The sequence below is a fragment of the Pseudobutyrivibrio xylanivorans genome, from assembly GCF_008935055.1.
Taxonomy (GTDB): domain Bacteria; phylum Bacillota; class Clostridia; order Lachnospirales; family Lachnospiraceae; genus Pseudobutyrivibrio; species Pseudobutyrivibrio xylanivorans_A.
Genome location: NZ_CP043028.1, coordinates 1,406,272 through 1,636,957, shown reverse-complemented (window position 1 = coordinate 1,636,957; position 230,686 = coordinate 1,406,272). Strand labels below are relative to the sequence as shown.

Here is a 230,686-nt window from a genome sequence, read left to right as displayed (position 1 = left end):
ACTCCCAAGAGTTCACATCGACGGAGTGGTTTGGCACCTCGATGTCGGCTCATCGCATCCTGGGGCTGTAGCAGGTCCCAAGGGTTGGGCTGTTCGCCCATTAAAGCGGTACGCGAGCTGGGTTCAGAACGTCGTGAGACAGTTCGGTCCCTATCCGGCGCGGGCGGAGGATATTTGAGAGGAGCTGCCCCTAGTACGAGAGGACCGGGGTGGACGGACCACTGGTGTATCAGCTGTCGACCAACGGCATAGCTGAGTAGCCAAGTCTGGACGGGATAAACGCTGAAGGCATCTAAGCGTGAAGCCCCCCTCAAGATGAGATATCCCCTCCATAAGGAGATAAGATCCCTTAAAGACGATAAGGTAGATAGGTTCAAGGTGTAAGTGCGGTAACGCATTCAGCTGATGAATACTAATAGATCGAAGGTTTATTCTAAAAGAGATGTAAGCGTGTTCTCGAGCACTGTATGAAGTTTTGAGGTTGCTATAAACCTTAAGTATTCCTCAATAGCTCAGTTGGTAGAACAATGCGGCGAGTTCCCTGTTTTACCGAAAGTTTGATAGGAAGATAATAATCCTCAATAGCTCAGTTGGTAGAGCACTCGGCTGTTAACCGAGTTGTCGTAGGTTCGAGTCCTACTTGGGGAGCTGAATATTGATTAAATCAATATTTTATGTTATTATTACTGGGTCGCCGATATAGGCGTTGAATTAAAGCCAGTTTGGCTCCGTGGTCAAGCGGTTAAGACATCGCCCTTTCACGGCGGTAACACGGGTTCAATTCCCGTCGGAGTCACTTGCCTTTTGGCGAATAACATTAAGCCGATGTGGCTCAATTGGCAGAGCAGCTGATTTGTAATCAGCAGGTTATCGGTTCGAGTCCGATCATCGGCTTTTTTCTACTTGATAGAAAGAGGCCAATTTTTTTTTAAAGGTCTTGCTTGTTCATACAATATGGACCTTTAGCTCAGTTGGTTAGAGCAACCGGCTCATAACCGGTCGGTCCAGGGTTCGAGTCCCTGAGGGTCCACTTTCTAAAATTATTATATATGGCCTCATGGCTCAGTTGGTTAGAGCGCCGCCCTGTCACGGCGGAGGTCGAGGGTTCAAGTCCCTCTGGGGTCGTTTCCAGTTTTTATTATGGGATCTTAGCTCAGCTGGGAGAGCATCTGCCTTACAAGCAGAGGGTCACAGGTTCGAGCCCTGTAGGTCCCATTAGATGTAAATCGCAAGCGATTTACTAGCATACTTTTTTCTTTCATTTCATTCAGAAAAAAGCATGCGTATGCCGTAGTGGCGGAACTGGCAGACGCGCGGGACTTAAAATCCCGTGGTGGCGACATCGTACCGGTTCGATTCCGGTCTACGGCATTCACTTACGTGAGTGAAATAATAATGTGTGTGCGTAGCTCAGCTGGATAGAGCACTTGGCTACGGACCAAGGTGTCGGGGGTTCGAATCCTCTCGCGCACGCTTTATCAGAGAAGAGATAGGAGTTAATCTTATCTCTTTTTTTTACATATTTAAAGGAATTTAGTATATTATTGATTGTGTAAATATGAAATTCAATTTCGAGGATTGGGATGAAGGAAGTAGTTAGATATAAAATGGTTTTCACAGGCAGGGTACAAGGCGTAGGTTTTAGGTATAAGGCAAGCCATGTAGCTAACCAATATCGTTTAACTGGATATGTGAAGAATGAATATGATGGCTCTGTCTTAGTTGAGGCTCAGGGGTCAGAGCAGGAAATATATATGTTTATAAAGGTGCTTTATGCAGACAGATATATTGACATCTATGAAATTGAAAAAGAGAGATTGCCAGTTGAGGAGGATGAGCGCAGCTTTATTATCCAATACTAAATATGATAGAATGAGGAAGTAAAGATTAGTTTTGTAACGGGAGGTAATGATTAATGAAATCAATAATCGTGTATGCATCTACACATCATGGGAACACTAAGAAAGTTGTGGATGCTATAGTTAGTGAATGTGGAGTTGAGTCTGTTGATGCAATTTCTGTTCAGGAGAAGGATTTATCAGAGTATGATTTAATTGGATTTGCATCTGGAATATATGCGGCTAAGTTCCATCCTCAGATTATTAAATTTGCACAGGATAATCTTCCGGATAATAAGAAGATATTCTTTATTATGACAAGTGCAATGGACAAAGATTTTTCCAAGTCAATCACATCATCTTTAAAAGATAAGAAATTTGATGTTGTTGGTGCATTCTCATGTAAGGGGTACAACACCTTTGGACCATTTAAGTTAGTTGGTGGCACAGGAAAAGGACATCCGGACGAGAAAGATTTGAAGAATGCTGTAGAATTTTACAAAGGTCTTACTTTATAAAATATAAGAGTTTTAAAGCTTTCTGAGGAATACTTGGAAAGCTTTTTTATGTATTGATTAACAGGAGAATTATAGCAGAACAATGAAATATAAAAATTATATTTTTGATTTATATGGCACACTTATAGATATCCATACAGATGAAAAAAATCCAAAGTTGTGGGAGTATATGTCAGTTTATCTTAAAGACAATTTTGGAACGGTAATTGAAGCGACAGAATTAAAGTCAAATTATTTAAAATTATGCAAGTCCGAGGAGAAGAAACTTGCTAAAGAAAATGGAAGCAACCATCCAGAAATAAAAATTGAGTGGGTATGGGAAAAGCTTATAGGAAGGCAGGTGCCTGACTTCGAAATGAGGACCTTGTGCAATTCCTTTAGAGAAAAATCTCGGGATAAGCTTGTAAGATATGAAGGTGTTGCAGAAGCACTAACAGCAATTAAAGATGCAGGGGCTAACGTATATCTGCTTTCCAATGCGCAACGTCTTTTTACAGAAAAGGAATTAGAAGATACAAAGCTGACACAGTATTTTGATGATATTTTTATCTCGTCTGATAAGGGAATAAAAAAGCCTGATGGACAATTTTTGCAGGATCTTATAGACAAGCATTCACTTAATAAAGAAGAATGCGTTATGATTGGAAATGAGGTTCTTGCTGATGTCGGAGTGGCTATGGCAGTGGGGGTAGATTCGATTTTCCTCAACACCTATAATCATCCTAGGTGGGATATAAAAAGAGATTTGAGCAGATGTGGGGCTGATATGGAAAAGGTTAAACTGATTCTTGAGGTCACTCCAGCTGAATATAAAAGCCTTATTATATAAGGATATTTAGGACAAGTATATGCGAGGCAATTATTGAATTATCGCAGATATAGGATTAAACTAAAGAATGGTTGTTAAATCACGATTAAGGAGAATGATAATATGAAGGGTGAATATGAACACTTGAATAATGACGGGAGAATCGCCCATTCGAGGAACAGAAAGAGGATGAATGCGATGCGTCGCAGAAAGTTGATTATTCTTGGAGCGGCCGCAGTCCTCGTGTTAGAAATATTCGTATTTACGATATTTAAAATCGTAGGTAAGAATAGTGATGAGGTTGAAGTAGCTGATAATAATCTTCAGACCGAGAAAACAATAGATCCAAATGCTGACATAAAAATCGAGGTGGTTGAGAACGCTGAGGATGTTCAGGATTCGGCACAGGAAGATGAACAGTCTTCAGAAGAGGTTACTGCTGAGGAAGCAAAGGCAGATCCCCAGACAAACGCCGTAACAGAAAAGGGAGAGGCTGTAAACGTAGTAGATATTGTAAGTGCAAGTAATGTTGGAGAGAATGCTAGCATAACCTATGGAATTGATGTTTCAAGATTTCAGGGCACCATTGATTGGGCTCAGGTTGCAGCATCCGGAATTAATTTCGCAATGGTGCGTGTTGGATATCGCGATTCACAGACAGGTGAGATTAAGGCTGATACCAATGCAAAATACAATATGCAGGAAGCTGAGAAAAACGGTATCAAAATCGGTGCATACTTCTTTTCTACGGCAGTGAATGCCACTGAAGCAAATGAGGAAGCAACCTGGGTGGCGAATTATATTTCAAAATATCCTATCACATATCCTGTTGGATACAATTGCGAGGGATTTGAGAACAGCACAAGCCGTCAGTACAATCTGACAAAGGATGAGCGAAGCAATGTGGCAATTGCGTTCCTTGATGCTATATACAAGGCTGGTTACACACCTATTTTTTATGCTTCAAAAAATGAACTTTCCAACAATGCAAAGTGGAACACTTCAGAAATAGAAAAGAATTTTAAGATTTGGATGGCCTGGTATAATCAGGATACTTCAAATTTGGCATCCGGCCCAGCGTACTCTGGAAAGTGTGCAATGTGGCAGTACACAAATCAGGGAACTATTCCTGGTATTTCGAAGAAGGTTGATGTTGATGTTGCATACTTTGGATACAATGGAACAGAGACAGCCAAGGACACATCAGCTCGTGAGACAGCCACTGCAGATGTTGAGGCATTGATGAAGTTTACAGATACAAATGAGACTGTTACAGCAAAGAGCAAAACTAATTTGAGAGATAAGCCAAGTCAGGGAGCTGACAGCAATGTAAAAGTTACACTTCAGAATGGACAGACAGCAACCCGTACTGGAACAAGCAATAGTGGATGGTCAAGGGTTGTTTATGACGGAGTGACATATTATGCTGTTTCAAGCTATCTTACTACTGATCTGAGTGCACCTGCACCAACACCAGAGGCGGCACCAGCAGAGCCTACACCAGAGCCAGCGGTGGCACCTGCTACATCTGGATTTAAGACAAAGTTTACAGATTGCAGCGAGTTAATCACTGCAAAGGAGATGGTAAACCTTAGAACAAAGCCAAGTGTTACTGATGCGGATTCATCAGTTGTAGTTACTCTTTACAATGGAATGACTGCAACTCGTACTGGAATCAACAATGAATATGGCTGGTCACGCATAGACTACAACGGACAGACGCTCTACTGCGTAAGCAGCTATATCAAAGTAGTCGAGTAAAGTTGTATTGATGAATTATATTAATTAAGTGAGCCAGTAACTATCAAGCTCTTGGTGTTACTGAAAGGAACATTCTAAAGTGACTGGAATTAATACCAAGGCTTTAGAGTGTAACTGGTGGACTTGGTGCATGCTATTAATTGAATAATTTTGACAAAAAAAATATAGATTCGATATAAAATTTAAACCATTTTACCTAAGCTATTCTCATACTTCATGTATTTAATAGGAGGAGAATACGCATGAAAAAGGGAAAATGGTTTAATTTTTTTGCCATTGCAATGGCTGCGACGGTTGCAGTGACAAGCGTGCCTGTGACTGGGGTTCAGGCAAAGACAAAGGATTCCATTAAAGACAAGTATTCTGATGAGGGATATGAGCTTGTCTGGAATGACGAATTCGAGGGAGATTCACTTAATACATCGGACTGGAATGTGGAACAGCATGAACCTGGCTGGGTAAACTCAGAGCTCCAAAGATACACAGCTTTGGATGAGGGCAATATTGAGGTAAAGGATGGTAAACTTTATTTAAAGCCACATGTTGAGGAGACCAAGGTTGAAAATGAGGATGATAACGAAGAAGAGGAAGTTGTAGAGGAGAAGGTATCTCACATTGCATTTGACGTAAATGTTAGTGAGGACAAGAAGGACTCAGATACAATAGCTCTTCAGGTTAACTTTGGAAAGATTGAAGACAGTGAGGCTGGAACTGCGGCGGCGACTGTAAAGCTTTCAAACATTTCTCTTAAGGAAGATGGAGAGGAGCTTTTGAGAGATACAAGCTTCTCAGGAAGTGATTGGTACTGTGGATTTAATGATCCTGGCAAGGGCTCTGTTTCTTATGAAGATGGAAAGGCAATAATCAATATAGAAAATTCTGGTGACCAGAACTGGCATATTCAGCTTCAGCAGAACGGTCTTAAGCTTGAGGCTGGTCACAGCTACAGCTTTGAGATGGATGCTGTTGCATCTGCCGACAGAATGGTGGAGATTAGCTTTCTTGACCCAGATAATGGATACGATTGGTATGGTGGAAGCAAAGCTACAATCGAAGGCTCGAAGCTTTCAGGCGGAAGCAGCAGTTCGTCTTCATCATCAAAGCGTGAGATTACATCAGGCCGTATTACAACTCAGAACAAGCATGACTTTACTTATGGTCGTTTCGAGGCAAGAGCAAAGGTGCCAACAGGTAAGGGATATCTTCCAGCATTTTGGCTCATGGCAACAGATGAGGGCCTCTATGGTCAGTGGCCACGCTGCGGTGAGATCGATATCATGGAGGTAATGGGTCAGGATACAACAAAGTCTTACCATACAATTCATTACGGCTATAATTCTGGAAATGGTCACAAGGAGAATCAGGGAACAAAGGAAATTATAGAGAATGATTTCGCTGACGAGTACCATGTTTTCAGAGTAGACTGGGAACCAGGACAGATTACTTGGTATGTGGATGATGAGAAGGTATTCAGCACAAACGATTGGTATACAGGTGCTGACGAGGATAGCCAGCTTACATATCCAGCACCATTCGATCAGGATTTCTATGTGATTTTAAATCTTGCAGTAGGTGGAAGTTGGGTAGGATATCCAAATGACGATGTCTATGCAAAGATGAATGATGATAACTACACAATTGATTATGTGCGTGTTTACCAAAAGTCTGAAGAGGAATACGAGAAGGAAGAGGCTAAGGCAAAGCGTCCAGAGAAGGAGCCTGTAACATATCGTGAGGCTGATGAGGAAGGCAACTACATAATCAATGGCGATTTCTCAAAGGATATTGCAATTGATGGTGCGGAGGATGCTGACAAGGATAACTGGGTTCTTCATCTCGAGAGCGATGCCAAGGATTCAACATATAAAGTAAAGAACAATAAAATCAAGATTACACCATCAGCTGTTGGTTCTCAGAATCACAGCGTTCAGCTTAAGCAGGCTGGAATCCCAATGTATAAGGGATGGGAATATGAGCTTACTTTCGATGCTGTAGCAGACGAGGAAAGAGCGATTATCGTTGATGTGGAAGGTCCAGACAGAGGATGGACTCGTTACATGCAGGATACTTCTGTAAAGGTTGGTACAAAGAAGCAGTCATACACATACACATTTACAATGAATGACAAGACAGACCCTAATACAGCATTAGAGTTTAATCTTGGTAAGCAGAAGTCAACTGCAGCAGTTACAATTTCAAATGTAAAGCTTGTTCATAAGTCAGGCGAGAAAATCGAGGAGACAAACGAAAAAGAGATTCGTTCAGATGGAAACTACATTTACAATGGTGGATTCGATCAGGGCGAGGGTAGACTTGGTTACTGGGAGATTGAAGATGCTGACAAAGAAGCATTTTCAGTAACAAACAAGAAGAATTCAAGAATGCTCAAGGTTGTTGCACCTAATGGAACTTCAAAGAGCAATCCACTAAAGATTGGTCAGCGTGAGCTCAGCCCAATTTCAGCAGGACAGTACGAAATCAGCTTTGATGCTTATACTGAGGATGGAGAGGAGGATGGCCTTACAGTAAAGGTGGCAGGTGAGACTTATACACCAGCACTCACAGGAACACAGAAGCATTTTTCAAAGAAGATTACAGTAGAGAAGAGCTTAACTCGCAAAGCCTCAAATGTTGAATTCGTATTTACGAAGCCAGGAACCTATTATCTTGACAATGCGTTCTTAACAGAGGCAGCTTTAATCAAGAATGGTTCATTTAACGCAGGTATTGCAGGATTCTCACCATATATTTATGATTCTGTAAATGCAAATTATGTTATTGATAACATGAACGGAAATGACAATACCTTCGCTATTACAATCGAGGATACCGTTGCAGATAATGATGATAACTGCTGGTATATTCAGCTTAATCAGGATGGAGTTAATCTTGAAAAGGGCAAGACCTACAAGGTTTCATTCAAAGCAAAGTCATCCATCGAAAGAGTTATCAAGTACTCACTTCAGGAGTTTGAAGGGGCTTGGACAAATTACAGCGGAACAGGTTCTGTAGAAATCGGACCAGAGTGGAAGACATTTGAGCACACATTCACAATGGAGAATGAGTCAGACCCGAACACTCGCTTCAATATCACAATGGGCTCAGTTGATGGAATCAGAATTAAGGAAAAGCATGATGTTTACATCGATGATATTGTACTTGTAGAAGTAGATGAGGACGAGCCAGTACCAGAGCCTTCTAAGAGTGAGGATGCGCCAAAGACTAAGCCAAGTGATTCGCCAGCAGTTGACGAGCCAAAGGCAAAGCCTAGCGACAAACCAGTAGTTGAAGAATCAGAGAACAAGACAGAGGAAACAAAGTCAGAGCAGAAGACAGAGACTAAGACAGAGCAGAAGTCATCTTCTAACTCAAGCCAGAGCTCAAGCACAAGTTCTTCACAGTCAAGCACATCAACAAGTGCAGCAGCCAACACAAAGATTGCCGATACACAGGTTCCATCAACAGGTGATGTAGTTGCTGCTCAAGAGACAATAAAGGTCGCTAATAATAAGTCAGCTACAAAGACTAAGAAAACAGCATCTACAGCATCAACCAAGTCAACAGAGCAGACAGAGACTGAGACAGAGGAAGAAGTGTCAGGAGAAGCTACAGAGGAAATCGTAGAAGAGACACAGATTAAAGAAGAGGAAACTCCTACCACAACTACTGAAACAGAAGAGGAAGTTGTTAAGGTAGAGGAGGAAACTCCAGCGGAGAGTACAGGATTCTTTGCAGCAATTGCAAGATTCTTCAAGGCTATTGCAGAATTCTTTGCTAATTTATTCCGCTAAAAGCATATGATGTGTATTTTTTATAACAGGTAGTGTAAAATAGTCGTTAGAGGCGAAAGCTTCTAACGACTTTTTTGAAACAAAGAGGAGGATATTAAAAATGGTAGTCGGAATAATTGTTTTAGTTTTGGTTGTTTTGATTGTATTGTGGGCAATTAGCACATACAATTCATTGGTACGCCTTCGCACACAGGTTGAAGAAGGATACTCAACAATGGATGTTTATCTCAAGAAGAGATTTGATCTCATCCCAAATCTTGTGGCAACTGTAAAGGGGTATGCAAAGCATGAGGCAGAGACTCTTGAGAAGGTTATCGCAGCAAGAAATGCAGCTTATTCTGCGGGAGACAAGGAGGGCATTGCACAGGCAGAGGGACAGCTCACTTCAACACTTAAAACTCTTTTTGCTGTGGCAGAGAGCTATCCAGATTTAAAGGCAAATACAAACTTCATCGATCTTCAGAATTCTTTGAAGGGTATCGAAGATGACATTGCAAATGCAAGAAAGTACTACAACGGTACAGTAAAGACATATAACACAAAGATTCAGCTTTTCCCAACATCAATTATTGCTGGCTTTGGACACTTCGAGAAGTTCCCATTCTTTGAGGTATCAGATTCTGCTGAGCGTGAGAATGTGAAAGTGGAGTTCTAGTATGAAAATAAAAGCATTCTTCGCTGGAATAGTTCTGAGTCTGGCTTTGGTGGCGGGCTTTAATCCTCTTGTTGCCAAGGCTGAATACCAGGACTATTACATTAAGGATTTAGATGTAGATATAGTTGTAAACGAAGATAACGTATTTACGATAAAAGAAACTTATGTTTATGATTTCATAGAATCTCATCATGGTCCAATCAGAAGCTTTGTACTTGATCATTATCGTAATCATGGTGAGGACGGCTATGATTACATCAAGGCCAGAGTCAAGCACCTGAGGGTTTCATCGCCAGATGCGGTCTCAGATATCGCAAATGAAGAAACTGATGGTGATACCTATACGGTATATATTGGTGACGAGGATGAGACATACACTGGTGAGCATACCTATGTGTTTAAATATGATTACAAGATTTATTCGAAAGATCCGCTTGTGGGCAAGGATGAACTGTATTACAACATAGTGGGTACTGGCTATGATTGCCCCATTGAGCATGTGACATGGACTGTTCATATGCCAAAGGATTTTGACACATCCACCATTGGTTATAGTGTTGGTGACGAAGGTTCTTCTGGATATGATTCGTATTTGAAGTGCAGTGTGAATGGCAAAACTATAACAGGTGAGTTCACTGACACACTTCAGCCATATGAGGGTATTACAATCAGGGCTGAACTTCCTGAAGACTATTTTGTGTACAAGGATTATTCTGTTATTGGACTTATTATTGCTGGAATCCTAAGCTTGCTGGGAATAGGTTATTCACTTCCTATTGGTGTGCAAAAGGATGTTGTGGAGGTTGTAAACTTCTATCCTCCTGAAGGCATGAGCCCTGTGGAAATGGAGACAATATACACAGCCCAAACACCACAGAAAATTACTGCAATGATACCGTACCTTGCCAATAAGGGGTATTTCACTATCCATCAGGGCGAGAAGAAAAATGACTTCAGCTTCATCATAAAAAAACGTGCTGATGGTGAATTGGATAGGGCTGGTTCTTTATTCTTCCAGGGAATACTTGAAAATCATGCTGTAGGCGATGAGGTCAAGGTTAAGAAGCTGAAGAATCATTTTTATACCACTATTGATGCGATTAAATCATACTATGCTATTAGGGCATCTAAACAGTATGATTCAAAGTCAGTGACAAAGAGTTGTATGGCTACTACAGTAGGATTATTAGTCGGACTAATTGGGATGGCTGTCATGTATTTCTTAGTTGGACATGAGCCATTTGAATGGGGATATTTTATAGTATTTGCGATTCTAGTAGCGGCTGCAGGTTTTGTCGGCTTTATGGCAGCAATAAGTAATTTTTTAAAATGGATTGCCCGTGCAGTGATGGCTTTGGCAGCTGCTTTCGCACTTGGTAATCTGTTAACAGGAGGTGTCGCTGACCTGTGGTTTGCTGGTATGCTACTTGTTTGTGTTGTTGTAAATATTATCGTGATGCTTGCACAGTACAATCAATTCAGAACTGCAAAGAGCAGAGAGCAGCTTGGCCAGATCCTTGGCTTTAAGAACTTCATTGAGACGGCGGAGCTTGACCGATTGAAGATGCTCAGTGAAGAGAATCCAAATTATTTTTATGATATTCTAGGTTATGCATATGTCTTTGACTTGGAGAAGACATGGATAAAGAATTTCGAGGAGCTTCAGAACAGCATTCCAGAACCTACCTGGTATGATGGTGGAAACTTCATCGGAAATTATATGGTATATGACAGCTTTAATAGAATGATGCGCGACACTGAAAAGGTTATGGTTTCAAGACCATCGGAATCCTATTCTGGTTCGGGAAGCTCACACCACGGTGGCGGAGGTTTCTCTGGTGGTGGCTTCTCAGGAGGCGGTTCAGGCGGTGGCGGTGGCGGCGCTTGGTAGTTTGACCAGGCGGGTCATTCCAAAATGGAATAATAATATTCGTTATATGAATACATATTACCCTTTAAACTACTTGTGTAAAGGCGAGGCAAGATATTACAATAGTCTTTCCTAGGGAGTAGTTTAGAGGGTAATTTTTTGAAATATATTATTAATAGAATTCTTGGGTTAATTCCAATATTGTTTGCAATCACTTTTCTATCCTTTGCGATGATGAGACTTGCAGGTAGTGATGTTGTTGAGCAGAAGATGCTCAATACTGGGCAAGTTGTAAGTGAAGCACAGCTTCAGGCGGCAAAGGCAGAATTGGGATTAGACAGACCATTTCTAGTGCAGTATTTCTCATGGCTGAACGATTTGCTACATGGTGACATGGGAGTGAGCTTCGTTTCTGGTCAGGATATTTTCCAAACCTTTATTTCTAAGCTGCCAGCTACTTTATTTTTAACGCTGACATCAATTGTTTTGACAGTTTTAATATCTATTCCGTTAGGAGTTATTGCGGCGGTTTATCAGAACAAATTCTGGGACTATTTCATCAGGTTTTTCAGCTTCATTGGAAACAGTATGCCTAATTTCTTTGTTTCACTGGTTCTGATGTATTGGCTCGCAATCAGGCTTGGACTTTTCCCTATTATTTCTAGGGAGGTTTCAATGACTAGTGTTGCTATGCCAACCTTTACGCTGGCGATTGCTATGAGTGCAAAGTATTTAAGACAGGTAAGAGCTACAGTCCTTGACGAACTTAGCAAGGATTATGTGGTGGGAGCAAAAGCTAGGGGAGTTAAGTTCTCAACAACGCTTTTTAAAAGCGTTTTGCGTGAATGCCTTGTAACAATTATTACGTTACTTGCGATTTCTATTGGTAGTTTGCTTGGTGGTACAGCAATCGTTGAGTCCATTTTTATGTGGGACGGTGTTGGAAAGCTTGCTGTTGATGCAATAAATATGCGTGATTATCCAATGATTCAGGCTTATGTAATGTGGATGGCAATTATCTATGTTACGGTCAATTTGATTTCAGATTTGACCTATCGTCTGTTGGATCCACGTATCAGATTGGAGGACGCTAAGCTTGAAAACTAGACTTATCGTATTTACGATATTGGCAGCGTTGTTAATATTTGTAGCAATATTCGCAGATGGATTGTGTCCATACGATCCTTATGCTCAGGATTTGACGGTGGCCTATTCTGCACCTGGGCCAGAACATCTTTTAGGTACAGATGCTTTTGGTCGTGATATGCTTTCGCGAGTTATTGTGGGTGCAAAGGTAAGCGTATTATCTACACTGGCGCTTGTAGGGGTTATCACTATCGTGGGCGCGTTAATCGGCGTGTCTGCTGGATATTTTGGTGGCGCATTTGATACTGTTATGATGCGCATTTCAGATTTTTGTATGGCCTTTCCAGGACTTGTTTTTGCCCTTGCGGTGGCCGCGATTTTGGGGGGTGGTGTTGTAAATGCTGTAATCGCCCTTGCGGTTATCAGCTGGCCTAAGTATGCAAGAGTTGCACGAAGTCAGACATTATCGTTGAAGGTTTCCTCCTTCGTTCAGGCGGCGGTTGTGGCTGGAGCTAATCCCCCTCAGATTATCTTCAGACATATATTGCCAAATATATTAGGGCCAATTTTAGTCACATCAATGCTTGATATAGGCACGATGATGATGGAGTTGGCGGGACTGTCTTTTCTCGGTCTGGGTGCGCAGCCACCTACAGCCGAGTGGGGCAGCATGATGTCAAACGGAAGAAGTATGCTTCAAACTTATCCTTGGGTAGTTCTTTCACCAGGACTTGGAATATTTGTTTCCGTTGTTATTTTTAATCTACTAGGCGATTCGGTCAGAGATGTTATAGACCCGAAAAATAGTCGCTTTAGATAGAATAAAGGAGTATAAAAATGAAGATTAAGAAGACGATTGCGCTTGTGCTGTCATTGGCACTGGCCGCTACAGCTTTCATTGGCTGTGGAAACACAACTAAGGATTCAGCAAGTGAATCACAGACACAGGAGACACAGACTTCAGGAAAGAAGGTTTTCACATTTGGTGACACAACCTTCAATGCAGAAAATGAAGAGCCAACAATCGATGCACACGATGCATATTGCGGTTGGCCATGCATTCGTTATGGTATTGGCGAGACACTATTCAAGTTTGACGATAACATGCAGCTTGAGCCATGGATAGCAGAAAGCTATGAGAATGTGGACGAGCTTACATGGAAGATTACTATTAAGGATGGTGTAACATTCTCTAATGGTAAGGCTGTTGACGCAGCAGCTGTAAAGGCTTGTATTGAGGATTTGGTTGCAGTTCATGAGCGAGCAGCAGGCGATCTTTCTATCGACACAATCGAGGCTGAGGGTCAGACTCTTACAATCAAGACACAGACTCCAAAGCCTACACTTATCAACTATCTTTGTGATCCTTATGGATGTATCATCGATGTTGATGCTGGAAATGAGGGCGGAATTGTTGTTGGTACAGGCCCTTATGTTGCAACTGAGCTTGTGACAGACGACCACATTAGTCTTGTAAAGAATGAAAAATATTGGAATGGTACTGTAAAGGTTGATGAAATTACAGTTCTTACTATTTCAGATGGTGATACTTTGGCTCTTGCCCTTCAGAATGGTGACATTGACGCTGCATATGGTATGGCTTATGCAAGCTATCCAATTTTTGAGAATGATGCATACACATTCTCAAGTACAGCAACAAGCCGTGCTTTCTATTGTCAGATGAACTACAAGTCTGACATCATCAAGGATGATGCAGTACGTAAGGCTCTTGCAATGGGAATCGACAAGGAGAGCTTCGTAAATACGTTATTAAATGGTTATGGATATGTTGGCGCTGGCGCATTCCCTGAGACCTTCACATTTGGTGGTCAGAATGTAAAGACTGATAGCTATGATCCTGAGGGAGCAAAGCTTGTTCTTGAGGATGCAGGCTGGGTTGATACAGATGGTGATGGAATTCGCGAGAAGAATGGTAAGACTCTTACAATCAGATGGATTAGTTATCCAAGCCGTCAGGAGCTCCCTCTTCTTGCGGAGAGCGCACAGGCTACACTTAAGGATATTGGTTTCGATATTCAGCTTAACGTAACAGCTGACCACGGACAGATTGTATCTGATCCTGAGCAGTGGGATGTTTATGCAGCTGCATTCGTAACATGCGGTATCGGAGATCCAATGTATTTCTTTACAACACACTGTTTAGACGATTCTTCTAAGAACCGTGGTGGATATCACAATGATAATCTTCAGGCTCTTGGGGATAAGATGAATGAGACCTTCGATGCTGATGCAAGAGGTGATATTGCAATTGAGATGCAGCAGCAGATTCTTGATGACAATGCATTTATCTTCTGCTCATTCCTTAAGATGAGCATGATTTCAAAGTCTAATGTAACCGGTCTTGTGGCTCATCCAAGTGATTACTATGAGCTTACAGCTGACCTTGATATTAACTAGGCTTTTGATTGTAGATGAGGTGTTATGGACCCAATTCTTTCTTTTGAACAACTAGAGGTATCCTTCCCAGAAGGTCCGGTGGTTTCTGATATAACCTTTCAATTGAAGAAGGGTGAAATCCTGGGTCTGGTTGGGGAGTCAGGAAGTGGAAAGAGTACCATTATCAAGGCAGCCATGGGAATTATGAATCCAGGTGGCAGAATTACAAATGGTTCCATTATCTACCAGGATACCAATCTTGTTGAGCTGTCAGAAAAGAAAATGAACACTTTGAGAGGCTCGCAGCTTGGAATGATTTTCCAAGATGCGGGTGGCTCTCTATGCCCAATTCGAACTATTGGAGACCAGATTTTAGAGTGTATGAAGGTCAGAGGGAAGGCTGCTAGGAAACAGGTTAAAGAGGAGGCAATTTCCCTTTTTGACAAGCTGAATTTCAAAGGTAGCGAAAAGATTTGGAACAGCTATCCTTTTGAGCTTTCTGGAGGGATGAATCAGCGCGTTGCGGTGGCAATTACTATGCTGATGAAGCCAAAAATACTGTTGGCAGACGAGCCTACAAGTGCACTTGACAATATTTCAAGAAATCAGGTCTTAGCAGAGCTTATCAATATCAATGATATGGGAACCTCGGTAATTCTTGTGACTCATGATATCGATATTGTTGATGCGATTTGTGACAGAGTGGTAGTTCTGAAGGATGGGCAGATTAAAGAGTGGGGAGAGGCGAAGGAAGTTCTGAGAGCGCCTAAAAATGAGTACACGAAGCTGCTTATAAATTCCACAAGGGAGCTTAGGGGAGAATCCCTGTGGCAGGCTTAGCAAAAATATAGTAAAATCATTGACATGGATGTATTAGAAAAAGAAAACAGAGCCTATTGGCAGCAGCGTGCTGCAGGCTACTCAGAGGTTAATAAAGAAGAATTAGCAGGCGTCCAACGAAATACTTGGACGTCTTTTTTAACTGCAAAAATTAGCGAGAGATTTCCTAATAGGGAGCCTGAAACTATAAGCATTTTGGATGTGGGCGCAGGACCAGGGTTTATCTCTATTATTCTCGCAGAGGCAGGTTATAAGGTCACAGCATTTGATTTTTCAGATGAAATGCTAAAGGAAGCCAGGGCAAATGCAGGGGAGCTTGCATCGAAAATTACCTTTAGGCAGGGTGATGCAATGGACCTTCCATTTGACAAAGAGGTGTTTGATGTAGTATTCTCAAGAAACTTGATTTGGAACATTCCGTTTCCTGAGAAAGCATATGAGCAATGGCTTCGAGTATTGAAGCCAGAAGGCTTGATGATGGTGTTTGATGCCAACTGGTATGCATTTCTTGTGGATGATGAAAAGAAGGCTGAATTTGAGCAGGATAGAAAGAATGTTGCAGCAGAGGGACTGGGTGATTACAACATCGGTGAGAACTTCGATCAGATGGATGTAATAGCAAGCAAGATGCCTTCTACAAGGCGCCTGCGCCCTCAGTGGGATAAGGAGTTCTTGGAGTCGATTAGTGCAGGCTGGGTTGAAACCTACGAGGACATAGGGCAGATTCTCTATTCCGAAAAAGAAAAAATAAATTACAAATCAACACCACTTTTTATGGTGCAGGTTATAAAAGGGTAGTATAAGGGTAGTTATAAAATCTTCCTTGGGAGGGAAGTTAGTTAGGATTTAATTAATAATGGGTGAGTTACATTATATAGCCTTTGAGGATGAGGCTACAGACATCAAAGACAAGGTTGAAAGCTATTGGACAAAACGTGCTGAGAGCTTTTTTGATCTTAGACACGATGAGATAGAAAGCAAAAAAGCAAATCGCTGGTTGGAAGAAATTGAAAAGCTTCTTTCATCGGGAAAGCAGCTGAATATACTTGATGTAGGTTGCGGAACAGGCTTTTTTGAAGTAATACTTGGCAGAGCAGGACACAAGGTTACAGGAATTGATTTGACACCAGAAATGGTTTCAAGAGCTAATGAGATGATTGGAATGTACGGTCTTGACCGTGAAAATGTTAAGGCTATCACAGGAGATGCAGAGCATCTTCCATTTGATGATGAAAGCTTTGATGTGGTTATCAGCAGGAATCTTACCTGGACATTGCCACATCCAATTGATGCATATACAGACTGGTTCCGCGTTTTGAAAAAGGGCGGAATGCTTATTAATTTTGATGCAGAGTATGCTAAGGGGGCACATAATCTCAAGAGTCCAGAGAATCTTGCTCATAGCAAAATTAGTGATGCATTGAAGGATGAGTGCCATGATATTTATCATATGTTGACCATCAGTATGCTTGATAGACCAATGTGGGATGAGAGTGTATTATGCCACATTGGCTACGGAAACGTAAACGTGGATTTGAGTTTCGGAGACCGCATTTTTATTGAGCATGATGAGTTTTATATACCAGATAAAATGTTTTGTGTATCGGCTCTGAAGCCTTGTAAATAGCGAACTTGGTACACAATAGACACCATGTGTGTAAGAGGTTAGAATGGTCTAATCGACTGTACAATAAAAATACAAAAAAATGTGAAAAAAGTGTGAAAAAGTTCTTGCGGAAACGTTTTCTACGTGTTATAGTATCTTACGTACTAGCGAAAAGCTAATACCAAATTTTTCATAACTCAGCGACCAAGGGCAACTTTGGTCGCACTCCCCGAAATCACACCGACGTCACAGCACGTCGGTTTTTTTATGTGTTTCGTTAAGAAATTACGTTGAGCAATTACGTTACGCTATTGATATTGGTTTGCGAAACAATACTAACAAGGGAGGATGTTCTTTTATGGAAGAAATTATAAAGTATTTCGCAGATGTTTTCATCACAAATTTATATGATGCTAAGATTGATTTTTATAAGAATCCACAATCGTTAGCTGAACTGGTCATTGCAACTAAGAAGGAAACAGATGAGTTGGGACGATTGTTCATTCAGTCTGTGCTGCAGGAAATGGATACACTTTTAAAGGAATTACCTAAGAGAAAACGCTTATGGAATGTAGAGCATAAGGCAGATGCCAGACAGGTTCTTACAACTCTTGGAAGAGTTACTTTTACAAGAGCACTATACGTTTCAAAGAACACTAATTCAGATGAGAAGGAAGAATTATGCTATCTGTTAGATAAGTTGATTGGTCTAGGCGATAATCAGCAGATGACAGAAGACGTTATGGCGAACATTTATAGTGAAGCTGTTCAGACTTCATATCGGAAGGCTGGTGAGGTAGCATCTATTCCTGAAGGGGTTACTAAAACAACTGTAAAAAATCTGCTTCATAAAACAAAATTCCCAAAGAATTTCCAGATTCCCGAAATTAAAAAGGAAGTGGATTATTTATATATAGATGCAGGTGACGATCACTATCTTCTCCACTTTATTGATGTTCTTGGGGATTTGGAAATCAACTGGGATTTCAGATAGCTGAAGGGGTCTATTAATAGTAGTATCTGCGTCTTTTAAGGAATATAACCCGACCCCCCCAGAAGTAAACGAAATAGACTTGTTGGAACACACTATTTTTGTCGTGGAGATGAACAGGACAATAAAGAGTTATGGAAGGAAGTTTTTGATTATGTAGAGGCAACATATGATGTAGAAAAAATAAAGAAAATATATATAAATGCTGACGGAGGAGCATGGATAAAAACTGGATATAGAGGTTTAGCCAATGTAACATTTGTATTAGATGAATTTCATATATCAGAGCATGTTTCTAGAATGATTTCACACATGAAGGATTCTAAAGATGATGTAAGGATTGAAATATATAAAACGATAAGAAGCAAAACAAATGCTGATTTTCTAAAACTGGTTGATAGATTAAAAGAATACACTTCCTCAGAAAATATACTTGCAAAAATATCGGCATCAGCTGATTACATAAGTTCAAATTGGATGGCAGCTAAATATCGCTTAAGAAAACATGAAGGAGTGTTGGCTTGTTCGGCAGAAGGGCATGTATATCATGTGTTATCTAGTAGAATGAGTACGCAAGCGATGGGTTGGAGTAAACATGGAGCAAATCAGATGGCTCGTCTGCGTGAGTATTATTATAACGATGAAGACATGCTTGAACTTGCAAAATTCCAAAAAGAAGAACTGCCGATGGCAGCGGGGGCAAAAGAAGTTATATTGACTGCTAATGATGTCCTGGCATCAGAAAAAAACAAGAGAAGTCAGCTATTGCGAGAATACGGTAAATATTCAGAGGCAATTCATTCAAGCATGAGTGTTCAAAATAGTAAGCAGCTATTGTTTATGTTGAATGGAAAGCTGTAAAAAGGGAACAACACCTGACGGTGTTGCCTTTAATAAACGTGCTTCGCACAAACCTAATCTTTCATTTGCTTGATTTACAGTGTATCTGCCCAGAAATGGGAGTCAAGGATGCTACGCACCTAAGGCTGAAGTCCTTGACACCCATTTCAAGGCAGATAAAATATCAACAAGCAAACGAAGGATTAATTGTCGTACAAAAAAGTACGGCTTTTAAACCAAAATCAGAGGCCTGCGGAGCAGGGCTTCCTTTTAGAATAGAAAAATAGTAAGATAATCACAAATCTAATTCTTGTCACAAAAACACAGGGATAGTCTTTTCTGTGATTTCCGAGTACAAATTTACGCTGCCTACGCTATTAGATGAGCTTGATGCCGTAACTAGCGGATAGTATAATATTGAGATAGTAAAGGAGTATAAATATGGGTGAAGTTAAAGTAATTGAAATAGGTGAAAGCGTCTTCGCTGAAAATGAAGCAGCTGCAGAGGCTATCCGTCAGCAGATGAAGGCTCAGGGAACCTTTTTTGTAAATGTAATGTCAGGCCCTGGCTCAGGAAAGACCACAACTCTTTCTGCCATCATCAACAGAATGAAGGATAAATACAAAATTGGTGAGATGGATGTGGATATTGAGACTAGCATCGATGCACAGAGAGTTGCTGACGCCACAGGCGTTGAATCCATCCAGATTCATAATATGGGACTTTGCCATATTGATGCTGATATGACAAGCCGTGCGCTTATGGAGTATGACACCAAGGATTTTGATTTACTTATCCTTGAGAATATTGGTAACTTGGTTTGTCCAGCAGAGTTTGATGTTGGAGCAAACAAGAATCTTATGTTGCTCTCTGTTCCAGAGGGTGATGATAAGCCTCTTAAGTATCCACTTATGTTTGAAATCAGTGATGTGGTTCTCATCAACAAGATTGATACCTTGGACTACTTCGATTTCAGCAAGGAAAAGGTTACTGAGCGAATTCTAAAGCTCAATCCAAATGCAAAGATTTTCTTTGTAAGTGGAAAGACTGGTGAAGGCCTCGACGAGGTTGTCGCTTGGTTAGAGGATGAAATCGCAACAGCGAAGAATTAATATTATAAAAATAGAACATGTTTAGAGCCCCTAGTTGCTATACAGTATTTATTTAGCTGGTAGGCATCAAGCTCTTAGGATTCACAAGTGAACCTTTCTATGATGAACTGTGAATCACTAAGGCTTGTAGCCTTAACCAGCTAATTGGTAACTAGGGGCTATTTTTTTTCTATGAACAATTTGTGTTATATCTTGCAAAACTCGTTCGTTTTCACATATTTTTTATAATTATAGATTAATATAGTTGATGGTCTCCCTTTTGAGGGAGACTATGGTATGTGAAAAAGAAAGGAGTTATGAATTTATGAAATTGCTTAATCGAATTGCAAGTATCACACTCGCATTTGCATTGGTTATTTCAGCATTCGCTGTTTTGCCAGCTCTTAAGGCAGAGGCAAAGGGCGGAGTTGCTATAGGGGGAGTGTTGATTCAGGGCGGTGATGTAGTTGTTGCCGCATCAGGAACAGCAGCTTCTGACGATGGAATGTATCATCTGGTAGCTTCTGATGTGAATCAGGCAGCTCCTGCAGGAACAGATGTGGCACAGGCTGCAATTTCAGCATCAGCTACATTTAGCGTTCCATTGGCAAAGGACACAGCAAATTCTATGCTGTTCAAGAAGTTTACGGTTTGCGTAATGTCTGGCGGAGCACTTTCTCCAGTTTCTAACAGTATGTATATTACTAATCCTGAAGCTTGCGCAAGCTATGCACCAGGACGTATGGATTTTGGCAAGAAGGGTATTCTTCCTGATTTGCTCCAGAGTGTTGCAAGCAAGAATCAGCCAGCAGATATGGGCGTAAAGCAGGTTAACCTGAATATTCCTTTATCAAAGATTAATTCACTGGCAGGCTATGATTTTTCAGTTCGCAAATACAATTCACAGGGCATGCAGGTCAACGTAATCATCCTTGTTGATAACAATACACCAGGTCAGTACATTAACCCATATTCTATGGATGGATTTGGTGCCCATAATCACTATGGATTAAATGCTAATACTGCAGATGGTGTGGCTGCGCTTCAGTCAGCAGCATCATTCCTTGCAAAGCATTATTCAGGAATAGGATACGGTCAGGTTGATAACTTTATCATTGGTAATGAGGTTAATGCGTGGTGGCTTTGGAACTATATGAACTGCGGTTCAAACGATGTGTTCATGCAGGAATATGCCAAGGCTTTCAGAATCATGTACACAGGAATTAAGTCTGAAAACGCTACAGCAAATGTTTACACATGTATCGATCATCAGTGGTCAAGAGCTGAGGCATCTTACTATATTTCAGGCAAGGAGTTTTTGACAAAGCTTAACAGCATTATTAAGAGTGAAGGAAACGTAGATTGGAGAGTTGCTGTTCATCCTTATAATGCACCTCTTTATGCACCAAACGCATGGGAGACAGGTAAGAATGTTTCACATAGCCAAGCTACACCTTATGTAACAATGGCAAATATCGATGTTTTGACAGATTTCCTCTGTTCGGCTGACATGCTTTCACCAACAGGTGCTGCACGAACTGTAAAGTGCTCTGAGGTCGGCTATTCAAGTGCAAATGGAGAGGCACTTCAGGCTGCATCATTAGTTTATGCATATCTTGTTGCTGAGAACAACAGATTAATTGATGGTTTAGTTATCTCAAGAGAATCAGATGATGCATTCGATATTTCTCAGGGAATGCATTCTGGTTTATGCAATTTGGATGGCTCACACAAGATGGGCTATGATTTCTACAAGAATGCTGCAAGTCCTGACATTATTGCACAGGCAAGTGCAGCAGCAGGTGTAGATCTTACTTCATTGCTAACTCCTAGGTAATAGTGAAAGGAATTAGAAAGGTTTAGATATATGAAAATCGTTAGGAAAATTGCAGGAGTTGCTCTTGTGGTGACAATGGTTGTCACAGCATTTGCATTCATGCCAACCATCAATGCAAATGCTGCATCAGGGGTGGCAATTGGTGGAGCTGTAATTGATGGTGGAAACGTTGTGGTTGCAGCATCTGGACAGACAGCATCAGACGACGGTGCGTATCATCTTGTGGCTTCTGACCCAAACAAGGGGGCAACAGAGGGGACTGATGTGGCACAACAGCCAGTTTCAGCATCAGCAACTTTTAGTGTTCCGCTCAACAAGAATAGTGCAGATTCAATGCTTTATAAAAAGTTTACAGTCTGTGTCATGAAGGGCGGGGCGCTTACAGCAGCATCAAACAGCTGCTATATCACTAATCCTGAGGCCTGTGCTACGCGCACAACACCTCGTATGGATGGTGGAAAGAAGGGGCTTCTCTGTGATGCCAGCTCTGTAAACATGGGAATGCGTTCACTTGCTGACCTCGGAGTAAAGCAGGCCACTGTTTCACTTCCACTCTCGAAGATTTCAGATGGCTCTGGCGTCCCTTACACCTACAATGGAAAGACTTATAATTTTGACACCAGATACATTTCTGCATTTGATAATTATCTTGGGCGTCTTAACTCTCAGGGCGTTCAGGTAACAATGATACTTCTTGTAGACCAGGCTGCAAAGACTGAGTTCATCAGCCCTTATGCTTATAATGCGCTGGGCACCAGAAATTATTATGGACTTAATGCATCTACTACAGAAGGTATCGAGCTTCTTGCAGCAGCTGGCTCATTTATTGCAGCTCGTTGGAGCAGTTATTCATACTTTGGAATGAATGCAAAGGTTGACAACTTCATCATTGGTAATGAGGTTAATGCCTGGAACGAGTGGAATTACATGAGCTGCGGTGGTGACCTTGCAACTTATACAAATGAGTATGCAAGAGCATTTAGAGTTCTCTATAATGCGATTAAGTCTGAGAATGCCAACGCAAATGTATATGTCTGCACAGACCATCACTGGGCACTTAACGAGGGCACAGTTCATGGCGCAAAGGCATTTTTAACACAGTTTAATAATGTCATCAGAAGTCAGGGCAATATTGACTGGAGGCTTGCATATCACGCATATAATTATCCAATGACAAACGTTCAGTCATGGGCACCAACAGCAAATATTCAGCGTAATCAAAATACAAAGTTTGTGTCGGTATACAACATTGATGTTGTTACAGATTTCTTAAGTCAGCCTGATTTCATTTCACCAACTGGTGCAGTTCGCTCTGTAAAGCTTTCTGAGCAGGGCTATACATCATCACAGGGGGAGGAGCTACAGGCAGCAGCTTTTACATTCGCATATCTGGTTGCTGAAAATAATAGTCACATCGATGGACTCATTCTTTCACGTGAAAAGGATGATCCTGTTATCGAAGTGCCACAGGGCCTTGCAAACGGAATCCTTCGTTCAGACAATACACAGAAGGCTTCCTACGCATATTACAAGAATGCAGGAAATCCTGAGTACACAGCAAAGGCCAGCGCAATCGCAGGAGTTGATTTGACAACGCTTCTTGCACCAAGATAAGTAAAATATAGATTTTGAGATTCAAGCACCGCGTCAGAGATGGCGCGGTGCTTTTATTGACAATTATCAGTAAGAAGGTGTTAATTGACGATAATTTTCAGATGTGATAAATTTTAAATTGTGAATATTTTGTGAATTATAAAGGGGCGGATAATGAATAAAAAGACAGTTATAGCGTTGATAGTTTTTATAGTAGTTTTATCTATCTTAAGGGCAATAGTATTACCTAGTCCAAGGTTTACGCCTAACAGAGATAAAGAAAATGCATATACAGAATATTTGAAGAAAAATAATATTGAGCAGAAGGGGAATTAAGCTGGCATGGAAGAGAAGATTACAAAGAGACTGCCACTAGGGAGCATTGTTATTTTAAATGGTGGGGTACAGAAACTAATGATTATTTCGAGAGCTATGCTCATACCAATTCAAAACAAGCAGTATTTATTTGAGTATGGTGGGTGTGTGTATCCTCAGGGACTGGTTAGTGACAGAGTATTTTATTTTAATACAGAGGATATTTCAGAGGTTGTGTTTGAAGGTTTTTCTGATGAAGATGATATCAGAATGAATAAAAACATAGACAAATGGACTGAAGATAAGGGATTTGAAAAAGGCACCGTTAAGATGCTAAAAAATAAGGGGCAGGCATGAGTTTAATAGATGATTTATATTCAAAAATAAATAATCTTAGAGCTGGTATTAATTCTAATAATGCCAAGATTGAACGTTTGAAAACGGTTAAATCCGAAATTAAAGAAGATAAAGAATTGATTGAGGGTTATAAAAAACGTTGGAGTGACAACATTTGCGCTCCGCTAGCTGAAGATACCACCTGGTATGGGAATAATAAGAATAAAGTGGTAGAATGCGCCACCGATGGCGTTTCAGCCGAGTATACAACGTTTATTAATAATACAGATCAGGTGCTTGATGCTATTTGCGATAAAATAACGCAGCTCGAGAATCAGAATGCGGAATGGCTTGGCATTATTGGTGACTGTTATTCTGCCATTAATAATTTGTTGAATGAGATTGAAAAGGCTTGCAACTAGATTGGGATTAAAGATGGGAAAAGAATTTAAGTTAGATGATACAACCTTTAATGGATTGCTTTCAACATACAAAACAAATGCATCAAGCATAAATCACGAGGCATTAGATTTACAAACTCCTGATAGCAAGGATGTAATGATTGAAAGCTATACGGGGGTGATGGCCTCTATATTGAATACAATGGCCTCTTTTCAGACGATGGTTTCTACAAATGTTACTGGAGTTGAGACAGTTGTTTCCGAACTGAAGGAAATGGATGAGGATTTACAGAATAATATTTGAGGATAATGTTAAATGCAAGGGAAAGATTATAAAGTCAGTTTTATAGACAATATGATGGCTTATCAGACTGCTTCTGCGAGAATAGCTGAGATTCAGGGAATTCTAGGCACTTTATCTCAGAATGTTACAAGTATTATTGAATCAGATGCTTTTACTGGTGCGGCTGCTGACAACATCAAGGCTTTTGCAAAGGAAGTACATCTTCCTTTGATTACGTCTGTCTCATATATGTTAACAGAGTATCATAGCAAATTGATGTTATACTATAGTGGATATTTTAACATTGACGATGACTATGCCACAAAGTTTTGTGCGCACACATTGGATAAATATCAAAAGCATGCCACAAATTATGATAATGCTAATATTTGGGTCCAAAATCAGATAAGTAATTCGCTTTCGAAAGTTTCGGATATCATTTCACTTAATACACCAGGAATGGGCTCACTAAGCACCGATTTACAATGGATGTACAACAAAATTAACACGTTGGATTCGTCGATTGTAAATTATGAAAATGCTCATGCAAATGATTTGGATTCGATTAATGATTTTATTGCTAATCTAGATAATTTTATAAATTATTATAAGGACAATATTGCACCGGGTGATTATACAAGTGGTGATGTGTCCAGCAATACATACGCATATTTGCTTTATCAATCTACTTTAGCAAGTCAGGAATTCCTACAAGGGAAAGAAGCGGAACTTCAGGATGCAAGCGAAAAGCTGCAAGAGATTTCTGAAAGAATGCAGGCTGACTATGATGCGGCTTGTCAGGCTAGAATAGATCAGGGTAGAGCAGAAATTATCAAAGGTGTAGCAGTTTGTTTTGTTGGCGCTATAGCCATAATCGCCAGTGCCGGTGCAGCAACACCTTTAGTTGCAGGAGGACTGTTTATCACAGGTAGTTGTACCTATCTGTATGGTGCCTCAAATATTGCAGAAGGTGTGGATGATGTCTACTATGGGATGAATGGTGACCTTAGTTCATATGCCTATAATCCGATAAGAGATACTGTCTTTATGGGAAATCAGCAACTCTATGATTTTTGGGGTAATGCCAATACCATGATTGCTGGGACTCTCACAGCTGCAAATTCAGCAATGCTTGGTGGCATGGCAAAGGGGTTAACTGGAACTGAGCTGACGAAAACAACTTTTATAGCCGTCGGTAAAAATATGACAGCAGGATTCTTGGGAGATGCAGCAACTAAGGTTACTGTTGATGCTTTGGATGCTAGATTCAATCTTAATATGACGGAGGAGGCACTGCTTGAAATCGGGCTGGGAATAGCCTTTGATCCAGACACATATGAAACTGTTGGAAAGGTTGGAAGCAAGCTTCATGGAGATACAGGCACTACACCTGGCAGTCTTACGGATGCTGCGCATAGATCAGCATTACCGGATAATGAGCTTAACTTTGCAGATATGATGGATCCCGCTGACGCAGAGCGCTATAATAACTGGGCAAATGAATGCGCCAATGGAACGCATGCTGAATTTCCAGGTATGAGTGAACTTGATATACAAGGCTTCAAGGTGGCTGATGCGCAGCTAACAACAGCTGGAGCGTTGGCTAAGGTGGATGGAGATGCATTGATTGCACTTAGAGGAGAGAGTGTTAAGGTTGATGCGACAGAATCTGTAAATCTAAACACAGAAGAAAAACCAAAGCCTTATACAAATGGTAGGCCTTCTTTTAGAAATGGAGTTGTCGAACAAGTGTGGGAAAATGCAAAAGGACCAGATGGTCTTGTTAGGGATCCGAACACAAATGAAGTAATTGAATGGGAGCCAGGACAACCTAGAAAAGGAGTATGGGATATGGGACATATTCCAGAAGAAAAGTATTCTGTTGTTCATGAAGCTTATATGAACGGAGAAATGACGACGAAAGAGTTTGTTGATTGGTATAATACTCCAGAAAACTACAGGCCGGAACTTCCTAAAAACAACAGAGGACATATGTTTGAATAGAGGAATATATTTATGGATATTAGTTTAATTGCAAAGATGAAGAAGTATAAGGATTTTATTGCGGAGTATCGCGATGGGGATGAACAGAAGCTATATAAGAATAAATCCCTCCTGTTTTATGCTGCTTCTAATACTGATATTGATAGTAGATTTTTAATAACTGATTTTTTGATAACAAAGGGTGCTGATGTCAGAGTGACAAATGAATGTAACGAGAATTTGTTACATATTCTTTTATCAAGAACAACACACAATTTGGAGCAAACTAGGATACTTTGCCAAAAGATAATTGAGGCAGGTGTTGATATTAATCAAATGGATGAAAAAGGAAGAGTTCCTTTACAATATTTGATCAATATGAAATACACAGATGAAGAATTAGAGCCTTTGTATGATTTGTGGTTTTCACAAAGCAATCTTGATTTTAGGCACAAAAATGCGTGGGATAAGACCCCGTTGGAATTGGCAGAAATGCTTCCGTATAGGGAAAAATTAGTTGAAAGGATGCATAACTATGAGTAATGTAGTTGAATTTATAAAATCTGCTGGAGGGTGTATTGTTTCTCGAAATGTGTTAGAAAAAAAAGGAATGCTAAAATGGTGTGTAAGAGAAAAATCGATGAATAAGATTGACAATGGATGGCGATTTTTCTCTGACATAGATACTGATGAGTATTTAAGCAATCCCAATAATATGTGTGTATGCGATTTTAATACGGTTGCAAATATAGAGCCTGCAATTTTAGCAATCTATAATGCTGAGGTAGGCACTGATTTAGAATTACAAATTGAGAACAATAAAAAAAGGTTCATAGATAATAACACGGGGAAAGAATTTAAAATATAGATTTGGAAGTGCCAACTAGATGATGAGGGACACTTGAGATGTTTAAATCGTTAGATGATTTATTAAGTCAAGAAGTAACGGAAGAACTGCTCATTATCGGAAAAGCAATAAACACAGATGATGAAGAATTATTTGAGATGTGTATTGATTCCCTCAGGTCATATGATAAAGAGGATATTAGAAGATTTCTTGATGAGCATAAAGATGTAAAATCGAAGCTAAATGATATTAGCAATGATTCATCTGGAATAATTAAAAGTATCGTTGATGGTTTGTTGAACAAGTTATCTGAGTAAAAAAGATTTGTACACTGCTTATGAAAGGAAAAAAATAGCTAGCGGAGAAAGACTAATTATATGGCAGTAGGTTTTAAAGTAAAGTATTATTGGTATCAGATTGGCAACGGAGATTTTCTACATGCATTCTTTTCAACAGTGGCTGCAAATCTAGAAAACTCGAATTGGGGGTGCCGCTTTCCTGTGATTATGAGAGAACTATATCAGGGGAAACTCAATGTGGATAAGATTGATGAAACACTTGAGGAATTGTCGGTAATAAAGGAAGAATTAAAAGAGCTTTCGGTTGATAAGGTAGTTTGGGATATTGAGGATTTATCAAAACAGCCGCCATGGGGGGATAATATTAGTGAAGATATCACTGATTTGTCTAATTACTTTGTTACAAGTGATGGCGAAGATTTCTTTACAATATTCACCCATGCTCTTGAAAAAGCAAAGGAGACAAAATCCGGTGTAGAGATAAAGTTATTGTAGAGGTTGAAGCAGAAGTTTATTGCAAGATGCTGGTTAAAGTATAGTTAGGGACATTAACTTATGGATATTAGTTTAGTTGAAAGGATGCATAACCATCAGCGATCGTATATCATTTATCAATAGTAAACGAAATCATACTTGATGACGATGAGGGCATTGATAAATATTTATTGAAAATCATATATTTTATAAAATCCCAATGGCACTAAGCTGGTTAGAGAGACTCTTATTGATAAAAAATGAAAAAATAGTGGATAATTTATCAATGGAAAGACGCAACAAGTGGATTAAAAGAGCCACAATTGATAAAACAAATTTGGCAAGTGAGAATGTAAGTATTGTAAATCACCTAAAATAGATATTTTGCACAGCGATAATCACGTGTTTAGATAAATTAGAGTGAATTATCCACATTACACAATCTGATAAGTTATATTTTGTAACAAAACACGAAATGATGATTATACATTGACGCAGGGGTGACACTGCGTTATTATTTATACATGAACTGGAAACGTTACCAGAAACGTTTCCAAAAGAAAGCGGATTAGGCCCCGCAGAGTTCATAACAGATTCTTAATGGGACAAAAGGAAGGAAAACGACATGACAATTAAGGACATCGCACGGCTTGCCGGTGTGAGCGTTAGCACGGTTTCGCGTGTTTTAAATGATCACCCGGATGTCAGTGAAACTGCAAAGGAAAAGGTACTTGCAGTAGTTAACGAATACAATTACATTCCAAACACAAGCGCAAGGGAGCTTGGAAAGTCAACCTCTGACAACATTGGAGTGGTGGTGCGAGGCATGTCGAACCCCTTTTACACAAAGATTATTACAGAGATTGGCGACAAGATTGAAAAAGCAGGCTACACAATGGTTATGCAGCAGATTGGAACCTCAGATGACGAGATTCTTACAGCAGCCAGAATGGAGCGTGATAAAAAGCTTTTAGGTCTTATTTTCCTAGGAGGAAGATTGAACTACTCCAAGGAACAGGTCTCAAGTATAAATGTTCCGTTTGTTTGCTGTACGTTTAACAATCAGTATGGTAATTTGGACAACTCAGAATATTCCAGCGTTGGTATTGATGACAATCAGGCGGCCTATGAGGCGGTGGAGTATCTTTACAAAGAAGGTCACAGAAGGATTGCAGTTTTGCTTTCTGGACCAGACGATGGCTCGGTTAGCCAGGTTAGATTTGAAGGCTATGAAAGAGCCCTTAATGATTTTGGAATAGAACTTGATGAAAATCTCATCATTTCGATAAACAGCTTTAATATCGCAGATGCTTATGAAGGCATGAAGGACTGGCTGAAGCACAAACATGATTTTTCAGCAGTGTTTGCTATCTCAGATAACATGGCTATGGGGGCTATGAAGGCATTGAGAGAGGCAGGAAAGGAAATGCCAAAGGATGTGGCATTGATAGCTATTGATGGCATCGAGGCTTCAGAATACATGAATCCAGTGTTGACAACACTTTGTCAGCCGATGGAGGAAATGGGAAGCGAGGCGGTGAAGCTTGCAGTTGATATCATTAGGGGGAAGAAGCAACACAAGCACATCGTTTTATCTACGAAACTTCGCGAGGGAGAAACCCTTCGCTAAGATAAAAACTTTTACACAAAGGAGAATGTAAGAAATGAAGAGAAAAAATGTATTGGCACTTGGTTTAATCGCTATGATGACAGCTGCTACCTTCGCAGGTTGTGGTTCATCAGCTTCAGGCGATTCAGCAACAGGTGATTCTGCATCAACAGATGGAGCAAGCGGAAAGGTTTACTACCTCAACTTCAAGCCTGAGGCAGACGAGGCTTGGCAGGAAATCGCAAAGCAGTACACAGAAGAGACAGGAGTTCCTGTAACTGTTATCACAGCAGCTTCTGGTACTTATGAGGAGACACTTTCATCTGAAATCGTAAAGGATGAGGCTCCTACATTATTCCAGGTAAATGGTCCAGTAGGTCTTGCAAACTGGAAGGATTATTGCTATGACCTCAAGGGCTCATCACTTTACAATGAGCTTACAAGCGATTCTTTTGCACTCTATGATGGAGATGCAGTTGCAGGTATCGCATATGTAATTGAGTCATATGGTATTATCACAAACACAAAGCTCCTTGAAGAGGCTGGTTACACAATAGATGATATTCAGGGATTTGACGATTTAAAGAAGGTTGCTGAGGATATTACAGCAAGAAGCTCAGAACTTGGCTTCTCAGCATTTACATCAGCAGGTATGGATGGTTCTTCTGATTGGAGATTCAAGACACACCTTGCAAACCTTCCAATTTACTTCGAGTATCAGGAGAAGGGCATTGATTCTACAGATGCAATTGAAGGCACATACTTAGATAACTACAAGCAGATTTGGGATCTCTACATCAACAATGCTACATGCAAGCCAGCTGATCTTGCTGGAAAGACAGGCGATGATGCTGAGAATGAATTTGCTGAGAGAAAGGCTGTATTCTATCAGAATGGTTCTTGGGAGTATGCAAACCTTACAGGCAAGGGTATGACAGATGATGAGCTTGCTATGATTCCTATTTATGTAGGAGCAGGCGATGAGAAGAATCAGGGACTTTGCACAGGTACAGAGAACTTCTGGTGCGTAAACTCAGAGGCATCTGATGAGGATATTCAGGCAACAATCGACTTCCTTACATGGATGGTTACATCTGATGCAGGTACAAAGATGCTTGCAGAGCAGATTGGTGTAATTCCTTTCAAGAACGCAGCAGATACAACAAACCTTTTCGTTCTTAACGACAGAGCGTACACAGAGGCAGGCAAGACTCCAGTTTCTTGGAACTTCACAACAATGCCATCTGAGGAGTGGAAGAACGGCGTTGGTTCAGCACTTACAGCTTATGCTGCAGGCACAGGCTCATGGGACGATGTAGTTTCTGCATTCGTTGATGGTTGGGCTACAGAGTACGCAGCAGCAAACTAATCAAATTAATCTAATCATCTTACTAACTAATCACAGGTGTTTACTGCCAACGGCAGTTTACATAAAGAAGAGTTTTTCTTCCCATTATATGTTTGGAGGGCGAGGCCTAACGCCCTCCAAAATTTTGAAAAGGAATGATACTATGGAAAAAGCTATAAGAAGATACTGGCCGGTATTTGTTCTGCCGACACTTGCGGCATTCTCTGTGGGATTTATTTATCCATTCGTTCAGGGCTTATATCTGTCGTTTTGCAAATTTACAACAATAAAAAAAGCAACGTTTATTGGTTTCGGAAATTATGCGTATGCTTTCCAGGATGAAAGCTTCTGGCATTCCTTCTGGTTTACAGCGCTTTTCACTGTGGTTTCCACAGTACTTATAAATGTAATAGCATTTGCTATTGCCCTTGCACTTACAAACAAAATCAAAGGTTCAAACGTTTTTAGAACTGTATTCTTCATGCCTAACCTGATTGGTGGCATTGTTCTTGGATATATCTGGCAGATCCTTTTAAACTGCGTTCTTTCTCTCATGGAAAAGCCACTTCTCGCTTTAAATGCTACATACGGATTCATCGGTCTTACAATTCTTATGTGCTGGCAGCAGATTGGTTACATGATGATTATTTACATCGCAGGACTTCAATCTATACCAGATGATTATATAGAGGCTGCGAAAATCGATGGAGCCACAACGGGACAGATTCTTTTTAAAATAAAGATTCCAAATGTTATGCCATCAATTACAATCTGTTCATTTCTGACAATCACAAACGGCTTCAAGCTTTTTGATCAGAACCTTGCATTGACAGGTGGCGAACCTGCTCACGCCTCAGAAATGCTTGCACTGAATATTTATAACACCTTCTACAGCCGTAGCGGCGCTCAGTGGAAGGGTTATGGTCAGGCCAAGGCAGTTATTTTCTGCATCATGGTAATTCTTATTTCTATGATTCAGCTTAAGATTACTAAATCAAAGGAGGTGCAGCAGTAGTGAAAGCAAAAGAAAAGGTTGCACGTGCCATTGTTTTTGTAGTACTGTGTATATTGACACTTTTCTGGATTTATCCAGTATTTATGATTTTGATTAATTCCCTTAAGGGGGACAAGTATATAAACACCGATACAGTGTTCCAGTTGCCAAACGCAGTGAGCTTTACAGGCTTCTCTAACTATTTGGATGCCCTTTCTTCAAAGGGATTTGCAGCAGCATTTGGATACAGCCTGGTAATCACAGTATCTTCTGCAGTGTTGATTTTACTTTGTACATCTATGTGCGCCTGGTATATCACTAGAGTTCACGGAATTCTCTCAAAGGTGTGCTATGCTTTATTTGTATTCTCGATGGTAGTGCCATTCCAGATGCTTATGTTTACACTGGCATCTACTGCAGATAGGATTGATTTAGACACACCGTACAATATCTGCATAATCTATCTTGGATTTGGTGCAGGACTTGCAGTGTTTATGTTTACAGGCTTTATGAAGTCGATTCCATTGGAAATTGAAGAGGCAGCAATGATTGACGGCTGCAATCCTCTACAGACATTTTTTCAAATTGTTCTTCCAATTTTGAAGCCTACACTTATTTCGGTTACAATTTTGGAGACAATGTGGTTATGGAACGACTATCTATTGCCATATCTTGTTCTCGACAGAAAGAAATACATGACCATTCCAATCTTGATTCAGTATTTCCGCGGAAGCTATGGTCATGTTGAGATGGGACCAATGATGGCATGTATTATGATGACTGTGATCCCAATTATCATCATGTACATTTGCCTACAGAAATATATCATCAAAGGTGTAATAGCAGGTGCAGTTAAGGGATAAGCAGATAGGAGGGACCCATTTATGGGGAGAACCTGTCTGCCACGGCAGGCCCCATTGCCGGAGGCAATTTTGAATGGGCCTGCCTTCCCGTTAAACTTAGATAATTTATAGGAGATTAAATCATGAAAAGAAGTAGTGGAATATTGCTCCCTATATCTTCATTACCATCACCATATGGAATAGGAACTTTCGGAAAGGCTGCATATGAATTTGCTGACTTTCTGAAGGCGGCCGGACAGAAATTTTGGCAGGTGCTTCCATTGGGACCTACCAGTTATGGAGACAGTCCATATCAAAGCTTTTCGACTTTTGCAGGCAATCCATATTTTATTGATTTGGATATGCTGATTGAGGAAGGCTTGCTCACACAAAAGGAAGTTGATGCTGAAAACTGGGGAACCAATCCAAGATACGTGGATTATGGTCAGATTTACGAGAGCCGTTTCAAGATTTTGGAGAAGGCAAAGGAACGTGGTTATGCCGAGGCATTAGGAGAGATTTCTCATTTTAGAAAACAGAATCCATGGGTTGAAAACTATGCACTTTTCATGGCAATTAAAAAGCATTTTGGCCAGCTGAGTTGGCAGGAGTGGCCAGAGGAGGACATCCGTCTTCATGAAGAGGCTGCAGTTGAAAAGTACAGAAAAGACCTTGCAGAGCAGATTGAATTCTTTGTATACATTCAGTTCCTTTTCTTCAAGCAGTGGGAAAAGCTGAAAAAATATATAAATAGTCTTGGAATCGAGGTTATAGGTGATTTGCCTATATACGTTGCACTGGATTCCTGTGATGTTTGGGCTGAGCCTGAATTCTTCAGCCTGGATGAGGAAAACTATCCAGTAGAAGTAGCAGGTGTTCCACCAGATTATTTCAGTGAAACAGGTCAGCTTTGGGGCAATCCTTGCTATGATTGGAAGGCTATGAAAAAAGACAACTATCGTTGGTGGATTCGTCGTATCGAGGGCGCAGCAAAGCTTTATGATGTTCTAAGAATCGACCACTTTAGAGGTTTTGATGAGTATTGGGCAGTTCCTGCAAAGGACACAACTGCAAAGAACGGCAAGTGGAAGAAAGGTCCAGGAATGGATTTGGTAGGACTTTTATCAAAGACATTTCCTAGTATTGAATTCATTGCTGAGGATTTGGGTGAGCCTTCACCTACAGTTGTTAAGCTTCTTTCTGACAGTGGCTGGCCTGGCATGAAGGTTTTGGAATTTGCATTTGATTCAGGTGAGCCAAACAATTATCAGCCTCATACCTATGATAAAAATTGTGTTTGTTATACAGGTACTCATGACAATGCCACTGTTATGGAGTGGTACAAAGAGGCCAATAAAAAGGACAAAGAATATGCCAGCAAATATCTGGGTATTTCAAAGTCTGAAGGCTTCAACTGGGGCATGATTCGAGGTGGAATGGGTTCTGTGGCAGTGCTTTTTGTGGCACAGATGCAGGATTATCTTGGCCTTGGTAAATACAATCGTATCAATGTTCCAGGCACAGATAGTGGCAATTGGCAGTGGAGACTTCTTGCAAAGGAGTCAACTACAGAGCTGGCCAAGAAAATTTTTGATATGTCTCTTCTTTACGAGAGAACAACAAAACCACCAAAGCCAAAGAAACTGGAAAAAACACAAAAACCATAAAAGAAACAAGCAAAGAAAGCTTCTTCAAAAAAATTATTTTTTCTTCTTCTTAAGAGCTTGCAAGAGTAAATCTCTCGCAAGCTCTTTTAATGTTTATCAAAAAAATATCACTATAGAAAAATAAAAATACTTTAAAACTATTTTGATTAAGTTATTATTGAAGAAGTAGATTTTATTCAGGAGGTGTGTTATGCAAAAATGGTCCAGATTATTATATCAGCCAGCTCTACCTTTATATGGAGATAGAAGAGTGACTGGCTGTGAGGAACATATAAAGCTTTCAAGAAAAGCAGCCAGTGAGGGAATGGTTTTACTTGAAAATGATGGGGTGCTCCCACTGTCAAAGGAACAGCCTGTGGCGCTTTTTGGTAAGGGAAGCATTGACTATGTAAAAGGAGGCGGTGGTTCAGGCGATGTATATTGCAAGTATGTTCATAGCCTGTATGATGGTCTAAAGGCTAAAGGCCTTTCAATTTATGAACCACTTATCAGCTTCTATAAAGATGATTTAAAAGAGCAGTATGGAAATGGAAGAGTTCCAGGTATGACTTCAGAGCCAGAGATTTCTTCTGAGCTTTTAAATGGCGCTATCGCATATACGGATACAGCGATTATCGTAATCTCAAGATTTTCAGGAGAAGGCTGGGATAGAAGTAGTGTTGAATGCAACAACGAATACAATCCTTGGGAATCTGAAACCTCTATGCCAAAGATTTCAGGAGAGATTTTCCCTAAGGGAGATTTCTATCTTACAGATGAGGAAAATAAGCTTGTAGATATCGTAAAAGCGAATTTCAAAAAAGTAATTGCGGTAGTAAATATTGGTGGAATCATCGATTTGAGATGGATCAAGGAATATGGTATTAACGGTGCGCTTTATATGGGACAAGGTGGAATGGAAGGTGGCGATGCAGCAGCTGATATTCTTCTTGGAGATGTGAATCCTTCCGGAAGACTTGCAGATACCTTTGCAGGCACTTTGGAGGACTATCCATCTACAGAAGGGTTCCACGAGTCCTTTAATTATGTAAATTATAATGAGGACATTTATGTAGGTTACAGATATTTCCTCACTATTCCAGAAGCTGAAAAGAAGATTGTCTATCCATTTGGATATGGAAAAAGCTACACAAGCTTTGAAAGCAATATAGTGGCAATGTCACTTTGCGATGATACATTTTACTTTACTGTAAAGGTTACAAACACTGGCAGCATTCCAGGAAAGAATGTTGTACAGCTATACTATAGTGCGCCACAGGGCAAGCTTGGAAAGCCATCCAGAGAGCTAGGAGCCTTTGCAAAGACCAGAGTTTTGGGCCCAAATGAGAGCCAGGTTATAACACTATCCGTTAGCAAATATCAGATTTCATCTTATGATGATTTGGGCAAGGTTAAGGAAGCTTGCTATGTATTAGAAAAAGGAGAGTACAAATTCTTCCTTGGAAATGATTCTTTGGATGTGGCAGCTACAAACCTGGTATGGAACAACGAGGAAGATGAGGTTGTGGCAACACTTTCTCATAAATTAGCTCCAGTTGAGCTGGAAAAAAGAATGCTTGCAGATGGTAGCTATGAGGAATTACCACAGGGTCAGCATAAGGCTATAAATGAAAGCATAATTAAAAAAATGGAGCCAGGAACAGAGGAGGGACTAACACCTTCTGTTAGGGCAAGGGATAGCTATTGCTTGATTTACCCATACAAGGAAGGGACCCATCCTCTATCCGATGTGGCAGAGGGAAAGATTACTCTTGATGAATTTATGGAGCAGTTATCTACAGAAGATTTGATGAATCTTGTAGGTGGTCAGCCAAATACTGGTGTTGCCAATACTTTCGGTTTTGGTAATCTCCCAGAATATGGCGTGCCTAGTGCTATGACAGCTGATGGACCTGCCGGAGTAAGAATTGCCCCAGAAACGGGAATCCTCACTACAGCCTTCCCTTGTGCTACACTTTTAGCTTGCACTTGGAACACGCATCTTATTGCTCAAGTAGGTAAAGCCGGTGGCGAAGAGATAAAGGAAAATAATCTTGCTGTTTGGCTTACCCCTGCAATCAATATTCATCGTAGTCCACTTTGTGGAAGAAACTTTGAGTATTATTCTGAGGATCCTCTTTTGGCAGGAAAGCTTGGAGCAGCTCTTGTAGATGGTATTCAGTGCAATCGCGTAGGTGCTTCTGTAAAGCATTTTGCTTGTAATAATAAGGAGACAAATAGAAAGCATAGCGATTCAAGAGTTTCAGAGAGAGCATTAAGAGAAATCTATTTGAAGGCCTTCGAAATTGTTGTAAAGGAAGCACAGCCATACACTATTATGAGCGCTTATAATGCGGTAAATGGAGAGAGAGCATCTGAAAGTCACGATTTACTTACAGGAATTCTCCGAGAAGAGTGGGGCTATGAAGGAATGGTTACATCAGATTGGTGGACCAGAGGAGAGCAGTACAAGGAAGTAAATGCAGGAAATGACCTGAAGATGGGAAATGGCTTTGTTGATAGGTTGAAGCTTGCGGATGAAAAAGGTGCATTAGACCATGACCAGTTAAAACTTAATGCAAAGAGAATTCTTAATACTATCCTGAAGTTCGATTAATTGAAAATAAGAAGAAATATAAAAAGGACACCATCCTAAAAAAGGTGTCCTTTTTTTAGTGTCTTGCCTTTTCTAAGATTAAATGAAGTAAGTTACAGGAATATGGAATTTGCAGAAGAAAATTTAGAAGAGGTAAATATGAGCAAGATAAATTACGTGGACAAAAATGGAACCTTTGAACTAAAGAATCCGGAGCACACTAGTGGATTATATTTGCCGATGGCAAGTAAAAAAGGATTAAAAAGTGCAGTTACACCTGATTTTGGCGGTGATGCAAAAACAGACCAAAATCATTTTATGATTGCACCTAAAAGCATATTAAATCTAAGCAATGACAGAGATACCAGGAATTTCTTTCTAGTGATGGATGGGAAATTATGGTCTGTAACAGGTGTTTCTGCTGAACAGGAAGCTAATAGATTTACAGATAAAGAGGACAGTACAAAGCTTACAGCAGGAAGAATGTGGCAGAGGGTAGAGAGAAATCACACTTCAGGTAGGCTGAAAAGCACTACAACTATTTTTGATACCCTCGACCATAATGCGGAGATAATGCTTGTAACTATTGAAAATCTTTCTGACGAGGATTTGTTTTTTGAGCCTGTGGCAGCCATACCGCTATATGGCAGAAGTGCTGACAATCTAAGGGATCATAGACATGTTACATCCCTACTTAATCGTGCAGTGATTACTGATGATGGAGTGGTTATGCATCCTACTCTTTCTTTTGATGAGAGAGGACATCAGAAAAATGACATGTCTTATTTCGTGTTTGGAAGAGATGAAAATGGCAATAAACCAAATAGATTTATTGCGGATGTTGAGGATTATCTTGGAGCAGGTGGTACATTCCTCAGACCTCGTAGCCTGTTAGATAAGAATGGTAAGGATACTATCTGGAAAAAGCCCACAGAGGCTATTGATGGCAAAGAGATTGTAGCTGTTCTTCGATTCCCTAAGTGCTCCTTGAAAAAGAGTGAAAGCTGTAGCTTTCAGATAGTTACAGGAATGGTTGACGATGAAAATATCGCAGAAATGGATATTATCAGAAGATTTATTTATTCGAAAACTCAGGTGGAAAATCTTTTTGAAACCACAAAAAATTACTGGAATAGTGTTGCTGATATTATTTTTGAAACTGGCAATGAAAGATTCGATGGATTTATGAAATGGGTGTCTTTTCAGCCAGAGCTTAGACGCATATTTGGCTGTTCATTCCTGCCTCATCACGATTATGGAAGAGGTGGAAGAGGTTGGAGAGATTTATGGCAGGACTGTCTGGCACTTCTTCTTACAGACCCTACCCAGGTTAGGGATATGCTTGTTAACAATTTCAAGGGAGTGAGACTGGATGGAACCAATGCCACAATAATCGGAGATAAAAAAGGCGAATTCAAGGCAGATAGAAACGGAATTCCTAGAGTTTGGATGGACCACGGCTTTTGGCCATTTTTGACGGTAAAGCTATATATGGACCAGACCGGTGATTTGGATATCTTAAATGAAAAGGTGTCATACTTTAAGGATGCACTTATAAATCGAGTGACAAAAAGAGATGAGGAGCATTCTAAAGAATATGGATTAGAACAGAAGAATGCAAAGGGTGAGGTATACAAGGGAACAATTCTTGAGCATATTCTGCTGGAAAATCTATGCGCCTTTTATGATGTTGGGGCACACAACAAAATAAGGCTACTTAATGCAGATTGGAATGATGCTTTGGATATGGCACCAGATAAGGGGGAGAGTGTCGCTTTCACCTGTGGTTATGCTGGAAATCTAAAGGAGCTTGCTACGTATTTACGAATTTACAAAGCAAAAACCGGCCGTAGCAAGGTTTCGATTTTGAAGGAACTTTTAATTCTTTTGGAGGAGGATTCTATTTTAGTATATGGAAATCCTGCCAAGAGAAGGAAAGTGCTGGAGAAATATGTTCAGGAGGTGTTAGGCGAAATTCCAGGGGAGACCGTCCTGGTAGAAATAGAGAAAATATCTGTTTTGTTAGAGCACAAGGCGGACTTTATGATGAAGCAAATCCGCGAAGAGGAATGGGTGACAGATAAGGAAGGAAATGGCTGGTTCAACGGCTACTACGACAATAATGGCGCCAGGGTAGAAGGAGATTTTGAGAATGGCGTCAGAATGATGCTGACAGGTCAGGTTTTCTCCATAATGAGTGGAACAGCTAAAAAGGAGTCTGTGGCATCCATTGTAAAATCCTGCGATAAGTATTTGTACAAAAAGGGTCTTGGAGGCTATGCCTTAAATACCGATTTTAAGGACCTTCGCCTGGATTTAGGAAGAATGTTTGGTTTCGCATATGGTGAAAAAGAGAACGGAGCGGTGTTCTCTCATATGGCTGTTATGTATGCCAACGCACTCTATAAAAGAGGTTTTGTAAAAGAGGGATATAAAGCTATAAATGAGCTTTTTATGGCATCGGATAATTTTGAAATCAGCAATAACTATCCTGGAGTTCCTGAATATTTTAATGAAAAGGGAAAAGGCCTTTACAGCTATCTTACAGGAGCTGCCAGCTGGTACCTGCTTACTATGGTGACAGAAGCCTTTGGTGTACGTGGAAATGCAGGAGATTTGTATATAGAGCCAAAGCTTTTAAAAGAGCAATTTAATGAGGAAGGAATAGCTGCTATTCAGGTGCCATTTAGAGGACATCGATTTAAGGTTGTTTTCAAAAATACAAAGCACAAGGATTATGGAGATTATTCAATTTCAAATGTAATTATTGACTCCACAAGCAAGGTGAAGCCTCAGAAAAATCAGGTGATAATTCCAGAAAAACTGTTGATAGATTGGAATGAAAAAGATCATATTGTGGAAATCGAATTGAAATAGGGAGGATTAATTAAATGCAGATAAATACTGAAGTTAAGGATGAGATATTTGACTATGGAAGAAAGACTCCTTTTGCCAGCTTCCTTCCAGGCATATCTGGTGTGGAAGGTATACCAATGTGGTGCTATTACGTGAATAGAGGACAGGCTGTTGTATCCTTCGGTGTTCAGGACAAAGACCATAGCATTATGGAATTTTATCCAGCCCATACAGCATATCAAAATGTGAAGCGCACAGGTTTTAGAACCTTTATAAAGGTAGATGGAGAGATTATAGAGCCTTTTTCGAAGGAAAACGACTCTAATAAAATGAGCATTTATATGAATGTTTTAGGTTTGGAGGATGTGGTTCACGAAAAAGGTATAAAGGCGAATGTAAACTACGGGACAATGCCAGGGGAAAAGATTGGGGCATTGATGCGTGTAGTTGAAATAACAAATGAGAGCGATGGAGACAGAGAACTTGAAATAATAGATGGTATGCCTTGCCTTATTCCATACGGTGTAAATCAGGAAAGCATGAAAATGATGGCCCAGACCACAAAGGCCTGGATGCAGGTAGAGAATGTTGAAAACAAGCATCCATATTACAGAGTCAGGGTAAGCATGGAGGACTCCGCAGAGGTATCGAGGGTTGAGGGCGGAAATTTTGCAGTAGGATTTTTGGCTGATGGCACTCCTCTTGATGTAATCGTGGATCCTGGTGTGGTATTTGATTATGATCTTTCTTTAGAAAATCCAATGGGCTTTGTAAGAAAGAGCATAGATGCGTTGCTTGAAAAAAAGCAAAACACATCAAACGAGTTGCCTTGCGCCTTTTTTGGAACAAAAAAGCTTCTAAAGAAAAATGAAACTATCACTTTGTATGAGCTTATAGGTCAGGTTAGAAACAAGGATATTTTAGCTAGATTTCTAGGACAGAAAATCGACAGAGAGTATTTCCAAAAGAAGTTTTTTGAAGCAGCTGAACTTACTGAAAAGCTAACAGCTGTAGTAAATACAAAAACAGCAAATAAGGTTTTTGACAACTACTGCAGATATAACTACATGGATAATGTTCTTCGTGGGGGTACTCCTATCAGATTGACAGATAATCATACATTTTATGTGTACTCTAGAAAGCATGGAGATTTAGAGCGAGATTACAATTATTTTGCCATGTCACCTGAGTTTTATTCACAGGGAAATGGTAATTTCAGAGATGTTAATCAGAACAGAAGATGCGATACCTTTTTCAGTCCAGAGGTTATGGAAGACAACATTAAGATGTTTTACAGCCTTATTCAGCTAGATGGATACAATCCTTTATCTATTGAGCAAATGAGATATCAGGTCTCTGAGGATTTATTAGATGGACTTTGTCTCAAGCAACCTTTTACGCCAGGTGAGCTTGCAGCAGCATTAATGGATGCAGGTGATGACAAGTTTGACAAGGAGCAAAAGGACAGATTTGTTCAAATAATGAGTGCGGCTGAAAAGACAGCAAATGCCAGATTTGGAGAGGGATATTGGAGTGATCATTGGACCTATAATCTGGATTTAATAGAAGAATATTTGGAAATATATCCAGATAAGACTGAGAACCTTTTATATAACACATCAGTAAAATCCTTCAATGCAAATAAAAAGGTATTGCCAAGATTTGAAAGATATACAAAAACAGAAAACGGCATCAGACAATACAATTATTTAGTTAATAGAACTGAAGTGGAAAATGCTTCTAGCTTTGAGTGCTACAAAAATGGCAGGGAAATAGATATGAGCCTTATGGCTAAATTGATTTTGATGTGTGCTGTAAAGTTTGCCACATTGGATGCCTACGGCCTTGGTGTAGAGATGGAGGGTGGTAAACCAGGCTGGTATGATGCCTTAAATGGTCTTCCAGGTCTTATGGGTTCATCTATGAACGAAACCTATGAGCTTGCCAGAATGGTTGAATTTACAAAGGATATGCTTGGCAAATTTGATAACAATATCGTATTTCCGAAGGGGGTTTTAGAGTTCATTTCGGAGGTAAAGGATGTCACTCTTAAAGCTACTAGTGAGTTTGAATGTTGGAATCGCAAAAACGATATTAAGGAACAGTATCGAGCAAAAGTATATTCAGGTCTTGATGAAGAAAATAAGGAAATCAATTCAGATGATTTAAAGCAGATTTTGGAGGTCTTTAGCAATAAGTTAAAGGAATCAATCCAAAAAGCAGTAGAGCTTTCAGATGGTATTGCCCCTGCATATTTTACATATGAAATCCATGACTATGAATGCAAGGAAAACGGAATTATTCCAAAGCATTTCAGTATGGTTAAGGTTCCATACTTCCTTGAGGGACCAGTGCGTTACTTTAAGCTTGGAAATGATGTAGAAGCTAAAAGAAATATGTATTCAAAAATCAAAAACAGTGATTTATATGATGAAAAGCTATCTATGTACAAGGTTAATGCATCACTTCAGGATGCCAGCTTTGAAATCGGTCGATGCAGAGCTTTTACACCAGGCTGGCTAGAGAATGAATCTATCTGGCTACATATGGAATATAAGTATCTGCTGGAGCTTATTAGAAGTGGATTATATGAAGAGTTCTTTTTAGATTTCAAAAAGGCTGCCATACCATTTCTTGATAGGGAAGAGTACGGAAGAAGTACTCTTGAAAATTCATCCTTTATTGTAAGCTCTAAGAATCCAAACGAGAGTATTCACGGCAAGGGCTTTGTAGCCAGACTTAGTGGTTCTACTATAGAGTTTATCAGTATGTGGAAGCTCATTTTCTTTGGAAAAGACATATTTAAATATGATGAAGAAAATGGCTTGATTTTTGCTTTGTCTCCAGCTATTCCAGAGTATTTGATTTCAAGTGGAGATTTAAAACACACTGTAAGCACTACATTACTTGGAAAGACAGAGTTGGTTTATGAAATGACAGCACATTGCGATTACATTCCAGGTGAATACGTAATTACGGATATAGAAGTTGAGCTTTTTGACGGGACTATTTATAGATTTAATAGGGAATACGTTACTGGAGAGGTAGCAAAGAAAATTAGGGATAGATTAGCTAAAAAAGTAACTGTAAAAATGACACCAAAATAAAAAAAGTATCATTCTTTCAGAAATTCTCCCAACCTATAATTTACATATAACAAATCAACTACAAATGTTGGGAGGATTGAAGAATGAAGCTAAAAAAATTATTAGCAACAATTCTCGTAGGCGCTTGTGCTTTGTCACTTGTTGCTTGCGGAAGCGATGGCAGTGATGCCGTATTAGAAGGCGAGAACGTAGATTCAGCAACAGTAGGTAGCGAGGACGGAGAGAAACTTGTTATCTGGACACTTGCAAAGGATCTTCAGACCTTCGCAGAGAAATATGCTGAGGAGAATCCTGATGTTCAAATTGAAACAGTAGTAATCGAACCAGCAGATTATGTAACAAAGGTACAGACAGCTCTTAACGGCGGTCAGACAACACCAGATATTATCGTAGGTGAGCCACAGATGCTTGAGGATTTCTACGATGCAAACTACTTTGAAGATTTAAATCAGGCACCATACAATGCACAGGATTATGCAGATCAGATTGTTGATTATGTATGGAAGGTTGGTCAGGATTCAGAAGGAATTCAGCGTGCAATTTCTTACCAGATTACACCAGCAGGTATCTACTATCGTAGAGACATAGCTGAGAAGGTATTTGGAACAGAAGATCCTGAAGAAATCGGAAAGCTTTTTGCTGATTATGACACAGTTCTTAATACAGCAAAGACACTTAAGGATGCAGGCTATAGAATCTTTGCTTCAGATGCTGAGATTAATTATTTTTCGGGGGATAGTGCGTGGGTCGTTGATGGAAAGCTTAACGTAAATCAGGCAAGACTTGACTATATGGACCTTGTAATTGATCTTTATCAGAATGACTATACTGCATATGCCAACCAGTGGTCTACACCATGGTATCAGGCTATGGCTGGCGAGGTACCTATCCTTACAGCTGACATCCAGAACTACGCAGATGATTCTGTAAACGTTTGGGATGCAGAACAGTTCGAGGAAGCTACAAAGGACCTTGACAAGACAGAGGTATTTGCATTTGGTCTTCCTAGCTGGGGCGTTCTTACACTTAGAGACAATGTAGGCGAGACATCAGGTAAGTGGGGCGTTTGCTCAGGACCTGCATCAGGCTTCGGTGGTGGTACATTCATCGGTATCTCATCTCAGTCAGAGCACAAGGATCTTGCTTGGGATTTCTTAAAGTGGGTAACACTTGATGAAGAGACAGCTGAGTGGTGGATTGAGAAGTCTGAAGGTGACACAGTTTCACTTGTATCAGTTCTCGAGAAGCACAAGGATGATGAGAATTCAGTATACGGAAATCAGCATATGTACTCATTCTGGCAGGCACAGGCTGAGAATATCGACTACTCTAAGGTAACTCGTTATGACAAGGTTATCAACGATGCTTGGGGTGCTGCTATTACAGCTATCAAGACTGGCGAGAAGAGCAAGGATGATGCAATCGCAGAGTTCTACGATGTAGTTGAATCTACATATCCAGATATTACTGTTGAAAGATAATATTTGATGATGAAATGGGGCTGGCTTTGCTAGCCCCTATATTAAAAGGGAGGAAAGGATGAAAGCGTTTTCTTTTAAGAATTTGATGAAGAATAGGAATAATGCAGCATATCTATTTGTGCTCCCATTCGTCATCGTTTTTTTGATTTTTAGTGTTTATCCTGTTTTTAGAACACTTTACCTAAGTTTTACAGAGTACAAGGGCTATGGTGACCCTACTCTCGTTGGATTAGATAATTACAAGCGTGTTATAGGAGATAAATTCTTCTGGCGTTCGCTTTACAACACGGTAAAAATGTGGGGCTTAAACATTGTTTTACAGCTTGGTCTTGCTTTTTTACTTACTATCGTATTTTCGGATATTAAATACAAGATTTCTGGACTTCCAGTTTTCAGAGCAGTTTACTATCTTCCAAATCTTATTGCAGCCACATCGGTAGCTTTTCTTTTCAAAACATTATTAGATTGGAAATATGGTACCTTCAACCAGATTCTCCTTGCAGCAGGCATTATTGACCAGCAGGTAAACTGGCTTGGACAGCGCTCTACAGCCTGGGCAGTAGTAGCCGTAATTCAGGCTTGGATGTGGTTTGGAAATTCATTCATTATGCTTATGGCTGGCGTTCAGGGTATTCCACAGGCTTACTTTGAGGCAGCAGCAATCGACGGAGCCGGCAGATGGAAAACATTTGGAAAAATAACTCTACCACTGCTTCGACCAATTCTTTTATATGTAGCAGTTACATCACTTATCGGTGGTTTACAGCTCTTTGATTTGCCATTCCTTATCAATGGTGTGGCAGGTGCATCTACAGCAGGTGAGCCAGGTGGAACACTTCAGACTGTAGTTATGTACATGTACAAATTTGGTTTTGAAACTCATCAGGTTGGATTTGCATCAGCAATTGCATACACCCTGTTTATCATAATTCTTATTGTATCTGTACTTGAATTTAAATTTATCGGTGAAAAGGAGGACTAAGCAATGGCTACAAAAATCAAAAAAGTAATTCTTTATATAGCACTAATTGTGTTAGCCCTTGGATGTCTTCTTCCATTTTGGCTTATGATTGTAAATTCCACCCGTTCCGGTGTGGAAATCACACATTCATTTTCATTTTTGCCAGGCCACAGCCTAAAGGACAACTGGGTAGTACTCTTCGATTATGTAAATCTATTCAGAGGTTTTGGAAACAGTATAAAAGTGGCTGTTCCTGCCACACTTCTTACAGCATATTTTTCAGCCATCACAGCATACGCTATGGCTATGTATGAGTGGAAGGGCAACAACCTTTTATTCAAGGTAATCGTGGTATTTATGATGATACCAGCACAGCTTTCTCTTATCGGATTCTATAATCTTTGCCAAAAGCTTAGACTAATAGATTCATACATTCCTCTTATTGTTCCTGCCATAGCGGCGCCTGGAATCGTATTCTTCCTTCGTCAATACGTGAAATCAACCTTATCAAAGGCGCTGCTGGAAGCAGCAAGAATCGACGGGGCATCGGAAATACATACTTTCCACAAGATTGTACTTCCAATTATGGCACCTGGTATTGCTACCATGTCCATCGGAGCTTTCATTGGAAACTGGAATTCATACCTGACACCATTAATTCTCTTAAATACTCCTAAAAAGATGACTTTACCGGTTATGATTTCCACACTTAATGCTGCCACCGACTTACAAAAAAATCAGGGTGCAATCTACCTTGGCGTTGCCATATCCGTAGTGCCAATCATGATTGTATTCGCATTCTGCTCTAAGTACATCATCAGCAGTATTTCCGCTGGAAGCGTAAAAGAATAAACCAACTGGGCTGGCGCTGTTTGGCGTCAGTCCTTGTTTGCTATCGGCCCTGTTTAGCCGCCGCCCGTCCCATCCTGCTCGTTACTTGGGCCCCGCTAGCCTCCCTCTCGGCAGCCCTGGGCCTGTGCCGCAGGAATGATTTCGCGAATATTATAGTTTTTCAACTTGCAAAAAGGGAGCATCCACAGGTGTCTTTTGAAGTATGAACTATTTTGAAAAATGTAGAGCAGATGGCGGACACCTTTAATTATTTTAATAGGACTTCGAATATACATAGGTGACTTGGGTTCATACTCCGTTTGCCAAGAAAAATTTAAAAAGCATGATTTTGTATGTATAGTCACCGTGGCACATTCAACATCGTGTTTCAAGTGACCACTGCTGCCGCCGTCCTAGCGGCAGCTGACTATACATTGCAAAATCAGCTTTTTATTTTTCTAGGCTCACTACAAAATCACCCAAGTTCACCTATATAAATTTGAAGTCCTATGTAGACTACTTAGTGTCCGCCAGCTGACTACATTTTTCAAAATTGTAAAGACTTACAAAAGACACCTGTTAATAAAGATGCGAGACTTTGCAAGTATGAAAAACATAATATTCTTGCGATATTCCTGCGGCACAGGCCCAGGGCGGCCGAGAGGGAGGCTATCGGGACTAGACTACAAAGGCAGGATGGGACGGGCGGCGGCAGAGGAAGAGGGGGGCAAACAAGGATTGATTGAAAGACAGGTGGGTAATTAGTATAATGGGGAAATGGAAACTAAATTGAGCACAATTAAAAGAATAATGGCGGCGAGCTTAGTGGCGACAACGTTTGTGGGCTGTGGAAAGGAAACTGTAGATAATACACCAGCATCAGAGGATTCGATTACTTTGGACTGGTATATTAATTATTCCTGGTTTAATACAGGCTGGGGAAGCAGTGTGGTTTCCAGGGCCATTACGGAGAACACTGGGGTCAATATTAATTTCATAACGCCACAGGGTAATGAAGAGGAAAAGCTTAATGCTTTGATAGAGTCTGGATCTCTGCCTGATTTGATTACTTTGGGATGGTGGGAGCCTCAGGTCAACGAGATGATACAGAAGGATATGGTGCATGCCATTAATCAGTTGGCAGATGAGTATGACCCATATTTTTATCAGGTGTGCGATAAGCAGGCTGTTAGTTGGTATACCCAAAGTGATGGAAATATCTATGGTTATCCTTGTTCTAGTGTCACTCCTCAGGACGTGGAGAGCAACGATAACATAGGCTCGAATCAGACTTTTTTGGTAAGGAAGGATATTTACGAGGCTATCGGAAGTCCGGATATGACCACCATTGTAGGTTTTGAGAGGGCTGTTAGAAAGGCAAAGCAGATGTTTCCTGAAGTGGATGGAAAGCCTCTTATCCCAATAGGTGCACATCTTTTTGATGATTCGGGAAATGTATCCTTTGATCAGTATCTACAGAATTTTTTGGCTGTGCCATACGAAAAGGACGGCAAGCTCTATGATAGAAATACAGACCCTGAGTACATCGAGTGGCTAAAGATGTTCAGACAGCTAAACGAGGAAGGGTATCTTGCTACAGATATTTTTATCGACCAGAGAATCCAGATGGAGGAAAAGTTGGCTGAGGGAAGGTATTTTTGCATGCTATATCAGTATACGGATATGGCAGCCCAGCAGAAGCTACTTTACTCCAGAGACCCTAATAGCATTTATATAGCTGTGGATGGTCCGAAGAATAAAAATGGGGATGACCCTGTGCTTCCTACAAACACAGTCAGTGGATGGACTGTTACTATGATTTCTAAAAACTGCAAAAATCCGGATAGGGCTATTCAGTTTATGGATTACCTGATTTCGGAGGAGGGGCAGAAGTTAGTGTATCTGGGAGTGGAAGGAATCACCTACGAAATGGTGGATGGCAAGCCAGTGATAAAACCAGAGGTGCTGTCACTGCTTAATTCTGATAGGGTCACCTACGACAAGATTTATGGGGCAGATGATGCATATTGGATGCTGCAGGATAACGTAATGCAGCTAAAGTGGCGGCCAGAGAATACTTCCCCTACTACTCAACTGGAGGAGTGGACCTATGATTATGCCAGCTACACAGGTCAGTATGATGTTATTTTGCCAGCGGATACTGAGGATGCTTATGTAGATAGTCAGATAAAGGCACTGTGGGCGCAGACTTTACAGGAGTTGCTTATTTCTGAAAGTGAAGAAGAGTTTGATGAAATTTTAGAAAGATATAAAGAAGAGCGTAACGCGTTAGGCTACGAACAGCTTCAGGAGAAACGATATCAATATGTTGCAAAAGCAAAAGAAAAATTGGGAATCGATTAAAGGCGTAAAACTGAATATTAAATTGACCGCCATTATCCTGGTTTTTGTTATGGTGCCTATTGCTATCCTAAGCGGAATAATGTTTTTCAATATTGAGCAGTCTACCATAAATGAAAATGTTTCATATCTTTCTTCCACAATGGCTAGAAGGCAGGATAGTATTAGAAATAACGTGGATTCAATCAATATGACTACACAGTTTTTTCTGTCAGATGAAACCATGAACAAGGTGCTTCTTAATGCGAAAAATGGTGGAGAATATACCACCAAAGAGTGGATAAAAATATATCGCAATGACGTGGCAGCTCTTGAAAGACTTATCAATACAAACCCGGTACTTGGAGGAGCAAGATATTATGCCTCCACAGATAATGTGCAGGAGATGATGCCGGTAATGTATTCTGCCAGCCGTCTTCAAAAACAGGCATGGACTCCTATGTTAGAAGAGGGTGGATGGATTTTTGATTATAAAGATAATCTGTTTTCTGGTGGAGATAATACTCCAATGATGGCACTGATTACACCTGTTACAAATCGTAAATACGGAGAGCTTGGTGTGATCGAGGCTAATATGAAAATGGAGACAATGTTCCCATCTTTGTATGAAAATGTTGCCGGTGAAATCAGCTGCTTTGTTACAGCTGAGGGCAGAGTTATTTTCGGAAAGAACACTAACGAGGCTGTTAGAAAAATCGCCATTTCTCTGGCAAGGCAGATGCAGGAAATCGCAAAAAAAGGCGAGACTCCGGATATTAAAACCTATTACAGTAAGAATGATAAAAGTGTTATTTCGGGAATGTACATTAATGAGCTTTCAGGAACGCTTGTCTCTGTAAAAAATATTTCAGAAAATATTGATGAGGTTCATAGTCAGCGAAATGCATTTGTATTTTGGATGATTTGCATTCTGGTTGTTTTGTACTTCTTGGTTAATCGCGTAGTGCTTAATCTTTTAAAGAACTTCTATGATGTTTTGCGTACAATCAGACAGGTACGTGCAGGAAATCTGTATGTAAGAGCTACTGATGTGGGCAGAGAAGATGAAATGGGTGAGCTGGCTCACCAGGTTAATCGAATGCTTGACAACATTCAGACTCTTATGCAGCAGAATATCGACAGAGAAATTCTGGCAAATGATAGCCAGATTAAGGCTTTACAGAATCAGATAAATGCCCATTTTATTTACAACGTTTTGGAATCCATAAAGATGATGGCGGAGATGCAGGAGGAGTATCAGATTTCTGATTCCATAACAAGTCTAGGAAAGCTCCTGAGATATAGTATGAAGTGGAACTCTAATACGGTGCTTGTGGCAGATGAGCTGGAATATATAAAAAATTATATGGCACTTATCAATCTTAGATTTGATTATGTCATATATCTGTCTTTGAATATTCCGGAAGAAATTTTAAGTCAGAAAATACCTAAGATGTCCCTTCAGCCAATCATTGAAAATGCCATAATTCATGGTGTGGAGGAGATTGCAGAGGACACAACTATTTATATCAAAGGTATTGTCATTGATTCCGACTGTATCATAGAGATTACAGATAATGGCCGTGGCATGAATGAAGAAGAACTGGAGATGCTCAGAAAAAAGATAGCAGGTGAAATAGAAACCAGCGGTAGTTCAAGTAACGGTATTGGATTAAAGAATGTTGAGGATAGATTAAAAATGGCCTATGGCCCAGGCTACGGAATAGAAGTGGCTGCTATGGAAGGATGCTATACGAAGGTAAGCATCAAAATTCCTATGATTGAGATAGATGTAAACGAGGGTAATTCATGAATAAAATTCTAGTTGTTGAAGATGAAAAGCTAATAAGACAGGGAATTTCTGCAATGATCAAAAGAAGTGGGGTCCCATATGAAGAGGTAATAGAGTGCAGTAATGGCTTGCAAGCCTTGGATATACTGAAGACTACCAGGATTGACGTGATGCTGACGGATATTAGAATGCCAAAGATGAATGGCATTGAATTGGTTCAGGCGGTGCAGGAGCTGGATAATCCTCCTCTTTCAGTGGCAGTCAGCGGCTATGATGATTTTTCCTACGCAGTAGAAATGATGAGACAGGGAGTGAGGGAGTATATCTTAAAGCCTGTTGAAAGAGATAAGCTGAAGGAAGTTCTTACAAAGCTTGATGAGGAACTGAACAATCGAAGACTAGACGAGGAAAAGACAGAGCTTACTGATACAAAGCTTTTGAAGTATTTTCTTCAGGATAGTGGAACAACCTCTGATGACATCAAGCTTATAGCTAAAAAAATAAAGGATGAGGTTGGGCAGCAGTTTAATGTGTATGTTGCTCCTATTGGAAGTCTTCCAGAAGAAAAGTGTGGAATTATTCTAAAAAACGTTTTGGGGTCCAATGTTATGATAGTTTCATCAGAGAGAACTATTCATAATATAAGATATGTTGGTGTCAGTGATTCCTATTCAGATGCATCGGATTTAAAAAAGGCATACACTCAGGCAAGGGATAGAAGAATGGAAGCTTTTTTGCAGAATATGAGTGTAGTAGATGAGGACTTACCTGAAATTCCGGAAATGCTATTGCAATCAGCTCAGAAATACACAGATAAAAAATCCATATCTGCCCGAGTGCAATTGATGGGTACAGATAGAGCAAAAGACCTTAAAAAGGAGTGGGAGGGCTTTTTTATTGCTGCAATAAGAGGACAGATTCCAGCTTCTGATTTTTTAGATTCGATTGAATTTTTTATTACTGAGTTCACGGGAACTTTTAGAGAAGAAGTACCGGTAGAGCTTAAAAATGTAATGGAGATTGATTGCCTTGATATTTACCGTGAGAAATTTATGAGCTTTATTTTGGAGAGACAATCAGAGTTTATGCTAAAAAATGATTCTGATAATACCTCTTCAAAAATGCAGGAAGCCATTAAATACATAAAGGAAAATTATTCAACAGATTTGAATATGGCAGTTGTAAGCAACCATATATCAATGAATTATTCATTGTTCTCCACAGAGTTTAAAAACTTTACAGGTACTAATTTTGTCACCTATGTAAAGGATCTTAGAATGGCAGAAGCAAAGGAACTTTTGGCCAATACAGACTTAAAGGTAAATGAGATTTCTGCCCAGGTCGGATATGACAATGAAAAACATTTTATGAAAAGCTTCAAATCCTATGTGGGGGTGTCACCAACCGAATATAGAAAGAATGCAAGTGCTTTGCGATAAGGTTTATAATGTGTTAAACTAAGGCTGACTTTTGAGGAGGGATTTTAAGACATGAAAAAAAGATTATTAGCATTAGTTTTAATATGCACAATGGCCTTTTCTCTTTCTGCCTGTGGAAAGAAAGAAGATAAAGCTGAAACTAAGACAGAGAAGACAGAAAAGGCTAGTGATGCCGCACCAATAGAGTATGACGTTGATGAATATGTTACCTTGGGTGATTACAAGGGCCTTGAGATTTCTCTTGAGAATACCTACGAATATTCAGATGAAGGCTTTGAAGAGTACTTAAACACAAAGATAGCAGATGCAGGCGTATATGTTGAGGACTCAGATAAGAAAGAGGTTGAAGAGGATTCAATCGTTAATGTAGATTATGTTGGCTCTCAGGACGGAGTTGCTTTTGACGGTGGCTCAGCTGAGGATCAGATGATTGATGTTGCCAACAATTGCTCTACATCAGGTTCAGGCTATATTGATGGCTTTACATCAGGACTTGCAGGACATTCTGTTGGCGAGGAGGTTGCTTACGAGGTTACTTTCCCTGAACAGTACGGAAATGCTGATTTAGCAGGCAAGACAGTTACATTTACATTCCAGATTAACTATGTTGCAAAGGCTATTGCAACAAAGGCTGATTTAACAGACAAAATCGTTTCTGATAACTTTAGCTATGATTCGGTTGATAAGTATGTTTCAGCAATGAAGGACGATTATGAGTCAAGTCTTAAGTCAGACCTTGCAAATGATACTCAGACAGCCGTTTTAAATGCATTGATTAACAACAGCACTGTTTCAGGGGTTCCAGAGGAATTGCTTCAGGCTCGCGTTGATATGTACCTTAAGGTGTACGACAAACAGTACGAAGCTTACGGCACAACAGCTAAGGAATATTTCGAGTCTATGGGGCAGGATTACGACCAGTACGTTGAGAGCCTAAAGACAAGCGTTGAGGAGTCTACAAAGACAGAGCTTATCCTTGAAGCAGTTGCAAGAGCTGAGGGTATTGCGATAGACGAGGATGGCTATAAGGAATTCATCTCAAGCGTTATGGGTTCAACAGGCTCACAGGAAGATGATACAGCCTTCTATGACATCTATTCTGTTGACGGCTATACAGGTGAGAGATACTTCCGTCAGGCATACTTAACACAGAAGGCATTGGATTTCTGCAAGGACAATGCAAATGTTACTCTCGGGGTTAAATCAGCAGATTAGGAAAAGGCTTTATATTTTAGGCGATTTATAGTATAATTGACTAACCTGAGGGTTACTATTTATTGGTAATCATTTTACTGAAAGGAGTTTTCGATATGGAACACATCAAAACATTAAATACTGCTAGATTACAGAATACTGTAAAGGAAGGCGGATGCGGCGAGTGCCAGACATCATGCCAGTCAGCTTGCAAGACTTCTTGCACAGTTGGTAACCAGAGCTGTGAGCATTCTAAGTAATTGCTACCAGACAATTAAGTAATAACTAACGTGAGACCGGTCCCTGCTGATTTTTGGCAGGGGACGGTCTATTGTGCGTTTATGAAAGGACATTTTTTTAGTGATACATCAGTTTAAAAACAATGGTTACAACATTGTTATTGATATTAACAGCGGTGCCATCCACGTAGTAGACGAAATCACTTACGATTTCCTTGCTCTCTGGCAGGAGAAGGGAAGAGATGAGGCATTTGCACAGATGAAGGAAAGCCATCCTGAGGTGGCTGAGTCAGAGCTTTCAGAGATTCAGTCTGAAATCGATAGCCTTATTGCGGACGGCGCATTATTTACAGAGGATAATTACGAGCCAAGGATTGTTGATTTTACAGCACGTCCTACAGTTGTAAAGGCTCTTTGCTTACATATAACTCACGATTGCAATCTTGCTTGCAAGTATTGCTTCGCAGAAGAGGGTGAGTACCACACAGGAAAGCGTGAGCTTATGACCTACGAGGTGGGTAAGCAGGCGCTTGATTTCCTCGTTGCCAACTCAGGAAGCAGACGTAACCTTGAGGTTGATTTCTTCGGTGGCGAGCCACTTATGAACTGGCAGGTAGTCAAGGATTTGGTTGCCTACGGTCGTTCAATTGAGAAGGAGCACAATAAAAACTTCCGATTTACACTCACCACAAATGGCGTTTTATTAAATGATGAGATTCAGGAATTTGCCAATAAGGAGATGGCTAATGTAGTTCTCAGCTGTGATGGTCGTCCTGAGATTCATAATCTCATGCGCCCATTCAAGAAGGGAGCTCCAAGCTACGAATTAGTAATGCCTAAGTTCAAGAAGCTTGCAGAGTCACGTAACCAGGACAAGTATTACATCCGTGGTACTTTCACTCGCAACAATCTTGATTTTTCAAAGGATGTTATTCATCTTGCAGATGAGGGCTTCAAGCAGATTTCTGTTGAGCCTGTAGTTGCTCAGGAGACTGACGATTACGCTATCCGTGAGGAGGATTTACCAAAGCTCTTCAAGGAGTACGACGACCTTGCAGCAGAAATGATGCGTCGTCAGGGTACAGATGAGGACTTCAACTTCTTCCACTTCATGATTGATTTGGAAGGTGGCCCTTGCGTGTACAAACGCCTTTCTGGTTGTGGTTCCGGAACAGAGTACATGGCAGTTACACCTACTGGTGAGCTTTATCCTTGTCATCAGTTTGTTGGAAATACAGACTTCTGTCTTGGTGATGTATTTAACGGCGTTAAGAAAAAGGAAGTTGTTAACGAATTCAAGCACTGCAATGTATATGCAAAGGAAGAGTGTAAGAATTGTTTCGCTAGATTCTACTGTAGCGGTGGTTGTGCAGCCAATGCCTTTAATTTCACAGGTAGCATCCTTGGAAATTATCATGTAGGCTGTGAGCTTCAGAAGAAGAGAATTGAGTGTGCAATCGCACTCAAGGTTCACAAGAGTGAGCTGGAAGAAAAAGAATCAAAAGAAGCGTAAGGCTTTTTTGAGTCAGCTATAGGCTGATAAATATATAGAAATAGGAGAATTTGTAATGAAACGTTTAAAAAAAGGACAGGGGATTGCCTGGCTCGTTGCATTCGTAGCTCTTCTCGGAGTATTGGGCTACTGTGCATTCGCAGTTATCACAGGCACAATTAAGGAAAATGATGACAGCCTCAAGCTTGGTCTTGACCTTGCAGGCGGTGTCAGCATTACATACGAGGCAGTTGGAGATAAGCCTACTGATGAGCAGATGGCTGATACAATTCTCAAACTTCAGCAGCGTATCGAAAATGATCTTGGTGAGGAAAGCTCAACAACAGAAGCTAATGTATATCGCGTAGGCGACAAGCGAATCACAGTTGAGATTCCTGGCGTTTCAGATGCTAATGCGTTATTGGAGGAGTTAGGAACTCCTGGTACACTTTACTTCATCGCGCAGACAGATGCTGATGGAAATCAGAACTACACATACGGTGAGACAGGATATGTTCTCAACTATGATATCCAGACACTTATCGACAATGGTTCTGTAATCGCTACAGGAACAAATGTAAAGAGTTCACAGGCAGGCAGCCAGTCAAACAAGACTACAAATGCAACAGAGTATGTGGTTCAGCTTACATTTGATGATGAGGGTACAGCAGCATTCGCTGATGCTACAACAAAGGCTGTTGCATCTGGCGAGACAATCGGTATCTACTATGATGGTAAGTTCGTTTCTGTTCCACGTGTTAATCAGGCTATCACAACTGGTAACTGTGTAATTGAGGGAATGGAGAACTATGAGGCAGCTGAGAAGCTTGCATCTTACATTCGTATCGGTGGTCTTGACATCGAGCTTCAGGAGTTAGAGTCACAGGTTGTAGGTGCTCAGCTCGGTTCTGATGCCCTTCGTACATCACTTATCGCAGCAGGCGTAGGTCTTGCACTTGTTATGGTATTCCTTATGGTAATGTACCTCGTTCCTGGTATTGTTGCATCACTTGCACTTGCTCTTTATACAGCAATGCTTGTTGGAATTCTTAAGGCATTCGATATCACACTTACACTTCCTGGTATCGCAGGTATGATTCTTTCAATCGGTATGGCAGTTGACGCAAATGTTATCGTATTCGCTCGTATCCGTGAGGAAATCAAAGCTGGTCGTCCGGTAATTTCAGCTATTGAGACAGGTTTCTCAAAGGCTCTTTCAGCTATTCTTGATGGAAACATCACAACTCTTATTGCAGCAGCAGTTCTTGGTGTACTTGGTTCAGGCACTGTAAAGGGATTTGCTATCACACTTGCACTCGGTGTTGTTTTATCAATGTTTACAGCACTTGTTATTACTAGAATTCTTATTAATTCTTTCTATGCACTTGGTGTTCGTTCACCTAAGGCATACGGAAAGGCAAAGGAGCCTTCAAAGTTCGACTTCGTTGGAAAGAAGGCAATCTTTATTACAATTTCTGTTGCTATTATTGCAGCAGGCTTTATCACAATGGGTGTATTCAAGGCAAAGAGTGGCGCAGGTCTTAACTATTCACTTGAGTTTCTTGGTGGTACATCTACAACAGTTGATTTCAACGAGACATACTCACTTGCAGATTTAGATGCAAAGGTTGTACCTGAAATTGCAAAGACACTTGATATCAGCGAAGGAAGCATCCAGACAACAACAGTTGATGGAAGCAATCAGGCAATCTTCAAGACACGTACACTTACACTTGAAGAGAGAACTACTCTCAACAAGATGTTTGAGAGCACCTTCAATGTAACAGAGGCGTCAATCACATCACAGAGTATCGGTTCTACAATCTCAGGTGAGATGCGTAGCCAGTCAACAATCGCTGTTATCGTTGCAGTACTTTGCATGCTTGTGTACATCTGGTTCAGATTCAAGGATTTAAGATTTGCATCTTCAGCAATTATTGCCCTTGTACATGATGTTCTTATCGTACTTGCACTTTATGCATTTGCCAGAATTTCTGTTGGTTCCGCATTTATCGCATGTATGCTTACAGTTATCGGTTATTCAGTCAATGATACAATCGTTGTATTCGACCGTATCCGTGAGAATCACAAGGCAATTAGAGATGAAAATGCTGAGAATCTTAAGGCTCTTTGTAACGAGTCACTTTCTCAGACACTTTCACGTTCTATTTCAACATCAATCACAACAGCAATCATGGTACTTATGCTTCTCATCCTTGGTGTTTCATCAATCAGAGAGTTCGCATTACCACTTCTTGCTGGTATAGTTGCTGGTACATATTCATCAATCTTTATTGCAACACAGCTTTGGTACATCTTTAAAGTAAAGTTTGCTAATAAATAAGATTAGAAGGATTAGATTAGGAGAGAAAAATGATAGACATTAAGTTTTTACGTGAGAATCCAGACGTAGTTAAGGAGAATATCAAGAAGAAGTTTCAGGAGCACAAGCTTGGCCTCGTTGACGAGGTCATCGAGCTTGATGACAAGAGACGTGCTACTCAGCAGGAAGCTGACGACATGAGAGCGAAGATGAATCAGGCTGCAAAGCAGATTGGTGCTCTTATGGGACAGGGTAAGAAGGACGAAGCTGAAGCTGTTAAGGCTGAGGTTGCTGAGCTTAAGCAGAAAATTAAGGATCTTGAGCCAGTTGAAAAGGAGCTTTCTGATAAGGTTGAGGAAATCATGATGAAGATTCCTAACATTATCGACCCTTCAGTTCCAATCGGTCCTGATGATTCTTGCAACGTAGAAATTGAGAAGTTCGGTGAGCCTGTAGTTCCTGAGTTCGAGATTCCTTATCACACAGATATCATGGAGAGATTCAATGGTATCGATATGGATGCTGCTGGAAAGGTTGCTGGAAACGGCTTCTATTATTTAATGGGAGACATCGCTCGTCTTCATTCAGCAGTTATCTCATACGCACGTGATTTCATGATTGACAGAGGTTTTACATATTGCATTCCTCCTTTCATGATTCGTTCAAACGTAGTTACTGGTGTTATGTCATTCGAGGAAATGGATGCCATGATGTACAAGATTGAGGGCGAGGATCTTTACCTCATTGGTACATCAGAGCACTCTATGATTGGTAAGTTCATTGATACACTCAATGACGAGGCTAATCTTCCATACACACTTACAAGCTATAGCCCATGCTTCCGTAAGGAAAAGGGAGCACACGGTATTGAAGAGCGTGGCGTTTACCGTATCCACCAGTTCGAGAAGCAGGAAATGATCGTTGTATGTAAGCCTGAGGAGTCAAAGAAGTATTACGATATTCTTTGGAAGAACACAGTTGATTTATTTAGAAGCCTTGATATTCCTGTTCGTACACTTGAGTGCTGTTCAGGAGATCTTGCAGATCTTAAGGTTAAGTCTTGTGATGTTGAGGCATGGTCACCACGTCAGAAGAAGTACTTCGAGGTTGGTTCTTGCTCAAATCTTGGAGATGCTCAGGCACGTCGTCTTAAGATTCGTGTTAAGGGCGAGGATGGTAGCAAGTACTTCGCTCATACACTTAACAACACAGTTGTTGCTCCACCACGTATGCTTATCGCATTCCTTGAGAACAACCTTCGCGAGGATGGTAGCGTAGCTATCCCAGCTGCACTACAGCCATACATGGGCGGAAAGAGTGAATTAACTCCCGTTAAATAAAAAATGCTATTGACAAATTAACTCGAAGATAATATTATCTCCGAGAATAAGTGAGGCGGTAGGTAACAAGCTAATGTGTATCTTTAGCAAGACATGTAGTCGAGCGGAGATACACATTGCTTGTTATTGTAACCGCCGTATTTTTAGGGGTTTTTTACAATGTAGTTTATTGTAAGAATATAGGAAAAGAGATTTATATGTCAGTACAAAGTAGAGAAGATATTAGAAACATTGCCATTATCGCCCACGTAGATCATGGTAAAACAACACTTGTAGATGAGCTTTTAAAGCAGTCAGGTGTATTCCGTGAAAATCAGGAAGTAGCTGAGCGTGTAATGGATTCAAATGATATCGAGCGTGAGCGTGGTATCACAATCCTTTCAAAGAATACAGCAGTATATTACAAGAACACAAAGATTAACATTATCGATACACCAGGTCATGCTGATTTCGGTGGTGAGGTTGAGCGTGTACTTAAGATGGTTAACGGTGTTGTTCTTGTTGTAGATGCATTCGAGGGCGCAATGCCACAGACCAAGTTCGTTCTTATGAAGGCGCTTGATCTTGATTTACCAGTTATCGTTTGTATCAACAAGATTGATAGACCAGAGGCTCGTCCAGACGAGGTTATCGACGAGGTTCTTGAGCTTTTCATGGATCTTGACGCATCTGATGAGCAGCTTGACTGTCCATTCATTTATGCTTCAGCTAAGGAAGGCTTTGCTATCAGAGATCTTAACGAGGAGCACAAGGATATGACAGCTCTCTTTGAGACTATCATTGATTATATTCCTGCTCCAAAGGGAGACCCAGAGGCTCCTACACAGGTGCTTATTTCTACAATTGATTACAATGAGTACGTAGGACGTATCGGTATTGGTAAGGTAGAAAACGGTTCTATCAAGGTAAACCAGGATGCTGTTGTAGTTAATGCACATGATCCAGAGAAGAGCAACAAGGTGCGTATTTCTAAGCTTTTCGAGTATGATGGTCTTAATAAGGTAGATGTTAACGAAGCACAGATTGGTTCAATCGTAGCTATTTCTGGTATTTCAGATATCCACATTGGAGATACAATTTGCGCAGTTGATGCACCAAACCCAATTCCTTTCCAGAAGATTTCTGAGCCTACTATTTCAATGAACTTTATTGTAAATGATAGCCCACTTGCTGGTCAGGAAGGTAAGTTCGTTACTTCACGTCACATTCGCGAGCGTCTTATGAAGGAGCTAAATACTGACGTTTCGCTTCGTGTTGAGGATACAGATTCACCTGATTCACTTAAGGTTTCAGGCCGTGGTGAGCTTCATCTTTCAGTTCTCATTGAGAACATGCGTCGTGAAGGCTTTGAGTTCGCCGTTTCAAAGGCAGAGGTTCTTTACAAGGAAGATGAGAAGGGACACAAGCTTGAGCCAATGGAGCGTGCTTATGTTGATGTTCCAGACGAGTTTACTGGTGCTGTTATCGAAAAGCTTTCTCAGAGAAAGGGTGAGCTTCAGAATATGACACCTATCGCAGGTGGATATACTCGTATCGAGTTTAAGATTCCTTCACGTGGTCTTATTGGATATCGTGGAGAATTCATGACAGATACAAAAGGAAATGGTATAATTAATACAATTTTCGACGGTTATGAGCTTTACAAGGGAGATATCTCTTATCGTAAGTTAGGAAGCCTTATTGCTTTCGAGACTGGAGAGTCAGTTACTTACGGACTTTTCTCAGCTCAGGATCGTGGTACTCTTTTCATCGGACCAGGCGAGAAGGTTTATTCAGGAATGGTTATCGGCCAGTGCTCACGAGCAGAGGATGTTGAGCTTAATGTATGTAAGAAGAAGCATCTTACAAATACTCGTTCATCATCAGCTGATGAGGCACTTACACTTGTACCACCTAGAGTTCTTAGCCTTGAGCAGGCACTTGATTTCATCGATGTAGACGAGCTTTTAGAGGTAACACCAGAATCTCTTCGTATCAGAAAGAGAATTCTTGACCCAACTCTCAGAAAGAGAGCAAGCTTCAAGAAGTAAGGAGACTTATGGAAAAGGGAAGTATTCAGGTATATTACGGAAATGGACAGGGCAAGTCGGCTGCAGCATTAGGAAATGCTATTCGTTATGCTTCACAGGGCAGAACGACCACCATTATCCAATTCTTAAAATCCGAGACAAATTCAGATTACTTAAGCAAGCTTGAGCCAGAAATCAAGCTGTTTAGGTTTGAGCGCTCAAAAGAAAACTTCCAAAGTCTTACAGAAGAACAAAAGCAGGAAGAAGTTATGAACATCCAAAATGGCTTGAACTATGCCAAGAAGGTTCTTGGTACTGGCGAGAGCGATTTGGTTGTTCTTGATGAAGTCCTTGGTGTAGTTGATGAAGGTATCGTTTCAGAGCAGGATATTTTATGCGCTCTTGAAGGTCGTTCATATTCGGCAAATGTTATTTTAACAGGTCAGAACATTACACAGGGGATTTTTGAAATAGCAGATAGTGTTTTAAACATAAAGCCAGAGAAGTAATTCTCTGGCAATTTCTGCAATAAGAGGTATTTAGTAGACATAGCAATGGTTAATCTAAGGAGACGAAATTATGACTAGAGTAGTAATGCATGGATGTAATGGCCACATGGGACGTGTTATCACTGATATTTGCAAGGCAGATTCAGAGATTACAATTGTTGCAGGTGTGGATAAGTTTAAGGGCGTAGACAACGAATATCCAGTTTTTGATTCTATTGATCAGGTGGATGTTGATTACGACGTAGTTATCGATTTTTCAAATGCAGCTGCAGTAAATGGTTTGTTGGATTCCTGTGTGAAGAATTCAAAGCCTGTTGTTTTATGTACCACAGGTCTTTCGGAAGAAATGCTTGCACATGTTGACGAGGCTACTAAGAAGGTTGCAGTGCTTCGCTCAGCAAACATGTCACTTGGAATTAATACATTGTTTGATCTTTGTAAGAAGGCTACTCAGATTTTTGCTGAGGCAGGCTTTGATATTGAAATTGTTGAGAAGCATCATAATCAGAAGCTTGATGCGCCTAGTGGTACAGCCCTTGCGCTTGCGGATGCCTGCAATGATGCTCTTAATGAGAAATATGATTACTGCTATGGCAGAGCAGACAGACGTGAAAAGAGACCAAAAAATGAAATTGGCATTTCTGCTGTAAGAGGTGGTAATATAGTAGGTGAGCACGAAGTAATATTTGCAGGACTTGATGAAGTTATTACAATCAAGCACACTGCTTATTCTAAGAGCGTATTTGCAAAGGGGGCTGTTGAGGCAGCAAAGTTTTTGGCTGGTAAGCCAGCTGGCCTTTATGACATGAAGGAAGTTATTGCAGAAAAATAGTATTGAGGTGTCTATGTACATTCAACTTAACTCACAAATTATATGCTATGAAAGAACCGGGGAAAGGGGGACCCCGGTTATTCTTATACATGGAAATAGAGAGGATCATCACATCTTCGATAAGCTGGTGGAAACAATGTCAAAAGATCATGTTGTGTATGCAATGGATTCCAGAGGCCATGGTGAGAGTGCTACCCCAAAGTCATATCATTATGACGATATGGCTTCTGATGTGATTAATCTCATTGATGCCCTTGATATCGTAAAGCCATATATTGTGGGTTATTCAGATGGTGCTATCGTGGCACTTTTAGTAGCAATGCGCGCTTCAAGGTTACTATCAGGTATTGTATGCTGCGGCGCTAATCTCACACCAGCAGGCTTCCATCACAGAGACCTGCGTGAAATTAAAAAGGAATACAAGCGCACTGAAGACCCTCGCGTGCTTATGATGCTTCAGGAACCTAATATCGATGCTAGAGATTTATCGGCAATCACAGTTCCAGCGCTTATTGTTGCAGGAGAAAAGGACTGCATCAAGGAAAAAGAAACCCAGAAAATAGCAGCGAGCATTAACAATTCAGAACTTTTGATAATTAGTGGACAGACTCATTCCAGCTATATTGAGAACACTGATGTGTTATATAAATTCATAGAAACGTTTACAGTGTGAATTTTGTAACGAAAGTTCTTGAATTATTTCTCTTGCCAAGTTATAATTGTTATAGTTTTGTGAACAAAACGTGAAAAGTTTATTTTTATAACGATTTATTATTGGTAGAGAGAATGAGAACGAATAAGATTATTAACGGAATAAAGCGACAAGTAAATAATCTTATGCTGGGCCTGTGCGTAGTTCTTTTTGCTATATGTTTTTATACTACCAATGAGGTATCCAGCGATACTGAGACAATCAAAATCGAGCCATACACAGTCGCAATTCTTGAGGATGGCTCAAAGCAGTATTATTTCGATTTGAGTGATTTTGATTATCACTACACATCTATAATGTTTTTCACATCCCACCAGCAGGTAAAGGGATATAACTCCGGAAGATTAATATATGAGTATACTACAGATGGCGGCTTTTGGACCTCCACTGGAGGCTCGTTGTACAATTTTATAGAAGTAAATGAAAAGATGCTTCAGGTGGCGATTACAGTTACACCTGTTTACGATATTGTAAAGGATCAACATATTGACTTTTATATAGGAACCTCTTATCAGATATATAACGATATGGTTTCAAAGTCGATGCCTAGATTTGTATCAAGTATACTCATCATCATTTTCAGTGGTCTGATATTTATATATTATCTGTTTATGCATAAGAAACAGCAGTTGGATAAAGCACTTATTTATCTCGGATATTTTTCTTTGTTCATAGGAGTATGGACTGCGAGTGAAACAGCTGTATGCACACTGATATTTGATAATAAAGTGCTGAATTCACTTATTCAGTATTATTGTTTGATGATGGCTGTACCACCGTTTGTATTGTTTTTTGACATGTATCTTGAAGTAAATAGCAAGATACTGAAAAATATCATTGTATTTGCATCCATGATTCAGTTTGTAGTGCTTAATATTCTTCATTATACGAAGATTGCAGAGTTTAGAGAGACTCTTGTATATGTGCAGGCAATGCTAGTCGTGGCTCTTACCTATGTAATAGGTTGCGTAATTAAGCAGATGTTTAGTGGGAATATCACACGAAACGCGAAGGTTTGCGCTGTTGGATTATCGGTATTTCTGGTGACACTTGTTGTTGACATTGTTAATTTCTATTTCAATTGGGGTGACGCTGATTATATCGGTAGATATATGTTCCTGGTATTCATAATTGCATTGGCAACAGATTTGATAAAGGGAACCTATGAGATTATTGAAAAGGGACGTTCAGCTAAGAGACTTGAGGAGTTTGCCCTTACAGACAGTATGACTGGACTTTTCAATAGAAATGCATTTGAAAAGAGGACTAAAAGAACAGAACAGAAGCTTGATGGTGTCACGGTTGTTGTGGCTGATGCCAACGGACTGAAGCATTGCAATGACACCTATGGTCACGAGGCTGGCGACGAATATATTTCCGTTGTGGCCGAAATCTTCAACAAGGTATATGGAAAATATGGAAACTGCTACCGAATAGGTGGTGATGAGTTCTGTTGTATCATTCCTTCAAACAAGCACACTGATATGGAACGCTTGAAGAATCTTTTCTCAGCCAAGGTATATACGGCAAATCTTGAAGGAGACCATATTTTCACTATAGGAGTAGCTGTTGGCTCTGCAGAATATGACAGCAGCAAGGATGAGGATATTAAGGCTCTGATAAAACGTGCCGATGCCTCAATGTATGAAAATAAAAAACAATCTAAGGCAATTTAAAAAGCTGGTAGTGTTTAGTTAGTGAGCAAGTTACACTCTCAAGCCCAGGTATTGCTTTTAGTCACTATGGAATGTTCCTTACAGCAACACCTGGAGCTTGATAGTTACTTGCAATTAAGAAAACGCCTACCAGCCTTTTGCTTGTTTTTTATGAACTCCAAGAGCTAGTCTGCTACTGGCTATTTATATTTCTAGACTATTCATCCAATCGACGAGTTCGACTAAGCCTTCTTCGGTAAAAGGCGCAAGGCGGACTTGTTTTTCTTCATCGGGAGTTTTGTCGGAGCTGAAAGGACCTTTCCAAATTGAGGCCTTAAACATATCTACAGCATCCTCGCCTTCTTCCTTAAATTTTTCAATTTTATAGCATTTATTTCCATCGCTTCCTGTGAATGAGGGAGCTTTTTTATAATATCCTAATGATAAGAGTCGACCTCTGTCTATCATGCGTGATACCTCCTGAACTTTTCCTTTTAATATTAACGATTTCGAAAGACTTTGTCACCAAAGAATGGTAAAATATACATATCAAACTTACTCAAAATGATGACGGGGGAGGATGTATCACATGGACAAAGGGCGATTATTTAGAATAATATGTGGCATAATGATGGCTATTATTGTGGGAATCCTTGTGATATTATTCGTTAGCGACGACGATTCACCAGTTGATGTGGCTGTGGATTTGGACAAGCCATATTCTGACACTGCTGAGTGGATGAGCAATCTTTCGGACGATGTATATTTGTCCCAGATTACTATTCCAGGCACTCATAATAGCTGCTCAAGGAATGTGGTTTTGGGCTATGCAATGAGATGCCAGAAGACAAGCCTGACAGAGCAGTTGGAAAATGGTTACCGCTATCTTGATTTTAGAATTGCAATTGACGAGACAGAAGAAGGAAACACTCTTAAGACAGTTCATAAATTCGCAAACTGCCATGTTTCTGGCAGCATTTTCTCGGATTATTTGTATTTTAATGATGCAATAGCAGATGTTTACAAGTTCTTGCAGGAGCACCCTCAGGAGACAGTTGTGGTGAATATCAAGATAGAGGATGATGAGCACTCTGTTGCAGATGTTCAGAAGCTTTTACTTGCTGAAATTAAGTCAAACAAGGATTATTGGTACACAGAAAACGAGATTCCAACACTTGGAGATGCAAGAGGTCGAATTGTTCTTGCAACCAGATTTGAGGATGCTACAGCTTCAGAGACAACTGGGATTAATATGATTTGGAATGAGCAAGACAACACTACTCCAGCAGATATTCCTTACGAGCTCTATGTACAAAATGGCGTTAGACTCTGGGTTCAGGACAGATATAAGTATTCAGTAGAGGATAAATACGAGGCCGTTGTGGATGGCCTTGAAAACTGCGAAGCAGATGAAAACACTCTGTTTCTTAACTTCGTAAGCACAAGTGGAGATGGTCCGGTGGGACACCCATATGGCTACGCCAAGACTTTGAATTCTCTTTTGATGGAGTATGAATTAAAGAGCGAAACCAGCTATGGCACAATCATTGTAGATTTTGGAACAGCTGATTTGGCTAGACATATATATTATTCGAATTTCTAATGGAGGTTGTAATTATGGGAAATGTGAATGATGAAGGAGAAATTAATCCAATTCTCTTAGAGTTTTTGGATACAGACAATTTTGAGGAGAAGTACAAGATTCTTGTTGCTACGCCAGTGATGGATTTTGACAATTTGTTAATCGATAACATGGCATCCTCAATTGATGTGGTTATCGAGGATGGGGACCTTGAGACACGAGTTCAAGATTTGAAGAACTGCGTGCGAACTCGCTCTAGATACGAGTCTTTAAGATTAAGACGATAATGTAAATTTTTTACGAAAATTTAGTGAACGACGACAAATTTTGCCATGAACGTTTTAAAATGGTAAGTAACTTATTTGTTGGTATTATTACTGAGGAGAAAGTGCCATGGCAAAAGAGAAGTCGTCGAAAAAATATGCAAAAATCAAAAACAAGCTAATTGTTCTGTTGTTGCCAGTAGTTATCATTGCTGTATTGGTTCTGGTTTTTATTTCAGGATGGGTATCACGTAACAGCATGAGAAAGATGGCTACAGAGCAGCTCAATTCTTCTATCTCCAACCAGGGCGATAATATCGAATCTTGGTTGAAAAAGAATCTTGAGAATTTCTCTACGGCAAAGCATGTCATCGAGACGGGCAATCTAGACGAAGAAAGTATTCAGACTATGCTGAATGCTTTCTATGGCTATAATTCAAACTGCCCTGAAGGTATGTATATTGCCACCACTTCAGGTAAATTCTACAAAGCAGATAAATCAGAAAAAGCTGTGTCAAATCCTCAGGCAGAACCATGGTTCGCTCAAGGTTTGACCAGAATTAATATGAATTATGGCGCTGCATATACTAATGCTAACGGCGAGAACGTTATTAGTGCATCTGGTATTCTTATGGATGGCAGCGATGAGATAAAGATTATCAGCGCAGATCTTACACTTGAGCAGATTTCAATCATTGTAAACTCAGGTGTAAAGATGGACCAAGCCGCGTCCTTCCTTATCGATACATATAGCAATACAATTCTTGCGCATCGTGATGATGCAAGAGTAAACACTGTGCTTACAGAAAACGATTCTGATAAGCTCATGGCTGGTATTGCAAAAAGACTTAATGATGCAGATTATACTTCCTGTGAAATTGAAGGTCATCAGGTAGCCTTTAGATCAATTGCTGGTACAGAGTGGTATCTGGTATCTTACATTAGTAATGATGTTATTCTTGCAGATGTTTACCGCCTCATTAATATCCTTGTAGCAATTGGTTTAGCAGCAGCAATCATTATTGTAATTCTTATTAACGTGCTTGTAAGTCGTGTTATTGCACCTCTTAGTGGTATTACTCAGAACATCGCTGATATGTCTGAGGGTGATTTCACAATTAAGGTTAGTAAGGATAGCAACGATGAGATTGGTCTTATGGGAAGCAAGGTTTCAGAGTTCGTTGAATCTATGAGACGAATGCTTTCATCTATCAATGAGGAATCTGAGCGCCTGAAAGAGCAGTCAGATAACTCTGATAGAGTTTCAAAGGATATGTTTAATGCATCACGTTCACAGGCAGATGCAATGCAGAATCTGAATTCAACTGTAGATCAGCTTGCTATTGCTGTTAATGAGATTGCAGAAAATGCAACTACCCTAGCCATGGTAGTATCGGATACACGTGAGAATTCTAATCAGGCAAACGAGAGCATGAAGGAGACTGTAGAAATCTCAAAGAAGGGTCGTTCCGATATGGAACAGCTCTCACGTGCTATGGGAGGAATCAAAAATTCCAACGACGAGCTGGTTAATTCTATTAATGATGTTGGAAAAGCATCAGAGGAAATCACCAAGATTGTAGGACTTATTTCCGAGATTGCAGAGGAGACCAACCTGCTTTCACTGAATGCTTCCATCGAGGCAGCTCGTGCAGGTGAGGCCGGTAAGGGCTTCGCGGTAGTAGCTAGTGAAATCGGAAAGCTGGCACAGAATTCTTCAGCAAGTGCAGAAAAGATTTCAAATCTTATTGGAGATGTTCAGAAGGCAATCGACAGTGTAGTTTCTCAGGCTGAGATAAGCGCCAAGGAAATTGACGCCAACAGCGATTTGATTCACACAGCAGTAGATACCTTCAATCAGATTTACCAGAACATTGAAAGATCTAATGAGCTTATAGACGAGATGATTCGTGGTGTTCAGAAGGTTGACGATGTTGCTGGTAACATGGCAGCTATCTCAGAGGAGCAGGCAGCCAGTGCAGACGAGATTCTTGAAACCTCACGTAACATGGTTGAACAGGCTAACAGCATTACCCAGAGCAGCCAGGATGTGGCAGACAATTCACATGAGTTGGCTAATACATCCCAGAAGCTTACAGGATATGTTCAGCAGTTTAAGATTGATGGTTAGGAGGTGAAAGAGATTATGAAGGCTAATGGAAATTATAAAAAATTGTTAGTAATCCTTCTGACGGTGATTCTTACTGCTGGAGTTATTCTTGCGGGATGTGGTAGCTCGTCAGGTGGCGGTGGAAGTGCTGGAGGTAAAAAGTTCTTATACTCAGGACCACCTTCTGATACATTTAAACAGCTTTTGATGGATAATATTGCAGCAGCTGGTTCAGCAGCAGGGGTCACAGTTGATTTCGGAGAACCATGTGAGTCAGTAAAAGCACAGGTTGATCAGTTCAAGCAGGCAGTTTCAGCAGGTTATGATGCAATTATCTGCCTTCCTGTAGATAGATCTACAGCCCTTCAGCTGGAGACAGTTGCAGGGGATTTGCCAATTATCTATGTAAATGCCTGCCCAGATGAGCAGTTTTTGAAGGAAAATAAATACATAGCTGTAAGTAGTTATGAGATGAATGCAGGTGAGTATCAGGCTGAGTATGTATGGAATAAGCTTGGAAAACCAAGCAGCATGAATATAGTAATTCTTCGTGGAGAGCTTACTCATAACGCATCTGTACAGCGTTCTGTATCAGTAAAGAATTGGCTGAGAAAGAACGGCGTTGAGCTTAACGTAGTATTCGACGATACAGCAAACTGGAGTGTTGACGAAGCTGCAGATGTTATGAATCTTGTAATGAAGATAGGTCAGCCATTTGATTGCGTATTCTGCAATAATGACGATATGGCTATTGGTGCTTGCCATGCACTGAAGGCTAAAGGCTATGATTTAAACAAGGTTCCTGTTGTTGGTGTAGATGCTACAACAGCTGGATGCCAGTCCATTGTTGATGGCGAAATGCAGTTTACAGTATATCAGTCGGCAAAGGGACAGGGTGAAAAAGCCATTGAAACAGCGATTGCGTTAACAACAAAAGGAAGTGCTGATGGTATCGAAGGATTATCTGAGGATGGTTTCTACGTATGGGTTCCATTCGAGAAAGTCGATGCGACGAATGTAAAGGACTACATGTAATTCTTATATGAGCTCTGTAGCTATCAAGCTCTTGGTGTTACTGAAAGGAACATTCTAAAGTGACTGGAAGTAATACCAAGGCTTGAGAGTGTAACAGAGCTGGCTAGGATGCTTGTAAAATATAACAACTTTTTCGTCACTTTATATAAAGATAAAAAAAGGAGTACCCGGCTCCTTTTTTTTCTTGTATACTGTTAGCGTGTTGTTTATATCAAATTTCATTATAATAGGAGGATTATTATTATGGCTATTGATCTTAAACAATACAAAGATATTCCACATGGCGATATGCCAGGTGACAAGGTAGAAATCGGCGAGGAGCATGTTAAAAAGGCTCAGCTCATCATGGAGTCCCTCAAGGGAATGCTTGATGAGGTAATCGCAAAGGATGGAAAGGCAGTTATCACAGTTTGTGGTGGCTCAGGAGTTGGCAAATCAGAGACCGCATCTCTTTTAAGCTACTTCCTTAACGAGCAGGGCATTGGTGCTTACACTATGTCAGGCGACAACTATCCTAGACGAATTCCTATGTACAATGACGCAGAGCGACTCCGCATCTTCCGCACCGCAGGCGTTAGAGGCTTAGTGAAGGCTGGCGAGGGTACAATGGAGCACTTCGACACTATCAGAAAGTGGCAGCAGGAGGAGACTGATGCAGACCGCAGTCACGTATCAGAGAATCCATGGGCAGCTTCTTACATCGACGCAGGACGTAAGGGGCTTGAAGGATACCTTGGAACAACCAACGAAATCGACTTTGATGAAGTATCTAGTATTGTAAAGGCTTTCAAGTCTGGCCAGAATAAAATCTACCTTAAGAGGATGGGTAGAACCGACTCTGAACTTTGGTATGAAGAGGTTGATTTTTCAACAATTAAAGTTCTAGTTATTGAATGGACACACGGCAACAGTGACCACTATGAGGGAGTGGATATTCCAATTCTTCTCAACAGTACTCCAGAGGAGACTCTTGCTCACCGCAGAGCACGTAATCGCGATGGAAAGACTGACAGTGCGTTCACAATGTTAGTTCTCGAACTCGAGCAGAATCTTTTAGCGTCACAGGCGCACAAAGCGAAGATTATACTTTCTAAGGCTGGCGAATTGCTTTCATTTGACCAGTATAAAGAACTTATGAATAAGTAAATGATTTTTTAGATTTATTATTTTTAGTGAGGCAGTAGGCATCAAGCTATTTTGACAACCTGTAGCTATCTAGCTCTGTCCAATACTCAAGCGAAACATGTCGTTGAGCGGAGTATGGGCAGGCTTGAGAGCGTAACAGGTTGGAAAGGTCTTGTAGCCGTAACTGCCGGACTATGGGTTTAATGGAGGTATAATATGAGCAATGGACCTATGTTAAATGCCTATCCAGATTCCATGGGCGGAACCTTGGATGACATTGTAAAGGCTTTAAAGAAGGAAGAGCTTAAGGACACATTCGAGTCTTTTTATATTCTTCCAAGCATTTTTAATACAGACTTAGACAGAGGGTTCTCTGTTATTGATTACGGCATCAATGAGGAGCTTGGTAGCCGTCAGGCTATTGAGGACATCAAGGGAATGGACATTGATCTTAAGCTTGATTTCATTCTCAACCATGCATCTGTATTATCAAAAGAGTTTCAGGACATTATCAAGAATGGAGAAAAGTCCAAATATAAAGATTTCTTTATTGACTGGAACAAATTCTGGGAGGGCTGCGGCCAGATGACCGAGGCTGGTTATATCCAGCCAGATGAGAAATATATCAAGGATATGTTTTTCAGAAAGCCTGGTTTACCAATTCTTATGGTAAGATTCCCAGATGGGAGAAATGTACCATATTGGAATACATTCTATCAGGAGGTTCGCTACAAGAATCTTGAAGCAGAAGACCTGATGGAGGCAATGGATATCCAGTATGTGGCAGCACAGAGATTAGCTCAGTGCGTTAACTCTCAGATTTCTGAGGGTTGTGCAGTGGCTGATTTGCAGCTTGGTAAGTATGACAAATATCGTGCACAGGTGGTTGAACTTCTTGAGAGCAGCCGCAGATACTTAGGCCAGATGGATTTGAACATCAAATCTCCATTGGTTTGGGAATTCTACGAGAACACTCTTAAGACACTATCATCTTATGGTGCAAAGATTGTTCGTCTTGATGCATTTGCATACGCTCCTAAGGAGCCAGGCGAGAAGAACTTCTTGAACGACCCAGGAACATGGGATTTGCTTCAGAAGGTTCGTGAGTTAGCTGACAAGAATGGGGTTACACTCCTTCCTGAAATTCACGCTAGCTACGGAGAGAAGATTTATGAGCTTGTGGCAAATAAGGGCTACATGACATACGATTTCTTCCTTCCAGGACTTCTCATCTACGCAATTGAAAAGAACGATCCTACAATCCTTGTAAATTGGGCTAAGGAGCTTGTGGACAATGATATTCGCGTTGTAAACATGCTTGGTTGCCACGATGGTATTCCACTTCTCGACCTTAAGGGACTTATCCCAGAGGAAGAGATTCAGTCACTTATCGATACACTTGTTGCACGTGGCGGATTTGTAAAGGATCTTCACGGTGCAAAGAACATGTACTATCAGGTAAATGCCACATATTACAGTGCACTTGGTGAGGATGATAAGAAGATGCTCTTCGCTAGAGCAATTCAGATGTTCATGCCAGGTAAGCCACAGGTATGGTACCTTGATTTGTTTGCAGGAAAGAATGACCACGAAGCAGTTGCAAGAGCAGGTGCAGGCGGCCACAAAGAAATCAACAGAACAAACCTTTCTATGGAGCAAATTGAATCACAGCTCCAGAAGGAAGTTGTAAAGAAACAAATCGAGCTTTTACAGCTTAGAAAATCTCATCCAGCTTTTGGATTTGACAGCAAGCTTAGCATCGATACTGAAGGTTCAGTGGTAACCTTTACATGGAGTAAAGGAACTGACACCATTACTCTTAAGGCTGATTTTAGCACTTATGAGTACCAGATAATCAAATAATAATGAGGAGAGCCCTTGTTACGGTCTCAAGCCTTAGTATTGCACCGTTCGACTGCATGTCTCACTATGCAACACTAAGAGCTAGATACCTACAAGAGCTCTTTTTTTATGGTACTCATAAGTGTTAAGATAACGGATTGCCGAAAATCATACGTGAGTTATGATAGCGAGGGTCTTCGGTTACGTCCTGGCCAAACCAATCTGGAGCAACGAATGAGTTTGCTTCTTCGATAGATGAAAATTCTACTTCGGCCATAATCAGGCCTTCCATATGCCCTTCGAATACATCAAGTTCTATGGTGTATTTATCGAGAGGAATGAGATAGCGACGTTTTGTAATTGGATAGCCGTCGATTTTTTCACGAAGGTGTTCATAGGCTTCCTTGGTGAGGGCGGCTTCAATTTCTTCTCTGGCCATAAGTCCTCCACCCTTGTAGGTGAGGATGTAGGCATCGTTCTTTTTTCGGATTCTAACGACAGGCTGGGTGGAAAGGTACCCCTGCTCGATATCAACATAATTGTATTTTGATAAATCTGGTAATTCTTTTATTAAAAATTTTCTTTCTATTTCCATGTGTTTCACCTCTTGTCTACAATGGTAGCATAGTGTCTAAAATTATAAATGTCTTGAAATGATTGCAATTGTGAGGTAAAATACTGTATACGAGTGTGGCCTAGGGCCAGTTGATTTTAGTATTAAATGTGTGAAAGGTAGATGTTTCACACCTGTTAAGGAGGATTTTATAATGATTACAGCCGGTGATTTCAGAAACGGTATGACAATCGAGATGGACAATAAGGTTTATCAGGTTATCGAGTTCCAGCACGTAAAGCCAGGTAAGGGTGCAGCTTTCGTTCGTACAAAGCTTAAGGATATCAAGGGTGGCGGTGTTACAGAAACATCTTTCCGTCCTACAGAGAAGTTCCCAGCAGCACGTATCGATCGTAAGGATATGCAGTACCTTTACAATGATGGTGAGCTTTACAACTTCATGGATGTTGAGACATACGATCAGGTTGCTCTTACAGCAGATCAGATTGGTGATGCTCTTAAGTTCGTTAAGGAGAACGAAGTTGTTAAGATGCTTTCACACAACGGTTCTATTTTCTCAGTTGAGCCACCTATGTTCGTAGAGCTTCAGATTACAGATACAGAGCCAGGTTTCAAGGGCGATACAGCTACTGGTGCTACAAAGCCAGCTACAGTTGAGACAGGTGCTGTTGTATACGTTCCACTTTTCGTTGAGAACGGCGAGACAATCAAAATCGATACAAGAACAGGCGAGTACTTATCACGCGTTTAATCTTGTTCGGCAGGAGAGTTTTTTAAAGAGAGATAGTTATGGATTATAGAGAATACCCGCTTTCAAAGTTGTTACAGAACAGGAAGATATTTGCAGTTTTTGATGAAGAGTTTCAGAAGGGCACATGGCTCGACGTTACAGCTCTTCTTGGAAGCGACAGCACGATTAATCAGCTTTATCGTGATGGCACAGTGCCTCGCGAGACACTTGATACAATCGTACAGCGTCTCTCTAAATAATCTACATATCGCGCAAATCAAGACCTTTGGCTACGCCAAGGGTCTTTTTTTACGCCGTAACATTTGCTAATATAATCGTAGTGTACAAATATTTTGTAGCATATCTAGTATTTAAGTGAGCTGGTAGGCATCAAGCCTTCGATAAGGCTTGTGGCCGTAACCAGCGGACTTGATAATAGGAGGGTAGGAGAATGACAGAGGCAATTAAATACATAGGTTGTGACGACAAAGATTTAGATTTATTTGAGAGCCAGTATGAAGTCCCAAATGGCGTTTCATACAATTCGTATGTGATTTTGGATGACAAGGTGGCAATTATGGATTCTGTGGACCCAAGAGTTACAGATGAATGGCTTGCAAATCTGGAGGGAGCGCTAGGAGGCCGTAAGCCAGATTATCTTGTGGTACAGCATATGGAACCAGATCACTCAGGTTCAATAAAAGCTTTTCTGGAAAAATATCCAGAGACTGCTGTTGTGGGAAATGCAAAGACCTTCGCCATGCTTGGACAGTTTATGGAGGCTCCCCTTTTTGAGAATAGAAAGCATGTAGTTGCTGAAGGTGAAAGCTTGGAGCTTGGTAAGCATACACTTTCATTCTATATGGCTCCGATGGTTCATTGGCCAGAGGTTATGGTTACTTACGAGTCCACAGAGAAGGTGCTTTTCTCAGCAGATGCATTTGGAAAGTTTGGAACCCTTGATGTGGATGAGACATGGATAGATGAAGCTCGTAGATATTATTTGAATATTGTGGGTAAGTATGGAGTTCAGGTACAGGGCTTGTTGAAAAAAGCAGCAGCGCTTGATATCAAGGAAATTGCTCCACTTCATGGCCCAGTACTTACAGAGAATTTGGAATACTATATCGATTTGTATAATACATGGAGCACCTATAAGCCAGAGGTGGAAGGGGTACTTGTGGCATGCGCTTCTATTCACGGAAATACAAAGAATGCAGCGCTTAAGATTTGGGAGCATTTGAAGGATGCAGATGTAAATACTACGTTTATCGACTTGACCAGAGAGCCAGTATCAGAGGCTGTAGCTCAGGCTTTCCGCTTTGATAAGATGGTTTGCTGCGCATGTACTTATGATGGAGGATTGTTCCCGCCTATGGATGATTTCCTTCATCATCTGACTGCAAAGGCTTATCAGAATCGTAAGGTTGCATTTGTAGAAAATGGAACTTGGGCGCCTCAGGCAGCAGGAAAGATGAAAGCAATTCTTGAGCCGATGAAGAATCTGGAGTTTATGGAGCCAGTGGTTAGCATTAAGTCTACTCTCAATACTGAGAGTGAGGCTAAGCTACAAGAACTTATAGAAGTATTAAAGTAAGTCACATTTTGACATATATTTAGACAATAAAAGCAAGAGCGCATGAAGATTTTTCATTTATAATATGACTCAACATTTACTTGAAAACTAATGGAGGCAGCAATGGGAGTCAAGATATTTGAAAAGGAAAAGCAGTTCCATCTGTTTAATTCAAAGATTAGTTATTTAATTGGCGAGTGCCGCGATGGTGAAATCGGTCAAATATATTTTGGAAAACGTATAAACGAAAATCAGATTATTCTAGGATATCAGACCTTGGCAGGCAGACCATATTGTAATCCTGCTGAATATGATGAGAGTTATACCAAAGAGCTGGCGTGTTTGGAGTATCCTGCGTTTGGTAATGGGGACATGCGTGGCTCTGCCTACGAGATTCGCCAAGCTAATGGCTCGAGAGTTACAAATCTTGTTTACAAATCACACGTTGTCTATGAGGGAAAGAAGCCTATTCCAGGTCTTCCTGCCAGCTACGTAAATACGGATTCAGAAGCTACAACACTGGAGATAAGATGCGTTGATGAGGTGGCAAAGGTTGAGGTGACCCTTTACTACACAATCTTTGAGGATTATTCAATCATTACTCGTCACGTAAGCTTTAAAAATGTTGGCAACGAGGAAGTGAAGCTAACAAAAGCCCTTAGTTGCTGTATCGATTTGCCAGACCATGAGTATGACTTGATGCAGTTTGAAGGAGCCTGGGGACGAGAGCGTTATCCACATGTGCGTTCAATTGAAAAGGGAATTATCTCTATCGAGAGTATGCGTGGTCACTCAAGTGCAAACTTCAATCCATTTGTGATTATGAAGCGCAGGAATACAGATGAATTCCAGGGCGAGGCAATAGGAATACATCTTGTCTACAGTGGCAACTTTATTGCCAAGGCAGAGGTGGATAACTTCGATAAGCTTCGTTTTACCATGGGGATAAACCCCAATTGGTTTGTATGGCCTCTTGATAAAGGCGAGGTGTTTGATACACCAGAGGTTATTATTTCCTACACTAAGGAAGGCTTGAACGACCTTAGCCAGAACATACACAAGTTCATGAACAATAACCTTGTTCGCTCACCATATAAGAACAAACCAAGACCAATCCTTCTAAATAATTGGGAAGCTACAGAGATGAACTTCGATGAGGGGAAAATCATTAATATAGCAAAGAAGGGAAAAGAGGCTGGCATCGAATTATTTGTCCTTGATGATGGCTGGTTTGGAAAGCGTAATGACGACCGTGCTGGGCTTGGAGATTGGTTTGCAAACACGGATAAGTTGCCTGATGGAATTACAGGTCTTGCTAAAAAGATAAATGATTTGGGAATGGATTTTGGTCTCTGGATTGAACCTGAGATGGTGAATCCGGATTCAGATCTTTACAGAGCACATCCTGATTGGGTACTTGCTGTCCCAGATAGAAGACGTACTCTCGGACGTCATCAGATGGTCTTAGATTTCTCAAAGCCAGAGGTTGTGGACAATGTTTATTATCATCTTTACGATATTATTTCCACAGCAAATATCAGCTATATCAAGTGGGACATGAACCGCTCAATCACAGAGTGCTTTAGCCAGGGCGTGGCACCTGAATATCAGGGAATGGTTTATCACAAATATATCCTTGGAGTATACAGTCTGTACGAGAGATTGATAAAAGACTTCCCTCATATCCTCTTTGAGTCATGCGCAAGTGGCGGAGGAAGATTTGATGCAGGCATGCTGTATTATGCGCCTCAGGCATGGTGCTCAGACGATACAGATGGTCACGAGCGTGTGAAGATTCAGTATGGTACTAGCTATGGCTATCCACTGGTATCAATGGGATCTCATGTATCTGCCTCACCTAATGGACAGACAGGGCGAGTGATGGCAATTAATGACAGGGCAAATATTGCATATTTTGGAACCTTCGGATATGAGCTTGATTTAAACGAGGTATCAGAAGAGGACTTTGAGCAGGTTAAAAATCAGGTGGTATTCATGAAGAAATACCGAGGTCTTTTCCAGTATGGGACCCTATATCGCCTTCAGTCCCCATTCGAGAAAAACTATGCAAGCTGGATGGTCGTCTCAGAAGATAAAAAGCAGGCGATAGTTGTAATGTACAAGGGCCTTAATACACAAAACACTGAAGTGGAGTATATAAAGCTTCAGGGATTGGAGCCAGATACGGTTTACACAATCAATGACAATGAGAAGATGTACGGTGATTTCCTGATGGAACGAGGCCTTGGAACGCTGGGCTGGAACGAGCCATGGTATAGGTCAGGCAAAGATTTCACATCTCGGATGTTCATTCTGAATGCAGAATAATATGTAAAGGCTTATTGAAAATAATTTAGAAAAACCTATAATATTATCAGGGGCTGGAGTAAGACATCTCCAGCCCTATTTGTATATTAAAGGTATTGAACCTAAGGAAAAGGGGGAAGAAAATGTCTAGTAAAGTGAATATTACATCAGCTTTTTGGGGAAGATATAGGCAGCTGGTGCGTACAGAAATGATTCCTTTTCAGTGGAATGTGCTGAATGACACAGCAGGTATTACCATTGAAAAAGAGAGACTTAATGATGAAGGTATTCCAAGTGAAAAAAGCCATGCGATGGAAAACTTTAGGATTGCAGCAGGCCGAACAAAGGGAACACATTATGGATGGACTTTTCAGGATAGTGATGTGTACAAGTGGCTTGAAGCGGTAGCATATTCTCTTCGCGAGAAAATGGATCCAGAGCTTGAGGCAAAGGCCCATGAGGTGATTGATTTAATTGCTGAGGCACAGGAGCCAGATGGATACCTAGATACATACTTTTCAATTCTTGGCTTGCAGTATCGGTACAAGAGTCTTGCAGGCAGCCATGAGCTCTATTGTATGGGACATTTTATTGAGGCAGCGGTAGCATATTTTGAGGCTACTGGAAATGAGAAGGTTCTAGCAGTTGCAAAGAAAGCTGCTGATAACATTGATGAGAATTTTGGCCCAGATGAAGGCAAAATTCATGGTTATGATGGTCATGAAGAAATCGAAATAGGTTTGCTTCGTCTGTATCATTCAACTGGAGAAAAGCGTTATCTTAAGCTAGCGAAATATTTCTTAATGGAGCGTGGTAAGCATCCAAACTTTTTCAAGGAGCAGGCAGCTGTATATGATGGACCTAATGCATTGTCTGGAATAGAAAAGGCACCTAATACATATTTTCAAAATCATAAGCCAGTGCTTGAGATGGATACTGCTGAGGGACATGCGGTTAGAGTGGTTTATTTATGTACAGCACTTGCTGATTTGGCTGCCACAACAGGTGATAAGGAAGTATATGAGGCATGTAAGCGTCTTTGGAACAACATAACAAGAAAGCGTATGTATATCACAGGTGGCATTGGCTCTACAGTAAATGGAGAGTCCTTCACTTTGGACTATGACCTTCCAAACGATACTATGTATTGCGAGACTTGTGCAGCAGTGGGACTGATATTCTTTGCAAGACAGATGCTTAGAATAGAGCCTAAGGCAGAGTATGCTGAGGTGATGGAACGCGCATTATATAACTGTGCACTTGCAGGAATGGCTCTGGATGGAAAGCATTTCTTTTATGTAAATCCACTTGAAGTGAATCCGCTAAAGTCGAAGCTTGATCCTACAAAAAGTCACGTTAAACCAGTTCGACCATCATGGCTTGGATGCGCATGCTGTCCACCGAATCTGGCTAGGCTTCTTACATCATTAGATGATTACGTATATACGGTATCTGAAAATACTATACTTGTGAATCTGTATATGGATTCGGACTCAACTATAGAATTACCAAATGGAAGAGTAAAGATAAAGCAGGAGACAAGATTTCCGTGGGATAATGAAGCGAGGGTTATTGTAAAGAATGATACTGATTCGCATATACGAATTGGAATAAGACTTCCTGGATGGGCCGATAATACATTGGTAGGTGCGATAGGAAATATGGAGATAGGTGATGTGGAGTCTGGGTATCAGTACTTTACAGTAGAGCCAAGCTGTGAGTGCAGTGCAGGATTAACATTTGAAATTCCTATCAGAAGAAACTATGCCAGCCCATTAGTCTCAGAGGATGTTGGTAAGGTGGCTATATCGAAAGGTCCATTTATCTATTGCCTTGAGGGGGCGGATAATGGTATCGATTTGAATACTATAAGCTTGCCAGAGACTGCAGAATTAAAATATGCATACGAAGATAATTTGCTTGGTGGAGTGGGCGTGATAACCGCAGAGGGCAGACGAACTAAAGCATCAGAAGAAGCTGAGACTGAGGGATTATATTTAAATGTAAAACCAAAAACCGAACCAGCATCTCTTAAATTCATTCCATACTATGCATGGGCTAATCGTGGTGAAAATGAAATGCTTGTTTGGCTTCGTGAAAGTTAAGTATAAATTATGTCAGAACTTTCCAAGATAAATATGATATGATAATTCTATCAAAAGGATAGGAGAGAAAGTTATGGCAGTGCATATTATAGAAAATGACAAGATAAAATTGACAGTGGAGGAGCACGGGGCAGAGATTCGTTCCCTTATCAGAAAGGCTGATGGTGCAGAGCTTATGTGGCAGGCAGACAGTGCATTCTGGGGAAGAACATCGCCTGTTCTTTTCCCACTTGTAGGAAACTATTTTGAAAAGAAATCAGTTTATGCTGGAAAAACTTATGAGATGGGACAGCACGGATTTGCCCGCGATATGGATTTCGAATTGGTTAGCAAGACAGAGGACGAGCTGACCTTTGAGCTTAAAGATAATGAGGCTACTCATGAGAAGTACCCATTTGCATTTATCCTTGAAATTGGTTATAAGCTTGATGGTGGAAAGGTAGCTGTTAAGTGGACAGTAAAGAACACCAATGTTGAGACAATGTATTTCTCAATTGGAGGACATCCAGCATTTAATTGTGACCTTGATACATACACACTTAGATTTGAAAAGAATGGTGAAGCAAATGCTTGTGTAAAGGCTAATATCATCGCAAATGATGGTAGCGGATGCCTCTCAACAAAGCAGGAGCATCATCCACTTAATAATGGAATTCTTAAAATGTCTGATGAGCTTTTCAGCCAGGATGCGCTTATTTTTGAGGACGAGCAGTCAGATGCTGTTACACTTGTTGATTCTGAGGGCAAGGATGTTCTTACAGTTACATGCCCAACACCACTCTTTGGAGTATGGTCACCAGTTGGTAAGCATGCACCATTTGTTTGCATTGAGCCTTGGTGTGGACGCTGTGATAGAGTTGGCTTCAACCAAAAGCTTGAGGAGCGTGAGTATGGAAACAGCCTTGCAGCAGGCGAAAAGTTCGAAGCTGGATATGAGATTATTGTAAAGTAAAAAAAGCCGGTAGATGACCGGCTTGTAAGTTAAAGTTATAAAATATTTATGTCAGCAATAGTGATACAAATTGCTGCATTAATGCATACACTCCAGGCCAGGCGGGAGCGGTGACAAGATTGCCGTCGGTAAATGCCTGGTCGGCAGGAAGTTCAATGTAGTGGCCACCGGCCATGGTAACTTCCGGAGCAACAGCTGGATAACAAGTGAGGTTACGGCCGCGGACCAAGTCTGCGGCCGTAAGTATTTGTATACCGTGGCAGATGGCGGCCACAGGCTTACATGCTTTAACAAAATAGCTCACGAGATTAATTACTCTTGAATCAAGGCGCAAGTACTCCGGCGCCCTTCCACCAGTGATGTACAAGCCATCATATTCTGAAAGATTAAGAGTAGCAAAATCTTTATTAAGCTCAAACTGATGCCCCTCAGTCTCACGATATGTTGCATCACCTAGGAAGTCATGGATGGCAGTTTTGATTTTTTCACCAGCTTGTTTGTCAGGTGCAACACAATCTACTTCTATACAGGCAAACTTCAATATCTGATAAGGTATCATTACTTCATAATCTTCTGCATAGTCTCCAAGAAGCATCAATACTTTTTTCATTGCATAATCCTTTCTAGAAAATTAATTTTATAGAAATCTTTTCTCGTTATTCGTAAATACGGAATAATCTTTGTTAGGCATAGATGAATCCAATTGGAATGGCTCCATTCCTTTAGCGGCCAATCTAGGATCATAGCGGAAAAGCTTCCAGTGACCAGTGGCAACAGCCAGGGCCTGCTCATCCTGAGAATGAGCCATAGTGGATTTGATTCCATGGGCAATGCAAGGGCAGTACGCAAAGATAATAGATGGACCAGGATAGCTCTCAGCCTCCATCATAGCTTTTATACACTGGTTCATATCTGCGCCCATGGCCACGGAAGCCACATACACATCACCATGTGAGATGAAACGCTCGGTCAAATTTATCTTAGACGATTTTTTCCCAGAGGTAGCAAATTTTACCTTGGCTCCAGTTGGAGTTGCGCCAGAGAGTTGCCCGCCAGTATTTGAGTAAACTTCAGTGTCAAAGACCAAAACATTGATATCTACACCCTTGGAAAGCACGTGCTCTAAACCGCCATATCCAATATCATATGCCCAACCATCTCCTCCGAAAATCCAGTGGGATTTTTTTTCGGTCTTGAAAGTCTTAGTTAGTATTTCATCAGCCTTTAGCATGCCAAATCCAAACTCTGCCGCGTCTTCAAATAAAGAATTAGACCAGGCAGGCCCTTTGCCAGAGTAGGCAGAAGCATAGGCTGGATATGGTGCTGAGTTGCCCCAAATTGAGGAGCAGCCTGTAGCGTTTGCAATATACATTCGCTCACCAAAGAGTTGGGTGAGTAGCTTTGCATAAGGTGTTTCACCGCAGCCACCGCAGGCTCCGGAAAACTCAAGTAATGGCTTTTGAAATTGACTTCCCTTAACAGAATGCACGCGAAATTTTTTTGAAATATCTGTTTTTGGAGGTAACGAAGCACAATAATCAAATGCCATTTGGTTTTCTTTAGCCTGCGCCAATGGCTTTAGTGTAAGTGCATGACCATGGTTTGGGCACACACTTAGACAACTGGCACAGCCAGTACAGTCCATAACTGAAACATTTATCGAAAAGTTGTATTTTTCTAATCCATTTAAAGCTGCATATTTCAGTCCATCAGGTGCATCCGAGCACTCCTCTTTAGAAAGTGCGAATGGTCTGATGGCGGCATGAGGGCACACGAAAGAACAGTGATTACATTGAATGCACTGATTAGGGGTCCATACTGGAACATACTTTGCCAGTCCTGGTTTTACTAAAGCAGAACAGCCCCTTTGACTTTTGCCATTTGCGGAATTTAAGTATGCGGAAACAGGCGGTTCTGCCTTATCCTGATTATTGAAAGAATTATCGTTCCATTTATTATTAAGATTGAAATCCATCTTTACTATTGAGCTACAACCTAATTCAATAGCTTTTAGATTTTTATTCAAAACAGAGTTATTATCGCCATAACTTATACTAGTCTGATTGGCAAGAAGCATACTAAAATCATCAGCAGGCATTATCTGCGCCAAATGCATAAAGGCGGCAATGCACATGATATTGATATGAGGGCCAAGCCCTATTTTTTTGCTAAGCCCATCTGCATCTATCGTATATACGAATATTTTTTTATCGACTAAAGCTTTGCATATTTCAAGTGGTAGTCTGGTAGTTAATTCATCAGCAGAATAATCACAATTAACCAAAAGCTTTCCACCGACAGCTAATTCAGAAACGATAGCAGGCTGGTTTTTCAAATCTTCAAAATGCATACAAACGGCAAAATGAGTTTGACGAACTAAATAAGGTGCACGGATAGGCTTTGTACCAATACGAAGGTGGGAAATAGTCAGTCCACCAGTTTTTCTGGAGTCATATTCAGAGTAAAGCTGTGGATAAAGCTCTGTATTATCACCGATAATTCTCGCAATATTCTTGCAGCCACTTATGGTGCCATCACCACCACGGCCCCAGAATTTACAGCATATATTAGAACCGGAAAAATCTACGTTATCATTAACTTCAATTGAATCAAGTGACAGAAGAGTTACATCATCCTTTATCCCAATAGTAAATTCTTTCTTAATTCTATTTTCAAAAACAGCAATAAGCTGCTCAGGAGTAGTATCCTTAGAAGCTAATCCATATCGACCATGGAACACAGCAACACCGGCGAACCTTGAATTATTGAGGGCACTGAGCACATCCAGATACAAAGGCTCACCTGCACCGCCAGGCTCCTTGGTTCTGTCCAACACACTAATCTGCCTTACGGTGTCTGGCAGACAATCTATAAAATCCAAACCTGAAAATGGTCTGTACAATCTGACCTTGCACACACCAACCTTGGAACCCTGTCTATTCATATAATCAACAACAGAGCAGAGAGTTTCGCAGACAGAACCCATTGCAACAACCACGTGCTCTGCATCCTTAGCGCCATAATAATTAAAAGGCGCATAGCTTGTGCCTAACTTCGTATTTACGATATTCATTTTTGCTTTCACGGTTTCAGGCATAAGCATATAAGAAAGATTGCTGGCCTCTCTTGTCTGGAAAAACACATCAGGATTTTGCGCGCTTCCCATTATTACATCATGGTCTGGATGCAATGAATTATCTCTGAAATCCTTGAGTGCGACTGAATCAAAAAAGTCCTTTAAAGCCTCTTTTGACCAGCATTCAATTTTCTGAGTTTCATGGGATGTTCTAAAACCATCAAAGAAAAAAATGACAGGAAGACGTCCTGCCAAAGCCGAAGCATGAGCCACAGGCGCAAGGTCCATAACCTCCTGAACGCTTGAAGCGCAAAGGATGGCAGCGCCAGTTTGTCTCATGGCATAAATATCAGAATGATCCCCAAAGATAGAAAGGGCATGAGTTGCTACAGTGCGGGATGCAACATAGAAAACACCAGGGAGACGCTCAGCTGCAATCTTATACATATTTGGCAGCATCAAAAGAAGCCCCTGAGAAGAGGTGAAGGTAGAGGCAAGTGCGCCACAGGCAAGCGCGCCGTGCATGGCACCAGCCACTCCGGCCTCAGACTGCATCTGGCAAACCTCTACCTTTTCATCTAAGAGATTTGTTTTATTTTCAGAAGACCATTTCTCCACCTTCTCAGCCATAGAGGTAGAAGGAGTAATTGGATATATAAAAGCCGCCTCAGTGAACTGGTAGGCTACTAGAGCAGCGGCCTCATTTCCATCTATAGTCATTGTTTCCCGCATAACAATCCCCCTCATATCAAACCTAATGTGTCTATAGGTATTTATAAAAATATACGAAAATCCTCAACTTAAAAAGATTCTTTTCAGACATAAAAAGGTAAAAAACAAACTTGTGTCCAAAGTGTGAATTTTACCCAAAGATGTCTGAAAAAACTCTGTCGAGTGAAAAGTGAAATTTGTTAATCTTAATAAACAAACCAAGGAAAATTTTGGGGGAAAGGAGGAAAGTGTATGGATTTCGGACAGTTCGGCGGAACTGATTTAGCACGAATTATACAGGAAACTGTACCAGGAAAGCAGATCACAATGGCGCATGTAATCTCAAGTCCTAACCCACTGATTTATCAGAAACTTGGGTTGGACCCAACGGTAGATTACAACAAAGCAGCCATCGGTGTAATGACCATTACTCCAAGTGAAACTGCAATCATAGCAGCGGACATTGCTATGAAGCGTGCAAAAATCGATATAGGTTTTATTGACCGATTTAGTGGAACATTAATTGTCACAGGAAAAATCGCCGATGTGTCCACGGCATGGGAAGCTGTACTCATGTATACAAAGCAGAAAATGGGATTTTCGGTTTGTGAAATCACCAAGGCGTAACCGGAACAGATATGAAGAAGATAATTCTAGTGGGCCGAACAGGTACTGGCAAAACTACCCTGACGCAGGCTCTGAAGGGGAAGAGAATTTACTACCATAAGACACAATACGTTAATCACTACGACGTAATTATAGATACGCCGGGAGAATATTGTGAGAACAGAACACTGGCCAACGGCATCATCATATATGCCTACGAGGCTGATGTGGTAGGACTTATGATGAGCTCCACAGAAGACTATTCCGTTTACAGTCCCAATATTGTATCGCTCTCAACCAGAGATGTGATAGGGATAGTCACAAAGATAAACGATGAAGGAGCAAGGCCAGATTTGGCAGAACAATGGTTACGTTTGGCAGGCTGCAAAACAATATTTTTTGTTGATTCAGTTAAAGGAGAAGGTATAGCTGAAATTTTCATGTACCTCAAGGAAGAGGGAGACAGACTGCCATGGGAAGAAGAAGGACAAAATTTTTAAGGAGGGTAATTAAATGATAGAAAAAGGTTTTAGCCAACCTACCGATCGAATTAAGAGATTGGCAAATGTCATCGTAACTGCTTTTCCAGAAGTTGAAGCTGAAAGAGCAGTGCTTGCGACAGAAGCTTACAAAGAGACAGAGGGGCTGTCTAATGTAATGCGTCGCGCAAAGGTAGCTGAAAAATTATTCACACAGCTGCCAGTTACAATTCGTGATGACGAATTGATTGTTGGTTCACTGACAGTTCATCCACGTTCATGTCAAATCACACCAGAGTATTCTTACGACTGGGTTGAAGCTGAGTTTGACACAATGGAGACACGAATGGCTGACCCATTCAAGATTCCAAAGGATGTTGCTGCAAAGCTTCATGATGCATTCCTTTATTGGCCAGGAAAAACTGTAAGTGATCTTGCAACTTCTTACATGTCTGAGGAGACAAAGGATTGCCAGGCTAACGGAGTATTTACAGTTGGTAACTACTACTACGGCGGCGTTGGTCACGTTTGCGTTGACTACGGCAAGGTAATCACAAAGGGCTTCCGCGGTGTTATCGAAGAGGTTGTTGCTGCAATGGAGAAAATGGACCGCATGGATCCAAGCTACATGAAGAAGCAGCAGTTCTACAACGCAGTAATTATTACTTACACAGCTGCTATTAAGTTTGCACATCGTTATGCAGACAAGGCTCGTGAGATGGCTGCAGTAGAAATGAATCCTACAAGAAAAGCTGAGCTCCTTCAGATTGCTTCTAACTGTGACAGAGTTCCAGAGTATGGCGCAACAAACTTCTATGAGGCTTGCCAGTCATTCTGGTTCGTTCAGTTAATGCTTCAGATTGAGTCAAGCGGACACTCAATTTCTCCTGGACGTTTTGATACATATATGTATCCATTCTATAGAGATGACAAGACTATCACTAAGGATTTTGCTCAGGAGCTTATCGATTGTATCTGGGTAAAACTTAATGATTTAAATAAGACAAGAGATGCTATTTCTGATCAGGCATTCGCAGGATATGCAATCTTCCAGAACCTTGGAGTTGGTGGTCAGGACGAGTGTGGACGTGATATCACAAACGACATCTCATACATGTGTATGGAGGCTTGTGCCCATGTTCGTCTTCCAGCACCTTCATTCTCAATCCGTGTACATGAAAATACACCTGATGAGTTCCTTTACAGAGCATGTGAGCTTGCTCGCTTAGGACTTGGTGTTCCTGCTATGTACAATGATGAGGTTATCATTCCTGCACTTGTAAACCGTGGCGTTAAGCTTGAGGATGCAAGAAACTACTGTATCATCGGTTGCGTTGAGCCACAGTGCCCACACAAGACAGAGGGATGGCATGATGCAGCATTCTTCAACGTAGCAAAGGTTATGGAAATCACCATGAACAACGGTCGCGTTGGTGGAAAGCAGCTGGGACCTGTTACAGGTGAGATGAAGGATTGGACAAGCATCGAAGACTTCTTCACAGCATTCAAGAAGCAGATGGAATACTTCGTATATCATCTCGTTGAAGCTGATAATGCAGTTGATTTGGCTCATATGGAAAGAGACCAGTTACCATTCCTTTCAGCACTTGTTGATGATTGTATTGGAAGAGGTATGACTGTTGAGGAAGGTGGAGCAATCTATAACTTCACAGGCCCTCAGGCATTCGGTGTTGTTGATGTTGGTGATTCAGCATACGCAATGCAGAAGCATGTATTTGAAAACAAGGAAATCACAGTTGCTCAGCTTAAGGAAGCTCTTGATCACAACTTTGGTTATCCAGTTGACAGCTCAACTCAGGCAGAGAAGGCATTTGATGCAGCTCGTGCAGCAGGCGGAGTTACTCCAGCAGCTACATTTAACACATCAAGCTGTGGTCAGTCTGATGAGCAGAAGGTATACGAAATCGTTAAGAGAATTCTCTCAAGCAACGGTTCTGTAGATCTTGCATCAGTAACAAATGAAGTTAACAGAAATCTTGGCTCATGCGCAGCTCCTTCAGGAAACGTTGATTACTTTGCAATCAAGCGTCTCATGGAGAAGACAGAGTGGTACGGAAACGATATTGATGAGACAGATTATGTTTCAGCAAGAGTTGCACGTATCTACAGTGCAGAGGTTGAGAAATATACAAATCCTCGTGGAGGACAGTTCCAGGCAGGTTGCTACCCAGTATCTGCTAACGTTCTCTTCGGTAAGGATGTAGCAGCTCTTCCTGATGGACGTCTTGCAACAACTCCTCTTGCAGACGGTGTTTCACCAAGAGCAGGTAAAGATACAAGCGGCCCTACCGCAGCTACAAACTCTGTTGCTAAGCTTGATCATGAGTATTTCTCAAATGGTACTCTTTACAATCAGAAGTTCACACCATCAGCAGTTGCAGGTGATGAGGGCTTACAGAACTTTGCAGCAGTTGTTCGAAGCTACTTCGATCACAAGGGCATGCATGTACAGTTCAACGTAATTGATAGGCAGACTCTTATTGATGCACAGCAGCATCCAGAGCTCCATAAGGATCTTGTAGTACGTGTTGCAGGTTACAGTGCTCACTTCGTAACTCTTGCAAAGGAAGTACAGGACAACATTATCGAGCGTACTGAGCACAACTTCAGTGGAGGCTGTGGCTGTGGCCATTAATATCTGCAGATAGGAGAAATTGTTATGGAGCCAGTTAATTACGCCCAGGAAGGGCTGGTGTTTGATATCCAGCGCTTTTCTGTAAACGATGGCCCGGGAATAAGAACCATAGTTTTCTTGAATGGATGTCCACTGAGATGTCAGTGGTGTGCAAATCCTGAATCGCAGCTTTTGAGACCAGTTGTGATGTTCAATGATTTGGAATGCATTCACTGTGGAATATGCAAAACTGTGTGCAAGCAGGGGGCAATCAGTCCAAACAATAAGGGGCTGATTGACAGAACAAAATGTATAGGTTGCGGAGAATGCTCAATCGCCTGTCCAGCTGGTGCCCTTGTAATGAAGGGCAAAAAGATGACCGTGGAAGAGGTTATCAGGGAGCTGAAAAAGGATGGAAGCCAATATAGAAGATCAGGTGGTGGCCTTACCATATCAGGAGGCGAGCCTTTAGTTCAGCATGAGTTTACCTTGGAGCTTTTGAAAGCGGCACACGCCCAGGGCTGGAATACAGCCATTGAAACAACTGGGTTTGCAGATGAAGAGATTATCAAAAAGGTTTTACCTCATGTAGATTTATCTCTTACAGATGTGAAATCGATGGATTCCAAAACCCATGAGGAATTCACAGGTGTGCCAAATGAGAAGATTCTAAAGAATGTAAAGCTTATTTCTGAAATCACAAACATTATGGTTCGTGTACCTGTAATACCTGGGGTAAATGAAAAAAAAGAGGATATCCTGAAGATTGCCGAGTTTGCAAAGACTCTTAATCAGCAGAATCTGATGGGAATAAATCTTTTGCCATATCATTCCATGGGAGAAAACAAATATAAGATGCTGGGACGTGATTATAAGCTTCACGGACTGCAAATGATGAATAGGGACGATATCAACGTCCTTAGAGAACAGGTTGAACGAACCGGTATTCCATGCAAGGTTGGTTGATGAAAAAATATGACTATTCATTAGTTATAAATGAAAAGAATGGAGGGAAAAAATGAATCAGGATTTAATCGAGAAAGTGATGAAGCAAGTCTCTGATGAATTGGCAGCTAGCAAGAGTGCCAGCGCGTCATCTACAACTCCGACTTGTGACTGTGCTTGCGACGGTGTAGGTCTGACAGAATTTGTTGGAACTGCAATCGGAGATACAATCGGTCTCGTAATTGCAAGCGTTGATCCAATGCTTTCAGATGTTATGAAACTTGGTAAATTCCGTTCAATCGGAATTATTGGTGGACGTACTGGAGCAGGTCCACAGATTATGGCTGTTGATGAAGCTGTAAAGGCTACAAATACAGAAGTTATTTCTGTTGAGCTTCCTAGAGATACAAAGGGTGGCGCTGGACACGGTTCATTAATTCTTATCGGAGCAGAGGATGTTTCTGATGCAAGAAGAGCTGTTGAAATCGCACTCAATGTTCTTCCAAAGTATTTCGGAGATGTATACGGAAATGAAGCTGGACACCTTGAGTTCCAGTACACAGCAAGAGCTAGCTATTGTCTTGAGAAGGCAATGGGCGCAACTCTTGGAAAAGCTTGGGGCATGACCTGCGCAGGACCTGCTGCTATCGGTACAGTTCTTGCAGATACAGCTGTTAAGGCAGCTAATGTAGAGGTTATCGGCTACTCTTCACCAGGCAATGGTGGAACAAGCTTCTCAAACGAGGTTATTCTTACATTTACAGGTGACTCTGGTGCAGTTCGTCAGGCAGTACGTGCTGCAATCGAGGTTGGTAAGAAGCTCCTTGGCTCTCTTGGTGACGAACCAAAGTCTACTACAGAGCCATACATTTAATATCTATTAACTTTTAATTTTTTCAAGGAGGTATTTCTATGAATGCAGATGCATTAGGAATGGTTGAGACAAGAGGTTTAGTAGGCGCAATCGAAGCAGCTGATGCAATGGTAAAGGCAGCAAATGTTTCACTTGTTGGCTATGAGAAAATCGGATCTGGTCTTGTAACAGTTATGGTACGTGGCGATGTTGGAGCTGTTAAGGCAGCTACAGACGCAGGCGCAGCAGCAGCTAGAGCTGTTGGTGAGGTTGTTTCTATCCACGTTATTCCACGTCCACACATGGATACAGAGAAGATTATCCCAAAGGCACTTGCATAGACTAGAGGTGGCGCATGGAGTTGACTGAAATACAGTTGAGAAAACTGGTAGAGCGGGTCATGGAGCTTACTTTAGAGCTGACTGTTGAAGCACCGAAGAAAAATGTTTTGGTGGTCTTATCTGGGTATGATACTGATCGATTTTCAACCGTTCTTAAATCACTGAAGGAAAACAAAAATGTGAGTACTACAGTGGTGGTGACACCAGAAAAACTGGAGGTTGAAAAAATCGGAAAAGTAATTTGCCAGACGGCTGACAGAGTGATAACTCCTCAGGAGGCTCTCGACAGCCCTCTGGATTACGAAAGCATCATCTTCCCAGTTATGCCACGAGATATTTTGTCTAAATGCGCCTTGTGTATTCCGGATACATATGAGGTTATGCTTATTCAAAAAGCCTTTGAGGAAGGTGTTAGCGTGAAGGTCTCGAAGGGGGGATTATCAAAATTCACCGGCTTCGAGCCTGAAGGCTATCGGCAAAAAATACTGAGTTATATCCGGACACTTTTGGAATTTGGAATCGAAATTCAATTAGATTCGGATACGGAAAAGAGGTGAAAATATGCAAGAGGCATTAGGCCTTGTGGAGACAGTAGGCATCTCAACAGCCATTGAAGTAGCGGATGTAATGGTAAAGGCTGCCAATGTAAAGCTCCTAGAAATGGAGAATACACGAGGTGGCGGTTACATGACAATAAAGATTGTTGGTGATGTTGGCGCTGTTAAAGCAGCGGTGGATGCAGCGAAAGCAGCTGGAATTAAATATGGAAATTTCGTGAGTGCATCTGTCATCGCGAGACCTGCAGATGGCATGGCAGCGGTGTTTTGTAATCCGAAGGTTCCGTATCAACGTGCAAATGGCTACAACAAAACATACAAGGAAGAGGTTAAAAAAGAGGTAAAGGAAGAAGTAAAGCCAGAACCAAAACCTGAGGTAAAGGCAGAGGTAAAGGCTGAACCAAAACCTGAGCCTAAACCTGAACCTAAAAAAGAAACAAAAACTCAGACCCCTAAGAAAACAACGACAAAGACATCCAAGAAGAAAGGAACTAAGTAGCGAATGATTTTAGCAAAAGTAATCGGAAATGTGGTAGCAACCAGAAAAGATGAATCGCTAGAAGGCACTAAGCTGATGATTGTTCGAAGAGTGGATGCCGAGGGGAACTATATCGAACCGGAGAGAGTTGCGGTTGATTATGTAGGCTGTGGCATAGGCGAGTTTGTGCTCTGTGCCACAGGCTCTTCTACTCGAGTAGAGGAAAACAAGCGTAACAAAACCATCGATATGGCTGTTATCGGAATAATCGATAGCATTGATACATCAGGGGCATAAAGGTGAGAATATGGAAGTTGGAATTTTTTCATCAGTCAATAATGCGATTTATTCGGTGAGGATGGCCTATGAGAGATACTCCAATTTATCCCTTGAGGATAGAGAAGAAATCATCGATGCCATCAGAAAATCCCTTAACCAAAACATTGATTTGATTGCAACATTGGCTGTAGAGGAAACCGGCATGGGCAACCTTCACGACAAGAAGCAAAAGCTTCAGGCAGCTATCAATAAGACCCCAGGACTGGAGGACCTTATCACAGAGGTTAAAACCGGTGACAGGGGAATGATATTATATGAGCTGAGTGCCTTTGGAGTGGTATGTACAGTGGAACCTGTTACAAGCCCTGCAGCATCAGTTATCAGTCATGTGATTGGACTTTTAGCAGCAGGTAATTCGGTTTTCATTTGTCCAAGCCCAAGAGCCGTAAAGACGTCAAATTTTGTAACGAGCCTGATTAGCAATGCAATTACCGAGGTCTGTGGAATAGACAATCTGGTTGTATCCTTGGATGAGAGTAACATCAGTATGATACAGGAGGTTATGCATCATCCGGATATTGACATGATAGTTTGCAGCGCAGGTGAGGCTGCCACAAAGGGGGCCATGGCCTGTGGTAAAAAGGTGATTGGAGAGGGGGGATCCAATTCAGTCGTCCTTGTAGATGAAACCGCAGATATCGATAAAGCAGCCTTTGATATTGTTAGTAGTGCATCCTTCGATAATAATCTTATTCACGCAGCAGAAAAGACAGTCATAGCAGTTGATAAAATTGTTCATGAGCTGGAAGCTGGATTCGTAAAAAATAATGCTGTAGTGATTAGGGACCAGGAGCAAATGCTTAGGCTTTCCGGACTCCTCTTAAGAGAGGATTTGAAGCCTCGAAGAAAATGGATTGGAAGGTCAGCTGATGAAATTCTAGATGGGGCAGAGATTCCTCATCAGGCAGGAGTAAAACTTATAGTGGTTGAAACAATTCCTCAGCATCCATTTGTAATAAATGAAATGAGGGTACCAGTTTTACCACTTGTTTACGCAGCTGATTATGAAACAGGCCTGCAGATGATGCTTGATATCGAACAGAGATATAAGTATGCAGCAGTGCTTCATTCAACTTCAATTCAAAGACTAAACGAGGCGGCAAGGAAACTCCAGACGGCAATTTTTGTAAAGAATGGTCCAGGCATTGCAGGAGTGGGATTACTTATTCCAAATAGCAGCTTTGCACTTACAGTCGCAAACGCTACAGGAGAGGGAGTTCTTACAGCAAGGCACTTTACAAGGCGAAGGAAATGTATGCTGACTAATGGCTTTTCAATACGATGAAAATGGAAACTCCACATTGAAAGAAATTTGTTCAGAATGCTATAATCAATATACTAGTATTGGTTAGGGGGAAGGTGTAATGAACAAATTGAATATGCAGGGGGCTCAAAATCCTGAGACTGAGGACATCAGTGATGTTGAAATCAGTCTCAAGAATTTTGACATCGTCCATCTTTTCGGAAAGGAGAAGCTTGAGGCAATCCAGGAACGAATTTCCAAGGTGACGGGACTGGCATTTGTGACGGTTGATTTCAAGGGGCAACCAGTTACAGAGTCCACTTATTTTACGGAGTTTTGTCACTGCGTTCGTGAGAACAAATTGACCGAGCAGGGGTGCTGGTCGTCAGATGCGTACGGTGCTGTACAGGCTACCATTACCAAAAAGCCAAGCATTTACTTTTGTCCATGCGGGCTTTTGGAAATCGCAATTCCACTGATAGTGAGGGGACATTATCTTGGTGGATTTATTGGTGGTCAGGTATGGTGCGAGGATGCACCTGACAGCATAGTTCGATTGGAAAATATTCTTGGACAACCAGAGCTTTTAGAATCCAGCGGAATCGATCTTAATCTTAGAAAAAAAGCTACTGCTCTTTCCTACGAGCAATTTTGCAATGTAGCTGATTTGGCAGCGATGATAATCAATCAGATGACTGAGTATGAATTGTCAAAGCTGGAGGGGCCAAAGTCAGACAGGGGAAAGATAGAAGCTCTAGAAAGAGAGATTCAAAGTCTTCGTTATCAAAAGCGTCAGCGTGAGATGCAGTTGGCAAGCATGGAGAACAATAATAACTCCCGCTTTGTTTTAAACACTCTCACATCCATTGCAAATCTTTCAATAATCGAAAATGCAACCGAAACCAATGCAGCACTCATTGTTTGTATTGAGTACATTAAATCATTGATGAACGTGAAGAATAATTTCTGGTCATTGATGGAAGAGCTGGATAATGTTGAGCGTTATCTCACGATTCAAAAGCTGCGTTACGAGGACAGATTAAATTATACAATTGAGGTTCCAGAAAAGCTTAGACTTCAGAGAATCCCATCCAACACTTTACAAGCCTTCGTACATCAGGCGGTGGAGCATGGAGTGGCTTTGAAGGAAAACGGCGGCACAGTTAAGGTTTCAGTCCAGTATATGGACGATGAGGTTGTTATCTACATTGATGACGACGGCCCAGGCCTTAACAATGAGCAGCTGGAAAAGTTTTATGGACATTTTGATAATGGTATTTATAGTGATGGTATCTTGCAGAGTATTGAAACAGCCAGCAAGCGTATGAGACTACTTTTTGGCAAGGAATATGATGTAGTTACTGAGGTAGTGGAGAACGAGGGCAGAAGAGTTTGCATTAGATATCCAAGATATTTTGATGAAGGGGTAATTACTGATGTACCAGATTCTAATCGTGGATGATGATTCGATAATGCGAAGAGCATTAAACGTCATGATAAACAAAATGGATGGCTTCGAGGTCTGTGGCGAGGCAGCTACAGGAACCGAGGCAGTCAAGGTTTATGAAAAGACTCATCCGGATATTATTTTTATGGATATATTGATGCCAGGCTTAACAGGTCTTGATGTGGCAAAGCTTATCCGTGAAAAGGATAAAGAGACTACAATCTATCTGCTTAGTGCCTACAAGAATTTCAATCTGGCAAAGGAAGCAGTAAAGCTTCAGATAAAGGAATATTTGCTTAAGCCTTTATCAATGTCAGCCCTGTCTGAGCTGCTTACCAACTACAAGAGAGATAAGGAGGGCTCAATCAGCCATTACCTTAATTCCTTTGAAGAGGTGGTATCTCAGGGAGATTTCAGAAAGGTTTACTACGGATTAGAGGAGCCAATAAATAGAATCTACAAAAAGTATGGTGATGATCAGGAGAAGCTGGTAGAGATTTTCAGATACGTAGGTCAGAGGCTTATTGCACAAAGCATAGTTGATGATAATGGAACTGCAGATGTGGAAAGCCTATTCCCACTTAATGAGTGTCTCATAAGTGAGCCAATGATAGCACAGCTGTGGCTGTTCAAGGTTATGAACTACGTGTATGAGAGAGAAGCAGTTCGAAGATATCCAGTGCTTCAAAATGTGTTTGTTTACATCGATGAAAATATTCACAGCGACATTGGCCTGAATCAGATTATTGAAAGCTGTTCTATATCCCAGGGATATTTAAGCAGAATTTTCAAAAGCCAGTTTCAGGTTTCAGTGATGGAATATCTTCACCTGAAAAAGATGCATTTGGCAAAGGGATATTTTTACCTGACTAATGATAGCGTGGCTGAGGTTGCTTTCAAGTTGGGATACAACGAGAGTAATTATTTCAGCAAGGTATTCAAAAAATATGAAAACAAAACGGTGCAGCAGTACCGTAAGTCAATGCAGGCGAAGAGAGGTACAGCTTAGTGAGTAAACATTATGTAACCTCAGAATCCGTTACCGAAGGGCATCCGGATAAGGTCTGCGACCAGATTTCAGATGGAATCTTAGATGCGGTTCTAAGTCAGGACCCTAAGGCACACGTTGCAATTGAAACCATGGCTTCCAAGAACACTCTGATGATTGCAGGTGAGCTTACCACATCAGCACAGGTTGATGTGACTGCCATCGCAAGAAAAATCCTTTTGGATATTGGATATAATTCAGAGGCCAGTGGAATCGATGGAAACAGTTGCTTGATTTTTACAAATATCAATGTTCAGTCAGCTGATATTGCACTTGGTGTAAACAAGGCTGATGGGACAGAGGAAATAGGTGGTGGCGATCAGGGAATTATGTATGGGTACGCTACCAACGAAACCAAAAATTTTATGCCGTATACAATTGATGCGGCACATAATCTGGTCAAGCGATTGGCACAGGTTAGAAAAGAAGGTATTGTTCCCTGGCTTTATCCAGATGGAAAGGCCCAGGTAACTGTGGGATACGACAATGTTAGCGGGGAGAATTTTTTGACGAGTGTAGTTCTTAGCGCTCAGCATTACCCCTCAATTTCTTATGATTATTTAAAAAGTACCTTGATGGATGAGGTTATACTACCAGTTCTTGGTGACAGACTGACACCTGCTACAAAGGTGTTAATCAATCCAACAGGAAGGTTTATCATCGGCGGCCCTTTAGGCGATACCGGTCTTACAGGACGTAAGATTATGGTGGATACCTATGGTGGAGTTGGTAAACATGGAGGTGGAGCCTTTTCTGGAAAGGACCCAACAAAGGTGGATAGAACAGCTGCTTACATGGCCAGATATGTCGCAAAAAATATTGTGGCAGCAAACCTGGCAGACAGGTGTGAAGTGAGTATCGCATATGCGATAGGACAGATTCAGCCAGAGGCAGTGAATATCGAAACCTTTGGAACGGAGCATATTGATTCTGAAATTATCAGACAGGCTGTGGAGAAGACATTTGATTTCACCGTGGCGGGAATGATAAAGAAGCTGGAGCTTAGACGCCCACAATTTTTAAAGTCAGCTGCCTATGGACATTTTGGTCGTGAGGATCAGGACTTTGGCTGGGAGCGACTTGATATGGTGGAGAATCTAAGACAGCAGGCGATTGCAGGTCAGTATTCAAGACTTTTAATCAAAAGATAATCGTGTCCTATTCAATGAGGAGTAATAAAATATGGAGACAAATCAGATGAATCAAGAGGAATTGATTCAGAAAATTGTTAAGAATGTGATGGTTCAGCTTCAGGATTTTGATGAATTTAAAATTCCAATCGGCGTCTCAAACCGTCATGTCCATGTATCTAGAGAGGATTTAGATACCCTTTTCGGTAAGGGATACGAATTAACAAAAAAAGCTGATTTAGGACAACCAGGACAATACGCTTGTAATGAGACTGTTACAGTGAGAGGTCCAAAGGGTGAAATCCAGAAGGTGAGAATTCTCGGACCAGTACGAAAGGAAAGTCAGGTGGAAATTTCTCTCACAGATAGCTTCCAGCTTGGTGTGAAGGCACCTGTAAAGGAGTCGGGCATGCTGGATGGAACACCGGGAGTTACTCTTATTGGTCCTAATGGTTCAGTAGATATGCCAAGAGGAACCATTGTAGCATTGCGTCATATTCACATGACCCCAGAGCAGGCAACTAAAATGGGGCTCAAGGATAAGGATGTAGTAGAGGTGGAGACCTTTGGCGAGAGAGCAGGAGTTCTTGGAAATGTACTTGTGAGAGTGTCTGACAAGTTCGCCCTTGAAATGCACATCGACATTGATGAGGCAAATGCCTGCTCACTGAAAAATAAAGATTACGTTGTGATACGAAGACATTAGTTTAGATTTTATTTTAGACAAATTTGGAGAGACTGAAGTGATTATAGAAAAAGGTGTTTTAGATTCCTTTGCAAGACTTGTAGAGGATGAACAGGCAAATACAGCAGAAGGAAAACTTAAGGTAGGAGTAGATCTTGGAACAGCAAATATCGTGCTTGCTGTTGTAGATGAAAACAATGAGCCAGTTGCAGGCGCAACCTATCCTTCAACAGTTGTTAAGGATGGAATTGTTGTGGACTACATGGGGGCTATTAGGATTGTTAAGAATCTCAAGAATCAGGTAGAAAGCTTGCTTGGCACAGAGTTGACAGAGGCTTCCTGCGCTATTCCACCAGGGGTTGTTTCCGGAAGCGTAAAGGCTATTTCAAATGTAGTTGAAGGAGCAGGCTTTGACGTTATAAACATTGTGGATGAGCCAACAGCAGCAGCTACTGTTCTTGATATTAAGGATGGTGCAGTTGTAGACGTTGGTGGTGGCACAACTGGAATAAGCATCCTTAAGGATGGCGAGGTTATCTACACTGCAGATGAACCTACAGGTGGAACTCACATGTCCCTTGTTATTGCAGGCTACTACAATGTTTCAATGGAAGAAGCTGAAAAAATAAAAAAGGATCCAAGCCGCGAGGCAGATATTTTCCCAATCGTGAAGCCTGTAATCCAGAAGATGGCAACTATCGTAAAGGGCTTTCTTCGTGATTACGAAGTGCCAGCAGTCTATGTGGTTGGTGGAGCTTGCTCATTCGAGGAATTTACAGCTGTCTTTGAAAAAGAGCTTGGAATCAAGACTATAAAATCTAATCACCCACTTCTTGTTACTCCACTTGGTATTGCGATGAATTGCGAAAAAGGCGCCTAAGCATGCGTCTAATTAAAGAAAGGAAGATTAGACATGGACATCGATGTAAATGTTATTGAAAAAATGGTGCGCCAGGCTATTGCAGATGTGTCAAAGGATAATGGATGCCCGACAGTGACATACCACGGTCCTGCTGGAAACTATGGTGTCTTTGATACCATGGATGGAGCAATCGAAGCATCTGTAATTGCTCAGAAGGAGCTTCTTCATTCTACTATGGCAGAACGCCAGAAGTATGTTGATACAATCCGCGCTACTGTTTTAAACAGAGCAAATCTTGAAATGATTTCCATGCTCGCTGTTGAAGAAACAGAAATAGGAAAATACGAGCATAAGCTCATAAAGAATCGTTTAGCAGCCGAGAAAACACCTGGTACAGAGGACCTGGTGACAGAGGCAAAGACGGGAGATAATGGCCTTACTTTAATCGAGTATTGTCCATTCGGAGTAATTGGTGCAATCACTCCAACAACAAACCCAACAGAGACTGTTATTTGCAACTCTATCTCAATGATAGCTGGTGGAAATTCGGTAGTGTTCAGTCCACATCCTAGAGCTACAAAGGTTACACACCTTTTAGTTCAGATGCTCAATAAGGCATTGGAGGAGGCTGGTGCACCAAAGAATCTCATCACCACTGTCAAGGAGCCATCTATCGAGAATACAAATGCAATGTGCGAGCATCCGAAGGTTCGCATGCTTGTTGCAACAGGTGGTCCTTCAATCGTAAGAAAGGTTATGTCAACTGGGAAGAAGGCAATCGGTGCCGGCGCAGGAAATCCTCCTGTAGTAGTTGATGAGACAGCTAATATCGAAAAGGCTGCAAAGGACATTGTGGACGGATGCTCATTCGACAATAACGTTCCTTGTATAGCTGAGAAAGAAGTATTTGCTGTTGATCAGATTTGCGACTATCTGATTCATTGCATGAAGCAGAATGGTGCTTATGAAATGAAGGATCCAGCAATGGTAGAGAAGCTTGATGCTCTTGTTACAAACGACAAGGGCGGTCCAAAGGTCGAGTTTGTTGGAAAGAGTGCAAAGTATATCTTGGACAAGCTTGGCATTCAGGTTTCTGATGATATTCGTGTCATCATTATGGAGACAAACAAGCATCACCACCTTGTAACAGAGGAAATGATGATGCCAATTCTTCCAGTTGTCAGATGCCACGATGTAGACGAGGCTATCGATAATGCCTATGAGGCAGAGCATGGCAATCGTCATACAGCTATGATGCATTCGAGAAACGTTGAGAAGCTCACCAAGATGGCAAAGCTTCTTGAAACAACTATCTTTGTTAAAAATGCTCCTTCTTATGCCGGCATTGGTGTTGGAGGAGAAGGTCATACCACATTTACAATCGCTGGTCCTACCGGTGAGGGACTTACCAGCGCACGCTCTTTCTGCAGAAAGAGAAAATGTGTTATGTCTGACGCTTTACACATTCGATAATATTCAAATTGGAAAGCCCCATTCATTTGGGGCTTTCATTAAAAGGAGTGGCTATGGGGTTAATTGAACAAATAAGAGATGCCGGTATTGTCGGATGCGGTGGCGCAGGCTTTCCAACTCACGTGAAGCTTAACTGCACTGTTGAGTATTTGATTGTAAATGCGGCAGAGTGCGAGCCATTACTTCGAACTGACCGATATTTAATGCTAAATAAAGCTGAGGAAATAATATCCGCAGTTGAGCTTGTGGCAGAGATGACAAAAGCTCAGAAACTTTTCATAGCATTAAAGGAAACCTATACAGACGAGATACGAAGCCTTCAGGCGGCTATAAATAAAAAGAATAGCAAGGTTGCATTATTCCCTTTGAAGAATTTCTATCCTGCAGGTGACGAGCAAATAATGGTACTTGAGGTGACGGGCCGAACTGTTCCACCTACAGGCATACCACTTGATGTCGGAGCAGTGGTTTCAAACGTTGCCACAATGTATGGAATCTATCAGGCTTCATCAGGAATTCCATTTACAGAAAAATATCTGACTGTAACTGGAGCAGTTGCGAGTCCTGTAATTGTAAAGGCTCCTATCGGAACCTCTTTCAGAGAGTGTATAGAGGCAGCTGGCGGTGCTACAGTAGCGGATTATCATATCCTGGCTGGTGGACCATTGATGGGAAAGCTATACAGGAAAGAGGATTTGGACAAATACGATGTTACAAAGACCACCTCTGGAATTGTAATTGTTCCTGATGACACCAATCTGGTAAAGATGCGTGAGACCTCACTTCGTGCAATCCTAAAGCGCGCAAAGGGTGCTTGCATTCAGTGTCAGACCTGCACATCAATGTGCCCTAGATATTTAAGCGGACATCCACTTTCTCCTCACAAGATTATGAGAAAGCTGGCATACATTGATGATGTGACTCAGGTGCTTGAGGACAAGGATATTAAGGAGGCAATGACCTGTAGTGAGTGCGGTGTCTGTGAGGCATATGCCTGCCCAATGGGACTTGCACCTAGACAGGTAAATGTATATGTGAAGAAGGCTCTCCGTGAAAGCGGCTTCAGATATCAGAAGGATACCTCTACCACCTTTGAGGCGAGAGAGGATAGAGAATATCGAAGAATTCCATCACATCGAATTGCAGCAAGACTTGGAGTGGAGCAGTATTACGACTACACCATTCGTGACTTGAAGGAGATTAATCCTGACATAGTGAGAATTCCATTGCAGCAGCATATCGGTGCACCATCTGAGGTGACAGTTGCTGTTGGTGACAGGGTTGAAAAGGGTACTGTAATTGGAAAAATACCAGAGAAGGCTCTTGGAGCAAACATTCACGCTTCAATTTCCGGAACGGTAAAGAGCATTGAAAATGGTACGGTAGTGATTGGAAAATAAGGAGAGGCACGCATGATAACAATAGGATTTCTGGAAAGTAATAGTATTGCCAGGGGAGTTGAAGCAGCGGATGCCATGCTCAAAGCAGCAGAGGTAAAACTTGTTGTTGCTCGTCCAAGCTGCCCGGGAAAATACCATATTATGATTAGCGGAGAGGTCTCTGCTGTTCAGTCAGCAATGGATGCTGGCAAAGAAAAAGTGGGAGGCTCACTTATTGATGAGCTGGTAATCCCTCGAGTTCATCCTCAGGTTATAGAGGCAATTAACTTGGCAACCATGCCTGAAAAAATCAGAGCAATTGGTGTCATGGAATATTTCTCAGTGGTGCAGGCTGTCATTGGCGCAGATGCAGCAGTAAAGGCAGCAGGCGTAGAGCTTATCGAGGTTCGTCTGGGAACAGGAATTGGTGGAAAATCATTTGTCGTTCTGACAGGTGATGTTTCAGCAGTTGAGGCCAGTGTACAGGCAGGAACAAAGGATGCAATTGAAAACGGACTATTAATTAGTCAGATTGTAATTGCACATCCACATCCTGATTTGGTACAGACCTTACTGTAATATTTAGTATCATAAACTCCTCAATAGCGTGAAAGGATAAGGTATGGAAGGTCATTATTTAAGAGTGCTATCAAAGCAGTTTCCAAACGTGGCATCAACTGCCACCGAGATAATCAATCTTCAATCCATCTTAAGTCTTCCTAAAGGTACAGAACACTATCTGTCTGATATCCATGGAGAGCACGAGCAGTTTGCCCATGTTCTGAAAAATGGTTCAGGCGCAGTTAAACGAAAAATTGATGAGGAATTTGGAAACATCCTATCTGAAAAGGAGAGGCGTGATTTAGCCACTCTTATATACTATCCGAAGGAGCGTATCAGAATGATTCAGGAGGAAAGCTCCTGGAACATGGACGACTGGTATGTGGTCATGATTAATCGCCTGATTCAGGTGTGCAAGGCTGCTGCCAGCAAGTACACTCGCTCCAAGGTTAGGAAGGCACTTCCAAAGGATTTTGCCTATGTTATTGAGGAGCTTATTACTGGCCGCAGAGATCACAGCGACCAGGAAGCATATTTTAACGAGATTATCCATACGGTAATCAGAATCGGAAAGGCACCAGAGCTAATCGTTGCTCTGTCAAATGCCATAAGCAGATTTGTTGTGGACCATCTTCACATTGTTGGAGACATTTATGACAGAGGACCAGGCCCACATATCTGCATGGACACACTTATGAACTATCACAGTGTGGATATCCAGTGGGGAAACCACGACGTTGTGTGGATGGGTGCAGCAGCAGGACAGCTTGCCTGCATTGCAACAGTCCTTCGTTTCTCTGCCAGATATGGCAATCTGGATATCATAGAGGATGGCTATGGAATCAATCTGTTGCCACTCTTCAAATTTACAATGGAAACCTACAAGGAGGATCCTTGCAGCTGCTTTGAGCTTCACTACCGCGAAGGGGAATATGACCTTGCTAATGCAGAAATCGATAGAAAGATGCACAAGGCCATGGCTATAATCCAGTTCAAGGTTGAAGGCCAGCTGATAAAGCAGCATCCTGAATGGAAAATGGAGGATCGACTCCTTCTTGATAAAATGGATTTAACAAGGGGAATCATTAAAATCGACGGCAAGGAGTACAGGCTTCTGGACCAGAATTTCCCTACACTAAATCCAGATGACCCTTATGCTCTTTCAAAGGAAGAGGCAGAGGTAATGGAGAAGCTTCGCATAGGATTTATAAAGTGTGAGAAGCTTCAGAATCATGTCAGATTTTTATATCGTAAAGGCGGATTATATAAGACCTACAACAGCAACCTTTTATTCCATGGCTGCGTGCCACTGGACGAAAAGGGCAAGCTAAAAGAGGTGGAACTTTACGGCAAGAAATACAAGGGTAAAGCACTTTACGATGCCTTGGAGCAGCTCCTTCGCAAGGGCTATTACGCCATTGACCCAGAGGAAAAGAAGCGTGGTATGGACATGCTTTGGTACACCTGGTGTCATGCCAATTCACCTGTGTTTGGCAAGGATAAGATGGCAACCTTTGAGCGATACTTCATAGAAGAAAAAGAGACTCACGTGGAGAAGAAAAATCCTTATTATACATGGTACGATAAGGAGGAGACAGTCACCATGATTCTTAATGAATTTGGGCTCCACTCTCCAGAGAGTCATATTATAAATGGACACGTCCCTGTTGAAGCAAAGAAGGGAGAACTGCCAATCAAGTGTGGTGGCAGACTTATCGTAATTGACGGAGGCTTTTCAAAAGCCTACCAGCCTAAGACAGGTATAGCCGGCTACACACTTACCTACAATTCATACGGCTTCCTGCTTGCAGCCCACGAGCCTTTCGAATCCGTGGAGAAAGCCGTAGAAACTGGGCAGGATATCCACTCCGATACCGTACTTGTGCAGCACGTTGAACGCCGCAAAACCGTGGCCGACACCGACATAGGCGAAGGCATCCGCGAAAACATCAAGGAGCTCGAGGAACTCCTTGAAGCTTACCGCACCGGCGCCCTCGTAGAAAAAGAATAGCAAACCACCATGGCTCCCATAATATTTGTGGGGGCCATTATTTTGCCCTTTTGTATATTAGGGCTTGCCCCTGCCCCGCCACAATTGCTATAATTCGGACCCACCGCCCCGACTTCTGCCCCACAGGCCCTGCCCATTCTCCTGCACAATCACAAAATGTTGATTTTCTAAAAGCTGCGTGTCGCTTTCTTTATTGGTGGGTGTTCGTCTCATTCTTTGCACTTCTGTTGCCACAGTATGCTATACACAGACACACATTACTTTATAGAAATAGCTTTCCAAAGCAAGTTTAGGAGTAATTGTGCGATTTTGAAATGAACTTAGTAAAATCTTAAAGCAGGTTTTGCAGAATTTAAGTATGGGCTGCCACGGACGGCAGCCCAAGGCTGACAGCGAAAAGGACTGAGCTTGAAGCCGGTACTTAAATCTACAAAACCTGCTTTTGATTTTACTTAGTGAATGGAGCATGAGCACAATTATCCTAAACCTTGTTTGGAAGAGCTATTTGAATACTACAAGTGTCTGTGTATATGCATACAGCGGCGTCGAAGTGCAAAATCAATAGAAGAACACCCACATAAAGCTCCACCAGCAGCTTAAGAAAATCTAACATTTTGCTCAAATGCTGCATGAGAACTGGGCAGGGCCTGTAGGGCAGAGGTCGGGGCGGTTGGCCCAAGATGTTTTGAACTGTGGCGGGGCAGGGGCAAGCCCGGTTTGGGCAAAGAGCAAAATAATGGCCAAGGGATGGTAGGTGGTGGAGCCATGGTGGTTTGCTATGTAAAAATATTCGCTCAATTCTGGCAAAATGTGGTATTATATATGTGTTGCGCGATATGGTCGCGCCATGGGGGATAATAGACGCTCAACAGCGGGGGCGAGCGTTTGTTATAAAAGTTTTTACAACATAATAGGAGGGGGAATAATGGAAAAACTAGTGACAGCATTGATTTGCTTTCCATTTCTTTGGGCGATTTTGCCTGCCGTGATTCATAATTCGAAGTGCAGGGCTTTTTTCGTCTATCTTGGTTGTGCCATTGTAATGGCGCTTTCAGTATTTACCGCAATTTTATGGTATGCGGCAGGGGGTAAGACATTCGATTTCAGATTGCCATATCAGGAGGCTTTTGGGCATCTGTTTATGGTGGGGGATGTCTTGCTAATGTTCTTTATTACTTATCTCGCTTATAAGTATAAAAAGTTAATAATTTCAGTACTTACAATTGTATCAACAGTTATACCTACTGTGCTGGAGCTTTTCGGACCAAAGCTTGCAGATAGTTTTACAATGCGATTCGACTGGCTCACCTTCATCATGATTCTGATAATCGGTGTGATTGGTTCGCTGATTGGAATTTATGCAGTTGGTTACATGCACGGTTATCACATTCATCATCATAAGGAGCTGACGGATCGCCGTAGCTTTTTCCTTTCAATGATATTTGTATTCTTTGGGGCAATGTTTGGTCTTGTATTTTCTGCAAACCTCTGTGGGCTATATTTCTTCTGGGAAATCACCTCAGTTACATCATTCCTTTTAATTGGATACACTCGCACTGAAGAGGCAATTAATAATTCTTTCAAGGCTCTGTGGATGAACCTTTTAGGTGGCTGCGGTCTTGCGACAGCGATTAGTTTGGGATATCTGTGGTTTGGTACTGTAAATCTTTATGATTTCCTCAGATTCGAAAAGCTTAATCCAGGCGATATGCGTTGCCTGCTTCCAATTGCAATGCTTGCATTTGCAGCACTTACAAAGTCGGCGCAGTTCCCATTTTCAGGCTGGCTTCTTGGAGCCATGGTTGCACCTACACCATCTTCTGCACTATTGCATAGTGCCACAATGGTAAAGGCGGGCGTTTATCTTTTGATCAGAATTACAACTGCAATGGCAGATAACTATGTTGGAAATATGGTAGCTCTTATCGGCGGATTTACATTCCTTACAGCATCATGTCTTGCAATTTCTGTTTCAGATGGCAAGAAGGTTTTGGCGTATTCGACCATTTCAAACCTTGGACTTATTGTTGCATGTACAGGCTGTGGTTACGAGGAAACAATCTGGGCGGCAGTATTCCTTGTAATTTTCCATGCTGTTTCAAAGTCAATGCTCTTCCAGTGCGTTGGTGCAATTGAAAACACAACTGGAAGCCGTGATGTTGAGGATATGCAGGGATTGATGTCAATCTTCCCTAAGCTTGCACTGATTCTCATGATTGGTATCGCAGGAATGTTCCTTGCACCATTTGGAATGCTTATCTCAAAGTGGGCAGCCCTCAAGGCATTTATCGATACAAAGTCAGTTTATGTATCAACTCTAATGGTACTGTTCATCTGTTTTGGTTCTGCAACTACAATGTTCTATTGGACAAAGTGGATGTCAAAGATTCTTGGTGCTTCAAAGAGAGAGAAGTCACGTGATTTAACAAAGAAAAATGAGTACATCTCAATGTTCTTCCATGCATTTTTGATGGTGGCATTGATTCTTGGATTCCCATGGCTTTCAGAGCATGTGCTTAAGCCACTTTCAAGAAACATGTTTGGAGCAGTAGAGCAGGTTATTTCAAAGGAAAATATCTTTATCATGATAGTTTTGCTTGTGGGTGTATTTGTAATTCCACTTATTAATTATTTCATGACAAAGCACACAAAATATACTCCAGTTATCACCTATATGGGCGGTGCAAATGCAGGTGACAATATGAGCTTCATTTCATCCACGGGTGATGCGAAGGAAATGCACGTAGCAAACTTCTACATGGAAGAAGTGATGGGAGAAAAGAAACTGTTCACTCCAGCGATTATAATTTCATCCTTTGTAATAATCGTTTATCTAATAATCGTTATAGGAGGTGCATTCTAATGGACTTAAGTACACGACTAATACTTGCAGGATGCTATATCCTACTTGCACCTATTGTTATTGGCTTGCTTGATGGGTTCGATAGAAAGATATCGGCACGTATGCAGGGCAGAAGAGGCCCATCAGTGCTTCAGCCATTTTATGATCTAAAGAAGCTTTTTGAAAAGGAATTTTTAAGTGCTAACAAGATGCAGCTTTTTATGATTCGCTCATATTTGTGTTTCATCATTTTGTCAGGAATACTTTTTTACACAGGCTGTGATTTATTGCTTGTGGTATTTGCACTTTCAACCTCAGCAATGTTTTTGATTTTGGCTAGTACTACAACTCATTCACCTTTCAGTTCACAGGGAACACACCGTGAATTGGTGCAGATAATGGCCTGTGAGCCAATGGAGCTTTTGGTTGCTGTTGGATTTTATCTGGCAACAATTCCAAAGACCTTCAGTGTGGCAAACATTGTTCGCAATAGCAATTATTCAAATATTGTTTTCCTGCCGGGATTTTTTATAGGCTTTGTATTTATTCTTACAATCAAATTTAGAAAGTCACCATTTGATATTTCTACTTCACACCATGCTCATCAGGAGGTTGTAAAGGGAATTACAGCTGAGATGGTAGGTAAGGAATATGGAATGGTTACCCTGGCAGAGTGGTACGAAAATGCAATCCTCTATGGAATGGTTGCACTGTTTTTCATCAACAAGAACCCACTCTCAATTATTGGGGCAATCGTAGTAATTTTAGCAGTATGGTTCCTTGAAATTCTCATCGATAACACATCTGCAAGAGTTAAGTGGCAGCTTATGTTAAAGCTTGCCTGGGGGGTAACAATTGTTGCAGCTGGAATGAATCTTTTCCTGTTAGAGATAATCAGAGGTTAGTAGAGGGGGACATACAATGAGTACAATACATAAATCACCATGGCTATTGCACTATGATGGAAGTAGTTGCAATGGCTGTGATATAGAAGTTTTGGCATGCACAACACCTGTTTATGACGTTGAACGATTCGGCGTAATCAACACAGGAAATCCTATGCATGCAGATATTTTCCTTATAACTGGTGGAATCAATTCTCAGAACGAAGCTGTTGTAAAACAGATTTATGAGCAGATGCCTCAGCCAAAGGTTGTAATCGCAGTTGGAACCTGCGCCTGCACTGGAGGAATTTTTAAGGAGTGCTACAACATCAAGGGCGGCGCCGACACAGTAATTCCAGTTGATATTTACGTGCCTGGCTGTGCAGCAAGACCTGAGTCAATCATCGATGGTGTTGTAAAGGGAATAGGCCTTTTCAAGGAAAAAGCGGCGGCTCTTGAGGCTCAGTTGAAGGCGAACTAGTTAGGAGGATATTTAGTAATGCAAGAATTAAAGACAGACTTATTTTTGATAGATAAGGCAGAGCTTCTGAACATCATCATGGAAAAGAAAAATGCTCTTTGGAGACTTTGCCAGATTTGTTGCTCTTATCCAAAGGCGGAGGACCACTTTGAGGTGACATATTCCTTTGCAAATGGTTATGAGCTTGCAAATTACAGACTTATTGCTGAGCGTGATGAGGAGGTTCCATCAATCTCACGTGTCTATAAATCAGCAATTTATTATGAGAATGAAATGCATGAGCTTTGGGGTCTCAAGGTTGAAAACATCAAGCAGGATCTTCACGACAAGCTTTATCGTATAGACGTAGAGACACCATTCTTGGAGAAGGAGGTGGCTAAAGATGGGGAATAGAAGTATAGTGCCATACGGCCCTCAGCATCCAGTCCTTCCTGAGCCTATTCATCTTGATTTAGTTTTGGAGGATGAAAAGGTTTTGGCTGCAATTCCATCAATTGGATTTATCCACAGAGGACTTGAAAGCCTTACAAGCAAAAAGGATTTCAATGAAATGGTATACGTTGCGGAACGTATATGTGGTATTTGCTCTTACATGCATGGCATGAGCTACTGCCTTGCTCTTGAGGACATCATGAATGTGGAAGTCCCACGCAGAGCTGATTACCTTAGAACCATCTGGTGTGAGCTCAGCAGACTTCACAGCCATTTGCTGTGGCTTGGACTTTTGGCAGATGCCTTTGGTTTTGAGTCGCTTTTCATGCATTCATGGAGACTTCGTGAGAAGATTCTTGATATGTTTGAGGAATCAACAGGTGGACGTGTTATCTTTTCAGTAAACACAATCGGTGGTGTACTTAAGGATATGCCAAACGAGATGCTTCAGTGCTTTGTGAAGCAGCTTGATGAGATGGAGAAGGAAATCCGTGAGATGACGGAAATCTTCCTGACAGACTATACAGTTAAGAGCCGTCTTGTTGATGTTGGAATTATCAGTGGTGAGGATGCAATCCGTCGTGGTGCCGTTGGCCCAATGATGCGTGCATCTGGAATCAATGTAGATATGAGAAAGAATGGCTATGCAGCCTACAACGATATTGACTTTGAAGTAATCACCAGCAACAAGTGTGATTCTTATGCACGCTGCGAGGTGCGTATCGGAGAAATCTTCCAGTCAATTGATATCATCAGACAGGCTGTTGCAAAGATACCTGATACAGAAATCAATACAAAGGTCACAGGCATGCCAAACGGAGAATCAATCATCCGTGTTGAGCAGCCGCGCGGTGAGGCGTTCTATCACGTCCGCGCCAACGGAACCAAGTTCCTTGACCGCTTCCGTGTCCGCACCCCGACCTTTGCCAACATACCAGCTCTCACACAGACATTGCAGGGCTGCCAGTATGGCGACGTACCACTACTCGTACTCACGATAGATCCATGTATTAGTTGTACAGAGAGATAAAAAAGCCTTCCCCTTGAGGGGAAGGTGTCAGCGAAGCTGACGGATGAGGTGTTTTTGGAGGAATAATATATATGGGACAGTTTTTACCATTTACAAAACAAGTAATAAAGAACCTCTTTTCTGCGCCAGCAACTACACAATATCCATTTGTGGAGCGCGTATATCCTGAGCGCACAAGAGGTCATGTAGATATTAACAAAGACAGTTGCATTTTATGCGGCATGTGCATGCGCAGCTGCCCACCAGGTGCAATTAAGGTTGACCGCGCAGGTAAGACTTGGAGCATTAACCGCTTCGATTGCATCCAGTGCGGATATTGCGCAGAGAAGTGCCCTAAGAAGTGCCTGAGCATTACCCCAGGCTACCAGGAGCCAGGTCCAGAGAAATTCGCATATACTGTAGAGGTGCCATACGAGCCACCTAAACCAGCAGCGAAGACTGTGGCAAATTAAATTTATTCATCGGCATACGTATCTTTGATGGTACGTATCATATCAAAGCAATCCAGGAAGGCGTCCACCACAGTTGGTGAGAATTGCCTTCCTCTTTGATTTATGATTTCAGCTCTGGCGTCCTCTATAGACCAAGAGTCCTTGTAGGCGCGCTTGCTGGTAAGAGCGTCAAACACATCAGCGACTGATACAATCTGAGCATAGATTGATATTTCCCGGCCCTTTAATCCACTTGGATATCCATTGCCATCCCAATGCTCGTGATGCTGTAAAGCAATAATGCTGGCCATTTCCATTACTTCACCTTCAGACTTGGAGAGGATTTCCCAACCATATTTCGCATGCTTTTTTACAACTTCATACTCATCTGGTGTTAGCTTACCAGGTTTTCCAATGATATCCTGGCTAATCATGAGTTTTCCCAGGTCATGCATCATTGCGGCAACCTTTAGATTTTCAACCTCAAGCATATCCATGCCTAATTTACTACCAATAAGCTTACTATATTCACCAACTCTTCGTACATGCTGTCCAGTTTCATATGACTTTGCTTCGGAAATTTGCGCCAAAGTTGCAATGATTTTTTCCTGACTGTTCTGAAGCTTCTCGAAATAGAAAATCTTTTGGTCATGTTCTCTAGCCTCAGAAATAGATATCTTGAAGAAGCCTGCCACGAAGGCACTGGTGATAATTGCCACCATATCAAGCCACATTACATTCTGGATATTGAGCACATCGGTTCCTAGCTCTGGGAAAAGGAAGTATGCAGCATAGAGCAAATCAAGGATATAGAAAAGTCCAATTAAATATATGAAGACTCGGCGCCAATTAATGCTGGAGCCTTTGAAGAGATAAGCTAAATCATCCTTGGTTACAAGATAGAGCACCAGTTGGAAGAAAAAGTATAGAACAACGTAGCCCCAGTATGATATAGCAAGAACCAGGCAAAGTCGTTCTATGCATACAAATTCCATGTAAATTGTGGCGCCTTGGTAATTCTTTAAGCCTGTGAAATAACTAAAAAGGTTTCCACCAATGAAAATAAAAACAACATCGCCAATCAGGTTTAAAAATATAAAGATAAAATTATAGGGATCCTTAAAGCCAGCAGTTTGTATGAGATAAGAATAGATTACTATACATATCTGCTCACCGATTATAGATACAAATGAACTGGAAACAAAGAATCCAGAGACAGCTCTTTCCACAGCATACCGTTTGTTTCCTGTGTATTTGTATAGCATCATTAAGTTTAGTATGGAGAACCAAGCTGCAGAAATCAGCTTTGGCCAATAAGCTAAAAACAGTCTTTCCATTTATAACCCTCTAAGACATAGTACCGGAGATTACTCACGTTATATAAGTTTTAACATCAAAGTATGTCCAAATTATTATAATTCTATATAGATTTTTCAAAATCTGAGGTAAATCTCTATATTGATTAAAAATTTTTAAACATTTTTCAAAAATTATGTGAAAATGCCCAAGGCACCTAAAGGATTGTCTTATAATGAACTTGTTAAATTATGTGTATTATTACACAAGAGGCCAACTGTTTTTATTTTTGGGAGGGGCAAAATGAGAAAAGCAAACGATTCACACACAATTGCAGGAGCTTTGAGAGGATTCTCAGGTTTTACTATCCAGATGGTGAGGACAATATCACTTGTGATGTTTGTTTTTCTCGTTATTATTTTCTATAATATCTACAATTTCTATAATGTTCAGTTTGTAACTGAAAAGTATCAGATGGAAATCCGTAAGGATGTTCAGACAATAAATAAGCGACTTCTTTTTGCAGTTGCATCAAATGACGAGTCTGTAACCGCAGCACAGAAGGAAGATTTGGAAGGTCGTTTCCCGAAGATAGAGGGGTATTTTTCTACAATCTCAGGGAATTTAAATAATGAAGAACTAGGTTCTCAGCTTACCACCAACTGGAAGAATTTTGAGACAGCATCCTTCGAAATGCTTTCTCTTGTTGAGGCAGGCGATACAGCTGGAGCAGTTGAATACTACAACTCGACATTAAATGATGTGTCAGAAGCACTAGCAGATTCACTGGATTTGACAGGACAGCTTGCTGAGACCGCAGCAACGAGCAAGTATATTACGATTCTTGTTGTAATGGGGGTATCAGTTGTTGTTCTTTTGCTTGCACTTATTGCTATCACGGTAATGAACAAGAAGAAATGTAAAGAGATGGTTGAACATATTGAGGCAGATTTAAATATCCTTGCTGATGCGTCTGCTGAAATCGCAAAAGGCAATGTTCATATTGATATCGACTATGAAACAGACAATGAAATCGGACGAGTAGCAAGGCAGCTTAAGGTAGCAGTTGAATCTCTTTCAAGCTATATAGACGAAATTGCAAAGAACATGCAGACTATGGCAAGTGGCAATTTCAATATAAGCTTCGACAGGAATTTTGATGGAGATTTCCAGGAAATTCAGGTCGCAATCGAGAGCTTTTCACAGCAGATTTCAGACTCCATGACAGAAATTATGGAGGTTTCACAGATGGTTTCCGATGGTGCAAACCAGATTGCTAGCGCTGGTCAGAATTTGGCAGATACAGTTACATCACAGGCAAATATCGTTGATGACCTGTCTGTTACTGTCGGTGAAATCACAGATCAGATTTCAAGCAATTCTACGGATGCAACCTCTATTTCAAAGGAGGTTGAGGTTGTTGCAGAAAATATTGTTGAAGGCAACAAGCGAATGCAGGATGTTGTAAATGCAATGGATGCAATTTCAGCATCTTCACAGGAGATTTCAAAGATTATCGATACTATCAATGCAATTGCTGACCAGACAAACCTGCTTTCACTTAATGCTTCTATTGAGGCAGCCCGTGCTGGTGAAGCAGGCAAGGGCTTTGCAGTTGTTGCTACAGAAGTATCACAGCTGGCAGGCCAGACTGTGGAGGCAGCTCAGAATACCGCAGGTCTTATCAATGCATCTCTTAAGAGTGTTGAGGAAGGCATTTCTATAGCCAATGATACAGCAGAGAAGCTTAATGGTATGGTTGCCCAGGTTCAGGGCATTGCTGAAAAGGTGAAGACAATTGCCGAGGCTTCAAATTCTCAGGCTATTTCTGTAAAGGAAATGAAGTCGAATATCAGCGAGATTTCTTCAGTTGGACAGAATAATGCTGCAACCTCTGAGGAATCATTGGCACTTAGCTACGAGATGAACGAGCATGCTAATTCATTGAAGGGATTAGTTGATAAATTTGAACTTAAGAAGTAATGATTGCTTCATAGGATGAGGGCTCGCTTTTGGAACCAATTACCATCGAAAAAGGTAAAAAGTTAATAGGTGAAGGCGATGTTGTGGATAGCCTCTATGTAATCATGAAAGGCTCTATCGACCAGAACTGGAAGGGCCAGCATTTAACGCTGGGCCCTGGGACTGTTGCGGGTTTATCAGACGCTCTTAATCTTACATACGAGGCGGAGTATACCGTCCTAGAGGACTGCACAGTTATAAAATGCCCATACAAGAGTATGGGCGATTTTGATGCAATTTTTAAGGCTCAGCCTGTGTATATCTTTGGTTTTGCAAAGGGCTCATTCAGGCAGTGTCGTGATGTTTTCAAGATTTATGATGACTACAAGAAAAAGGTAGATGACTTCACGGATTATTGTCGTGGAATAAGTGGCGAGTATCGCAAACAGTGCCGTGCTGTGGGCATGACTCCAAGCGAGATTCCTATGCTTGAGGAGATGGAGCCAGTTACTCTTAAGAATGAAATCCTCAAGTGGGAGCATGATTACATTGACAGCCTTAATTCTGTTGATAATAAGGAAATTGAAAATATTTATGGCAAGCGCACCGAAATTGTAAATGGTGTTATTGGCATAAGCTGTGGCTATATGAAGAGGGCAATTGAATGTGCAGAAATCATGGGCTTTTATCTGGAGGAGTTTGCGCCGATTTTACTGTCTTCTGAAAAGGGCGATATGTTTGAGCTTGTGTTTAACCTGCAGATTTACGCTGCCCAGCGAGGTGCAGACCAAAAGGCTATCATAAAGCTGATGAAGATGCTTTACAAGTTTATTTCTCAGTCAGGGCTTTACGACAAGGCTTTGATTAAGGAACGTTGGGAAGAGTACGATAGCCATGACTTCGCTGCCACTGCCGCATCTTTCGACGAGGCGAAGATGCAGAAGCAGGCTGAGTTTACTCAGACCTTTGAGCATATCTGTGAGTTTGCAGAAATTGAAGAGGATAAGGTTGAGGAGTATCACAATCAGATTCGAGCATATCTTGAGCTTTCGGACCGTGAAGGAAAGGAAGACAACGAGCGTAAGATTCGTAAGAAGGCAGTGGATTTGTTCTATGAAATATATCAGAAGACCTTCTTTCGTGCCTTGGAGTTCGAGGCCTATGGTGGAGAGCTGGATACAATCATTCGAATGTTTTTGAATCTTGGATATATAGATTATGATGCTGTGGGAGACGATTTGACGAATGAGCTGGCTGATTTAATGGAACGATTGGATACGCTGGTCTGTTCAGATAACGTATATACGATATATACCTGGCTTCGAGCAGTCTATGCAGGAGACAGGGAGCCTAGCAGAAATGAGCTGGATTTGGATTATCGAGGCTTCGTGCTTGAAGAGCGCAAGGCTGGAAATATCTCAGAGGCAGACATGCCAACCTGGATGAACGACCAGGAGCAGAAGGTGAAGTTTGAGATGAACAATTTCTTCATCTCTGCAAACCGAACCACCTCAGGAAAGATGTCATCCTTCTGTCCAGTTCTTACAAAAGAGGATTTTGGTGCAGAGCCAATGAGGATGCTTCTCACTAACACCAAGCTTTCCGAAGCTATGGAAAAGATTGAGAGTGTAGACTATCAGATTTTCCTTCGTGAAGGCTTCTTCACGGATATGGAGGCAAACGTAAAGAGTGAGTCATACCTGAAGCGCGTAGGCCCTGATATTATTCTTCTTCCAAACTGTGGAATGCGTGCAATGATGTGGCAGGAGTGCGGTGGTATCAAGGTTGATTCACCTGGTAGATTCGTATTTCCGATGTTCACCTTCGATGATCTTGATAAACTGATGATTTACTGCTGTGGCGCTTTCCGTTGGGAAATATGCCGAAAGGAGCAGGGCTCACGCTGGAACGATATCGGCTCCGAGTGCCTTACATCCGATTTCTACGATTACTTCACCTTCTACCGCAAGAACAAAGACTTGTCGGCAGAGAACAAGGAGAAGGTCAAGACGCTGCTTAAGTCTTCCCGTAACAATATGCGAGAGGCTTTCACAAAGCAGTATACAATTTGGATTAACTTTGAGGCCCAGGGTAGTATCCGTCTGAACAAGGCAGAGCGAAATATCCTGAACAAGCACTGTACCTTCTCCAAGGAATACCGTGCCAAGGTTTCAAGTCATCCGATGTACGAGCAGATGATTTCCCGCCACGAAATAAAGTGCTCACAGGCACTGAACCACCTTAAGACTATGATAGACAAAGTCGAGAAGAACGGAGGCGTCGTGCCTGATGAAGTGCGTAAGGGACTAGACTATTTGCGTATGTAGAACAGAATAGTGATATATGTGAGTTATTGGATGGGAAAGGCTATTCAAGAATATATGGTTGCCCCTGGCATGCCCCTGCCCACACCAGCATAGCTTGCATCATTTGAGCAAAACACTGGATTTTCTTTTTCCTGCAAATTGAGCTTTTGTGGGTGTGCTTTTATTGGTTTTGCACTTATAAGCTACTGTATGTATAGTCTCAGACACTTGGAATTATCAATAATTCTCCACTCAGACATACTCAGGATAATTGCATTCATACTCCATTTGCTAAGTGGAATTAAAAAAAATGAGTTTTGTATGTATATGCACCGTGCTTTATGCAACATCGTGTTGCTTTCGCACTTGAGCCGCCTTCCCAATGTCATTTAGATAGCAAAAATACAAAAAATTTAGTATCATAAAAATCATGATGATTCAAAACATAATACAGCCAGTTCTCGGGTTTACGGTCAAAAATATTATTTTTGAAAAAGGCAAACAGACAGTCTGGGGAGACTGCCTACTGAAAGGTATTTAATTGTTTTGAGTTATCGGTAGGATAACGGTACAGCTGACTGGCGACGTATTATTCTTTTGAATTTACGTCCCGGTCGGACTGGTACTAAGAATCTGTTTATTAATTTCTCTAAATCCTTCACTACTCCAATTATGTAAAGACGTACAAACTTCTGTATCTGTGAGTGATTGAAGTTGTATGTATAAGTGTTGCTTGCACTTTCTCTTTTTGTTATGGAATTTGCGATACATGATGAAAAATTATATAGCGTCAATTTCCCATATATTTCCTGGATTAAGAAATCTGATTTTAACGAATGAATATGAACCATATTTCCCGCATATTTTAAGTACCGAAAGGCCGTTTCTTCACCCCATCTTAAGTTATAAAGTTCTTTTATTGTGTCTAATGAAAATACATCCCTAGGAAGATTAGTTACGATATATTCAGACACCCCAGACGAAAGAGGAAATTTTAAAACACGAAGTCTTAATAAATCCACTTTATCTTCGCCATACTCGATAAAATCATAACGGTATTCTTTTCTTATTAAATGATAGTTTTCATATTTACAATTTTTTCCATGGCGTATACGTCCGATATTTATAGTAAAATTCCCGTCAAAAAGACAATCCTCAACCACATGCTTGTCTTTACAGCAAAGGGCGAGAGCATCATTTTCCTTAATGCGAATCAAAAATAGTTGATTATTGTTAATTGCATGCGCAAAAATATTAAAAGTTGCATAACCTCGATCTGCAATGAAGATCCTTTTTTGTTCTGATAGTGAGCACTTATCTAAAAATTTACAGAAAGCATCTCTTTCATTCATTCCTTTCATCCCTTGAATTTCAATATCAAGAAAAATGTCATTCATGATGTCATAAAGAGCATTTAAATGAATTTGATTAAAACTTTTTCGTCCTTTTACATTATCAACTAAAGTATCAAAATCCGTTGGATTATAAGGAAGATTAAGTCGAGTGCCATCACAGGCAACGAGCTGATATCCATGAAAATTTTTATCTTTAGGAATACTTTGGGTAAAAAGAGAAAACAGTTCCTGAAAAGCTTCTTTTTTAATCTGATTGCGACGTTGAATCATAGCAGAAGGCAGGGGTAAATCTTCTTCACCGAACATATTTAATAATTCTGAAGCCACATTATCAGCTCCAGCAATCATAGGAAATAATATAGTTTGTTCAAATGAGATTTTCTTTTTTCTGGTAAAATCAGAGGATGGATTTTTTAGGAATTCATCCCGACGATCAAGCAAGGACGAAATAATCGAGAATAAGTTTTGATGAATTTCTGCAACAGTAAATGACATGATAGCACCTCCATAAAAAAGTTTTATTATCAAGGGCGGCGACATTTTTTGACTATCTTGTCAAGTGTTTTTTTGAAAAAAGCAAAAAAAATCAGAGGGTATTTCACCTCTGATTTAAAGAAGATCTAAAATATAGATTTTAGGATTAGAACCTAAAGTTCTTATCTAAATGACATTGCCGCCTTCCATGGCGGCTCATACATATACATTGCAAAACTCATTTTTTATTCCACTAAGCTCATTCCAAAATCATGCAATTATTCCTGAATATGCTCTGATGGAGAATTAATAAAAGGTAATGTGTGTCTGAGCAATACATACTGTAGCTGTAAAAGTGCAAAGAATGAAAAGCACACCCACCAATAAAAAAGTAGCCTTTCCCATCCTATTAGATAGCTCTTTTATTTTACCGCAAAATAGGAATATAGTGTCTTAACTTTCTACCTCAGATATGTTTAAATATAGTGAGTAGCTATATCATGTAACTATCAGGAGATAGTTACAGCGGCTTAGCCGCAGAAGGAGGAAATGTATATGGAACTTATCCCTATTATCGCACTTATAGCAGTGCTCCTATTAATCATCGTAGCAGGTTACGTAAAGGCACCACCAGACAGAGCCTTTATTATTTCAGGTCTTAGAAAGAACCCACGAATCCTTGTTGGACGTGCAGGCATCAAAATCCCATTCTTCGAGCGAGTTGATAAGCTTTATCTTGGACAGATGACAGTAGATATCAAGACAGAGCAGTCAGTACCTACAAACGATTTCATCAATGTAAATGTTGATGCAGTTGCAAAGGTTAGAATCGGTACAGACCCTTCATCTATCCAGCTTGCAGCAAAGAACTTCCTGAACAAGAATCCAGAGCAGATTACTCAGGACCTTCAGGATTCATTACAAGGTAACATGCGTGAGATTATCGGTACACTTTCTCTTAAGGTAATCAACACTGACAGAGATAGCTTCTCCGATCAGGTTATGGAGAAGGCTTCTCGCGATATGAGCAAGCTTGGTATCGAGATCCTTTCTTGCAACATCCAGAATGTAACTGATGAGAATGGTCTTATCAATGATCTTGGTATGGACAACACAGCTAAGATTAAGAAGGATGCAGCAATCGCTAAGGCACAGGCCGACAGAGATGTTGCTATCGCACAGGCAGAGGCTGACAAGGCAGCGAATGATGCCAGAGTTACAGCTCAGACAGAAATCGCTGAGAAGAATAACGCACTTGCTATTAAGCAGGCAGAGTTGAAGCAGGAGGCTGATACAGCAAAGGCTGCCGCTGATGCAGCTTATTCAATCCAGGAGCAGGAACAGAAGAAGACAATTGAAGCTGCTACTGTAAATGCTCAGATTGCAAAGGCAGAGCGCGAGGCAGAACTGAAGCAGAAGGAAGTAGTAGTTAAGCAGCAGGAACTTGCAGCTCAGATTGAGAAGCAGGCAGATGCAGAAAAGTACTCAGCAGAAAAGAAGGCTGAGGCAGAGTTAATCCAGAGACAGAAGAAGGCTGAGGCTGCTAAGTACGAGCAGGAGCGTGAGGCTGATGCAAAGAAGGCACAGGCAGAGGCTCAGAAGTATGCAGCAGAGCAGGAAGCAGCTGGTATCAAGGCTAAGTATGATGCAGAGGCTGCTGGTATCGCTGCAAAAGGTAAGGCAGAGGCTGAGGCAATCAAGGCAAAGGGTCTTGCAGAAGCTGAGGCAATGGAGAAGAAGGCTGAGGCATACCGCAAATACAACGGCGCTGCTATGGCAGAGATGATGATTAAGGTAATGCCTGAAATTGCATCTGAAATTGCTAAGCCACTTTCACAGATTGACAAGATTAACATCTACGAGACAGGTGATGGCGGCGAAGGCGGAGCAGCTAGAATTTCAGCAAACATGCCAATCGTTATGAAGCAGGTATTTGATACCATGAGCGAGGCAACAGGCGTTGACTTTACAGAAATCATGAGAGCTAACACCTACGACGCAAAGGTTAACAAGAACGTAAATATCTCAGGTGCTGAGGTAAGCGTAAAGACTGAGGAGAAATAGTTTTAAATGAAAAAGAAAATAATAGCAGGACTTTTGATATTTGCTAGTTCATTTTCAATTCTGGGTTGCAGTGCGACCCAGAATTCTTTTGGTGATGAGAAAGTTTCTGATAGCAAAATTGGTGTGACAGTTGTAAATCATCCTCTTGAGGTAAAGCAGGATGGGAAGTTACTTGCCCATGGCTCTTATCCTGAGATTCTTATTTCAGAGGAGTATGCAAAGGCTTATCCAAATTTGAAAAACACTCTGGATGAAGAGAACCAGATGCGACAGGAAAGTTCAGAAGAGATGATTTCAGACTTTGGTAGATATGCTTTGGAGTCTGGAGACGAAAATACAGATGATTACAATGAAGATATTACTGTAGACATTGTCAGAGCAGATGACATAATGTTTTCTTATGTTTTATCTGACAGCTATTATTCCGGAAATGAGCATCCAGTTCATTACACTAACACCTGCAATATAGATGTGAAGACCGGTCACACTATGAATCTGAAGGAAGTCATTACAGATAAAAATCAGGTGGCTTCAATGATTAAGGATAAGGTATATGAAAAGTATCCTGAGAACAAAGAGGAAATAGAAAACTATTATGTTTGCTATTGTGCTGGTGGAGATGGAGACGTCTTCACTGATAAGATGAACGATAATTCATATTCCTGGATTCTCACTGATGAGGGCATTCATATTTATTTTTCTGCCTATGAGCTTGCCAGCTATGAGACTGGAGAAATGGATATAATGCTCACTAAGGATGAGATTTCAAATCTTGTACAGGATTTGTTCAGACCAGAATCTCAGGATTTGGACTCGATTGTAAAGTTTGAAACTGCAGATATGACAGAGCTACAGCCTTCAGAACCAAGTGGTGAAGAGGATGATTATTATACTTATGATGAGCCTGTAGGATTAACAGTTGCTAACCCAACCTTCCACAGATATGTAAGTGATAAAGCAAAGCCTGCAGCAGAAAAACACATCACTCTTACTGAGACAAGTAAGGATAAATCTGACTGGCTAGATACTTCAGTTTGGGCTGAAAAGAATGGTTTTGAAGAAGCCTTCTTAAGCTATGGTGATGGAAACTACTATTATGCACCAGGTGCTGGTGGTGAATGGGGATATGAATACACTACATTATTCCTTTATGATTATGAGACCAATGAACTTTTACGTACCTATGATTTATCAGTTCTTTGTAACGGCCCTGATGAGGAAGAGGAGCATTCATCTTCCAGCCAGTATATTCACTGGGCAAAAGCAATGGATGGCGTACTCTATGTTTCGTTAGGTCATAATGGCTATGCATCAGAGGAACCATGGTCATCTTATGTAGTAGCTATAGATATGTCGAGCGATAAGGTGCTTTGGAGAAGTGAACCTCTTGTCAGCAACGCGTCAAATTTCCAGATAGTAGATGACACTATCATTTGCGGATATGGTTTTACAGCAGAGCCAGACTATCTGTACTTGCTTGATAAAAATACAGGCGAGAAGGTAGAACAGATAAAGGTTGAATCTGGCCCTGAGCAAATTGAGGTTGTTGGGGATACACTTTATGTGGCGACATATAATACCGCATATACGTATAAGATAAATAGATAAGAAAAACTGCTAAGAAAATTGCCGACATTTATTGTGGGCAATTTTTTTCTGTTTTAGCAAAATATAATTGAATGTGTTAAAATATGACTCAATAGAACTATGAAGAAAGATTAGGAGAAGTCATAACATGGATGGCAAGAAAATAGAGCAGGAAATCCTTGAGATTACCGAAGAATTGATTAAGGACTATAAATCAGACAGGGCCATTGACAAGATGGATACCTTCCATCAGCCAAATAAGGACAGCATCATTGATATCACAATGAAGCTTCTTAGAATCGTGTACCCTGGCTATTATCGTGATCACGTGTACAAGGTTTACAATGTTGAGACCAATTTGAATACCCTCATGGAGGATGTTGTTTACAATCTGAACAAGCAGATTGCACTTATTCTTTGTTATAGCGCAGATTACTGCGGCTGCTGTGATGATGAGTGCAGCCAGAAGGCAGAGGAGCTTTCGCTTGCGTTCTTGAAGAGGATTCCTCACGTTAGAGCCTTGCTTGATACAGATCTTTCTGCAGCTTATGACGGTGACCCTGCAGCAACAAGCATTGATGAAATCATTTTTGCTTATCCTGGAATTCTTGCAATTACAATCTATAGACTGGCCCACGAGCTTTATCTTCTTGGGGTGCCTATCATTCCACGTATCATGACAGAGTATGCTCATTCAAATACAGGAATTGATATCCACCCAGGTGCCACTATCGGAGAGTATTTCTTCATCGATCACGGCACTGGTATCGTTGTTGGTGAGACTACCATCATAGGAAAGAATGTAAAGATTTATCAGGGTGTTACTCTTGGCGCTCTTTCCACAAGAGGTGGTCAGAATCTTCGCGGTGTACGTCGTCACCCTACTATAGAGGATAATGTCACAATATACTCCAATGCGTCAGTTCTCGGTGGAGATACAGTCATCGGACACGATTCAATCATCGGAGGCTCAACCTTCATCACCGAATCTGTACCACCTGAGTCGCGTATATATTACGACGTAAAATAAATCGTGCAATCGAAATATAATAAGAGCCCCAGTAGGCATCAAGCTCTTAGTACTCTTTGTAAGGACATGTAGTCCAACAAAGAGTATCTAAGGCTTGTAGCCGTAACTGGGGCTCTTTTACTCATATCTTATAATGATACGCTTTTGCTACGGTGTTAACCTTCAATAGCTATGTAACGAGTTTCTTCCTTCTGTGGGATTGCTTCCTTCTTAGGAATGCTGAGTGTAAGGACGCCGTCTTTGTATGCCGCGTGGATGTCGTCCTGTGTTACAGCATCACCTACATAGAAGCTTCGACTGCAAGAACCTGTGTAACGCTCACGGCGGATGTAATTGCCATCATCATCCTTCTCGTCGTTGTTCTGATTGGTCTCAGCCTTGATTGTGAGGTAACCATCCTTCAATTCTGCTTTAATATCTTCCTTAGCAAATCCTGGAAGGTTCATATCTACTGTGTAAGCATTCTCGGTTTCCTTAACATCTGTTGTCATCATACGTGCAAAATCGCGATCATAGTGATGACCAAAACCTGTCATTCGTGGTACTTCGAAGAAATCATCCATAAAATCATTTGATAAAATACTAGGCATTAACATAATTACTACCTCCTCTTATATATGTAATATTGTTGTAAACCCGTTTGGTGACTGGTGCTCCAGTCAGCTTGGTTTGGGAACCATTTCTTTTTGTTCCCTTGTTGTAACTATGTTATACACCTGCTTTTAGCACTCGTCAATAGAGAGTGCTAATAATTTATAATTATTTAAGAATTGGTTTATAAATAATCTGACAATAACGCTGCGCACAGTGATTTTTCTTAAGTAACTCACCAAAAGTCTTCCTTTACTTTAAACCTCACAAATGCTATAGTGTCCCATGGATGGTATTCGTAAGAAACTATACCTTTTAGCTTCTAAATTTTAAAAGGTGGCCTTGAACTGTGGCATGCTCGTATCATTTTGAACGAGACTGTATCACCCCTGATATTTAAGGAGGTGTTGCCCATGAAGGTTGGATTTGTAGGCGCTGGAAAAGTTGGCTGTTCCCTTGGAATGCTCTTTGCCACTACCCAGCATAATCTTGTTGGCTTTTACAGCCGCACTTCTAATTCCGCAGAAGAAGCAGCGGATTTTACCAAATCGAAACATTTTCAAAATTTAGAGACATTAATTGAAGAAAGTGATACGGTGTTTATTACTGTGCCTGACGATGCAATTGCGTCTGTATGGTCGCAGCTTAAACATATGTCTATTGCTGGAAAAATGATATGTCATTGCAGCGGTTCTTTATCTTCGGAAATCTTTAGGGATATTGAAGAAACTGGCGCATACGGTTTCTCGGTCCATCCATTACTGGCGGTATCAGACAGATACCATTCATACCAGGAGCTTCCAAAAGCATTATTTACAATCGAAGGAAATGCAGATCACATCGACAATATTAAAAGTTTGTTAGATGGCAGTAATTTAAAATATGCCATCATCGATGGAGATGTGAAAACACGTTACCACGGTGCAGCAGTTCTGTGCTCAAATCTTGTGGTTGCCCTTGTGAAAGCAGCAGAAGATGAACTTCGTATATGCGGATTTTCCAAGGAGCAGGCAAGGGAGGCAATAGCTCCATTATTGCTTGGCAACGTGAATAAGGTGCTATCGGTGGGAACCACTGATGCACTGACTGGCCCAATCGAGCGAAACGATGTTGGGACAGTAGAAAAACATTTGCAGACATTTGATGGAATCGACATGGAGATTTACAAGGTGTTATCCAGAAAAACTGTGGATATCGCCAAGGAAAAGCACCCTGAATGTGAATATAGCGAATTGGAGCTTCTACTAAATAATTAGGAGGACAGGAGAATAATGAAAAACACAGTTACAACTCTTCAGCAGATGAAGAGAGACGGAGAGAAAATCAGCATGCTTACATGCTACGATTACTCAACAGCATGTCTTATGGAGGAGGCTGGTATCAATGCCATTCTTATCGGTGATTCCCTTGGAATGACAATGATGGGATACAGCGATACTCTTCCAGTTACAGTTGATGATATTATTCATCATTGTGCATCAGTTTCACGTGGACTTAAGGACACATTTCTTGTGGCAGATATGCCATTCATGTCTTATCAGACATCAGTTTACGATGCAGTAAAAAATGCAGGACGTCTTATTAAGGAAGGTCATGCACAGGCAGTTAAATTAGAGGGTGGCGCATCAGTTTGCGAGCAGATTCGTGCTATCGTAAATGCGGATATTCCAGTTGTGGCACATATTGGTCTTACACCTCAGTCTATTAATGCTTTCGGAGGCTTCAAGGTTCAGGGAAAGAACATTGAGCGTGCACTTCAGATTCTTGAGGATGCAAAGGCAGTTGAGGAAGCAGGTGCATTTATGGTTACTCTTGAGTGCGTACCAGAGGAGCTTGCAACCCTTATTTCACAGGAGCTTTCAATTCCTACTATCGGCATTGGCGCAGGAAATGGTTGCGACGGACAGGTTCTGGTATATCAGGATATGCTTGGAATGTTCTCAGGCTTCAAGCCAAAGTTTGTAAAGCATTTTGCAAATATTGGTGAGGAGATGAAGCGTGCCTTCAAGGAGTACGATGCAGAGGTTAAGTCAAAGGCTTTCCCAGCAGAGGAGCATAATTTTAAAATCGATTCAGAGGTAATGGAGGCTGTCAGAGAAGCTGCAAATGCAACTGAATTTAAGGTAACAATAGATGATGCAAAGGTCATGGCATAATGACTTTTAAAGGAGAACAAAGATGGTAATTGCAACAACAATCAAAGAGGTAAAGGAAAACGTAAGAGAGTGGAAAAAGGCTGGCCTTACAATCGGCCTTGTTCCAACAATGGGTTATTTACATGAGGGGCACGCCAGCCTCATTAAACGTGCGCGTGGGGAGTGTGACAAGGTTATAGTTTCTGATTTCGTAAATCCGATACAGTTTGGACCAAAGGAAGATTTAGCTACATATCCTAGGGACTTTGAAGCTGATTGTGAATTATGTGAAGGTCTTGGTGCTGATTTGATTTTCCACCCAGAGCCAGAGGAAATGTATTTGGAAGGTTTCCATTCATACGTAGGTGTTGATACTTTATCAACAGAGCTTTGCGGAAAGAGCCGCCCTATCCACTTCAACGGTGTGTGTACAGTAGTTTCAAAACTTTTCAACATTACTGAGGCTGACAAGGCATACTTCGGTCAGAAGGATGCTCAGCAGCTTGCCATTGTAAAGCGTATGGTTCGCGATCTTAACTTCAATATTGAAATCATTGGTTGTCCAATCATCCGTGAGGAGAGCGGCTTGGCAAAAAGTTCACGCAACACTTATCTTACAGAGGAAGAACGCGAGAAGGCACTTATCATCCATCAGGCTCTCACAAAAGGTGAGGAGATGGTTCGTGCAGGCGAGAAGGATGCTACTGTGGTAAAGAAAGCAGTGACAGATATTATCGAGTCTGAGCCTCTTGCAAGGGTTGATTATGTGGAAGTTGTTGATTGGAACGAGCTTCAGAAGGTTGATGAAATCGATGGACCAATTCTTACAGCAGTGGCTGTTTATTTTGGTGAAAAGGTGAGATTGATTGACAACTTCGTGGTTGAGTAATAAGCAGGCTAATTTATGAGGTTTACCGAAATAAATTAGTCTGCCACTGCACAGCCCCATTGCCTTTAGGCAATCATAAATGGCTGTGCTTTCCCGTTATAATATTGAAAGGAAGAAAGAAATGAATTTAACAATGCTTAAGGGCAAAATACACAGAGCAACAGTGACACAGGCAGAGCTTGACTATGTGGGAAGCATCACAATCGACGAGGACCTTCTTGATGCAGCAGGCATCTTAGAGTATGAGATGGTGCAGATTGTGGATGTGGAGAATGGTAATCGTTTTGAGACCTACACAATAGCCGGTGAGCGTGGCTCTGGTGTGATTTGTCTGAATGGAGCAGCTGCAAGATGTGTGTCTGTAAACGACCACGTGATTATCATGTGCTATTGCAGTATTCCAGCTGAGCAGGCTAAGGACCATAAGCCAAAGGTTGTTTTTGTGGATGATGAGAACAAGGCAGCCCGAATTACAAATTATGAAAAGCATGGTAAGCTGGGCGAGCAATAAATAATAGCAATAAATAATATAGAAAGGCTTCTTGATATAGGATGATTGATTAGTTAAGATTAAATCATGAATATATTAAGAAGCTTTTTCTTTTTTTATGAGGAGAAATAGGATGGACAAGACTTTACTAAAAGAGATACGTATATGCGATATTGGAAATGTTAGAATCGGTCAAGTTGAAAACGAGGATGCCAAGACTGGAGTAACAGTTATTGTGGCACCTGAGGGGGCACCTACAGGGCTTGATATCAGAGGCGGCGGGCCTGCCAGCCGTGAGTCCGGGCTGATGGACCCACTTGCAGCAGCTGAGGTAGTTCACGCTGTGGTACTTGGCGGTGGCTCAGCATTTGGCCTTGATGCGGCAGGTGGTGTAATGCAGTGCTTAGCAGAGCATGAGATAGGATTTCCTGTTGGACCTGTTCGCGTTCCTCTTGTTTGCCAGTCAGATATTTTTGATTTGATGTATGGCAGCAGTGATGTATATCCTGATAAGAAGATGGGCTATGAGGCAGCTTCAAAAGCATTTGAAGGAGAGCATGGTAATTATCAGGATGGAAATCATGGCTGTGGCTGTGGGGCTACAGTTGGTAAGGTCCTTGGACCAGACAGATGTACCAAAACTGGAATTGGAAGCTATGCGGTACAGCTTGGGGATTTGAAGGTTGGTGCTATTGTTTGCACAAATGCCCTTGGCGATATTTATGATTATCAGACTGGCGCGCGAATTGCGGGAGTCATGAACGAGCAGGGCACTGCACCTAATGAGCTTTCCTGTGAGGAGTTGATGCTCGGCATGTATGCAAATGCACCAACAGGTATGGCAGCAAATACCACTATCGGTATCATCCTTACAAACGCAAAACTTGATAAAACTAAGCTGTGTAAGGTTGCAGGAATGGGGCATGACGGTTATGCTAGATGTATTCGTCCAATCCACACTTCAATGGATGGAGACAGCATTTATGCTATGTCACTTGGAGCTGTGGAGGCGAACACGGATGTGGTTGGCACCATAGCGAACCATGTAATATGCGAAGCGATTAAGCGTAGCACAAAGTAATAGAGGTTATTTATGTTTGAATCAATAGAAGAAATATGCGAGAAGGAAATTAATACAGGCAAACCTTTCTGGAAAATAGTTCAGGAGGATGATTGCCGTGAAAGGGCGGTATCTGAGGAAGAATCCTTTGAGACAATGAAGAAAATGTACATTGCCATGAAGGAATCAGCTCTGAATTATGATTCGCATATACGAAGTAACAGTGGGCTTGTAGGTGGCGAGGCAGGAATGCTTCGCCAGTATTTGGATAATGGAAAGCCACTTGTAGGCGAGTTTACAGGCAGAGTTATGGAGCTTGCCCTTCGCGTTGCTGAGGGAAATGCCTGCATGAAGCGAATTGTTGCAGCACCAACAGCTGGTTCCTGTGGTGTGGTTCCAGCAGTTTTCATTGCAACTCAGGAGAAGCTGGGACTATCTGATGACAAGATGACAGAGGCACTTTTTGTGGCGGCAGGAGTCGGTGCAGTTATTGCAAAGCGTGCATCCCTGGCTGGTGCAGAAGGAGGCTGTCAGGCAGAGATTGGTTCAGCCAGCTCCATGGCAGCGGCAGGCTTGGTTTATTTACAGGGCGGCAGTGGAACACAGTCTGCAAATGCAGCCGCACTTGCCCTTAAGAATCTTCTTGGCTTGGCATGCGACCCAGTGGCAGGACTTGTAGAGGTTCCGTGTGTTAAGCGAAACGTATGTGGCGCCATGAATGCAGTTACATCAGCGGAGCTTACTATGGCTGGAATTGAAAGCCGCATCCCTGCAGACGAAGTTTTCGATGCTATGAGTTCTATTGGCAAAAATATGAACCTAGATATTAAAGAAACTGGCAATGGTGGAGTTGCAGCGACACCAACTGGTGAAAGGATAAAAGAGTCTATCTAATTATGAACATTTTCGATATTATCGGTCCGGTTATGGTTGGACCATCCAGCTCTCATACAGCAGGAGCTGTCAAAATTGGCAATGTATCTTCCAAGCTAATGGGAGAAAAAATTCAAAGTGTAGATATTTTTCTGCATGGTTCCTTCGCGAAAACAGGTAAGGGCCATGGTACTGACAAGGCGTTGGTGGCAGGACTTATTGGCATGCCATGTGATGACATACGCATTCCTAACAGCTTTGAAATTGCTGAGGAAGAGGGGCTGAAATTTACCATTTCCAATGTGGATTTAGGCGATGCCCATCCAAATACCGCAAAGGTGGTTATGCATGGGGTTAGCGGAAATCAGGTAGAAGTGGTTGCTGCATCTCTAGGCGGTGGTCGAATTGAGGTGTGCGGTCTGGACGGAGTGACGGTCAGCTTTTCCGGAGAATGTCCTACCCTTATCGTTCATAACGTGGATCAGCCCGGCTATATTACAGAGGTGACAAGTGTCCTTGGAAAGCAGGGAATTAATATTGCCACAATGCAGCTTTACCGAAAGAATCGTGGTGGCGAGGCTGTCATGGTGATTGAGTGTGATGACGAGATTTCTCATGAAACTGTTGAAAGCCTTAGTAAGCTGGAAGGCATTATGAAAGTTTCCTACTATTCGCCTAATTAAGAGGCTGGAGATTAGTAATATTTTTTCTGATACGGACAAATGTCCGCCATACGCAAATTTTTAGTTGTAATAGCGGATAATGTGTAGTATAGTATCAGAGGTAATCACTTTAGCGAGGTAAAGCATGGATTTATTTGATTACATGAGGCAGGAAGCCAAGAAAAAGGAGTCGCCTCTTGCAGCTCGCCTGCGTCCTACCACACTTGATGAGGTGGTTGGTCAGCAGCATATCATTGGCAAGGATAAGCTTCTTTATCGTGCTATCAAGGCAGACAAGCTTTCTTCCATTATTTTTTATGGGCCTCCTGGCACAGGCAAGACCACTCTTGCACAGGTTATCGCCCATACCACAGCAGCGGAATTTACATCTATAAACGCAACGACATCTGGTAAGAAGGACATGGAAGCGGTTGTCGAGGCCGCTAAGCAAACGCTCGGGGCTTACGGCAAAAAGACAATCCTGTTTATAGATGAGATTCATAGATTCAACAAGGGACAGCAGGATTACCTGCTTCCATTTGTTGAAGATGGCACCATCATTCTAATCGGTGCCACCACAGAAAACCCTTATTTCGAGGTTAACGGAGCTCTTCTTTCAAGGTCTATTATTTTTGAGCTGAAGCCACTTGATGCTTCAGATATAAAAACTTTGATTATGCGAGCAATCACCGATACTGAGAAGGGACTTGGTAGTTATAACGCCGTCATCGATGATGATGCTCTTGAATTCCTTGCAGATATTGCAAATGGAGATGCCAGAAGTGCTCTTACAGCTATCGAGCTTGGTGTGCTCACAACAGACAGAGCTGAAGATGGAAAAATTCATATTACAATAGATGTGGCTAGTGAATGTATCCAGCGTCGTGTTATCAAATACGACAAGGATGGCGATAATCATTATGATACAATTTCTGCTTTCATTAAGAGTATGAGAGGTTCTGACCCAGATGCGGCAGTTTATTATTTGGCGCGAATGCTTTATGCAGGGGAGGACCCGAAGTTTATTGCCAGACGAATTTGCATCTGTGCATCTGAGGATGTTGGTAATGCAGATCCGATGGCACTGGTAGTAGCAACAAATGCATTCCTTGCTGTTGAGCGAATAGGAATGCCTGAGTCGCGGATTATTCTTTCACATGCTGCCACCTATGTAGCCTGCGCACCAAAGTCAAATTCAGCCTACGGAGCTATCGACTTGGCTTTGGCTGAGGTGAGAAACAATACCACGCGACCAATACCTACTCACCTCCAGGATGCCCACTACAAATCAGCGGGCAAGCTTGGACACGGCATTGGCTACGAATATGCACACGATTTTCCAAATCATTTTTCACACCAACGATACTTACCTGAAGGTTTGGAAATCGGTGATTTCTATCGCCCGGGAAATCTGGGATATGAACAGACAATCAATGAGTATCTTGATAAGGTACGAAATGATAAATAAATTAAGTAACAAAGGAAGGACCATGCAATGAAAAAGTACAGCGAAATGTCATTACAGGAACTAGAAGCAGAGAAGGAGCAGCTGTTTAGCCAGTATAAAGATTGGCAGCGAAGAGGGCTTAAGCTTGATATGAGCAGAGGTAAGCCATCAGTTGAGCAGCTTAATCTTTCTATGCCTCTTTTTGATATTCTCGATGGAAAGTCACTTATGAAGTGCATGAACGGAGTAGAGACTAGAAATTACGGACAGCTTGAGGGCATCGTTGAAGCTCAGCATCTTATGGCAGAGATTATGGATTGCCAGCCAGAACAGGTTATCGTTGGAGGAAACTCATCGCTTAATCTTATGTTTGATGCAGTTGCTCGTGGTTATATGTTTGGTTTCGGTGGATGCACACCTTGGTGCAAGCTTGAGCGAGTTAGATGGCTTTGCCCAGTTCCAGGTTATGACAGACATTTCGCTATTACACAGCACTTTGGTTTTGATATGATAAATGTCCCTATGAATGAGGACGGCCCAGATATGGATGTTGTAGAAGGCCTTGTAGCTGCTGATGACAGCATCAAGGGTATCTGGTGTGTACCTAAGTATTCTAATCCACAGGGTATTGTATATTCTGATGAGGTTGTTCGCCGTATGGCAAACCTTAAGCCAGCAGCTAAGGACTTCAGAGTATTCTGGGATAATGCATATGCGGTACACCATCTATACAAGGAAAAGAAGAAGATTTTAAATATTCTTCACGAGTGTGAAGAGGCAGACAATCCAGACTTAGTATTTGAGTTTGCTTCTACATCAAAGATTACTTTCGCAGGTGGTGGAATCGCTGCTATCGCTTGCAATCACAACAACCGCGAGGAGCTTAAGAAGACACTTACAGTTCAGACAATCGGCTTTGACAAGATTAATATGCTTCGCCATGCAAGATATTTTGCAGATGTTGAATCTGTTGAAAAGCATATGGAAAGACACGCTAAGATCCTTCGCCCTAAGTTTGAGCTCGTTATCAAGACAATGGAGAGAGATTTAACAGAGCCAGAATGCGGTAGATGGATTTCACCAAAGGGTGGATACTTCATCACCTTCGAGGCACCAAAGGGCACAGCTACTCGTATCGTAGATTTGGCAAAGGAGGCAGGTGTTGTTCTTACACCAGCAGGCGCTCCTTTCCCATACCACATGGACCCTAACGATTCAATCATCCGCTTCGCTCCATCACTTCCACCAATCGAGGAGCTCGAGCAGGCAGCAGATGTCTTCACAGTTTGCGCACGTATCGCATATCTTGAGAAGCTTATCAATATGAAGGCTATATAAGGTGTTGCTATGAAAGAAGTCACATTAGGACGTACTGGTATTAAGGTTCCACAGAACGGATTTGGATACATCCCTTACAAATCTTAAAACTGATTACATTGATATTTATCAGTTTCATATGATGGGACAGTGCTACAAGCCTGGAGATGGAACTGGAATGTATGAGTGTATGGAAGAGGCTAAGCGCCAGGGAAAGATACGCCATATTGCAGGAACCGCACATAAGCTTGGGGTTGCTAAAGAGCTTATTGAGTCTGGCTTATATGAAACAGTACAGTATCCTATGAGCTATTTGGCTTCAGATAAAGAAATAGAGCTTCTAAAGCTTTGCAATGAAAACAATGTGGGTTTCATTGGGATGAAGGGCTTGGCTGGAGGATTAATTACAAATTCCAAGGCTGCTATGGCTTTCATCAGCCAGTTTGACGGAGCAGTTCCAATCTGGGGAATACAAAAGGAATCTGAGCTGGATGAATGGCTATCATATATGGATAATACACCAGAATATGATGCTGAAATAGCTAAGTTTATTGTGGATGAGAAGAATGAGCTTAGTGGAGAATTCTGTCGTGGATGTGGCTACTGCATGCCTTGCACAGTTGGTATCCAGATTAATCAGTGTAACAGAATGATACTGATGCTTAGAAGAGCGCCTAGTGCCGGATGGCTCAGTGAACACTGGCAGGAAGAAATGGAAAAAATCAACGACTGTATTGAATGCGGAAAATGCATGACACACTGCCCATATGAGCTGAATATTCCTGTGCTTCTTAGAAAGAACCTGGAGGACTATAAAGAGGTTCTTGCAGGAAATAGAAAAGTGCAGTAATCGAATACGTAAGATAATGAGTTTAGTCAGCCTGAACATACAGCTGGCTAAACTCTTTTTTGTCTAAGTATACAAGCATCAGTGCTGCAATAACAGCAACCATAGTCATGGCGATGGAGAATGCCCAGGCGTATGAAGGGCCGAAGGCGTCAAACATTCTTCCGCTGCAGAACTGTGTGATGCCCTGCATAAAAGCACCGGCGAAGTTTGTTACTCCAAAGATACGTCCGCGGTGGCTCTCTGGTACACGTTCTGCTAGGAAAGCTCCCATCATGATAGTGGTGAGGATTTCGCCGAAGGTGAAGAGGGCGATAGAAATATAGTATCCTCCGATGATACCGAAGGACATTAAAAATGCTGCAAAGCTGATAGCCTGAAGGATTACACCTAAGGCGAATTTTTTGGTTAGATCAACCTTTTCAAAAAACATTGTGATAATAGGTGTAAACAAAACTACTAAGAAACAGTTTACACTAGTGATAGTTCCATATATTACAGAGCCTTTCACCGGAAAGGCTTTTGCTATGTCTAAAGGCATCAGGTATCCAAACTAGGAGTAAGCACCCTGATAGAATGCCAACGAAATAATAAATGCAATCAATGCGCCGCTATTTCTGATAATATTCCAGATGTTTAGGCCATCGTCAGCGGATTCTTCAACATCTTCTACAGGAGCTTCCTCCAGCTTTTCATCTTTTACGAACAGTCCAATTAATACTGTTGATACACTGATAGATAGACCACTGATTATAAAACACAGCCAGAGATAATTATTGAAAAGCAATCCAGCTAATGTAGGCGAGAGGATAAGTCCGATATTGGCTCCTAAATATAATAAAGAAAATGCTTTTTCTCTTTTTTCTGCAGGTGTAATATCAGCAACCAGAGCCTGATATGCAGGGCCTTCCAAAGTCTGGAAAAAAGCGCCTACTAACAGCACGCAGATAGAGAATATAGAAAGAGGCAGGAAACCACTGATGACAAATAAAACAATAGACATAATGTCACAGTAAATAATGACACGCTTCTTATTGAACCTGTCAGCCACATGTCCACCCAAAAGATTTGCAGGTAAAAATAAAATGCCAGAGAAAATAGTAAAAAGCGCAGTTTCAGTGGCATTGAACCCAATTTTCTTATTAAGAATAAGTGTTAGCATAGGCCAAATCATGGCACCCATATTTGTGACGATTCGACCTATAAACAGTATGTAATTAGCTCTACTTAAACCCTTATATTGGCTGAATAATTTCATCTTGTCTCCTATTTGTGCTTCGTATTTACGATATTTATTGGATTATATCTGATAAAAAGCTTGATTACAAGTAGTGCCAGCGGGGGAGCAAGAATGTAAAAGATATTATTGAAAAACAAAAGTATCTCCCAGATTCAAAAAAACTTGGGAGATACTTTTTTAGTATTGTTATTTAAAGGTTTTTAATTTTCCTCAGAAAATCAAGAACCGGACATGGACCAATATTTTCTGAAAGAAAATATTGCTTGGCAAAGCCAAGTTCTTGTGGGCTTTTTCCTTAAGTAGCCCACAAGAAGTCATATTTTACTGGAAAACATATTCAATAACATCGCCAATTTCACCTGATCCCTGGAATCCAAATGTGGTGTTACCATTAGCACCAATGATTGCATTCCAATTTTTGGAGGGAAATTTTATATATTTTGCTACTTGTTTTTGCTCTACTACCTATAAAAACAATGATTTTTCTAGGAAGTAAATATCTAAAGGTTTTTATCATCTGTAATTAAAAATTGAAATTAGGTAGTAAAAAATAGGCTGATTTTACTACCTAATAAGGCTTTGGAATATAGGTAGTAAAAATAAGGTTTTTTTTACTACCAGTAGATTGATTTTTCTGAGGGGTAGTAAAATATTAGAAATTTTTACTGCCTAAGAATAAGAATTTATATGAGACAGTAAAATATCAAGTTTTTTAGTACCTATTAAATTGATAAGTGAAACAGGTAGCAACTATTGCAACTTTTATTACCAGCAGCCAAGCAACAAGGAAAAATAAATGTACAGAATAAATCTAAAATGTTACACTTAGGATGTTGTTATAGGGCTTGTTTTTTTCTGGAGGAAATCGACATGAAGATTGGATTTATTGGTGCAGGTAATATGGGCAGTGCGATGATGGGTGGAATGATTTCATCTGGCACAGTTGAAGCACAAGATATAATGGCAAGTGATATTTTTCAGGCTACACTTGATGAGCTCATTGAAGAGCTTGGAGTTAATACAAGCATCAGCAATAGAGACGTAGTTGATTTTGCGGATATTATTATTATTGCGGTGAAGCCACAATATCTACCAGATGCCATAAGTGGAATAAAGGACATGGATTTCACGGATAAGGTTGTTGTAAGTATTGCAGCCGGCCAGTCATTGGAGAGATTGACTGAGTTATTTGGAAAAGATTTGAAGCTTATCAGAGTTATGCCAAACACTCCAGCATTGGTTGGAGAGGCGATGAGTGCCCTAAGCCCAAACAAGTTTGTATCAGAGGAAGACTGTGAGATCGTAGTTGAACTCTTTGAATCATTTGGTAAGGCTGATGTTGTTCCTGAAAAGCTTCAGGATGCTGTTGTTGGAATCAGCGGTTCTTCACCAGCCTATGTATTTATGTTTATCGAGGCTCTTGCAGACGGTGCCGTGGCAGAGGGAATGCCTAGAAAGCAGGCATACAAGTTCGCTGCTCAGGCAGTGCTTGGTTCAGCAAAGATGGTCCTCGAGACAGGAGAGCACCCAGGAGTTCTTAAAGATAATGTTTGCTCCCCAGGTGGCACTACAATAGAGGCAGTCGCAGCCCTCGAAGCTCTTGGTTTCAGAAATGCAGTTATCGAAGCAGAGCGCGTCTGCATCGAAAAATCGCGTGAATTATAAAGATATTTAAGAAGGAAAAAAGTCCCTGTAGCTATCAAGCTCTTGGTGTTACTGAAAGGAACATTCCAAAGTGACTGAAAGTAATACCAAGGCTTGAGAGTGTGTCAGGGACTCTTATTGCGTGGAATTAATAATGGATTCAATTAAGAGATTTATAAATAATGAGATAGTTTTATGTGTAGCTTTTGTATTGGCGGTTGGGTCAAGCTTTGTTGTTCACCCAGACCGCCAATATCTGGGTTACATAGATTTTAGAACACTAAGCATTTTGCTAGCCTTAATGATTACCATGGCAGGTCTTCAGCGCCTTCAGGTGTTTAGACAAATAGGTGAGCTTCTTGTTGCAAAGATGAGTTCTATCAGTGGAGTAGTATTGGTACTCATTTTCCTTTGCTTCTTCTCGGCAATGTTCATCACCAATGATGTGGCGCTACTTACATTTGTGCCATTTTCAATTGTCACACTTTCAATTTCAAATCGAAGAGATTTGTATATCATAGTGATAGTCCTGGAGACGATAGCTGCAAACCTTGGAAGTATGCTCACACCTCTTGGCAACCCACAGAATCTGTATTTGTATTCTCTGGCAGGTATGAGTCTGGGAGCCTTTATAAAGCTGATGCTCCCATACAGTGTTGCGGCGCTTGTGCTTTTGGTTGCCTGTGGCTTCGCTTTTGTTAAGCCTGCGCCAGTTACCCTTGCAGAAAAACACAAATATGACCGTAGCTCACGTGACAAGAAAATGATTGCCATGTACGTATTTACGTTTTTAATTTCGATTCTCGTGGTGGCAAGAGTGCTTGATTACAGAATAGGACTTGTGATTGTGGCGGCTTTGACTTTGGTTCTCGATAGAAGAGTACTTAGAAAGCCAGATTACTCATTACTGTTCACTTTCATTTTCCTATTTATCTTTATTGGAAATATTAAGCGAATTCCAGCGCTTTCAGATGCAATCGGAAGCTTTTTACAGATTAATGAGGTGGGTGTGTCCATCTTCCTCAGCCAGTTTATCAGCAACGTGCCTGCGGCAATCCTTTGTTCAGGCTTCACAGATCAGATTGATAAGCTGATAATCGGAACAAACCTCGGTGGTCTTGGAACACTTATCGCATCCATGGCCAGCCTGATTTCCTTCAAGCAGTATAGCTATATCGACGGAGCAGATAAAAAGAAGTATATTGGTGTGTTTACTCTGGCAAACATATTCTTTTTAGTTGTGATGTGCGCGATATATATCATTTTGTAAAAATATGTAGAAACCAAAGGGTCTGGCTAATGTGAGCCAGACTTTTTTAATTGCGAAAGGTTGCACCTCAATGTTAACAATTATTGAAGATTCTAGGGCTTCATCAGGCTGTATCACATGGAATAACATAATGCCCTATTTACAATGATTTGTTCACAGAATGATAAAGATTTTTTGGTACGATGACCTGGTAACGCGGTGGATTTTCTTTGGGAAAGAGGTTGACATTATGAAGGAAATGAGAAAGCCTTGTCAGACCAGACCAGACCAGACCAGACCAGACCAGACCAGACCAGATTCTAGCACTGCGTTTATTATTAATAATGATTGCATAGAGCTCATAGAGCAGACCTAAGGCATTAGGTTTGTTCTATGAGCTTTTGTGATTGATGGGGGTTTTAGTAAAAAGGAGGGAAAGCATGGATAAAAAAACATGTAGACGAGCGTTGTCGTTGATGATGTCCCTGCTGCTCTGTGTTACCAGTATTAATTTTAGCATCATAGCTAATGCTGCTGAAATTGATGGTGGAGATGTGGCGGAAGCGATAGTTTCCGAGACTCTTGAAGACACAGCGGAGCCTGTGGAGGAAGTAGAAAAGGCTGATTTACCAGAAGGTGAAGAAGCTCAGGCTGAAGATGAAACTGAAGAAGTTTCAGAAGAGCCTGATGACACTTCTGGAGAAGAATCTGACGAAGGCATAGATGATACATTAGAAGATGTAAACGCTGACGCACCAGAGAAGCTTCCAGAGGAAGAGCCAGATGAAGAATTGAGCGCTTTGGCTGGAGTGTTCGAAGACGTAGCCGAATTGACTAATGTTGACGAGGAATTAGAAGAGGAAGAACTGGAAGAAGAACTAAAAGAGGATGAGGAAGAAGAGGAAGATGTAGCCTTTGAGGAGTCAAAGGTTATTGATGGTGTGCGCGTTTTAGTAAAGGCTGATGAAGGCGTATTCCCAGAGGGAGCAACACTTTCAGTAGCAAAGGTAAGTGGCTCTGAGGAGCAAGCTGTAGAAGCAGCTGTTGATGCTGAACGTGCCAGCAATAAGAACGTTGTAGAGTCTTACACCTTTGATATCAAGGTTCTTGATGCAGATGGAAATGAGATTGAGCCTGACACATCGAAGGGCACAGTAAAGGTTTCATTCACTCTTGAAGAAGTGGCAAATGGTAATCTTGAAGCTGATGTATATCATGTTAAGGGTGAAGTGGGCTCGTTATCTGTTGATGAGTTAAATACTGTGGAAGTTGGTGAGACTACAGTTGAGGCAGAGACAGATGGATTTTCATATTATGTAATAGTATTTTCATATGATAATCTTGAATACCGATTTCCAAGTCTTGACAGAATAAGAATTTTACAAATTTTACAACGTATGATGCCACTTGATTCTGAAAAAAGCATTACTTCAGCGGTAAGCAGTAATACTTCATGTTTTACAGTGGTTAATGACAACGGAGAATGGTATGTGGTACCAGGAGAATTCTTTACCAGTACAGAAACACTAACTGTAACTTATGGTGGGGTAGATTATGTGATAACTGTTACCGTAGATGTAAAAGATTTATCCACAGCTACCATTAAGGGACTTTCAAAGTATTATCCTGTTGGAACTAACGCTTCTAAGATTGCTGGATATATTAACGTTCTAGTTGGGGACGAAAGATTATATGATGGATATGCTACAGAGGTAACTGATAAGAACGGAGAATCTGTAGATTCTCTATCTGAAGAAGGTGAGTACACATTAAAAATAAAGCCTTCTGAGTCTGGTTATATAGGTTGTGTGGGTGAGAAGACAGTAAAAATCAATGCTATTAATACAATAAGTGGTTTTACATATACTAGGGCATCTGAAGAAGGTAGTATAGCTGCTGAGCCAGCATCTAACTTGGTAGATGGAAATGCATCCAATAAGTGGTGTAGCTCATATGTGCCAACATGGATTGAATTTAAAACGAGTGATAATAGCCTGATTACGCCAGCGGGATATATATTTGTAACAGGAAATGATACGAGTAGCGAAAGCGGAAGAAACCCTAAAAATTGGGTTTTAAAGGCAAAAAAGAACTCTGAGGATGCCTGGACTACAATAGATACAAAAACAGATAACACAGAAATGCCTGCTTCCAACTATGCACCATATTACTTTGAGTTTGAAAATACTAATAGTTATCAGTATTTCCGACTTGAAATAAATGCTATTCAATATGGAAGTACGTTCCAACTTTCTGAGTTTTATTTTATAGAAAAAGAACCTGATTATGCTGCAGAGGTTGACGGAACAAAATATCTCAATTGGGATGACGCAGTTACTGCTTGGAAGAGTGAGAGCGGCTCTACATTAAAACTTTTATCAGATGCAAAGGTTAGCTCAACAATAGAACTTACAGGTTCGGAAAAGGTATTGGACTTAAATGGCCATGGTCTGATTTATACAGGACCAACAGGAACAACAGATCGTTTTAAAAGTGTATTGAGGTCTGAAACTGATCTGGAAATTAAGGATTCTTCTCCAGATGTAGAACACAAATACACTATAACGGCTTATTCAGACAAATCTAATGGTGCAGGACTTGCAACTGTTAATGATAATGCTACAGGTGAAAATGTTAAAACATTTACTGGTGGCTATATTACAGGTGGAAAAGGTTACCTTTTTAGTGGTGTGCCTTATGGTGGAGCGATATATGCTGATAAAAAATTAAAGATGACTGGGGGTACCTTGATTGGTAACGAGTCTACTAATGGCGGAGCAGTATACCTGAAAAAAGAGGCAAGTTTCATTGGTACAACTTTTATAGGAAATTACGCATCTAGTGATGGTGGTGCAATCTGTTTCGACAAAGAACACAATACCAATGTAACGATGGATAAATGCAAAGTGCTATATAATTATGCCCTTGTAGGTACTTCGGGAATATATCCATCAGTAAAAACTGGTTGTGCAGTGTTGATTAAGGACAGTATATTTAAAAATAACGCGACAATAGGTACTGGGGCAGCTAATATTGGCGTGTTAATAATTGTAAATGAAAATTCAACGTTGACTTTATCAGGAAAATGTATTGTTATCGACAACGTTGATGTTAATGGAAATCCTAATAATTTATTTGTCTGTGACAGCACAAAAGCGACCTTAAAAATTGGTGTAGATGGTCTAGCAGAGGGTTCACAGATAGGTATAACAATGGACAATCCTGTCAACTTTACTAAAGCAATGGTAAACAAGAGTTACTTTAGTTCAGATAATCCAGATTACATTGTTTTAAATGATACAGAAGGATTGAAGATTGGTAGTCCTTATACACCACTCTCAAATGAAACCCCTGTAACAATTTACAAGGGCGACATTGCGATAGGCACTACAGCTCCTGTTATTGGTGATACATTAACAGTTAAATGTGATGCTACAGGTGTAACTTATCAGTGGTATGTTGATGGTGCAGCAAAGTCTAAAGGAACTAGCGACACATACACAGTCGAGGCAGCTGATGCTGGAAAGAAAATCATAGTAAAGGCAACACAGCCAAAGATGGCAGATGGAACAGCTTACACTTCGGAGGCTCCTACAAAGGATTCAGCTCAAACAGCAACAGTAGCTAAGAAGACTGGAACGACTCAAGCTTCACTTCTAGATTATGTCAAATTGGATTTTGCAACTGAAACAGTTTCAGTAATGGAAGCACATAGAACAGAGTGTGAATTGGCTACAAGTAATACAGCGACAAAGGGTGAATCCTCACTCAATGTAACAGATATACTTGATAGTAGCGAGTCTCCAGCTATCTATTTCAGAGCATGTGAACAGTCTGAAACCTATGCAGGTCCATGGGAATCTGTAGCACATATTGGTAGAGGACCAGCGCCAGCAGGCTTCACCACAACTAAGGCTTCAAGCGAAGCAGATGGAAGCATAATTGGTACGACTGCTCTGATGGAATACAAACTGAAAGATACCGATGATGCCTATACTGCTGCAAGTGAACCTAGTACAGAAGTTGCAGCAGGAACTTATCTGGTAAGATACAAGGCAGTTACAGGAGAATCACTTGCAAGCAGCTGGTTTGCAAGCAAATCAACAGAGGTGGTAGTTCAGGCTAAGGCTGACCAAGAAGCTCCATCTGAGTCATTGTTTGAGATTAAGCATGTCAGTCCTGACAAAACAAATGATGGTGAAATTAGCGGTGTTGATCCAACTATGCAGTATTTCATGGATGGCGATGGTTGGTATTCTATAACCGGAACTAGTCTTATCAACCTTAGACCAGGTACTATTAAAGTTCGTTATAAGGGTGATGATGATACTAACCCTAGTTCGGCTATTGAATTAAAAATTGAAAAGCTTACAGCAGAATTTACATTAGAAAATGTTCAAGTTACTGACATTGAAACAGATAGCGTAGTAATGAATGGTGCATTGTCACCAGCTAAGTATGCTAACAGTGGATGTATAAGTGTGGCAGGTTTCGAATATCGTAAATACGGTACTGAAGAATGGACTGATGTAACAGCAGAGGTAAGTGATGGAACATTCAATGTATCTGTCACGGGTCTTGAACCAAATACAAAGTACGAGTATAAGGCATACTTTGTTAAGGTAGATAGTGAAGTAAAACAGTATGCAATGGATGGTGATGCTGAAAAGATATTCTCATTCACTACTGACAAGCTTCCAGAAGAGAAGACTGATACAGGAAGTATCCATGTTACTGTAACTCATACTGGAGGCGACACTCGTGATGTTATAATCACCATTGAAAATGGTAATGAACCATTATCATCAAAGAATTATAGTGGTGATGGAATAGATTTCACAGGTTTACCAGATGGTAACTACAATGTAGTATGTCGTACTGCAGATGGAAACTATACAGAGACAAAGCTTCTTATAATACAGGAAGGAGCTGCTGTAGAAACATCGTTTGAGGTTAGTCCATACAACCTCAATTCTATAGTTGAGATTACCAATGGCGCTCCAAGTATAGCTGTTGGCGGTCTTAATGAGTTGTTTGAGGAGGGTGATGAGACTAACGCTACAGGAAACAATAAGGTAGAGTTAAAGCTTGTTGTTGAGGAAAAGTCAGATGATAATACTACTACAGATTCTGATGGATATAAGGAAATAGAAAAGCTGCTTGGTTCTAATATGAAGCTGGATCAGCTCCTTGATATTAATATTGTAAAGACTGTAACTACTAGAGATGATTTTGGAAATACAACTTCATCAACTACAGACAATATTACTGATACTGGTAGCAAACTTATAAGAATGGCAATGTCCTTAAAGGATATTATTATTAAGGGTCTTACTGTATTTAGTTACCATGTTAGTGACCCTGCAGATCCAACTACTGGAGAAGCAAGGGAACTTAAAAAGCTTTCAAGTGCGGATTCAGATGAGGCAGGATACTATGCAGATGTTCTTAATCGTACTTTGTGGATAAATGAGACCAAGTTCTCACTTTATGCAATTGCCCATGTAGAGGAACCAGAGGAACCAGTAGCAGGAAAGACTACAGGCGAGCCTGCGAAAGCAAGCCAGGTTAAGACAGCTCCTGTTTACAGATTATTTAACACTAAAACAGGTGAGTACTTCTACACCATGCTTAAAGATGAGCGTGATACAATCCTTGCAAATGGAGCTACAAAGGGCTGGACTGATGAGGGAACAGCATGGCAGGCATCAGCAAAGACTACAGACAAGCCTGTATATCGTCTATTCGATATTAAGGGCAAGGGCGGTCATGTATATACTACAGATGTAACTCTTAAGTCAGAGCTTATGACTAAGGGTTGGATTGACGAGGGCATAGCATGGTACGCACCAAGCGTTTCTGGTAGAGTAATCTATAAGATTACAAACAAGACAACAGGCAAGATTCTTTACACAACCTCAAAGGCAGAAAAGGATACCCTTGATGCAGCAGGATTTACCTGTGAAGAGGCTGAGTTCAGAGCTTACTAAATATTGATTCTTTAAGCGCCCACCTGGTTTCAGGTGGGCGTTTATATTACAATAAAGTATGTTAAAAGACTACTGGAAACGTTTCCAGTGATGTGGTATGCTTGTTTTAACACAATGTCAGGAGGGTATTTATGGAATTTGGAAAGATTCTGTCACAGGAAACTGCGGATAATCAGGTTACAGTTAAATATGAGAATCAGGAAGTAATAGTTCAGGTTATCACAGATGAGATAATCAGAGTGTTAGTTCCTACTTGGATAAAGCATTACAAGTCAGTTGCAATTGAAGGTCATCCAGAGGTGCCTTGCGATTTTGAGGTTGCAGAGGCAGAGGGCGAAGTTACTATTTCTACTGGCGCTGTTGTTTTACAGCTTAGAGATAATTTTAGCTTTTCATTCAAGGATAGATATTTAGATGAGCTGCTTTCAAGCTACGATGGCAATAGAACGATTTTGGGCGGCTTATCTGAGGAGGCATTAGCACTTCTTATTGCCGAGGGGCACGTGTTCAATGCAGATCAGTACAAGAATCATAAGGTGCAGCAGCTTTTCAAGCTTAGCCCAGAGGATAGATTTTATGGCACAGGTGATAAGACAGGCTTTTTGAATAAGCGAGGCTATGCATACGAGAATTGGAATTCCGATATTCCACAGCTTCATCACGAGAATATGCCAGCCCTTTACAAGTCTATTCCATTTATCATTGGTAAGCGCCCAGGCTATACCTATGGACTTTTCTTCGATAACACTTATCACAGCTATATGGATTTAGGAAAGGAAAGCACTGATTATTACTACTATGGTGCAGATGGTGGAAACCTGGATTTCTATTTCATGGCTGGCGAAAAGATGACAGATATCGTGGAGCACTACACATATCTTACAGGTCGTGCACCGCTACCACAGCTCTGGACACTGGGCTATCATCAGTGTCGCTGGGGTTATGAGAGCGCCAAGGATATCCGCACAGTTGCTACAAAGATGCGTGAAAATAGAATCCCTTGTGAGACAGTCCAGTATGATATCGACTACATGGATGGCTTTAGAGTTTTCACATGGGACGAGGAAGAATATGAGCCAGAGGGACAGCTTATAAAGGAGTTGGCTGAGGATGGCTTTAAGGCGGTTTGTATCATCGACCCAGGTGTAAAAGAGGACAAGGGCTACTTCATGTACGATGAGGGCATGAAGAACGATTATTTTGCCAAGGATAAGGATGGCAAGGTTTATGTAAATGAGGTTTGGCCTGGAGATTCAGTATTCCCTGATTTCGGTAAGGAAGAGGTTAGAAACTGGTGGAGCAAGAGTCACAAGAGGCTTGTTGATATGGGAATGCAGGGAATCTGGAACGATATGAACGAGCCTGCAAGCTTTAAAGGACCACTCCCACTTGATGTTCAGTTCCATGTAAATGACAGAGAGACAGACCACGGTGAGATGCACAATGTTTATGGTCATTTCATGAGCAAGGCTACCTTCGAGGGAATGAAGGAGCTCACAGGAAAGCGCCCACTTGTTATTACCAGAGCTTGCTATAGTGGTTCTCAGAAATACACAGCTGTATGGACTGGAGATAATCAGAGCGTTTGGCCTCATCTTCAGATGTTGATACCACAGCTTTGCAATTTGGGAATAAGCGGCTTTCCAATTGCAGGTACAGATATAGGCGGATTTGGAGGGGATTGCAAGCCAGAGCTTCTTATGAGATGGATTGAGGCTGCTGTGTTCTCCACATTCTTTAGGAATCACTGCGCCAAGGGTCATAGAATGCAGGAACCTTGGAACTTTGGTGAGGAGACTGTAAATGTATATCGTAAATACGTAGAGCTGCATTACAGATTCCTGCCATATATTTATGATTTGCTCTTTGAATGCCAGCTTACAGGTCTACCTGTAATGCGTCCTTTGGTTCTTCACTATGAGGATGATGAGAATACCTACAACCTCAATGATGAATTTTTGGTAGGCGAGAATATGCTTGTTGCACCAGTTGTAGAGCAGGGCGCTATTAAGAGAATGGTGTACTTGCCAGCTGGAAATTGGATTGATTACTGGACCAAGGAGCGTCACGCAGGTGGAAAATATATTATTGTAAATGCTCCAATTGATGCACTCCCAATTTTTATCAAAGAGGGTAGCATCATTCCTATGTATGAACCTGTTCAGTACGTGGGAGAAAAGCCATATGACACACTTGAGCTTTTAGTGGCTGGCGACAGCGCATGGGGTTCTCACTATCAGGATAATGGAGAGGATTTTGCATACCTTGATGGCGAGTATAATCTCTACAGCTTCACCTACGAAAACGGAGAGCTGGAGAGCGACATGCTCCATAGTGGCTACGAGATGTACAAGGAAATAAAAATAGTAAAACTTTAGAAATTATAAAAGCTCCTAGTTGGCTATGTCTGCCTAGTCTTGTAACTTAAAAGCTCTTAGTAGCTGACAAGCTATCTGTTCTCTGAAAGTGACATGTAGTCACTGGAAGAGAATAGATGCTTGTAAGCGTAACTAGGAGCTTAAAATGGTAACAAGGCAGTCTAGCCTAAACTAGGAGCTCATGTATTTTTATTTATGCTACATTTTTATTGAAGAAAGACATTTCCTTCTCGAGAATCTTCGAGATATCATTGAGGCTTGTAGCCTTCTCAGAAAGCTTGCTTACAGTCTCTGCAAGCTCAATCATTGAAGCACGAGTTTCCTCTGTGCTTGCTGCATTCTCCTGAGAGATAGCAGAAAGTGAATTGATTGTGTCAGCAAATACCTTTGTAGCCTCGTCTGAACGATTTACACTGGCTACAATCTGATTTGTCACAACGAGTGACTCATCAATGTTTTCAATCATGCTGTTAACTGCGTCGATAGTCTTTCCGATGACCATACCCTGACGCTCAACAGCACCCTGAACCTGACCAGCATTTTCCATAGTAGCTTCTGAATCAGCAGAAAGAACAGCCATGATTTCCTGAATATTCTTAGCTGCATTGGCAGACTGCTCTGCAAGATCACGAATCTCATTAGCAACTACAGAGAAGCCTCTGCCTGACTCACCAGCTCTTGCAGCTTCGATGCTTGCGTTAAGAGAAAGAAGATTTGTCTGGGCTGCAATTGAATCGATAATTGCAACTGCCTCGCAAACTGAGGCAACAGCTTTGTTTGTGCTGTCAATTTTTCCAACAATATCTTCGATTGACTGGATTGTCTCCTCAGTAGAAGCCTGAAGCTCCTGAAGCGCAGCAGAGCTTGTCTGAGAATTATCCTGCATGCAACCAGCAAGCTCGTTCATGTGGCTTGTGTTGTCTGTAATCTGCTGGATAGCATCGTTGATTTCCTCAACACTTGTAACAGCCTCCTGAAGTGATTCAGCCTGGCTTGTAGCACCGTTAGCAACATGGTCAACAGCGTTTGTAACATTGTCAGCTGTCATAGAGATTGTCTCAGCTGTTGCTGAAAGGTACTCAGCAGAGGTATCAAGCTCAGAAGAAGAGCTTCTTGCATTTCCGATAACATCGCTAAGCTTGTCAGCAAGGGAAAGAATAGAACGACCTGTCTGACCAAGCTCATCTGCACGACAGGTGATTCGCTCATCGATTTCGATTGAAAGTTCACCAGTAGCAAGCTTGTCGATAGCCTTAACATTTGCTTTGATAGCCTTTGACATCTTGATAGCTGCAAGGATTGAAACACTGATGATCAAAGCCATTGCGATTAAACCAGCAATGATAATAGTGTTTGTCTTTTGCTCAAGGGCTGTAATGATTGTGTCCTTCTCAAGACCAACGAAAGCCATTCCGTATGCAACATCGTTATAGATAAGTGGCTCGTAAGCAACATAATACTGCTTGCCGTTAATCTCAACATCTGCGGCAGCGTAGCTTTCGTAGCTATTTACAACTGCCTGATAAATATCATTATCAACTTTTGTTCCGGCGATACCTTCGATAGATGAGCGGTTTCTTACATCACCTAAAATGAAAGTATAATCATAACCTGTTGATTCCTTTAGCTGGGCTTCGAGATCAGAGTTGTCAGTCTTTGCACCATGCTCTGTAATATTCAAAACTGAAGAATAAGTCTTGCAAGCGGCCTGAACGCCACGCATTGCTTCGCTTTCCATTCCAGTCTTTAAATTGTAAATAGAAACACTTAAGTTTACGAGTCCTAAAATAGACATTGTAGCGATTACCATTCCGATGAGGGCAATCTTGATAGATGGTATCTTGTTCATACTTTACCTCTTCCTTTTTTAAGCATAAAAACAACAATGAACAAGATGATACACACTTTGTTCACAAATTAATATGGTAAATGTGCACAAAGTTATATATCTAACAATATTTATAAAGAACAACTAAACTATAACTATATGCACACAGGTGGGTAAAAAAGCGGAGTTTAGATCAGGCTCAGGACACATAGATACAAATTTTTAGATAAAGTAAAGAGGACGCCGGCGGGGCGTCCTCTTCAAAAAGGGAGAATAATGTTATGAAAAAAATGGTTCATCGCTTCTGTCTTGCGATGTAATTATAATACTAAGTTATTTTGAACGAACAATGGAAAATATGTGAACAAAAAAGTAAAAGAAAAAGAATATTTGTGAATTGCTTACCACTCGTTTCTTAAGATAGTTTTAGGTTAATTGATGTAACTAAATCCCATTCTGGGCATGAAAAAAGGACCTAAACGGTAGGTCCCTTTCATATCTTAACCCAAAACATTTATAACTCATACGCGCATATCAATGGTAGTGCCAGAAGTAGGATAGACCAGACTCTCGAGAGATGGTGAATTCATATCCATCGAATCAACGAAAGCCTGAGCCTGTCCTTCCATGAGATCCAAGCTCTTCGACAGCATAGCGCTCCCTACTGCGTCCATCAGTCGATTTTGACTTAAATTCATAGAAAGCTGGGCAATATCCATAAGCGCCTCCCCTAAAAAAGACGTATCTTTTTCACTCAAGTAAATTCTACCATTTACGTGTTCACAATTGGTGCCAAAGTGTGACTAAATTGTGAACAAACTGTGAACTATTCAAACATTTTAACGATTTTGTATAAAGTAAGTATTTTGTGTGATTTCTGCGACATAAATTGAGTTTAGGATAGAAAAATGGGATGAGAATAATTATAATAGTAGTGTCTGTAATTATGCTTTACTGGAGAATTTATGGCATTACTAAACATAAACCTCAGCGATCCGTTGATGAAAGCGCTGAAGGCGGTAAATTCAATAGCTGGAAAATCTCTTACAGAAGATGATTTGCGAAGGCAGCGCTCAGCCATGGAATTGGCGGGGAAGCTTGCAGCGCCAACAGGGGGAGTTGCGCTTGAGGGATTTTCAGTTGGGAATATATCCTGCGAATGGGTGAAGCCAGAGCTTGCGCACAATCCGCAGTATGTGATTTTATATGCCCACGGCGGCGGTTATACCTGTGGCGGTCTTGGCTATGCCAGAATCCTGGCGGCGAAGCTTGCGGTATCCACAGGATTTACAGTTGTTTCTTATGAATACAGACTTGCTCCAGAGCATAAATTTCCAGCAGCGCTGGAGGACACAATAGCAGTATGGGAATATCTGTTGGAAAATGGATTCGACAGTGAACATATTTTGTTTGCTGGTGATTCAGCAGGTGGCAACCTGGCAGTGTGCCTGACACAGAGACTTCTGACTGAGGGACGCAAGGCACCGAGGGCACTGTTGCTTTTCAGCCCTTGGACAGATATGACAGCAAAGTCAAAGTCCTATCAGCAGTACGATGGTAAGGATCCGATTCTGACTAAGCGCTATGTGGAATCGGTTAGAGATGCGGTCATTGGCACCGATGTGGAGGCCTCTGATCCGATATACAGTCCCCTTTTTGGTGACTTCAATCATTTTCCACCTACACTTGTGCAGGTTGGTAAAACGGAAATTCTATACGAGGACAGCGCAAGCCTCGTAAAAAAAATCAACAAAGCGGGCGGCAAAGCAACCCTTGACGTGGAGGAGGATGGCTGGCACGTCTACCAGCAAATGCCCCTGCCAATGTCTGGGCGCGCCATGCGTCGTCTGAGCGAATATGTATCTGGGGAGATATATACGTAAATGCAAACAAATTATTATTTGTAATCAAGCGTGTCGAACATGGGTATGTGGCAATGGATAATTGATGGCGGATTAGGAAGTATAAATAATTATGGGTAGAGAAAATTGGTACAAAGTAGATAATGTTGCAAAGGTTTTTTTGGCTACGGCCGCCAAGCGTGACACACGCACTCTGCGTGTCAGCTGCACTCTTTGGGAGCCTATAGATCCAGGCCTTTTGCAGTTTGCGGTGCTTTCCGCTATTCAGGAGCGCCCACAGTTTCAGGTGCGCATCCGTCGCGGAATTTTTTGGCACTATATGGAAGATACAGATTTGCAGCCAATAGTGGAGGAAGAGCATGGCAGAGTTTGTCCATCACTTTATCATCCAGGCCACATGCTGCTTCACTATAAGGTTACTTATTTTGGAAATAGAATTAATCTGGATTTGTTCCATGCTATCTCTGATGGCACTGGAGCACTGGAATTTTTGAATATTATTGTTCTCGATTATTTGAAGCTGAAATACCCTGATAAGTTTGGAGATTTGACAATCCACTCAGGGGCTTCTGAGGATGATTTAAATCAGGATAGCTATAAGCAGTTTTTCGGAAGCATGCATCTTAAAGCATCATCTTTGAAGCGAGCTTATCATCCAGGAGGTTTAAAGCTGCCATATGATCAGCTTCAGTTCTTCGAGGTACAGATTCCAACCGAGGATATTTTGCCAAAGGCAAAGGAGGTTGGCGTTGGGCTGACCAGCTATATCGGAGCAAAGCTTATGATGGCGATTAAGGCTGATATGCCTCCTCGTAAGATGAAGACACCGGTTAATGTTTCTATGCCAGTAAATCTTAGAAATTATTATCCAAGTAGCACCTCGCGAAACTTCTTTAATAATGTAAATGTTACACATGTTTTTGATGAGGAGATTTCTTTTGAGGATTTGGCGAAGGAGTTTGATCTTAAGTTAAAAGAAAATCTTACTGAGGAAAATATCAAACAGCAGATGGATAACTTTGAGACCATGGAATATTTTATTCCTGTCCGTGCTGTACCGCTTTTTATCAAGCAGATGGTTGTGCGCTATGGCTCAAAGGTTACAGATAAAAAGGTATCGGTAGTACTTTCAAATCTTGGCGTGCAGCGTCTACCACAGGAGATTGGGTCAATGGTTAAGAATTACTGCGGCTTCTGTAGCTCATCAAATCTTTTCGTGGTAATGAGTAGCTACAACGGAGTGCTTACGCTGGGCATCACCTCACCTTATTCAAATACTAAGGTGGTGAAGACGCTGGTTCGTGGCTTCAGCGAGGACGGGATGAGAATTACAGCATACGCAACGGAGGTTATTCGCTAATGAAGAATTGTCCTTATTGTAATATTAAAGTGGGGGGCGATTTAAAAAAGTGTCCCTTCTGTCAAAGTAGACTGGCTGGCGAGGCAGAGGATAGATATTTTCCGACTCAGACAATTTTGAAGTTGCAGTCATTCTTCTATAAGCTTCAATTGTTTATTGTTTGGATTATTATCATTACATCAATTGGATTGGATTTCTTTTTTGGACTTCCGCTATATCCGAGCTGCAAATTCCACTGGAGTCTTCTTATAATTATGTGGTTGCTGGCTTTTGAGTTTACAATCATTCGTCTTTTCAAAAAAGGAATGAACGCATCGAGAGTGCTTTCAATTTCAGTGGTGCTAGTGATGATAATGCTTGGAATAACAGCATATTATGTGGGATTCCTGAAGATATTCGTTTACTGGGTATTGCCGAATGTGGTTATGGCTACCATGGTTGCAAACTTCGTTTTCTCAATGTTGGACAAAAGCGGCAACGCAATGGTTTACCTTTTGACAAATCTTTTGATTGGCATTTTGCCATATATTGCTTTTTATGTATTGAAGAGAAATTGTCCACTTGAATGGATTATCTGCCTTTTGGTCAGCTTTGCATTATTTGTTGGAGCTATCATTTTTAGAGGCAGAGAAGTAGTTAATGAAATACAGCGAAGGCTGAGTGTGTAGATAGGTTTTTGGCAACGCAGGTTTAGGTGCTAGACGGAGGGTGTGGCATGAATACCGTTGATAGAATACCTGATAAGAGAAAGTACATAATAGAAAATTTTGGAAAGGCTATGCAGGAGGGATGGATAGAGGTTTATTATCAGCCTATTATCCGTGGCTCTAGTGGAAGAGTCTGTGGCGAAGAAGCTTTAGTACGTTGGGATGACCCTGTCTTTGGCATAATGAATCCAATAGAGTTTATCCCTATCTTAGAAGCTGTCAATCTAATTGATAGACTAGATCTCTACGTTTTAGAGCAGGTTATAGCCAAGCTTGAAAAGTTCGAGGAAATCGGGCTCTACAGAGTAGTGCATTCTATAAATTTCTCTCAGATAGATTTCTATTCTTCAGATATTGTGTCAGAGGTTAAGCAGCGAGTGGAGGTTTCATCAATTCCTCCTTCTTTGATTGCAATTGATGTTATTGAAAGCATATGCGGAACAAAAGATGCTAACATATTATCAAAGCTGAAGGAGTTCCATGAGTCAGGTTTTCAGGTTTGGATGGACAATTATGGAAATGGTGATTTCGCGCCAATTCTTCTCCAGCAGACTCATTTTGATTTACTAAAAATCAATATGGGTTTAGTAAGTCAACTGCGCGTAAGTAAGGAAGCGAGAGTCATAACAACAGAGCTTGTTAGAATGGCTATGGGACTTGGCATCGAGGTGGCAGCCGAGGGTGTTGAGGGCGAGGAAGAGGTTGAATTCCTAGGTGAAATTGGCTGTGTTAAGCTTCAGGGATTCTACTATTGTAAGCCATTGTCATTAACCGAAATTTTAAAAAGATATGAAAATGGTAATCAGCGAATAGGTTTTGAGAATCCTGACGAGCGCGATTATTATACAGCAGTTGGACATGTGAACTTATATGACCTTGCATTTACGAACAAAGATAATGAAGGCGCGGTAGATTATTTCGATACGCTACCTATGGCAATTCTGCAGGTAAATTCTGAGGAAATATCTCTGCTTCGCTGCAATGCTAATTATAGAAAATTCTGTTATGCGAACTTTACTAAGCAAAGGGGTGTTTCTACATATTATTTCAAAGATTCATTAAAGAGTATAGGTTCCTACGCTATGACAGCAGTCCGTCAGTGCGGAATAGATGGAAAACGTGCAATTATTGACGAGCGTACAAGAAACGGTAAAATGGTTCAGTTGCTTATCGATAAGATTTCGGAAAATCCAGTTACAGGAATGTCTGCGGTGGCTGTTGTAATTCTTTCCGTTACAGATACGCCAGATAAGGCTGACGATTTGAACTACAACTATATTGCAAGAGCTTTGGCAGAGGATTATTTGAAGCTTTACTTTGTGGATATGGAAAAGGACGAATTCACGGAGTTTGTTTCTGATGGAAAAAATCGAGACGTGAAAGTTATTGCCCACGGTAATAAATTTTTCGATCAGCCTGAAGAACTCGGATACTATTTTATCTATAGAGAAGATAGACCGAGATTTATTGATAATTTTACAAAGGAACGTATTATAAATGATTTAAATGAGTATGGAAAATATACCATAACCTACAGAACTCTGATGGATGGAGATCCTAAGTATGTAAATATGAAGGCTGTTCGTGTAAGAACAGATAATAAGCATATCATCATAGGTATCAGTGATGTGGATGCTCAGACTAGAGAGCAGGAAGCCTTTGAGAGAATTAAAGAAGAGCGAATAACCTTTAATAGAATTACTGCTCTTTCAAGTGATTTCTTAAGTATCTATACTGTTGATCCTAATACAGGGTTCTATGAGCAGTTTAAAACCAGTGAACCATATCAAAAATATGAACTAGATCCTGAAGGAAAAGATTTCTTTAAAGAAGCAAGAGAAAATGTTAAAGATATCATATATAAGGATGATTTAGAGGGATTCATGAGTGTGTTCACAAAGGAGCACATAATGGAGGTCATCAAACAGCGAAGGTTATTCAGTTATATCTATCGACTTGTGCTAGAAGATAAGCCTACTTATGTAGCGTTGAAGGCCGCTGTTGTGGAAGAGTTGGATGGACCTCAGCTTATAATTGGACTTGTCAATGTAGATGAGCAAATTCGAAGAGAAAAGGAATATGCAGAGAAGGTTACTGAAGCGGTGGATATGGCTATTAGAGATGCTCTTACTGGTGTGAAAAATAAGCATGCTTATGCTGTAGCAGAGGAAGAATTCAATGTGAGAATAGAAGAAGGAATCGCATCTGAATTTGCAGTGGTAGTATGTGATTTGAATGGTCTAAAGGATATCAACGATAACTATGGACATCAGACTGGTGACGAGTTTATCAAGGCTGGATGTAAGATTATCTGTGATGTATTTGCACATAGCCCTGTTTACCGAATCGGCGGTGATGAGTTCGTTGCGATAGCACAGGGCACGGATTATGGAAGCCTTGATAGCCTTCTTGAAAAAATGGAGAAGATAAATTCTCGCAATGCTAAGAAAAAGGAAGTAACTATTGCTGTTGGCGTTTCAAGGTATGTTGGTCAAAAGGAAATGCGTGAAATATTTGATGAGGCTGATGCCAAGATGTACATTAATAAAAAACGCATGAAGAATGGTGAGGCAAGGCATTATTAAAATGATTGACAAAGTTTTAACAATGCTCTATTATTATATACATGATAAAAAAGTTGGGGTGAACCCAAAAGAGGAGGATTATGATGAGCGAATTCAACAATTTAAAGCTTGAGGTTGCTGACGAGATCGCAGTACTTACTATTGCACGTCCAGCAGCACTTAATGCACTTAACAGCGAGACTCTTGATGAGTTAAACGTTGCACTTACAGAGATCGAGGCTAGAGACGACGTAAAGGTTCTTATTCTTACAGGTGGTCCTGATAAGAAGGACAATGCATTCAAGTCATTTGTTGCTGGTGCAGATATTTCTGAGATGGTTAACTTTACTGCAGCTGAGGCACGTGCTTTCGGTATGAGAGCATCAGTTCCTTTCTTCAAGCTCATGAACATGAGACAGGTTACTATTGCAGCAGTTAACGGATTCGCACTTGGTGGTGGTTGCGAAATCGCTATGGCTTGTGATATTCGTATCGCTTCTGACAATGCTACATTTGGACAGCCTGAGACAGGCCTTGGAATTATCCCAGGTTTCGGTGGCACACAGAGACTTGCTCGTCTTGTAGGTATGGGACGTGCTAAGGAGCTTATCTTCACATGTGATTCTATTGATGCAAACGAGGCATACAGAATCGGTCTTGTAAACAAGGTTGTTTCTACAGAGGAGCTTATGGACACAGCAAAGGCTATGGCTAAGAAGATCGCTTCTAAGGGAAGCTACGCTGTATCTATCGCAAAGGCTGCAATCAACAATGGTTACGACATGGACATCAAGAATGCAGTTGAGATGGAGGCTAATCTCTTTGGTATCACATGCTCTACACACGATAAGGCAGAGGGCATGGGCGCATTCCTTGAGAGAAGAGCAGCAAACCTTACAGATTTCTAAATTGAATTTGATTCCTAAGGGGTCTAAGCGTTGGCTTAGGCCTCTTTTTTATTTTTATTGGGCTATTTATCAATTAAGAGTCATTAAAGCTGATGAATCCATTAGTGTATTGATAAAATCTGCTTAGGATTTGGGATTTTTATCAAAAAGATGTCTATAAGGCCAGTGAATTCAATGGTGTATTGATAAAATTTGCTTAGGATTTGGGATTTTTATCAATAAGATGTCTATAAGGCCAGTGAATTCAATGGTGTATTGATAAAATTTGCTTAGGATTTGGGATTTTTATCAATGAGATGTCTATAAGGCCAGTGAATTCAATGGTGTATTGATAAAATCTACTTAGATAGTGGGATTTTTATCAATGAGATGTCTATAAGGCCAGTGAATTCAATGGTGTATTGATAAAATCTGCTTAGGATTTGGGATTTTTATCAATAAGATGTCTATAAGGCCAGTGAATTCATTAGTGTATTGATAAAATTTGCTTAGGATTTGGGATTTTTATCAATGAGATGTCTATAAGGCCAGTGAATTCAATGGTGTATTGATAAAATCTGCTTAGATAGTGGGATTTTTATCAATGAGATACTTACAAGGTCAGTAGAGCCACTGATGAATTGATAAATTCAGAGTAGATTTATACTTATAATGATGATTTCCATTATGAATACAGTGGAGTATAACCAGTACAAATTGGGAACCAGGGATGAGGGAATTATCACAATCCTAAGACCATATTTGACAAAGATGGCATCTGCTTTTGTAGTACTTATTACTGCGTTGATATACATGGCGCTTGGCGTGAAAAAATTACACAAATCAGATTTCAAATTATGAAAATGCTGCATCGGCAGGCACTATGAAATTTTTTAAGCTTGATGAGGCGGAATATGATAGAATATGCCAAGAACTTGAAAAGAATAGATAGAGCAAGAAAGAGAAGCGGCAGATGAGAATTATTTTAGTTAGACATGGGCAGACAGATTTAAATGTGCAGAAGAGATTGCAGGGAAGCTCGGAGATTCCTTTGAACGAAAGAGGAAGAGAGCAGGCAAGAGAGACCCATGAATTTGTAGTAAAAAATGGATTGGTTCCAACGAAAATATTGTCAAGTCCACTTGGCAGGGCAATTGAGACGGGAGCGGTAATTGCAGGAATTGATATTTCTGGTTTTGAAACGAATTCAATCACGGCTATAAACAAGCCGGCGGAGATTGAGATAGAACCTAATCTTATCGAAATGTCCTTTGGGATTTATGAGCAGAAAAATATGGAAAAGGAAAATCCAGAATTTTTGGCAGAATGCTTTGATCACCCTGAGGGGTACAAACCACCTGAGGGAGCAGAGTGCTATGATGAGGTGGTAGCCAGAGCGGAGCGAGTAATCGAGAGACTCCGAACAAGAATTGCTCTCGATGAATTTTCAGAGGATGATATTATAATGCTTGTGAGCCACGGGGCGCTTAGTCATGGTATTTTTGAATATTTAAAGAAGACGCCTAGAGAAAAATACTGGGATGTTGATTTCAATAACTGTGCTATAGCAGAAATCTTTTTATCTAGCGATGGAAAGAGCGATGACTACAAATTCATATCAAATGGATTTGAGAAGAATTGGTAGGAAAGCACTACTCATCAAGAGGGTGAGCATTAAAGCTCACCCTCGAAGTGTGTTATAAGGGAATCTACATTTAAGTCAGAGTGTTCTACCTCACGGGAATAGAGATAGATGGTTTCAGCAAAAGCTGTGTCCGAAGCTGCGTGAAGCATCATCAGCCAGCGTGTGGATTGAACAGCAATCATTGCGCGGGAATAGATTTGTCCATCGTAGGCTGAGCCGCAGAAATAGGTGAAGAGAAGCAATTCGAAAATCTTCTCGAAGATGAATTCTGTGGCGGTATCAGGGTACATGGCTTCCTTCCATGGAAGAAATTCAAGGGAGTGCTCTTCCCAATATTTCTGAGCATTTCGGATGGAGTCACGCCACGATTCTTCAAGCACTTCCATTTCAAGCAGCACATCCATTGTCTTCACACAGTATTCCAACGAGAGGACAGCACCTGTTCCAACGCAATCAAATTCCTCGTCAAAATCCACATCATCCATATCGAAGATAGCACCCTCATCATAGAGGCGCTGAAGCTTCAGTGCCATGGCAGCAATGAGGCTCATTCTATCCTGAAGGGAAATTGCCTTTGAAAATGCCAGCTCAAGCATTTTGTCTCTGGCAAACTCAAGCTTATCAAAGAGCAGCAAATCAAACTCTTCAAATTCTTCAGGATTATCAAATTTATCATCCTCAGTTTCAATAATTCCAAATTCATAGTCTGGGTCGAGAATCATGCGAGTGACCTCGGGGCAGGATAGAGAAAGGGAATATTCTCTAATATCCTGAAACTCTTCCACGTGCCTAGGAAACATCTTGCAGGTGTAGCAAAGCATATCTTCGCCAAGAGTGGAATGCAAATCGCAGAGCCCTGTTTCATTAAGCATGGCACAGCGAGTGTTATTCTGAAGGAAGCAGCCCTCTTCATAATTGATTGAATTTTTCAGGCGAGTGCCAAAGTCACCTGAGGCCTTGCCATATTTTTCAATGCTGTCTTCGTCTATCATTATCTGCCAGCCGACGCAGCAGCTCTTAGGGCATTTATCGGCTATGCATTTGAAGGAATCGTATCCGGTTTGTTTTCTGTAAATCATATAATATATCTCCATAAAAGATTGATAACTTATTGTATCACGCTAGTGTGAAAATTCACTGAGAAATTTAAAATAAAGTTACTAGAAACGGGTGATAATAAGGTAATGCATTGAGATGTAACGCTTGCAATCACAGAATGATAATCAATTTTTGGTATTATAACCTAGTAACTCGCAGAAAGATGAATGGGAAAGTGTAGCTACTCAGACACTTCCTTTGGGAGCTACGATTGAGGATATAGAGCTTCCTGACACACTACAGCATACTAATTTCAATAAATAATAACCTTCACTAATAAGGTCCCGGGGTGGCGCAAATGGCGCTGTCTCGGGGCTTTTATATTCCTGAGTTTATTTACTAATCATTTTACAGAGTGGTATTATACTGTAGACAGTAATAAATAGTAATAGAAAAATGCAAACTTATAATTGGAGCAAATATTAATGTCTAAAGATTGGAAGAGCTGGTTTGACCCAACAATTTTAAAACGAGGCAAGGATTACTATGACAAGGGCCGTGTGATGGAGCTTAAAAAGACTGCAGGTGGCTACCAGGTTTTTGTATTGGGAAGTAGCCTTTATACAGTTCGAATCGCCTTGGATGGGAGCGATGTTATCGCGGCTTCCTGCAATTGTCCTCATGCTTTGAAGGGCTTTCGCTGTAAGCATCAGGCTGCGGCTCTCATTAAATATTCCCATCAAAAAGAGGAGCTTTTACTCGAGCAGACTACCGAGACAGATGCGAAAAAGTTGAATGCTGCCATGAGGGAACGCTTGCTGGGTGAAGTAAATGATGATTATCAGACCCTTGATATGGACAAGCTGGAGTCATCTTTGTTCATAAACGAAAGGGAGAAGTATGAGGCTCTTAGAGCTGTAGATAAGGGGGATGTTGTATCATTTGAGTTCAAACCAGAGTCGACAGCATTAGGAAGTGAGCCATATATTTTGGTGAAGGGAATGGTAAAGGATGCGGACGATGCTGATATGTCTAAGCCAGTTTCTTTTCACGTTTTCACCAACCATTTTTCAACCTTCAGATGCGATTGTAGAAAATGTAACCCATATTCGTTGGGTGTAAGCAGGATTAACCAATCAGGCTGCAAACATGCTAGAGCGTTGTTTTTTGCTGCCTACAAGGAGCTGAAGCATCAGACATTTATTGATGACACTACTCCGGATACCCTTAGGTTAATCAAAAAATATCAGAATACCCGTGCCAACACAGTGGCTCAGAATATTACCAAATCACTGAATAATTCAATATCCTTACAGCCGCGACTAAAAGAAGCGTATGGTGAGTTGGAATTATCCTTCAAGATCGGTGAGTCGAAAATGTATGTTGTGAAGGATATCACCCTGCTTGACCGAATGGTGCGGACTGGTGGAACGATGGCTTTTGGTAAGAATACAATCCTGAAGCTCAATCGGGAGAATTTCACCAGGGAGAGCCAGCCCTATTTGGATTTTATTGCTAATGCTATTACGCGAGTTAATGATAGTCTGGATTTAATATATGGAGATGAAGGCTATTCCTATAGAAGAGATTACTATGAAAGTGCGTATTTCTATAAAAATAGCATGAGCCTGGAGGGGAAACTTCTAGATGAATTCTACGATACCTTCTGTCATTCTGGAATGGATTTTGAAGGAGAGAGAAAGGGTGTCATTTATTTCCAAGACAAGAATCTTAAGGCTGAAATGCACATAAAACCGAAATATGATTCCACTGGGACACGTTTTACAGGTGTTCGGGCGCAGGTGGAGTTTCCGGATATATATGAGGGCGCAACACATTCTTATTTTATTGAGGGAGATAAATTCTGCCGAATGAGTGCGGAGTGCAGCAAAAAGCTGGCGCCACTTATGGCTGAAAGTGCTGGTGAGCCCCTTACTATGAATGTGGGCATGAACTACCTTTCTGATTTTTACCACACCTTCATTCCTGAAATTAGCGATTATGTAAAGATAGTCGAGGAGGGAACAGATGAGATTTCCAAGTTCCTGACAGAGGATGTGGAATTCACATTTTTCCTTGATGCGGAAAATGGAAATGTGACCTGCCAGGTGAAGGCGACCTACGGCAAGCAGGAATACAATGCCATGGATTGCTATGAGCTGAATTTTGCTGATGCGGGACAGGTGGAGAGAGAGCGAATAGTAATCAAAGAGCAGGAAATCTTGAATGCAGTAGCAGGATATCTTCCTTTTGCGGATAAGGAAAAGGGCTATTTCCATTGCGATAAGGACGAGGATTTAATATATAACTTTATGGTTTCTGGCGTGGCTGAGCTGGCAAAGCTTGGTGAGGTTCAGGTCACAGATGCTTTCCAGCATATAAATGTGTTCCGTGAGACCAAGCTCAGCGTTGGTGTTTCTCTTTCAAAGGGAATGCTTGACCTGCAGGTTACCTCTGATGAGATTTCCAGGGAGGAACTGCTGGAGATTTTGGCCAGCTATCGTGCAAAGAAAAAGTATCACAGATTGCGTGATGACAGCTTTGTGGATTTGAATGATGAGGCTCTTGCAACCTTGGATGAGATGCTTGCTACCTTGCAGATTACCGAGAAAGATTTTTTGAAGGACAACATGCACGTGCCAGTTTATCGTTCCCTCTATCTGGACAAGCTTCTTGAGGAAAATGAGGGTGTCTACGAGGATAGAGACGAGCACTTCAAGGATTTGGTGAAGGGCTTCAAGACCGTAAAGGATGCGGAGTTTAAGGTGCCTGCAAATCTCTCAAAGACCATGAGAAATTACCAGAAAACAGGCTTCAAGTGGATAAGTACCCTTGAAAAATATGGCTTCGGTGGAATACTTTGCGACGACATGGGACTTGGAAAGACGCTTCAGACTATCAGCTTTTTGCTGAAGCATTATACCAGCCCAGAGGTGGTAGAAGAGCTGCCATCTCTTGTGGTTTGCCCTGCATCGCTTGTGTATAACTGGCTGGATGAGTTTTCAAAATTTGCGCCTGAGCTTAACGCAGTGGCAGTGGTAGGAACCATCGCAGAGCGAGAAGAGATTATAAATGATGCTGAAAAATACGATGTGCTTGTTACATCTTATGATTTGCTGAAGCGTGATGTGGCCCTTTACGAGGAGCACGACTTCTATTACGAGGTCATCGACGAGGCTCAGTATATCAAGAATCACACTACCGCTGCGGCAAAATCCGTGAAGGTTATCAGTAGTAGACGTCGTTTGGCTCTGACTGGTACACCTATTGAAAACAGGCTCAGTGAGTTGTGGAGCATATTTGATTTCCTTATGCCAGGATTTCTTTATAAATACGAGCAGTTTAGACGACAGTTTGAGACTCCAATCGTCAAGTACGAGGACAAGAATGCCTCTGAGCGTTTGAAGAAAATGGTGTCACCTTTCCTTCTTCGTCGATTGAAGGAAAATGTTTTGAAGGAGCTTCCTGAAAAGCTTGAGAAGGAGCAGGTTGTTGTTTTGGACAAGGAGCAGCGGACATTATACGATGCTCAGGTTGCACACCTGAAGCAACTAATAGAGGAAGCTCACAGGGAGCATAATTTTGAAAAGGTTAAGCTGAAGATTTTCTCTGAAATGACAAGGCTTCGTCAGATTTGCTGCGATCCACGTCTTTTCATCGATAATTACAAGGGCGAGTCTGCAAAGCGCGAGGCTTGCATGGATTTGGTGGAGCGTGCAATAGAATCTGGACATCGCATGTTGATTTTTAGTCAGTTTACGACTATGCTTGACTTACTGAAAAAAGATTTGGATAAGGCAGGTATACCTTACTTCGAAATCACCGGTTCCACCAAAAAGGAGGACCGACTTGATTTGGTAAATCGCTTCAATGAGGGGGAGAACAATGTATTTTTGATTTCCCTAAAGGCTGGTGGAACAGGCCTCAATCTGATTGGTGCCGATGTGGTTATCCACTATGATCCATGGTGGAATCTGGCTGCACAGAATCAGGCAACGGACCGCGCGCATCGTATCGGACAGAAGAAGACGGTCACCGTCTATAAACTGATTACTAAGGGCACAATCGAAGAGAAAATCGTAGAATTACAAAATAGCAAGAGCGACCTGGCAGACGAAATTCTTTCTGGAGAGACAAATGTTATCTCTAAGATGACAGAATCTGATTTCATCGAGCTGTTAGGTTAACAAGGAGTTACACAATGACATTTCCAAAAGATCCTGTGATGTTGCTTTCTGTTGTAAATACAGCATTGAGAGATCATTACACAACATTATACGCATTAATAGATGATACAGGAGTTGATGAGGCGGAGCTGAAGGCCAAGCTTGCCAGCATCGATTATCACTATGATCCAGAAATGAATCAGTTTAAATAAGGGGAGAAGATGAAAAAATTTTTTGCAGCGTTAATTAAAACACTATTAGTATTAGTTTTGCTTTTGGCAATTGGCTGGTACGCTTTTGGTGAGGATGGACCATTTGTAGAGCAGGGACAGCAGCTTTTGGCAATGGCTCAGGAGAAGACAGGACTTGTGATTGGCTCACGTTCCAGTGATTCGCAGAATCCTTTGGAGGAAGATGACACTGAGGTTGTGACTACAGAAGTTGAGCAGGTTGAGGCAGCGGCGGAGCCAGTAGCAGAGGTTACACCAGAAGAGCTTACCACTCGTATTGTTTTCACTGGTGATGTGGAGCTCAGCGAGTATGTTCAGGCAAATTATTCCGCGGCTGGTGTGGATGGCGTTTGCGTACCTGAAGTGCAACAGCTCATGCAGAATGCCACCTTTACTATGATTAACAATGAGTTCTGCTTCTCAGAGAGAGGTCAGAAGGCCCCTGATAAGCAGTACACTTTCAGAGTTAACCCTGGATATGTGAGTCTTCTTACAGATTTGGGAGTTGATATTGCGGGACTTGCCAACAATCACGTGCTTGATTATGGTAAGGACGCTTTGACAGATACATTCACGACATTGAGTGGAGCAGGCATTGATTACACTGGCGCAGGCACTAGTCTTGAGGACGCAAGCAAGCTGATTATCAAGACTGATGCAAAGGGACGTACCTACGGATTTTTGGCAGCCAGCCATGTTATTCCTGTAGGCAGCTGGAACGTGCTGAATTCACAGCCGGGAGAGTTTTGCTTCTACGATGAAACTGATTTGCTGAATTCAATTGCAGCAGCAAGACCTCAGGTGGATTATCTTTTTGTGATGGTTCACTGGGGCGTGGAGCATACCACAGAGCTTACTGACTATCAGCCAAATGATGGTCACAAGTTCATCGATGCTGGCGCTGATGCTGTCATCGGAATGCACAGCCACTGCCTGCAGCCTGTGGAATGGTACAATGGCAAGCCAATTTTCTATAGCCTTGGCAATTTCATTTTTAACAAGAGCATCAAGTCTGGCGGTGGCGGAGCAGTTGAAGTCACCTTGGACGAGAATGATAATGTGACATGGCGAATTGTGCCAATTACTGCTAACGGAGCCTGCACTTCTATTGATGCGGGAGGATATAGCTATGTTGAGAGCATTTCATCAAATGTAGCTGTCGGTGAGGATGGAGTGATTAGTGAAAAATAGATATTGCCAGTGAGTATCATCACCTGGATTAGTGGTTTAGGCCCATGGATATGTCCATGGGCCTTGATTTGTGATGGTATATTGGGTGTTTACTACTCTAAAGAATGATATTAGTTAGGGTAGTAAAAATATGAGGCTTTTTACTGCTTTAAATGTGAAGTTGTGAGTAGGTAGTAATATATAGGCATATTTTACTATCTTAAGAATGACTATAACTGGGGGCAGTAAATATAAGGGGAATTTTACTGTCTATGATGTGAATACATACATAGATAGTAAATTGATGCTAGATTGTACTGCCTATAATATACATTGTTATGTGGGTAGTAATTATAGTGTCATTTCTACTATCCAAAGGATAAATAATTTCATAGGTAGTAATAGAAGACTGGATAATCTTGGAGGTAAGAGCGTGTGTATTAATTGACAATAAATTAACAAAAATACAAAAAAGTACAAAATCAAAAACAATGAATGAAACCACTGTTTTTTCATAAAAAAGTAGTAATATATCTAATGGGTTTTAGAAAACTAACAGTATAGTTACTATTCACAGTGCCTTTCAATGAATTCATAATAGAAGTCCTGTGGACTTCTTTCCCAGTGCTATAGCACTTAACATTATTCATTCATAGAAAGTCACTGATTCCAGTATATAAAATATTAAGAATTTCTCTTTTATAAATAAATTTAACAAGAGATATTCCTAATATTTTATAACTGTGAATAGTAACATATTTAAAGAAAGAAAAGAGGAAATTAAAATGGCAGGATTTGGAGCATTAATTGACATCCTTAAAAAGGATCCTAAGAAAATCGTTTTTACAGAGGGTACAGACCCACGTATTATTGAGGCATCTAGCCGTCTTCTCGGTTCAGATTTCCTTCAGCCAATTCTCATTGGTAAGGAAGCTGAGATTACTGCAGCAGCTGAGGAAGCTGGATTTAACATCCGCGGTGCAGTTATCATCGATCCAGAGAACTATGACAGATTTGATGAGATGTGTGAGCTTTTCTGCGAGCTTAGAAAGTCTAAGGGCGTTACAATGGAGCAGGCAAAGGCTACATGTTCAGCAGCTAACTACTTCGGTACAATGCTTGTAAAGATGGGCGTTGCAGATGCACTTCTTGGTGGTGCTACATACTCAACAGCTGATACAGTTCGTCCAGCACTTCAGGTTATTAAGACAAAGCCAGGCAACAGCATTGTATCTTCATGCTTTATTATGGTTCGTAATTCAGCAACAGGTGATCGTGAAGTTCTTGCAATGGGTGATTGCGCTATCAACATTAAGCCAAACGCTGATGAGCTTGCTGAAATCGCAGGCGAGACAGCAGCTTGTGCAAAGATTTTTGGTATTGATCCAAAGATCGCTATGCTTTCATACTCAACACTTGGCTCAGGAAAGGGCGAGGATGTTGATAAGATGCGCGAAGCTACAGCAAAGGCTAAGGAAAAGTATCCTGAGCTTGATATTGAGGGTGAGCTTCAGTTCGATGCAGCAGTTTCACCACGTGTTGCAAAGACAAAGTGTCCAGGCTCTACAGTAGCTGGTCACGCTAACACATTCATCTTCCCAGATATCAATGCTGGTAACATCGGTTACAAGATTGCACAGCGTCTTGGTGGTTTCGATGCATACGGCCCAATCCTTCTTGGACTTAATGCACCAATCAACGATCTTTCTCGTGGTTGCAATGCACAGGAAGTATACTCAATGGCTATCATTACTGCAGCACTTGCATAGTCTTAAAAGAATCTAACGAACAGTCAGCATACATATACATCACTGACACGCTTTCGCTCTTGTCGCGCTTTTAATGTAAGCTTCGCTTACTAGACCGCAAAAGTTGATTGCAAATGCAATCATCCTTTTGGGTCATTTATTGTCCTACATAAGAAGCCTCTTTCAGAGCCTTCTAAGTAGGGATGGCGCTTTAAGGTCAGGTGATAGTATATGTATGTTGCCTGTTCTTTTTTTATGTATTAGACTATGCAAGTGAGACATAAATGATACGGAGAATAGATAAATGAGTAAATGGATATTACAGAGAAAAAGTGCGGATTACGCGGGGCTTAGTGCAAAGCTTGGAGTTGACCCAGTTATTGTGAGACTAATGGTCAACAGAGGGCTTAGCACTTACGAGGAGATGGAGGAGTATCTTCATCCAAGAATGGATAAGTTACCGGATCCACATCTTTTTGCAGATATGGACTTGGCTTGCGAGCTTCTTATGGAAGCAATTGACGAGGGCGTGAAGATTCGAGTGGTTGGAGATTATGATGTTGATGGAATCATGTCTACTTATATCCTTACAAGCGCAATCAGAGAAGTTGGCGGAGATGTGGATTATGCAGTGCCTCACCGAATGGTGGATGGCTATGGAATCAATCCTGATATGGTTCAGCAGGCATATGATGAGGGCGTGAGATTCATTATCACCTGTGACAATGGAATCGCAGCTGCACCAGCAATCGACCTTGCAAAAGAACTTGGAATGACCTTTGTGGTGACTGACCATCATGAGGTTCCTTTTGAGCTTGCAGAGGACGGGGTTACCAAAATCCAAAAGCTTCCAAATGCAGATGCAGTTGTAGATCCAAAGCGTGATGATTGTAATTATCCATTTAAGGGAATCTGTGGGGCACAGGTGGCTTGGAAGCTTACCGAGGTTCTGTTTGAATTCCTTGGGCTTGAAAAGGAAATGTCTGATGCTTATCTTCAGTTTGCGGCCATCGCAACTGTCTGTGATGTTATGGAACTGAAGGGCGAGAATCGTGCCACTGTTTACCATGGTATCAAGGCTATCGAGAGAACTGAAAATATCGGAATAGACGCTTTGCTTGCCAGAACGGAGTTAAAGGGGAAGCCTCTTAGCTGCTACCATTTGGGCTTTATTATTGGTCCATGCCTGAATGCCAGTGGTCGATTGGATACAGCCAGTCGAGCTATTGAGCTTTTGTTTGAGACTGACAATGCCAAGGCTCTTGCCATGGCAAATGAGCTTGTGGAGCTGAATACGCAGCGCAAGAATATGACTCAGATTGGAATTGATAAAGCCAGGGAGCTGATAGAAAATAGCGATTTGAGTCAGGATAGAGTACTGGTAGTATATATCCCAGAGCTTCATGAATCCTTGGCTGGAATCGTGGCTGGAAGAATTCGTGAGAGCTACAACAAGCCGGTGCTTGTTATTACAGATGCTGAGGATGGTGCAAAGGGAAGCGGCCGCTCTATTCCAGCTTACAATATGTTTGAAGAGCTGACAGGTGTGAAGGATGTATTCACCAAGTTTGGTGGTCATCCTATGGCAGCGGGAGTTTCACTTCCAACGGAAAAGGTTGAGGAGCTACGCACACGTTTGAATGAGCGCTGTACTCTCACTGAGGATGATATGCAGGAAGTGATTAAGATAGATTGCGATATGCCACTTGCGTATATCTCAGAAGAGCTGGTTGATAGCATTGATTTGCTTGCGCCTTTTGGAACAGGAAACACCAAGCCATTGTTTGCACTTAAAAATGTACCAATCCTAAAGGCTGCCTATATCGGTAAAGAGGGGCAGTACCTGCGCCTGACAGTTCAGGCAGAAAATGGCACGCCAATGACTGCCATGCTTTTCCGAAATGTGCCAGAATTCGAAGCTCTCGTAGCAGAAAAATATGGCGCCACAGCCTGGCAAGCCCTTACTTCAGGCCAACCAACCAACGTCGCCATGGACTTAATTTACGAACCATCAATTAACGAATTTCGTGGCAATCGTAGTATTCAGATTATGGTGGAAAATTTTAAGTAATGGATAGTTAGATGATTAGGCTTGTAGCCGTAACCGACGGACTATCGTCTTCTGAAAAGCTTTATGATTCCTCTAATAATCCCACGAATCAATGCGAAGACCGCGAAAAACAGCATAAATCCCCACACACCGAAGACTATGTCTGCAAACTCCATAGACCCGGTGTGTGTTATTTTTTGTCCAATTTCAATTGCAAAGGTCAAAAGAACTACAAGCGTGAACACGTAAATCCAGGTGATGGTCAGTATGCGGTCACGCTTTGCTAGATAGGTGAAAAGTGGGTGTACCACAAATACCATTGCCATTCCAATTGCACCGATTACGATGAAGTGCAACTGCTTGTCACTGAGATTCGTCTCGTAAGCATCATTGAGTGACAAAAAGTATGAATGGAAGTACGTAATTATGTCTATAATGCTATATAAAAATTGTTTCATAAAAAGCCTCCTTTATGATAAAATCAACCCTAGAATACTATTTCGGGAGGATAAATTCATGGGTAATGTATTAGTAGCTCAATCCGGCGGCCCTACAGTGGCAATTAACGCAAGTCTTGCGGGTGTAATCGAGGGCACCTTAGGCTCTAGCTATGATAAGATTTACGGTTCAATCAACGGTATTCTTGGAATTAAGAATGACAACGTTCTTGACCTGACATCTATTGTAGCAAATGATCCTCGTTTTCTAAAGCGTCTTAAAACAACTCCTGCTATGTATCTTGGCTCATGCCGATTCAAACTTCCTAGCGTCGATTCAAACGACCCAATTTTTGATCACCTTTTCAAACAGTTTAAAAAGTACGATATTGAAGCATTCTTCTATATTGGTGGAAATGATTCAATGGATACTGTTGATAAGCTTTCTGCTTATGCAGCAAAGATTGGTTCAGACGTTAGATTTGTAGGTGTGCCAAAGACAGTTGATAATGACCTTTGTGTCACAGATCACACTCCAGGCTTTGGTTCTGCGGCAAAGTACATCGCAACTTCTACAATGGAGGTTATTTTTGATGCTCAGATTTACGACAACCCAAGCGTTACAATTATCGAGGTAATGGGACGTGACGCAGGTTGGCTTACAGCTGCAACAGCGCTTGCAAAGAACGAGTGTTGCGATGGACCAGACCTTATTTATTTGCCAGAGGTTGCATTTGATAAGGAGCGTTTTATCGAGGATTTGAAGGAAATTCTTGAGGAGAAGACAAACGTAGTTGTCGCTGTTTCTGAGGGAATTCGTGATGCTCAGGGAGAATATATCTCAGCATCGACAGGCACACTTGATAATTTCGGACATGCACAGCTTTCAGGCGCAGGCAAGACCCTCGAATATCTTGTTAAGGATAAGCTTGGAGTAAAGGTTCGTTCTATCGAGGTTAATGTTCTTCAGCGTGCAGCAGCACACATGTCAAGTCTTACAGATATCAACGAATCTGAGGCAATCGGCAAGAAGGCTGTTGATATTGCAGAAGAGGGTGTAACTGGCGCAATGGTTACAATGGAGCGCATCAGCAACGCACCTTATGAAATTAGATTTGATTATGCTAAGATTCACGATATTGCAAACGAGGCAAAGGAGGTTCCACAGGACTGGATTAACGAGAGCCACAACGGCGTAACATCTGATATGGTTTCATACTTGAAGCCTCTTGTTATCGGATTGCCAGACGTGGAATACAAAGACGGACTTCCAGTTTACGTATCACGTTAATTAGCGTATAACGTATAGGATTGAGCAAAAAAAGTATTGGGATTTTACAACTAATAAGCCCCTAGTTACGGCTACAAGCCTTAGAGTCTCTCTGAAAATGTAAGCTAAAGCTTACTAGACCACAAAAGTTGATTGCTAAAGCAATCATCCTTTTGGATCAGATTTCGACTACATGTCTCACTGAGAGACCTAAGAGCTTGATGCCTACTAGGGGCTTTTAGTTTATCAACTCAATTTTATAGAACTCAACATTAGTATTCTACGGTGTACGTGCCAAGATCATATAAGCGACACTCTCCTTATTCGTATTGAAATATCGGCAAAAGCCCTTTAATATATATATAGTCACATACTGTGGTTAAAGTGTGAATAAAGGAAAAAATGAGTATTAATAAACTGTGTTGCCGCACAGGATGTGATAACAAATATTTCATTGTTTTAGGGTAGAATACAAACTAGCGGGGAGAAGAAGGAGGAATCATGGCGTATTTTCCAATGTTCGTTGATTTGACAGATTCAAATTGTTTGGTAATCGGTGGCGGTGAGGTTGCTCTTAGAAAAGTAAATGTTCTTTTGGATTTTGGGGCAAAAGTTCATGTCATTGCAAAGGAAATTGGCATGGGACTGGCGGCACTTTCTGAGGAGACGGATCATCTTGTGTTAGAGCAGAGGGATTTCACGCCATTTGATTTGCAGGATAGAAAGCTGGTAGTTTCAGCAACAGATGATTCAGAATTAAACGCGCAGGTGTCTGCAATGTGCAAAGAAGGAAAGATTCCGGTGAATGTGGTGGATAACCAGGCCCTTTGCACGTTTATATTCCCTTCATATCTGAAGGAGCAGAATCTTGTGGGAGCATTTTGCAGCAGTGGCAACAGCCCTTCGCTTACCCAGTTCCTTCGCAACAAGGAAAAGGAAGTTCTCACACCAAAGCTTGGAGAACTCAACGAAATGCTTGGACGTTGGAGACAGCCAATTATGGAGCTGTTCCCTGACGAGGCACCACGCCGCAGCGCCTTTGAACAACTCATCGATTACGCGCTTTGCTACGACGGAGTCCCAACCGACGAAGAGGTTGAGGAACTTCTGATGTCCATAAGCATGACATTATAATTATCTTATATGCAACAAGCTAATTAGTTTCACATGCTCCCGCAGGGCACCCCTCATACTCAAGCATGGGCCCCTAAGAAATGTAAGCTTCGCTTACTAGGGCAACATTTTCCATCGCTAAGCTCGGAAAATATTACCCCTGTCCCGCCCGGTGTAGGTCCCTCCCATGCTTGGCATGATTCTTCCCTGCTCGCGCTTGCTAAGTTTATCAATGCTTGTTGTTATAAGTTCATCAAAAAGGAGAACGACATGAGATATCCAAAGTTCCTCCAACCTGGAGGTACGATTGGTCTGGTGGCACCTTCGTTTGGGTGCTCGGTGGACCCATATAAGAGCTGCTTGGATGCGGCAGAAAAGCGATTTGAAGGGATGGGCTACAAACTGATTGAAGGTCCTAATTGCCGGAAGAATGAAGGTATTGGAATCAGTTCTACTCCGGAGAATTGTGGTCGTGAGCTGACAGAGTTCTATTGCAGTGAGGATAATGATATGCTCATCACCTGCGGCGGTGGAGAGCTGATGTGCGAGACCCTTGACTATGTGGATTTTGAAGCGGTCAAGGCTGCCAAGCCAAAGTGGTATATGGGCTATTCCGACAATACCAACTTTACATTTTTGCTGAACACAATATGTGATACAGCTGCAATTTATGGCCCAAGCATTGGTGCTTTTGGAATGGAAAAGCTCGAGCCAGCGTTGCTTGATGCAATTGATATTTTCACTGGAAAGAAATCTGAGGTTTCAGGTTATGACCGCTTCGAAGTAGAATCACTGAAGGATGAGGAGCATCCTTTTGTGGGATATAACCTTACGGAGAAAAAAGAGCTTAAGCTTTTCATGGGTGAGGCTGAAATGAATCGCCTGCCAGAATTTAGTGGAATTATCACAGGCGGTTGCTTGGACTGCTTGGCAAACCTTGTGGGGACTAAGTTTGACGAGGTAGCCGCTTTCAATGAACGATACAAGGATGAGGGCGTCATCTGGTTTGTTGAGGCTTGTGATTTGAATGTAATGTCCATTCGCAGGGCGCTTTGGAATCTGGATCGTGCTGGCTGGTTTAAATATGCAAAGGGCTTCATAGTAGGTCGCCCAGCTTTCGCATGGAAGCAGGAGATGATGGGCTTGGACCAATACAATGCAGTTACTGGAATCCTGGGCAAGTATAACGTACCAATCATAATGGACGCTGATGTTGGGCATCTTGCTCCTGCAATGCCAATAATATCAGGAGCCCATGCACATGTTGTGGCGGATGATAATATTAAATTAATATACGAATAACCATTTTGAAGTCAGTGTAAATTACATAACATAATTGAAAGTGTGGTATATAATTGCTATACTTCAAGATGTAGTTGATAAAATAAAAAGGAAAGCGAGGTAATCATTTATGAGTAGAAGGGTATTAGATAAGACAATTGAATATGGATGGATGACCTCGGATATTGATTTAAGATAGATTATTTTTTGTGATTGTAATGGCCGTGGCATTTTTTGTCGCGGCTTTTTTACTTCATTTTTCTAGTTTGTCCAGAGGTCTCCAAGAGCTAAAAAATAGAACATAACGGTGGGAGGTATTAATTGGAGAAGATAATTGCGGCTTGTGGAAATGATTGTGCAGCGTGTCCACGTTATGTGGCACATCCATATGAAAAAACTAGTGAAGAACTGCGTCACACAGCAGAACTGTGGATGAAAATTGGATATCGGGATCATATTGTTACAAATGAAGAGATTAGCTGTACAGGATGTAAGCCTGAAAATTGGTGTAGATATCAAGTAGTAAAATGTTGCGAAGATAGAGGTATCAAAACATGTGCTGAATGCCGGGAATACCCCTGCGCCAATATGAAAGAATGCTTTGAAATTACAAAATCATTTGAACACAATTGTCTTGAAGTCTGTAAAGAAGAGGAATACCAGCAGCTAAAAAAAGCATTCTTTGAGAAGGAAAAGAATCTTTGTAATGGGAACTGAAATGGAGATAATCAGTTAGGCAGAAAGATGAATAAACATTCTAAATAAAAAAAGTCCTTATAAAAAGTTTTACGGTTAAGAGAATGCTAATGGAAGAGGGGCAGGAAGTGTTCCTTATGGATTTACGGTGTTTATTGGGAAAATGAAAAACAACACTGTAAGAGGAAATGATATGTTACAGTGTTTTTTAGAATAGGGTCGAAAAACACTGTAAAAATGAGGCTTGTGTCCTAAATTGCTACATGAAAATGGAATGATATTATGAAAACAAAGCAGATATTACAGTGTTATTTACAAAAAATGAAATAAACACTGTAGGTAGCTTGATTTGAGAAATTTGGGTTACAGTGTTTTGAGAGAAAACAGCAAAAAAAAACTGTAATGATTTTGATGCATTATATAAAGTTCTTGCTGATAAGGATATCATGCAGCATTATCTATATACTTTTGACGAGAAAAGAGTCAGAGATTGGATTGTAAGAAATATGAACCGCTACCGTAAGGATGGTTTTGGACTGTGGGCTGTATGCTTGAAAGATACTGGAGAGAGATTATGGTACAGAAGATAATTAGAAATCAAATGTTTTTGGCTCAGAAGTGCGAGCCAGCCACAGAGAAGGATGCACAGATAGCTCAGGATTTGCTGGACACACTAAGAGCAAACATAGATCATTGCGTAGGTATGTGTGCCAACATGATTGGAGAGAAGAAAACTATTATTGCTGTTGCAGCTGGCCCTTTTCAGTTTGTAATGATAAATCCAAAGATTACAAAGAAGAAGGGTGAGTATCTGACTGAGGAGGGATGTCTTTCCTTAGATGGAGTTAGACCTTGTACCAGATATGAAGAGATTGAAGTGGATTTCCTTAATCAAAACTTTGAACCACAGCATGCCAAGTACACAGGGCTTACTGCAGAATCTATTCAACACCAGATTGACCATTGTAATGGGATAGTGATATAGAACCAATTGTTGAGTATATTAAAGAATTAAAAGCATAGGGGGTGAAAGTATTTTGAGTAGAAAAATTTGGGGTATTAGAAATTCAGCAATCGCAGTATCTCTTACAATCGCAGTATGCATCAATCTGTTTTCGGCTACTGCCTTTGCAAAAGAGGATGATGGGCTTTTACACGAAGGCTATCAGCTGCAGCAGGTGGTTGTGCTCAGTCGCCACAACATAAGAGCACCACTTAGCGGAGGGGATTCCTTGCTGGGCAAAGTGACACCATATACCTGGCATGAGTGGTCATCTTCACCTAGTGAGCTTTCGCTGAAGGGCGGAGTGCTGGAAACAGAGATGGGCCAGTTCTTTAGAAAATGGCTGGTTAGTCAGGGGCTCATTACTGAAAACTATCATCCTGCTGACGGTGAGGTCAGGGTATATTCAAATTCAAAGCAGCGAACTATTGCCACTGCGCAATATTTCACAGCGGGCATGATGCCTACAGCAAATGTGCGAATCGAATATCATTCAGAGTTTGACACGATGGACCCTGTATTTAATCCGCAGCTTACCTTCTGTACAGATGAATATGTAAAGGATGTTACAAATCAGATTAATGCTCTTCATAGCAAGGAGATAGCAGAGCTGCAGGACAACTACGACCTTGTTTCAAGGGTTGTGGATATGAAGGATTCAAAAGCATGGAAAAGTGGAGAAGTGACAAAACTGGTTACCACCGACAATGTATATTCTATTAAGACTTTTGATGAACCTAGAGTTAAGGGCTCTGCAAGCACAGCAGTGTCTATCAGCGATGCTCTGGTTTTACAGTATTACGAGGAAACTAACGACAGTGCAGCGGGCTTTGGAAAGAAGCTTTCAAACAAGCAGTGGAAGGAGATTTCTGAAATAAAGGATGCCTACGGTGAGATAATGTTTGGCACACCTCTGTTGGCTGCCAACGTTGCCTATCCACTTGTAAACGAGATTAATTCTGAGATGAAGAATCCAAGCAGAAAGTTCACATTCCTTTGCGGCCATGATTCAAATATCGGAAGTGTACTTGCTGATTTGGGCGTTCAGTCCTATGAGGCACCAAACTCAGTGGAGAGTCGCACACCTATTGGCTCAAAGATTGTATTCTCAAAATGGAGCAATGCAACAGGTGAAAACTTCTGGGATGTTGATTTGGTTTATCAGACTACTGAACAGCTTAGAGCAGTTTCAATGTTGGATTTGACCAATCCACCTCAGATATACGATTTGAAGTTTAATAGCATCACTCCAAACGAGGACGGCTTGTACAGGGAGCAGGATATTAATGACATGTTCCAGAGAGCTATAAATAACTACTTTATGATTCGTGATTATTACGAGGCCTCATTATAATAAAATTGTCAAAAAACTTACCCTCTTTTTCTTGAATTTTGCTATAATAATACTATCGAAATTCTAGGAGAAGGGGGAATTTTTATGTCTACAAAAGTCTACGACTGCCTCAAGGCCATCGCAGAGAAAATCATTGATAACAAGGATTTTCTTACAGATTTGGACCGTGAAATAGGCGATGCCGATCATGGTGTAAACATGGCCAGAGGATTTCAGGCAGTCATCGAAAAGGTTGATCCAGAAGATCCCGACATTGGAAACGTTTTGAAGAAAACAGGAATGACTCTTTTGTCTACAGTGGGTGGAGCGTCAGGACCATTGTATGGAACTGCCTACATGGAGGCGGCTAAGGTCTTTGCTGGAAAAACCGAGTTAGCAGGAGAGGATTTCAAGGGCGCACTCGAAGCTGCAATTGCAGGAATCCAAAAGCGTGGTCATGCTGAAAAGGGGGAAAAGACTATGCTTGACGCATTGATGCCTGCAACAGATGTTTTTTCAGAGAAGCTTGCTGAGGGGGCAAGTGTTGTGGATGCACTTGATGCTGCTTGTATAGCTGCAAATGAAGGTATTGAGTTTACTAAGACTATCGCAGCAACAAAGGGACGCGCAAGCTATCTTGGTGAGCGAAGCATAGGTCATCAGGATCCAGGTGCTACATCTCTTACATTGACCTTGGAAACTATCAGAGATTTTCTAAAGGGCTAACGTATATACGAATTAACAAATGGGGGATTTGTTATGGTAGGATTAGTTTTAGTTTCCCACAGCGCCAAAATCGCTGAGGGATTAAAGGATTTAACTTCCGAGATTGCTGCAGCACATAAGGGGATAGTTGCAGCAGGGGGGATGGAAGATGGATCTATTGGTACAGACGCAATTCGTATTTCCGAAGCGATAAGACAGGCCAATGATGGGGATGGCGTTGTCGTGTTGGCTGATCTGGGTAGTGGAGTAATGAGCTCAGAGACAGCTATCGAGCTTTTGGAGGACGAGAATATCAAAGTGAAGCTGGCGGATGCACCAATTGTAGAGGGCACTATTGCAGCGGCAGTTAGCGCTATGGTGGGCAGCGACCTGGAGGCTGTCCTAAAAGCAGCGGAGGATTGTCGTGGCGTGCGTAAAATACCGGAATAACGTGTTTTGGCAAGTGTCTGGTAGTTGATAACAGAAATACTTAGATGAGCTGGTAGCCAACAATCTCTGAGGTTTCTCAAGTGAGACATGTAGTCGAACTGAGAAACACTCAGGATTGTAGGTGTAACCAGCGGAGTAAATTACTTAGGAGGAGGTAATTATTTATGAAAAAACTTATTAATGGGGTTGATAACATCGTAGATGAGATGCTAGACGGCATGGTAGCAGCCTATCCACAGTACATCAAGAGACTTGATGGTCTTGATGTTGTAGTTAGAGCAGGAGGCTCTGCAGGTAAGGTAGCTCTTGTTTCAGGTGGAGGCAGCGGCCACGAGCCAGCACACGGTGGCTATGTTGGAAAGGGAATGCTTGATGGCGCTATCGCAGGTGCAGTTTTCACATCTCCAACACCTGATCAGGTTTATGAGGCAATCAAGGCTGCTGATGGTGGCAAGGGCGTACTTCTTGTAATCAAGAACTACACTGGCGATGTTATGAACTTTGAAATGGCAGCTGATATGGCTCGAGATGAGGGCATCGAGGTTGACCAGGTTATCACAGCAGATGATGTTGCCGTTGAAAATAGTACATGGACCACAGGACGCCGAGGCATTGCAGGTACAATCTTCGTTCACAAGATTGCAGGCGCATGTGCTGAAGCAGGCGGAGACTTGGCAGAGGTTAAGCGCGTAGCTGAGAAGGTTATCGCAAATGTTCGCTCTATGGGTATGGCTATTGATGCATGTACAGTTCCAGCAGCTGGAAAGCCAAGCTTTGACTTAGCTGAGGACGAAATCGAAATCGGTATTGGAATTCATGGTGAGCCTGGTGTTAACCGTGAGAAAATTAGCTCAGTTAACGAGATTGCAGACAAGCTTCTTGATAAGATTTTTGCAGAAGGCATCTACAATTCAGGCGATGAGGTTGCTGTTATGGTCAACGGAATGGGTGGCACACCTCTCATGGAGCTTTTCGTGGCTAACAAGCACGTGAAGGAAGTTCTCGACGGCAAGGGAATCAAAGTAGCCAAGACACTCGTTGGCAACTACATGACATCCCTCGACATGGAAGGATTCTCAATTACCCTCCTCAAGGTCGACGACGAACTCAAGAAATTCCTGGCAGCCCCAGCTGACACACCAGCCTTCGTACAAGTATAATCTCTTAGGTTTATGAAGCCCCTAGTTACGGCTACAAGCCTGAGAGTCTCTCCGCTCAACTACATGTTTCGCTTGAGAGACCTCAGAGCTTGATGCCTACTAGGGGCATTTTTACGCTGAGAGATAGTTCGCACGGCTTGTAGCCGTAACTGGGGGCGTTTTTATGCTTGTATTTACGCGGTATAAAGGGTAGAATATTTAAGATTAGGTAGACTATATTTATCCGAGGAGAAATCATGAATTACGAGTACCAGTATGTTGAGGATATTGATAAGGAGATGAACTCTTTAAACGATAGGAAGGATGCACCTCCGATGAACTACGGCTTGGCAGTTGCATCATTGATAATTGGTGCAATTTCCTTGGTATTTTTCTTGTTTGGACTGAATATTTTGTCTTCGATTATTGCAATTATTTTCGGAGCAGTTTTCCTTGGCTCCAATTCAGGCAGAGGAGTAAAGAAGGGCAAGGCTCTTGCTGTAACAGGAATTCTGACAGCTATTGCTTCAATCGTCCTTTGCATCGGCTGCTGGACCTACATGTTTAGCAATGCTGATAATATCATCCTGATGATGAATGACGGCATTTTCTTTAATAATATTGAGGACTATCCAAATTTCGATTCAGAGTTCAATTTTGATTTGGACAATGAATTGCAGGATTTAGAGCCAGATGACACACTTTAATATTGGTTAGAAGTCTGAAGTCTAACCAGCTTCAGAGTTTTTACATATTAAATAAGAGAAGGGATATGTGACGAGAAAGCATATCCTCATAGAAAGGAATTACTTTATATGTACAACAAAGTAGACGCAAGCTTAAATTTTGTTGAGCGCGAAAAGCAGGTGCTCAAGTTCTGGGAGGAGAACGATATCTTCCAGAAGTCAATGGATTCAAGAAAAGAGGGGGAAACATACACATTCTATGATGGCCCTCCAACAGCAAACGGCAAGCCTCACATTGGTCATGTTGAGACTCGTGCCATTAAGGACATGATTCCTAGATACCAGACAATGAAGGGCAAGTTCGTTCCTCGTAAGGCTGGTTGGGATACACATGGTCTTCCAGTAGAGCTCGAGGTTGAGAAGCTTCTTGGTCTTAATGGAAAAGAGCAGATTGAAGAATACGGAATGGAGCCTTTCATCAAGCAGTGTAAGGAATCCGTATGGAAATACAAGGGTATGTGGGAGGATTTCTCTGGCACAGTTGGTTTCTGGGCAGATATGGACAATCCTTACATCACATACGATGACAATTTCATCGAGTCTGAGTGGTGGGCACTCAAGACAATTTGGGACAAGAAACTCCTTTACAAGGGATTCAAGATTGTTCCTTATTGCCCTCGTTGCGGTACTCCACTTTCAGCGCAGGAGGTTGCTCAGGGCTACAAGACTGTTAAGGAGCGCTCAGCAATCGCACGTTTCAAGATTAAGGGAGAGGATGCTTACTTCCTCGCTTGGACAACAACACCATGGACACTTCCATCAAACCTTGCACTTTGCGTAAATCCAGTAGAGACTTACATCAGAGTAAAGGCAGCTGATGGCTATACATACATTCTTGCAGAGGCACTTGCTGACAAGGTTCTTGGCAAGCTCGCTTCAGAGGAAGGACAGAAGGCATACGAAGTTCTTGAGACTTACAAGGGTACAGACCTTGAGTACAAGGAATACGAGCCACTTTTCGAGTGCGCAGGTATTGCAGCAGAAAAGCAGCACAAGAAGGCACACTTCGTAGTATGCGACGATTACGTTACTATGTCAGATGGTACTGGTATCGTTCATATCGCTCCTGCATTTGGTGAGGACGATGCAAAGGTTGGACGTAAGTATGACCTTCCATTCGTTCAGTTCGTAGATGGCAAGGGTGAGCTTACAGAGGAGACACCTTACGCAGGTCAGTTCGTTAAGGATGCAGATCCAAACGTACTTAAGGACCTTGATGCAAAGGGACAGCTCTTCGAAGCACCTAAGTTCGAGCACGAGTATCCACACTGCTGGAGATGCGACACTCCACTTATCTACTACGCTAGAGAATCATGGTTCATCAAGATGACAGAGGTTAAGGATGACCTGATTAAGAATAATAACACTGTAAACTGGATTCCAGATTCAATTGGTAAGGGACGTTTCGGTGACTGGCTTGAGAACGTTCAGGACTGGGGTATCTCACGTAACCGTTACTGGGGAACTCCACTTAACATCTGGGAGTGTCCAGACTGTGGCAAGCAGATTTCAATCGGTAGCCGCAAGGAGTTAGCAGAGCTTTCAGGCCGCGCTGACGCTGAGACAATCGAGCTTCACCGTCCATACATCGATGAGGTTACATGCACATGTCCTGAGTGTAAGGGCACAATGAAGCGTGTTCCTGAGGTTATCGACTGCTGGTTCGATTCAGGTGCTATGCCATTCGCTCAGCATCACTATCCATTCGAGAACAAGGAAGTATTTGAGCAGCAGTTCCCTGCTAAGTTCATTTCAGAGGCTGTTGACCAGACTCGTGGTTGGTTCTACTCACTTATGGCAGAGTCAACACTTCTCTTCAACAAGGCTCCATACGAGAACGTAATCGTACTTGGTCACGTTCAGGATGAGAATGGTCAGAAGATGTCTAAGTCTAAGGGCAATGCTGTTGATCCATTCGACGCACTTGAGAAGATGGGTGCAGATGCTATCAGATGGTACTTCTACACATCTTCAGCACCATGGATTCCAAAGAGATTTGGTGAGAATGCAGTTATGGAAGGCCAGAGAAAGTTCCTTGGAACACTTTGGAATACATACGCTTTCTATATCTTATATGCAAATATTGATGAGTTTGATCCTACAAAGTACGAGCTTGATTTCAGCAAGCTTGCAGTTATGGACAAGTGGATTCTTTCCCGTCTTAATTCAGCAATCAAGGCTGTTGATGAGAACCTTGGCGCTTACAAGATTCCTGAGGCAGCACGTGCTCTTGATGAGTTCGTAGATGATATGTCAAACTGGTACGTTCGTCGTTGCCGTGACAGATTCTGGGCAAAGGGAATGGAGCAGGATAAGATTAATGCTTACATGACTCTTTTCACATGCCTTAAGGATATCTCACTTGCAGCAGCACCAATGATTCCTTTCATGACAGAGGAAATCTACCAGAACATGGTTCGCTCAGTAGATAAGACAGCTCCAGAGTCTATCCACCTTTGCGACTTCCCAGTAGTAAATGAGCAGTTCATCGACAAGAAGCTTGAGGAAGACATGGATGAGCTTCTCAAGATTGTTGTTCACGGACGTGCTTGCCGTAACACAGCAAACATCAAGAACCGTCAGCCAATCGGCCAGATGTATATCAAGGCTGAGCACGAGCTTGATGAGATGTATGTATCAATCATCGAGGACGAGCTTAATGTTAAGAAGGCTACATTCACAGATGATGTTTCAGCATTCACATCATATAGCTTCAAGCCACAGCTTCGTACAGTAGGACCTAAGTATGGTAAGTTCCTTGGCGGCATCCAGAAGGCGCTTTCTAGCCTTGATGGAAATGCAGCTTATGCAGAACTTAAGGCAAATGGGGTATTAAGATTGCCAGAGGTTGATGCATCTATCGAGCTTGCAGAGGAAGATTTACTTATTTCTATGGCTCAGACAGAGGGCTTCGTAGCAGATGGAGACAACTACGTAACAGTAGTTCTCGATACAAATCTTACAGAGGAACTTCTTGAGGAAGGCTTCGTACGTGAAATCGTATCTAAGATTCAGACAATGCGTAAGGAAGCTGACTTCGAGGTTATGGACCGCATCAGCGTAGCGTACTCAGCTGGCGAAAAGGCAGCTGCAGTCTTCGAGAAGAACAAAGCTACAATCGCTGGTGAAGTTCTTGCTGATGAGATTGTCGTAGGAGAATCTGGAGAGCATACAAAAGAATGGAATATCAACGGAGAGAAAGTCGTATTATCTGTAACTAGAAAATAATGTAGAGATAGCTGGTAGTGGTCTAACTCTTGGTTTTACTCAAGGGAAGCAATCTACGCTGAGCGGAGTAATACCAAGGCTTGAACACGTAACCAGCGTTTAGACGAATGGAGGGGTTTTGAGTTTATGAAGAGACAGATGCCAAGTACTAAGGAGCTTGAGCGAGAAATAAAGGACCGCGTCAAGTCCATGTTCCGCAAAGACTTTGAGGACGCCACAGAAGAGGAAATCTACCGAGCCTGTGCCGAAGTCGTAAATGATGTGGTAATCGACAACTGGCTTACCACTCAAAAGGAATTTGTAAAGCAGGATCCAAAGTGCGTTTACTATATGTCCATGGAGTTTTTGATTGGTCGACTTCTTGGAAATAACATGATAAACATGCGTGGCTACACCGAGGTAATGGATGCTCTTTCTAATCTGAATGTTGATATTAATGTCATCGAGGATCAGGAGCCAGACCCAGCCCTTGGTAATGGTGGTCTTGGACGACTTGCTGCATGTTTCCTGGATTCACTTGCGACCTTGCAGTATCCAGCTTATGGCTGTGGTATTCGTTATCACTATGGTATGTTCAAGCAGAAGATTAACGATGGTTATCAGGAGGAGGTTCCTGATGATTGGCTTCAGACACGTTATCCTTTCGAGCTTGAGCGTTCAGAGTATGAGTTCGAGGTTAAGTTTGGTGGTTGGGTTCGCTATGAGAATGGTGATGATGGCACCACCCGTTATATTCACGAGGGCTACAACTCAGTAATTGCCACACCTTATGATATGCCTATCACTGGCTTTGATAATGGTATGGTTAATACTCTTATGATCTGGGATGCCAAGCCAAAGGAGGTCTTCAGACTTGCTTCCTTCGAGCGTGGTGATTACAACAAGGCTGTTGAGGACATGAACCTTGCCCGCAACCTTACAGAGGTTCTTTATCCAAACGATAATCACGTTCAGGGCAAGGAGCTTCGTTTGAAGCAGCAGTACTTCTTTGTATCAGCATCTCTTCAGCGTGCTATCGCAAAGTATTTGCGTTATCACAACGACATCAAGAAGCTTCCTGAAAAGGTAGTTTTTCAGATGAATGATACTCATCCAACCCTCACGGTTGCTGAGCTCATGCGTCTTCTTATGGACGAGCATGGACTTGGCTGGGACGAGGCATGGGAGGTTACAACCCATTGCGTTGCTTATACCAATCATACAATTATGGCAGAGGCTTTGGAGAAGTGGCCTGAGGAAATCTTCAAGGGACTGCTTCCTAGAGTATTTATGATTGTTGAGGAAATCAACCGTCGTTTCTGCGAGGAGATTAGGGCTAAGTTCCCAGGTGATGAAGAAAGAGTTCACCGCATGGCAATACTTGCTGACGGTCAGGTTAAGATGGCTCATATGGCTATCTGCGCAAGCTATTCTGTAAATGGTGTTGCTGCACTTCATACAGAGATTTTGAAGAACGTTTCTCTTCATGATTTCTATGAAATGTATCCTGAGAAATTCAACAACAAGACCAACGGAATCACTCAGCGAAGATTCCTTATGCATGGTAATTACATGCTTTCTGATTGGGTTATCTCAAAGATTGGTCGTGGTTGGATTACAGATTTATCTCAGATGCAAAAGCTTGAAAGATACATTGATGACGATAAGTCCCTCAAGGAATTTATGGCCATCAAATATGAGAATAAAAAGCGTCTGGCAAAATATATTTGGGAGCATAATCATATCAATGTTGACCCATCGTCAATTTTTGATGTGCAGGTCAAGCGACTTCATGAGTACAAGCGTCAGCTTCTCAATATTTTGCACGTAATGTATCTGTACAATCAGATTAAAGAGCATCCAGAAATGGAGTTTATACCTACCACATTTATCTTCGGTGCAAAGGCTTCTGCTGGATATGAAAATGCAAAGCTTATCATAAAGCTTATCAACAACGTTGGCTCAGTAATTAACAATGATAAGTCAATCGACAATAAGCTGAAGGTTGTTTTCATCGAAGACTACAGAGTTTCCAATGCTGAGTGGATTTTTGCAGCTGCAGATGTTTCTGAGCAGATTTCTACAGCTTCAAAGGAAGCATCTGGTACTGGAAATATGAAGTTTATGCTTAACGGTGCAATCACAATTGGTACTATGGATGGTGCTAATGTGGAGATGTATCAGGAGCTTGGTGGCAAGGATATCTTCATCTTCGGTATGAGCTCAGATGAGGTTATTGCTCACGAGAAGAATCGTGATTACAACCCTGTGGACGAGATGAATAATAATCATCACATTCAGAAGGTGCTTTCACAGCTTGTAAATGGCTATTACAGCATCGAAAACCCAGAGCTGTTCAGGCCGATTTACAATTCACTTCTCAACACACAGTGCACAGACAGAGCAGACACCTACTTCGTTCTCAAGGATTTTGCTTCTTACTGTGAGGCACATGAGAAGATTCAGGAGGCATACAAGGACGAGAGAAAGTGGGCGCAGATGGCACTTTCCAATGTTGCTCACGTTGGCAAGTTCTCTTCTGACAGAACTATCCAGGAATATGTTGACGACATCTGGCACCTTGATAAGCTGGAGTTATAATCCTGATTTGTAATAAAGAAATACTTAAATTGGAGACATAGAATGAATCAAAATAGAGAAGACAAGAGCAAGTTTATTGTCTGGATTTTCCTTCCAACGATTTTTGCGATTCTTGTTCAGAGTGCAATTGCAGTAATGGCACTTCAGTTTTATATAGTCGATAAGATGGCAAATTACACCAGCGGTTCATACACTGATTTCATGAAAGAGGTGTTTGAGGGATACGCAGGCAGCGATTCAGTTGCAATGATTTCCATTTTATATGCTGTTGTCACAATTGTTGTTGGATTCTTAGTTTTTAGAAACAAGTTCAGGGAAGGGCAGCTTTCAACACTTGCTGGCAAGTCTAAGAATTTAGGCTTTACGATAGCAGGCATGGTGATTTTCACACTGGCTATGCAGTACGTGACAATCTATCTGGTGAATTCATTGTCGGCAGCTTTCCCATCGTGGCTTTTAGAGTATCAGGAGTTGATGGATTCCGCAGGAATTGATTCGGAAATGTCATTGTTGATGATTTTGTACGCAATAATCCTTGGACCTGTTTGTGAGGAATTGCTCTTTAGAGGAATTACATTCTTCGCAGCAAAGAAGGTTATGCCAGTTTACTTCGCAATTTTGGTTCAGGCTATTATGTTTGGAGCATTCCACATGAACAAGCTTCAGGGCGTATATGCATTTGTTCTCGGACTTGGACTTGGATACATCATGTATCTTTACGACAACCTATTGATGACAATTGCAGTTCACGTTGCTTACAATTTTGTGGGAACAATATGCTCAGAGATTTTGCCAGCAGGCGGAAATTCAATACTTACATTTTTCCTTTGTTCGTTGGCATCACTTGCAGCAGCATACGCATCGATACTTCTTTTAAGAAATGGTGCTGCATCTGTTAAGGATGGAGAGTTTTTCTCCGATATATAATTACACGGACGATGATTCAGAAGAAGACCAGGAAGGCCAAGGCTTTCCTGGTTTTTTATTTCTTCTGAGGGCTTGAAAACGGACTTTCTTCCAACAGGTAACATGTTTTTCAAAAAGGAGGAAAGCACATGGTAATTCAAAACTCTGAGGTTTCTATGACCTCAAAATCTAGCGTCGCTAGAGAAATGAAGCTGTCTGTTCAGACAACTGCAAAACCAGTCATCAATGTGGCGGGCATCCAGGTTTTGGGGGCTCCGGACAAAATTGAAAAGACTGAGGCAACCGAGGACAAAAGCAATGATGAGTCTAAGGAGATAGGTGAGGGTGAATTTCTCTCATCTCTTAACTATGCCCTTGGCTCAAATGGTCAGGTTCAGGAGGTGGAACAGACGAATCCCCTACTTGATGTAGCTGCAAATCATCAGGTAAGGATGAAAACAATGCAGTATCTTTTGGAGTTGCTACTATTTGGTTGCAACATCGATGAGGACAGCGAATTTGGAAGGATGATTAAGGAGATGCTTAGTGGCGAATCCAGTGAGGGCGAGCTGCCGACAACATCAATGGGTATGTCTGGAATACAGCCATTCTATGTCCAAACCACAACTCACAGCTATCAGTACCACGAGGAACAGAGTGTTGAGTATGCATCTACTGGCACTGTAATAACCGGTGATGGCAGAAAGCTGAATTTTAATTACAGCTTTTCTATGTCGGAATCCTTTACAGAGGAATTCTCAACAGAGTATTTCGCTCTTAGAGAATGTATCGACCCGCTCATTATTAATCTGGATGACTGTCCAACCTCTATTGCTGACCAAACCTTCTACTTTGATTTAGATGGAGATGGCAATGAGGATGAGATTCACAATATTGGAAAGGGTTCAGGCTTCTTGGCACTGGATAGAAATGAGGACGGAGAAATCAATGATGGCTTGGAGCTATTTGGTGCCCGCACCGGTGATGGCTTTGGTGAATTGAAGGAGTTCGATGAGGATGGAAATGGCTGGATTGATGAGAACGATCCGATATTTACAAAGCTTAGAATCATGACTGTGACTGAAAAGGGAGAGAAGGAGCTTTATGGACTAAAACAGTCGGATGTTGGTGCTATATTCTTAGGACGCATCGATACTCAGTTTACGCACAGGGGTGAAGACAGGCAGTTAACAGCGGCCTCACGGGAAACTGGAATCTTCCTTCACGAGAAGGATGGCCACGCAGGAGGCGTTCAACACGTTGACTTCGCTACCTAGATTCATTACAATAATCTTCAAATGGGTTTTTGGAGAAGTAATGTAATGAATTTGGGAAAGCGTAGAATGAAGATAAAAAGCAGCAGTGCACTCGTCATAGCGGCAGGGTGTGCTGTTGCTTTTATGTTTTTAACCACCTGCCTTACCATATATTTTTATAGACAGCGAATGAATGAGGCCTATAGCCTTTTGCAGGAAGCAAAGTACTCACAGTACGATTCTTATGTTGTGATGATTTCTTCAGATGATGATTCGGATTTTTGGCAGAGAGTCTATAGTGCGGCCTTCGAATATGGAAAGAAAAACGGCGTTTATGTTGATTTGCTTTCTGATAATGTGGATGAGAAATATTCAAAGTCTCAGCTTCTTGAAATGGCAATTGAATCAGGTTGTGACGCAATCCTCCTTGAGGGAGATGATAGCCCTGAGACAGCGGAGCTTCTGAATACAGCAGATGCTGCAGGCATTCCTGTTATCACTCTTGAAAATGATGTTTTAGGAAGCAGCCGTGTCAGCTTTGTTGGGGTAAATAATTACACTATAGCCAAGCTTTACACCCAGTCGCTTATGGATAATATTGTGAAGCAGAAGCATGTGATGGTTCTTGGAGACAGCACTATCAATGAGACAGCTGCCAACAATTTCGTGAACAATATGCAGGAGGCACTTGCCACTGAGGATTTGGTGAATGCTCCGTTGGAGTTTGATATCAAAATCATCGAGAGCGATGATGCCTTTGCGACAGAGGAATACATCCAGAATATTTTCATTAAAAATGAACTGGCACCAATCGTCATTTGCCTTGATGCCACTTCTACTGAATGCTTCTATCAGTCCATGATTGACTACAACAAGGTTGGTCAGGTTCTTCTATTTGGAAACTATGAATCTCAGACAATTTACACAGGAATAAAGCAGGGAGTCATCAAAAGTACAGTAACCCTTGATGCTACAAGTATGGGAGAGACAGCAGTTGGGGCGTATATTGAGTACCGTGATTCAGGCTATGTTTCTGATTACATCAATGTGGAGCCAAAGATTATTGATTCCACAAATATTGGTGATTATATGAAGAAGGAGAGCAGTGATGAGTAAAGAATTATTCAAATCACTCTCCCTCAGAAAAAAGATGATTATCGTGTTCTGTTTGCCTACAATTCTGCTTTTTATGGTAAACATGACACTTTATCTTGGAACCAGCAGGATGTTAGACAGCTTGAACGAGGTCTACGCAAGCAATAATTCTTTGAACGAAATCAACACTGCCCTTGATAATCTCCACCTTGCGACCACAGGCTATCTTAGTACCAAAACCAGTGATGCTTTGGAGGCATACTATATCGCAGAGCAGTCTTACGTTGATTCAATTAATGCCCTGGAAGACAATCAGGACGAGAATGAAAGTAGGGTTTTAGAGCGAAACATCAAGCGAATGTCCAACAATTACTTCGTACTTTGCAGCAAGGCCGTTGAGAGCAAGCGTGGTGGAAATGTTGAGAAGTACAAGTATTATTACGAGAAGGCTTCACGCCTTTACAACTACATTGGCACTAACATTACAAGGCTTAATAATCAGCAGTTCATCAACAACTCAAAGTCCTACAGCACAATGATGTCAGCGTTGCAGACAATTGAAGAGCTGAATATTTTGACTCTGATTATCATTGGTATTGCAAACCTTTCCTTCGTAGTTTTGATTGCATCAACAATCACTGAGCCGCTTATTAAGCTGGCGTCTGCAGCCAACAGGGTTTCAAATGGTGATTTTGAGGTTTCACTTCCACCTGTTAAGAATAACGATGAGGTCGGTGTCGTAACCCGTGCCTTCAACAAGATGGTGGTTTCCCTTAAGGATTATATTACCAAGCTTACTGAGTCCATGGAGACAGAGCGCAAGCTAAAGGAAAACGAACTTATCATGGCTAACCACATCAAGGATGCGGAGCTGAAATATCTTCAGTCTCAGATTAATCCGCATTTCCTTTTCAATACCCTAAATGCTGGAGCGCAGCTTGCCATGATGGAGGGCGCAGATCGAACCTCAGAATATATGCATAATGTTGCCAACTTCTTCAGATACAACATCAAGAAAAATAAGGATGTTGTAACACTGAAGGATGAGATAGAGCTTGTTGATATTTACATCTATATCATCAATGTTCGTTTCGCTGGAGAAATCCAGTTTGAAAAGAATGTGGATGAGGCTCTTTTGGATGTGAAAATTCCTAGCATGATTCTCCAACCAATTGTGGAAAACAGCATTAACTATGGAGTCCGTAATATTGAGTGGACAAAAAAAATCTCTCTCTCAGTATACAAGCTGGGTGATTTTATCTGCGTAAGCATTAAGGACAATGGCATCGGTATGACTGCCGAGACCATCACCAAAATCCTTGAGGGTAGCTATGAAGGCAATCCACAGAAGACCGACTCCAACGGAGTAGGCCTTGCCAACTGCATCGAAAGATTGAACATTTTCTACGAGCGAGATGATGTTCTTGATATTATTTCAGAAGGAGAAAACAAGGGTACAGAAACAATTCTGTACTTGCCTAAATAAGGCTTCCCCTTGAGGGGAAGCTGTCAGCAGAGCTGACTGATGAGGTGGAAAATTAGAGGTTTTGTTATGTATAAAGTTATGTTAGCCGATGATGAGGGCATTGTTATTGACTCCCTCAAATTCATCATAGAAAAAGAATATGGTAGCCAGTGCGACATCCGTGTTGCCAAAACTGGTCGCCAGGTCATAGAGTTAGCAGAGGAATTCCAGCCAGATATTGCATTTATGGATATTCAGATGCCAGGCATAAATGGTATCGATGCCATGCGTGAAATCCGTCGCACCAACAATCATGTTGTTTTCATTGTAATGACAGCCTATGACAAGTTTGATTATGCCAAGGAGGCAATCTCGCTTGGTGTTCTTGATTATTTGAACAAACCTGTGAGCCGTGACAAAATCCTTGAGATTCTCCAGCGGGCAATGCGCCAGATTGATGGTGAGCGTACAAAGCGAAGCGATGATTTGAAGGTTCGTGAGAAGCTGGAGATTGTGGTTCCTATTATTGAAAATGGACTTATTCAGGATTTGCTTTTCAAGGAATACTTCCAGGAGGATATCGATAATTATAAGACTCTTCTTGGAATTGACTCCAACTATGGCTATATGGCCTGCATGGTATTTGGACGTGAGCTGGTGGGCAACTACATGACAAATGCTGTTGCCGCATCAATCCAGGCTCAGAAATCCTACAAGGAAATCCACACTATCACCGACGATTATATAAAGGGAATCATGGGAAATGTTATGTCTAACAAAATTCCAATTTTGATTCCGTGTGATAGTGACACGCTTTCCTATAACGAGAGAAATGCAATCGTAGAAAGTGCCCGAGCACTTTGTCGAAAGCTGGCTGAGCGATTTGATATGGATTTCAGAGTTGGCTTTGGTTCTGTAAAGCCACTTGAGAGAATGAGCGAATCCTACGAGGAGGCAAACTCAGTGTTGATATCTAACACCAGCCATGTTGCTCATGTGGATGACATGCCTGTGGCTTGTCAGTATGAGTCCAACTATCCTATGGAAATGGAAAAGCGCCTCTTTGATGAAATCACTCTTGGTAATGTTAACGAGTCATCATCCATCGCGCAGAATTTCTTCGAATGGATGGAGGAGACCTACGGCAGTGATACAGAGAGTATTCGTTTGAAGTGCTTGGAGTTTGTTTTGTGGGCGGAGCATCTTGCCTATGAAAAGACAGGAAGAATGTACGAGTTCCAGAGCCGAGCCAATTATCTTTCAGAGCTCATGAGTTTGGGTGGGCTTTCAGATATGAAGGTCTGGTTCATGAACAAGATTAAGTCTGCGGCTTTCTGGGTTTCAAATAAGCACGAGGAGCAATCCATGAGTGCTGTCAACAAAGCAAAGCAGTACATTGATGAGAATTATATGAAGGAGCTTACGTTGGATGATGTTTCTCGGGTGGTTAATATCAGCTCCTACTATTTTTCAAAGGTGTTTAAGGAGGAGACGGGAGAGAACTTCATTGATTATCTTACAAAGCTTCGAATCGAGGCGGCAAAGAAGCTATTGAAGACTACAAACAAGTCCATGAAGGAGATTTCGGCAGAGGTTGGTTACTCTGATCCGAACTATTTCTCACGTAACTTCAAGAAATATACGGGGAAGACACCTACTGACTACGCGAAGGGCTGATAAAAGTCGGTAGGAATTATGGAGGATGTAGATGAAGGGTTTTTTGAGAATGATGTTATCGGTGGTGATTACTGCCACCCTTGCCTGCGGCTGTAGTAGCGGGCCTGTTATCAGTCCTGACGATGTGAACCAGGCTGATGACACACTTGAAATTGGAATGTGCTTTGATTCTTTCGTCATTGAAAGATGGGAAAAGGATAGAGACGTTTTTGTGGCTACGGCGGCAGGACTTGGCGCTACAGTTAATATCCAGAATGCCAATGGAAATGTTGAAAAGCAGATTGAGCAGATAAAGTATTTTATTGATAAAAAGGTGGACTGTCTTGTTATTATTCCGGTGGATGGTTCAAGCCTGAAGGATGTAGTGCTTGATGCAAAGAAGGCGAAGATTCCTGTAGTTTGCTATGATAGATTGATATCCAATGCCAACGCAGATTTGTACATTTCCTTTGACAACGAAAGAGTAGGGCAGATGCTTGGCGAGGCAATTGCCAGCCAGGGGGCAGGAAATGTAATTATGATAGGCGGACCTCTCACTGACAATAATGTACCGATGGTCACAGCAGGCTTCACAAATGTAATGAAGCAGAATGGAATTGATATTCTTGATACTTATAATTGCGAAGGCTGGAAGGCTGAGTACGGCAGTGCTTATGTCTATGACCATATGGAGCTTGTGAAGCGCGCTGATGCCATTATGTGCGGAAATGATGATATCGCCAGCTCTGTAATCAAAGCCCTTGCAGTTGGACAGCTTGCTGGGGAGATTCCAGTTGTTGGTCAGGACGCAGACCTGCCAGCCTGTCAGCATATAGTCCAGGGAACTCAGCTGATGACTGTTTATAAGCCAGTTGGCAAACTTGCTGAAGAGGCTGCAAAGCTTTCTGTGGAGCTGGCAAAGGGCGAGACGCTTGATGTGGAGGGCGTTATTAATGACGGCACAAACCAAATCCCTTATGTGGCTGTTGAGCCAGTTGCCGTAACAAAGGACAACATGGATCAGGTAATAATCGACGGAGGCTTCCACACTCGTGAGGACGTATATTTAAATACAGTAGATACTACAGATAGCCAGTAAATATCAAGCTCTATGTGTTACTCAAGTGAAGCATTCCTCTGCTGAACGGAGTGACACATAGGCTTGAGATTGTAACTGGCGAGCCGTATAGCAAATTATTGTAATTAAAAAATAGGACTAGCACAAAAATGTGCTAGTCCTATTTTTTACGTATATACGTTTTAGACAAAAATGTGAAGAAAGTGACAACCATTTTAAGACCTTTATTTGTTAAAGTATTTTCAGAACGGAAAACTACTAAGTTTTCAAAAATAATTTTACCTAGAAGAAAGGGAGGTTTTTCTAGAAATGAAAAAGAAAGTTTTAAGTGTAGTATTAGCAGGTGCTATGGCAGCTTCAATGTTTGTAGGTTGCGGAACAAGCACAGAGACAACAGACACAGGAGCAGCTGATACTGGTGCAGCAACAGAGACAACATCTGACGCTGGCACAGCAGGCGGCACAAAGGTTGGTGTAGCAATGCCTACTAAGGACCTTCAGAGATGGAACCAGGATGGTGCCAACATGCAGAAGGAGCTTGAGGCTGCTGGATACGAAGTAGATCTTCAGTATGCATCAAACGACACAGCTACACAGGTATCTCAGATTGAGAACATGATCAACTCAGGATGTAACGTACTCGTAGTTGCAGCTATCGAGGCTTCTTCACTTGGTTCAGCTATGGACCTTGCAGCTGAGAAGAACATCCCAGTTATCGCTTATGATCGTCTTATCATGAACACAGATGCTGTTTCATACTATGCAACATTTGATAACTACAAGGTAGGTCAGGTTCAGGGCCAGTACATCATCGATCAGCTCGACCTTGAGAACACAGACAAGAAATTCACAATGGAAATCACAGCTGGTGACCCAGGCGACAACAACGCTGGCTTCTTCTACAATGGTGCTATGGACCTTCTTAAGCCATACATTGAGAACGGCACAATCGAAGTTAAGTCTGGTCAGACAGAGTTCTCTGACGTAGCTACAGCACAGTGGGCTACAGAGACAGCTCAGTCACGTATGGAGAATATCCTTTCTACATACTATGCTGATGGCACAAACCTTGACATCTGCCTCTGCTCAAACGACTCTACAGCACTTGGTGTTGAGAACGCTCTTGCAGCAAACTACAACGGTGAGTATCCAATCGTAACTGGTCAGGATTGCGATATCGAGAACACAAAGAACATGATCGCTGGAAAGCAGTCTATGTCAGTATTCAAGGATACACGTACACTTGCTTCACAGGTAGTTAAGATGGTAGGTCAGATTCTTAGCGGTGAGACAGTTGATGTTAACGATACAGAGACATACGACAATGGTAAGGGCGTTGTTCCTTCATTCCTTTGCGATCCTGTATTCGCTGATGCAAACAACTACAAGGAAATCCTTATCGATTCTGGTTACTACACAGAGGATCAGCTTAAATAATTTAAAGTTTTGAAATGCTTTTTGTAGGGCAGGGAAACCTGCCCTATTTCTAAGAGAAGACACATAAGAGAATGATTTGAAGAGGATAAAGATATTTATCCATTAAGTAAGTATTAAAAATAGGGAGGACAAACAAGTGGGAAAAACATTACTTGAGATGGTGAACATCACCAAAGAGTTCCCAGGAGTAAAGGCCCTTGACAACGTTAATCTTAAGGTAGAGGAAGGTGAAATTCACGCTCTTGTAGGTGAGAATGGTGCTGGAAAATCTACATTGATGAATGTTTTAAGTGGTATTTATCCATTTGGCTCTTACACAGGCGACATTGTTTACAATGGAGAGGTTTGTAAGTTCCAGAAGATTAAGGACTCAGAGGAAAAGGGAATTGTTATTATTCATCAGGAATTAGCCCTTATTCCTTACATGTCAATTGGTGAGAATATGTTCCTTGGAAACGAGCAGGGCTCTAAGGCAGCCATCGATTGGGATAAGACATATGCAGAGGCTGACAAATATCTTGGTATGGTAGGTCTTACAGAGAGCAGCCGTACTTTGATTAAAGATATCGGTGTTGGTAAGCAGCAGCTTGTAGAAATTGCAAAGGCACTTGCTAAACACGCTAAATTACTTATTTTAGATGAGCCTACATCATCTCTTAACGAGACAGATTCAAAGGCACTTCTTGATTTACTTCTTAAGTTCAAGAAAGAGGGTATGACATCTATCATCATCTCTCACAAGCTTAACGAAGTTTCCTACGTAGCAGACAAAATCACTGTTATCCGTGATGGTTCAACAATTGAAACACTTGATAAGGCAACTGATGATATCTCTGAGGATAGAATTATCAAGGGCATGGTTGGCCGTGAAATGACAGACCGTTTTCCTAAGAGACATGATGTTAAAATCGGTGACATCGCTATGGAGGTTCAGGACTGGACAGTTTACCATCCACAGTATGCTGAGCGTAAGGTTGTTGATGGCGTATCAATGAACGTTCGCAAGGGCGAGGTTGTTGGTATCGCAGGTCTTATGGGTGCTGGACGTACAGAGCTTGCAATGTCAATCTTTGGAAAGTCATACGGTACAAATATCTCAGGAAAGTTGGTTCTTAACGGTGAGGAAGTTCAACTCAAGAATATTAAGGATGCTATTAAGCACAAGCTTGCTTACGTTACAGAAGATAGAAAGGGTAACGGACTTGTCCTCACAAATCCAATCAAGATTAATACAACCCTTGCAAATCTTTCAGAGCTTTGCTCAAAACATGTTATTGATCAGGATAAGGAATATCAGGTTGCGGAGGAATATAGAGAGAAGCTCAAGACCAAGTGTCCATCAGTAGAGCAGAATGTTGGTAACCTTTCAGGTGGAAATCAGCAGAAGGTTCTTCTTGCAAAGTGGATGTTTGCAAATCCAGATGTACTTATTCTTGATGAGCCAACACGTGGTATCGACGTTGGTGCTAAGTACGAGATTTACTGCATCATCAATGACCTTGTAGCAGCTGGAAAATCAGTTATCATGATTTCTTCAGAGCTTCCAGAGGTACTTGGAATGTCAGATAGAATTTATGTTATGAATGAGGGCAAGATGGTTGGCGAAATGTCAGGTGCTGAGGCTTCACAGGAAAGCATCATGTCTTGCATCTTAAAGAATTAGAAGGGAGAGGAATCATGGTTTCAAATAATATTGGAAATGCTTTAAAGAAATACACCATGGTAATCGCCCTGGTGATCATCATTGCAATATTCTATGTGGGAACAGGTGGAACAATCCTTTTACCACAGAATATCAATAACTTACTTTCACAGAACGCATACGTATTTGTTCTTGGAACTGGTATGCTGATGTGTATTTTAACAGGTGGTAACATCGATCTTTCTGTTGGTTCAGTAGTTTGCTTCGTCGGTGGTATCGGAGCAGTGCTTATGAGCAAGGGCGTAAACGTTTGGGTTACAGTTCTGGTTATGCTTCTTTGCGGTACTGCAGTTGGTGCATGGCAGGCATTCTGGGTAGCTTACATTAATGTTCCACCATTCATCGCAACACTTGCAGGTATGTATGCTTTCCGTGGACTTTCAAACGTAGTTCTTAACGGTTATGCAGTTTCAATTTCAAACACAACATACCTTAACGTTTTCGGTGGCGGCGCTGATTGCTACATTCCAGATTTCTTCCATGGAACAGGACTTAATATCACCTGTCTTCTTGCAGGAATCATCATTGTTGCAGTATTTGTAATTCTCAATTTCAGAAACAGAATTGCAGCACAGAGAAAGGGCTATTCAACAACAAGCGCTGGTGCATTCTATGCAAAGCTTGTCCTTATATCAGTTGTTATTTTATATCTTTTCTATAAGCTTGCAGGCTACAAGGGAATTCCATCATCACTTATCTGGATTATGATTGTAGTACTTGCTTATCACTACTTCACCACAAAGACTACAATGGGTCGTTACCTTTATGCAGTCGGTGGAAATGAGAAGGCTACACAGCTTTCAGGTATCAACACAAAGAAGGTTTACTTCTTCGCATATACGAATATGGGATTCTTAACAGCTCTCGCTGGTATTCTTACAGTTGCCCGTGCAGCATCAGCTCAGCCTACATATGGTCAGTTCTATGAGATGGATGCTATCGGTGCTTGCTTCATCGGTGGTGCTTCTGCATACGGCGGAACAGGTTCTGTATTCGGAGCAATCGTTGGTGCTCTTTTAATGGGTGTCATCAACCAGGGTATGTCTATCATGGGTGTAGATGCCAACTATCAGAAGGTTGTTAAAGGCCTTGTACTTCTCGCTGCGGTAATCTTTGATGTAATGTCTAAGAGAGAGAAGAAGTAGGAAGGGAGGAGCGAAAAGTGAAAGACAAGATTTTAAAAATAGTAAAAGAAAACACAATGCTCATTGTACTGGTCCTCGTTGTTCTCTTCTTTAACATTACAACAAATGGCACAATGCTTTTACCAAGTCAGTTCAATGCGCTTATCACACAGAACGCATACGTATATGTTCTTGCAACAGGTATGTTGATGTGTATGTTGACCGGTGGTAACATCGATCTTTCCTGCGGTTCATTCGTATGCTTCGTAGGTGTTCTTGGAGCAAAGCTCATGGTTGATAAGGGAGCTTCTACTCCAGTTGGTATTTTAGTAATGCTTCTTATCGGTGTGGTTTATGGTTGTGTTCTTGGATACGTAATTGCGTACATCAACATTCCACCATGGATTGCAACACTTGCAGGTTTCCTTGCTCTCAGAGGTTGGGGTATTGCATTGATGCACGGCGCATCAAACATCAGCCCACTTCCAGAAAGCTTCAATGGACTTTTCATGGGCAAGATGAATGACCTCTTCGGTGGTCCAAGAATCGGCGGCGTACAGTACAACATGACAAGTATTGTTGCTGGACTTATTGCTTCAATTATCGTTGTATTCCTTCTCGTAAGAGAGCGTGCAACAAAGCTTAAGAAGGGTTACACAGCTGACAGCATGACAAAGGTTATCGTTAAGTCAGTGCTTATCTGCTTCGTAATCATGCTCTTCGCATACAAGCTTTCACTTGCTGGCGGTATTCCATACGCACTCATCTGGGTTGCAGTTATCGTGCTTATCTACAGCTTCATTACATCTAAGACTGATGTAGGACGTTACTTCTACACAATCGGTGGTAACAAGGAGGCAACAAGACTTTCTGGTATCGACACCAAGAAAATCATGTTCATTGCTTACCTTAACATGGCTGTTCTTACAGTTGTTTCTGCATTCCTTACAATGTCTCGTTTCCAGGCTGCAAACTCTACAGCTGGTACAAACTACGAGATGGATGCTATTTCAGCTTGCGTAGTTGGTGGCGTTAGTGCATACGGTGGTTCTGGTACAGTATTCGGAATGATCGTAGGTGCTACACTTATCGGTGTTATCAACCTTGGTATGTCCCTCATGGGCATTGATGCTAACTGGCAGAAGGTTGTAAAGGGTGTCGTACTTCTCGGCGCCGTAGTCTTCGAAATTTTGAACAACAAAAAGAAGGCAACAAAATAAACTAATTTATATTCTTCATTTTATTCTCATACCCCAAGGACACTCAGTTCTTGGGGTATTTTTCGTATCTAGATGAGCTCAGAAAAATATCATATTGAGATGAGCACTGTAGCTATCTAGCTCTGGGTGTTGCTCAAGGAGCCAATCTCGCGACATATGAACCCAAAAGGATGATTGCTTTGCAATCAACTTTTGCGGTCTAGTAAGCGAAGCTTACATAAAAGTGCAATACCCAGGCTTGAGAGCGTAATAGTGCGGATTTTGTTATGTGATGGGTTTCTGAACTTTTCTGAGTGTTTTGTGAAGTCCATTTACAAGGGTTTTTATAGCATATATCCTCTATTAGTCGAATAAATTTTTAATAAGAAATTGGAGGAACGGCATGTCAAATGATAGGTCCAAGGAGCAAAAAAAGCCAGGAAAAATAAAGTGGTTTTTTAAAGCTATTGGTAGATTTATTAAGGGGCACACGCTATTATGCTTTGTGCTTATCGCACTTATTGCTGCAGGTGCATTTTTTGGTAGGGGTTACCTGATGAAGAAAAAGATGGCTGACACTCAGGAGGCAGTTGGTACACTTACCACAGATGTTCAGGTGATGGATTTACAGTCATCTGTCAGCGTTACAGGTACACTTCAGGCAGGCCAGTCACAAAGTGTTTCATCAACAGTTGCAACAGGAACAAAGGTGGCAACAGTAAATTATGAGGTTGGTGATTATGTTGAGGCAGGTGCAGTTGTAGTTGAATTTGATTCAGATGATTACAACACAAAGCTTGCTCAGTTAAATGCTAAATACAAAATCTCTGATAAGAAAGCTGCTAAGAGCATCAGTGATTATGAGAAGCAGATTGAGGAGTACAACGAGAAGATTACCGAGCTACAGGAGAAGCTTGATAAGTATGAGATTTACTATCTGGATGTAAAGGATGCTTATGACAATTATCAGAAGTATCCATACTCAGATGAGAAGCAAAGATACGAGGAGCAGAGCCAGGTTATCCAGTCTCTCTATGGCTTTACCATGAAGGATTATGAGAGCTGGCAGGATGAGATTGAGGACTATAAGGACAAGATTGAAGAGGCTCAGTACAATATCGAATTAGCAGAGCTTCAGCAGGAGTATGATTCAAGCTACACAAAGGCTGAGGAGTACGACAAGATAACAGAGAGCCAGTCAGGTACACAGGTTGTGGCACCTTTCTCTGGTTATATCACAGCAATCAATGTCTCAGAGGGAAACAACTATACACAGGGTAATACCGTATTTACGATATCAAATACAGATTCATTTGTAGTAAAGGCAACAGTTGATGAGTATGATATTGCATCAATCAAGGAAGGTCTTTCAGCAGTAGTAAAGTTTGACGCAACAGATGATGATGAATTTACAGGAACTGTTACATACGTGGCAGTTACATCGGATTCCACAACATCTTCTTCTAGTTCAGGTAATTCAAACAATGCTGGGGGCACATCGAACTCATCATCAAGCTCAGCCAGCTACGAGGTGAAGATTACTCTGGATGGAACAGATGACAGACTTCGTGTTGGAATGACAGCAAAGGCATCAGTTATTCTTGAATCGGTTGAGAACGCACTTGCCGTTCCTTATGATTGTGTGGAGACAGATTCGGATGGAAACAGCTACGTAACAGTTGTTGGTGACAACGATGAGGAGACAAAGGTTACTGTTGAGCTTGGTCTTGAGAGTGACTACTATGTTCAGATTATCAGTAGCGAGATTTCAGAGGGTACAAAGCTGAAGGCAACTGCTTCAAGCGGCACATCAAATGACGGACAGATGCCGGGAGGCGGTTCGCTGCTTAACCTCGGTGGGGGCGGTGGCGCCCCAGGTGGTGGTTCAAGCGGTGGCGGAGCTCCAGGCGGTGGCCCAGGTGGATTTTAGGAGGTGAAATTGTGGCAGCAGGAGATATTATGTTAGATCTTCGTGACATCCACAAGAGCTTCTTCATTGGGACACCAAATGAATTTGAGGTGCTTCACGGATTGAATTTCACAGTCCGTGAAGGAGAATTCGTTTCAATCGTTGGTCAGTCTGGTTCGGGTAAGTCAACCTTGATGAACATCATTGGCGCCTTAGACCGACCTACCAGCGGTGAATATACACTTGATGGAGTGGACATCGAAAAAGCAAAGGATCACGAATTATCTATTCTTAGAAATAAAAAAATTGGCTTTGTTTTTCAGACCTATAATCTGATAGCAAGAACAAACGCCCTTAAGAATGTTGAGCTTCCTATGATGTATGCAGGAATGGGAAGAGCAGAGCGAAATCAGAGAGCGAAAATGCTCTTGGAGCAGGTGGAGATGACCAACAGAATGCATCACAATCCTGATGAGCTTTCCGGAGGTCAGAAACAGCGTGTGGCTATTGCAAGGGCCATGGCAAATGACCCAGCTATCATCCTTGCAGATGAGCCTACTGGCGCTCTTGATTCGGCAACCGGTAGATTGATAATGGATATCTTCCACAAGCTTCATGAGGAGCAGGGGAAGACAATCGTTCTCATTACCCATTCGCCAGAGCTTTCACAGGAGACAGAGCGAATCATCACACTTAAGGATGGAACAATCACAGGCGAGCAGCCTGGTAATTGGAAAAAGATAAAGGAGGATATGGCATGTTAATCACAGAAAATATCCTCGTTGCATTGGCAGGACTGAAATCCAATATCATGCGGTCACTGCTGACAATGCTTGGAATCATCATTGGTATTGCATCGGTTATCGCAATCATGACGGTTGGTAATTCCATAACAGTCATGGTAAACACCTCGATGCAGGAGATGGGTGCAAACAACCTGACTGTTGGTGTTTCAGCAAAGAGTAATTCTGAGGAGACTACATTCTCTGGACTTCGATTTGGTCCAGGAAGTCAGCGAAGCATGGACAGTGATGATTATCTTTCAGATGAGATGATTGATTCTTTCATGGAGGAGTATGGTGACAATGTAAAATACACACTGTTTTCTTCTTCAGTAGGTAGTGGTACAGCTACAGATGGTAATCTTTATGCCTATGTAAATATAAATGGCTATAACAAGGATTACATGGAATATACAGATTTGAATCTGTTGTCAGGTAGAAACTTCATCGACAAGGATTATGACAATGCTCAGAAGGTTTGCATCGTTTCAGATTACTTCGTCAACAACATGTTTGACGGCGATACCTCAGCAGCACTTGGCTCAGAGATTGAGGTCAGCATCAATGGAAAATATTACAATTACTATATCGTAGGTGTTTACGAGTACGAGGCAAGTGAGTGGACAAGCTCTTCAACAGAGGACACAACCACAGAAATGTACATTCCTTACAATACTGCGCGTGCTCAGCTTCATACCTCAAATGATGGTTACCAGAGCATCATTCTTGTAACCACAATTGAAACTGATTCTGAGGATTTTGCAGATACAGTAGAGACATACTTCAACACAATGTTTTACTCTAGAAATGATGACTACGAGGTAACAGTAACCAGCATGTCATCAATGATTGAGTCAATGACTTCAATGATTGGAACTATCGAGATTGCTCTTGCTATCATCGCAGGTATTTCACTTGTTGTTGGTGGAATCGGTGTTATGAATATCATGCTTGTTTCAATCACCGAGCGTACAAAGGAAATTGGTACCAGAAAGGCACTGGGTGCTACAAATGGTTCCATCAGACTTCAGTTCATCACTGAGTCGGTGGTCATTTGTATCATCGGAGGACTTATTGGCATTCTCTTCGGCGTGGGAATTGGTTCCATCGCTGCAACCTATATGGGTTACGACGCATCAGTTTCTGTATCAGCCATCGTAGTTGCCGTTTGCTTCTCAATGGCTATTGGAATCTTCTTCGGATACTATCCAGCCAACAAGGCTGCCAAGCTTAATCCGATTGATGCATTACGTTATGAATAACATGATTTATGGAAGGGACTGGCAGATGCCAGTCCTTTTTTCATGGGCGAATGTTTGAAATGAGAGGCTTCTCCTTGAGGAGAAGCTGTCAGTAAAGCTGACTGATGAGGTGCAGCCACAACTTGATTTATCAATATGTGAACGGAGTGAGGGCGTTTCAGCGATTGTTATTGATAAATATTTCTTGTGAAATGCTTATTTTATCAATGGGAGTGGTAGCATTCTTGTAATCACATTGATGTATTTATAAATTTTGTTCAAATCTAAAGAATTTTATCAAATAGAAACGAAGAGAAGCGGCGTACAAGGGCATGTTGTGATAAATATCCACTCATTTCGCTTAAATTTATCACATAGTATCGAATATATGCGGTTTGAAGAGGAGGTCTGTGATAAAAAGGATGGGATTTTTTAGCAAGACATAATTTGAATCCACGTGTTACCGTTGTTTTGCGATAGTTAGTTGATTTGTGGCTTGCCACAGTCCTATTTTCAAGCAGGTTGAAAAATAATTATATGATTATATATTGAATGTACTTGTGATGTGTTTTTTCTGAAAAAAGGCGCCCCTCTCGCGAGGGGCGCTATGTCCTTATATATCATATTAAGTTTTAATTAGTCATTGATTTCACACTTAAGAATAGAGCCATCAGCTGTAATAGCCTTTACTTCTTCTGAGCTGTCTGTGTCTCCGATATATAACGGTGGTTTTTATGTACCATTACTTTAACGTTTGCATCTTAATATTTTCAAGGGTTCTGTAATTGAATTTATATCTGTTCACCATTCAAGAACAGCACTTCATCTGGTTCGATTGGTACGCAGACGCATTTTTTGCCATCCACATAGGCAGTGGTCACGGTGGCAGCCTTGTCTTCTGAAACCTTAACTACGATATCTGCAGGCTTGCCATCTTCGGTGACGCCAGTAGCTTCCTTGAGCTGCTTAGTAAGGTCAACGACGCGTTCCTTGAGTACGTTCTTCTCTACGCGAAGCTCGTTGTTCTTAAGAGCTTTTTCATCGAGAATCTCCTCAGCAAGTGGAAGCTGCTCCTCGAAGTAGTTCTCGAACTTAGCCTGAATCTTTTCAACCTTTACATCTGAAAGACCAGAGTCTGTAAGGATATTTGCAACATCCTGTGGCTCGAGAATAATTGTCTCATCTTCGCCAAGGCGCTCTTTTTCAACAGTGATGAAATCTGAAAGATTCTGCTGGATATCAAGCTTTGTCTCGATAGTTTCATCTGTTTCCTCACCTAGAGCCTGATCAAGCATGTTGTTGAAAGCATTTTTCTTCTGAGTAGAAGTCTTCTTTGTGCCGCAGCCAATACAGTTCTCCCAGAACTCAACATGAGGCTCCTTAGTATTCTTAGTGTAAGCAAGGCAAGCGTGAAGATCTGTGGTACGCTCGCTGAAGCATGGGAAAGTGAAGGCTGTATCGACAGGACCAACAACCCAGTCACGGTCACGGGCACCGATTCGATTCTCTGCCTCACGGTAGCCAAGTCCTGGCTTTGAAAGAGCAACAGGGCAGATGGCACAGATGATGTAATCATATACTTCTTCTGATTCATCAAGTGTAAGCTCATCTGAAGTCTTCATTGGAATATCGTAGGTGTCATGATAGAGAAGAATCAGGTAGTTTCCAACAAAATCATAAGATTCAATGATTCTGTTGTAGTACTCAATGAGAAGCTTCTCGTCCTGAAGGCGTGTTTCACGAAGTCTCATAAGAAGGTCGTGACCACTGCCTTCGATTTCTGATTCTGGGTCAAATGGAAGCTCAAGAAGATTATTTCCAATAGTTCCAGAAAGTGATTTGTTTGCAATCTCTAAATATTTGTGAAATTCCTCGTCTTCAAGATTAAGGAATGTCTCCTTAAAAGTGAGCACCATTTCCTTGTTGGCATCAACATAGCAGCCAACCATCTTGTCGAAGTTGCAGGAATCTTTTTTAAAACGTCTTTTTATCTCGTTTACTTCTTTTTTATTCATTACTCTTCTCCTGAATTAAAAATTTCGTGCCCTCTAATTATAAAGTCGGAAAAAGAGGTTAGCAAGATAAAAATGGCTTAAAGCTTTTCGTCAAATAAAAGCGAAACTTGTGGTTTTTGAAATTAGAATAATGTATATTGAAAGCATATATGTTGAAATGACTTTTACATATAGTTTGTAAGTATAAGGAGCAAGGTAATATGGCAATTATTTTTGATGAATCAAGGAAACTCTTTAGGTTGAGTACCACAAATAGCGAGTATCAGATAAAGGTGGATGACATTGGACTTGTTATTCACAATTACTATGGCAGATCAACATGTGACACCGATATGAGCTATCAGATTCTTTCTGTGGACAGAGGATTTTCTGGCAATCTGTTTGAGAACAGAGACAACAGAGGTCGTTCTATCGACGTGCTTCCACAGGAATTTTCAGGTTGCGGAGTTGGTGATTATAGAATCAGTTCAGTGGGAGTGGTTGCAAAGAATGGTAGCCGCAGCTGCGATCTTCGATACAAATCCCATGAGATTATCGATGGCAAGCCAGAGATTCCAGGACTTCCATCTGTGAGACCATACGATGATGACGTAACTACTTTGGTAATCACATTGGAGGATAAGGTCATCGGTCTTGAGGCACAGCTTTTCTATTCTGTTTTTGCAGATAAGGATGTTATCACAAGACACACAAGATTTGTAAATGTAAGTGATAAGAAAATTCATCTTGAAAAGGCTGCATCGGCAATGCTTGATGTACAGTTTGGTAGCTGGGATGAGATTCATTTCGCTGGACGCCACTGCATGGAGCGTCAGATGTCCAGAAACAAGTTGACACAGGATATCAAGGTTATTAGCTCAAAGCGTGGAATGAGCTCTCACCACGAGAATCCATTTGTGATTTTATGCGATCATGGGGCTACAGAGACCTACGGCGATTGCTACGGAATGATGCTGATGTACTCAGGCAATCACAAGATTGAAATCGAGCAGGATCAGGCTGGTTCAACAAGAATCGTTGCAGGAATTAATGAGGAGAACTTCTCATGGTGCCTTGAGGCTAGCGATGCTTTTGATACACCAGAGGCTATTATGGCTTACACTCCATCTGGTTTGGAGCAGCTTAGCCACATCTATCACAACATCATTCGTGAGAATGTTTGTGACAGAAAGTATATGGAAATCAAGCGTCCAGTTCTTATTAATAACTGGGAAGCAACTTATTTTGATTTCACAGCTGAGAAAATCATCGATATTGCAAAGACTGCATCAGAGCTTGGTGTGGAAATGATGGTTCTCGATGACGGTTGGTTTGGCAAGCGAGATGATGATAATTCTGGTCTTGGAGACTGGTTTGTAAACGAAAAGAAGCTTGAGGGTGGTCTCAAGAGACTTTCAGATGAAATTGGAAAGCTTGGAATGAAGTTTGGTCTTTGGTTTGAGCCAGAGATGATAAACGAGGATTCAAATCTTTTCAGAGAGCATCCAGACTGGGCACTTGTTGACCCTGACAGACATCCTACAATGGCTAGAAATCAGATGGTGCTTGATATGAGTAATCCAAAAGTTGAGGATTACCTTTTCAACTGCATCAGCAAGATTTTGGATGATGCAAATATTTCATACATCAAGTGGGATTTCAATAGAAGTATTACAAATGTTTACTCAAAGAATCTTCCTAACAAGAAACAGGGAGAGGTTTCACACAGATTTGTTCTTGGAACATATTCATTATTGGAGCGACTTCTTAATGCATACCCAAATCTTATGATTGAGGGATGCTCAGGCGGTGGCGGACGTTTCGATGCGGGAATGCTTTACTATTGCCCACAGATTTGGTGTTCAGATGATACAGATGCAATCGAGCGTCTTGAGATTCAGGAGGGCACTTCTTTTGGATATCCTGTAAGCACAGTGGGGAGCCATGTTTCTGCTTCACCAAATCATCAGACAGGTCGTAGCACTCCACTTGCGACACGTGGTGTGGTAGCAATGTCAGGAACCTTTGGTTATGAGCTCGATGTGACAAAGATGTCAGAAGAAGAAAAGGCTGAGGTTAAGGAGCAGATTAAGACCTTCAACAAGTACTACTGGCTTATCCAAAAGAGCGATTATTATCGACTGGTAAATGAGGAGCAGGCTGAGGTTTACAAAGCTTGGGAGTTTGCCGCAAAGGATAAATCTGAGGCACTTGTAAATATTGTAGTAAAGAAGTCTCAGGCTAATGCAAAGATTAAGATTATCAAGCTTAGAGGTCTTGAGGAGGATGCTATGTATCTCCTTGAAGGCACAGATAATATGATGTCAGGCGCAGCACTTATGTATGGTGGATTTGCAATAAATATCGCCATGGGTGATTATCCAAGTGCGCAGTTGCATTTCGTAAGACAGTAATAGTAGAAATAAAGATAGCCTCTAGTAGCCATCAAGCAACTAGAGGCTTGTTTATTTTACTTAATTGCTGTTGATTCTCGGATAAGCAAATCTGTCTCAGCATAAAGTGTTCTGTAATTCAAATCCGGTTGATTGATTCTGGAAATCAATAGCTGAGCCGCTGAAAAACCAAGAATCTGCGAGTGAATGTGGCAGGTGGTAAGTGCAGGGGTGATGAAGCGAGATTCTGGTGAATCATCAAAGCCGCAGATAAGCACATCCTTTGGACATTCAATGTTTAATTTCTTTAAGCCTTGTAGCAAATCGATTGCCACGAAATCATTGGCACAGATAAAAAGCTCAGGCATTTCTTTCATCTTTTTTAAGGACTTGAAAAGGTAGCCAGGATACTCTATGTCATGGGCATGAACATTTGTGAGGTTGTAATCTTCATTTATAGGAAGCTCGCACATATACATGGCATCTCTGAAAGCAGAGTATCTTTCAAAGAAGGAACGACAGTGGAACTTCTCGCCCACAAAACCGACCTTTGTTATACCCTTGTCCTTAAGTTTTTCAATTATCTCAAAGATGCAGTTGGTATTGTTCATAAGAAGCATATCCACATCAAGTGGCTTGGAGAAGGATTCAATTGGTCCATCGGCCATAAGAACAGGAATGCCAAGCTCTGTAAGCATTTTTATGTATTCATAGTCAAATAGTTCAACGCAGAGAATACCCTTTGTATTGTCGGAAATAAAAGTGATAGGAAGTTGCTTTTTCTTTCTATTATCATCTGAAATTCGATGCATGGTCATGCTATATCCCAAGGATGAAATCTCCATCTGGAATTTATCAAGCATGGTGGTGGCAAAGTGTGAACGATCTACAACACCACCTATCATAACTGCTATTTCGCCGCAGGCTTTTGGAGGCTGCTCCGTCATGATTGAAGAATTAGGCATGGAAGCAATATAAGAAAACTGCTTGTAGCCCATTTCGACAGCTTTTTGAAGAATTTTTTCTCTAGTGGAATCAGCAAGAATTCCAGTGTTGTTTATTGCTTTAGAAACAGTATTTCTAGATAATCCAAGAGCATCGGCGATATCCTGGATTGTAACTTTTTCTGACATTTATAAACCCCTTGTTAATTAGAATATCGTAATCTTATTTTAAATTATAGAAGAGATAAGAAAATGTGTCAAATGTAAAAATTTAAGAAGAATATTTGTCGAAATGTAACAATAGTTGTGCAAATGTAAAAGTTCTAGTTGACGTTTTCTATTTGTAAATAGTATACTAGCAAAAGTAAAGAGTGCAAATGCACAATATTTTACATTTGCACAAATGATATGGGAGGAATTTTGCAATGAATAAGTCAAAAAGTCTGGGAAGATATCTCAAACAAAATTGGCAGCTATATGTTTTATTTTTAGGGCCAGCACTGGTACTTACCATCATATTTAAGTATTTGCCAATGGGCGGCATCATGATTGCTTTCCAAAAGTACAATCCAATCAAAGGAATCTTGGCAAGCCGTTGGGTAGGACTTAAGCATTTTGAGAGATTTTTATCTTCGCCAGATTTCATTAGATATTTGGTGAATACTTTAAAGCTTTCATTATATGGATTGCTTTGGGGATTTCCGGTTCCGATTCTTCTGGCACTTTTGCTTAACAGAATCGAGAGTACAGGAATTAAAAAGAAAATCCAGTTGGTTCTTTACATGCCAAACTTCATTTCAGTTATTGTCCTTTGCGGTATGGTTCGAATTCTTCTTTCTGTAAACGGACCAATCAACGGCCTATTCGGTACTGCTATCAATTTTATGACAATTCCTGAGGCATTCCGAAGCATCTATATTACAAGTGGTATCTGGCAGGGTGCAGGCTGGGCTTCAATCATGTACACAGCGGCACTTTCCAATGCCAGCAAGGAATTGAAGGAAGCAGCTATGATTGATGGAGCCAATATCTTCCAACAGATAAAGGCGGTGGAGTGGCCAGCCATTAAGAATATGGTTGTTATTCAATTCATTCTATCAGCAGGAAATATTATGAGCATCGGCTTTGAAAAGGCTTACGCTCTTCAGACAGATTTAAACTTAGAAACATCCGAAATCATAGCAACCTATGTATATAAGAAAGGTTTGATTGAAGGTGATTACAGCTTTTCAACAGCGGTAGGCCTTTTTAATACAGTTATAAACCTAATCCTTCTTATTGTGGTTAACAAGATTGTTGAGAAGATGAACGACGGACAGGGATTATAGGAGGCAATTATGAAAAAGAAAAGTACATTTGCAAAATATGATATGACAGATAAAAGTTTGCTTCTGACTGGATATTTTTTACTTGGATTGTTTGTACTGGCAATCATAGTTCCGATGGTTTATATAGTCCTTGCATCCTTCATTGATCCAATTACTTTGCAGAACAAGGGACTGACCTTTGATTTCAGCAAGTGGACATTGACTGCTTATGAGCGAGTTCTTTCCAATAAGCAGATTTGGGTTGGCTTCAAGAACTCAGTTGTTTATTCATTGGTGTTTACGTTTGTATCGGTTTTTGTAACATTGCTTTGTGCGTACCCAATGTCACGACCAGACTTTAGAGGCAAGGGAATCTTCAACACCATTTTCATCATCACAATGTTCTTCGGTGGAGGATTGATTCCTACATATATTTTGATTAGCAGACTTGGAATGCTTGATTCAATGTGGGCAGTGATTTTGCCGGGCTCTTTCAGTGTGTGGAATATGATAATTGCCCGTACATATTTCCAAGGTGTGCCTTCGGAACTTAGGGAGGCAGCAGAGGTTGATGGTGCCAGTGAAGTGGTTTACTTCTTTAAAATACTTCTTCCCGTGTGTGTTCCTGTAATAGCAGTTCTATGTCTGTGGCAATTCGTTGGAATGTGGAACAGCTACTTCGATGCCATGATTTATATTAACGATGTGGCAAAGCAGCCACTTCAGCTGGTGCTACGTTCTATTCTGATTCAGAATCAGCCAGAAGCAGGAATGATTGCAGATATGCAAAGCACAGCACAGCGTGCACAGCTGGCAGAGCTTTTGAAGTATGCAACAATCATCGTTTCAAGTTTACCACTTATCGTGATGTACCCATTCTTCCAGAAATACTTTGATGCTGGAATTATGGCAGGCTCAATAAAGGGATAGTGTACAACGCCCTCATAAGAAGGCGTGTAATAGATAATAAAGGAGGAGAAAAATGAAAAGGAAAAAGTTACTTAGTGTGTTACTTGTTGCAGCCATTGCTGTAGGGGCTTTTACAGGCTGCGGAGGTGGTTCTGCTGCCCTGAATGATGGGGAAGAAATGCAGGAGGTGGATGTTGATTCACTTGCATTCCCACTTAAGGAGCAGGCAACTATCACAGGCATGACCAGCTTCCCAGTTGGAACAGAGTCGGAGCCAAACAACAGAACCATTTTCAAGAGATTGGAGGAAGACACCAATGTTCATGTTGAATGGACCGCAATTTCATCGGACCAGTGGGGAGATAAGATTAAGCTTAACATGGCAAATCTTGATACCCTTACTGATTTCGTATTCACAGCAAACTTTGGTGATAGCGACTTGCTTAACTATGCTGATCAGGGTGTTATCATCAATCTTGAGGACTATATTGACACTTACATGCCTAACCTTAAGGCAGTATTTGATAAGGCACCAGAATATCGTAAGATGTGTGAGGATGAGAATGGACATATCTGGGCTCTTCCTTGGATTGAGCAGCTTGGTTCTGAAAAGACAGCTATTCAGACAGTTGGTAGCATGCCATTCATCAACAAGAAGTGGCTTGACTTCCTTGGACTTGAGATGCCTACAACAGTAGACGAGTTCGAGCAGGTGCTTATTGCATTCAAGGATAATTCTAAAGAGTTACAGAAGGAATTTGGTATTGAGGGTGATATCATCCCAATGTCATGCATCATCAATGATGGTGGTCAGGATCCAGCAATCCTTATCAACGGTTTCGGCGAAGGCTACGGCGATGTTGATATGGGTAAGCATATTGCAGTAACAGATGATTTAAAGGTAATTTGTACATCAGAGCAGGAAGGCTACAAGGATGGTGTGGCTTGGCTTCACAAGCTCTACAGCGAGGGCTTAATCGATGCTGAGGCATTTACTCAGGACTGGGCAACATACGTTGCAAAGGGTAAGTCTGGTAGATATGGTGTTTGCTTCACATGGGATGTTGCTAATGTAGATAACCTTACAGACTGGGTTCCACTTAAGGCGTTAAAGGCTGATACAGTAAATATCACACCACAGAATGGTTCATTCACATCAGGTTTCGATAGAGGTCGTTGTGTTGTAACAGCAAAATGCGAGCAGCCAGCTTTAGTTTGTGCATGGCTTGATCAGATGTATGATCCATTCCAGTCTCCTCAGAACAACTGGGGAACTTATGGTGAGGATGACGATTTTGATATCTTCGAACTCAGTGAAAATGCAAGCGGTGAAAAGATGCTTAAGCACGCACCACTTGGTGATGCTTCACCAGTTGAGGTTCGTGAGGCTGAGTGTGTAGCAGGTCCTCTTGCAATTCTTGACGAATACTATGATGTTTATGTAACATGCCCAGATGATGCACAGTATCGTCTTGATTGGATCAAGGATTACTATACAGATGATATGAATCACAAGTATGTATATCCAAACGTTCTTATGAGCGCTGATGACACAGAAGATTTAAATGATTTAGCTACAGATATTCTTAGCTACATCAATACAACAAAGGCAGCTTGGATTATGGATGGCTTCACAGATGCAGATTGGGATGCTTACCTAAATGAGCTTGATGATTACGGCATAGAAGAGTACATTGGAATATACCAGAAATATTTGGACGAGTTTTATAAGTAGAGGTACGAAATGAAAATTAGTGAAAAGCTGGCGGCAGCCCGCCAATACGAAACAGAAGCAATAGAAAAGGGGAAGGTTACCGACCGTCCAGCTTTTCATACAACAGGAACTGTAGGTTGGATAAATGACCCAAATGGTTTCTCAATATACAAAGGAGAGTATCATCTTTTCTATCAGTATTATCCTTTTGATAATCACTGGGGCCCTATGCACTGGGGCCATTCAAAGACATCGGATTTTATTAAGTGGGATTTCCTTCCTTGCGCACTTGCGCCTGACAGCGCTGAAGATGCTGAAGGCTGTTTCTCAGGTAGTGCCATTGAAACCCCTGATGGAAAGCACCTGCTTATTTACACTGGTATTACAAAGGCCGGTGTGGTAGATGGCTGGGAGAGATGTTATCAGCAGCAGTGCGTTGCCATAGGCGATGGAGTAGACTACGAAAAAGTCGATGGCAACCCTGTTATTTCTAAGGAGGACCTTCCAGAGGGAAGCAATCCTTATGAGTTCAGAGACCCTAAGATTTTAATGCGAGATGGTAAATACTACACCATCGCAGTTAATATGGATAAAGAAGACTGTGGCAATGCCTACGTTTTTGAAAGTGAAGATGCCCTTCACTGGAAATTCCTTAAGATGCTAGATGAGAGTAAATGGGAAGTAGGCCGTGTTTGGGAGTGCCCAGACTACTTTGCTCTTGGTAATAAGCAGGTGCTTATCGTCAGTCCTCAGGAGACAGAAGGTAATGGTGTAGACATCATGCCAGGCTATAACAACTTCTTCCTACTTGGAAATGAGAGCGCACCATTTGAGTTTGAGCGAGAAGTGGTTCAGCCAATAGATTTTGGTACAGACTTTTATGCTGCTCAGACTATCGAGACTATTGACGGCAGACGTGTTATGGTTGCCTGGATGCAAAACTGGGAAACCAAGGATTATGGAAATGACAAGCGTGGATTCTTTGGAATGATGACCCTGCCTCGTGAATTGTGGCTTGAGGATGGACATGTGTACCAACGCCCAGTGAAGGAGCTTGAAAACTATTATTGTAATCAGGTAGCTTACAGAGATGTGAGGGTATTTAAGCCATTAACTCTTGATGGTATCAGAGGCAGAGTTTTAGATATGAAGCTTAGACTAAAACCTGAAATTGGTTCAGAAGGCTATATCTTCAAAATCTGTGTCGCAAAAGACCACAGGCACAAAACTGTAATCGAGCTTGATGCCCGCAAAGGAACAATCAAGCTGGATAGAAGTGGCAGCGGCTACAAAATATCAGCTCTTGCAACCCGAGAGTTTCCAGTAGACTTTGAAAATGGTAAAATCGAATTAAGAATTGTTCTGGATAAATGGAGTTTAGAACTTTTTGCAAATAATGGAAAGCAGGCAGCTTCCATGAAAATTGATACTGATTTATCTGCAGAAAATATTACATTTGAGTCAGATAAAACAGTTGTGATGGATGTTATCAAGTTCGATTTCAAGTAAGCAAATTAGGGGGAGAGTCTATTGAAAAAGAAGGGTAATGTAACGGGGAGAGTTATTAGGCAGTCTTTGGGCTGCCTTTTTTGGTGGTTGCGCTAAGTTGAGTATGGGGATTTGGGCTTTTCCAATTATTAATTTAAGGCCATTCTTGAAAAAGGGGGTTGACTTAAATAGTCGAAAAATTTATACTTTAACAGAATAAAGGGGAACAATTATGTATTTCACAATCGTAATCAACAACAATAATAATAACAATAATAATTCCGTGAATAATAATCAGGGGATTTAATTTTATTGTGTTGATGAGAGTTGAAGATTGTTCAAATAAGTAAGAATTAGGAAGCCTCATCAAGCGTAAGTTTGGTGGGGCTCTTTTATGTGACGCGCGCGGAAAGGAAGGACCTTCGGTCTCAGCGCTTGCACAAGTATCTAGCAAAGCTAGATACTATTAGTATGTAAAGAAGTATTAAAGGAGAAAATACAATGAGTGTTAAAACAACAGACGTAAGAACACTATCAAGAAACTTCAAAGACTACGACGGCAAGGAAGTTACAGTTTCTGGATGGGTACGCAACATGCGTGATTCAAAGACCTTCGGATTCTTAGTACTTGCTGATGGTACATTTTTCAATCCAGTACAGGTAGTTTTCAACCAGGATAAGATTGACAACTTCGATGAGGTTTGCCACCTTAACGTAGGTGCAGCAGTATACGTAACAGGTACTGTAGTTCTTACACCAGAGGCTAAGCAGCCATTCGAGATTCAGGCAACAAAGGTTGAGGTAGAGGGTAAGTCAACACCTGACTATCCAATTCAGCCAAAGCGCCACACAATGGAATATCTTCGTACACAGACACATCTTCGTGCACGTACAAATACATTCCAGGCTGTATTCAGAGTTCGTTCTCTTTGCGCATACGCTATTCACAAGTTCTTCCAGGAGCGTGATTTCGTATATGTTCACACTCCACTTATTACAGGAAGTGACTGCGAGGGTGCAGGTGAGATGTTCCAGGTTACAACAATGGACCTTAACAACATCCCTAAGACAGAGGACGGTAAGGTTGATTTCTCACAGGATTTCTTTGGACATGCTACAAACCTTACAGTTTCAGGTCAGTTAAATGGTGAGACTTATGCTCAGGCATTCAAGAACATCTACACATTTGGACCTACATTCCGTGCTGAGAACTCTAACACAACTCGTCATGCAGCAGAGTTCTGGATGATTGAGCCAGAGATTTCATTTGCTGATCTTGAGGATGACATGATTCTCGCTGAGGACATGATTAAGTTCGTTATCAACTATGTTCTCGAGCATGCTCCAGAGGAGATGGAGTTCTTCAACAACTTCATCGACAAGGGACTTCTTGATAGATTACATCATGTAGCTTCTTCAGATTTTGGTCGCATCACATATACAGATGCAGTTGCTGAGCTTGAAAAGCACAACGATGAGTTCGATTACAAGGTATCTTGGGGTTGCGACCTTCAGACAGAGCATGAGAGATACCTCACAGAGAAGATTTTCGGAAAGCCTGTATTCGTTACAGATTATCCAAAGGAAATCAAGGCTTTCTATATGAAGCTCAACGAAGACGGTAAGACTGTAGCAGCTATGGATTGCCTCGTTCCTGGTATCGGAGAAATCATCGGTGGCTCACAGCGTGAGGATGACTACGATGTACTTGTTCAGAGAATGAAAGAGTGCGGTCTTAAGGAAGAGGATTACCAGTTCTACCTTGACCTTCGTAAATACGGTTCATCTCGTCACGCAGGTTTCGGCTTAGGTTTCGAAAGATGTGTTATGTACTTAACTGGCATGGGTAACATCCGTGACGTAATACCTTTCCCACGTACAGTTGGAAATTGTGATTTATAAATCATTTAAATGAGAAATCTCTAGGGATTATTTATATATCTTTCAAGAGACCTTTTAGTGCCATCCCTACTTAGGTGGTGCATAGCAGCACCTTATGTAGGGCAATGAGCACGACAAGAGCGAAAGCGTGTCTCGGAAAGATATATAGATAAGCCTAAAGAGATTTCGGACTTGGAGGACAATAAGTTATGAGCAAGATATACATCCCAGAAGGTTACGCTTCGGCGTTGAATCTTAAAGAAACACAAATCGCTATCAAGAAGGTGAAGGACTTCTTCCAGGCACAGCTTACTGCTGAGCTTAATCTTCATCGTGTGACAGCACCATTATTTGTCGAGCCTGAGTCAGGTTTGAACGATAACTTAAATGGTGTGGAGCGCCCAGTTGCATTCGGAGTAAAGGAGCAGGGCGATAAAGAGGTTGAGGTTGTGCATTCTCTTGCAAAGTGGAAGAGAATGGCCCTTGGTCGCTATGGTTTCAATGTAGGCGAGGGCCTTTATACTGATATGAATGCTATCCGCCGCGATGAGGATACAGATAACATTCATTCTATCTATGTTGACCAGTGGGATTGGGAATGTATCATCGAGAAATCTGCTCGTAACGAAGAGACTCTTAAGAAGTACGTAAAGAGCGTTTATGCTGCTCTTCGCGTTACTGAGAAATATATTGCAAATTCATATGACTATGTTCAGTGCATCCTCCCAGAGGAGATTCACTTCATCACTACACAGGAGCTCGAGGACAGATGGCCAGACCTTGATCACAATCAGCGTGAGTACGAGGCAGCCAAGGAGTATGGCGCAATCTTCCTTATGAAGATTGGTGATTTGCTCAAGTCTGGTGAGAAGCATGATGGACGCGCACCTGACTATGATGATTGGCAACTTAACGGTGATATCATTGTTTACTATCCAGTGGATGATATTTCACTTGAGCTTTCATCAATGGGTATCCGCGTTGATGAGGACAGTCTTGCATCTCAGCTTAAGAAGGCCGGCTGCGAGGAGCGCGCAGAGCTTCCATTCCAGAAGGCAATTCTTAACAAGCAGCTTCCTTATACAATTGGTGGTGGTATCGGACAGAGCCGTATCTGTATGTTCTTCCTTCGTAAGTGCCACATTGGTGAGGTTCAGTGCTCATTCTGGCCAGAGGAAGATGTTAAGTATGCTAACGAAAGAGGAGTTGTCATCCTTTAAAAGACAATGCTGAAAAAGTGTCTTTCTGACGCAAACAAAATCCTTTACATTTATAAAATTTTATCGTAAAATATTCTTCGGCTCTCATTTCGGGAGCCGATTACTTTGTCTAAAAATATTGTTGCTAAAAGGTAACAATATTTTTTTGTTGTGACTCTTTACTTTAAGACTTTAGTGTGCTACAGTATTACTGTAATGATTTAAGTCTAAAAATATGGGGTAAATATAGGAGTATTGGTAATAATGAATAAGAAACTTGAAACAGCAGAGATGGATGAGCTCTTAAGAGCCATTCTTAGCCTCGAGACAGTCGAGGAAGCATATGAATTTTTTGAAGACCTTTGTACAGTAAATGAGATGGTAGCAATGAAGCAGCGTTTCGAGGTTGCTAAGATGCTTCGTGAGGAGCGTACATATCAGGACATCGCAGATGAAACTGGTGCCAGCTCAGCTACAATCAGCCGTGTTAATCGTGCCCTTAACTATGGAAACGATGGTTACGACATGGTTCTTAAGAGAATCAGTAAATAACGCGAATATCAAATGTCAAAGTCAGGTCAACATTGACCTGGCTTTTTATTATGCAGAAAAATGAAAACTACCGTTCATGCGAAAAATTATACATTTCAGGTAGTGGAGTTTTTTCCGGATGCTTATGTGCTAAACTCTAATTATAGATAATAGAAGTAATAGGCGAGGAAGAATTATGGGCAAGCTAAGTCATAGCGATAGACAGTGGAAGGCTAAGTGGATAACTGACGGAGAGTATGTTTTCAAAGAGAAAAAGATATCTCCAGTTCCTATGGTCTTCAGGAAAAGTTTTGAAATTTCAAAAAAGGTTGTAAGTGCTGAGCTCTATTCCACAGCCCTTGGAACCTATGTGTTTACCATAAATGACATCAGGGTTGGAGAGGACTATTTTACCCCTGGTTTTACCAGCTATAAGTATAATCTTCAGTATCAGAAATATGATGTAACACATTTGCTGAGGGAAGATAACACTATTCTAGGAACTGTGTCTGGCGGCTGGGCAGTTGGTGCCTTCGTTTATAGTAGAAGAAACAGATTGTTTGCTGACAGGCAGGCATTACTTGCTGAGCTCATAATTACCTATGAGGATGGTACTAAAGAGCTTGTAGCTACAGATGAGAGCTGGGAAGTTTCTACAGAGGGACCATTGCGCTATGGTGATCTCTACGATGGCGAGGAGTACGATGCCAGAATTAGTGATGAATCTATAAAATACCATAAGGCTATCCTTGAAACACTTAGAATTGCTCCTAGTATTTCAAAAGCTATCGGTGTGCCAGTGAGAGAACATGAAAAATTCGAGCCTATTAGCGTAAACAAGGTTGGAGATGAATTAATCTATGACTTTGGCCAAAATTTTGCAGGAATAGTTCATTTTTCAATCAATGGCAAAGAAGGTCAGCAAATTGAAATAAAGCATGCTGAGATTTTAAAAGAGGATGGTAGTCTAAACACCGATTTCCTTAGAAGTGCCAAGGCTCGTATTCTTTATACTGCAAGAGATGGACAGCAGGAATATGCGCCGAACTTCACATATATGGGATTTAGATATGTTTCTGTATCAGGAATAGATGAAAAGGAAATTAGCATATATGCCAGAGCGTTATACTCTGATGTAAAGGAAATTGGCTCATTTACCTGCTCTAATGAGATGATAAATCGCCTTCAGGAAAACATTAAATGGGGGGCGAAGTCCAACTTTGTGGAAATTCCAACAGATTGTCCACAGCGTGATGAGAGAATGGGGTGGACTGGAGACATTGCTCTTTTTGCAGCCACAGCCTGCTTCAACTTTGATATGAAGGATTTCCTTAAGAAATGGTTGAGGGATATGCGCTCAGAACAGCTTTCCACCGGCGGTATTCCGAATACAATTCCGTCTAACGGATTTGGTTTTCCTACTACAATGCCACCTGTTGCGGTTGATTTTTGGGGAGATGCCAGTGTGCTTGTTCCATGGGCAGTTTATCAGGCAACTGGTGATAAATCAGTTCTCTCTGAAAACTATGACATGATGAAGAAATATGTGAAGGCCTGCAAAAACTGGGCTGGATTATTTTCATTTGGAAAGCACAGATATATCTGGCATACCCTATCCACACTTCATTTTGGCGACTGGGTAGCACCAGATGTTCCAAAGATGAGCCAGTGGCAGAAACGAAGCAAGTGGACCGCTACAGCCAGCCTTGCAAATACAGCACATCTTGTTTCAAAGGTTGCAGAAATACTTGGAAATCCTAATGATGAGGTTTATTTCAGAAATATATATGAAAAGACAAGTGATGCCTACACGAGCATTTTCACAGATGGAGATGGTAAGCTTCTTGAGGAGTTCCAGACAGCCTACGTGCTTCCAATTCACTTCAATATGTTTAACGAAGCAGCAAAGAAAAAGGCCGCTGAAAACTTAGCACAGTTAGTCAAGGCCAACGACTATAAAATTGGAACTGGTTTCCCTGGAACACCATATATACTTTTTGCATTAGCAGATAATGGGCAGAAGGAAGCAGCCTTTAAGATGCTTATGAATACGGATTGTCCATCATGGCTCTATGAAGTCAAAATGGGAGCGACCACCATTTGGGAGCGCTGGGATGGCTTGGATGAAAATGGCAACTGTCCAATAGGAAATGACGGCACTGACACCATGATTTCCTATAATCACTATGCTTCAGGAGCTGTTGGAGATTTCCTTTACAGGAGAATCGCAGGAATTGAGCCAGTTGTGGCAGGCTACAGGAAGTTTAGGATTGCGCCATTAGTAGGCGGTGGACTTACATTTGCAAGAGGCGAGCTCAATTCACCTTATGGAAAGATTGTATCTGACTGGTCTATTTCAGAAAACAGGTTTATAATCAAGATTACAGTGCCAGAGGATACTACCTGTCATTTGATTATGCCAGATGAGAGTGAAAAGTTCCTTTCGGCAGGTGAATATAGTTTTGAATGTAATATTTATTGTTAGGTTATTTTTATGCTTCGAGTAGCAATTGTGGATGATGACGGAGCATATCGTAAAGAAATTATCGATATGCTCGTCAAATACGAAAAGGAATACGGTGAAACCTTTAACATAACTGAATATACAGATGGAGATGAGCTGGTGGAAAACTACAGCTCTGATTTTGATATCATTCTTTTGGATGTGGAAATGAGATTTATGGATGGCATGGCCGCAGCGGGGCATGTTCGTGAGGTTGATCCAGACGTTGTAATTGTATTTATTACTAACATGCCACAATATGCTATCAACGGATATAGAGTGGATGCTCTTGATTATATTTTAAAGCCAATTGAGTATTATCCATTTTCGCAGACTATAAAAAGAGCTATAGGCAGAAGAGGAAATACAGATAAGAAATATATCAGGGTCAAGATAAAAGGCGGTGAGCAGAAGCTTGATATATCGCATATACGATATATTGAAGTGATTGGTCACGACATGATTATTCATTGTATTGATAGTGATATCGAAACTAAGGGAACTATCAGGGAGATGGAAGAACTGCTTAGAGATGATTATTTCTTCCTGTGTAACAAAGGCTTTTTAGTTAACCTGGCGCAGGTAGACAGTATCCAGGGTAATGATATCATTATTGGAAATGACTGGGTTCAGGTGAGCCGAGCAAAGAAGAAACCATTTATTGATGCGCTTAATCAATACATGAGGACAATGGGACATTAATATGAATCAAGAGTTGATACAGGCTTTGCAGGTTGGGAATACCCCAGGATATTGGTATTCACATGCATATATAATAGCTTCGATTATTTATATATTTAACAATCCTAAGAAAAACAAAGAATCAAATTGGGTTCTTCCTCAGATACCGATTTGGGTAATTCTTGAGGTGTTCATGATACTTACTGCTGGGCAGGACGGTATTCTTTTTGTACTTGTGATGCTGGTAATAGGATTCATTAATTTCTTTAGCATCAGTATAGCTGTTGAGGGGGATATAAAAAGAAAGATTTACTACACCATTCGAACATTTATTTTAGGTGAGTTTGCTGGCTCGCTGGGATGGCAGGTTTATTATTTTATATTTAACCAGAAATACATATCGCATATACGAATTGCCGAAGCCTCAACTATGTTTATAACCTATGCAATTGTATTTGGAATAGCATTCTTTGCTGAAAAGAGACATCAAAAGAGCAATCGTGAATTTGATATTACTGGCAGAGCTTTAAGCGGAATAGCTGCCACAGCACTGGCGACTTACGCCTTTAGTAATCTGTCTTACGTAGTTACAAATACGCCATTTACCACCATGTACAATTCAGAGCTTTATATGATACGAACAGGTGCAGACTTCATGGGAGTTGTACTTTTATATATGTACCACGAGCTTATGATGGAATCTGCAGAAAAGGTTGAGGCTCTGACAATTAAGCATATGCTGGAGCTACAGTATAGCCAGTATCAGGCTTCGGAGCAGACTATTGAACTGGTCAACCAAAAGTATCATGATTTGAAGCATCAAATTAGAATGCTACAGAGAGATATGGTAGATGATGAGCGGTCAGAATACTTGGACCAGATGATGAAGGAAATTAGGCACTACGAGGCACAGTATAAAACTGGCAACCGAATTCTTGATACAGTACTTTCGTCAGAAGCAATGAAGTGCCAGTCCAAAGGTATAGAAATCACCTGTGTAACTGATGGCTATGCAATTGAATTTATGCAGCCTATGGATATTAGTGCGCTGTTCTTCAACGCATTGGATAACGCAATCGAAGGAACGGAAAAGATTGAGAATCCAAAGGAGAGACTGATTTATCTTACTGTGGATAAGCAGAAGAGCTTTATACGTATCCATGTGGAAAACACATATACTGGCAAGATTCAGTTCAGACATCACCTTCCTGTGACAACCAAATCCAACAAGAATGTCCATGGCTATGGTGTGAAGTCAATGAAGCAGATAGCGGAAAAATATGGTGGTTCAATAAGAGCGGAAGCGGTAGATGGTTGGTTCAAGCTCTATATTCTCATACCAATTCCTAGATAATATTACCGTTTACGAACTAAACATGACAGTTTATGAAGGCTCCGAATTATTCGGGGCCTTTCATGATACTATTAGACTATTAAAGTATCAAAGGAGAAGAACCATGAAAAAACAAGATAATATATGGGCCTCAGGATTCTTAGCTTCATCAATAAAATCAAATGAAGTAAAGCTTCCTGAAATGGCTATAGGATATTTTATCGGACCATTTGGAGCATTGCTGTCATCAGGTATTTTCACAAGCATGCTCCAGAAATATTTAAACGAGGTACTGGGGCTTTCGAATGGATTTTTGACACTGTTACCTCTTGTATCAACAGTACTTATCATCATTGCAAACCTGGTGGTAGGACAGCTTATTGAGCATACTAAGGCACTTGCTGGAAAGGCTAGACCATGGATTTTGCTTTCAGCGCTTACTCTTTCAATTGCATCGGTACTTATGTTTATTGTACCTGCAGAGGGCACAGCTCGTATGATTTGGATTGCCATCGCCTATAATCTTTACTATTCAGTGGCATATCCAATTTACAACACTGCAAATTCTACACTGGTTCCTGTTTCTACAAGAGATAGCAAACAGCGTGGCGCCATTGCTTCATTTACAAATGTTGCAGGCCTTGGAGTAATGGGTGCAGGCTCAATGGTGTTCCCAATTTTGGCATCTAATGTGCTTGGAGAGAATCAGCACAGATGGTTTATAGTTATGGCTTGTGTAGCTATTTTCACAGCTATGACAATTCTCTTACAGTATAAGTTCACAAGAGAACGTGTCACAGAGGAAAACTTTATCGGTGGTACAGGTGATGGAACAGCTACTGAAAACAACACAAAGACTGCTACTATCAGTGAGCAGCTGAAGGCTGTTACAACAGAAAAATGGTGGTGGATAATCATTATCTTCTATTTATTATTTCAGTGGTCAGGTGCCATTAAAAATGGTTCCATGACTCAGTTCTGTGAATGGGTGCTGAAGCTTGATATGGTTGGTAATGACTGGGGAATCGCTCAGACAATCCTTTCGATAGCAGGCGCAGTGCCAATGGCAGTTGCAGCAGTATTTGTTGTTCCACTTGCTAACAAGTTCGGCAAGGCAAAGGTTACTTTCGCAGGTCTTGCAATTGGAGCAGTTGGTGGAATTCTTGCAGGACTTTTTAGTGACAATATTATTGTGGTAGGAATCGGTGTTGCACTTAAGTGCTTTGGTTCATCACCAGCATGTTATTTGATTCTTGCAATGCTTGCAGATGTTATCGACCATATCGAGTTTAAATCTGGCATCAGAACAGATGGACTTACAATGTCAATCTACTCATCACTTATGGTTGCTGCATCACCAATCGGAACAGCAATTATGAATGCACTTCTGACAGCTGGCGGCTTTGATCAGTCAATAGTGTTTGGTGCAGGAGTACAGTCAGCGGCTGCACAGTCAGCACTTACAGTTTCATATATATGGATTGAAACTTTTGCATATATTCTCTGTGCAGTATTGGCGTTCTTCTTTACAGTAGAGAAGAATCTTAGCGCAGAACAGGCAGAGATAGCAAAGCGAAAAGGATTATAATACCGTTCATGCAAATAAAGTAACCGTTGACGCATGTGACGATTTTACAAGGATTTTATTTGATAATATAGCCTTACTAAATAAGGGAGATAATCCTGAGGAAATAGGAGGGTATTTATGAGAACTAAAGTATTGGTTCCAGCCATGAGAGGTGTGGCAGCGCTTTCAGCATCACTTTTAGTGCTTTCCACTCTTGGAGCGGACGTAGCTGAGACCTACAGAAAGAATCTTGATGATGTACTTGGCACAACAAGCTACGTAACATCTACAGATGCAGATTCTGCCAGATTTGTTTCAGACTATGAAACAGTTGAAGATATGGCAGCAGCTGCAAAAGATATTGCAATCAGAGAAGGCCAGGAAGGTACTGTTATCATGAAAAATGATAATGACGCACTTCCACTTTCAGGCACTTCTGAGGTAGCACTTTTTGGACTTGCAGCATATGCACCTTATCCATATAATGCAGGCGATTTCAGAGGTGGAAATGATGACGCGGTAGAGCTTCTTCAGGCATTTGAGGATGCTGGAGTTACTGTTAATTCCACAGTTAAAGATTTCTATGTTAACCTTATGAACAAGCATGAGGTTGTTACTCAGAATATGTGGACAGGAGCAGATGAATATTCAATCGGCTTCGACTACATCTATAACACAACAGTTGGTGATATGGTAGATTTTGCTATCACAGAGGTACCAGCTAATGAGTTTGAAAGTCTTGGACTTGCAAGTGATTGGAAGTCAAAGATTAACAAGGAAGATACAACTGCAATTTGTGTTTTTGCAAGACCAGGTGGAGAGTCAAACACTTACGGTGCAGGCACAGCTGTAAATTATGCAGGAGAGAAGACTGGTGAAGATCCACTTGCACTTTCAGAGGATGAGCTTTCTGTTATTGATGCAGCAAAGGAAACTTGCTCAAAGGTAGTTGTACTTCTCAATACAGGAAATGCAATGCTTATTTCTGATATTGCAGAGGGCGGCGCTCACGAGGTTGATGGTATTGCTTACATTGGTTGTATCAACGACTATCAGTGCATCGGTATCGTGGATGTGCTCACAGGAAAAGTAAATGCTACAGGTGCTCTTACAGAGGCTTTTGTAGTTGATAACAGCTCTATTCCAGCAGTTCAGAACTTTGGTGGCGACTATTATGCAGACGCAGAAACACTTGCTGCAAACGCTGAGAATGGTTATGACGAGAGATATCCAAATGTTGATATTACAAATACAAGTGCAGTAGGTTCATTCGGTGGTGGAGACCCTACCTACAGTGGTGGTGAGTACATCGTTGAAGCAGAGAGTATCTACGTAGGTTATAAGTACTACGAGACAAGATACTTTGATGCTATTGCAAATCCAACATTTAACGCAGCTTCTGCAGCTGGCTCAACACAGGGAGCAGGATGGAATTATGGGGATGAAATGGTTTACAGCTTTGGCCATGGCCTTTCATATTTACCATATGAGCAGAATATCAAGAGTGTAGAAGTTGAAAACACTGTTGATGGAAATGTAACAGCAGTTGTAGAGGTGAAGAACAATGGCGACGCAGATGGAAACTTCCTTGCACAGCTTTATGTTTCACAGCCTTACACAGACTATGATAAGGAAAATCTTGTTGAGAAATCATCAATTATGTTTTTAAATTCTGCGAAGGTATTTGTACCAGCAGGTGAAACAGCAGAGGTTACAATCGAGGTTCCTGCAAAATATCTTGCAAGCTACGATTATAAAAATGCAAAGACTTACATCTTAGATGCTGGGGATTACTATTTCACAGCTGCAGCAGGTGCGCACGAGGCAGTTAACAATGTCCTTGCAGCACAGGGCTTTACAACAGCAGACGGTATGGATGCTGATGCAAAGGGAACAGCAACAGTATGGAATGGAAATAAAGAGCTTGATACAGTTACATACTCAATTGAGAATGATGTAGAGGTAACAAACGTTGCTGACGATGCAGATCTTAACTACTGGACAGGTGAGGATACTGTAACATATCTTTCAAGACAGGATTGGGAAGGAACATACCCTATCAATTACAATAAGGATGTTCAGATTACACTTGCAGACAGCCCTAAGGCTGAGGAGTGGATTAACCTTCTCAAGGGCAAGGTTTATGAAATAGCTTCTGATTCACCTGCAACAGAGGGTGAGGACAAGGGTCTTAGATTTGACGCTACTTCAATCGGTTATGAGCAGCTTGAAAATGTAAATGATGAATATTGGAACGAGCTTGTTTCTCAGATTACAATTGACGAAGCAATCGGTGCAGTAATTCACGGCGGTAGCCAGACAGATACACTTACAAACGTTGATAATCCAATCGTTCTTCAGAATGAGGGTGTTTGCGGTTTCTCAGCAGCATACACAGATGAAGCAACAGGAAAGGTTTATCATTTTAATGTAAACTCACAGACACTTTTAGGTTCTTCTTTCAACCCACAGCTCGCATATGAGTGGGGTCTTGTAGAAGGAAATTCAGGCTTATGGCTTGAGAGATATCAGTTATGGGGCACAGGTCTTACACTTAAGAGAACACCTTATAACGGACGTAACTACGAGTACATTTCTGAAGATCCAATGCTTACAAACAGAATTGGCTATGGCACTTTAAAGGGATGCACAGAAAAGGGAATTCTTAATGGACCAAAGCACTTAGGCTTTAACGATCAGGAGCATACTAGAAACGGTATTGCTGTATATCTGAATGAGCAGAAGTTGCGCGAGACAGATTTACGAGGCTTCCAGGGCGGACTTGAGGATGCAAAGGGACTTGCAGTCATGATTGCATTCAACAGACTTGGACCTACAAACGCAAGTGCATACGCACCACTTATTACAAATATTCTTCGTCAGGAATGGGCATTTACAGGCGTCATTTCTACAGATATGGTTAACAATATTTACTACTTCACACCAGAGGGCAGCGTAATGGCAGGTATCACACAGATGGCTGACTTCGCAACAAATGATAATCACATCAACCTTGGTGAAGGTGGAGTAGATGGCTCATGGGGCTACTTATCAGTGGATGCTGTAAAGAATGACTCAGCTCTTGTAGAAAAAGCTAGAGAGAATCTTAAGTATCAGCTTTACACATTTGCTAACAGCGCACTTATGAATGTTTCTACTGAAAAGGTAGAGGTATGGTGGGACACTGTTCTTAACACCATTAAGCTTGCAAATGGAATCCTGCTTGTAGTATCAGCTCTTTTATGGCTTGTATTTTCAGTAAAGCCAAGCAAAAGTAAGGAGGAGAATTAAGCTATGAATTCTATCAAAAAAATAACACCTGGAATCATCTTAACTGTCATCACCTTACTTTTAAGTGTGATTTCAATAATCGTATATAATACAAACATTGCTGGGGAAGGCTATTTCCATAATGCAGCAGTTTCAAATGCAGTAAAATTCAATGTGTTAGGAATCATTGTTCTTGCAGTTGCAATTGTACTTGCACTTGTACCTGTAGAAGGTGTACTCGCCAAGGTGCTCACAATCATTTCAGATGTGTGCCGAATTGTTGCACCAGCGCTTTTTATAGCAGCTGTACTTGCTATCGTAACAGCAAGAGTTGAGGGATTTGCATTTATCTACTTCTCAAATGTAGAGGTTCTTCAGGAAGTGCAGACTCCAGCAAATATTTCATCAGCACATGGAGCAATTGCAAACATTGTTTTCCTTGCAATCACAGCAGTTGTGGGAATTGTATCAGCGTTCTTTAGTACGAGAAAAGAATCATAAAAAGAGACAAAAATTTTAAAGAAGCCTGGAGACGCGTATGTGTTTCCAGGCTTTTTAGGAAAGAGAAGAATTATGATTAAAAAATGCTTAAATGACAATTGGTTAGTTTATGAAACTGGAAAAAGAGATAACGCAATAAAAGTTGATGTGCCTTATGATGCAATGCTCTTGGATGAAAAGTCAGCAGATAGCGTAACTGGCGTTAATCTGGGATGGATTGTTCCAAAGGATTACACTTATGAGAAGAGCCTTTTTGTGCCGATAGAGTGGAAAGAAAAGGTGAATATAATCTATTTCGAGAGTGTGTATCATAAAGCTTCGGTTTTTGTAAATGGAAGGAAGGCTGCATTTCAGGATTACGGTTACAGCGGATTTTATGTTGATGTGACAGAGTTTTTAAAATACGGAGAAGACAATGAGATTCGTGTGGAAGCAATTAACTCTGACCAGCCAAACAGCCGTTGGTATTCCGGCACAGGTATTTATCGACCAGTCTGGCTATACCAGTTGCCACAGGAGCATATCAAAATCAATGGAATTAAGATTGATACAGTAGCTATTTCACCTGCAAGGATTCGTGTGAGAGTATCTACAACTGGAGCAGGGAATGTGGCTGTATCTATACCCGAGCTTGCTGTAACAGGTGTGGCAATTGCTGATGCATACGGTCATGCTACTCTGGAACTGGAGTGCAAGGATGCCATTCTTTGGTCGCCGGAAAATCCAAAGCTTTATGATATCAAGGTTTCATTTGGTGAGGATGAGTGGACAGAGCGAATCGGTATCAGGACTATCGAATACAATGAGAAGGTTGGCTTCGCAATAAATGGTAAGCGAGTGATTTTTAGAGGAGCCTGCATACATCACGATAATGGATTACTTGGTGCAGCTGCGCATGATTTTGCAGAATATCGCAAGGTCCGTCTCATGAAAGAAAATGGTTATAACGCCATCAGAAGTGCTCATAATCCATGTTCAGAAGCAATGCTTAGAGCCTGCGATGAAATGGGTGTACTGATGATGGATGAGTACGTGGATTGCTGGTATATTCACAAAACCAAGAATGATTATGCTGGCAAAGTGGAAGAGAACTACAAGACTGACTTAAAGGCTTTGGTGGACAAGGACTACAATCATCCAAGTGTAATAATGTATTCTACAGGAAATGAGGTAGCTGAGACTTCGCAGGAACGTGGAATCAAGTTTACTGGAGAGATGACTAATTATCTTCACAGTCTTGACAACTCCCGTCCAGTTTCTTGTGGTGTTAATATATTCTTCAATTTCCTTTTCTCGATGGGATTTGGAGTATATTCTGATAAGAAAGCTGAGGCAGAGGTTAAGAATTCATCTAAGAAAAAGGCTGTGGGAAGTGAGTTCTTCAACAATCTTGCAGGGCTTCTCGGAGCAGATTTTATGAAGTTTGGCGCCACACTTTATCCATGCGACCTTAAAACTAAAGGTGCTTTTGCTAACATGGATTTTGCTGGCTATAACTATGGTATCAACAGATATAAAAAGGATTTAAAGAAGTATCCTAAGCGTTTGATTTTAGGTAGTGAGACATTTTGCTCGGACGCTTATAAATTCTATGAGATTGCAAAGAAAGAGCCTAGAATTATAGGTGATTTTGTTTGGGCTGGAATGGATTATCTGGGTGAAACAGGTGTAGGTGCAATGGAATACAGTGATTATGCACCGGATTTTAATCACGGAATTGGTTGGGTTTCAGCTGGTTCAGGCAGGGTGGATTTAACAGGAAAGTCTCTTTCTGAGGCAGATTATACTATGGTTGCGTTTGAGCAAAAGGATATTGCAATTGGTGTAATACCAGTTAAATATGCTAAGAAAAAACATTCTCCATCAGCTTGGAAAATGACTAATGCAATGCAATCGTGGACCTGGCATGGCTGCGGGGGTATGGATACAACCGTTGAAGTTTATTCAAGAGATGAGGAGATAGAGCTTCTTTTGAACGGCAAGAGTCTTGGACGAAAAAAGAGAAAAGATGATTGTAGAGTAAAGTTTGATGTGAAGTATGAACCAGGAGAATTGATGGCTATCGCTTATGATGCATCAGGCAATGAGTCTCATAGAACATCACTTGTGACAGCGCAGTCAGATACAATCCTTGTGGCGGAGCCAGAGCAAAAAGAAATCTCCGCAGATAATGGACTTGCCTATATTAGACTTAGATTCTGCGATAAGGATGGTATACTCAATCCTTTGGCGAGAGAAGAAATAGAGGTTGAGGTTGAAGGCGGTAAGCTTTTGGGCCTTGGAAGTGGGTGCCCGTTTTATACCAAAAGTTATCTGTCAGACACCTGCGACACATATTTTGGCGAGGCACTTGCTATCGTAAAACCTGAGGAAAGAGGTGAAATTAGGCTAAAAGCATTCGTGGCTGGAAAGAGTGAACTCTCTGCCGAAGCGAAGGTAAATGTTATTTGATTTGGCTTTTAATAATATGATAATGATGATAATATGTAAGATGTAGTTCTCGTAACTACATCTTATTTTTTCGTATCTGTTTATTGTAACTATGTTTAATTTTTTATAGAAAGTGTAAGGCGGTAGCAGACAATCTCTGAGATTTCTGTAGGTGACATGTAGTCACCGGAAGAAATACTCAGGATTGTTGGCGTAACTGCCGTAGGGGTTTAAATATGGATAATTCTAGAAAAAGATTGAATTCAATTTTGCATCAACTGGCAGAAATAGATTATGTTCATCCAGAGGACATTCCAAATATAGATTTATACATGGATCAGGTGCTTACGTTCTTGGATCAGGAGCTTGGTACAGTTCGCGAAGCCACCGAAGATAAGGCTATGACCAAGACCATGATTAACAACTATACCAAGAATCAGCTTATGCCTCCACCGACCAAGAAAAAGTATTCCAGGGATCACATGCTTAACTTAATTTTTATTTATTATTTCAAGAATTTCCTTGGACTGAAGGATATCAAGAGTATCCTTGATCCAATCAACGACAAGTACTATGGTGATAGTAAGGGCTTGGATTTCTTTGATATCTATAGTGATATGGTTGGCTATGAGCGTAAAGTCGCTAAGGAAGTAACAAAAGATATTATCAAGAAGTACAATATGAGTCGCGAGGCCTTTGCAGACCAGGACGAGGAGAGCAGGGATGTGCTTCAGGACTTTACATTCATTTGTCTTCTTTCATTTGATGTGTTTGTAAAAAAGATGATGATTGAGCAATATATATCTAATCGTCGTGCTGACGAGGAAGAACTTGGCAATAGTTCTAAAGAAAAGTAAAAAGAAAAATAATTCTTGGGTAGAAGGAACTAGGTTCATATGATAAAATTATAGAACAAAGTTTCGCTTAAAGGACAGTATTATAATGAATTTAGATATTTTAAATGACAAGCAGCGTGAGGGTGTTGTCACAACCGAGGGACCTGTGCTTATTTTGGCAGGTGCTGGTTCGGGAAAGACAAGAGTGCTTACACATCGCGTTGCTTATTTGATTGAGCAGGGCGTGATGCCATACAACATTATGGCTATCACCTTCACGAATAAAGCAGCTCGAGAGATGCGTGAGCGTATAGATAGTATAGTTGGATTTGGTTCAGATGGCGTTTGGGTTGCCACCTTCCATGCCAGCTGTGTGCGAATCCTTCGCCGCTTTGGTGACAGAATTGGATATGGCAGCAATTTCACTATTTATGATACTGATGATTGCAAGACTCTTATGAAGGATGTTTGCAAATATCTTCAGATAGACACAAAGCAGTTCAAGGAACGTACATTTTTAAATGTAATTTCCGATGCCAAGAATAAGCTCATTGGACCTGAGGAGTTTACCAATCGTGCCATGGGAGATTACAACATGTCGCGTCAGGCTTCCGTGTACCGTGAGTACCAGGCACGTCTTCGCCAGAACAATGCAATGGATTTTGATGACCTGATCATGAAGACTGTTGAGCTTTTGAAGGTAGATGGTGAGGTGCGAGCTTACTACAATGATAAGTTCAAGTATATCATGGTGGATGAGTATCAGGACACCAATGCTGCACAGTTTGAGCTGGTTCGCTTGCTTACTGGAGCTCAGCAGAATCTTTGTGTAGTAGGTGATGATGATCAGTCTATTTACAAGTTCCGTGGCGCTGATATCTATAATATTTTGAATTTTGAGCAGCATTTCCCAGCAGCTCATGTGATTAAGCTGGAGCAGAATTACCGCTCTACCGGTAATATTCTGGAGGCAGCCAATTCTGTCATAGCAAACAATGAAGGACGTAAGGAAAAGGCCCTTTGGACCGAAGCTGAGGATGGAGATAAAATCCATTTCCAGCAGTTTGACAGTGCATACGAGGAAGCAAGCTTTATTGCCAGCAATATTGCATCCTTTGTTCGTAAGGGAGAGGCTGATTATAAGGATTGTGCGGTGCTTTATCGTACCAATGCACAGTCCCGTCTTATTGAAGAGAAGATGATTTACGAGGGAATCCCATACAAGATTGTAGGCGGTGTAAACTTCTACAGCCGTAAGGAAATCAAGGATATCCTCGCTTATTTAAAAACAGTTGATAATGGTAGTGATGATATTGCAGTTCAGCGTATTATCAATATTCCAAAGCGTGGAATCGGTGCTACTACTATCGCCAAGGTTTCTGATTTTGCAAGGGAGCGTGGTTTGAATTTCTATGAGGCGCTGGTTCATTGCGAGGAGATTCCTTCCATTGGAAAGGCCGCTGCAAAGATTCAGGGCTTCACGTCCCTTGTTGAGAAGCTTCGTGAGATTGGAAAGACAGAGTCGGTTTCAGCTCTTGTTGAGGAGATTTTGGATCAGACAGATTATGTGGCAGAGCTTAAGGCTGAGGGCACAGATGAGGCAAAGGCACGAATCGAGAATATCGACGAGCTTTTGACAAAGGCAGTTGCCTACGAGAAGGATGCAAGAGCGGAAGGCGAGGAGCCAACTCTTTCAGGATTTTTAGAGGATGTTGCACTTGTAGCCGATATTGATAGTTACGAGGAGAGCGACAACTATGTTGTTCTTATGACTCTTCATGGAGCAAAGGGTCTTGAGTTCCCACGTGTTTACATGGCAGGAATGGAAGACGGATTGTTCCCAGGACAGAGTGCAATCTTTGATGGCGGTGGAGCTGATTCAGAGATGGAAGAGGAGCGTCGTCTGGCATACGTGGGAATTACCCGTGCCAGAGAGCACCTGACTATGACCAGTGCTCGAATGAGAATGATTCGTGGTGAGACTGCTTTCCACAAGATTTCCCGATTTGTTAAGGAGATTCCAGAGGAGCTTCTTCAGGGCAACCTTTGGGAGCCAAAGCCAATGGAGGATTATTCTAGCACTCCTATTGGTGAGTACTCTGTATATCAGAGACCAAGCAAGCCAGTGTCTAGCTTCAACAAGCCAGTTTCAAGTTATTCGAAGCCGGCGAGCTTTACAGTGGGAAGCTCGACTACCGCAGTGGCAAACAAGAATGGCACAAAGATTGAAAAAGGTGATTTAGAATATGGTATTGGCGACCGCGTCAGCCATATTAAATTTAAAGAAGGCACAGTGAAGGATATCATTGACGAGGGTCGTGACTATGAGGTTACGGTAGAGTTTGATGGTGTAGGCGTGAAGAAGATGTTCGCGTCGTTCGCGAAGTTGCGTAAGATTTAGCATTAGCTTAGTGTTTTTTTAATGAGCCAGTAGCCAACAAGCTCTTGGTGTTACTTGAGGGGCCAATCTCGCGACGGAGTAATACCAGGGCTTGTAGGTGTAACTGGCGGAGTAAGTTTGTGTGAGGTGTAATATGAAACGTGGAGAAGTTGTACAAGGTAAGGTAATAAAAGTAAACTTCCCTAACAAAGGTATAGTTGAAACTGCTGAGGGTGACCGCCTTCGTGTAAAGGGCGTGCTCCCAGGTCAGACAGTTTCTGTAAGAGTTAAAAAGTCTTCAAAGGAAAAGGCACAGGGCAATCTCCTTTCTGTGGATGCTCCTTCAGAGCTTGAGATGGCTGAGCCAGCATGTGTACATTATGGTAAATGCGGCGGCTGTACATATCAGTCACTTCCTTATGAGACGCAGCTCGAGATTAAGTCAGGTATGATTCATGACCTGATGGCTCCAGTCATTGGTGAGGATGTATGGAATGCTACCTATGAGGGAATCAAGGGCAGTCCAAAGCAGTTTGAATATAGAAATAAGATGGAGTTCTCCTTTGGAGATGAGGTGAAGGATGGACCTCTTTCTCTTGGTATGCACAAGAAGGGGAGCTTCTATGATGTTGTTACAGTAGATGGCTGTCAGATTATTGATGCAGATATGCGTCGCGTTCTTACAATCACTTTAGATTACTTCGTAAATGCGAATCAGCCATATTATCGCAAGAATACCCACGAGGGATACCTCCGTCATTTGCTTGTGCGCAAGGCAGCAAAGACTGGAGAAATTCTTGTGGATATAGTTACAAGCACACAGATAGATGAAAGCTTCGAAAAGGAGCTTTTAGGAGGTTGGAAGCAGGCGCTTCTAACATGCCCGGATTGGGAAGGCAAGCTTACTGGCATCCTTCATACTAAGAATGACAGAGAAGCAGATGTTGTAGCAGATGAGGGTACAGAAATCCTCTATGGCCAGGATTGGTTTAAGGAAGAGTTACTTGGTCTTTCATTTACTATCAGTCCATTCTCATTCTTCCAGACCAACTCACTTGGTGCAGAGGTGCTCTACAGCACAGCTCGTGATTTCATAGCTGGCGGCGCTGATGGAGCAGAGGTCTATGATCTTTATTCTGGCACAGGCACAATCGCCCAGGTTATCGCACCTGCAGCAAAGCACGTTACTGGTGTAGAAATCATCTCCGAAGCGGTTGAGGCTGCAAAGGAAAATGCCAAGCTCAATGGACTTTCAAATTGCGATTTCATCGCAGGTGATGTCCTCAAGGTTCTTGATGATATCTCTGAAAAGCCAGACTATATCATCCTTGACCCACCACGTGATGGTATCCATCCAAAGGCCTTGGAGAAGATCATCGACTACGGTGTGGATTCACTTGTGTATATCTCATGCAAGCCTACCAGCCTTGCACGAGACCTTGAGGTATTCCTCGCCCGCGGCTATCATGTAACCCGCTTGGCTTGCGTTGATATGTTCCCTGGGACTTATCATGTGGAGACGTGTGCGAAAATTGAGAGGATATAGGAACTAAATACGGTATAGACTCAGCTTCCAAACATGAATAGTTTGGGAGCTTTTTTAGTACCATAAAAGTGTAGTAGTTAGAGAGTAATTATCTCTAACTTCTGCACTTATTTTTTTATAATAAGGGGAGTAATTGGTCTGACGTGGGGCTTTTTGGATTAATCATCCGCAATAAAAACCGTTAACCAACCCCTTATTATAAGCATTCGATTAGGCAGGTAGGGAGCGACACCCGCGTAACCAACTAAACTGAATGGTAATAAGTGCGGTTGGAACAATTACTAAATTTTATGTAGAGGGAGGTTTAGAATGATAAGCGTAGGTGTTGATGTTTCTAAAGGTAAAAGTACTGTATGCGTTATGAAGCCATACGGAGAAATTGTATTAAAACCGTTTGAAGTACAGCATACAGAAAGTGAGCTCAGCGAACTTGAGAAGATGTTAAGGAAGCTGGATGGCGAAGTAAGATTGGTTATGGAAGCCACAGGTGTATACCATTTGCCATTGCTAACTTTTTTTCTTGAGCGTGGGTATTTTGT

The 230,686-nt window shown here is 41.4% G+C and carries 178 protein-coding genes, 8 tRNA genes, 1 rRNA gene and 3 pseudogenes (2 of these 190 running past the window's edge); 175 read left to right on the top strand and 15 right to left on the bottom strand.

The features are described from left to right. The 61 genes and pseudogenes from FXF36_RS07435 to FXF36_RS07145 all read left to right on the top strand — a co-directional run. Window positions 1-436 (top strand): 23S ribosomal RNA (locus tag FXF36_RS07435); it begins 2,446 nt to the left of the window's first position. Between the two features lie 139 nt (window positions 437-575). Continuing rightward, window positions 576-648 (top strand) — tRNA-Asn (locus tag FXF36_RS07430). A gap of 76 nt (window positions 649-724) precedes the next feature. Continuing rightward, window positions 725-796: transfer RNA gene (locus FXF36_RS07425), tRNA-Glu, on the top strand. A gap of 25 nt (window positions 797-821) precedes the next feature. Then, window positions 822-894: transfer RNA gene (locus tag FXF36_RS07420), tRNA-Thr, on the top strand. A gap of 62 nt (window positions 895-956) precedes the next feature. Further along, a tRNA-Ile gene (locus tag FXF36_RS07415) sits at window positions 957-1,030 on the top strand. 21 nt (window positions 1,031-1,051) lie between these two features. Continuing rightward, window positions 1,052-1,125, top strand: a tRNA-Asp gene (locus FXF36_RS07410). A gap of 17 nt (window positions 1,126-1,142) precedes the next feature. Continuing rightward, window positions 1,143-1,215, top strand: a tRNA-Val gene (locus tag FXF36_RS07405). 72 nt (window positions 1,216-1,287) lie between these two features. Then, window positions 1,288-1,371 (top strand) — tRNA-Leu (locus FXF36_RS07400). A gap of 28 nt (window positions 1,372-1,399) precedes the next feature. Then, a tRNA-Arg gene (locus FXF36_RS07395) sits at window positions 1,400-1,473 on the top strand. Between the two features lie 110 nt (window positions 1,474-1,583). Next, window positions 1,584-1,862: an acylphosphatase gene (locus tag FXF36_RS07390; protein WP_151623172.1), complete on the top strand. Its 279-nt coding sequence runs from the start codon at window positions 1,584-1,586 to the stop codon at window positions 1,860-1,862. A 53-nt stretch (window positions 1,863-1,915) separates the two neighbouring features. Next, complete coding sequence (locus FXF36_RS07385) at window positions 1,916-2,356, top strand: flavodoxin family protein (RefSeq protein ID WP_151623171.1); 441 nt, start codon at window positions 1,916-1,918, stop codon at window positions 2,354-2,356. A gap of 82 nt (window positions 2,357-2,438) precedes the next feature. Next, window positions 2,439-3,185: an HAD family hydrolase gene (locus FXF36_RS07380; protein WP_151623170.1), complete on the top strand. Its 747-nt coding sequence runs from the start codon at window positions 2,439-2,441 to the stop codon at window positions 3,183-3,185. A gap of 102 nt (window positions 3,186-3,287) precedes the next feature. Beyond that, the gene (locus FXF36_RS07375) at window positions 3,288-4,925 is read left to right on the top strand and encodes a GH25 family lysozyme (protein ID WP_151623169.1); all 1,638 of its coding nucleotides are present in this window, start codon (window positions 3,288-3,290) and stop codon (window positions 4,923-4,925) included. Window positions 4,926-5,167: 242 nt separating this feature from the next. After that, the gene (locus tag FXF36_RS07370; protein ID WP_151623168.1) at window positions 5,168-8,716 is read left to right on the top strand and encodes a carbohydrate binding domain-containing protein; all 3,549 of its coding nucleotides are present in this window, start codon (window positions 5,168-5,170) and stop codon (window positions 8,714-8,716) included. 100 nt (window positions 8,717-8,816) lie between these two features. Beyond that, window positions 8,817-9,371, top strand: coding sequence for a LemA family protein (locus FXF36_RS07365; protein WP_151623167.1), 555 nt, complete (start codon window positions 8,817-8,819; stop codon window positions 9,369-9,371). A 1-nt stretch (window position 9,372) separates the two neighbouring features. After that, complete coding sequence (locus tag FXF36_RS07360) at window positions 9,373-11,262, top strand: DUF2207 domain-containing protein (protein WP_151623166.1); 1,890 nt, start codon at window positions 9,373-9,375, stop codon at window positions 11,260-11,262. Window positions 11,263-11,400: 138 nt separating this feature from the next. Continuing rightward, window positions 11,401-12,348 carry an ABC transporter permease gene (locus FXF36_RS07355; RefSeq protein WP_243143597.1) on the top strand — a complete coding sequence of 316 codons (948 nt, stop codon included), beginning with the start codon at window positions 11,401-11,403 and terminating at the stop codon, window positions 12,346-12,348. Then, window positions 12,338-13,147 (top strand): nickel transporter permease, encoded by an 810-nt coding sequence (gene nikC / locus FXF36_RS07350; protein WP_243143596.1) that lies wholly within the window; start codon window positions 12,338-12,340, stop codon window positions 13,145-13,147. The genes FXF36_RS07355 and nikC overlap by 11 nt, the downstream gene beginning before the upstream one ends. A 17-nt stretch (window positions 13,148-13,164) precedes the next feature. Continuing rightward, on the top strand, window positions 13,165-14,745 hold the full coding sequence (locus tag FXF36_RS07345; RefSeq protein ID WP_151623164.1) for an ABC transporter substrate-binding protein: 1,581 nt from the start codon (window positions 13,165-13,167) through the stop codon (window positions 14,743-14,745). Between the two features lie 24 nt (window positions 14,746-14,769). After that, entirely contained in the window at window positions 14,770-15,564 is a 795-nt protein-coding gene (locus FXF36_RS07340) for an ABC transporter ATP-binding protein (protein WP_151623163.1), read from the top strand. 24 nt (window positions 15,565-15,588) lie between these two features. After that, complete coding sequence (locus FXF36_RS07335) at window positions 15,589-16,362, top strand: class I SAM-dependent methyltransferase (protein WP_151623162.1); 774 nt, start codon at window positions 15,589-15,591, stop codon at window positions 16,360-16,362. 58 nt (window positions 16,363-16,420) lie between these two features. Further along, window positions 16,421-17,191: a class I SAM-dependent methyltransferase gene (locus FXF36_RS07330; RefSeq protein ID WP_151623161.1), complete on the top strand. Its 771-nt coding sequence runs from the start codon at window positions 16,421-16,423 to the stop codon at window positions 17,189-17,191. Window positions 17,192-17,528: 337 nt separating this feature from the next. Next, window positions 17,529-19,022: pseudogene (locus FXF36_RS16590) on the top strand (UPF0236 family transposase-like protein). A gap of 420 nt (window positions 19,023-19,442) precedes the next feature. Next, window positions 19,443-20,114 carry a hydrogenase nickel incorporation protein HypB gene (gene hypB / locus FXF36_RS07315; protein WP_151623158.1) on the top strand — a complete coding sequence of 224 codons (672 nt, stop codon included), beginning with the start codon at window positions 19,443-19,445 and terminating at the stop codon, window positions 20,112-20,114. A 304-nt stretch (window positions 20,115-20,418) separates the two neighbouring features. Further along, window positions 20,419-21,930, top strand: coding sequence for a DUF5722 domain-containing protein (locus tag FXF36_RS07310; RefSeq protein WP_151623157.1), 1,512 nt, complete (start codon window positions 20,419-20,421; stop codon window positions 21,928-21,930). A gap of 30 nt (window positions 21,931-21,960) precedes the next feature. Beyond that, window positions 21,961-23,544, top strand: a complete 1,584-nt coding sequence (locus tag FXF36_RS07305) for a DUF5722 domain-containing protein (RefSeq protein ID WP_151623156.1) — start codon at window positions 21,961-21,963, stop codon at window positions 23,542-23,544. A gap of 153 nt (window positions 23,545-23,697) precedes the next feature. Beyond that, window positions 23,698-23,859, top strand: coding sequence for a hypothetical protein (locus FXF36_RS16270; protein WP_167511319.1), 162 nt, complete (start codon window positions 23,698-23,700; stop codon window positions 23,857-23,859). Window positions 23,860-23,865: 6 nt separating this feature from the next. Next, complete coding sequence (locus FXF36_RS07300) at window positions 23,866-24,195, top strand: DUF4176 domain-containing protein (protein WP_151623155.1); 330 nt, start codon at window positions 23,866-23,868, stop codon at window positions 24,193-24,195. Beyond that, entirely contained in the window at window positions 24,192-24,596 is a 405-nt protein-coding gene (locus FXF36_RS07295; RefSeq protein WP_151623154.1) for a YwqH-like family protein, read from the top strand. Before FXF36_RS07300 ends, FXF36_RS07295 begins: the two co-directional genes overlap by 4 nt. 13 nt (window positions 24,597-24,609) lie before the next feature. Then, a complete protein-coding gene (locus FXF36_RS07290; protein ID WP_151623153.1) occupies window positions 24,610-24,879 on the top strand; it encodes a hypothetical protein in 270 nt (89 codons plus the stop codon). A gap of 12 nt (window positions 24,880-24,891) precedes the next feature. After that, the gene (locus tag FXF36_RS07285; RefSeq protein WP_151623152.1) at window positions 24,892-26,862 is read left to right on the top strand and encodes a GH-E family nuclease; all 1,971 of its coding nucleotides are present in this window, start codon (window positions 24,892-24,894) and stop codon (window positions 26,860-26,862) included. 36 nt (window positions 26,863-26,898) lie between these two features. Beyond that, window positions 26,899-27,384 carry an ankyrin repeat domain-containing protein gene (locus FXF36_RS07280; RefSeq protein ID WP_243143595.1) on the top strand — a complete coding sequence of 162 codons (486 nt, stop codon included), beginning with the start codon at window positions 26,899-26,901 and terminating at the stop codon, window positions 27,382-27,384. Beyond that, the gene (locus FXF36_RS07275) at window positions 27,377-27,709 is read left to right on the top strand and encodes a DUF2185 domain-containing protein (protein ID WP_151623150.1); all 333 of its coding nucleotides are present in this window, start codon (window positions 27,377-27,379) and stop codon (window positions 27,707-27,709) included. The genes FXF36_RS07280 and FXF36_RS07275 overlap by 8 nt, the downstream gene beginning before the upstream one ends. Before the next feature lie 38 nt (window positions 27,710-27,747). Then, window positions 27,748-28,005 carry a hypothetical protein gene (locus tag FXF36_RS07270; protein WP_151623149.1) on the top strand — a complete coding sequence of 86 codons (258 nt, stop codon included), beginning with the start codon at window positions 27,748-27,750 and terminating at the stop codon, window positions 28,003-28,005. Window positions 28,006-28,065: 60 nt separating this feature from the next. Then, window positions 28,066-28,482: an immunity 70 family protein gene (locus FXF36_RS07265; RefSeq protein ID WP_151623148.1), complete on the top strand. Its 417-nt coding sequence runs from the start codon at window positions 28,066-28,068 to the stop codon at window positions 28,480-28,482. 199 nt (window positions 28,483-28,681) lie between these two features. After that, complete coding sequence (locus FXF36_RS16265) at window positions 28,682-28,840, top strand: hypothetical protein (RefSeq protein WP_167511318.1); 159 nt, start codon at window positions 28,682-28,684, stop codon at window positions 28,838-28,840. Window positions 28,841-29,080: 240 nt separating this feature from the next. After that, window positions 29,081-29,215 (top strand): annotated as a pseudogene (locus FXF36_RS16735) (LacI family DNA-binding transcriptional regulator); the annotation flags it as partial. Window positions 29,216-29,272: 57 nt separating this feature from the next. Next, on the top strand, window positions 29,273-30,091 hold the full coding sequence (locus FXF36_RS07260) for a substrate-binding domain-containing protein (protein ID WP_263008660.1): 819 nt from the start codon (window positions 29,273-29,275) through the stop codon (window positions 30,089-30,091). A 34-nt stretch (window positions 30,092-30,125) separates the two neighbouring features. After that, a complete protein-coding gene (locus tag FXF36_RS07255) occupies window positions 30,126-31,439 on the top strand; it encodes an ABC transporter substrate-binding protein (protein WP_151623146.1) in 1,314 nt (437 codons plus the stop codon). Between the two features lie 142 nt (window positions 31,440-31,581). Further along, the gene (locus FXF36_RS07250) at window positions 31,582-32,433 is read left to right on the top strand and encodes a carbohydrate ABC transporter permease (RefSeq protein ID WP_151623145.1); all 852 of its coding nucleotides are present in this window, start codon (window positions 31,582-31,584) and stop codon (window positions 32,431-32,433) included. Then, window positions 32,433-33,275: a carbohydrate ABC transporter permease gene (locus FXF36_RS07245; protein WP_174819726.1), complete on the top strand. Its 843-nt coding sequence runs from the start codon at window positions 32,433-32,435 to the stop codon at window positions 33,273-33,275. The genes FXF36_RS07250 and FXF36_RS07245 overlap by 1 nt, the downstream gene beginning before the upstream one ends. A gap of 122 nt (window positions 33,276-33,397) precedes the next feature. Next, a complete protein-coding gene (gene malQ / locus FXF36_RS07240; protein WP_151623144.1) occupies window positions 33,398-34,921 on the top strand; it encodes a 4-alpha-glucanotransferase in 1,524 nt (507 codons plus the stop codon). Between the two features lie 190 nt (window positions 34,922-35,111). Next, entirely contained in the window at window positions 35,112-37,517 is a 2,406-nt protein-coding gene (locus tag FXF36_RS07235; RefSeq protein ID WP_151623143.1) for a glycoside hydrolase family 3 protein, read from the top strand. A 138-nt stretch (window positions 37,518-37,655) separates the two neighbouring features. Then, window positions 37,656-40,373: a GH36-type glycosyl hydrolase domain-containing protein gene (locus tag FXF36_RS07230; protein WP_151623142.1), complete on the top strand. Its 2,718-nt coding sequence runs from the start codon at window positions 37,656-37,658 to the stop codon at window positions 40,371-40,373. A gap of 14 nt (window positions 40,374-40,387) precedes the next feature. Then, a complete protein-coding gene (locus tag FXF36_RS07225) occupies window positions 40,388-43,459 on the top strand; it encodes a hypothetical protein (protein WP_151623141.1) in 3,072 nt (1,023 codons plus the stop codon). 83 nt (window positions 43,460-43,542) lie between these two features. Continuing rightward, entirely contained in the window at window positions 43,543-44,940 is a 1,398-nt protein-coding gene (locus FXF36_RS07220) for an ABC transporter substrate-binding protein (protein WP_072916437.1), read from the top strand. Between the two features lie 58 nt (window positions 44,941-44,998). Next, window positions 44,999-45,922, top strand: coding sequence for a carbohydrate ABC transporter permease (locus tag FXF36_RS07215; protein ID WP_243143594.1), 924 nt, complete (start codon window positions 44,999-45,001; stop codon window positions 45,920-45,922). A 3-nt stretch (window positions 45,923-45,925) separates the two neighbouring features. Further along, complete coding sequence (locus FXF36_RS07210; protein WP_015548722.1) at window positions 45,926-46,753, top strand: carbohydrate ABC transporter permease; 828 nt, start codon at window positions 45,926-45,928, stop codon at window positions 46,751-46,753. Between the two features lie 756 nt (window positions 46,754-47,509). Then, a complete protein-coding gene (locus tag FXF36_RS07205; protein WP_151623140.1) occupies window positions 47,510-49,096 on the top strand; it encodes an extracellular solute-binding protein in 1,587 nt (528 codons plus the stop codon). Beyond that, entirely contained in the window at window positions 49,059-50,885 is a 1,827-nt protein-coding gene (locus FXF36_RS07200) for a sensor histidine kinase (RefSeq protein ID WP_151623139.1), read from the top strand. The genes FXF36_RS07205 and FXF36_RS07200 overlap by 38 nt, the downstream gene beginning before the upstream one ends. Then, on the top strand, window positions 50,882-52,303 hold the full coding sequence (locus FXF36_RS07195; RefSeq protein ID WP_151623138.1) for a response regulator: 1,422 nt from the start codon (window positions 50,882-50,884) through the stop codon (window positions 52,301-52,303). The genes FXF36_RS07200 and FXF36_RS07195 overlap by 4 nt, the downstream gene beginning before the upstream one ends. Window positions 52,304-52,354: 51 nt before the next feature. Beyond that, window positions 52,355-53,518 (top strand): FKBP-type peptidyl-prolyl cis-trans isomerase, encoded by a 1,164-nt coding sequence (locus tag FXF36_RS07190; RefSeq protein ID WP_151623137.1) that lies wholly within the window; start codon window positions 52,355-52,357, stop codon window positions 53,516-53,518. 95 nt (window positions 53,519-53,613) lie between these two features. Then, complete coding sequence (gene scfA, locus FXF36_RS07185) at window positions 53,614-53,757, top strand: six-cysteine ranthipeptide SCIFF (RefSeq protein WP_015548727.1); 144 nt, start codon at window positions 53,614-53,616, stop codon at window positions 53,755-53,757. Window positions 53,758-53,857: 100 nt separating this feature from the next. After that, window positions 53,858-55,249, top strand: a complete 1,392-nt coding sequence (scfB, locus tag FXF36_RS07180) for a thioether cross-link-forming SCIFF peptide maturase (protein WP_151623136.1) — start codon at window positions 53,858-53,860, stop codon at window positions 55,247-55,249. 55 nt (window positions 55,250-55,304) lie between these two features. Further along, complete coding sequence (secD, locus tag FXF36_RS07175; protein ID WP_151623135.1) at window positions 55,305-57,572, top strand: protein translocase subunit SecD; 2,268 nt, start codon at window positions 55,305-55,307, stop codon at window positions 57,570-57,572. A 29-nt stretch (window positions 57,573-57,601) separates the two neighbouring features. Continuing rightward, a complete protein-coding gene (serS, locus tag FXF36_RS07170; RefSeq protein WP_151623134.1) occupies window positions 57,602-58,891 on the top strand; it encodes a serine--tRNA ligase in 1,290 nt (429 codons plus the stop codon). A gap of 197 nt (window positions 58,892-59,088) precedes the next feature. Further along, complete coding sequence (gene typA, locus FXF36_RS07165; RefSeq protein WP_151623133.1) at window positions 59,089-60,921, top strand: translational GTPase TypA; 1,833 nt, start codon at window positions 59,089-59,091, stop codon at window positions 60,919-60,921. Between the two features lie 8 nt (window positions 60,922-60,929). Then, window positions 60,930-61,409, top strand: coding sequence for a cob(I)yrinic acid a,c-diamide adenosyltransferase (locus FXF36_RS07160; protein ID WP_151623132.1), 480 nt, complete (start codon window positions 60,930-60,932; stop codon window positions 61,407-61,409). A 70-nt stretch (window positions 61,410-61,479) separates the two neighbouring features. Then, window positions 61,480-62,241: a 4-hydroxy-tetrahydrodipicolinate reductase gene (gene dapB, locus FXF36_RS07155; protein ID WP_151623131.1), complete on the top strand. Its 762-nt coding sequence runs from the start codon at window positions 61,480-61,482 to the stop codon at window positions 62,239-62,241. A 13-nt stretch (window positions 62,242-62,254) separates the two neighbouring features. Further along, window positions 62,255-62,914, top strand: a complete 660-nt coding sequence (locus tag FXF36_RS07150) for an alpha/beta fold hydrolase (protein ID WP_151623130.1) — start codon at window positions 62,255-62,257, stop codon at window positions 62,912-62,914. A gap of 113 nt (window positions 62,915-63,027) precedes the next feature. After that, window positions 63,028-64,629, top strand: a complete 1,602-nt coding sequence (locus FXF36_RS07145) for a GGDEF domain-containing protein (RefSeq protein WP_151623129.1) — start codon at window positions 63,028-63,030, stop codon at window positions 64,627-64,629. A 183-nt stretch (window positions 64,630-64,812) separates the two neighbouring features. On the opposite strand, the gene FXF36_RS07140 is transcribed toward FXF36_RS07145, so the two are convergent. After that, window positions 64,813-65,076, bottom strand: coding sequence for a hypothetical protein (locus tag FXF36_RS07140; RefSeq protein ID WP_151623128.1), 264 nt, complete (start codon window positions 65,074-65,076; stop codon window positions 64,813-64,815). Between the two features lie 121 nt (window positions 65,077-65,197). Here FXF36_RS07140 and FXF36_RS07135 point away from each other — a divergent pair, with 121 nt between their 5' ends. The 6 genes from FXF36_RS07135 to FXF36_RS07110 all read left to right on the top strand — a co-directional run bounded on the left by FXF36_RS07135 (window position 65,198) and on the right by FXF36_RS07110 (window position 72,586). Next, entirely contained in the window at window positions 65,198-66,211 is a 1,014-nt protein-coding gene (locus tag FXF36_RS07135; protein WP_167511317.1) for a phosphatidylinositol-specific phospholipase C domain-containing protein, read from the top strand. Window positions 66,212-66,225: 14 nt separating this feature from the next. After that, window positions 66,226-66,477 carry a hypothetical protein gene (locus FXF36_RS07130; protein WP_151623126.1) on the top strand — a complete coding sequence of 84 codons (252 nt, stop codon included), beginning with the start codon at window positions 66,226-66,228 and terminating at the stop codon, window positions 66,475-66,477. Between the two features lie 106 nt (window positions 66,478-66,583). Next, window positions 66,584-68,584, top strand: a complete 2,001-nt coding sequence (locus FXF36_RS07125; protein WP_151623125.1) for a methyl-accepting chemotaxis protein — start codon at window positions 66,584-66,586, stop codon at window positions 68,582-68,584. Window positions 68,585-68,599: 15 nt separating this feature from the next. Next, entirely contained in the window at window positions 68,600-69,598 is a 999-nt protein-coding gene (locus FXF36_RS07120) for a substrate-binding domain-containing protein (protein ID WP_151623124.1), read from the top strand. Window positions 69,599-69,841: 243 nt separating this feature from the next. Continuing rightward, window positions 69,842-70,744: a nucleoside/nucleotide kinase family protein gene (locus tag FXF36_RS07115; protein WP_151623123.1), complete on the top strand. Its 903-nt coding sequence runs from the start codon at window positions 69,842-69,844 to the stop codon at window positions 70,742-70,744. A 195-nt stretch (window positions 70,745-70,939) separates the two neighbouring features. After that, the gene (locus tag FXF36_RS07110) at window positions 70,940-72,586 is read left to right on the top strand and encodes an alpha-amylase family protein (protein ID WP_151623122.1); all 1,647 of its coding nucleotides are present in this window, start codon (window positions 70,940-70,942) and stop codon (window positions 72,584-72,586) included. A gap of 124 nt (window positions 72,587-72,710) precedes the next feature. Here FXF36_RS07110 and FXF36_RS07105 read toward each other — a convergent pair whose 3' ends face one another. Then, a complete protein-coding gene (locus FXF36_RS07105; RefSeq protein ID WP_151623121.1) occupies window positions 72,711-73,160 on the bottom strand; it encodes a CYTH domain-containing protein in 450 nt (149 codons plus the stop codon). Window positions 73,161-73,332: 172 nt separating this feature from the next. On the opposite strand from FXF36_RS07105, the gene efp reads away from it, so the two are divergent. From efp to FXF36_RS07075, 6 genes are all read left to right on the top strand, one after another. Continuing rightward, on the top strand, window positions 73,333-73,890 hold the full coding sequence (efp, locus tag FXF36_RS07100; RefSeq protein ID WP_151623120.1) for an elongation factor P: 558 nt from the start codon (window positions 73,333-73,335) through the stop codon (window positions 73,888-73,890). Window positions 73,891-73,928: 38 nt separating this feature from the next. Beyond that, window positions 73,929-74,129, top strand: coding sequence for a hypothetical protein (locus tag FXF36_RS07095; RefSeq protein ID WP_151623119.1), 201 nt, complete (start codon window positions 73,929-73,931; stop codon window positions 74,127-74,129). 191 nt (window positions 74,130-74,320) lie between these two features. Then, window positions 74,321-75,466 carry an FprA family A-type flavoprotein gene (locus tag FXF36_RS07090; protein ID WP_151623118.1) on the top strand — a complete coding sequence of 382 codons (1,146 nt, stop codon included), beginning with the start codon at window positions 74,321-74,323 and terminating at the stop codon, window positions 75,464-75,466. 102 nt (window positions 75,467-75,568) lie between these two features. Further along, window positions 75,569-77,773 carry an alpha-galactosidase gene (locus FXF36_RS07085; protein ID WP_151623117.1) on the top strand — a complete coding sequence of 735 codons (2,205 nt, stop codon included), beginning with the start codon at window positions 75,569-75,571 and terminating at the stop codon, window positions 77,771-77,773. Window positions 77,774-77,895: 122 nt separating this feature from the next. After that, complete coding sequence (locus tag FXF36_RS07080; RefSeq protein ID WP_151623116.1) at window positions 77,896-79,857, top strand: glycoside hydrolase family 127 protein; 1,962 nt, start codon at window positions 77,896-77,898, stop codon at window positions 79,855-79,857. Between the two features lie 73 nt (window positions 79,858-79,930). Next, window positions 79,931-80,809, top strand: a complete 879-nt coding sequence (locus FXF36_RS07075; protein ID WP_151623115.1) for an aldose 1-epimerase family protein — start codon at window positions 79,931-79,933, stop codon at window positions 80,807-80,809. Window positions 80,810-80,855: 46 nt separating this feature from the next. Here the strand turns inward: FXF36_RS07075 and FXF36_RS07070 are convergent, their stop codons facing one another. Both FXF36_RS07070 and nifJ read right to left on the bottom strand, forming a co-directional pair. Further along, window positions 80,856-81,419 carry a DJ-1/PfpI family protein gene (locus FXF36_RS07070; protein WP_151623114.1) on the bottom strand — a complete coding sequence of 188 codons (564 nt, stop codon included), beginning with the start codon at window positions 81,417-81,419 and terminating at the stop codon, window positions 80,856-80,858. A gap of 27 nt (window positions 81,420-81,446) precedes the next feature. Further along, window positions 81,447-84,617, bottom strand: a complete 3,171-nt coding sequence (gene nifJ / locus FXF36_RS07065; protein WP_167511316.1) for a pyruvate:ferredoxin (flavodoxin) oxidoreductase — start codon at window positions 84,615-84,617, stop codon at window positions 81,447-81,449. Window positions 84,618-84,848: 231 nt separating this feature from the next. On the opposite strand from nifJ, the gene FXF36_RS07060 reads away from it, so the two are divergent. From FXF36_RS07060 to FXF36_RS06940, 25 genes are all read left to right on the top strand, one after another. After that, complete coding sequence (locus FXF36_RS07060) at window positions 84,849-85,223, top strand: BMC domain-containing protein (protein WP_151623112.1); 375 nt, start codon at window positions 84,849-84,851, stop codon at window positions 85,221-85,223. Window positions 85,224-85,234: 11 nt separating this feature from the next. Then, on the top strand, window positions 85,235-85,702 hold the full coding sequence (locus FXF36_RS07055; RefSeq protein WP_151623111.1) for a EutP/PduV family microcompartment system protein: 468 nt from the start codon (window positions 85,235-85,237) through the stop codon (window positions 85,700-85,702). A gap of 13 nt (window positions 85,703-85,715) precedes the next feature. Continuing rightward, window positions 85,716-88,337, top strand: a complete 2,622-nt coding sequence (locus FXF36_RS07050) for a glycyl radical protein (RefSeq protein ID WP_151623110.1) — start codon at window positions 85,716-85,718, stop codon at window positions 88,335-88,337. Window positions 88,338-88,361: 24 nt separating this feature from the next. Continuing rightward, on the top strand, window positions 88,362-89,282 hold the full coding sequence (locus tag FXF36_RS07045) for a glycyl-radical enzyme activating protein (protein ID WP_151623109.1): 921 nt from the start codon (window positions 88,362-88,364) through the stop codon (window positions 89,280-89,282). A 52-nt stretch (window positions 89,283-89,334) separates the two neighbouring features. Beyond that, window positions 89,335-90,135 carry a propanediol utilization microcompartment protein PduB gene (gene pduB, locus FXF36_RS07040; protein ID WP_151623108.1) on the top strand — a complete coding sequence of 267 codons (801 nt, stop codon included), beginning with the start codon at window positions 89,335-89,337 and terminating at the stop codon, window positions 90,133-90,135. Window positions 90,136-90,173: 38 nt separating this feature from the next. Next, window positions 90,174-90,455 carry a BMC domain-containing protein gene (locus FXF36_RS07035; RefSeq protein ID WP_151623107.1) on the top strand — a complete coding sequence of 94 codons (282 nt, stop codon included), beginning with the start codon at window positions 90,174-90,176 and terminating at the stop codon, window positions 90,453-90,455. 14 nt (window positions 90,456-90,469) lie between these two features. Next, window positions 90,470-91,012, top strand: coding sequence for a hypothetical protein (locus tag FXF36_RS07030; RefSeq protein ID WP_151623106.1), 543 nt, complete (start codon window positions 90,470-90,472; stop codon window positions 91,010-91,012). A 4-nt stretch (window positions 91,013-91,016) separates the two neighbouring features. Further along, window positions 91,017-91,511 (top strand): BMC domain-containing protein, encoded by a 495-nt coding sequence (locus FXF36_RS16805; RefSeq protein ID WP_151623105.1) that lies wholly within the window; start codon window positions 91,017-91,019, stop codon window positions 91,509-91,511. 3 nt (window positions 91,512-91,514) lie between these two features. Then, window positions 91,515-91,787 (top strand): EutN/CcmL family microcompartment protein, encoded by a 273-nt coding sequence (locus tag FXF36_RS16470; RefSeq protein ID WP_151623104.1) that lies wholly within the window; start codon window positions 91,515-91,517, stop codon window positions 91,785-91,787. A gap of 10 nt (window positions 91,788-91,797) precedes the next feature. Continuing rightward, the gene (locus tag FXF36_RS07015) at window positions 91,798-93,114 is read left to right on the top strand and encodes an aldehyde dehydrogenase (RefSeq protein ID WP_151623103.1); all 1,317 of its coding nucleotides are present in this window, start codon (window positions 91,798-91,800) and stop codon (window positions 93,112-93,114) included. A gap of 79 nt (window positions 93,115-93,193) precedes the next feature. Next, window positions 93,194-94,534 (top strand): sensor histidine kinase, encoded by a 1,341-nt coding sequence (locus tag FXF36_RS07010; RefSeq protein WP_151623102.1) that lies wholly within the window; start codon window positions 93,194-93,196, stop codon window positions 94,532-94,534. Next, entirely contained in the window at window positions 94,509-95,528 is a 1,020-nt protein-coding gene (locus FXF36_RS07005; protein ID WP_151623101.1) for a response regulator, read from the top strand. The genes FXF36_RS07010 and FXF36_RS07005 overlap by 26 nt, the downstream gene beginning before the upstream one ends. Further along, complete coding sequence (metK, locus tag FXF36_RS07000; RefSeq protein WP_151623100.1) at window positions 95,528-96,718, top strand: methionine adenosyltransferase; 1,191 nt, start codon at window positions 95,528-95,530, stop codon at window positions 96,716-96,718. Before FXF36_RS07005 ends, metK begins: the two co-directional genes overlap by 1 nt. Before the next feature lie 31 nt (window positions 96,719-96,749). Continuing rightward, a complete protein-coding gene (gene pduL, locus FXF36_RS06995; protein WP_330583230.1) occupies window positions 96,750-97,403 on the top strand; it encodes a phosphate propanoyltransferase in 654 nt (217 codons plus the stop codon). Between the two features lie 37 nt (window positions 97,404-97,440). Then, window positions 97,441-98,262 (top strand): ethanolamine utilization protein EutJ, encoded by an 822-nt coding sequence (gene eutJ, locus FXF36_RS06990; protein WP_151623099.1) that lies wholly within the window; start codon window positions 97,441-97,443, stop codon window positions 98,260-98,262. Between the two features lie 33 nt (window positions 98,263-98,295). After that, window positions 98,296-99,717, top strand: a complete 1,422-nt coding sequence (locus FXF36_RS06985; RefSeq protein ID WP_151623098.1) for an aldehyde dehydrogenase family protein — start codon at window positions 98,296-98,298, stop codon at window positions 99,715-99,717. 53 nt (window positions 99,718-99,770) lie between these two features. Beyond that, the gene (locus tag FXF36_RS06980) at window positions 99,771-101,117 is read left to right on the top strand and encodes a 4Fe-4S dicluster domain-containing protein (RefSeq protein ID WP_151623097.1); all 1,347 of its coding nucleotides are present in this window, start codon (window positions 99,771-99,773) and stop codon (window positions 101,115-101,117) included. 12 nt (window positions 101,118-101,129) lie between these two features. Next, a complete protein-coding gene (locus tag FXF36_RS06975) occupies window positions 101,130-101,675 on the top strand; it encodes a BMC domain-containing protein (RefSeq protein ID WP_151623096.1) in 546 nt (181 codons plus the stop codon). Window positions 101,676-101,718: 43 nt separating this feature from the next. Continuing rightward, window positions 101,719-103,668 (top strand): fructose-1,6-bisphosphatase, encoded by a 1,950-nt coding sequence (locus FXF36_RS06970; protein WP_151623095.1) that lies wholly within the window; start codon window positions 101,719-101,721, stop codon window positions 103,666-103,668. Window positions 103,669-104,593: 925 nt separating this feature from the next. After that, entirely contained in the window at window positions 104,594-106,531 is a 1,938-nt protein-coding gene (locus tag FXF36_RS06965; RefSeq protein WP_151623094.1) for an NADH-quinone oxidoreductase subunit 5 family protein, read from the top strand. Further along, the gene (locus FXF36_RS06960; RefSeq protein ID WP_151623093.1) at window positions 106,531-107,415 is read left to right on the top strand and encodes an NADH-quinone oxidoreductase subunit H; all 885 of its coding nucleotides are present in this window, start codon (window positions 106,531-106,533) and stop codon (window positions 107,413-107,415) included. Before FXF36_RS06965 ends, FXF36_RS06960 begins: the two co-directional genes overlap by 1 nt. A 16-nt stretch (window positions 107,416-107,431) precedes the next feature. Beyond that, window positions 107,432-107,875 (top strand): NADH-quinone oxidoreductase subunit B family protein, encoded by a 444-nt coding sequence (locus FXF36_RS06955; protein ID WP_151623092.1) that lies wholly within the window; start codon window positions 107,432-107,434, stop codon window positions 107,873-107,875. 18 nt (window positions 107,876-107,893) lie between these two features. Further along, on the top strand, window positions 107,894-108,268 hold the full coding sequence (locus tag FXF36_RS06950) for an NADH-quinone oxidoreductase subunit C (RefSeq protein ID WP_151623091.1): 375 nt from the start codon (window positions 107,894-107,896) through the stop codon (window positions 108,266-108,268). Then, complete coding sequence (locus FXF36_RS06945) at window positions 108,258-109,337, top strand: hydrogenase large subunit (protein WP_151623090.1); 1,080 nt, start codon at window positions 108,258-108,260, stop codon at window positions 109,335-109,337. The genes FXF36_RS06950 and FXF36_RS06945 overlap by 11 nt, the downstream gene beginning before the upstream one ends. A 71-nt stretch (window positions 109,338-109,408) precedes the next feature. Further along, window positions 109,409-109,789, top strand: a complete 381-nt coding sequence (locus tag FXF36_RS06940) for a 4Fe-4S binding protein (protein WP_151623089.1) — start codon at window positions 109,409-109,411, stop codon at window positions 109,787-109,789. Between the two features lie 2 nt (window positions 109,790-109,791). On the opposite strand, the gene FXF36_RS06935 is transcribed toward FXF36_RS06940, so the two are convergent. After that, window positions 109,792-111,105, bottom strand: a complete 1,314-nt coding sequence (locus tag FXF36_RS06935; RefSeq protein WP_151623088.1) for an HD-GYP domain-containing protein — start codon at window positions 111,103-111,105, stop codon at window positions 109,792-109,794. 262 nt (window positions 111,106-111,367) lie between these two features. Here FXF36_RS06935 and FXF36_RS06930 point away from each other — a divergent pair, with 262 nt between their 5' ends. Both FXF36_RS06930 and FXF36_RS06925 read left to right on the top strand, forming a co-directional pair. Continuing rightward, a complete protein-coding gene (locus tag FXF36_RS06930; RefSeq protein WP_167511315.1) occupies window positions 111,368-113,047 on the top strand; it encodes a methyl-accepting chemotaxis protein in 1,680 nt (559 codons plus the stop codon). A gap of 29 nt (window positions 113,048-113,076) precedes the next feature. Further along, complete coding sequence (locus FXF36_RS06925; RefSeq protein WP_151623086.1) at window positions 113,077-115,353, top strand: cyclic nucleotide-binding domain-containing protein; 2,277 nt, start codon at window positions 113,077-113,079, stop codon at window positions 115,351-115,353. Between the two features lie 530 nt (window positions 115,354-115,883). Here FXF36_RS06925 and FXF36_RS06920 read toward each other — a convergent pair. Then, window positions 115,884-117,182, bottom strand: coding sequence for an IS4 family transposase (locus tag FXF36_RS06920; RefSeq protein ID WP_167511314.1), 1,299 nt, complete (start codon window positions 117,180-117,182; stop codon window positions 115,884-115,886). Between the two features lie 534 nt (window positions 117,183-117,716). Here FXF36_RS06920 and FXF36_RS06915 point away from each other — a divergent pair. The 3 genes from FXF36_RS06915 to FXF36_RS06905 all read left to right on the top strand — a co-directional run bounded on the left by FXF36_RS06915 (window position 117,717) and on the right by FXF36_RS06905 (window position 121,842). Further along, the gene (locus FXF36_RS06915; RefSeq protein WP_151623084.1) at window positions 117,717-119,225 is read left to right on the top strand and encodes a flotillin family protein; all 1,509 of its coding nucleotides are present in this window, start codon (window positions 117,717-117,719) and stop codon (window positions 119,223-119,225) included. Between the two features lie 6 nt (window positions 119,226-119,231). After that, window positions 119,232-120,833: a DUF3298 domain-containing protein gene (locus FXF36_RS06910; RefSeq protein ID WP_151623083.1), complete on the top strand. Its 1,602-nt coding sequence runs from the start codon at window positions 119,232-119,234 to the stop codon at window positions 120,831-120,833. A gap of 127 nt (window positions 120,834-120,960) precedes the next feature. Continuing rightward, a complete protein-coding gene (locus tag FXF36_RS06905) occupies window positions 120,961-121,842 on the top strand; it encodes a serine O-acetyltransferase (RefSeq protein ID WP_151623082.1) in 882 nt (293 codons plus the stop codon). 155 nt (window positions 121,843-121,997) lie between these two features. Here the strand turns inward: FXF36_RS06905 and FXF36_RS06900 are convergent, their stop codons facing one another. After that, window positions 121,998-122,438: an Hsp20/alpha crystallin family protein gene (locus FXF36_RS06900; protein WP_151623081.1), complete on the bottom strand. Its 441-nt coding sequence runs from the start codon at window positions 122,436-122,438 to the stop codon at window positions 121,998-122,000. Window positions 122,439-122,846: 408 nt separating this feature from the next. Here FXF36_RS06900 and FXF36_RS06895 point away from each other — a divergent pair, with 408 nt between their 5' ends. The 10 genes from FXF36_RS06895 (at window position 122,847) to FXF36_RS06850 (ending at window position 132,156) form a co-directional block, all read left to right on the top strand. Continuing rightward, window positions 122,847-123,689, top strand: a complete 843-nt coding sequence (locus FXF36_RS06895; RefSeq protein ID WP_151623080.1) for a Rossmann-like and DUF2520 domain-containing protein — start codon at window positions 122,847-122,849, stop codon at window positions 123,687-123,689. Between the two features lie 15 nt (window positions 123,690-123,704). After that, the gene (gene panB, locus FXF36_RS06890; protein WP_151623079.1) at window positions 123,705-124,589 is read left to right on the top strand and encodes a 3-methyl-2-oxobutanoate hydroxymethyltransferase; all 885 of its coding nucleotides are present in this window, start codon (window positions 123,705-123,707) and stop codon (window positions 124,587-124,589) included. Between the two features lie 22 nt (window positions 124,590-124,611). After that, the gene (panC, locus tag FXF36_RS06885; protein WP_151623078.1) at window positions 124,612-125,457 is read left to right on the top strand and encodes a pantoate--beta-alanine ligase; all 846 of its coding nucleotides are present in this window, start codon (window positions 124,612-124,614) and stop codon (window positions 125,455-125,457) included. Window positions 125,458-125,578: 121 nt separating this feature from the next. Next, window positions 125,579-125,968, top strand: coding sequence for an aspartate 1-decarboxylase (panD, locus tag FXF36_RS06880; protein WP_151623077.1), 390 nt, complete (start codon window positions 125,579-125,581; stop codon window positions 125,966-125,968). Between the two features lie 112 nt (window positions 125,969-126,080). Beyond that, window positions 126,081-127,028: a P1 family peptidase gene (locus FXF36_RS06875; protein ID WP_151623076.1), complete on the top strand. Its 948-nt coding sequence runs from the start codon at window positions 126,081-126,083 to the stop codon at window positions 127,026-127,028. Window positions 127,029-127,040: 12 nt separating this feature from the next. Beyond that, complete coding sequence (gene sdaAA, locus FXF36_RS06870) at window positions 127,041-127,901, top strand: L-serine ammonia-lyase, iron-sulfur-dependent, subunit alpha (RefSeq protein WP_151623075.1); 861 nt, start codon at window positions 127,041-127,043, stop codon at window positions 127,899-127,901. Window positions 127,902-127,903: 2 nt separating this feature from the next. Next, window positions 127,904-128,563: an L-serine ammonia-lyase, iron-sulfur-dependent subunit beta gene (gene sdaAB, locus FXF36_RS06865; RefSeq protein WP_151623074.1), complete on the top strand. Its 660-nt coding sequence runs from the start codon at window positions 127,904-127,906 to the stop codon at window positions 128,561-128,563. A 124-nt stretch (window positions 128,564-128,687) separates the two neighbouring features. Further along, window positions 128,688-130,010 carry a replication-associated recombination protein A gene (locus tag FXF36_RS06860; protein WP_151623073.1) on the top strand — a complete coding sequence of 441 codons (1,323 nt, stop codon included), beginning with the start codon at window positions 128,688-128,690 and terminating at the stop codon, window positions 130,008-130,010. Window positions 130,011-130,037: 27 nt separating this feature from the next. Then, window positions 130,038-131,327: an aspartate aminotransferase type Ic gene (locus tag FXF36_RS06855; RefSeq protein ID WP_151623072.1), complete on the top strand. Its 1,290-nt coding sequence runs from the start codon at window positions 130,038-130,040 to the stop codon at window positions 131,325-131,327. Window positions 131,328-131,388: 61 nt separating this feature from the next. Beyond that, window positions 131,389-132,156 (top strand): aldo/keto reductase, encoded by a 768-nt coding sequence (locus FXF36_RS06850; RefSeq protein WP_243143593.1) that lies wholly within the window; start codon window positions 131,389-131,391, stop codon window positions 132,154-132,156. 22 nt (window positions 132,157-132,178) lie between these two features. Here FXF36_RS06850 and FXF36_RS06845 read toward each other — a convergent pair whose 3' ends face one another. Beyond that, the gene (locus FXF36_RS06845) at window positions 132,179-132,694 is read right to left on the bottom strand and encodes an MFS transporter (protein WP_151623071.1); all 516 of its coding nucleotides are present in this window, start codon (window positions 132,692-132,694) and stop codon (window positions 132,179-132,181) included. A gap of 12 nt (window positions 132,695-132,706) precedes the next feature. Further along, window positions 132,707-133,411: an MFS transporter gene (locus FXF36_RS06840; RefSeq protein WP_151623070.1), complete on the bottom strand. Its 705-nt coding sequence runs from the start codon at window positions 133,409-133,411 to the stop codon at window positions 132,707-132,709. Between the two features lie 852 nt (window positions 133,412-134,263). Between FXF36_RS06840 and proC the strand changes: the two genes are divergently transcribed. From proC to FXF36_RS06820, 5 genes are all read left to right on the top strand, one after another. After that, the gene (proC, locus tag FXF36_RS06835; protein ID WP_151623069.1) at window positions 134,264-135,058 is read left to right on the top strand and encodes a pyrroline-5-carboxylate reductase; all 795 of its coding nucleotides are present in this window, start codon (window positions 134,264-134,266) and stop codon (window positions 135,056-135,058) included. A gap of 133 nt (window positions 135,059-135,191) precedes the next feature. Then, a complete protein-coding gene (locus FXF36_RS06830) occupies window positions 135,192-136,307 on the top strand; it encodes an SLC13 family permease (RefSeq protein WP_151623068.1) in 1,116 nt (371 codons plus the stop codon). A gap of 229 nt (window positions 136,308-136,536) precedes the next feature. After that, window positions 136,537-136,662 carry a hypothetical protein gene (locus tag FXF36_RS16730; protein WP_263008657.1) on the top strand — a complete coding sequence of 42 codons (126 nt, stop codon included), beginning with the start codon at window positions 136,537-136,539 and terminating at the stop codon, window positions 136,660-136,662. Between the two features lie 64 nt (window positions 136,663-136,726). Next, window positions 136,727-142,276: a fibronectin type III domain-containing protein gene (locus FXF36_RS06825; RefSeq protein ID WP_151623067.1), complete on the top strand. Its 5,550-nt coding sequence runs from the start codon at window positions 136,727-136,729 to the stop codon at window positions 142,274-142,276. Between the two features lie 131 nt (window positions 142,277-142,407). After that, window positions 142,408-144,654 carry a glycoside hydrolase family 31 protein gene (locus tag FXF36_RS06820; protein WP_151623066.1) on the top strand — a complete coding sequence of 749 codons (2,247 nt, stop codon included), beginning with the start codon at window positions 142,408-142,410 and terminating at the stop codon, window positions 144,652-144,654. Window positions 144,655-144,847: 193 nt separating this feature from the next. Here the strand turns inward: FXF36_RS06820 and FXF36_RS06815 are convergent, their stop codons facing one another. Both FXF36_RS06815 and FXF36_RS06810 read right to left on the bottom strand, forming a co-directional pair. Further along, window positions 144,848-146,503, bottom strand: coding sequence for a methyl-accepting chemotaxis protein (locus FXF36_RS06815; RefSeq protein ID WP_151623065.1), 1,656 nt, complete (start codon window positions 146,501-146,503; stop codon window positions 144,848-144,850). A 500-nt stretch (window positions 146,504-147,003) separates the two neighbouring features. Further along, window positions 147,004-147,201 carry a YjfB family protein gene (locus FXF36_RS06810; RefSeq protein ID WP_151623064.1) on the bottom strand — a complete coding sequence of 66 codons (198 nt, stop codon included), beginning with the start codon at window positions 147,199-147,201 and terminating at the stop codon, window positions 147,004-147,006. Window positions 147,202-147,447: 246 nt separating this feature from the next. On the opposite strand from FXF36_RS06810, the gene FXF36_RS06805 reads away from it, so the two are divergent. From FXF36_RS06805 to FXF36_RS06780, 7 genes are all read left to right on the top strand, one after another. Beyond that, a complete protein-coding gene (locus tag FXF36_RS06805) occupies window positions 147,448-148,365 on the top strand; it encodes an alpha/beta hydrolase (protein ID WP_243143592.1) in 918 nt (305 codons plus the stop codon). A gap of 91 nt (window positions 148,366-148,456) precedes the next feature. Next, window positions 148,457-149,704, top strand: coding sequence for a hypothetical protein (locus FXF36_RS06800; protein WP_151623063.1), 1,248 nt, complete (start codon window positions 148,457-148,459; stop codon window positions 149,702-149,704). Next, window positions 149,704-150,372, top strand: a complete 669-nt coding sequence (locus tag FXF36_RS06795) for a DUF6320 domain-containing protein (protein WP_151623062.1) — start codon at window positions 149,704-149,706, stop codon at window positions 150,370-150,372. Before FXF36_RS06800 ends, FXF36_RS06795 begins: the two co-directional genes overlap by 1 nt. A 47-nt stretch (window positions 150,373-150,419) precedes the next feature. Continuing rightward, on the top strand, window positions 150,420-152,996 hold the full coding sequence (locus tag FXF36_RS06790; RefSeq protein WP_151623061.1) for a bifunctional diguanylate cyclase/phosphodiesterase: 2,577 nt from the start codon (window positions 150,420-150,422) through the stop codon (window positions 152,994-152,996). A gap of 83 nt (window positions 152,997-153,079) precedes the next feature. Then, the gene (locus FXF36_RS06785; protein ID WP_151625711.1) at window positions 153,080-153,883 is read left to right on the top strand and encodes an enoyl-CoA hydratase-related protein; all 804 of its coding nucleotides are present in this window, start codon (window positions 153,080-153,082) and stop codon (window positions 153,881-153,883) included. Window positions 153,884-154,534: 651 nt separating this feature from the next. Further along, on the top strand, window positions 154,535-154,723 hold the full coding sequence (locus FXF36_RS16255) for a hypothetical protein (protein WP_167511310.1): 189 nt from the start codon (window positions 154,535-154,537) through the stop codon (window positions 154,721-154,723). 112 nt (window positions 154,724-154,835) lie between these two features. Continuing rightward, complete coding sequence (locus FXF36_RS06780) at window positions 154,836-155,507, top strand: histidine phosphatase family protein (protein WP_151623060.1); 672 nt, start codon at window positions 154,836-154,838, stop codon at window positions 155,505-155,507. Window positions 155,508-155,536: 29 nt separating this feature from the next. Here FXF36_RS06780 and fliB read toward each other — a convergent pair whose 3' ends face one another. Further along, complete coding sequence (gene fliB, locus FXF36_RS06775) at window positions 155,537-156,586, bottom strand: flagellin lysine-N-methylase (RefSeq protein ID WP_151623059.1); 1,050 nt, start codon at window positions 156,584-156,586, stop codon at window positions 155,537-155,539. Between the two features lie 444 nt (window positions 156,587-157,030). On the opposite strand from fliB, the gene FXF36_RS06770 reads away from it, so the two are divergent. The 5 genes from FXF36_RS06770 to recJ all read left to right on the top strand — a co-directional run bounded on the left by FXF36_RS06770 (window position 157,031) and on the right by recJ (window position 165,930). Continuing rightward, window positions 157,031-160,732: a DEAD/DEAH box helicase gene (locus FXF36_RS06770; protein ID WP_151623058.1), complete on the top strand. Its 3,702-nt coding sequence runs from the start codon at window positions 157,031-157,033 to the stop codon at window positions 160,730-160,732. A gap of 14 nt (window positions 160,733-160,746) precedes the next feature. After that, entirely contained in the window at window positions 160,747-160,923 is a 177-nt protein-coding gene (locus tag FXF36_RS06765; RefSeq protein ID WP_151623057.1) for a DUF4250 domain-containing protein, read from the top strand. A gap of 9 nt (window positions 160,924-160,932) precedes the next feature. Next, on the top strand, window positions 160,933-162,132 hold the full coding sequence (locus FXF36_RS06760; RefSeq protein ID WP_151623056.1) for a CapA family protein: 1,200 nt from the start codon (window positions 160,933-160,935) through the stop codon (window positions 162,130-162,132). 764 nt (window positions 162,133-162,896) lie between these two features. Next, window positions 162,897-163,880 (top strand): phosphate acetyltransferase, encoded by a 984-nt coding sequence (pta, locus tag FXF36_RS06755; RefSeq protein ID WP_151623055.1) that lies wholly within the window; start codon window positions 162,897-162,899, stop codon window positions 163,878-163,880. 283 nt (window positions 163,881-164,163) lie between these two features. Continuing rightward, the gene (recJ, locus tag FXF36_RS06750; protein WP_151623054.1) at window positions 164,164-165,930 is read left to right on the top strand and encodes a single-stranded-DNA-specific exonuclease RecJ; all 1,767 of its coding nucleotides are present in this window, start codon (window positions 164,164-164,166) and stop codon (window positions 165,928-165,930) included. A gap of 41 nt (window positions 165,931-165,971) precedes the next feature. Here the strand turns inward: recJ and FXF36_RS06745 are convergent, their stop codons facing one another. Next, window positions 165,972-166,367 (bottom strand): hypothetical protein, encoded by a 396-nt coding sequence (locus FXF36_RS06745; RefSeq protein ID WP_151623053.1) that lies wholly within the window; start codon window positions 166,365-166,367, stop codon window positions 165,972-165,974. A 58-nt stretch (window positions 166,368-166,425) separates the two neighbouring features. On the opposite strand from FXF36_RS06745, the gene FXF36_RS06740 reads away from it, so the two are divergent. The 26 genes and pseudogenes from FXF36_RS06740 to FXF36_RS06615 all read left to right on the top strand — a co-directional run bounded on the left by FXF36_RS06740 (window position 166,426) and on the right by FXF36_RS06615 (window position 198,761). After that, window positions 166,426-167,637: a 6-phosphofructokinase gene (locus tag FXF36_RS06740; RefSeq protein ID WP_151623052.1), complete on the top strand. Its 1,212-nt coding sequence runs from the start codon at window positions 166,426-166,428 to the stop codon at window positions 167,635-167,637. Between the two features lie 480 nt (window positions 167,638-168,117). Continuing rightward, complete coding sequence (locus FXF36_RS06735) at window positions 168,118-168,750, top strand: precorrin-2 dehydrogenase/sirohydrochlorin ferrochelatase family protein (RefSeq protein ID WP_151623051.1); 633 nt, start codon at window positions 168,118-168,120, stop codon at window positions 168,748-168,750. Between the two features lie 249 nt (window positions 168,751-168,999). Then, on the top strand, window positions 169,000-170,031 hold the full coding sequence (locus FXF36_RS06730) for a S66 family peptidase (RefSeq protein WP_151623050.1): 1,032 nt from the start codon (window positions 169,000-169,002) through the stop codon (window positions 170,029-170,031). A 300-nt stretch (window positions 170,032-170,331) separates the two neighbouring features. Continuing rightward, window positions 170,332-170,727 carry a DUF3795 domain-containing protein gene (locus tag FXF36_RS06725; protein ID WP_151623049.1) on the top strand — a complete coding sequence of 132 codons (396 nt, stop codon included), beginning with the start codon at window positions 170,332-170,334 and terminating at the stop codon, window positions 170,725-170,727. A gap of 392 nt (window positions 170,728-171,119) precedes the next feature. Further along, window positions 171,120-171,296, top strand: a pseudogene (locus tag FXF36_RS06720) (GNAT family N-acetyltransferase); the annotation flags it as partial. Further along, a complete protein-coding gene (locus tag FXF36_RS06715) occupies window positions 171,281-171,691 on the top strand; it encodes a peptide deformylase (protein ID WP_151623048.1) in 411 nt (136 codons plus the stop codon). The pseudogene FXF36_RS06720 and the gene FXF36_RS06715, both read left to right, overlap by 16 nt. 52 nt (window positions 171,692-171,743) lie before the next feature. Further along, window positions 171,744-173,063, top strand: a complete 1,320-nt coding sequence (locus tag FXF36_RS06710) for a histidine-type phosphatase (protein ID WP_151623047.1) — start codon at window positions 171,744-171,746, stop codon at window positions 173,061-173,063. An 84-nt stretch (window positions 173,064-173,147) separates the two neighbouring features. Next, the gene (gene dhaL, locus FXF36_RS06705) at window positions 173,148-173,768 is read left to right on the top strand and encodes a dihydroxyacetone kinase subunit DhaL (RefSeq protein WP_151623046.1); all 621 of its coding nucleotides are present in this window, start codon (window positions 173,148-173,150) and stop codon (window positions 173,766-173,768) included. Between the two features lie 33 nt (window positions 173,769-173,801). After that, window positions 173,802-174,197 carry a dihydroxyacetone kinase phosphoryl donor subunit DhaM gene (gene dhaM, locus FXF36_RS06700; RefSeq protein WP_151623045.1) on the top strand — a complete coding sequence of 132 codons (396 nt, stop codon included), beginning with the start codon at window positions 173,802-173,804 and terminating at the stop codon, window positions 174,195-174,197. A gap of 164 nt (window positions 174,198-174,361) precedes the next feature. After that, window positions 174,362-175,357 carry a dihydroxyacetone kinase subunit DhaK gene (gene dhaK, locus FXF36_RS06695; protein ID WP_151623044.1) on the top strand — a complete coding sequence of 332 codons (996 nt, stop codon included), beginning with the start codon at window positions 174,362-174,364 and terminating at the stop codon, window positions 175,355-175,357. Window positions 175,358-175,593: 236 nt separating this feature from the next. Then, complete coding sequence (locus tag FXF36_RS06690) at window positions 175,594-176,043, top strand: DUF4190 domain-containing protein (protein ID WP_151623043.1); 450 nt, start codon at window positions 175,594-175,596, stop codon at window positions 176,041-176,043. 108 nt (window positions 176,044-176,151) lie between these two features. Further along, window positions 176,152-179,310 carry an isoleucine--tRNA ligase gene (gene ileS / locus FXF36_RS06685; RefSeq protein WP_151623042.1) on the top strand — a complete coding sequence of 1,053 codons (3,159 nt, stop codon included), beginning with the start codon at window positions 176,152-176,154 and terminating at the stop codon, window positions 179,308-179,310. Window positions 179,311-179,436: 126 nt separating this feature from the next. Continuing rightward, complete coding sequence (locus tag FXF36_RS06680) at window positions 179,437-181,890, top strand: glycogen/starch/alpha-glucan phosphorylase (RefSeq protein WP_151623041.1); 2,454 nt, start codon at window positions 179,437-179,439, stop codon at window positions 181,888-181,890. 42 nt (window positions 181,891-181,932) lie between these two features. Next, complete coding sequence (locus FXF36_RS06675; protein WP_151623040.1) at window positions 181,933-182,817, top strand: CPBP family intramembrane glutamic endopeptidase; 885 nt, start codon at window positions 181,933-181,935, stop codon at window positions 182,815-182,817. A 128-nt stretch (window positions 182,818-182,945) separates the two neighbouring features. Beyond that, window positions 182,946-184,073, top strand: coding sequence for an SPM autocatalytic domain-containing protein (locus FXF36_RS06670; protein ID WP_151623039.1), 1,128 nt, complete (start codon window positions 182,946-182,948; stop codon window positions 184,071-184,073). A 45-nt stretch (window positions 184,074-184,118) separates the two neighbouring features. Beyond that, window positions 184,119-185,168: a sugar ABC transporter substrate-binding protein gene (locus FXF36_RS06665; protein ID WP_167511309.1), complete on the top strand. Its 1,050-nt coding sequence runs from the start codon at window positions 184,119-184,121 to the stop codon at window positions 185,166-185,168. Continuing rightward, window positions 185,161-186,633 carry a sensor histidine kinase gene (locus FXF36_RS06660; RefSeq protein WP_243143590.1) on the top strand — a complete coding sequence of 491 codons (1,473 nt, stop codon included), beginning with the start codon at window positions 185,161-185,163 and terminating at the stop codon, window positions 186,631-186,633. The genes FXF36_RS06665 and FXF36_RS06660 overlap by 8 nt, the downstream gene beginning before the upstream one ends. Before the next feature lie 66 nt (window positions 186,634-186,699). Next, entirely contained in the window at window positions 186,700-188,289 is a 1,590-nt protein-coding gene (locus FXF36_RS06655; protein ID WP_151623037.1) for a response regulator, read from the top strand. A 31-nt stretch (window positions 188,290-188,320) separates the two neighbouring features. Next, complete coding sequence (locus FXF36_RS06650; protein ID WP_151623036.1) at window positions 188,321-189,367, top strand: sugar ABC transporter substrate-binding protein; 1,047 nt, start codon at window positions 188,321-188,323, stop codon at window positions 189,365-189,367. Window positions 189,368-189,655: 288 nt separating this feature from the next. Then, window positions 189,656-190,783, top strand: a complete 1,128-nt coding sequence (locus FXF36_RS06645; protein ID WP_151623035.1) for a substrate-binding domain-containing protein — start codon at window positions 189,656-189,658, stop codon at window positions 190,781-190,783. A gap of 136 nt (window positions 190,784-190,919) precedes the next feature. Continuing rightward, window positions 190,920-192,446 carry a multiple monosaccharide ABC transporter ATP-binding protein gene (gene mmsA / locus FXF36_RS06640; RefSeq protein WP_151623034.1) on the top strand — a complete coding sequence of 509 codons (1,527 nt, stop codon included), beginning with the start codon at window positions 190,920-190,922 and terminating at the stop codon, window positions 192,444-192,446. 14 nt (window positions 192,447-192,460) lie between these two features. After that, window positions 192,461-193,630, top strand: a complete 1,170-nt coding sequence (gene mmsB / locus FXF36_RS06635; protein ID WP_151623033.1) for a multiple monosaccharide ABC transporter permease — start codon at window positions 192,461-192,463, stop codon at window positions 193,628-193,630. A gap of 17 nt (window positions 193,631-193,647) precedes the next feature. Continuing rightward, window positions 193,648-194,829 carry an ABC transporter permease subunit gene (locus FXF36_RS06630; RefSeq protein WP_263008656.1) on the top strand — a complete coding sequence of 394 codons (1,182 nt, stop codon included), beginning with the start codon at window positions 193,648-193,650 and terminating at the stop codon, window positions 194,827-194,829. Window positions 194,830-195,211: 382 nt separating this feature from the next. Beyond that, complete coding sequence (locus tag FXF36_RS06625; protein ID WP_151623032.1) at window positions 195,212-196,738, top strand: efflux RND transporter periplasmic adaptor subunit; 1,527 nt, start codon at window positions 195,212-195,214, stop codon at window positions 196,736-196,738. A 29-nt stretch (window positions 196,739-196,767) separates the two neighbouring features. Beyond that, window positions 196,768-197,481, top strand: coding sequence for an ABC transporter ATP-binding protein (locus FXF36_RS06620; protein WP_151625704.1), 714 nt, complete (start codon window positions 196,768-196,770; stop codon window positions 197,479-197,481). Next, window positions 197,475-198,761 carry an ABC transporter permease gene (locus tag FXF36_RS06615; RefSeq protein ID WP_151623031.1) on the top strand — a complete coding sequence of 429 codons (1,287 nt, stop codon included), beginning with the start codon at window positions 197,475-197,477 and terminating at the stop codon, window positions 198,759-198,761. The genes FXF36_RS06620 and FXF36_RS06615 overlap by 7 nt, the downstream gene beginning before the upstream one ends. 770 nt (window positions 198,762-199,531) lie before the next feature. Here FXF36_RS06615 and FXF36_RS06610 read toward each other — a convergent pair. Continuing rightward, window positions 199,532-200,755 (bottom strand): DUF4317 domain-containing protein, encoded by a 1,224-nt coding sequence (locus tag FXF36_RS06610; RefSeq protein WP_151623030.1) that lies wholly within the window; start codon window positions 200,753-200,755, stop codon window positions 199,532-199,534. Between the two features lie 200 nt (window positions 200,756-200,955). Here FXF36_RS06610 and FXF36_RS06605 point away from each other — a divergent pair, with 200 nt between their 5' ends. Continuing rightward, window positions 200,956-203,148, top strand: coding sequence for an alpha-galactosidase (locus tag FXF36_RS06605; protein ID WP_151623029.1), 2,193 nt, complete (start codon window positions 200,956-200,958; stop codon window positions 203,146-203,148). Window positions 203,149-203,204: 56 nt separating this feature from the next. On the opposite strand, the gene FXF36_RS06600 is transcribed toward FXF36_RS06605, so the two are convergent. Beyond that, a complete protein-coding gene (locus FXF36_RS06600; protein WP_151623028.1) occupies window positions 203,205-204,260 on the bottom strand; it encodes a LacI family DNA-binding transcriptional regulator in 1,056 nt (351 codons plus the stop codon). A gap of 236 nt (window positions 204,261-204,496) precedes the next feature. On the opposite strand from FXF36_RS06600, the gene FXF36_RS06595 reads away from it, so the two are divergent. The 18 genes from FXF36_RS06595 to FXF36_RS06510 form a co-directional block, all read left to right on the top strand. After that, window positions 204,497-205,399 (top strand): ABC transporter permease, encoded by a 903-nt coding sequence (locus tag FXF36_RS06595; RefSeq protein ID WP_151623027.1) that lies wholly within the window; start codon window positions 204,497-204,499, stop codon window positions 205,397-205,399. A 9-nt stretch (window positions 205,400-205,408) separates the two neighbouring features. Further along, window positions 205,409-206,308, top strand: a complete 900-nt coding sequence (locus FXF36_RS06590; protein WP_151623026.1) for a carbohydrate ABC transporter permease — start codon at window positions 205,409-205,411, stop codon at window positions 206,306-206,308. A gap of 52 nt (window positions 206,309-206,360) precedes the next feature. After that, a complete protein-coding gene (locus FXF36_RS06585) occupies window positions 206,361-208,022 on the top strand; it encodes an extracellular solute-binding protein (protein WP_151623025.1) in 1,662 nt (553 codons plus the stop codon). A 9-nt stretch (window positions 208,023-208,031) separates the two neighbouring features. Beyond that, complete coding sequence (locus tag FXF36_RS06580) at window positions 208,032-209,510, top strand: glycoside hydrolase family 32 protein (protein ID WP_151623024.1); 1,479 nt, start codon at window positions 208,032-208,034, stop codon at window positions 209,508-209,510. Between the two features lie 480 nt (window positions 209,511-209,990). Beyond that, window positions 209,991-211,391: an asparagine--tRNA ligase gene (gene asnS, locus FXF36_RS06575; protein ID WP_151623023.1), complete on the top strand. Its 1,401-nt coding sequence runs from the start codon at window positions 209,991-209,993 to the stop codon at window positions 211,389-211,391. Window positions 211,392-211,579: 188 nt separating this feature from the next. After that, on the top strand, window positions 211,580-212,590 hold the full coding sequence (asnA, locus tag FXF36_RS06570; RefSeq protein ID WP_151623022.1) for an aspartate--ammonia ligase: 1,011 nt from the start codon (window positions 211,580-211,582) through the stop codon (window positions 212,588-212,590). A 243-nt stretch (window positions 212,591-212,833) separates the two neighbouring features. Further along, window positions 212,834-213,121, top strand: a complete 288-nt coding sequence (locus FXF36_RS06565) for a YerC/YecD family TrpR-related protein (RefSeq protein WP_015548776.1) — start codon at window positions 212,834-212,836, stop codon at window positions 213,119-213,121. Window positions 213,122-213,296: 175 nt separating this feature from the next. After that, complete coding sequence (locus FXF36_RS06560; protein ID WP_151623021.1) at window positions 213,297-215,585, top strand: alpha-L-rhamnosidase; 2,289 nt, start codon at window positions 213,297-213,299, stop codon at window positions 215,583-215,585. A 9-nt stretch (window positions 215,586-215,594) separates the two neighbouring features. Further along, window positions 215,595-216,305 carry a LytR/AlgR family response regulator transcription factor gene (locus tag FXF36_RS06555; RefSeq protein WP_174819724.1) on the top strand — a complete coding sequence of 237 codons (711 nt, stop codon included), beginning with the start codon at window positions 215,595-215,597 and terminating at the stop codon, window positions 216,303-216,305. 1 nt (window position 216,306) lies between these two features. Continuing rightward, the gene (locus tag FXF36_RS06550; RefSeq protein WP_151623020.1) at window positions 216,307-217,638 is read left to right on the top strand and encodes an ATP-binding protein; all 1,332 of its coding nucleotides are present in this window, start codon (window positions 216,307-216,309) and stop codon (window positions 217,636-217,638) included. 103 nt (window positions 217,639-217,741) lie between these two features. Next, complete coding sequence (locus tag FXF36_RS06545; RefSeq protein ID WP_151623019.1) at window positions 217,742-219,205, top strand: MFS transporter; 1,464 nt, start codon at window positions 217,742-217,744, stop codon at window positions 219,203-219,205. Window positions 219,206-219,322: 117 nt separating this feature from the next. Then, window positions 219,323-222,475 (top strand): glycoside hydrolase family 3 N-terminal domain-containing protein, encoded by a 3,153-nt coding sequence (locus FXF36_RS06540; protein ID WP_151623018.1) that lies wholly within the window; start codon window positions 219,323-219,325, stop codon window positions 222,473-222,475. Between the two features lie 3 nt (window positions 222,476-222,478). Further along, complete coding sequence (locus FXF36_RS06535; RefSeq protein ID WP_151623017.1) at window positions 222,479-222,955, top strand: hypothetical protein; 477 nt, start codon at window positions 222,479-222,481, stop codon at window positions 222,953-222,955. A 72-nt stretch (window positions 222,956-223,027) separates the two neighbouring features. Then, entirely contained in the window at window positions 223,028-225,406 is a 2,379-nt protein-coding gene (locus tag FXF36_RS06530) for a glycoside hydrolase family 2 TIM barrel-domain containing protein (RefSeq protein ID WP_151623016.1), read from the top strand. Between the two features lie 215 nt (window positions 225,407-225,621). Next, on the top strand, window positions 225,622-226,242 hold the full coding sequence (locus tag FXF36_RS06525) for a DUF1836 domain-containing protein (RefSeq protein ID WP_151623015.1): 621 nt from the start codon (window positions 225,622-225,624) through the stop codon (window positions 226,240-226,242). A gap of 85 nt (window positions 226,243-226,327) precedes the next feature. Further along, window positions 226,328-228,622 carry an ATP-dependent helicase gene (locus tag FXF36_RS06520; RefSeq protein WP_151623014.1) on the top strand — a complete coding sequence of 765 codons (2,295 nt, stop codon included), beginning with the start codon at window positions 226,328-226,330 and terminating at the stop codon, window positions 228,620-228,622. 133 nt (window positions 228,623-228,755) lie between these two features. Continuing rightward, on the top strand, window positions 228,756-230,147 hold the full coding sequence (gene rlmD / locus FXF36_RS06515; protein WP_151623013.1) for a 23S rRNA (uracil(1939)-C(5))-methyltransferase RlmD: 1,392 nt from the start codon (window positions 228,756-228,758) through the stop codon (window positions 230,145-230,147). A 309-nt stretch (window positions 230,148-230,456) separates the two neighbouring features. Beyond that, a protein-coding gene (locus tag FXF36_RS06510; RefSeq protein WP_151622368.1) for an IS110 family RNA-guided transposase crosses the window boundary here: on the top strand, window positions 230,457-230,686 show its 5' end (the start). Its footprint extends 973 nt past the window's final position; the window shows 230 of its 1,203 coding nt (coding positions 1-230); its start codon is at window positions 230,457-230,459; its stop codon lies off the right edge, out of view.

Excerpts from the sequence above, each read along its gene's own strand:
- FXF36_RS07390 (WP_151623172.1), top strand. The coding sequence starts at position 1,584 with ATGAAGGAAGTAGTTAGATATAAAATGGTTTTCACAGGCAGGGTACAA.
- FXF36_RS07385 (WP_151623171.1), top strand. The coding sequence starts at position 1,916 with ATGAAATCAATAATCGTGTATGCATCTACACATCATGGGAACACTAAG.
- FXF36_RS07380 (WP_151623170.1), top strand. The coding sequence starts at position 2,439 with ATGAAATATAAAAATTATATTTTTGATTTATATGGCACACTTATAGAT.
- FXF36_RS07375 (WP_151623169.1), top strand. The coding sequence starts at position 3,288 with ATGAAGGGTGAATATGAACACTTGAATAATGACGGGAGAATCGCCCAT.
- FXF36_RS07370 (WP_151623168.1), top strand. The coding sequence starts at position 5,168 with ATGAAAAAGGGAAAATGGTTTAATTTTTTTGCCATTGCAATGGCTGCG.
- FXF36_RS07365 (WP_151623167.1), top strand. The coding sequence starts at position 8,817 with ATGGTAGTCGGAATAATTGTTTTAGTTTTGGTTGTTTTGATTGTATTG.
- FXF36_RS07360 (WP_151623166.1), top strand. The coding sequence starts at position 9,373 with ATGAAAATAAAAGCATTCTTCGCTGGAATAGTTCTGAGTCTGGCTTTG.
- FXF36_RS07345 (WP_151623164.1), top strand. The coding sequence starts at position 13,165 with ATGAAGATTAAGAAGACGATTGCGCTTGTGCTGTCATTGGCACTGGCC.
- FXF36_RS07340 (WP_151623163.1), top strand. The coding sequence starts at position 14,770 with ATGGACCCAATTCTTTCTTTTGAACAACTAGAGGTATCCTTCCCAGAA.
- FXF36_RS07335 (WP_151623162.1), top strand. The coding sequence starts at position 15,589 with ATGGATGTATTAGAAAAAGAAAACAGAGCCTATTGGCAGCAGCGTGCT.
- FXF36_RS07330 (WP_151623161.1), top strand. The coding sequence starts at position 16,421 with ATGGGTGAGTTACATTATATAGCCTTTGAGGATGAGGCTACAGACATC.
- hypB (WP_151623158.1), top strand. The coding sequence starts at position 19,443 with ATGGGTGAAGTTAAAGTAATTGAAATAGGTGAAAGCGTCTTCGCTGAA.
- FXF36_RS07310 (WP_151623157.1), top strand. The coding sequence starts at position 20,419 with ATGAAATTGCTTAATCGAATTGCAAGTATCACACTCGCATTTGCATTG.
- FXF36_RS07305 (WP_151623156.1), top strand. The coding sequence starts at position 21,961 with ATGAAAATCGTTAGGAAAATTGCAGGAGTTGCTCTTGTGGTGACAATG.
- FXF36_RS16270 (WP_167511319.1), top strand. The coding sequence starts at position 23,698 with ATGAATAAAAAGACAGTTATAGCGTTGATAGTTTTTATAGTAGTTTTA.
- FXF36_RS07300 (WP_151623155.1), top strand. The coding sequence starts at position 23,866 with ATGGAAGAGAAGATTACAAAGAGACTGCCACTAGGGAGCATTGTTATT.
- FXF36_RS07295 (WP_151623154.1), top strand. The coding sequence starts at position 24,192 with ATGAGTTTAATAGATGATTTATATTCAAAAATAAATAATCTTAGAGCT.
- FXF36_RS07290 (WP_151623153.1), top strand. The coding sequence starts at position 24,610 with ATGGGAAAAGAATTTAAGTTAGATGATACAACCTTTAATGGATTGCTT.
- FXF36_RS07285 (WP_151623152.1), top strand. The coding sequence starts at position 24,892 with ATGCAAGGGAAAGATTATAAAGTCAGTTTTATAGACAATATGATGGCT.
- FXF36_RS07280 (WP_243143595.1), top strand. The coding sequence starts at position 26,899 with ATGAAGAAGTATAAGGATTTTATTGCGGAGTATCGCGATGGGGATGAA.
- FXF36_RS07275 (WP_151623150.1), top strand. The coding sequence starts at position 27,377 with ATGAGTAATGTAGTTGAATTTATAAAATCTGCTGGAGGGTGTATTGTT.
- FXF36_RS07270 (WP_151623149.1), top strand. The coding sequence starts at position 27,748 with ATGTTTAAATCGTTAGATGATTTATTAAGTCAAGAAGTAACGGAAGAA.
- FXF36_RS07265 (WP_151623148.1), top strand. The coding sequence starts at position 28,066 with ATGGCAGTAGGTTTTAAAGTAAAGTATTATTGGTATCAGATTGGCAAC.
- FXF36_RS16265 (WP_167511318.1), top strand. The coding sequence starts at position 28,682 with ATGGCACTAAGCTGGTTAGAGAGACTCTTATTGATAAAAAATGAAAAA.
- FXF36_RS07255 (WP_151623146.1), top strand. The coding sequence starts at position 30,126 with ATGAAGAGAAAAAATGTATTGGCACTTGGTTTAATCGCTATGATGACA.
- FXF36_RS07250 (WP_151623145.1), top strand. The coding sequence starts at position 31,582 with ATGGAAAAAGCTATAAGAAGATACTGGCCGGTATTTGTTCTGCCGACA.
- malQ (WP_151623144.1), top strand. The coding sequence starts at position 33,398 with ATGAAAAGAAGTAGTGGAATATTGCTCCCTATATCTTCATTACCATCA.
- FXF36_RS07235 (WP_151623143.1), top strand. The coding sequence starts at position 35,112 with ATGCAAAAATGGTCCAGATTATTATATCAGCCAGCTCTACCTTTATAT.
- FXF36_RS07230 (WP_151623142.1), top strand. The coding sequence starts at position 37,656 with ATGAGCAAGATAAATTACGTGGACAAAAATGGAACCTTTGAACTAAAG.
- FXF36_RS07225 (WP_151623141.1), top strand. The coding sequence starts at position 40,388 with ATGCAGATAAATACTGAAGTTAAGGATGAGATATTTGACTATGGAAGA.
- FXF36_RS07220 (WP_072916437.1), top strand. The coding sequence starts at position 43,543 with ATGAAGCTAAAAAAATTATTAGCAACAATTCTCGTAGGCGCTTGTGCT.
- FXF36_RS07215 (WP_243143594.1), top strand. The coding sequence starts at position 44,999 with ATGAAAGCGTTTTCTTTTAAGAATTTGATGAAGAATAGGAATAATGCA.
- FXF36_RS07210 (WP_015548722.1), top strand. The coding sequence starts at position 45,926 with ATGGCTACAAAAATCAAAAAAGTAATTCTTTATATAGCACTAATTGTG.
- FXF36_RS07205 (WP_151623140.1), top strand. The coding sequence starts at position 47,510 with ATGGAAACTAAATTGAGCACAATTAAAAGAATAATGGCGGCGAGCTTA.
- FXF36_RS07200 (WP_151623139.1), top strand. The coding sequence starts at position 49,059 with ATGTTGCAAAAGCAAAAGAAAAATTGGGAATCGATTAAAGGCGTAAAA.
- FXF36_RS07195 (WP_151623138.1), top strand. The coding sequence starts at position 50,882 with ATGAATAAAATTCTAGTTGTTGAAGATGAAAAGCTAATAAGACAGGGA.
- FXF36_RS07190 (WP_151623137.1), top strand. The coding sequence starts at position 52,355 with ATGAAAAAAAGATTATTAGCATTAGTTTTAATATGCACAATGGCCTTT.
- scfA (WP_015548727.1), top strand. The coding sequence starts at position 53,614 with ATGGAACACATCAAAACATTAAATACTGCTAGATTACAGAATACTGTA.
- secD (WP_151623135.1), top strand. The coding sequence starts at position 55,305 with ATGAAACGTTTAAAAAAAGGACAGGGGATTGCCTGGCTCGTTGCATTC.
- serS (WP_151623134.1), top strand. The coding sequence starts at position 57,602 with ATGATAGACATTAAGTTTTTACGTGAGAATCCAGACGTAGTTAAGGAG.
- typA (WP_151623133.1), top strand. The coding sequence starts at position 59,089 with ATGTCAGTACAAAGTAGAGAAGATATTAGAAACATTGCCATTATCGCC.
- FXF36_RS07160 (WP_151623132.1), top strand. The coding sequence starts at position 60,930 with ATGGAAAAGGGAAGTATTCAGGTATATTACGGAAATGGACAGGGCAAG.
- dapB (WP_151623131.1), top strand. The coding sequence starts at position 61,480 with ATGACTAGAGTAGTAATGCATGGATGTAATGGCCACATGGGACGTGTT.
- FXF36_RS07150 (WP_151623130.1), top strand. The coding sequence starts at position 62,255 with ATGTACATTCAACTTAACTCACAAATTATATGCTATGAAAGAACCGGG.
- FXF36_RS07145 (WP_151623129.1), top strand. The coding sequence starts at position 63,028 with ATGAGAACGAATAAGATTATTAACGGAATAAAGCGACAAGTAAATAAT.
- FXF36_RS07140 (WP_151623128.1), bottom strand. The coding sequence starts at position 65,076 with ATGATAGACAGAGGTCGACTCTTATCATTAGGATATTATAAAAAAGCT.
- FXF36_RS07135 (WP_167511317.1), top strand. The coding sequence starts at position 65,198 with ATGGACAAAGGGCGATTATTTAGAATAATATGTGGCATAATGATGGCT.
- FXF36_RS07130 (WP_151623126.1), top strand. The coding sequence starts at position 66,226 with ATGGGAAATGTGAATGATGAAGGAGAAATTAATCCAATTCTCTTAGAG.
- FXF36_RS07125 (WP_151623125.1), top strand. The coding sequence starts at position 66,584 with ATGGCAAAAGAGAAGTCGTCGAAAAAATATGCAAAAATCAAAAACAAG.
- FXF36_RS07120 (WP_151623124.1), top strand. The coding sequence starts at position 68,600 with ATGAAGGCTAATGGAAATTATAAAAAATTGTTAGTAATCCTTCTGACG.
- FXF36_RS07115 (WP_151623123.1), top strand. The coding sequence starts at position 69,842 with ATGGCTATTGATCTTAAACAATACAAAGATATTCCACATGGCGATATG.
- FXF36_RS07110 (WP_151623122.1), top strand. The coding sequence starts at position 70,940 with ATGAGCAATGGACCTATGTTAAATGCCTATCCAGATTCCATGGGCGGA.
- FXF36_RS07105 (WP_151623121.1), bottom strand. The coding sequence starts at position 73,160 with ATGGAAATAGAAAGAAAATTTTTAATAAAAGAATTACCAGATTTATCA.
- efp (WP_151623120.1), top strand. The coding sequence starts at position 73,333 with ATGATTACAGCCGGTGATTTCAGAAACGGTATGACAATCGAGATGGAC.
- FXF36_RS07095 (WP_151623119.1), top strand. The coding sequence starts at position 73,929 with ATGGATTATAGAGAATACCCGCTTTCAAAGTTGTTACAGAACAGGAAG.
- FXF36_RS07090 (WP_151623118.1), top strand. The coding sequence starts at position 74,321 with ATGACAGAGGCAATTAAATACATAGGTTGTGACGACAAAGATTTAGAT.
- FXF36_RS07085 (WP_151623117.1), top strand. The coding sequence starts at position 75,569 with ATGGGAGTCAAGATATTTGAAAAGGAAAAGCAGTTCCATCTGTTTAAT.
- FXF36_RS07080 (WP_151623116.1), top strand. The coding sequence starts at position 77,896 with ATGTCTAGTAAAGTGAATATTACATCAGCTTTTTGGGGAAGATATAGG.
- FXF36_RS07075 (WP_151623115.1), top strand. The coding sequence starts at position 79,931 with ATGGCAGTGCATATTATAGAAAATGACAAGATAAAATTGACAGTGGAG.
- FXF36_RS07070 (WP_151623114.1), bottom strand. The coding sequence starts at position 81,419 with ATGAAAAAAGTATTGATGCTTCTTGGAGACTATGCAGAAGATTATGAA.
- nifJ (WP_167511316.1), bottom strand. The coding sequence starts at position 84,617 with ATGCGGGAAACAATGACTATAGATGGAAATGAGGCCGCTGCTCTAGTA.
- FXF36_RS07060 (WP_151623112.1), top strand. The coding sequence starts at position 84,849 with ATGGATTTCGGACAGTTCGGCGGAACTGATTTAGCACGAATTATACAG.
- FXF36_RS07055 (WP_151623111.1), top strand. The coding sequence starts at position 85,235 with ATGAAGAAGATAATTCTAGTGGGCCGAACAGGTACTGGCAAAACTACC.
- FXF36_RS07050 (WP_151623110.1), top strand. The coding sequence starts at position 85,716 with ATGATAGAAAAAGGTTTTAGCCAACCTACCGATCGAATTAAGAGATTG.
- FXF36_RS07045 (WP_151623109.1), top strand. The coding sequence starts at position 88,362 with ATGGAGCCAGTTAATTACGCCCAGGAAGGGCTGGTGTTTGATATCCAG.
- pduB (WP_151623108.1), top strand. The coding sequence starts at position 89,335 with ATGAATCAGGATTTAATCGAGAAAGTGATGAAGCAAGTCTCTGATGAA.
- FXF36_RS07035 (WP_151623107.1), top strand. The coding sequence starts at position 90,174 with ATGAATGCAGATGCATTAGGAATGGTTGAGACAAGAGGTTTAGTAGGC.
- FXF36_RS07030 (WP_151623106.1), top strand. The coding sequence starts at position 90,470 with ATGGAGTTGACTGAAATACAGTTGAGAAAACTGGTAGAGCGGGTCATG.
- FXF36_RS16805 (WP_151623105.1), top strand. The coding sequence starts at position 91,017 with ATGCAAGAGGCATTAGGCCTTGTGGAGACAGTAGGCATCTCAACAGCC.
- FXF36_RS16470 (WP_151623104.1), top strand. The coding sequence starts at position 91,515 with ATGATTTTAGCAAAAGTAATCGGAAATGTGGTAGCAACCAGAAAAGAT.
- FXF36_RS07015 (WP_151623103.1), top strand. The coding sequence starts at position 91,798 with ATGGAAGTTGGAATTTTTTCATCAGTCAATAATGCGATTTATTCGGTG.
- FXF36_RS07010 (WP_151623102.1), top strand. The coding sequence starts at position 93,194 with ATGAACAAATTGAATATGCAGGGGGCTCAAAATCCTGAGACTGAGGAC.
- FXF36_RS07005 (WP_151623101.1), top strand. The coding sequence starts at position 94,509 with ATGTACCAGATTCTAATCGTGGATGATGATTCGATAATGCGAAGAGCA.
- pduL (WP_330583230.1), top strand. The coding sequence starts at position 96,750 with ATGGAGACAAATCAGATGAATCAAGAGGAATTGATTCAGAAAATTGTT.
- FXF36_RS06985 (WP_151623098.1), top strand. The coding sequence starts at position 98,296 with ATGGACATCGATGTAAATGTTATTGAAAAAATGGTGCGCCAGGCTATT.
- FXF36_RS06980 (WP_151623097.1), top strand. The coding sequence starts at position 99,771 with ATGGGGTTAATTGAACAAATAAGAGATGCCGGTATTGTCGGATGCGGT.
- FXF36_RS06975 (WP_151623096.1), top strand. The coding sequence starts at position 101,130 with ATGATAACAATAGGATTTCTGGAAAGTAATAGTATTGCCAGGGGAGTT.
- FXF36_RS06970 (WP_151623095.1), top strand. The coding sequence starts at position 101,719 with ATGGAAGGTCATTATTTAAGAGTGCTATCAAAGCAGTTTCCAAACGTG.
- FXF36_RS06965 (WP_151623094.1), top strand. The coding sequence starts at position 104,594 with ATGGAAAAACTAGTGACAGCATTGATTTGCTTTCCATTTCTTTGGGCG.
- FXF36_RS06960 (WP_151623093.1), top strand. The coding sequence starts at position 106,531 with ATGGACTTAAGTACACGACTAATACTTGCAGGATGCTATATCCTACTT.
- FXF36_RS06955 (WP_151623092.1), top strand. The coding sequence starts at position 107,432 with ATGAGTACAATACATAAATCACCATGGCTATTGCACTATGATGGAAGT.
- FXF36_RS06950 (WP_151623091.1), top strand. The coding sequence starts at position 107,894 with ATGCAAGAATTAAAGACAGACTTATTTTTGATAGATAAGGCAGAGCTT.
- FXF36_RS06945 (WP_151623090.1), top strand. The coding sequence starts at position 108,258 with ATGGGGAATAGAAGTATAGTGCCATACGGCCCTCAGCATCCAGTCCTT.
- FXF36_RS06940 (WP_151623089.1), top strand. The coding sequence starts at position 109,409 with ATGGGACAGTTTTTACCATTTACAAAACAAGTAATAAAGAACCTCTTT.
- FXF36_RS06935 (WP_151623088.1), bottom strand. The coding sequence starts at position 111,105 with ATGGAAAGACTGTTTTTAGCTTATTGGCCAAAGCTGATTTCTGCAGCT.
- FXF36_RS06930 (WP_167511315.1), top strand. The coding sequence starts at position 111,368 with ATGAGAAAAGCAAACGATTCACACACAATTGCAGGAGCTTTGAGAGGA.
- FXF36_RS06920 (WP_167511314.1), bottom strand. The coding sequence starts at position 117,182 with ATGTCATTTACTGTTGCAGAAATTCATCAAAACTTATTCTCGATTATT.
- FXF36_RS06915 (WP_151623084.1), top strand. The coding sequence starts at position 117,717 with ATGGAACTTATCCCTATTATCGCACTTATAGCAGTGCTCCTATTAATC.
- FXF36_RS06910 (WP_151623083.1), top strand. The coding sequence starts at position 119,232 with ATGAAAAAGAAAATAATAGCAGGACTTTTGATATTTGCTAGTTCATTT.
- FXF36_RS06905 (WP_151623082.1), top strand. The coding sequence starts at position 120,961 with ATGGATGGCAAGAAAATAGAGCAGGAAATCCTTGAGATTACCGAAGAA.
- FXF36_RS06900 (WP_151623081.1), bottom strand. The coding sequence starts at position 122,438 with ATGTTAATGCCTAGTATTTTATCAAATGATTTTATGGATGATTTCTTC.
- FXF36_RS06895 (WP_151623080.1), top strand. The coding sequence starts at position 122,847 with ATGAAGGTTGGATTTGTAGGCGCTGGAAAAGTTGGCTGTTCCCTTGGA.
- panB (WP_151623079.1), top strand. The coding sequence starts at position 123,705 with ATGAAAAACACAGTTACAACTCTTCAGCAGATGAAGAGAGACGGAGAG.
- panC (WP_151623078.1), top strand. The coding sequence starts at position 124,612 with ATGGTAATTGCAACAACAATCAAAGAGGTAAAGGAAAACGTAAGAGAG.
- panD (WP_151623077.1), top strand. The coding sequence starts at position 125,579 with ATGAATTTAACAATGCTTAAGGGCAAAATACACAGAGCAACAGTGACA.
- FXF36_RS06875 (WP_151623076.1), top strand. The coding sequence starts at position 126,081 with ATGGACAAGACTTTACTAAAAGAGATACGTATATGCGATATTGGAAAT.
- sdaAA (WP_151623075.1), top strand. The coding sequence starts at position 127,041 with ATGTTTGAATCAATAGAAGAAATATGCGAGAAGGAAATTAATACAGGC.
- sdaAB (WP_151623074.1), top strand. The coding sequence starts at position 127,904 with ATGAACATTTTCGATATTATCGGTCCGGTTATGGTTGGACCATCCAGC.
- FXF36_RS06860 (WP_151623073.1), top strand. The coding sequence starts at position 128,688 with ATGGATTTATTTGATTACATGAGGCAGGAAGCCAAGAAAAAGGAGTCG.
- FXF36_RS06855 (WP_151623072.1), top strand. The coding sequence starts at position 130,038 with ATGAAAAAGTACAGCGAAATGTCATTACAGGAACTAGAAGCAGAGAAG.
- FXF36_RS06845 (WP_151623071.1), bottom strand. The coding sequence starts at position 132,694 with ATGCCTTTAGACATAGCAAAAGCCTTTCCGGTGAAAGGCTCTGTAATA.
- FXF36_RS06840 (WP_151623070.1), bottom strand. The coding sequence starts at position 133,411 with ATGAAATTATTCAGCCAATATAAGGGTTTAAGTAGAGCTAATTACATA.
- proC (WP_151623069.1), top strand. The coding sequence starts at position 134,264 with ATGAAGATTGGATTTATTGGTGCAGGTAATATGGGCAGTGCGATGATG.
- FXF36_RS06830 (WP_151623068.1), top strand. The coding sequence starts at position 135,192 with ATGGATTCAATTAAGAGATTTATAAATAATGAGATAGTTTTATGTGTA.
- FXF36_RS16730 (WP_263008657.1), top strand. The coding sequence starts at position 136,537 with ATGAAGGAAATGAGAAAGCCTTGTCAGACCAGACCAGACCAGACCAGA.
- FXF36_RS06825 (WP_151623067.1), top strand. The coding sequence starts at position 136,727 with ATGGATAAAAAAACATGTAGACGAGCGTTGTCGTTGATGATGTCCCTG.
- FXF36_RS06820 (WP_151623066.1), top strand. The coding sequence starts at position 142,408 with ATGGAATTTGGAAAGATTCTGTCACAGGAAACTGCGGATAATCAGGTT.
- FXF36_RS06815 (WP_151623065.1), bottom strand. The coding sequence starts at position 146,503 with ATGAACAAGATACCATCTATCAAGATTGCCCTCATCGGAATGGTAATC.
- FXF36_RS06810 (WP_151623064.1), bottom strand. The coding sequence starts at position 147,201 with ATGGATATTGCCCAGCTTTCTATGAATTTAAGTCAAAATCGACTGATG.
- FXF36_RS06805 (WP_243143592.1), top strand. The coding sequence starts at position 147,448 with ATGGCATTACTAAACATAAACCTCAGCGATCCGTTGATGAAAGCGCTG.
- FXF36_RS06800 (WP_151623063.1), top strand. The coding sequence starts at position 148,457 with ATGGGTAGAGAAAATTGGTACAAAGTAGATAATGTTGCAAAGGTTTTT.
- FXF36_RS06795 (WP_151623062.1), top strand. The coding sequence starts at position 149,704 with ATGAAGAATTGTCCTTATTGTAATATTAAAGTGGGGGGCGATTTAAAA.
- FXF36_RS06790 (WP_151623061.1), top strand. The coding sequence starts at position 150,420 with ATGAATACCGTTGATAGAATACCTGATAAGAGAAAGTACATAATAGAA.
- FXF36_RS06785 (WP_151625711.1), top strand. The coding sequence starts at position 153,080 with ATGAGCGAATTCAACAATTTAAAGCTTGAGGTTGCTGACGAGATCGCA.
- FXF36_RS16255 (WP_167511310.1), top strand. The coding sequence starts at position 154,535 with ATGATGATTTCCATTATGAATACAGTGGAGTATAACCAGTACAAATTG.
- FXF36_RS06780 (WP_151623060.1), top strand. The coding sequence starts at position 154,836 with ATGAGAATTATTTTAGTTAGACATGGGCAGACAGATTTAAATGTGCAG.
- fliB (WP_151623059.1), bottom strand. The coding sequence starts at position 156,586 with ATGATTTACAGAAAACAAACCGGATACGATTCCTTCAAATGCATAGCC.
- FXF36_RS06770 (WP_151623058.1), top strand. The coding sequence starts at position 157,031 with ATGTCTAAAGATTGGAAGAGCTGGTTTGACCCAACAATTTTAAAACGA.
- FXF36_RS06765 (WP_151623057.1), top strand. The coding sequence starts at position 160,747 with ATGACATTTCCAAAAGATCCTGTGATGTTGCTTTCTGTTGTAAATACA.
- FXF36_RS06760 (WP_151623056.1), top strand. The coding sequence starts at position 160,933 with ATGAAAAAATTTTTTGCAGCGTTAATTAAAACACTATTAGTATTAGTT.
- pta (WP_151623055.1), top strand. The coding sequence starts at position 162,897 with ATGGCAGGATTTGGAGCATTAATTGACATCCTTAAAAAGGATCCTAAG.
- recJ (WP_151623054.1), top strand. The coding sequence starts at position 164,164 with ATGAGTAAATGGATATTACAGAGAAAAAGTGCGGATTACGCGGGGCTT.
- FXF36_RS06745 (WP_151623053.1), bottom strand. The coding sequence starts at position 166,367 with ATGAAACAATTTTTATATAGCATTATAGACATAATTACGTACTTCCAT.
- FXF36_RS06740 (WP_151623052.1), top strand. The coding sequence starts at position 166,426 with ATGGGTAATGTATTAGTAGCTCAATCCGGCGGCCCTACAGTGGCAATT.
- FXF36_RS06735 (WP_151623051.1), top strand. The coding sequence starts at position 168,118 with ATGGCGTATTTTCCAATGTTCGTTGATTTGACAGATTCAAATTGTTTG.
- FXF36_RS06730 (WP_151623050.1), top strand. The coding sequence starts at position 169,000 with ATGAGATATCCAAAGTTCCTCCAACCTGGAGGTACGATTGGTCTGGTG.
- FXF36_RS06715 (WP_151623048.1), top strand. The coding sequence starts at position 171,281 with ATGGTACAGAAGATAATTAGAAATCAAATGTTTTTGGCTCAGAAGTGC.
- dhaL (WP_151623046.1), top strand. The coding sequence starts at position 173,148 with ATGTCTACAAAAGTCTACGACTGCCTCAAGGCCATCGCAGAGAAAATC.
- dhaM (WP_151623045.1), top strand. The coding sequence starts at position 173,802 with ATGGTAGGATTAGTTTTAGTTTCCCACAGCGCCAAAATCGCTGAGGGA.
- dhaK (WP_151623044.1), top strand. The coding sequence starts at position 174,362 with ATGAAAAAACTTATTAATGGGGTTGATAACATCGTAGATGAGATGCTA.
- FXF36_RS06690 (WP_151623043.1), top strand. The coding sequence starts at position 175,594 with ATGAATTACGAGTACCAGTATGTTGAGGATATTGATAAGGAGATGAAC.
- ileS (WP_151623042.1), top strand. The coding sequence starts at position 176,152 with ATGTACAACAAAGTAGACGCAAGCTTAAATTTTGTTGAGCGCGAAAAG.
- FXF36_RS06680 (WP_151623041.1), top strand. The coding sequence starts at position 179,437 with ATGAAGAGACAGATGCCAAGTACTAAGGAGCTTGAGCGAGAAATAAAG.
- FXF36_RS06675 (WP_151623040.1), top strand. The coding sequence starts at position 181,933 with ATGAATCAAAATAGAGAAGACAAGAGCAAGTTTATTGTCTGGATTTTC.
- FXF36_RS06670 (WP_151623039.1), top strand. The coding sequence starts at position 182,946 with ATGGTAATTCAAAACTCTGAGGTTTCTATGACCTCAAAATCTAGCGTC.
- FXF36_RS06665 (WP_167511309.1), top strand. The coding sequence starts at position 184,119 with ATGAATTTGGGAAAGCGTAGAATGAAGATAAAAAGCAGCAGTGCACTC.
- FXF36_RS06660 (WP_243143590.1), top strand. The coding sequence starts at position 185,161 with ATGAGTAAAGAATTATTCAAATCACTCTCCCTCAGAAAAAAGATGATT.
- FXF36_RS06655 (WP_151623037.1), top strand. The coding sequence starts at position 186,700 with ATGTATAAAGTTATGTTAGCCGATGATGAGGGCATTGTTATTGACTCC.
- FXF36_RS06650 (WP_151623036.1), top strand. The coding sequence starts at position 188,321 with ATGAAGGGTTTTTTGAGAATGATGTTATCGGTGGTGATTACTGCCACC.
- FXF36_RS06645 (WP_151623035.1), top strand. The coding sequence starts at position 189,656 with ATGAAAAAGAAAGTTTTAAGTGTAGTATTAGCAGGTGCTATGGCAGCT.
- mmsB (WP_151623033.1), top strand. The coding sequence starts at position 192,461 with ATGGTTTCAAATAATATTGGAAATGCTTTAAAGAAATACACCATGGTA.
- FXF36_RS06625 (WP_151623032.1), top strand. The coding sequence starts at position 195,212 with ATGTCAAATGATAGGTCCAAGGAGCAAAAAAAGCCAGGAAAAATAAAG.
- FXF36_RS06620 (WP_151625704.1), top strand. The coding sequence starts at position 196,768 with ATGTTAGATCTTCGTGACATCCACAAGAGCTTCTTCATTGGGACACCA.
- FXF36_RS06615 (WP_151623031.1), top strand. The coding sequence starts at position 197,475 with ATGTTAATCACAGAAAATATCCTCGTTGCATTGGCAGGACTGAAATCC.
- FXF36_RS06610 (WP_151623030.1), bottom strand. The coding sequence starts at position 200,755 with ATGAATAAAAAAGAAGTAAACGAGATAAAAAGACGTTTTAAAAAAGAT.
- FXF36_RS06605 (WP_151623029.1), top strand. The coding sequence starts at position 200,956 with ATGGCAATTATTTTTGATGAATCAAGGAAACTCTTTAGGTTGAGTACC.
- FXF36_RS06600 (WP_151623028.1), bottom strand. The coding sequence starts at position 204,260 with ATGTCAGAAAAAGTTACAATCCAGGATATCGCCGATGCTCTTGGATTA.
- FXF36_RS06595 (WP_151623027.1), top strand. The coding sequence starts at position 204,497 with ATGAATAAGTCAAAAAGTCTGGGAAGATATCTCAAACAAAATTGGCAG.
- FXF36_RS06590 (WP_151623026.1), top strand. The coding sequence starts at position 205,409 with ATGAAAAAGAAAAGTACATTTGCAAAATATGATATGACAGATAAAAGT.
- FXF36_RS06585 (WP_151623025.1), top strand. The coding sequence starts at position 206,361 with ATGAAAAGGAAAAAGTTACTTAGTGTGTTACTTGTTGCAGCCATTGCT.
- FXF36_RS06580 (WP_151623024.1), top strand. The coding sequence starts at position 208,032 with ATGAAAATTAGTGAAAAGCTGGCGGCAGCCCGCCAATACGAAACAGAA.
- asnS (WP_151623023.1), top strand. The coding sequence starts at position 209,991 with ATGAGTGTTAAAACAACAGACGTAAGAACACTATCAAGAAACTTCAAA.
- asnA (WP_151623022.1), top strand. The coding sequence starts at position 211,580 with ATGAGCAAGATATACATCCCAGAAGGTTACGCTTCGGCGTTGAATCTT.
- FXF36_RS06565 (WP_015548776.1), top strand. The coding sequence starts at position 212,834 with ATGAATAAGAAACTTGAAACAGCAGAGATGGATGAGCTCTTAAGAGCC.
- FXF36_RS06560 (WP_151623021.1), top strand. The coding sequence starts at position 213,297 with ATGGGCAAGCTAAGTCATAGCGATAGACAGTGGAAGGCTAAGTGGATA.
- FXF36_RS06555 (WP_174819724.1), top strand. The coding sequence starts at position 215,595 with ATGCTTCGAGTAGCAATTGTGGATGATGACGGAGCATATCGTAAAGAA.
- FXF36_RS06550 (WP_151623020.1), top strand. The coding sequence starts at position 216,307 with ATGAATCAAGAGTTGATACAGGCTTTGCAGGTTGGGAATACCCCAGGA.
- FXF36_RS06545 (WP_151623019.1), top strand. The coding sequence starts at position 217,742 with ATGAAAAAACAAGATAATATATGGGCCTCAGGATTCTTAGCTTCATCA.
- FXF36_RS06540 (WP_151623018.1), top strand. The coding sequence starts at position 219,323 with ATGAGAACTAAAGTATTGGTTCCAGCCATGAGAGGTGTGGCAGCGCTT.
- FXF36_RS06535 (WP_151623017.1), top strand. The coding sequence starts at position 222,479 with ATGAATTCTATCAAAAAAATAACACCTGGAATCATCTTAACTGTCATC.
- FXF36_RS06530 (WP_151623016.1), top strand. The coding sequence starts at position 223,028 with ATGATTAAAAAATGCTTAAATGACAATTGGTTAGTTTATGAAACTGGA.
- FXF36_RS06525 (WP_151623015.1), top strand. The coding sequence starts at position 225,622 with ATGGATAATTCTAGAAAAAGATTGAATTCAATTTTGCATCAACTGGCA.
- FXF36_RS06520 (WP_151623014.1), top strand. The coding sequence starts at position 226,328 with ATGAATTTAGATATTTTAAATGACAAGCAGCGTGAGGGTGTTGTCACA.
- rlmD (WP_151623013.1), top strand. The coding sequence starts at position 228,756 with ATGAAACGTGGAGAAGTTGTACAAGGTAAGGTAATAAAAGTAAACTTC.